The sequence below is a fragment of the Massilia phyllosphaerae genome, from assembly GCF_034659755.1.
GTDB lineage: Bacteria > Pseudomonadota > Gammaproteobacteria > Burkholderiales > Burkholderiaceae_D > Telluria > Telluria phyllosphaerae.
Genome location: NZ_JAXSQX010000001.1, coordinates 568,855 through 799,540 on the forward strand (window position 1 = coordinate 568,855; position 230,686 = coordinate 799,540).

General features: G+C 66.4%; 181 protein-coding genes, 1 tRNA gene, 1 other RNA gene and 1 pseudogene (2 of these 184 running past the window's edge). 98 read left to right on the forward strand and 86 right to left on the reverse strand.

Annotated features, from left to right (window positions below):
* From U1H99_RS02550 to U1H99_RS02570, 5 genes are all read left to right on the forward strand, one after another.
* Positions 1-1,698, forward strand: partial view of a hypothetical protein gene (locus tag U1H99_RS02550; protein WP_323140200.1) — the 3' portion only. The gene continues 150 nt to the left of window position 1, outside the view; the window shows 1,698 of its 1,848 coding nt (coding positions 151-1,848); its start codon lies beyond the left edge, outside the window; it ends in the stop codon at positions 1,696-1,698.
* Complete coding sequence (locus U1H99_RS02555; RefSeq protein WP_323140201.1) at positions 1,698-1,868, forward strand: hypothetical protein; 171 nt, start codon at positions 1,698-1,700, stop codon at positions 1,866-1,868. The genes U1H99_RS02550 and U1H99_RS02555 overlap by 1 nt, the downstream gene beginning before the upstream one ends.
* 61 nt (positions 1,869-1,929) lie before the next feature.
* On the forward strand, positions 1,930-2,142 hold the full coding sequence (locus tag U1H99_RS02560; protein ID WP_323140202.1) for a phage holin family protein: 213 nt from the start codon (positions 1,930-1,932) through the stop codon (positions 2,140-2,142).
* Positions 2,129-2,626 (forward strand): lysozyme, encoded by a 498-nt coding sequence (locus U1H99_RS02565; protein WP_323140203.1) that lies wholly within the window; start codon positions 2,129-2,131, stop codon positions 2,624-2,626. The genes U1H99_RS02560 and U1H99_RS02565 overlap by 14 nt, the downstream gene beginning before the upstream one ends.
* Positions 2,623-3,171, forward strand: a complete 549-nt coding sequence (locus U1H99_RS02570; RefSeq protein WP_323140204.1) for a hypothetical protein — start codon at positions 2,623-2,625, stop codon at positions 3,169-3,171. Before U1H99_RS02565 ends, U1H99_RS02570 begins: the two co-directional genes overlap by 4 nt.
* A 26-nt stretch (positions 3,172-3,197) precedes the next feature.
* Here the strand turns inward: U1H99_RS02570 and U1H99_RS02575 are convergent, their stop codons facing one another.
* Complete coding sequence (locus tag U1H99_RS02575) at positions 3,198-3,863, reverse strand: endonuclease III domain-containing protein (protein WP_323140205.1); 666 nt, start codon at positions 3,861-3,863, stop codon at positions 3,198-3,200.
* Positions 3,864-4,094: 231 nt separating this feature from the next.
* Here U1H99_RS02575 and U1H99_RS02580 point away from each other — a divergent pair, with 231 nt between their 5' ends.
* Together U1H99_RS02580 and U1H99_RS02585 are read left to right on the forward strand one after the other, a co-directional pair.
* On the forward strand, positions 4,095-6,074 hold the full coding sequence (locus tag U1H99_RS02580; RefSeq protein WP_323140206.1) for an alpha/beta hydrolase family protein: 1,980 nt from the start codon (positions 4,095-4,097) through the stop codon (positions 6,072-6,074).
* 120 nt (positions 6,075-6,194) lie between these two features.
* A complete protein-coding gene (locus tag U1H99_RS02585) occupies positions 6,195-6,620 on the forward strand; it encodes a glycine zipper 2TM domain-containing protein (protein ID WP_323140207.1) in 426 nt (141 codons plus the stop codon).
* A gap of 191 nt (positions 6,621-6,811) precedes the next feature.
* Here the strand turns inward: U1H99_RS02585 and U1H99_RS02590 are convergent, their stop codons facing one another.
* A complete protein-coding gene (locus U1H99_RS02590; RefSeq protein ID WP_323140208.1) occupies positions 6,812-9,112 on the reverse strand; it encodes a CHASE domain-containing protein in 2,301 nt (766 codons plus the stop codon).
* Positions 9,113-9,342: 230 nt separating this feature from the next.
* On the opposite strand from U1H99_RS02590, the gene U1H99_RS02595 reads away from it, so the two are divergent.
* Together U1H99_RS02595 and U1H99_RS02600 are read left to right on the forward strand one after the other, a co-directional pair.
* Positions 9,343-9,807 carry a cupredoxin domain-containing protein gene (locus U1H99_RS02595; protein ID WP_323140209.1) on the forward strand — a complete coding sequence of 155 codons (465 nt, stop codon included), beginning with the start codon at positions 9,343-9,345 and terminating at the stop codon, positions 9,805-9,807.
* A gap of 80 nt (positions 9,808-9,887) precedes the next feature.
* Entirely contained in the window at positions 9,888-10,505 is a 618-nt protein-coding gene (locus U1H99_RS02600) for an LON peptidase substrate-binding domain-containing protein (RefSeq protein WP_323140210.1), read from the forward strand.
* Between the two features lie 39 nt (positions 10,506-10,544).
* Here the strand turns inward: U1H99_RS02600 and U1H99_RS02605 are convergent, their stop codons facing one another.
* Positions 10,545-11,513 (reverse strand): hypothetical protein, encoded by a 969-nt coding sequence (locus U1H99_RS02605; RefSeq protein WP_323140211.1) that lies wholly within the window; start codon positions 11,511-11,513, stop codon positions 10,545-10,547.
* Between the two features lie 107 nt (positions 11,514-11,620).
* Positions 11,621-12,943, reverse strand: coding sequence for a S8 family serine peptidase (locus U1H99_RS02610; RefSeq protein ID WP_323140212.1), 1,323 nt, complete (start codon positions 12,941-12,943; stop codon positions 11,621-11,623).
* 92 nt (positions 12,944-13,035) lie between these two features.
* Here U1H99_RS02610 and U1H99_RS02615 point away from each other — a divergent pair, with 92 nt between their 5' ends.
* Entirely contained in the window at positions 13,036-13,533 is a 498-nt protein-coding gene (locus tag U1H99_RS02615; protein ID WP_323140213.1) for an RNA polymerase sigma factor, read from the forward strand.
* The gene (locus U1H99_RS02620) at positions 13,530-14,333 is read left to right on the forward strand and encodes an anti-sigma factor family protein (RefSeq protein ID WP_323140214.1); all 804 of its coding nucleotides are present in this window, start codon (positions 13,530-13,532) and stop codon (positions 14,331-14,333) included. The genes U1H99_RS02615 and U1H99_RS02620 overlap by 4 nt, the downstream gene beginning before the upstream one ends.
* 18 nt (positions 14,334-14,351) lie before the next feature.
* Here the strand turns inward: U1H99_RS02620 and U1H99_RS02625 are convergent, their stop codons facing one another.
* Positions 14,352-15,146 carry an EF-hand domain-containing protein gene (locus U1H99_RS02625; protein ID WP_323140215.1) on the reverse strand — a complete coding sequence of 265 codons (795 nt, stop codon included), beginning with the start codon at positions 15,144-15,146 and terminating at the stop codon, positions 14,352-14,354.
* A gap of 346 nt (positions 15,147-15,492) precedes the next feature.
* Here U1H99_RS02625 and U1H99_RS02630 point away from each other — a divergent pair, with 346 nt between their 5' ends.
* Positions 15,493-17,007, forward strand: a complete 1,515-nt coding sequence (locus U1H99_RS02630; protein ID WP_323140216.1) for a DEAD/DEAH box helicase — start codon at positions 15,493-15,495, stop codon at positions 17,005-17,007.
* A 69-nt stretch (positions 17,008-17,076) separates the two neighbouring features.
* On the opposite strand, the gene U1H99_RS02635 is transcribed toward U1H99_RS02630, so the two are convergent.
* From U1H99_RS02635 to U1H99_RS02655, 5 genes are all read right to left on the reverse strand, one after another.
* The gene (locus U1H99_RS02635; RefSeq protein ID WP_323140217.1) at positions 17,077-18,765 is read right to left on the reverse strand and encodes a histidine kinase famiy protein; all 1,689 of its coding nucleotides are present in this window, start codon (positions 18,763-18,765) and stop codon (positions 17,077-17,079) included.
* A 96-nt stretch (positions 18,766-18,861) separates the two neighbouring features.
* Entirely contained in the window at positions 18,862-21,873 is a 3,012-nt protein-coding gene (locus U1H99_RS02640) for a glycosyltransferase family 4 protein (protein WP_323140218.1), read from the reverse strand.
* Entirely contained in the window at positions 21,861-23,561 is a 1,701-nt protein-coding gene (locus tag U1H99_RS02645; protein WP_323140219.1) for an FkbM family methyltransferase, read from the reverse strand. The genes U1H99_RS02640 and U1H99_RS02645 overlap by 13 nt, the downstream gene beginning before the upstream one ends.
* 7 nt (positions 23,562-23,568) lie before the next feature.
* Complete coding sequence (locus U1H99_RS02650) at positions 23,569-24,816, reverse strand: ABC transporter ATP-binding protein (RefSeq protein WP_323140220.1); 1,248 nt, start codon at positions 24,814-24,816, stop codon at positions 23,569-23,571.
* Entirely contained in the window at positions 24,816-25,658 is an 843-nt protein-coding gene (locus tag U1H99_RS02655) for an ABC transporter permease (RefSeq protein ID WP_323140221.1), read from the reverse strand. Before U1H99_RS02655 ends, U1H99_RS02650 begins: the two co-directional genes overlap by 1 nt.
* Positions 25,659-25,928: 270 nt before the next feature.
* On the opposite strand from U1H99_RS02655, the gene U1H99_RS02660 reads away from it, so the two are divergent.
* The 3 genes from U1H99_RS02660 to U1H99_RS02670 are packed head-to-tail and all read left to right on the forward strand — an operon-like array spanning position 25,929 to position 30,354.
* Positions 25,929-27,680, forward strand: coding sequence for a type I secretion system permease/ATPase (locus U1H99_RS02660; RefSeq protein ID WP_323140222.1), 1,752 nt, complete (start codon positions 25,929-25,931; stop codon positions 27,678-27,680).
* Complete coding sequence (locus U1H99_RS02665; protein WP_323140223.1) at positions 27,677-28,999, forward strand: HlyD family type I secretion periplasmic adaptor subunit; 1,323 nt, start codon at positions 27,677-27,679, stop codon at positions 28,997-28,999. Before U1H99_RS02660 ends, U1H99_RS02665 begins: the two co-directional genes overlap by 4 nt.
* Before the next feature lie 5 nt (positions 29,000-29,004).
* The gene (locus U1H99_RS02670) at positions 29,005-30,354 is read left to right on the forward strand and encodes a TolC family outer membrane protein (protein WP_323140224.1); all 1,350 of its coding nucleotides are present in this window, start codon (positions 29,005-29,007) and stop codon (positions 30,352-30,354) included.
* Between the two features lie 77 nt (positions 30,355-30,431).
* Here U1H99_RS02670 and U1H99_RS02675 read toward each other — a convergent pair whose 3' ends face one another.
* Complete coding sequence (locus U1H99_RS02675; protein ID WP_323141198.1) at positions 30,432-31,307, reverse strand: sulfurtransferase; 876 nt, start codon at positions 31,305-31,307, stop codon at positions 30,432-30,434.
* A gap of 357 nt (positions 31,308-31,664) precedes the next feature.
* Between U1H99_RS02675 and U1H99_RS02680 the strand changes: the two genes are divergently transcribed.
* From U1H99_RS02680 to dnaE, 3 genes and pseudogenes are all read left to right on the forward strand, one after another.
* Positions 31,665-32,552, forward strand: coding sequence for a MipA/OmpV family protein (locus U1H99_RS02680; protein ID WP_323140225.1), 888 nt, complete (start codon positions 31,665-31,667; stop codon positions 32,550-32,552).
* 790 nt (positions 32,553-33,342) lie between these two features.
* A pseudogene (locus U1H99_RS30225) lies at positions 33,343-33,423 on the forward strand (PEP-CTERM sorting domain-containing protein); the annotation flags it as partial.
* A 126-nt stretch (positions 33,424-33,549) separates the two neighbouring features.
* Positions 33,550-37,059, forward strand: a complete 3,510-nt coding sequence (dnaE, locus tag U1H99_RS02690) for a DNA polymerase III subunit alpha (protein WP_323140227.1) — start codon at positions 33,550-33,552, stop codon at positions 37,057-37,059.
* 33 nt (positions 37,060-37,092) lie between these two features.
* On the opposite strand, the gene U1H99_RS02695 is transcribed toward dnaE, so the two are convergent.
* Positions 37,093-37,929: a glycosyltransferase family 2 protein gene (locus U1H99_RS02695; protein WP_323140228.1), complete on the reverse strand. Its 837-nt coding sequence runs from the start codon at positions 37,927-37,929 to the stop codon at positions 37,093-37,095.
* Between the two features lie 182 nt (positions 37,930-38,111).
* Here U1H99_RS02695 and msbA point away from each other — a divergent pair, with 182 nt between their 5' ends.
* Together msbA and waaF are read left to right on the forward strand one after the other, a co-directional pair.
* Entirely contained in the window at positions 38,112-39,842 is a 1,731-nt protein-coding gene (gene msbA, locus U1H99_RS02700) for a lipid A export permease/ATP-binding protein MsbA (RefSeq protein WP_323140229.1), read from the forward strand.
* Positions 39,843-39,855: 13 nt separating this feature from the next.
* Entirely contained in the window at positions 39,856-40,905 is a 1,050-nt protein-coding gene (gene waaF, locus U1H99_RS02705) for a lipopolysaccharide heptosyltransferase II (protein ID WP_323140230.1), read from the forward strand.
* Here the strand turns inward: waaF and U1H99_RS02710 are convergent.
* Together U1H99_RS02710 and U1H99_RS02715 are read right to left on the reverse strand one after the other, a co-directional pair.
* A complete protein-coding gene (locus U1H99_RS02710; protein WP_323140231.1) occupies positions 40,902-41,849 on the reverse strand; it encodes a DUF535 family protein in 948 nt (315 codons plus the stop codon). The genes waaF and U1H99_RS02710 overlap by 4 nt on opposite strands.
* Positions 41,850-42,021: 172 nt before the next feature.
* Positions 42,022-44,283 carry an SDR family oxidoreductase gene (locus U1H99_RS02715; protein WP_323140232.1) on the reverse strand — a complete coding sequence of 754 codons (2,262 nt, stop codon included), beginning with the start codon at positions 44,281-44,283 and terminating at the stop codon, positions 42,022-42,024.
* Positions 44,284-44,507: 224 nt separating this feature from the next.
* Here U1H99_RS02715 and U1H99_RS02720 point away from each other — a divergent pair, with 224 nt between their 5' ends.
* Complete coding sequence (locus U1H99_RS02720; RefSeq protein WP_323140233.1) at positions 44,508-44,744, forward strand: hypothetical protein; 237 nt, start codon at positions 44,508-44,510, stop codon at positions 44,742-44,744.
* A 93-nt stretch (positions 44,745-44,837) separates the two neighbouring features.
* On the opposite strand, the gene U1H99_RS02725 is transcribed toward U1H99_RS02720, so the two are convergent.
* A complete protein-coding gene (locus tag U1H99_RS02725) occupies positions 44,838-46,364 on the reverse strand; it encodes a class I adenylate-forming enzyme family protein (RefSeq protein ID WP_323140234.1) in 1,527 nt (508 codons plus the stop codon).
* 152 nt (positions 46,365-46,516) lie between these two features.
* On the opposite strand from U1H99_RS02725, the gene U1H99_RS02730 reads away from it, so the two are divergent.
* The 4 genes from U1H99_RS02730 to U1H99_RS02745 are packed head-to-tail and all read left to right on the forward strand — an operon-like array spanning position 46,517 to position 49,669.
* Positions 46,517-47,359: a formate dehydrogenase accessory sulfurtransferase FdhD gene (locus U1H99_RS02730; RefSeq protein ID WP_375341576.1), complete on the forward strand. Its 843-nt coding sequence runs from the start codon at positions 46,517-46,519 to the stop codon at positions 47,357-47,359.
* Between the two features lie 7 nt (positions 47,360-47,366).
* Entirely contained in the window at positions 47,367-48,074 is a 708-nt protein-coding gene (locus U1H99_RS02735) for an ABC transporter permease (protein WP_323141200.1), read from the forward strand.
* On the forward strand, positions 48,071-48,814 hold the full coding sequence (locus U1H99_RS02740) for an energy-coupling factor ABC transporter ATP-binding protein (protein WP_323140235.1): 744 nt from the start codon (positions 48,071-48,073) through the stop codon (positions 48,812-48,814). The genes U1H99_RS02735 and U1H99_RS02740 overlap by 4 nt, the downstream gene beginning before the upstream one ends.
* Before the next feature lie 45 nt (positions 48,815-48,859).
* Entirely contained in the window at positions 48,860-49,669 is an 810-nt protein-coding gene (locus U1H99_RS02745) for an ABC transporter substrate-binding protein (RefSeq protein WP_323140236.1), read from the forward strand.
* A gap of 166 nt (positions 49,670-49,835) precedes the next feature.
* Here the strand turns inward: U1H99_RS02745 and U1H99_RS02750 are convergent, their stop codons facing one another.
* The 7 genes from U1H99_RS02750 to hemF all read right to left on the reverse strand — a co-directional run bounded on the left by U1H99_RS02750 (position 49,836) and on the right by hemF (position 56,041).
* Positions 49,836-50,936 (reverse strand): glycosyltransferase family 9 protein, encoded by a 1,101-nt coding sequence (locus U1H99_RS02750; RefSeq protein WP_323140237.1) that lies wholly within the window; start codon positions 50,934-50,936, stop codon positions 49,836-49,838.
* Between the two features lie 53 nt (positions 50,937-50,989).
* The gene (rng, locus tag U1H99_RS02755; protein ID WP_323140238.1) at positions 50,990-52,465 is read right to left on the reverse strand and encodes a ribonuclease G; all 1,476 of its coding nucleotides are present in this window, start codon (positions 52,463-52,465) and stop codon (positions 50,990-50,992) included.
* A 147-nt stretch (positions 52,466-52,612) separates the two neighbouring features.
* Entirely contained in the window at positions 52,613-53,233 is a 621-nt protein-coding gene (locus U1H99_RS02760; protein WP_323140239.1) for a Maf family protein, read from the reverse strand.
* A complete protein-coding gene (gene rlmH, locus U1H99_RS02765) occupies positions 53,234-53,704 on the reverse strand; it encodes a 23S rRNA (pseudouridine(1915)-N(3))-methyltransferase RlmH (RefSeq protein ID WP_323140240.1) in 471 nt (156 codons plus the stop codon).
* A 27-nt stretch (positions 53,705-53,731) separates the two neighbouring features.
* Positions 53,732-54,424 carry a ribosome silencing factor gene (gene rsfS, locus U1H99_RS02770; RefSeq protein ID WP_323140241.1) on the reverse strand — a complete coding sequence of 231 codons (693 nt, stop codon included), beginning with the start codon at positions 54,422-54,424 and terminating at the stop codon, positions 53,732-53,734.
* Positions 54,424-55,122 (reverse strand): nicotinate-nucleotide adenylyltransferase, encoded by a 699-nt coding sequence (locus U1H99_RS02775; protein ID WP_323140242.1) that lies wholly within the window; start codon positions 55,120-55,122, stop codon positions 54,424-54,426. The genes rsfS and U1H99_RS02775 overlap by 1 nt, the downstream gene beginning before the upstream one ends.
* 4 nt (positions 55,123-55,126) lie before the next feature.
* Positions 55,127-56,041 carry an oxygen-dependent coproporphyrinogen oxidase gene (hemF, locus tag U1H99_RS02780; RefSeq protein WP_323140243.1) on the reverse strand — a complete coding sequence of 305 codons (915 nt, stop codon included), beginning with the start codon at positions 56,039-56,041 and terminating at the stop codon, positions 55,127-55,129.
* Positions 56,042-56,270: 229 nt separating this feature from the next.
* On the opposite strand from hemF, the gene U1H99_RS02785 reads away from it, so the two are divergent.
* Positions 56,271-56,564 carry a GIY-YIG nuclease family protein gene (locus U1H99_RS02785; protein WP_323140244.1) on the forward strand — a complete coding sequence of 98 codons (294 nt, stop codon included), beginning with the start codon at positions 56,271-56,273 and terminating at the stop codon, positions 56,562-56,564.
* 156 nt (positions 56,565-56,720) lie between these two features.
* Here U1H99_RS02785 and purD read toward each other — a convergent pair whose 3' ends face one another.
* The 3 genes from purD to U1H99_RS02800 form a co-directional block, all read right to left on the reverse strand.
* Positions 56,721-57,992: a phosphoribosylamine--glycine ligase gene (purD, locus tag U1H99_RS02790; protein WP_323140245.1), complete on the reverse strand. Its 1,272-nt coding sequence runs from the start codon at positions 57,990-57,992 to the stop codon at positions 56,721-56,723.
* 24 nt (positions 57,993-58,016) lie between these two features.
* Positions 58,017-58,742, reverse strand: a complete 726-nt coding sequence (locus U1H99_RS02795; protein ID WP_323140246.1) for a YebC/PmpR family DNA-binding transcriptional regulator — start codon at positions 58,740-58,742, stop codon at positions 58,017-58,019.
* Positions 58,743-58,810: 68 nt separating this feature from the next.
* The gene (locus U1H99_RS02800) at positions 58,811-59,647 is read right to left on the reverse strand and encodes a DUF2182 domain-containing protein (RefSeq protein ID WP_323140247.1); all 837 of its coding nucleotides are present in this window, start codon (positions 59,645-59,647) and stop codon (positions 58,811-58,813) included.
* Positions 59,648-59,751: 104 nt separating this feature from the next.
* On the opposite strand from U1H99_RS02800, the gene U1H99_RS02805 reads away from it, so the two are divergent.
* From U1H99_RS02805 to U1H99_RS02820, 4 genes are read left to right on the forward strand one after another with little or no spacing between them, the layout of a single operon-like run.
* Positions 59,752-60,672 (forward strand): DMT family transporter, encoded by a 921-nt coding sequence (locus U1H99_RS02805; protein WP_323140248.1) that lies wholly within the window; start codon positions 59,752-59,754, stop codon positions 60,670-60,672.
* A 20-nt stretch (positions 60,673-60,692) separates the two neighbouring features.
* Positions 60,693-61,088 carry a methylglyoxal synthase gene (locus U1H99_RS02810; protein WP_323140249.1) on the forward strand — a complete coding sequence of 132 codons (396 nt, stop codon included), beginning with the start codon at positions 60,693-60,695 and terminating at the stop codon, positions 61,086-61,088.
* A 29-nt stretch (positions 61,089-61,117) separates the two neighbouring features.
* Positions 61,118-62,092 (forward strand): quinone oxidoreductase family protein, encoded by a 975-nt coding sequence (locus tag U1H99_RS02815; RefSeq protein ID WP_323140250.1) that lies wholly within the window; start codon positions 61,118-61,120, stop codon positions 62,090-62,092.
* A 7-nt stretch (positions 62,093-62,099) separates the two neighbouring features.
* Positions 62,100-62,246 (forward strand): hypothetical protein, encoded by a 147-nt coding sequence (locus U1H99_RS02820; protein WP_323141226.1) that lies wholly within the window; start codon positions 62,100-62,102, stop codon positions 62,244-62,246.
* Between the two features lie 143 nt (positions 62,247-62,389).
* Here the strand turns inward: U1H99_RS02820 and U1H99_RS02825 are convergent, their stop codons facing one another.
* Positions 62,390-63,037, reverse strand: coding sequence for a DUF4136 domain-containing protein (locus U1H99_RS02825; protein WP_323140251.1), 648 nt, complete (start codon positions 63,035-63,037; stop codon positions 62,390-62,392).
* A 208-nt stretch (positions 63,038-63,245) separates the two neighbouring features.
* Between U1H99_RS02825 and pepN the strand changes: the two genes are divergently transcribed.
* From pepN to U1H99_RS02840, 3 genes are all read left to right on the forward strand, one after another.
* A complete protein-coding gene (gene pepN, locus U1H99_RS02830; RefSeq protein ID WP_323140252.1) occupies positions 63,246-65,957 on the forward strand; it encodes an aminopeptidase N in 2,712 nt (903 codons plus the stop codon).
* Between the two features lie 47 nt (positions 65,958-66,004).
* On the forward strand, positions 66,005-67,006 hold the full coding sequence (locus tag U1H99_RS02835; protein WP_323140253.1) for a class 1 fructose-bisphosphatase: 1,002 nt from the start codon (positions 66,005-66,007) through the stop codon (positions 67,004-67,006).
* 242 nt (positions 67,007-67,248) lie between these two features.
* Positions 67,249-67,324 (forward strand) — tRNA-Thr (locus U1H99_RS02840).
* Between the two features lie 15 nt (positions 67,325-67,339).
* Here U1H99_RS02840 and U1H99_RS02845 read toward each other — a convergent pair.
* The gene (locus U1H99_RS02845; RefSeq protein WP_323140254.1) at positions 67,340-68,371 is read right to left on the reverse strand and encodes a pyridoxamine 5'-phosphate oxidase family protein; all 1,032 of its coding nucleotides are present in this window, start codon (positions 68,369-68,371) and stop codon (positions 67,340-67,342) included.
* Positions 68,368-68,994, reverse strand: a complete 627-nt coding sequence (locus tag U1H99_RS02850) for a glutathione S-transferase family protein (protein ID WP_323140255.1) — start codon at positions 68,992-68,994, stop codon at positions 68,368-68,370. Before U1H99_RS02850 ends, U1H99_RS02845 begins: the two co-directional genes overlap by 4 nt.
* A 107-nt stretch (positions 68,995-69,101) precedes the next feature.
* Here U1H99_RS02850 and U1H99_RS02855 point away from each other — a divergent pair, with 107 nt between their 5' ends.
* The 11 genes from U1H99_RS02855 to U1H99_RS02905 all read left to right on the forward strand — a co-directional run bounded on the left by U1H99_RS02855 (position 69,102) and on the right by U1H99_RS02905 (position 81,246).
* Positions 69,102-70,010 (forward strand): LysR family transcriptional regulator, encoded by a 909-nt coding sequence (locus U1H99_RS02855; protein WP_323140256.1) that lies wholly within the window; start codon positions 69,102-69,104, stop codon positions 70,008-70,010.
* A gap of 96 nt (positions 70,011-70,106) precedes the next feature.
* Positions 70,107-71,084 carry a ferritin-like domain-containing protein gene (locus U1H99_RS02860; RefSeq protein ID WP_323140257.1) on the forward strand — a complete coding sequence of 326 codons (978 nt, stop codon included), beginning with the start codon at positions 70,107-70,109 and terminating at the stop codon, positions 71,082-71,084.
* Between the two features lie 24 nt (positions 71,085-71,108).
* Positions 71,109-72,401, forward strand: a complete 1,293-nt coding sequence (locus U1H99_RS02865; protein WP_323140258.1) for an Nramp family divalent metal transporter — start codon at positions 71,109-71,111, stop codon at positions 72,399-72,401.
* A gap of 115 nt (positions 72,402-72,516) precedes the next feature.
* Positions 72,517-73,104 carry a sigma-70 family RNA polymerase sigma factor gene (locus tag U1H99_RS02870; RefSeq protein WP_323140259.1) on the forward strand — a complete coding sequence of 196 codons (588 nt, stop codon included), beginning with the start codon at positions 72,517-72,519 and terminating at the stop codon, positions 73,102-73,104.
* Positions 73,101-73,802 carry an anti-sigma factor gene (locus tag U1H99_RS02875; RefSeq protein WP_323140260.1) on the forward strand — a complete coding sequence of 234 codons (702 nt, stop codon included), beginning with the start codon at positions 73,101-73,103 and terminating at the stop codon, positions 73,800-73,802. Before U1H99_RS02870 ends, U1H99_RS02875 begins: the two co-directional genes overlap by 4 nt.
* A 367-nt stretch (positions 73,803-74,169) precedes the next feature.
* Positions 74,170-74,937, forward strand: coding sequence for an ElaB/YgaM/YqjD family protein (locus U1H99_RS02880; RefSeq protein ID WP_323140261.1), 768 nt, complete (start codon positions 74,170-74,172; stop codon positions 74,935-74,937).
* A gap of 241 nt (positions 74,938-75,178) precedes the next feature.
* Positions 75,179-76,669, forward strand: a complete 1,491-nt coding sequence (locus U1H99_RS02885) for a DUF4331 domain-containing protein (RefSeq protein WP_375341577.1) — start codon at positions 75,179-75,181, stop codon at positions 76,667-76,669.
* 12 nt (positions 76,670-76,681) lie between these two features.
* Positions 76,682-76,954: a hypothetical protein gene (locus tag U1H99_RS02890; RefSeq protein ID WP_323140262.1), complete on the forward strand. Its 273-nt coding sequence runs from the start codon at positions 76,682-76,684 to the stop codon at positions 76,952-76,954.
* Between the two features lie 11 nt (positions 76,955-76,965).
* Positions 76,966-78,150 carry a tetratricopeptide repeat protein gene (locus U1H99_RS02895; protein WP_323140263.1) on the forward strand — a complete coding sequence of 395 codons (1,185 nt, stop codon included), beginning with the start codon at positions 76,966-76,968 and terminating at the stop codon, positions 78,148-78,150.
* On the forward strand, positions 78,147-79,283 hold the full coding sequence (locus U1H99_RS02900; RefSeq protein ID WP_323140264.1) for a HupE/UreJ family protein: 1,137 nt from the start codon (positions 78,147-78,149) through the stop codon (positions 79,281-79,283). Before U1H99_RS02895 ends, U1H99_RS02900 begins: the two co-directional genes overlap by 4 nt.
* Positions 79,284-79,551: 268 nt before the next feature.
* Complete coding sequence (locus U1H99_RS02905) at positions 79,552-81,246, forward strand: methyl-accepting chemotaxis protein (protein ID WP_323140265.1); 1,695 nt, start codon at positions 79,552-79,554, stop codon at positions 81,244-81,246.
* Between the two features lie 9 nt (positions 81,247-81,255).
* Here the strand turns inward: U1H99_RS02905 and U1H99_RS02910 are convergent, their stop codons facing one another.
* Both U1H99_RS02910 and U1H99_RS02915 read right to left on the reverse strand, forming a co-directional pair.
* Positions 81,256-84,369: an efflux RND transporter permease subunit gene (locus tag U1H99_RS02910; RefSeq protein ID WP_323140266.1), complete on the reverse strand. Its 3,114-nt coding sequence runs from the start codon at positions 84,367-84,369 to the stop codon at positions 81,256-81,258.
* 9 nt (positions 84,370-84,378) lie between these two features.
* Positions 84,379-85,557: an efflux RND transporter periplasmic adaptor subunit gene (locus tag U1H99_RS02915; protein WP_323140267.1), complete on the reverse strand. Its 1,179-nt coding sequence runs from the start codon at positions 85,555-85,557 to the stop codon at positions 84,379-84,381.
* A 205-nt stretch (positions 85,558-85,762) separates the two neighbouring features.
* On the opposite strand from U1H99_RS02915, the gene U1H99_RS02920 reads away from it, so the two are divergent.
* Together U1H99_RS02920 and U1H99_RS02925 are read left to right on the forward strand one after the other, a co-directional pair.
* Positions 85,763-87,283: a DUF1800 domain-containing protein gene (locus tag U1H99_RS02920; protein ID WP_323140268.1), complete on the forward strand. Its 1,521-nt coding sequence runs from the start codon at positions 85,763-85,765 to the stop codon at positions 87,281-87,283.
* Between the two features lie 23 nt (positions 87,284-87,306).
* Positions 87,307-88,545 (forward strand): DUF1501 domain-containing protein, encoded by a 1,239-nt coding sequence (locus tag U1H99_RS02925; protein WP_323140269.1) that lies wholly within the window; start codon positions 87,307-87,309, stop codon positions 88,543-88,545.
* Positions 88,546-88,907: 362 nt separating this feature from the next.
* Here U1H99_RS02925 and U1H99_RS02930 read toward each other — a convergent pair whose 3' ends face one another.
* The 8 genes from U1H99_RS02930 to U1H99_RS02965 form a co-directional block, all read right to left on the reverse strand.
* A complete protein-coding gene (locus U1H99_RS02930) occupies positions 88,908-89,660 on the reverse strand; it encodes a 2OG-Fe dioxygenase family protein (protein WP_323140270.1) in 753 nt (250 codons plus the stop codon).
* 154 nt (positions 89,661-89,814) lie between these two features.
* Entirely contained in the window at positions 89,815-91,857 is a 2,043-nt protein-coding gene (locus U1H99_RS02935) for a TonB-dependent receptor (RefSeq protein ID WP_323140271.1), read from the reverse strand.
* Entirely contained in the window at positions 91,857-92,357 is a 501-nt protein-coding gene (locus tag U1H99_RS02940) for a DUF6702 family protein (RefSeq protein ID WP_323140272.1), read from the reverse strand. Before U1H99_RS02940 ends, U1H99_RS02935 begins: the two co-directional genes overlap by 1 nt.
* Positions 92,354-94,786 carry a M1 family metallopeptidase gene (locus U1H99_RS02945; RefSeq protein ID WP_323140273.1) on the reverse strand — a complete coding sequence of 811 codons (2,433 nt, stop codon included), beginning with the start codon at positions 94,784-94,786 and terminating at the stop codon, positions 92,354-92,356. Before U1H99_RS02945 ends, U1H99_RS02940 begins: the two co-directional genes overlap by 4 nt.
* 183 nt (positions 94,787-94,969) lie before the next feature.
* Entirely contained in the window at positions 94,970-97,348 is a 2,379-nt protein-coding gene (locus U1H99_RS02950; protein WP_323140274.1) for a M1 family metallopeptidase, read from the reverse strand.
* 158 nt (positions 97,349-97,506) lie between these two features.
* Positions 97,507-98,748, reverse strand: coding sequence for a lysophospholipid transporter LplT (gene lplT, locus U1H99_RS02955; RefSeq protein ID WP_323140275.1), 1,242 nt, complete (start codon positions 98,746-98,748; stop codon positions 97,507-97,509).
* Positions 98,749-99,005: 257 nt separating this feature from the next.
* Positions 99,006-100,277, reverse strand: coding sequence for a glucan 1,4-alpha-maltotetraohydrolase domain-containing protein (locus U1H99_RS02960; RefSeq protein ID WP_323140276.1), 1,272 nt, complete (start codon positions 100,275-100,277; stop codon positions 99,006-99,008).
* A 179-nt stretch (positions 100,278-100,456) separates the two neighbouring features.
* Positions 100,457-101,311, reverse strand: coding sequence for a phytanoyl-CoA dioxygenase family protein (locus U1H99_RS02965; RefSeq protein WP_323140277.1), 855 nt, complete (start codon positions 101,309-101,311; stop codon positions 100,457-100,459).
* A gap of 114 nt (positions 101,312-101,425) precedes the next feature.
* On the opposite strand from U1H99_RS02965, the gene U1H99_RS02970 reads away from it, so the two are divergent.
* The 6 genes from U1H99_RS02970 to urtE all read left to right on the forward strand — a co-directional run bounded on the left by U1H99_RS02970 (position 101,426) and on the right by urtE (position 108,261).
* Positions 101,426-102,535: a porin family protein gene (locus tag U1H99_RS02970; RefSeq protein WP_323140278.1), complete on the forward strand. Its 1,110-nt coding sequence runs from the start codon at positions 101,426-101,428 to the stop codon at positions 102,533-102,535.
* Between the two features lie 27 nt (positions 102,536-102,562).
* Positions 102,563-103,828 (forward strand): urea ABC transporter substrate-binding protein, encoded by a 1,266-nt coding sequence (gene urtA / locus U1H99_RS02975; protein ID WP_323140279.1) that lies wholly within the window; start codon positions 102,563-102,565, stop codon positions 103,826-103,828.
* Between the two features lie 190 nt (positions 103,829-104,018).
* Positions 104,019-105,626: an urea ABC transporter permease subunit UrtB gene (gene urtB / locus U1H99_RS02980; RefSeq protein WP_323140280.1), complete on the forward strand. Its 1,608-nt coding sequence runs from the start codon at positions 104,019-104,021 to the stop codon at positions 105,624-105,626.
* A complete protein-coding gene (urtC, locus tag U1H99_RS02985) occupies positions 105,623-106,747 on the forward strand; it encodes an urea ABC transporter permease subunit UrtC (RefSeq protein ID WP_323140281.1) in 1,125 nt (374 codons plus the stop codon). The genes urtB and urtC overlap by 4 nt, the downstream gene beginning before the upstream one ends.
* Positions 106,744-107,532, forward strand: coding sequence for an urea ABC transporter ATP-binding protein UrtD (urtD, locus tag U1H99_RS02990; RefSeq protein WP_323140282.1), 789 nt, complete (start codon positions 106,744-106,746; stop codon positions 107,530-107,532). The genes urtC and urtD overlap by 4 nt, the downstream gene beginning before the upstream one ends.
* A gap of 30 nt (positions 107,533-107,562) precedes the next feature.
* Positions 107,563-108,261, forward strand: a complete 699-nt coding sequence (gene urtE / locus U1H99_RS02995) for an urea ABC transporter ATP-binding subunit UrtE (RefSeq protein WP_323140283.1) — start codon at positions 107,563-107,565, stop codon at positions 108,259-108,261.
* Positions 108,262-108,399: 138 nt separating this feature from the next.
* Here the strand turns inward: urtE and U1H99_RS03000 are convergent, their stop codons facing one another.
* From U1H99_RS03000 to U1H99_RS03010, 3 genes are all read right to left on the reverse strand, one after another.
* Positions 108,400-109,326 carry a response regulator gene (locus U1H99_RS03000; RefSeq protein ID WP_323140284.1) on the reverse strand — a complete coding sequence of 309 codons (927 nt, stop codon included), beginning with the start codon at positions 109,324-109,326 and terminating at the stop codon, positions 108,400-108,402.
* Positions 109,319-112,747, reverse strand: a complete 3,429-nt coding sequence (locus tag U1H99_RS03005) for a hybrid sensor histidine kinase/response regulator (protein WP_323140285.1) — start codon at positions 112,745-112,747, stop codon at positions 109,319-109,321. The genes U1H99_RS03000 and U1H99_RS03005 overlap by 8 nt, the downstream gene beginning before the upstream one ends.
* Before the next feature lie 151 nt (positions 112,748-112,898).
* Positions 112,899-113,978, reverse strand: a complete 1,080-nt coding sequence (locus tag U1H99_RS03010) for a M29 family metallopeptidase (RefSeq protein ID WP_375341578.1) — start codon at positions 113,976-113,978, stop codon at positions 112,899-112,901.
* A gap of 166 nt (positions 113,979-114,144) precedes the next feature.
* Here U1H99_RS03010 and U1H99_RS03015 point away from each other — a divergent pair, with 166 nt between their 5' ends.
* The 6 genes from U1H99_RS03015 to U1H99_RS03040 all read left to right on the forward strand — a co-directional run bounded on the left by U1H99_RS03015 (position 114,145) and on the right by U1H99_RS03040 (position 123,077).
* Entirely contained in the window at positions 114,145-114,621 is a 477-nt protein-coding gene (locus U1H99_RS03015) for a DUF3828 domain-containing protein (RefSeq protein WP_323140286.1), read from the forward strand.
* A gap of 135 nt (positions 114,622-114,756) precedes the next feature.
* Positions 114,757-116,304, forward strand: coding sequence for a hypothetical protein (locus U1H99_RS03020; protein WP_323140287.1), 1,548 nt, complete (start codon positions 114,757-114,759; stop codon positions 116,302-116,304).
* Positions 116,301-117,821 (forward strand): hypothetical protein, encoded by a 1,521-nt coding sequence (locus tag U1H99_RS03025; RefSeq protein ID WP_323140288.1) that lies wholly within the window; start codon positions 116,301-116,303, stop codon positions 117,819-117,821. The genes U1H99_RS03020 and U1H99_RS03025 overlap by 4 nt, the downstream gene beginning before the upstream one ends.
* Positions 117,822-117,836: 15 nt before the next feature.
* Positions 117,837-118,307, forward strand: coding sequence for a hypothetical protein (locus tag U1H99_RS03030; RefSeq protein ID WP_323140289.1), 471 nt, complete (start codon positions 117,837-117,839; stop codon positions 118,305-118,307).
* A 15-nt stretch (positions 118,308-118,322) separates the two neighbouring features.
* Positions 118,323-122,108, forward strand: coding sequence for a tubulin-like doman-containing protein (locus tag U1H99_RS03035; RefSeq protein ID WP_323140290.1), 3,786 nt, complete (start codon positions 118,323-118,325; stop codon positions 122,106-122,108).
* Positions 122,109-122,117: 9 nt separating this feature from the next.
* The gene (locus U1H99_RS03040) at positions 122,118-123,077 is read left to right on the forward strand and encodes a hypothetical protein (RefSeq protein WP_323140291.1); all 960 of its coding nucleotides are present in this window, start codon (positions 122,118-122,120) and stop codon (positions 123,075-123,077) included.
* Positions 123,078-123,259: 182 nt separating this feature from the next.
* On the opposite strand, the gene U1H99_RS03045 is transcribed toward U1H99_RS03040, so the two are convergent.
* Positions 123,260-125,074: a DUF885 domain-containing protein gene (locus tag U1H99_RS03045; protein WP_323140292.1), complete on the reverse strand. Its 1,815-nt coding sequence runs from the start codon at positions 125,072-125,074 to the stop codon at positions 123,260-123,262.
* Positions 125,075-125,192: 118 nt separating this feature from the next.
* Positions 125,193-126,131 (reverse strand): DMT family transporter, encoded by a 939-nt coding sequence (locus U1H99_RS03050; RefSeq protein WP_323140293.1) that lies wholly within the window; start codon positions 126,129-126,131, stop codon positions 125,193-125,195.
* 247 nt (positions 126,132-126,378) lie between these two features.
* On the opposite strand from U1H99_RS03050, the gene U1H99_RS03055 reads away from it, so the two are divergent.
* Together U1H99_RS03055 and chrA are read left to right on the forward strand one after the other, a co-directional pair.
* On the forward strand, positions 126,379-126,846 hold the full coding sequence (locus U1H99_RS03055) for an Lrp/AsnC family transcriptional regulator (protein ID WP_141832163.1): 468 nt from the start codon (positions 126,379-126,381) through the stop codon (positions 126,844-126,846).
* A gap of 11 nt (positions 126,847-126,857) precedes the next feature.
* Positions 126,858-128,096 carry a chromate efflux transporter gene (gene chrA / locus U1H99_RS03060; protein WP_323140294.1) on the forward strand — a complete coding sequence of 413 codons (1,239 nt, stop codon included), beginning with the start codon at positions 126,858-126,860 and terminating at the stop codon, positions 128,094-128,096.
* 39 nt (positions 128,097-128,135) lie between these two features.
* On the opposite strand, the gene U1H99_RS03065 is transcribed toward chrA, so the two are convergent.
* Positions 128,136-129,266, reverse strand: coding sequence for an L-dopachrome tautomerase-related protein (locus U1H99_RS03065; RefSeq protein WP_323140295.1), 1,131 nt, complete (start codon positions 129,264-129,266; stop codon positions 128,136-128,138).
* A 265-nt stretch (positions 129,267-129,531) separates the two neighbouring features.
* Between U1H99_RS03065 and U1H99_RS03070 the strand changes: the two genes are divergently transcribed.
* A complete protein-coding gene (locus tag U1H99_RS03070) occupies positions 129,532-130,326 on the forward strand; it encodes a prohibitin family protein (protein WP_323140296.1) in 795 nt (264 codons plus the stop codon).
* 81 nt (positions 130,327-130,407) lie between these two features.
* On the forward strand, positions 130,408-130,707 hold the full coding sequence (locus tag U1H99_RS03075) for a hypothetical protein (protein ID WP_323140297.1): 300 nt from the start codon (positions 130,408-130,410) through the stop codon (positions 130,705-130,707).
* A gap of 53 nt (positions 130,708-130,760) precedes the next feature.
* On the opposite strand, the gene U1H99_RS03080 is transcribed toward U1H99_RS03075, so the two are convergent.
* The 4 genes from U1H99_RS03080 to U1H99_RS03095 form a co-directional block, all read right to left on the reverse strand.
* A complete protein-coding gene (locus U1H99_RS03080) occupies positions 130,761-132,821 on the reverse strand; it encodes a tetratricopeptide repeat-containing diguanylate cyclase (protein ID WP_323140298.1) in 2,061 nt (686 codons plus the stop codon).
* A 242-nt stretch (positions 132,822-133,063) separates the two neighbouring features.
* Positions 133,064-134,878, reverse strand: a complete 1,815-nt coding sequence (locus U1H99_RS03085; RefSeq protein ID WP_323140299.1) for an ABC transporter ATP-binding protein — start codon at positions 134,876-134,878, stop codon at positions 133,064-133,066.
* Complete coding sequence (locus tag U1H99_RS03090) at positions 134,868-136,628, reverse strand: ABC transporter ATP-binding protein (RefSeq protein ID WP_323140300.1); 1,761 nt, start codon at positions 136,626-136,628, stop codon at positions 134,868-134,870. Before U1H99_RS03090 ends, U1H99_RS03085 begins: the two co-directional genes overlap by 11 nt.
* Before the next feature lie 173 nt (positions 136,629-136,801).
* Positions 136,802-137,764, reverse strand: coding sequence for a phasin family protein (locus U1H99_RS03095; protein WP_323140301.1), 963 nt, complete (start codon positions 137,762-137,764; stop codon positions 136,802-136,804).
* Positions 137,765-137,935: 171 nt separating this feature from the next.
* On the opposite strand from U1H99_RS03095, the gene U1H99_RS03100 reads away from it, so the two are divergent.
* Entirely contained in the window at positions 137,936-139,216 is a 1,281-nt protein-coding gene (locus U1H99_RS03100; protein ID WP_323140302.1) for an amidohydrolase family protein, read from the forward strand.
* Between the two features lie 22 nt (positions 139,217-139,238).
* Here the strand turns inward: U1H99_RS03100 and U1H99_RS03105 are convergent, their stop codons facing one another.
* On the reverse strand, positions 139,239-139,874 hold the full coding sequence (locus U1H99_RS03105) for a class I SAM-dependent rRNA methyltransferase (RefSeq protein ID WP_323140303.1): 636 nt from the start codon (positions 139,872-139,874) through the stop codon (positions 139,239-139,241).
* A gap of 246 nt (positions 139,875-140,120) precedes the next feature.
* Here U1H99_RS03105 and U1H99_RS03110 point away from each other — a divergent pair, with 246 nt between their 5' ends.
* Together U1H99_RS03110 and U1H99_RS03115 are read left to right on the forward strand one after the other, a co-directional pair.
* Positions 140,121-140,603: a GNAT family N-acetyltransferase gene (locus U1H99_RS03110; protein WP_323140304.1), complete on the forward strand. Its 483-nt coding sequence runs from the start codon at positions 140,121-140,123 to the stop codon at positions 140,601-140,603.
* A gap of 7 nt (positions 140,604-140,610) precedes the next feature.
* Positions 140,611-141,252, forward strand: a complete 642-nt coding sequence (locus U1H99_RS03115) for a GNAT family N-acetyltransferase (RefSeq protein WP_323140305.1) — start codon at positions 140,611-140,613, stop codon at positions 141,250-141,252.
* Here U1H99_RS03115 and U1H99_RS03120 read toward each other — a convergent pair.
* Together U1H99_RS03120 and U1H99_RS03125 are read right to left on the reverse strand one after the other, a co-directional pair.
* Complete coding sequence (locus U1H99_RS03120; RefSeq protein ID WP_323140306.1) at positions 141,222-144,164, reverse strand: MGH1-like glycoside hydrolase domain-containing protein; 2,943 nt, start codon at positions 144,162-144,164, stop codon at positions 141,222-141,224. The two genes, U1H99_RS03115 and U1H99_RS03120, sit on opposite strands and share 31 nt — an antisense overlap.
* A gap of 38 nt (positions 144,165-144,202) precedes the next feature.
* Entirely contained in the window at positions 144,203-146,080 is a 1,878-nt protein-coding gene (locus U1H99_RS03125) for a glycoside hydrolase family 13 protein (RefSeq protein ID WP_323140307.1), read from the reverse strand.
* A 552-nt stretch (positions 146,081-146,632) separates the two neighbouring features.
* Here U1H99_RS03125 and U1H99_RS03130 point away from each other — a divergent pair.
* From U1H99_RS03130 to U1H99_RS03160, 7 genes are all read left to right on the forward strand, one after another.
* Positions 146,633-149,425, forward strand: a complete 2,793-nt coding sequence (locus U1H99_RS03130; RefSeq protein WP_323140308.1) for a TonB-dependent receptor — start codon at positions 146,633-146,635, stop codon at positions 149,423-149,425.
* 89 nt (positions 149,426-149,514) lie between these two features.
* Positions 149,515-151,038: a tryptophan halogenase family protein gene (locus U1H99_RS03135; protein ID WP_323140309.1), complete on the forward strand. Its 1,524-nt coding sequence runs from the start codon at positions 149,515-149,517 to the stop codon at positions 151,036-151,038.
* Positions 151,039-151,182: 144 nt separating this feature from the next.
* Positions 151,183-152,982, forward strand: coding sequence for a DEAD/DEAH box helicase (locus U1H99_RS03140; RefSeq protein WP_323140310.1), 1,800 nt, complete (start codon positions 151,183-151,185; stop codon positions 152,980-152,982).
* Between the two features lie 309 nt (positions 152,983-153,291).
* On the forward strand, positions 153,292-154,659 hold the full coding sequence (locus U1H99_RS03145; protein WP_141832204.1) for an MFS transporter: 1,368 nt from the start codon (positions 153,292-153,294) through the stop codon (positions 154,657-154,659).
* Positions 154,660-154,732: 73 nt separating this feature from the next.
* On the forward strand, positions 154,733-156,364 hold the full coding sequence (locus U1H99_RS03150; RefSeq protein WP_323140311.1) for an alpha-D-glucose phosphate-specific phosphoglucomutase: 1,632 nt from the start codon (positions 154,733-154,735) through the stop codon (positions 156,362-156,364).
* Between the two features lie 142 nt (positions 156,365-156,506).
* On the forward strand, positions 156,507-158,195 hold the full coding sequence (locus tag U1H99_RS03155) for an alpha-amylase family glycosyl hydrolase (protein ID WP_323140312.1): 1,689 nt from the start codon (positions 156,507-156,509) through the stop codon (positions 158,193-158,195).
* Between the two features lie 94 nt (positions 158,196-158,289).
* Positions 158,290-159,312, forward strand: a complete 1,023-nt coding sequence (locus tag U1H99_RS03160; RefSeq protein ID WP_323140313.1) for an alpha/beta fold hydrolase — start codon at positions 158,290-158,292, stop codon at positions 159,310-159,312.
* A gap of 24 nt (positions 159,313-159,336) precedes the next feature.
* Here the strand turns inward: U1H99_RS03160 and U1H99_RS03165 are convergent, their stop codons facing one another.
* Together U1H99_RS03165 and U1H99_RS03170 are read right to left on the reverse strand one after the other, a co-directional pair.
* Positions 159,337-161,013, reverse strand: coding sequence for a response regulator (locus U1H99_RS03165; protein ID WP_323140314.1), 1,677 nt, complete (start codon positions 161,011-161,013; stop codon positions 159,337-159,339).
* Complete coding sequence (locus U1H99_RS03170) at positions 161,006-162,484, reverse strand: ATPase domain-containing protein (RefSeq protein ID WP_323140315.1); 1,479 nt, start codon at positions 162,482-162,484, stop codon at positions 161,006-161,008. The genes U1H99_RS03165 and U1H99_RS03170 overlap by 8 nt, the downstream gene beginning before the upstream one ends.
* Positions 162,485-162,649: 165 nt before the next feature.
* Between U1H99_RS03170 and U1H99_RS03175 the strand changes: the two genes are divergently transcribed.
* Positions 162,650-164,533, forward strand: a complete 1,884-nt coding sequence (locus tag U1H99_RS03175; RefSeq protein ID WP_323140316.1) for a glucokinase — start codon at positions 162,650-162,652, stop codon at positions 164,531-164,533.
* Between the two features lie 13 nt (positions 164,534-164,546).
* Here the strand turns inward: U1H99_RS03175 and U1H99_RS03180 are convergent, their stop codons facing one another.
* Entirely contained in the window at positions 164,547-164,771 is a 225-nt protein-coding gene (locus U1H99_RS03180; protein WP_323140317.1) for a hypothetical protein, read from the reverse strand.
* A gap of 128 nt (positions 164,772-164,899) precedes the next feature.
* Between U1H99_RS03180 and U1H99_RS03185 the strand changes: the two genes are divergently transcribed.
* The gene (locus U1H99_RS03185; RefSeq protein WP_323140318.1) at positions 164,900-165,316 is read left to right on the forward strand and encodes a DnaJ-like protein C-terminal domain-containing protein; all 417 of its coding nucleotides are present in this window, start codon (positions 164,900-164,902) and stop codon (positions 165,314-165,316) included.
* A 21-nt stretch (positions 165,317-165,337) separates the two neighbouring features.
* Here U1H99_RS03185 and U1H99_RS03190 read toward each other — a convergent pair whose 3' ends face one another.
* Positions 165,338-168,073: an alpha-1,6-glucosidase domain-containing protein gene (locus U1H99_RS03190; protein ID WP_323140319.1), complete on the reverse strand. Its 2,736-nt coding sequence runs from the start codon at positions 168,071-168,073 to the stop codon at positions 165,338-165,340.
* Between the two features lie 44 nt (positions 168,074-168,117).
* Entirely contained in the window at positions 168,118-169,716 is a 1,599-nt protein-coding gene (locus U1H99_RS03195; RefSeq protein ID WP_323140320.1) for a POT-type proton-dependent oligopeptide transporter, read from the reverse strand.
* Positions 169,717-169,973: 257 nt separating this feature from the next.
* Here U1H99_RS03195 and U1H99_RS03200 point away from each other — a divergent pair, with 257 nt between their 5' ends.
* On the forward strand, positions 169,974-171,617 hold the full coding sequence (locus tag U1H99_RS03200; protein WP_323140321.1) for an alpha-amylase family glycosyl hydrolase: 1,644 nt from the start codon (positions 169,974-169,976) through the stop codon (positions 171,615-171,617).
* Between the two features lie 4 nt (positions 171,618-171,621).
* Positions 171,622-173,478: a glucokinase gene (locus U1H99_RS03205; RefSeq protein WP_323140322.1), complete on the forward strand. Its 1,857-nt coding sequence runs from the start codon at positions 171,622-171,624 to the stop codon at positions 173,476-173,478.
* Positions 173,479-173,636: 158 nt separating this feature from the next.
* Here the strand turns inward: U1H99_RS03205 and U1H99_RS03210 are convergent, their stop codons facing one another.
* Genes U1H99_RS03210 through U1H99_RS03220 form a run of 3 tightly spaced genes read right to left on the reverse strand, consistent with a single transcriptional unit; the run spans position 173,637 to position 174,883 of the window.
* On the reverse strand, positions 173,637-174,059 hold the full coding sequence (locus U1H99_RS03210; RefSeq protein ID WP_323140323.1) for a hypothetical protein: 423 nt from the start codon (positions 174,057-174,059) through the stop codon (positions 173,637-173,639).
* A gap of 25 nt (positions 174,060-174,084) precedes the next feature.
* Positions 174,085-174,555 carry a hypothetical protein gene (locus U1H99_RS03215; protein ID WP_323140324.1) on the reverse strand — a complete coding sequence of 157 codons (471 nt, stop codon included), beginning with the start codon at positions 174,553-174,555 and terminating at the stop codon, positions 174,085-174,087.
* A 28-nt stretch (positions 174,556-174,583) separates the two neighbouring features.
* Complete coding sequence (locus U1H99_RS03220) at positions 174,584-174,883, reverse strand: hypothetical protein (RefSeq protein WP_323140325.1); 300 nt, start codon at positions 174,881-174,883, stop codon at positions 174,584-174,586.
* On the opposite strand from U1H99_RS03220, the gene U1H99_RS03225 reads away from it, so the two are divergent.
* Positions 174,882-176,510, forward strand: coding sequence for a methyl-accepting chemotaxis protein (locus U1H99_RS03225; RefSeq protein WP_323140326.1), 1,629 nt, complete (start codon positions 174,882-174,884; stop codon positions 176,508-176,510). The genes U1H99_RS03220 and U1H99_RS03225 overlap by 2 nt on opposite strands.
* A gap of 50 nt (positions 176,511-176,560) precedes the next feature.
* Here U1H99_RS03225 and U1H99_RS03230 read toward each other — a convergent pair whose 3' ends face one another.
* The 4 genes from U1H99_RS03230 to groES form a co-directional block, all read right to left on the reverse strand.
* Complete coding sequence (locus U1H99_RS03230) at positions 176,561-176,977, reverse strand: hypothetical protein (RefSeq protein WP_323140327.1); 417 nt, start codon at positions 176,975-176,977, stop codon at positions 176,561-176,563.
* A gap of 171 nt (positions 176,978-177,148) precedes the next feature.
* A complete protein-coding gene (locus tag U1H99_RS03235; RefSeq protein ID WP_323140328.1) occupies positions 177,149-178,876 on the reverse strand; it encodes a methyl-accepting chemotaxis protein in 1,728 nt (575 codons plus the stop codon).
* A gap of 294 nt (positions 178,877-179,170) precedes the next feature.
* Entirely contained in the window at positions 179,171-180,817 is a 1,647-nt protein-coding gene (gene groL / locus U1H99_RS03240) for a chaperonin GroEL (protein ID WP_323140329.1), read from the reverse strand.
* 32 nt (positions 180,818-180,849) lie between these two features.
* Positions 180,850-181,140 carry a co-chaperone GroES gene (groES, locus tag U1H99_RS03245; protein ID WP_056130611.1) on the reverse strand — a complete coding sequence of 97 codons (291 nt, stop codon included), beginning with the start codon at positions 181,138-181,140 and terminating at the stop codon, positions 180,850-180,852.
* A gap of 375 nt (positions 181,141-181,515) precedes the next feature.
* Here groES and U1H99_RS03250 point away from each other — a divergent pair, with 375 nt between their 5' ends.
* The 11 genes from U1H99_RS03250 to pqqE all read left to right on the forward strand — a co-directional run bounded on the left by U1H99_RS03250 (position 181,516) and on the right by pqqE (position 190,014).
* Positions 181,516-181,758, forward strand: a complete 243-nt coding sequence (locus tag U1H99_RS03250) for a hypothetical protein (RefSeq protein ID WP_323140330.1) — start codon at positions 181,516-181,518, stop codon at positions 181,756-181,758.
* Positions 181,755-182,066 (forward strand): cell division protein ZapA, encoded by a 312-nt coding sequence (locus U1H99_RS03255; protein ID WP_141832240.1) that lies wholly within the window; start codon positions 181,755-181,757, stop codon positions 182,064-182,066. Before U1H99_RS03250 ends, U1H99_RS03255 begins: the two co-directional genes overlap by 4 nt.
* A gap of 44 nt (positions 182,067-182,110) precedes the next feature.
* Positions 182,111-182,291: non-coding RNA, 6S RNA (gene ssrS / locus U1H99_RS03260), on the forward strand.
* A gap of 64 nt (positions 182,292-182,355) precedes the next feature.
* On the forward strand, positions 182,356-182,844 hold the full coding sequence (locus U1H99_RS03265) for an EVE domain-containing protein (protein WP_323140331.1): 489 nt from the start codon (positions 182,356-182,358) through the stop codon (positions 182,842-182,844).
* Positions 182,845-182,855: 11 nt separating this feature from the next.
* Positions 182,856-183,692: a sulfite exporter TauE/SafE family protein gene (locus tag U1H99_RS03270; RefSeq protein WP_323140332.1), complete on the forward strand. Its 837-nt coding sequence runs from the start codon at positions 182,856-182,858 to the stop codon at positions 183,690-183,692.
* Positions 183,693-183,704: 12 nt separating this feature from the next.
* Complete coding sequence (locus U1H99_RS03275; RefSeq protein WP_323140333.1) at positions 183,705-186,611, forward strand: insulinase family protein; 2,907 nt, start codon at positions 183,705-183,707, stop codon at positions 186,609-186,611.
* A 106-nt stretch (positions 186,612-186,717) separates the two neighbouring features.
* Positions 186,718-186,864: a pyrroloquinoline quinone precursor peptide PqqA gene (gene pqqA / locus U1H99_RS03280; RefSeq protein WP_323140334.1), complete on the forward strand. Its 147-nt coding sequence runs from the start codon at positions 186,718-186,720 to the stop codon at positions 186,862-186,864.
* A 75-nt stretch (positions 186,865-186,939) separates the two neighbouring features.
* Positions 186,940-187,854: a pyrroloquinoline quinone biosynthesis protein PqqB gene (gene pqqB, locus U1H99_RS03285; RefSeq protein ID WP_323140335.1), complete on the forward strand. Its 915-nt coding sequence runs from the start codon at positions 186,940-186,942 to the stop codon at positions 187,852-187,854.
* Entirely contained in the window at positions 187,851-188,576 is a 726-nt protein-coding gene (gene pqqC / locus U1H99_RS03290; RefSeq protein WP_323140336.1) for a pyrroloquinoline-quinone synthase PqqC, read from the forward strand. The genes pqqB and pqqC overlap by 4 nt, the downstream gene beginning before the upstream one ends.
* A complete protein-coding gene (gene pqqD, locus U1H99_RS03295; RefSeq protein WP_323140337.1) occupies positions 188,573-188,851 on the forward strand; it encodes a pyrroloquinoline quinone biosynthesis peptide chaperone PqqD in 279 nt (92 codons plus the stop codon). The genes pqqC and pqqD overlap by 4 nt, the downstream gene beginning before the upstream one ends.
* Positions 188,851-190,014 carry a pyrroloquinoline quinone biosynthesis protein PqqE gene (gene pqqE / locus U1H99_RS03300; RefSeq protein ID WP_323140338.1) on the forward strand — a complete coding sequence of 388 codons (1,164 nt, stop codon included), beginning with the start codon at positions 188,851-188,853 and terminating at the stop codon, positions 190,012-190,014. The genes pqqD and pqqE overlap by 1 nt, the downstream gene beginning before the upstream one ends.
* Positions 190,015-190,030: 16 nt before the next feature.
* Here pqqE and U1H99_RS03305 read toward each other — a convergent pair whose 3' ends face one another.
* The 3 genes from U1H99_RS03305 to U1H99_RS03315 form a co-directional block, all read right to left on the reverse strand.
* On the reverse strand, positions 190,031-190,192 hold the full coding sequence (locus U1H99_RS03305; protein WP_323140339.1) for a hypothetical protein: 162 nt from the start codon (positions 190,190-190,192) through the stop codon (positions 190,031-190,033).
* A gap of 149 nt (positions 190,193-190,341) precedes the next feature.
* Positions 190,342-191,154, reverse strand: a complete 813-nt coding sequence (gene lgt, locus U1H99_RS03310; protein ID WP_323140340.1) for a prolipoprotein diacylglyceryl transferase — start codon at positions 191,152-191,154, stop codon at positions 190,342-190,344.
* 1 nt (position 191,155) lies between these two features.
* Positions 191,156-192,049: a LysR family transcriptional regulator gene (locus U1H99_RS03315; RefSeq protein WP_323140341.1), complete on the reverse strand. Its 894-nt coding sequence runs from the start codon at positions 192,047-192,049 to the stop codon at positions 191,156-191,158.
* A gap of 140 nt (positions 192,050-192,189) precedes the next feature.
* Here U1H99_RS03315 and ilvD point away from each other — a divergent pair, with 140 nt between their 5' ends.
* Positions 192,190-193,863 carry a dihydroxy-acid dehydratase gene (gene ilvD / locus U1H99_RS03320; protein ID WP_323140342.1) on the forward strand — a complete coding sequence of 558 codons (1,674 nt, stop codon included), beginning with the start codon at positions 192,190-192,192 and terminating at the stop codon, positions 193,861-193,863.
* Between the two features lie 73 nt (positions 193,864-193,936).
* Here the strand turns inward: ilvD and U1H99_RS03325 are convergent, their stop codons facing one another.
* Entirely contained in the window at positions 193,937-194,161 is a 225-nt protein-coding gene (locus U1H99_RS03325; RefSeq protein WP_323140343.1) for a TIGR04438 family Trp-rich protein, read from the reverse strand.
* 182 nt (positions 194,162-194,343) lie between these two features.
* Between U1H99_RS03325 and U1H99_RS03330 the strand changes: the two genes are divergently transcribed.
* Positions 194,344-194,652 carry a c-type cytochrome gene (locus U1H99_RS03330; protein ID WP_323140344.1) on the forward strand — a complete coding sequence of 103 codons (309 nt, stop codon included), beginning with the start codon at positions 194,344-194,346 and terminating at the stop codon, positions 194,650-194,652.
* A 69-nt stretch (positions 194,653-194,721) separates the two neighbouring features.
* Here the strand turns inward: U1H99_RS03330 and U1H99_RS03335 are convergent, their stop codons facing one another.
* The 7 genes from U1H99_RS03335 to U1H99_RS03365 all read right to left on the reverse strand — a co-directional run bounded on the left by U1H99_RS03335 (position 194,722) and on the right by U1H99_RS03365 (position 200,908).
* Positions 194,722-195,861 (reverse strand): branched-chain amino acid ABC transporter substrate-binding protein, encoded by a 1,140-nt coding sequence (locus tag U1H99_RS03335; RefSeq protein WP_323140345.1) that lies wholly within the window; start codon positions 195,859-195,861, stop codon positions 194,722-194,724.
* Between the two features lie 269 nt (positions 195,862-196,130).
* Entirely contained in the window at positions 196,131-196,568 is a 438-nt protein-coding gene (locus U1H99_RS03340) for a DUF2486 family protein (protein WP_323140346.1), read from the reverse strand.
* Positions 196,565-196,990 carry a DNA polymerase III subunit chi gene (locus tag U1H99_RS03345; protein ID WP_141832269.1) on the reverse strand — a complete coding sequence of 142 codons (426 nt, stop codon included), beginning with the start codon at positions 196,988-196,990 and terminating at the stop codon, positions 196,565-196,567. Before U1H99_RS03345 ends, U1H99_RS03340 begins: the two co-directional genes overlap by 4 nt.
* Positions 196,991-197,008: 18 nt before the next feature.
* Positions 197,009-197,716, reverse strand: a complete 708-nt coding sequence (locus U1H99_RS03350) for a DUF4124 domain-containing protein (RefSeq protein ID WP_323140347.1) — start codon at positions 197,714-197,716, stop codon at positions 197,009-197,011.
* Between the two features lie 24 nt (positions 197,717-197,740).
* The gene (locus U1H99_RS03355) at positions 197,741-199,825 is read right to left on the reverse strand and encodes a M3 family metallopeptidase (RefSeq protein ID WP_323140348.1); all 2,085 of its coding nucleotides are present in this window, start codon (positions 199,823-199,825) and stop codon (positions 197,741-197,743) included.
* Positions 199,826-199,853: 28 nt separating this feature from the next.
* Positions 199,854-200,762, reverse strand: coding sequence for a bifunctional methylenetetrahydrofolate dehydrogenase/methenyltetrahydrofolate cyclohydrolase FolD (folD, locus tag U1H99_RS03360; protein WP_323140349.1), 909 nt, complete (start codon positions 200,760-200,762; stop codon positions 199,854-199,856).
* Positions 200,747-200,908: a hypothetical protein gene (locus U1H99_RS03365; RefSeq protein ID WP_323140350.1), complete on the reverse strand. Its 162-nt coding sequence runs from the start codon at positions 200,906-200,908 to the stop codon at positions 200,747-200,749. Before U1H99_RS03365 ends, folD begins: the two co-directional genes overlap by 16 nt.
* A gap of 261 nt (positions 200,909-201,169) precedes the next feature.
* On the opposite strand from U1H99_RS03365, the gene aceE reads away from it, so the two are divergent.
* The 3 genes from aceE (at position 201,170) to lpdA (ending at position 207,558) form a co-directional block, all read left to right on the forward strand.
* Positions 201,170-203,866 (forward strand): pyruvate dehydrogenase (acetyl-transferring), homodimeric type, encoded by a 2,697-nt coding sequence (aceE, locus tag U1H99_RS03370; RefSeq protein WP_323140351.1) that lies wholly within the window; start codon positions 201,170-201,172, stop codon positions 203,864-203,866.
* 164 nt (positions 203,867-204,030) lie between these two features.
* Positions 204,031-205,683: a dihydrolipoyllysine-residue acetyltransferase gene (aceF, locus tag U1H99_RS03375; protein WP_323140352.1), complete on the forward strand. Its 1,653-nt coding sequence runs from the start codon at positions 204,031-204,033 to the stop codon at positions 205,681-205,683.
* A 12-nt stretch (positions 205,684-205,695) separates the two neighbouring features.
* Entirely contained in the window at positions 205,696-207,558 is a 1,863-nt protein-coding gene (gene lpdA / locus U1H99_RS03380) for a dihydrolipoyl dehydrogenase (RefSeq protein ID WP_323140353.1), read from the forward strand.
* Positions 207,559-207,609: 51 nt separating this feature from the next.
* Here lpdA and U1H99_RS03385 read toward each other — a convergent pair whose 3' ends face one another.
* The 6 genes from U1H99_RS03385 to U1H99_RS03410 form a co-directional block, all read right to left on the reverse strand.
* Entirely contained in the window at positions 207,610-208,284 is a 675-nt protein-coding gene (locus U1H99_RS03385) for a hypothetical protein (RefSeq protein WP_323140354.1), read from the reverse strand.
* A 79-nt stretch (positions 208,285-208,363) separates the two neighbouring features.
* Positions 208,364-208,972, reverse strand: coding sequence for a hypothetical protein (locus tag U1H99_RS03390; protein ID WP_323140355.1), 609 nt, complete (start codon positions 208,970-208,972; stop codon positions 208,364-208,366).
* Positions 208,950-209,912 carry a lysophospholipid acyltransferase family protein gene (locus U1H99_RS03395; protein ID WP_323140356.1) on the reverse strand — a complete coding sequence of 321 codons (963 nt, stop codon included), beginning with the start codon at positions 209,910-209,912 and terminating at the stop codon, positions 208,950-208,952. The genes U1H99_RS03390 and U1H99_RS03395 overlap by 23 nt, the downstream gene beginning before the upstream one ends.
* Before the next feature lie 103 nt (positions 209,913-210,015).
* Complete coding sequence (locus U1H99_RS03400; RefSeq protein ID WP_323140357.1) at positions 210,016-210,162, reverse strand: hypothetical protein; 147 nt, start codon at positions 210,160-210,162, stop codon at positions 210,016-210,018.
* Positions 210,163-210,414: 252 nt separating this feature from the next.
* Complete coding sequence (locus U1H99_RS03405) at positions 210,415-213,276, reverse strand: PAS domain-containing hybrid sensor histidine kinase/response regulator family protein (protein ID WP_323140358.1); 2,862 nt, start codon at positions 213,274-213,276, stop codon at positions 210,415-210,417.
* Positions 213,277-213,344: 68 nt separating this feature from the next.
* On the reverse strand, positions 213,345-216,506 hold the full coding sequence (locus tag U1H99_RS03410) for an efflux RND transporter permease subunit (protein ID WP_323140359.1): 3,162 nt from the start codon (positions 216,504-216,506) through the stop codon (positions 213,345-213,347).
* A gap of 207 nt (positions 216,507-216,713) precedes the next feature.
* Here U1H99_RS03410 and U1H99_RS03415 point away from each other — a divergent pair, with 207 nt between their 5' ends.
* The 5 genes from U1H99_RS03415 (at position 216,714) to U1H99_RS03435 (ending at position 223,104) form a co-directional block, all read left to right on the forward strand.
* Positions 216,714-217,568, forward strand: a complete 855-nt coding sequence (locus tag U1H99_RS03415) for an ABC transporter ATP-binding protein (RefSeq protein WP_323140360.1) — start codon at positions 216,714-216,716, stop codon at positions 217,566-217,568.
* Entirely contained in the window at positions 217,565-219,373 is a 1,809-nt protein-coding gene (locus tag U1H99_RS03420) for an ABC transporter permease (protein ID WP_323140361.1), read from the forward strand. The genes U1H99_RS03415 and U1H99_RS03420 overlap by 4 nt, the downstream gene beginning before the upstream one ends.
* Positions 219,370-221,316: a hypothetical protein gene (locus U1H99_RS03425; RefSeq protein WP_323140362.1), complete on the forward strand. Its 1,947-nt coding sequence runs from the start codon at positions 219,370-219,372 to the stop codon at positions 221,314-221,316. The genes U1H99_RS03420 and U1H99_RS03425 overlap by 4 nt, the downstream gene beginning before the upstream one ends.
* A gap of 95 nt (positions 221,317-221,411) precedes the next feature.
* On the forward strand, positions 221,412-222,290 hold the full coding sequence (locus tag U1H99_RS03430; protein WP_323140363.1) for an NAD(P)-dependent oxidoreductase: 879 nt from the start codon (positions 221,412-221,414) through the stop codon (positions 222,288-222,290).
* 10 nt (positions 222,291-222,300) lie between these two features.
* Positions 222,301-223,104 (forward strand): hypothetical protein, encoded by an 804-nt coding sequence (locus U1H99_RS03435; protein WP_323140364.1) that lies wholly within the window; start codon positions 222,301-222,303, stop codon positions 223,102-223,104.
* A 221-nt stretch (positions 223,105-223,325) separates the two neighbouring features.
* On the opposite strand, the gene U1H99_RS03440 is transcribed toward U1H99_RS03435, so the two are convergent.
* The 6 genes from U1H99_RS03440 to U1H99_RS03465 all read right to left on the reverse strand — a co-directional run.
* Entirely contained in the window at positions 223,326-226,898 is a 3,573-nt protein-coding gene (locus tag U1H99_RS03440; protein WP_323140365.1) for a pectinesterase family protein, read from the reverse strand.
* A 32-nt stretch (positions 226,899-226,930) separates the two neighbouring features.
* On the reverse strand, positions 226,931-227,515 hold the full coding sequence (locus tag U1H99_RS03445) for a PEP-CTERM sorting domain-containing protein (protein ID WP_323140366.1): 585 nt from the start codon (positions 227,513-227,515) through the stop codon (positions 226,931-226,933).
* 327 nt (positions 227,516-227,842) lie between these two features.
* Complete coding sequence (locus U1H99_RS03450) at positions 227,843-228,610, reverse strand: LytR/AlgR family response regulator transcription factor (protein WP_323141203.1); 768 nt, start codon at positions 228,608-228,610, stop codon at positions 227,843-227,845.
* A gap of 20 nt (positions 228,611-228,630) precedes the next feature.
* Positions 228,631-229,791 carry a sensor histidine kinase gene (locus U1H99_RS03455; RefSeq protein WP_323140367.1) on the reverse strand — a complete coding sequence of 387 codons (1,161 nt, stop codon included), beginning with the start codon at positions 229,789-229,791 and terminating at the stop codon, positions 228,631-228,633.
* A gap of 168 nt (positions 229,792-229,959) precedes the next feature.
* The gene (locus tag U1H99_RS03460) at positions 229,960-230,145 is read right to left on the reverse strand and encodes a hypothetical protein (RefSeq protein ID WP_323140368.1); all 186 of its coding nucleotides are present in this window, start codon (positions 230,143-230,145) and stop codon (positions 229,960-229,962) included.
* Between the two features lie 147 nt (positions 230,146-230,292).
* Positions 230,293-230,686 carry the 3' portion of a TetR/AcrR family transcriptional regulator gene (locus tag U1H99_RS03465; protein WP_323140369.1) on the reverse strand. Its footprint extends 260 nt past the window's final position, so only the last 394 of its 654 coding nucleotides appear in the window; its start codon lies beyond the right edge, outside the window; it ends in the stop codon at positions 230,293-230,295.

Below are 230,686 nucleotides of genomic sequence, written 5' to 3' on the forward strand. Positions count from 1 at the left end.
TACGAGGGCACTCTCCGCTTCAACAACAAAGTACGCCACGCTGGCCGCACCATTACCGTGACCGCCGCGGCTGGGGAGTCCTACCTGGACCATCCGAATGTGGAGCAAAATCGCTATGCGTACTCGGCCGCCAATGGCGCAGCGATCGCGTTCAGTGGTAGCTACGGGATCGCGGTCGAAACGGACGCATGGGTTTTCCTGCGCGATCTGCAAATCTACCATATCGGTTTTGCGCCTGATGTCGGCATCCGTACCCATACGAATTCGGTGGTGGAAAACGTCATCATGAAACTGGCCTATGGCGGCAACTACACGCATGGTATCGACCAAGGCGGCGGTATCGTGCGCAATACCTTGGTGCAGCTCGAGAACAGCAATGTCGATGGTTTTCACTACGGTGAAAATAACGACACGGTGACCGAAAACTGCCAAGTGGTATGGGAGCCGGCTGTGGCCGGTTCACGTCCTGCCTTCGTCTCGGATTTATCGCGTACGACGCTGCGCAATTGCGCGGGTTTCGGTGGGTCTGCGTTTGTAAACAACGCAGCCCTGTTCAACGGCTCGAACAACGCGTCCGATGCGGCAATCGGGTTTGGATCAGGCAATAAGGACCTGGTGCAGGCTGCCGATCAGTTCATCGATTACGTCAGCACGACAACGGCCGATTACCGGACGAAGGATACATCGGTACTGGTCGATGCCGGCACCAAGCCCAGCAGCGATAACATCCGGTCGCCATCCGGGTCGCGTCAGCAAGGCACCGCCATCGATATCGGTGCTTGGGAGCAGCCTTCGCCGATCCAAAGTCCGACGGCAAATATCACATCGATCGTAGTGTCGGGCCAGAATGTCACGATCAGCGGCACGACAACCGCCGCTCCGACGAACGGCGTTTGCTCCATTCAGCCGGCATCGATCGCATATAACAACGCCGTTGCGCAGGGATCGATCGACCTTGTGCTCACTGAAGGACAATTCCAGGTGCAGTTCTCCGGTGTTAAAGTGGGGCGCTACTCGGCCTCGGTTTCCGTCAAAAACGCCTACTATGAAACAGCGGCCACCAACAGCATCGGCGATTTCAGCGTCGATGGCGCGCTCGCGACCAGCGTCGTCCAGGAGCCTGTCGATGGCCAGGTGTTGACGGTGCATGGCACCACCAGCGGAAATCCGACGTCCGGTATCCTGATCGTTCCGGCGGCTACGGCTAATCCAGGCGGCGCCGTCGACCAGCAAGTCCCGGTGACATTGGGCGCAGGGACCTTCACCGTGTCCGTGGCTCTGCCTGCCGGTAATTATGACGCGGGCATCCTGACCTTTACCACTGCGGCCGGCACCAGCCTGCCGCAGGCCGGCACACGCTCCGTCGTCATCCTCGGCATCAACGGCAACCCGACTGTCCCCGGCGACGAACCGGGTGCGGGCAAGACCGCATCGATCAACCTGGTATCGACGAACGGGATTGCCATCGACGCCGGTCCGGCCCTGAAGTTTGCATGGTTCGACCAGGCCACGCCGGACCTGTTCGACGCGCCCACCGACACCGGCACCGTCGTCGTCGGTGCCGGCGGCACGCTCAAGGTGGCGCTGGCGAATTCGCTCAAGGTATCCGGCCAGGTGGGCTGGCTTGTCGTCAGCAACAGCGACGGCGATCCCGCAGCGGTGCACAAGGCGTTTTCCGGACCGGTGAAGGTAGACTGATGAACATCTTCGACGATCAGCGTGCAAACGGGAGCGGTGTCTTTTCGCCGCAGCTGTATGCCCTCCCGGCGTCGGTGAGGGTATTCGCCGACCAGCGCGCCGGCAGCAATGCCGTATTCGGCGAACAAGTGCTCGCGCAAATCGATGTAGATGAACGCAGACAGGCGTGAGCATCAAGCAAGCAACCCGCTTCGGCGGGTTTTTTTTCGTCTGCGGAGAAAGGGCATCGCCATGTTGAAACTGAAATTTTCCGAGCTGACGAGCATCGTAGGCGCCTTGTCGTCGATCGGCGCGTCCCTGACGCTCGAGCAGGCCGGCATCATCGTCGGCATCGTCACTGCCCTGGTGACCTGCGCCATCAATGTGCTCTACATGATCCGGCGCGACCAGCGCGAAGAGCGCATGCTGGCAACCCAGCTGAAAGCCGGCCATGAACACCACTGATTCAGCCCGCAGGCCCGGGCAGCGGGGTCTTGTCGCGCTGGTCGGTGCAGCCGCCGCGGCAGCGCTGCTGGCATTCACGCCGGCGCGGGAAGGACGCGTGCTGCATACCTACCGCGACCTTGGCGGCGTGCTGACCTATTGCGACGGTGCCACCGAGAGCGCCGCCTGGGGCCGCAGCTACACGCCGGCCGAATGCGATGCCCAGCTCGATCGCGACCTGGAGCGTCATGCCGCCGGCATCGCCGCGTGCCTGCCGCTGGCGCGCCTGAGCGACGGACAGAAGGTGGCCTTCGTGGATGCCGCCTACAACATCGGTGTCGCGGCTTTCTGCGGATCGAGCATGGCGCGCCTGGCCAGGGCCGGCGACATGGCCGGCGCCTGCGATGCGCTGCTGTTGTGGAACAAGGTCGGCGGACGCGAAATCGCCGGGCTGACCCGGCGCCGCCAGGCCGAGCGCGCGCTGTGCCGCAAGGGGCTGCCATGATCGCCGTCTTGCTTACGCGCCTCGGCATCCCGGCCTGGAGCGCGGTCATGCTGGCGTGCGCGCTGGCCGCAGGCGCGGCCTTGATCTGGCGCTCGCACCTGATCGACCAGGGGATGGCCTTCGAGGCCGCGCGGCGCGACCAGGTCGATGCCGCCAATGCGCAGCGGGCGCGCGACGCCATGGCGCAAGCCAATGCGCGCACCGCAGCCGCCCAGGCACGCCTGGACGCCGCCATCGCCGAGCTCTCGGCCCTGCACAAGGAGTTTTCTGATGAACAATCCAACTCGGCTGCTTTGCAGTCTGAGCTTGCTGCTGGCCGTCGCCGGCTGTCAGTCCTCACCCATGCGCGAGCGCCTGATCCGGCCGGACCAGGTCGAGGTGCCGCCGCTGCCGGGGTGGATCCGGGAACCGCGCTTGCCGCCGATCTCGATGGACGAGTGGCAAGCGATCTTGAATGGGCGAGGCAGACCCGCAACGAAGCCATCCGGCGTCTCGATGCCTGCATCGCCGCCTACGATGCAGTAGCAAGGGCCAGGAGCGAATGAGCGCAGCGGCCTTGCTTCAGCGACGCTCATCGATGCTCATCAACCCCCACCTGCCGGCACATATCCAGCACCGGACAAGTCGAACATTTGGGCCGATTCCCGGTACAGATATGCTTCCCGAACGGCACCAGCAAGCGATTAATCGTGATCCAGTATGCCTGCGGCAGCGTCGCTTCCAGCGCCGATAAGGTCTTTTCGGGCGTCGACCCCTTGACGTAGCCCCAGCGCCCGGTTACCCGGTGCACGTGGATATCGACGCTGATCACCGGCGTCCCGCAGGCCACGCCCAGCACTAGGTTCGCGCACTTGGGACCGACCCCGGCAAATGACAGCAGCACGTCGCGGTCGCCGGGCAGGACGCCGCCGAATTGCGTTTCCACCTGTTGGGCGATAGCCAGTATCTGCTGGGCCTTGCGCTCATGAAAAGTGCTGGGGCTGATCAGCGCATCGAGTTCTTCCCAACTGAGCTGGCCAATCGATGCAGGCGTGCGCGCCCGTGCAAACAGGGTGCGCGATACCGGCAGCGTCACTTCGTCATAAGTGCGGATCGAGATCATGCAGGCGAGCAGCTGCTCGAAGACCGAGGTATAACCTTCTTCGGCCAGTTGGAACAGCGCCGCCTTGGGCCAGGGCTGCACGGCCTGCTCGATACGTTCGAGCGCGACGTCGATATCGAACGCTTGTTTTTCCATGGGCCGGACCTCGCCTTATTCATTGTCGGGAATGATGCGAGCATAAACCTTGCGCGTGCCGGTTTCCGTTGCATGCCGCACAGGTAAAAAATCTATTCAATTGTCACAACGACGCTGGAAAATGAAAAAAACGCTGAGGCCAGCAACAGAAAATGACCGGCATTTATCTACTGCTTGACAAAGGAATTGCCAAGATTAAATATTTGATATCTTTCCTTAATTCAAGCCGCCATGCCCAAGTTGATTCACGCGCTCTTTGCCGCGGTATGCATTACCACCAGCCTGCTTGCCCACGCCGACGACAAACCCAAGGTCGAAAGCTTTTTCGGCGACCCCGCCGTCAATTTCGCCACGCTGTCGCCCGGCGGCCATTATGTTGCCCTCCTGAGCCGTACCAGCGATGGCGGCCAGGCGCTGGTGGTGCGTGATACCGCCGACCTGACCAGGATGTCCGTTGCCGCCACGTTCGATACGGCACGTATCGAGGAAGTCCGCTGGGTCAACGAAAAGCGCCTCGGTTTCACCGTGAAGAATCCGAGGCTGGATTTCGTCGGCAATCAGGACGAATTCGCGGTGGACCGCGATGGCACGAATATCGTCCATCTGATTTCCGGAAGCTGGCGCCACGAGCAGGCCGCCCTCGGCTCGAATATCAAGGACAAGACGCTGACCGCCGATTACGGCTATTTCGGGGCGACCGAAGACGGTTCGGACGATATCATCGTGAGGCGCTATACCTTCAATAATCTCGACCGCACCGTGGAATCGTCGCGCCTGTACCGCCTGAATACGCGCACGCGCCAGCTGACCGACCTGCTGCCCGCCGGCCAGCCGGCCCGGGTACGCAGCTGGCTGCTGGATGCGGACAGCCGGCCACGCGTCGCGCTGACCGAGGCCAAGGGGCGTTGCGGCGTCTGGTACCGGGCTGGAGAAGATGCGCAGTGGAGCGAGATCAGCAACCGCGACTGCCTGAACGACGTGCGCTTCCAGCCGGTATTCTTCGATAGCCGCAACACCCTGTACGTGCGCGCCGGCTACATGGGCCGTTCGGCCCTGTTCCAGTACGACCTGAACAAGCGCGAACTGGCCAAGGAGCCTTTCGTGGACGTCGACGGTTTCGATTATGCCGGTGCCGTGGAGCAGGACCACGTCGCGCGCAAGATCATCGGCGTCCACCTGCGTGCCGATGCCGAAGGCACCGTGTGGCTGGATCCGGTCATGAAGGGGATCCAGCAGAAAGTCGATGCACTGCTGCCGGGTACGTCCAACTTGATCACCTGCGGCATCGATTGCGCGAATCCGCCGGCGGTGCTGGTGCGGTCGCAGTCCGATCGCCTGCCGACCAGCTTCTACGTTTACACGCCGGCGAACGGCAAGATCGTCGGCCTCGGCGGCATGCATCCCGACATCAAGGCGGCCCAGATGGGACGGCGCGAGTTCTACCGCTTCGCCGCGCGAGACGGCTTGCAGGTGCCGGTCTATGTCACCATGCCGCCGGGTAAGCCGACGGGTGCGCTGCCGGCTGTGCTGCTGGTGCATGGCGGCCCGTACGTGCGCGGCGCGTCGTGGGAATGGGAAGACGAAGCCCAGTTCCTGGCGTCGCGCGGCTATGTGGTGCTGCAGCCCGAGTTCCGCGGCAGCACCGGCTTCGGCTACGCGCATTTCAAGGCCGGCTGGAAGCAGTGGGGCAGGGCGATGCAGGATGACCTGGCCGATACCGTGCGCTGGGCGGCCGGCAAGGGCTGGGTCGATGCGAAGCGGGTCGCCATCATGGGCGCGAGCTACGGCGGCTATGCGGCGCTGATGGGCATGATCCGCGATCCGGAACTGTTCCGTTGCGGCGTCGAATGGGCTGGCGTGACCGATCTCGACCTGCTGTTCACTGCGGTGGAGAGCGACATGTCGGACGATGCGCGCCGCTATGGCCTGCAAACCGTGATCGGCGATCCGGCGGCCGATGCCGCGCAGTTCGCCCAGTTCTCGCCGCTACGCCGCGCGGCCGAGCTGAAGCAGCCTCTGCTGATCGCGCACGGCAGCGAAGACCGGCGCGTGCCGGTGATCCATGCGACGCGCTTCCGCAGCGCGGTGGCCGAGAAGAACCGGAACGTCGAGTGGATCAGTTATCCGAACGAGGGCCATGGCTGGCGCAACGAAGCGACGCGTATCGATTTCTGGAAGCGGGTGGAGGCCTTCCTGGCGAAGAACCTGTAATCGGCGGCCTGCCGTCCCGTTACATCCGCTTGCATTTGATACCGAATCCGGCTTTCCCCGAGCCCGTCTTGACGTTACTCTATGGGCATGTTTGTTACAAAAATACCTAAGGGGAAAACCATGAATTTCAAGTCGATCCGCAAAGCCGCTCTCGTCGCCGCATTCGTCACCGCCGGTGCTGCACCGGCCATCAGCCAGGCCGCACCGCAGTGCCAGAATTGCGGCACGGTCGTGTCGACCCATACCTACGAACGTGAAGCCGAGCGCGGCAGCGGCGTGGGCGGTGTCGGCGGCGCCGTCGTCGGCGGCCTGCTGGGCAACAAGGTCGGCAGCGGCAACGGCCGTACGCTGGCCACCGTCGCCGGTGCCGTCGGCGGTGCTTATGCCGGTAACAAGCTCGAGCGCAACATCAAGACCGATACCTACACCGACATCCGCGTGAAGATGGCCCGCGGCGGCCATCGTACCATCACCGAGCGCGGCAATCCGCATCTGCGCAATGGCGATCATGTGCGCGTGATGCAGGGTCGTGTGGTTCGTGACTGATCGTAGCTGACAGTTAATCAACGTTGTCCCCGCGCAGGCGGGGACCCAAGCTGAATTTCCGAATTCCGTCTATTCAAAGCACTTGGTATGCTTCGAATAGGCGGAATTCTGTTACTCAGTATGGGTCCCCGCTTTCGCGGGGACGACGTTTTAACGCTGCCGAATACGGTACTTTCATGACTTCTATGCAGTTAGTGCACTACCGGCAAAAACGCTGGATCCGGCGTATCCTGCAGCGCCCGCAGCAGATACAGCGTCACGGTCGTTCCCTCCCCAGGCACGCTCGCAATGCGGATATGTCCGCCGCTCTGCTTGGCAAAGCCGTGCGCCATCGATAATCCCAGGCCGGTGCCTTCGCCTTCCGGCTTGGTGGTGAAGAAGGGCTCGAAGGCCCGTTCCATCACCTCCGGCGGCATGCCGCTGCCGGTGTCGCTCACCGCCACCGTCATGAATTCGCCCGGCCGAATGCCGGTGTTGGCCAGCGCGTCGCCGGGCGCCACTGTCAGGTTGGCCAGCGCGATCGTGACCTCGCCCTGGCGCCCCATGGCGTCGCGCGCGTTGATCACCAGGTTGAGCAGCACGTTTTCCAGCTGGTTGGGATCGACCAGCGCGTACCACAGGCCGGGCGGCAGCGCGAAGCGGATCGCGATGGCGTCGCCGGCGGCGCGGTGCAGCAGGGTGTCCATGCGTTCGATCAGCTGGGCCAGGTCGACCACGCTCGGGTGCAGCGGCTGGCGCCGGGCAAAGGCCAGCAGCTGCGCCGCCAGCTTCTTGCCGCGTTCGACCCCATCCATGATGCTGACCAGGCGCTTGCGCTCGCCTTCGTCGTTGCGCAGCATCAGCTGCACGTTGGCGCTGATGATGTGCAGGATGTTGTTGAAGTCGTGGGCGACGCCGCCGGTCAGCTTGCCGACCGCTTCCAGCTTCTGCGAGCGCAGCAGCGCCGCGCGCGCATCTTCCAGGCGCTGCTGGGCTTCCTTGCGCGGGCGGATGTCGCGCACGAAGGCGGTCACGCCGTAGCCGTGCGCGGTCGGCAGCGAGGTGATCGCGATTTCCACCGGAATTTCGTGGCCGTGGCGGTCGAGCGCGACCGTTTCGGTCGGTCCTTCCAGCATCGCGCACGCGCCATCGACGGCAAACTGCGCCAGGCAGGCGCGCTCGTGCTCGCGCCGGGCGGCCGGCACCAGCAGCTCGATCACGTCGCGGCCGAGCACCTCTTCCTCGTGCCAGCCGAACAGCTTGCAGGCACGCGCGTTCCAGTCGGTGATGCGGCCGTCCGGGCCGACGCCGACGAAGGCGTCGTAGGCGGTCTGCAGGATCAGGCGGATGCGCTGGCGGTCGGCGTCGATGCGGTCGCGCGAGACGCGCAGTTCCTGGGTCATGCCGCTGGCCAGCTGCAGGGCGCGGCGGCGTTCGCTGGCCAGCAGCCAGATCACGAGGCTGAGCAGCAGGCCGAGGCCGATGCCGGTCAGCGCGATCGCCAGCGTGGTGCGGCGCCCGGCGGCCTTTTCGAGGGCCGGCGAGGAGGCGATCACCAGCGTCCACGGGTGCCCGGCGTTGTCGAGCTGCGCGGTGTAGCTGTAGCGCGGATGCTGGACGGCGCCGGCCGCCGCTTGCCGCTTGCGCGCGGCCGGCGAACGGTACAGCAGTGCCGCCGGCAGCGGCTGGCGGCCGTCGTAGATGGTTACTTCGAGTTCGCTGGCGTGCGCGCCGCCCAGGCCTTGCATCAGGTCGTTCATGCGGAACGGCGCGTAGACCCAGCCGATGATGGCCGCGCGCCGTTCAGCCAGCGTGGATTGCGGCAGTCCGGCGCGGTAGACCGGCACGTACATCAGGAAGCCGGGTTGCTCGGCCGCATGGCCTGCCAGCGGGCCTTCCTGCACCAGCACGACCTTGCCGGTGGAGGCGGCGCGGCCGCTGTCGCGTGCGGCTTCCATCCCGGCGCGGCGCACCGGTTCGCTGAACATGTCATAGCCGAAGGCGCGGTGATTGCGTTCGTTGAAGGGTTCGATATGGGTGATCGCGGTGTAGGGGTCGCGCTCGCCGCCGGGACGGATGTCGTAGTCGCGGAAGCCCTCGGCGCGCACGGCGGCCACGTGGGCGTCGAGCTGGTCACGCGGCACGATCGTCGCGATCCCGAGCGCCTGGATGCCGGGAAAGCGCTCGTTCAGGCGCAGCACACCGTAGTATTCGGCGAACTCGGCACGGCTCAGGTCGACCGAGCCGCGCAGGAAACCGCGCCCGCCGCGCAGCACCTGCTCGTAGACCGCCAGGCGGCGCCCCAGCAGCGTCTCGAGGTCGCGTGCACGGTAGTGGAAGGTGCTTTCCAGTTCGCTTTCGGTGGCGCGTTCGGCACTGTCCGCGACCATGTAGGTGACGACCAGCGACGCAAGGAAGACCAGGGCGGCCAGCAGCAGCGGAATGGATGCTGGGCTGCGCGCAGGGGCAGGGTGGACAGGAGGCGCGACGTGTGGGGAATCGGATGGCGGCATGTATACAATAGTGACAGACGAGACGCGACAGGGACGATCGTCAGTTCCGTTGCCGGCAGGGGACGCGCCGTCGCCAGAAAGCATACGCATCTCTGCCGATGGCAGGCGCACAAAAGAGCTTGTCATGGACAACATGACATTTACGGTGCGCAATTCCTCTCGCTACAATCGAAAACTATTTTCCTTGCTGTCATGATTCTCCATCAATTTCGCTTCCTCACGGTGGCTGTATGAGCCTGGTACGCCGCGTGCAACTGGCGCTGGCGGCGGTCCTGCTGGCAGTGCTGGCCTGGACCGCACTGGCGCCCTTGCGTTACCCCACACGCGAACTCGGTTTCGATTTCCCTCGCACTTCATCGCCAACTGCGTCGCCAACTGCGTCGCCGCAGCCTGGACGGGTCCGGGTGCCGGGCCAGGTGTGGCTGACCCTGGGCGTGCGCGACGTGCTGCTGCTGCGTAACCGCGACGGCGCGCCGCACGTGTTCGGCCAGGTGCGGGTGCTGCCGGGCCGCGAATTCCGCCTGCCCTTCGAGCAGGCCGGCGAGTTTCCGTTCGCCTGCGACCTCGCGCCCGGCGCGCGCGTGCTGGTGCGGGTGCTGGAGCAGCCCGATCCCGGCTGGGCACGGCTGCGCTGGCGCCTGCGGACGCTGTTCGACGCGCTGCGCACCTTGCCGCTGCAGGCGCCGGACGAGTGAGCCGAAGGCCGCCGATCGTGCCCGCGATCGTGCTCCCAATCGTGCTCCATGCGGCGCGGCGAATCTGTCATGATGCCCGCATGGCGACCATCTCCTTACCCTTGTTCCCGCTCAGCACAGTCCTGTTTCCGGATGGCGTGTTGCCGCTGCAGATCTTCGAGGTGCGCTATCTCGACATGATCAGCCATTGCCTGACCGAGGACGAACCCTTCGGCGTGGTGCTGCTGACCCAGGGCCAGGAGGTGCGCCACCCCGAAGGCATCGAGCGCTTCGTCGGCGCCGGCACGCTGGCCTCGGTGCAGGACACGACGGCGTCCACGCCGGGCCTGCTGCAGGTGGTGTGCCGCGGCGGCACGCGCTTCAACGTGCTCGATACCGAGCGGCGCGCCAACGGCTTGTGGATGGCCGAGGCCGAGCTGGTCGAGGAAGACCACGCGGTGCGCATCCCGTCCGACCTGAAGGGCGCGGCCGATGCGCTCGACCGCGTGCTGGCCTCGCTGCACGACGTGCCGCAGAGCCGCTGGCCGGTGCAGCCGCCGTTCCGGCTCGACGATTGCGGCTGGGTGGCCAACCGCTGGTGCGAGCTGCTGCCGCTGCCGAACGGGCAGAAGCAGAACATGCTGATGCTGGACAATCCGATGATCAGGCTGGAGCTGCTGCACGACGTGCTCGACGAGCACGGCCTGATCACGTCCTGACCGCCGCCGCGCGGTTTCGTTTATCGGCTTATTTGCTGCTTACTGGCCGGTCGAGGTGCCGCTTCCGCCGGCGCCACCGCTGGTGCTGGTGCTGGTGCTGCCGCTGCCGCTGCCGCCCGCCTGCAGCGAACCCTGGCCCGAACCCGAGACACCCACCGAAGACGCCGCCGCGCCGATGCCTTGCACCCCGCTCGCCGCGCCCTGTGGCAGCGCGCGTGCCGTGTCGCGCGCATTGGCCGCGCTCGAGGCCGCGTAGCCGCGGGTGCTGTCGACCTGGGCCGCGGCACCCTGGCGCACCGGGGCCGCCATGCGGCGCGCGGTGTCGGCGCTGGCGCCCGCAACGCTGCCCAGCCCGCTGGCACTGCCGCTCAATTGACCGGCTGCCTGGCCGGAGCCGGCCGAGGTGCCACTGGCACCACCACTGCTGTTGCCGCCACCGCTGCCGCTGCCGCCCGCCTGCAATGAACCGTTGGTCGAACCCGACACCCCCAGCGACGACGCCGCCGCGCCGATGCCCTGCACGCCGCCCGTTGCACCCTGCGGCAGTGCGCGTGCGGTGTCGCGCGCATTGGCCGCGCTCGACGCCGCGTAGCCGCGGGTAGTGTCGACCTGGGCCGCGGCCCCCTGGCGCACCGGGGCAGCCATGCCGCGCGCGGCATCGGCGCCGGCGCCGGCAACGCTGCCCAGTCCGCTTGCGCCGCCGCTCAGGGAGACGTCGCCATTGCCGGCCAGGCTGCCGCCGGCGCTGCTCCTGCCGCCGGCCGTGCCGCCATCGTTGCGCACCTGGCGGGGCGTGTTGCGAACCTGGTCCATGCCGGCGTTGCGCGTGGCCATGCCGCTCATGCCGCCCATGCCGCTCATTCCGTGCATGGCGCCGGCGGAACCGCCGAGCATGCCGCCGACCGAGCCGCCGAGGCGGCCGCCGCCAAGGAGCTGGGCCTGGGCCGAAGCCGCGATGCCGAGGGCGAGGACGAGGGTGATGTTCTGGACGATGCGTTTCTTGTTCATGATGGATCTCCTTGAAGTGGCGCGGACTGTCCGCCGCCTTGTAAGGAAAACGTGCCGGCTCGGCTGTTTATTCCATCGTCCGGAAAATTTTTTTAAAAAGTTGAAAACTAGCGCAGGCTGGCCGGATCGGTACGGATGTCGGCGCCGACGATGCCGCGGCCCAGGCCCTTGTCGGTACCATCGGTGGCGGTGCCATCGGTGGCCTGGCGTGCCAGGGCGGCAACGGCTGCGCGCGCGCGTTCGCGGTCGGGGCGCGGCAGTGCCGGCGCCAGCAGGCCGGCGACGATCGGTGCCGCGAACGAGGTGCCGCGTACCGTACGGTAGGGCGGTGTGCCGGGGCTGGCGCTGGCCATGTGATTGCCGGGGGCGGCAAACTGCACCTGGGGGCCGCGCGCCGCTTCCGGCAGCGCGCGGCCATCGCGGTCGACCCCGGTCACGCCGACCACGCCCGGGTAACTGGCCGGAAACAGCGGCGGGGCGGCCGGGCCGTCGTTGCCCACCGCGGCGACCAGCAGGTGGCCACGCGCGAGCATGGCCGCGACCATCCGTTCGAGCACGCCGTTGGACGGACCCACCAGGCTCAGGTTGATGACGCCGACCTGCTGGCGCGCCAGCCAGGCCAGCGCCTGGACGATGCGTTCTGCCGAGCCGCCGGTCGGGCTGTCGCAGTAGATGTCGGCGGCATACAGGGTAGCGCCGGGCACGGCGCCGCGAAAGCGCCCGTCGCGCCCGACCATCAGTGCCGCCACCGCGGTGCCGTGCGCGGCGGGATGGGCGGCGCCGTCGCAGCCCCACGACCGGACGGTGGCGCCGCGCAGCGCGCGGTGGTCCGCTTGTACGCCGCTGTCAACCAGTCCCATCCTCGGCGCGATGCCGGCCGCCGACGATGGCGGGTCCGCATCCGCCGCCGCAGCCGGCGCCGCGGCGGGCAGGGCGCCGCCGCTGCCCATATATAGATGGTTGAAATCGTAGTGGCCGTCCGGATCGAGGGCGCGCAGGGGCTCCAGCATGGCGGCGGTGGCGCCGCCGGCGGGGACGGCCAGCACGACCACCACCTGGTCCAGTTCTTCCAGCCGGTCTTCGCGCAGCACCGTCATGCCGGCCGCCTGCGCTGCCTGCAGGGCAGCCGGGGAGGGGTTCCAGGCCAGGAGCTCGCCGCGCAGCACCGGTTCGCCGCGCGGATCGGCTTCGATGCGGTCGGGATACAGGCGCAGCAGGCGTGCGCCCTGCTCGAAGCGCAGGCTGCGCAGGTCGGGCAGTTCGCGCCGGTCGACCAGGCGCTCGGCCGGCCGGATCAGCGAGCCGGCCTGGCCCAGGCCCTGGGACAGGCCGGACGGCAGGTTCAAGGGCAGGTTCGGGCCGGGCAGGTGCAACTGGGCGGATGCGTGGCCGCAGGCAAGCAAGGCGCACAGGAGGGCAAGACGGTTCATGGTGGGATAATATGCTCTGAATCAACTAGTACAACTATAACGAACCGGGCGTGGAATAAAATCCCTCCTCCACACGTTCTCTCATCGTGACCATGAGTAATTCGCTGGAAAACGACATCGCTGCCCTGCTGCCGCGCCTGCGCCGTTTCGCGCGTTCGATCACTTTCCACCGCGAGGATGCCGACGACGTGGTGCAGATCGCGGTCGAGCGTGCCCTGACCCGCAGCGCCCAGTGGGAACCGGGCACGCGCCTGGACAGCTGGATGTTCCGGATCGTGAAGAATGCCTGGATCGACGAGGTGCGCGCACGCGCCCGGCGCGACCAGCTGTTCGCGCCGGAAGAGGAGGGCGAGCATGTCGGTGACGACCGCGCCGAGGCGCAGCAGCAGCGCATGGCGGTCGAACAGGCCTTGCGCCGCCTGTCCGAGGAACACCGCATGGTGATCGGCCTGGTGCTGGTCGACGGCATGCCGTACAAGGAAGCGGCCGAGGTGCTGGACATCCCGATGGGCACGCTGACCAGCCGGCTGGCGCGGGCGCGCGAGGCGCTGCAGGCATTATTGTCCGATCGAACGAGGAACAAGGAATGAGCTTTTCCGACGAGACCCTGATGGCGTACGCCGACGGCGAACTGGAACCCGCGCTGGCGGCCCGCGTGGAAGAAGCCATGCGGGCCGATCCCCGTGTGGAAGAGGCGGTACGGCGCCACCGTGCCCTGCGTGCCGACGTGTTCGCCGCCTTTGCGGGCGTGCTCGACGAGCCGGTGCCCGCGCGCCTGCAGCCGGGGGCGGCACCGGCGACAGCTACCGAGCCCGTTTCCAGGCCGGTACCTGTGCCGGTTGCCGACGCCGCTGCCGCCACGGTGCACAGCCTGGACGCCCGGCGCGCAGCGCGGCAGGCGCAGGCCGCGCACCCGGCGCCGGTCCGGCCGCGCTGGGGTGCGCTGGCGGCATCGCTGGCGGTCGGTGTGCTGGCCGGGGCGCTGGGCTGGCAGGCGTTCGACAATGCCGGGCAGGCGCCGTTCGCGCGCCGCGGCGGCGCCATGGTGGCGCAGGGTGAGCTGGCCGATGCCCTGTCGCACCGCCTGGCCGCCGAGCCGGCGCAGGCGGACGCGGTGCGCCTGGGCGTCAGTTTCCGCGACCGCGAGGGCGCCTACTGCCGCAGCTTCATGCTGGGCACGACCGGCGGCTTCGCCTGTCGCCAAGGTGGCGAATGGCGCATCCCGGTCATGGCGCAAGCCGAGCAGGCGCAGGCCGGGGCCTACCGCCAGGCCGGCAGCGCGCTGCCGGCGGCGGTGCTGGATGCGATCGACCAGCGCATTGCGGGCGGCACGCTGGATGCGCCGGCCGAGCGCGCCGCACGCGACCGCGGCTGGCCGGGCGGGAAGTGATGCCGGGGAGAGCCGCGTTCAGGCCTCGACGCTGACGCCTGCGCTCGATGCCGTCGAGGCGGCCGAGGCGTCGGCGTCGCCGCTGTTGTCGGCGTACGCCTTGAGCAGGTGCAGCGCCTGCGCCAGTTCGCGCGCCGGGTCTTTTCCGCCTGCCGGTCCGGGGCCGCTGTCCGCGCCGCTTTCGGTGCTGTTGCCGTTCTTGTCGATTTCGCCGCTCGCGACTTTCTTGTCGTAGGCCGCCTGCTCGGCGTCGCTGACGGTGCCGTCGCCGTCGGTGTCGGCCGCCGCGACGTAGTCGGTGCTGGTGGTGCTGTCCGTGCTCTCGGTGCTTTCCGCAGCGCCGGCGCCACCTGCGCCACCACCGCCGCGCGGACCGCCGGCACCGCGCATGCCGCCCGCCTGCGTCATGCCACCGGCCGCACCGGCCGCACCGGCCGCACCGGCTGCGCTGACGCTGCCCTCGTCCGATGACGATGCCGCGCCCTCCGACGGCGCCCCGCCCGGCGGGCCCGGCGGCATCCCGCCCTGCACGCGCGAAGCGTCGAACTGGGCGTTGAGCTGGTCGGAGAGCTTGCTCACCGCTTCGCTCAGCTCGCTCTTGGTGACCTTGCCGTCGCTGTCGCCGTCGATGGCGCCGAACATGTCGTCGACCGTGCTGCTATCGCCGCTGCCGTCGCTGTCGCCGGTGGCCGAGAGGGCGCTGGCCAGGTCCGACTTGTCGATATAGCCCTGGTTCTTGGTGTCAAGCTTGGAAAAGACCGAATCGGTCCAGTTCGAGACACCGCTTGTGCTGCTGTTGACGCTGGCAACCATGATATTCCTCACTTATGTTTCGTTATATCAATTATCGGATGCAAAAAGAAGGAATGAAGATTTCCATTTGTAAAGCCGGGTAAAACGATGTAAAGCGAACTTGTGCGTAAATATTGGGCAGACTGCGTGCGAAAACAAAGGATTCCATATACAGGGGTTGCAATTTCGGGTAACCTTGAGCGCGGTTTAGACTCCCTTTGTCCGCGTCTACGTCCCAAGCCGCCACCGCGATCCGCCGCGAGCGCGCGTCCCGTCACCCCGGTTTTCCCGCGTTGGCCATGCCAGGGCTGCAGCGCTGCCGTGCAGTCAGACCATAGACGCAACGATTTAATGCCCGAAAGAACACATGTCTGAAACACCGACCACCATTGACGCCGACAGCGCACCGACTGTGCGCTTTGCCGATTTCGGCCTGGCGCCCGAGATCCAGCGCGCGCTGTCGGACCAGGGCTACGTGCATCCGACCCCGATCCAGGCCAAGGCCATCCCCATCGTGCTGCAGGGCCGTGACGTCATGGGCGCCGCCCAGACCGGCACCGGCAAGACCGCGAGCTTCTCGCTGCCCATCATCCAGAACCTGCTGCCGCATGCGAACACCAGCATGTCGCCGGCGCGCCATGCGGTGCGGGCGCTGGTCCTGACCCCGACCCGCGAACTGGCGATCCAGGTCGCCGACAACGTCAAGGCCTACGCCCAGCACACGCCGCTGCGTTCCACCGTCGTCTTCGGCGGCATGGACATGAAGCCGCAGACCGAGATCCTGCGCCGCGGCGTCGAGATCGTGATCGCCACGCCGGGCCGCCTGCTCGACCACGTCGAGCAGAAGAACATCAGCCTCGGCCAGGTGCAGATGCTGGTGATGGACGAAGCCGACCGCATGCTCGACATGGGCTTCCTGCCCGACCTGCAGCGCATCATCAACCTGCTGCCCAAGAAGCGCCAGAACCTGATGTTCTCGGCCACCTTCTCGCCCGAGATCAAGAAGCTGGCATCGAGCTTCCTGAACGACCCGCTGACCATCGAAGTCGCGCGCAGCAACGCCACCAACACGGCGATCACCCAGATCCTGTACAAGGTCGACGAAGCGCAGAAGGCCGACGTGGTGCAGCACCTGATCCGCTCGCGCGGCCTGAAGCAGGTGCTGGTGTTCTCGAACACCAAGATCGGCGCCTCGCGCCTGTCGCGCACCCTGGAGCAGGCCGGCATCAAGGCATCGGCGATCCACGGCGACAAGACCCAGCAGGAACGCATCGCGGCCCTCGACGCCTTCAAGAACGGCGAGATCGACGTGCTGGTGGCGACCGACGTCGCCGCGCGCGGCCTCGACATCACCGACCTGCCGTGCGTGATCAACTACGACCTGCCGTACAACGCCGAGGATTACGTGCACCGCATCGGCCGCACCGGCCGCGCCGGCGCCACCGGCGATGCGTTGTCGGTCTACTCGGACAAGGACGAGCGCCTGCTGGCCGATATCGAGAAGCTGATCAAGCAGACCATCACCCGTGGCGAGCTCACCGGCTACGTGGCACCGTCGCGCGGCCCGCGTGGCGAACGCGACAACGAGCGCTACGGCGACCGTGCGCGTGGTCCGCGCCGCGACGGCGATGCGCCGCGCGCCGATACGCCGCGCACCGATGCGCCGCGCGGCTACGACCGCGGCGGCGACCGTGGTGAACGCGGTGGCGAGCGCGGCTCGCGCGGCTTCGTGCCGCGCCGCGAGAAAATCGATCCGTGGTTCCTGAAGCCGTACGAGCCGTCGGCGGCGCCGCGCCAGGAGCCGGCACCGGCCCAGGCGTCGAGCCAGGCCAAGCCAAAGCAGAAGCTGGCGGCATTGCTGGGCGGCTTGCCGAAGCAGTAAGCCGGCAAACGATGTAGAAGGTGCGCTGCGGCGCTACAAAAAAGGGGCGCCGCAGCGCCCCTTGTTCGTTTACTTCAGCGCCGCCTGCACGTGTTCCAGCAGCGTCTCGTGGCGGTAGGGCTTGGCCAGGATCTTGAGGTCGGTCGAACGGCCGCGCTCCGGCAGGTCATCCATGTAACCGGTGGTGACCAGCACCGGCAGGCCCGGGTGCAGCTTGCGCGCCTTCTCGATCAGTTCCAGGCCATTCATCCCGCCGGGCATGATGACGTCGGTGAACAGCAGGCTGACCTCGGCGCCGCCTTCGATCAGTTCCAGCGCCTGCTCGCCGCTGGCGGCCGACAGCACCGTGTAGCCGGCCAGGCCCAGCACGCTGACGGCCAGTTCGCGCACGTCGTCGTTGTCTTCGACCACCAGCACGCTCGGCTTGTTGGCGGCCATGTCCTCGCTCGCCGCCGGCCCCGACGCGTCGCGCTGGCGCACTGCCCGCCCGGCATCGGCCGCGCTGTCGGCCACGGGGAAGATCATCTTGACCGTCGTGCCCTTGCCGGGTTCGCTTTCGATTTCCAGCTTGCCGCGCGACTGCTGCACGAAGCCATGCACCATCGCCAGGCCGAGGCCGGTGCCGGGACCCTTGGTGGTGAAGAAGGGTTCGGTGGCGCGCCGCAGCACTTCCGGCGGCATGCCATTGCCCTTGTCGATCACGCACAGGGTCACGTAGGTACCGGGCGGCAGCCTGTGCTTGTGGATGCGGTCTTCCTCGCGCACGATCGCGGTGCCGACGTTGACCTCGCCGCCCTCGGGCATGGCGTCGCGCGCATTGATCAGCACGTTCAGCAGCGCCATCTCGAGGTGGGTGGGATCCAGCAGGCAGGCGGGCAGGCCGGGCCGCAGGTCGAGGCGCAGCTCGACCCGGTCGCCCAGCGTGCGCACCAGCATTTCGGAAAACTCGACCACCAGTGAATTGATGTTGAGGCGTTTCGGTTCCAGCCGCTGCTTGCGGGCGAAGGTCAGCAGCTGCTGGGTGAGCTTGCCGGCGCGCATGGCGGCGCGCTGGGCGCGTACCAAAGCCTCGCGCGCCGCGCCCGGGTTGTCGAGGCTGACCACTGCGACTTCCAGGTTGCCGTTGATGACCTGCAGCAGGTTGTTGAAGTCGTGCGCCATGCCGGCGGTCAGCTGGCCGATCGCTTCCATCTTCTGCGCCTGCAGGTAGGCGTCCTGCGAGCTGCGGCGCTCGGTGATGTCCATCTGCGACGCGAAGAAGTACAGCAGCTGGCCTTCCGTATCGAACACCGGGCCCATGAACAACGCGTTCCAGAAGGTCGTGCCGTCGGCCTTGTAGTTCAGGATGTCGACCGAGACCGGGCGCCGTTCGTCGATTGCCTTGCGGATCTCGTCCACGGTGCGGCGGTCGGTGTCCGGCCCCTGCAGCATGCGGCAATTGTGGCCCAGCACTTGCTCTTCCTTGTACTGGGTGAGGTCGAGGAAGGCGCCATTCACGAACACGATCGGATTGTCGGGCTGGCGCGGATCGGTGACGACCATCGGCATGCGCGTCATTTCGACGGCCGCAAAAAACACATTGCTGCGGTCCTGCAAGCCTTCGCGGCTGATGAAGCTGGCCTGCCAGTGCTTGACGCCCGGGGCGCCGAGCGGGCTGTAGGCATTGCCTTCGACTTCGCCGGACGCGGGCACGCCGGCGCTCTGGCCCCCCTTTTCATCGAGCTGTTTTTCCAGTCCTTCTTCCTTGTTGCTACCCATTACCATCGTATCTTCCCCGCGGGTGTATTGAGGATGATTGTAGTAGCGAAAGAGGGGCACACAATGTTAGGGAGCGCACCCAAGGACGGGTGTGGCTCAGATTGTGCGATACCAATTGCCGCCGACGATGGCCTCCATCGCCTGGCGCGCGCTGGCATCCCAACCCAGGCAGGGCATGCCGGCCGATGACGGCGCCTTGCCGGCACGCCACAGGGCCAGCCAATTCGCCAGCGTGCGCGCCAGGTCGGCGGCGCCATGGCCTTCGAAATAATGGGCGTGGTCGCCGGCCACTTCGCGGAACACCGGCAAACCGCGCGCCACGATCGGGATGCCGTGGCGCGCCGCCTCGATCAGCGGCAGGCCGAAGCCTTCGCCTTCGGACGCCGCCAGCAGGGCGGACGCGCCGGCATACAGCGCCAGCAGCACCTCGTCGGCGACGCCGCCCAGCCAGAACAGGCGCTGGTCGCGTTCGGCATGGCTGCGCAGGCGCTGCATCAGCGCTTCGACCATCCAGCCTTCCTTGCCGACGATGACCAGGTTGACGTCGATGCCCTGGGCCCACAACAGCTCGAACGCGGCCAGTGCCTGGGCGTGGCCTTTGCGCGGCTCGACCGTGCCGACCATCAGGAAAGTCGGGCGCGCCGCCAGTGCCGCCAGAGCGGCCGCTGCGGCCGGGCTGGCCGGCGCCGGACCGCGGGCGGGCGCGCCGCCATCGATGTCGGCGCCGAGGTGGAACCAGCCCAGCTGCAGCGGCCGCCCGGCGCGCTGCGGCGCCAGGCCCTCGGCCTCGATCCAGCCGGCCAGCTCGTCGGCCACCGCGCGCGAGATGCACAGCACGCCGTCGGCCACGCGGTGCACGGTGCGCAGGAACGCGCCGAAGTGCTGCTCGGTGCCGAACGGGAAGGCGTCCGGGCGCAGCATCGGCAGCACGTCGTACATGCAGAAGTGGAGGGCCACGCCGCGTGCGCGCATTGCGCGCAGGGCTTGTTCGTTCTGCGCGGTGCCGCTCAGGTAGAGGTCGAGGCCGAAGAAGATGTCGCCGGGGTGCAGGTCGAGCGGCGCGTCTTCCAGCGCCAGGCCGCCGCTGGCCCCCGGGCCGGCCGCACCGGCCAGCGCCAGGCCGAACTGGCGGGCATAGCGATAGCCGCGGTTGACGCCGGGGGTAAACACCGGCTCGACCCGGTAGCCCGGCGGCGGCTCGGCGACCAGGGCCAGCAGGAGGCTGCGCACCACGCGCTGGATGCCGGTCTTGAGGTCGTCCAGCAGCAGTGCCGAGACGTCGACCAGCAGCTGGCGCTGCCCTGGGCGAGGGCGGTTGAAGGCGATGGCCGCGGCCAGCGCCGGCAGCGCATCCTCCGGGCACAGCGCAGCCGCGCCTTCCACCAGTGCGCGGTAGGCGGCGGGTTCGCCATGGCGCGCGAAGTGCTCGATCGCATCAAAGCACTGGCGCCCGGCATGGTGCGGCGCATGCTCGGCCTGCATGTGGGCGGCGGCGCGGCGCGACAGCCGGGCCCGCAGCGCGGCATCCGCGTGCAGGCGGCCCAGCGCTGCCGCCACCGCGGCGGTGAGGGCGGCCGAGTCCGGGAGGTCGGGCAGCTTGAGCACCAGGTCGTCGGCCAGCGCGGCGGCGGCGCCGTGCGCGTTGACGATGGTCGGCACGCCATGCAGCAGGCAGTCGAGCATGGCCGCCGAGGTCTCGCCGCGCGAGGCGCGGCGCAGCTGCACGGCGGCGTCGCAGGCGGCCAGCCAGTCGGCATAGGTGGCGGCAGCGGCGAAGCCGGTGATGCGGATCCGGCCGGCGGCGCCGGCCGCACGGATCGCCGCCGCGAGCTCGGCGCCGTACTGTCCGGGATCGTTCTCGCCGACGAACACCAGGGTGCAGCGCGGCGCCTGCGCCAGCGGCGAGGCCAGGAAGGCCGCCGCCAGCTCCTTGTTCAGCTTGGTCGGGCCAAGCATGCCGAAGCTGCACACGACGAAGTCGCCGGGACCGAGGCCGAGCCGTGCGCGTGCCTCGCTGCGGGCGTCGACGTCCGTATCCGCGCCTGCACCTGCATCTGCATCTGCATTTGCGTCGCGCGATGCCGGCCTGGCGCGCAGCAGCGGGATGGTGCGCCAGCCTTCGGCGGCGTCGGCGCCGTACCACTGGCGCGCGAGGGTTCGCGGATACTCGCCATGGACGATGATGCCGGCCGCATGGTCGAGGATGCCGCGGTTGACCGGCCAGGCCCACACGGCCGGGGTGCGTCCCTCGCGGCGCAGGCCGAGCAGGCCGGTATAGCCATGCGATTCGTACAGGGCGCGCACGAAACCCTGGGCCAGGTAGCCCTGGTGGTCGAGATGATCGATCACGTTACCGAAATAGAAGTCGTGCAGCACCACCACGCCGGGCACGTCGCGGATCAGGTCGAACATGTGCCTGTGCATCGGCGCATTGCCGAAGTGGTAGAGCACGCGGTCGTAGTCGTGTGCGTGCTGCCTGAGCCAGTCGACCGGGCGCCGCGGCAGGGCGTCCAGGCGGGCATCGCGCGGGCGCGTGTCGTCGTCGTCGTCGTGCGCAGCGGCCTGGTCGACCACCAGCTCGACATCGTAGTAGCGCGCCAGTTCCGGGGCCAGCGCGGCGCTGTAGTCGGCGATGCCCGAGCGTTCCGGCGGCAACGGCGAGACGTAGGCCAGGCGCGGCCGGGTGCCTGGTGTGGAGGGCGCCACGCGTTCGGCGGCGGTGGCGGCGAGGCGGGTCAGCAGGGTGGCGGCGTCCGCTTCGGGATCGAGGACGACCGTGGGCAGCGTATCGTCCGCTGGCTGGGGCGTGCGCGGCACCAGCACCACGTCCGGCGCCAGGCCGGCCAGCGCATGGCGCCGCAGCAGCGTTGTTAGCGAAGGCGGAAGCGGCGCCAGGCGGGCATCGCCGGGCAGTGCGAACGGGCGCAGGCGCGTGCGCGGCAGCAGGCCGGCAAAGACACGCTCCAGTGCCTCGCTGGCTGCCGGGTCGTCCGGCAGGGCCAGGCGGATGTCGTGGGCGGCGGCGCTGCGTACCAGTGCCTGCAACTGGGCCAGCGCGGCGGCATCGACGGCATCCGGACCGTCCAGCAGGTCGATCACGATGCGCATGGCTTGCTTTCCTGTTGTTGCTGATGCTGTTGCTGACGCTGCCGGCCGCGCGCACGGCGCAGGTCGGCCAGCACGCTGCGGGCCGAGGCCGGCAGGTGGCGCAAGTCTTCCGGCACCGCCAGTGCGGCGGAAGCGGCGGTGGAGACGGGCGGCGCCTGCCGGACGCGCCGCAGCAGGCTGGAGACGCGCCGGTTGAGTGCCGGATAACGCAGCAGCACCGGGATCAGGGTGCGCCGCATCCGCTCGCTGGTGCTTGCGTGCTGCACCACGCGCTGCAGCGTCCGGCGCGCCAGGCCGGCACCGTTCAGGCGCCGGGCAAAGGCGCCGAGCGTGCGCAGCGGCTCGGTCAGCTTCCACGAAGGGCTGGCCAGGGTCGCCAGCAGGCGCTGTTCGAGGTGGTGCGCCCACGCCGCCACTTGGCGGCCATTGGCCACGGCCTGTTCGTATTCGCCGTGCAGCCGGGCGATCTCGGCCTGGGCTTCGGCGATCCCGGCATGGGCGCGGGCGCCGGCGGCGTGGGCACGGACCAGCTCGGCCCGGATGCGGCCGGCCTGGTCGCGCTCGGCGGCGGCGTGGGTACGTGCCTGCGCGGCCTCGGCCTGGGCCGCGGCGGCGGCGTGGCGTGCCTGGGCAGTCTCGGCGCGTGCGCCGGCGGCGGCATCGCGCGCCTGCACGGTTTCCATGCGCGCCGCGGCGGCTTCGGCCAGCGCTTGCGTGGTCCTGGTCCATGCATTCGTTGCATCCTTGCGTGCCTGCAGGGCTCCGGCCTGCGCCCCGATCGTGGCCGCCTGCGCCGTGATGGTGGCTGCCTGGGCCGCAGCGATGCCGCGCTGCGCTTCCGCGGCCGCGGCCCGGGCGGCGTCGGCCTCGGCCTCGGCCTGCGCACCATGCTGTTCATGCGCGAGCGCATCGGCCCGGCGCAGCGCCTCGTCCAGCCTGGCGTCGCTGGCCTGCAGCGCCTGTTGGCTGCGGCGGGTGGCCTCCCAGGCGCGCTCGAGGTGGTAGGAAATATAGTCGTCGAACACGTTCGGCTGGACGCCGAAGTGGCGCAGCAGCGCCGCGTGTTCCGGCGCCACGTAGTACCGGTTCAGGCCGTCGAACCAGGCGAAGCGGTAGCCGTGGCCGGTAACCAGGTGTTCCCAGCCCTGGTGGCAGGTGGCGCGGCTGTTGGGCAGGGTCGCCTCGATCACCAGCACCCACGGGCGCCAGCGCCCGAAATCCATGCCGCGCAAGACCTCGCCCTCGAAGCCTTCGACGTCGATCTTGAGGAAATGGATCGGCCCGCGCACATGCTCGGCGCAGACCGCCGCCAGCGGACGCACCGGCACGGTCAGCTCGGCCACGGCATGGCCGGCGGCGCGGTGCATGGCGGCCACCGCGGGGTCCGGGGAGGCCCAGCCGCGTACCGCCGGCACGTCGTACAGCGTCAGGCTGCCTTCGGCGCTGCCGGCGGCGATCGCGAGGTTGAGGTCGCGCGGGCGCTGTTCGGCGAAGGCGGCGGCGTGCGCCGGCAGCGGCTCGATGTTGATGCCGCGCCAGCCGGCGTCGTAGAAGGCCTTGGTGACCGAATGCTCGACCGGGTCGCTGGCGCCGACGTCGATGTAGAAGCCGCTCGCCGGGTCGACATCGCCGATGGCGCGCCACAGCAGCACGTCTTCGTTGTTCTGGGCGTAGGACAGGAAAGGCATGCGCAGCTCACGCGGTGATGGAAGTGCGTTCGATGGCGATGGCCGGGTCGAGCCAGGCCGATCCTTCGAAATACGGGCGGCGCATGTTCACCACCGTGAACAGCAGCGCCAGGTCGCGCCATTCGTAGTTGTCGACGAGGTGGGTCTCGGTGCTGACGATGGCGGTGGCCACCGAATAGCTGCCCGGGCCCAGGTTCATCGGGAAGGCGAAGCGGTACACCACGTCCTCGCCGGCGGCGACGTCGGCCAGCGGCAGTTCCTTCAGGTGGGTATTGGTGCCGTACATCGGCTGGCCGAGGCGGTTCTTGATCATGTAGCCGAGCACCATGCGCGGGATAGTCGCATGTGCGCGCACCGTCACCCGCAGCGTGACCGGCGCGCCGACGTCGACCACTTCCACGCGTGCGCCGTGCTCGTCCAGCAGGGCGATGTCGACCACCGTGGCTTCGCCGGTGCCGGAGATCGTCTGCAGCTTGCCGGCAGGGGTGTCGATCACGCGCACGGTGGCACGCATCTGATGATTCTTCCGTTCGGCGATCAGGGCGTTGTAGTAATCCATGATCTCCTCGGGCGCGCCCATGCGCACCAGGCGCCCGCCGTCGAGCAGCAGCGCGCGGTCGCACAGCGACTGGATCGCCTGCTTGTCGTGCGAGACCAGCAGCAGCGTCGTGCCCTGGCGCCGGAACTGGCGGATGCGCTCGACGCTTTTATGCTGGAAGTAGGCGTCGCCCACCGACAGCGCCTCGTCGACCACCAGGATGTCGGGCCGGCGCACGGTGGCCACCGCGAACGCCAGGCGCACCTGCATGCCGCTCGAGTACACGCGCAGCGGCTGGTCGATGTAGTCGCCGATCTCGGCGAAGGCTTCGATCTGCGGCATCAGGCGTACGACCTCGGCGGCGCCCATGCCGAGCAGCTGGCCGGCCATGACGGCGTTCTGGCGGCCCGTAAAGTCGGGGTGGAAGCCCATGCCCAGTTCCAGCAGCGCGGCGAGGCGCCCCCGTAGCTGTACGCTGCCGGCGCTGGCCTGCGTGATGCCGGCGATCAGCTTGAGCAGCGTGCTCTTGCCGGCGCCGTTGATGCCGACCAGGCCGACCGCTTCGCCCGGCGCCACCGTGAAGCTGACGTCCTGCAGTACCCACTTCAGCGTATGGCGCGGCGCTGCGCCCGGCAGCAGCCACTCGAGCAGGCGCGACCAGCGCGCCGGGTACTGGCGGTAGGCCTTGCCCAGGCCCGAGACAGTGAGCGCACCCATCACAATTCGTCCGCCATTTCGCCGGCGCGGCGGCGGAACAGGTACAGCGCCAGCACGCACAGCAGCATGGCCAGCAGCGCCACCGGCGCCAGCCCGGCCCAGTCGGGCGCCGTGTGCGCCACCAGCACGTCCTGCCATGCCGCCACCAGGCGCGCCATCGGGTTCCAGTCGAGCAGCAGCGCACGCACGCTGTCGGGCAGGATCGCCGCCGGATAGACGATCGGGGTCAGCCAGAACCAGAACTGTATCGCGATGCTCACGAACGGGCCGACGTCGCGGAAGAACACGTTGAGCACCCCGGCGACGGTGCCGAGGCCGATCGCCAGCAGCGTCTGCAGCAGCAGCACCGGCGCCAGCGCGGCGAAGACCCAGCCGGGAAAATTGCCGGAGCCCAGCAGGAACAGCGTGAACAGGCCGAACATGATGCCGAAGTCGAGCAGGGCACTCAGCACCACGATTGCCGGCAGGCAGATGCGCGGGAAGCTGATCTTTTTGATCAGGCCGGCCTGTTCGATGAACATGCCCTGGGCGCGCGCGACGATGGCGGCGAACAGGTTCCAGCCGAGGATGCCGGCGCACAGCCAGATGCCGTAGGCGTAGGGGGCATTTTCAGCGGCGGCGGCGTCGACGCCGGGCAGGCGCGCATGCATCACCTGCGCAAATATCACGGTGTACACCACGATCATGGCCAGCGGCGACAGCAGCGACCACGAGGCGCCCAGCACGGCGTTGCTGGTCTTCGATGCGAATTCGCGCCGCACGCTGCCGAGCACGAAATCGCGATAGGTCCACAGGCCGCGCAGCGTGGCGGCCGGGAAAGCACGGCTGAGGTCGTTGTTCATGGCGGGCAGGGCCGGCTAGGGAAAAAATCACTCTACGTTATGCACACGCGATAGTCACTCCGATCATGACGACGGTTTGCGCTGCGCCAGCCCGGGCCATGCGGCAGGCTGAAGGTATGGCAACAATGTGACCCCTGCGCTACTGAACACCCGGTTTGAATGTGACACCAGGCACATGGTGCGACACTTTTGGTCCATAATTGGCGCGGATAAGTTTCTCAGAATCACGATTCGTCATCGAGGCCGCCCGCCCGGCCCACTCCCCCTCATATGAATACATCGCTGGAAAAGAAGAGCGAGATCGAACGGGTGCTTCGGTCTTTCAAAAGCACGTTCTTCACGGTCGGCGCGTTCAGCGCGATCATCAACCTGCTGCTGCTGGCGCCTTCGCTGTACATGCTGCAGGTGTACGACCGGGTGCTGGCCAGCCGCAACGAAGTCACGCTGCTGATGCTGACGCTCCTGATCGTCGGCGCCTACCTGTTCATGGGCGGCCTGGAACTGATCCGCTCGTATGTGCTGGTGCGCATCGGCGCCCAGTTCGACCTGCGCCTGGGCCAGCGCGTCTACACCGCGGCCTTCGAGCAGAACCTGAAGCAGGCCGGCGCCAACGCGGGGCAGGCGCTGGCGGACCTGACCAGCATCCGCCAGTTCCTTACCGGGAATGCGCTGTTCGCCTTGTTCGACGCGCCCTGGTTCCCGATCTACCTGGTCGTCATCTTCATCTTCGAGCCGGTGCTGGGCGCGTTCGCGCTGGCCGGCACCGTGGTGCTGGTGGTGCTGGCGGTCGTCAACGAACGCGTCACCCGGGCGCCGCTGACCCAGGCCAACGCGATGGCGATCCAGGCGGGCACCCTGGCCACGAACAACCTGCGCAACGCCGAAGTGATCGAAGCGATGGGCATGCTGCCGCACCTGTTCCAGCGCTGGTTCCGCCTGCACGGCACCTTCCTCGGCCTGCAGGCCGACGCCAGCCAGAAGGCCGGCCTGATCGGCGCCGTCACCAAGTTCGTGCAGGTGGCGATGGGGTCGCTGGTGCTGGGCCTGGGCGCGCTGCTGGTCCTGGAAAACAAGATCACCCCGGGCATGATGATCGCCGCCTCGATCCTGCTCGGCCGCACCCTGCAGCCGGTGCAGCAGGTGATCGCGGTGTGGAAGAGCGTCAGCGGCGCGCGCAGCGCCTGGACGCGCCTGGCGGCGCTGCTCGACGCGAATCCGGCGCGCGCGGCCGGCATGGCCCTGCCGGCGCCGCAGGGCACGCTGGTACTGGACAACGTCACCGCCGCGCCGCCCGGCCTCAAGAACCCGGTGCTGAAGAACGTGTCGCTGGCCCTGGTCCCCGGCGACGTGCTGGGCGTGCTGGGGCCGAGCGGCTGCGGCAAGTCGACGCTGGCGCGGCTGCTAGTCGGCGTGTGGCCGGCGATGATCGGCAAGGTGCGCCTGGACGGCGCCGACGTCCATCAATGGAACAAGACCGAACTGGGACCGCACCTGGGCTACCTGCCGCAGGACATCGAACTGTTCGCCGGCAGTATCAGCGACAACATCGCGCGCTTCGGCGAGGTCGATGCCGCCAAGGTGGTGCAGGCGGCCAAGCGCGCCGGCGTGCACGACATGATCCTGCAGTTCCCGCAAGGCTACGACACTCAGCTCGGCGACGCCGGCGCCGGCCTGTCGGGCGGCCAGAAGCAGCGTATCGGCCTGGCGCGCGCGATGTATGGCGACCCGGCACTGCTGGTGCTGGACGAGCCGAACTCGAACCTCGACGAGGCCGGCGAGGCCGCGCTCCTGGGCGCGGTGGCCGACCTGCGCCAGCGCGGCAAGACCATCGTCATGATCACCCACCGCCCGGGCGCGGTGCAGGTCACCACCAAGCTGCTGTTGCTGCGCGACGGCGCGGTGCAGGCCTTCGGCCCTACCGGCCAGGTGCTGGCCGCAGTGCAGGAAGCCGCCAGGGTAGCCGGCAAAAACCAGGCGATGCGTGCCCCGATGGCCGCCGCCACTGGAGAAGCGAAGCAATGAACGCGATACCGAACGAAGTCCCCCAGGTAAACACCGACGCCCGTGCCTACGCACGCATGGGCTGGCTGATCGTCCTGCTGGGTGTCGGCGGATTCTTGCTGTGGGCGCTGCTGGCGCCGCTCGACAAGGGCGTGCCGATGGGCGGCACCGTGGCCAAGGAATCGAACCGCCAGGCGGTGCAGCACCAGGCGGGCGGCACCATCGCGCAGATCCTGGTGCGCGACGGCGACGTGGTGCAGGCTGGCCAGGTGCTGGTGCGCATGAATCCGGTCGTGGCCCAGTCGGCGGTCGACATGACCGACAGCCAGTACCTGACCGCGCTGGCGGTGCAGGCGCGCCTGGAGGCCGAGCAGGCCGGCGCGAAATCGATCAAGTTTCCTGAAGCGCTGGATCAGCGGGCAGGCGATCCGCGCGTGGCCGGCATCATGAGCCTGCAGCGCGGGCTGCTGGCCTCGCGCCAGGCTTCGCTGCAGAACGAGCTGGCCGGCGTCGACGAGAGCATCGCCGGCCTGAAAATGCAGGTGCAGGGCCTGCAGGCGTCGCGCGACAGCAAGAAGGAGCAGGTCGCCATCCTCAAGGAGCAGTTGGCCGGCATGCGCGACCTGGCAAAAGAGGGCTACGTGGCGCGCAACCGCCTGCTCGACCTGGAGCGCACCTATGCGCAGCTGGGCGGCGCCATCTCGGAAGACATCGGCAACATCGGCCGCGCCCAGCGCCAGGTGGCGGAACTCACGCTGCGCAAGGCCCAGCGCCTGCAGGACTACCAGAAGGAAGTGCGCACCCAGCTGACCGACGTCCAGCGCGAAGCCGAAGCCCAGGGGGCACGCCTGCAGGCGCAGAAGTTCGAGCTGTCCAATGTGGAAGTGAAAGCGCCGGCCGCCGGCACCGTGGTCGGCCTGGCCGTGTTCACGCCGGGCGGCGTGGTGCCGGCCGGTTTCCGCATGATGGACATCGTGCCCAGCGGCGACGCGCTGGTGGTCGAGGGCCAGCTGCCGGTCAACCTGGTCGACCGCGTGCATCCGGGCTTGAAGACCGAGCTGATTTTCTCGGCCTTCAACGCCAACCGCACGCCGCACATCGACGGCGTGGTCGAACAGGTGGCGGCCGACCGTACGGTCGACGAGCGCAGCGGCACCGCGTTCTACAAGGTGCGGGTAAAGGTGACGCCCAAGGGCGCGCGCATGGTGGCCGAGCACAGGATGGACATCCGTCCCGGCATGCCGGTCGAGCTGTTCGTGAAAACCGGCGAGCGGACCATGATGAATTACCTGCTCAAGCCGGTGCTGGACCGTGCCCGTTCGGCCTTGAGCGAAGAGTGAATACGATGCATTTGAAACTCAAGATTGGCGCAGTGCTGGCGCTATCCACCTTGCTGGGCGGCCAAGCCGGCGCCGTCACCCTGCAGCAGGCCTACGAGGCTGCGCTGAAGAACGATCCAACTTACCGGATGGCGTATTACGACCGCGAGGCCAGCAAGGAAAACCGCGTGATCGGCCGCGCCGCCCTGCTGCCGAGCGTGTCGGCCAACTATGCGCTGAGCCGCAACGTGGCCGACGTCGACACGCTGCAGCAGAACGTCCTCGGCCTCGGCGACGCCCGCTTCCTGACCCATCCGCACTACCTGAGCCGCTCGGCCGGCGTGCAGCTGCGCCAGCCGATCCTGAACCTGGACGGCGTGGCGCGCTACCGCCAGGGCAAGGTGGCGGCCGAGCAGGGCGAAGCGGCCTTCGAGGCCAGCACCGACGACGTCGCGGTGCGCGTGGCCAGCGCCTACATGGATGCGCTGTTCGCCGACGACCAGGTCGCCCTCTCGAAAGTGGCGCGCGACATGTACGTCGAGCAGATGCACGTGAACGACCGCCTGTTCGAGAAAGGCGAGGGCACCCGCACCGACATGCTGGAAACCCAGGCCCGGCTCGAGCTGGCCGAGGCCCAGCTGACCGAAGCGCAGGACAATGCCGTCGCCGCGCGCGAGACCCTGGCCGGCATCATCGGCATGGACCCGGGGCCGCTCGACAAACTGGGCGAACACTTCCGGCCGGCCGGCATCAAGCCGTCCGGTTTCGAAGCCTGGGAAAAGATCGCGCGCGAGCGCAACCCGGAACTGGCGGCCGCGCGCCTGGCGGTGGAAAACGCGCGCCTCGAGATCGACAAGAACCGCGCCGGCCATTATCCGCGCGTGGACCTGGTCGCCGCCTACAGCCGCGGCGACGCGGAATCGATCAACACCTATACCCAGAACACGGTGAACCGCGCGATCGGCGTGCAGGTCAACATTCCGATCTACCAGGGCGGTGCCGTGAGTGCCGCCACGCGCCAGGCGGCGGCCGGCTACGGACGCGCCCAGTCCGACCTCGACGCCCGGACCAGCAAGGTGCTGGTCGAGCTGCGCAAGGCGCACAGCCTGGTGCAGTCGAGCGTGCGCAAGATCGAGGCGCTGGACAAGGCGGTGGCCTCCGGCAAGCTGCTGATGACGGCGACCGAAAAGAGCATCCAGGGCGGGGTGCGCATCAACCTGGATCTGCTGAATGCGCAGCAGCAGTTGTACACGAGCCAGCGCGACCTGGCGCAGGCGCGCTATGCGTACCTGATCGGCCTGTTGCGGCTGCGGGCGGCGGCGGGGACGCTGGATGGGGGGAGTGTGCGGGAGGTGGCGGCGTTTTTCAGCCAGTAACACTAGCTCGGCTGGCCGTCGCCCCTGCCTTCGCAGGGGCGACGTTTACACGCTAACGAAAAAATGAACGTTATCGATTACCGGGCCGCAGCCACATCCGCATCCGCATCTGCCGCCGTCTCACCCGCCGGCTTCGCACAATGCGGGCACGACACCCCCACCACATACTCCGGCGCCAGCTGCTGGCGCGGCGTCACCACCGCGCGGCAGGCGAAGCATTGCACGGTTTCGGTCGGCTCCAGCTTCGGGTTCAGCGCGGTACGGTAGTCGAACACGAAGCAGTCGCCGTTGTAGTGATCGCCGCCGACTTCCTCGAAATACTTCAGGATGCCGCCGTCGAGCTGGTACACGCGGTCGTAGCCGATGTTCTGCATGTGGATCGCCGCCTTCTCGCAGCGGATGCCGCCGGTGCAGAAGGTGACCACGGTCTTGCCCTGCAACTCGTCCTTGTGGGCGGCCGCCACGGCGGGAAATTCGGTGAACTTGTCGATGCGGTAGTCCAGCGTCTTGTTGAACGTGCCGACGTCGACTTCGAAGGCATTGCGGGTTTCCATCATGACGACCGGGACGCCGTCGTCGTCATGGCCCTGGTCGAGCCAGCGCTTGAGCGTCTTCGGATCGACCGACGGCGCGCGGCCGAGTTCCGGCTTGATCAGCGGCATGCGCATCGTGATGATTTCCTTCTTGATGCGCACCAGCATACGGCGGTGCGACTGCTCGTTCGACAGGCTCTCTTTCCACTCCAGGTCGGCCAGGCGGACGTCGCTGCGGACCCAGGCCAGGTAGTCGTCGATGTGCTCGCGCGTGCCGGACAGGAACATGTTGATCCCTTCCGGCGTCAGCAGCACCGTGCCCTTGAGGCCAAGCTTCTCGCACAGCGCCTGGTATTGCGGGCGCATTTCTTCGAGGTTGTCGAGGGAGATGAATTTGTAGGCGGCGATGTTGACGTACATGATGGAAGAAAATGAGGTGCTGGCGGACAGCCCGCTATTATAAGTCAGGGCTTGCGCGAGGTCAGCGGCCAGGGACATATTCCATACAAATACCGTCGCGTTTGCAGCGATTGCAGCTGGGTTCGCCGCATGCGCTCCAGCATGCAGGGCGAGTCGATCCGGCAATAAAAACCGTGGCAGTGGTACCACAAGACAGCGCGCGATTGCGGCGTACTGGAGCGCCACGAGCGAATACCTTCATAAAAGTTCACCAACGTCTCTGATTCGCCGCAAATATCGACACCAACCCATGCCCCTAGGATGAACTGCATGCACGGGGCACCCGCAGTGGGTGCTTCGGTTTCCTAAGGGGCAATCATGACCACACTGAAGAAGACGCTGAGATGGACGCGGGCCGCCTGGGCCGCCGGCTGTGCCATGCTGTGCAGTGCCGGCGCCATGGCACAGGAAGTTATTCCGGTCGAGCTGCCGGACGAAAGGAACATGATAGGGGCGGGCGCGTTTGCCGTGCCGGACTTCTACGGTGCCGAGGATTATCACGCCGAAGGGGCGGGCTTCCTGCACGTCAATCTCGGCAACGGCTTGTGGCTGGAACTGCTCGGCCAGGAACTGCGGCTCAACGTGGTGCCGGGCTATGTCGGACAGAACTTCCAGCAGCTGGGCACGGTGCGTGCCGGTTTCACCTATCGTGGGCGGCCGAGCCGCGACACCGACGTCGACGACGAAGTCGTCCGGCGCATGCAGCGGCTCCCGGTTGCCAGCGAGCTCGGGGTCTTCGCCAGCTACAGCCTGCCGATGCCCGGCGATCATCCCATGCACAAGATCGTGTTCAGCGGCGACGCTGCCTGGAGCACCAACACGGCGTACACCGGCGCTGTAGGCAATATTCGGGCGACCTACTTCTACCCCTTCCCGCAGGGCCTGGGCGGCAAGCCGTTGCTGGGTTCGGCCGGGTTCGGCCTGTTCTTCTCAAGCGACCATTTCAACGAGCATTATTTCGGCATCCAGGGCGCCGACCTGGCGCTGTATTCGGAACTGGGCGGGGTGCCTTTCCGTCCCGAAGGCGGGCTGACGTCGATCCGGATTCCGGTGTCGCTGACATCGCAACTCGATCCGCACTGGTCGGTCACGGTTGCCGGACGCTATGAACGGCTGCTCAACGATGCTGCCGACAGCCCGCTCGTGCGCACGCGCGGCAATGAAAACCAATGGACCGTGGGAGCGGCCATCAATTATTACTTTTGAATCGAAAGATAGCGAAACGGCGAGCACGGCCGTGTCTGGATGCTCGCCGTCGACCATTCATCGTGTCGGAAAAATTTACAATAAGAAAACTAAATTGCATTTAAATAAATTAACTAGTTGAAATACAAATGAATTATTTATATGGCATAATTTTTGCTGAATGAAGGAAACTAATTATTCCTAGGGAAAATCCTTCATGAAAGCCACTTCTGTACTCTTCGCCACTGTCCTGCTCGCTTCGTCGACCTTGGCCAATGCCAACACGATTTCGCTGGTCAACGACACGACGGGCCATGTCGTCACCACCGCCCTCAATACTGTCGAAAACTACAAGATGCCGACGGTGTCGGAAGCAAATGGCGTGTACATCAATTTCGATTTCACCTACAGCGGCGTCCTGGGCAACAACGACTTCTTCGGCGCCTTCTTCGGCAGCTCGACCGGTCCGAGCTTCGGCCTGAAAGCCAATGGCGGCGATGGCAGCACCACCAACGACCTGTTCGTGCGCCTGGGCGGTACCGACGGCACCTTCCTCGCGAACAGCAACCTGGTGGCCGGCACCCGTTACGCGCTGGTAGGCTACCTGTCGAAGAGCGGCAACAGCAGCGGCAACTACAACACGCTGTCCCTGTGGGTCAATCCGACCGCGAACGAAATCGCTTCCCTGAGCGGCGCCGATATCACGATCAAGGGCGACAGCGGCTTGTCGTCGATCACCAGCGCCGGCTACCGCACCGTCAACATCGACAACGGCGTCAGCCTGAACGTGGGCGCCATCAGCGTCAACGCCGTGCCGGAACCGGGCAGCCTGGCGCTGTTCGGCCTGGCCGCCGCCGGCCTCGGTTTCGTCCGCCGTCGCAAGCAGGCGTAAGGCTGCTATAAACCAGCACGAGCCGGCTTGCAAGGCCGGCTTTTTCATTTGACGGATTTGCCACGCCGGCATTCCGAACGGAAAGCCGGCGCTCCCGTCCCCGCCCGGGCGCGGTAAAATGAAAGGATGACTTCCCCGACCTCATTGCCAACTTTTACCCATCTCCGCGTCCACTCCGAGTATTCCATCGTCGACGGCCTGGTCCGTATTGACGACCTGGTGGCCGCCGCCGTGAAGGACCAGCAGCCGGCGCTGGCGGTGACCGACCTGGCCAACGCCTTTGCGCTGGTGCGCTTCTACAAGGCGGCGCGCGGCAAGGGCATCAAGCCGATCGTCGGGGTCGATGCCTGGATCACCAACGACGACAACCGCGACAAGCCGTCGCGCCTGCTGCTGTTGGCAAAGAATTACACCGGCTACCTGCAGCTGTGCGACCTGCTGGCGCGCGCCTGGCTCACCAACCAGCACAAGGGCCGCGCCGAGATCCGCACCGAGTGGCTGGAAGCGCTGGCCACCAGCACCTCGACGCTGCAGCCGGACGTGCCGCAGGCGAATGCCCTCATTGTCCTGTCGGGCGCCCACTTCGGCGACATCGGCTGTGCCATCGAAAACGGCGACCTGGCCAAGGCCGAAGCGTGCGCGCAGCGCTGGGCCGCCATGTTCCCGGGCCACTTCTACATCGAGATCCAGCGTGCCGGCCAGCCCAACCAGGAACAGCAGGTGCGCCATTCTGTGGCGCTGGCGTCGCGCCTCGGTTTGCCGGTGGTGGCGACCCATCCGGTGCAGTTCATCAACAAGGATGAATTCATCGCCCACGAAGCGCGCGTCTGTATCGCCGAAGGCGAAATGCTGGCCAACGCCAAGCGCGTGCGCCGCTTCAACGAAGAGATGTGCTTCAAGTCGCAGGCCGAGATGGCCGCGCTGTTCAAGGACCTGCCGGGCGCGCTCGCCAACTCGGTGCAGATCGCCAAGCGCTGCAACGTGACGCTCACGCTGGGCAAGCCGCAGCTGCCGGACTTCCCGACGCCGCCGGGCATGACCATCGACGACTTCCTGATTGCGGAGACCAAGAAGGGCCTGGAAGAACGCCTGATCCAGTTGTATCCGGATCCGGAAAAGCGCGAGGCGGAGCGCCCGCGCTACGACGCCCGCCTCGAGTTCGAGAACCAGACCATCATCAAGATGAAGTTCCCGGGCTACTTCCTGATCGTGGCGGAGTTCATCCAGTGGGGCAAGAACAACGGCGTGCCGATCGGCCCGGGCCGTGGCTCGGGTGCGGGTTCGCTGGTCGCGTACGCCCTCAAGATCACGGACCTGGATCCGCTGAAGTACAACCTGCTGTTCGAGCGTTTCCTGAACCCGGAACGCGTCTCGATGCCCGACTTCGACATCGACTTCTGCCAGGAAAAGCGCGAACTCGTCATCCAGCACGTGAAGGACCTGTACGGCCGCGACGCGGTGTCGCAGATCGCCACCTTCGGCACCATGGCCGCGAAAGGCGCGATCCGCGACGTCGGCCGCGTGCTCGATTTCGGCTACACCTTCTGCGACGGCATCTCGAAACTGATCCCGTTCAAGCCGGGCAAGCCGGTCTCGATCGCCGAAGCGATCGAAGAGGAACCGCTGCTCAAGGAGCGCCTGCACAACGAGGAAGAGGTCAAGCAGCTGCTCGACCTCGCGCAGCAGGTCGAGGGCATCACCCGCGGCGTCGGCATGCACGCCGGCGGCGTGCTGATCGCGCCCGGCAAGCTCACCGACTTCTGCCCGCTGTATTCGCAGAGCGGCGATGCCGGCGTGGTGTCGCAGTACGACAAGGACGACGTCGAAGCCGTCGGCCTGGTCAAGTTCGACTTTCTGGGCCTGACCACGCTGACCATCCTCGACCGCGCCGTCAACTACATCCGCGCGCTCGATCCGGCGGACGCCGACTTCAACCTGGAGTCGCTGCCGCTGAACGACCGGCCTTCCTATAAACTGCTGTCCGATGCCAAGACGGTGGCCGTGTTCCAGCTGGAGTCGCGCGGCATGCAGGGCATGCTGAAGGATGCGCGTCCCGACCGCTTCGAGGACATCATCGCGCTGGTGGCGCTGTACCGTCCGGGTCCGATGGACCTGATCCCGGACTTCTGCAAGCGCAAGCACGGCGAAAAATTCGATTACCCGGACCCGCGCACCGAGTCGATCCTGTCCGAGACCTACGGCATCATGGTCTACCAGGAGCAGGTGATGCAGATGGCGCAGATCGTGGGCGGCTACTCGCTCGGCGGCGCCGACATGCTGCGCCGCGCGATGGGCAAGAAGAAGGCCGAGGAGATGGCCGAGCACCGCGAGATCTTCCGCGCCGGTGCCGCCAAGGATGGCCTGTCGACCGAAAAGGCCGACGAGATCTTCGACTTGATGGAAAAGTTCGCGGGCTACGGCTTCAACAAGTCGCACGCCGCCGCCTACGCGCTGCTGTCCTACCACACGGCCTACCTCAAGCATCACCATCCAGCCGCTTTCATGGCCGCCAACATGTCGCTGGCGATGGAAGACACGGACAAGATCAAGATCCTGGTCGAGGATGCGCTCGACGTCTGCAAGCTGACCCTGCTGCCGCCGGACGTCAACGAATCGCAGTTCCGCTTCACGCCGGAAGGCCAGCCGAAATCGGTCACCGGCAAGCCGGTCTCGAACATCCGCTACGGCCTGGGCGGCGTGAAGGGGGCGGGGCAGGGCGCGATCGAGGCGATCATCGCCGCCCGTACCGAGGGCGGCAAGTTCAAGGACCTGTTCGACTTCTGCCTGCGCGTCGACCGCAAGCAGATCAACCGCCGCACCATCGAATCGCTGATCCGCGCCGGCGCCATGGATTGCTTCGGCGTCGACCGCGCGGTGCTGCTGGCGTCGGTGGGCTTTGCGATGGAAGCGGCCGGCCAGGCCGCGGCCGCCGCCAACCAGGTCAGCCTGTTCGGCGGCGACGACAGCGACCTGGTCGCCCCGCCGGAATACATCAAGGCGACGCCGTGGACCGATCGCCAGAAGCTAGCGGAAGAAAAGATCGCGCTCGGCTACTACCTGTCGGGCCACATGTTCGACTCCTACGCGCAGGAAGTCCGGCGCTTCGCCAAGACCAAGCTGAAGGACCTGGAGCCGTCGCGCGATCCGCGCATGCTGTGCGGCGTGATCACCGGCGTGCGCACCCAGATGACCCAGCGCGGCAAGCTCCTGATCGTCTCGCTGGACGACAAGACCGGCACCGTCGAGGTGACGGTCTACAACGAGCTGCTGGAGCAGAACAAGAACATCTTCCGCGAGGACGAGTTCCTGCTGGTGGTGGGTAAAGTGTCGGAAGACCGTTTCAACGGCGGCCTGCGGATCACCGCCGAAAAGGTGTTCGACATCGCGGCGGCGCGCATCCAGTATGGCCACAAGCTGGAGATGGATGTGGCGTGCACCATCGCCCCTGCCAAGCTGGCCGAGGTGCTGCAGCCGTATCGCCAGCAGGATGGCCTGCCGGTCAGCCTGCGCGTGACGCCGCAGGGGATTCCGTGCACCCTGCAGCTGGGGGATGGCTGGCGGGTGGCGCCGTCGGACGAGTTGAAGTATGCGCTCGAGATGCAGTTGGGAGCGAAAGAGGTCGCGGTCGAGTATTAATCGACTTGGTAGGGTGGGCACGGGGTGCCCACCCTACGATACATGATCGCGTAATCCTTTTACGGCCTGCGTGATTCCAGTTTCAACCCGCGCCAGCACCTCTTGCCGGTTACTCCCGGCCCGATCCCGCCCGGCCTCGCGGTGCCACAAATGAAACACCTCGGTCGCAAACGCCCCGTCGGTGCGGAGCACCCCGGCATGAAACAGCCGCAGCACCAGGTCCGAATCCTCGTAACCCCATCCCGTAAAACTCTCGTCGAAGCCGTTCACGCGCTCCAGGTCGCTGCGCCACACCGCCAGGTTGCAGCTCTTGATGCGGCGCCAGTTGAAGCGCCGCGCATTGCCCCCGCTGCGGCGGCCGATGTCAGGCCAGCGCACCAGCAACTGCGCCACCTTGTTGATGTGTCCGCCCATGCGCCAGTGCAGGTGTGTCAAGGCGGAAGCCGCCGCGACGTCGATGCCGTCGTCCAGCACGCGCCGCGTGAGCGCCTCGCTCATCAGTATGCGGCTGCCCGATACCAGCCGCCCCGGCCGCGCCAGCGCCCGGTGGCGTGCAATGAAGTCGCGCTGCGGGATGCAGTCCCCGTCCAGGAAGACGATGTAGTCGCCGCGCGCCGCCAGGATGCCGCGGTTGCGTGCCATCGCTGCGCGGAAACCCTGGTCCGGCTGCCAGACGTGTCTCAGCGGCACCGGCGACGCCCGCGCCAGCCGTTCGATGCAGGCCGCCGTGTTGGCAGCCGAACCGTCATCAGCGATAATGATTTCGAAGTTCTTGTCGTCCTGCATGAAGCAGGCACGCACCACGGCGGCCAGCGCGTCCGGCCGGTCATAGGTGGTGATCACGAGCGAGAGGGGCCGGGCGGGGGGCATGGTGTCAAGCCTAGCCTTGTTGGCCCCGTTGGAATTCGTTCCCGGCCAGTGTATTGATCTGGTTCAAACCGAGCCGGGGATGTCCCGGCGCACTCCCATGGTGTCGTCGCTTCCATGCATAATGATGGGTTGCGGGCACCGGCTTTCCTCATGGGCGTCCGCCTGAATGCGAAAGAGAAAAATTGGATAACCGTATCATCGTCAAACGCCTGTGGGCACTCGTCAAACCCTACCGCACGCGCGCTTTCCTGGCGTTGCTGGCGATGGCGCTGACCGCCGTCACCAATCCCCTGCTCGCCAAGGCGCTGGAACTGCTGATGGACGAAGGCTTCCGCGGCAAGCCCGGGTTTTCCCTGTGGTGGATTCCGGGCGTGCTGGTGGCGCTGTTCGTGGTGCGCGGCGTCGGCACCTTCGCCACCGCCTATTACAACAGTTGGGTGCTGAGCCGGGTCACCAACGACCTGCGCGCGCAGGCTTTTGATCGCGTGCTGCGCCTGCCGGTGGCGCGCTTTCAGGAAGAATCGACCGGCAAGATCATCAATACCGTGGTCGGCGACGTGCGCCAGGTGGTCGACATGATCAACTCGGTGTTCCTCTCCTTTGTGCGCGACGTGCTGGTCGTGGTCGGCCTGCTCGGTTCGCTGCTGTGGATGAACTGGTGGCTGACCCTGATCGCGATCGTGGTGGTACCGCTGACGGCCGTCATCGTGCGCACCACCAGCAAGCGCCTGCGCCACCTGAACCGCGAAAACCAGCGCGTGACCGCCGAGATGACGCAAGTCGTCGAGGAAGCCGTGCGCGGCCACCAGGTGGTGCGCGTGTTTTCCGGCGAGGCCCACGAAAACCACCGCTTCTGGCAGCGCAGCGAAGCCATGCGCGGCTTCTGGCAGCGCATGACGGTGGCCTTCGCCGCCACCACCCCGGTGACCCAGATCGCCACCTCGCTGGCGCTGTCGCTGGTGGTGGTACTGGCACTGCAGGCCGGCATGACCACCGGCGAATTCACCCGCTTCGTGACCCTGATGCTGATGCTGCTGACGCCGCTGAAGGCGCTGGCCGAAGTCAACGGCCCGATGCAGCGCGGCATCGCCGCCGCCGAGACCGTGTTCGAACTGGTCGACGCGCCGGGCGAGCACGATCCCGGCACCCGCACCCTCGACCGCGCCCAGGGCCACGTGCGCTTCGAGAACGTCAAGTTCCGCTACCCGGGCGCGCTGGCGCCAGCGCTGGACGGCGTCACGCTCGACGTCAAGGCGGGCCAGACCATTGCGCTGGTCGGCATGTCGGGCGGCGGCAAGTCGACCTTCGTGAACATGGTCACGCGCTTCTACGAGCCGGAATCGGGCCGCATCCTGCTCGACGGCGTGCCCTACCAGGACATCAGGATGGCTTCGCTGCGCGCCCAGCTGGCGCTGGTCAGCCAGAACGTGGTGCTGTTCGACGACACCCTGCGCGCCAACATCGCCTACGGCGCCGAGCGCGTCGACGAGACGCGCCTGATGGCGGCGGTGCGCGCGGCGCACCTGAGCGACGTGGTGGAGCGGCTGCCGGAAGGCGTCGACACCCGCATCGGCGAGAACGGCATGCGCCTGTCCGGCGGCCAGCGCCAGCGCGTGGCGATCGCGCGCGCGATCTACAAGGACGCGCCGATCCTGATCCTCGACGAAGCGACGTCCGCACTCGACAACGAGTCCGAACGCGCGGTGCAGGCCGCGCTCGACACCCTGATGGCCGGGCGCACCACCTTCGTCATCGCGCACCGCTTGTCGACCATCGAAGGCGCCGACCGCATCGTCGTGATGGAGCTCGGCCGCATCGTCGAGCAGGGCACGCACGACGAGTTGCTGGCGCTGGGCGGCTCGTATGCCAACCTGTACCGCCTGCAGTTCGCCACCCTGGCGGAGGAGTCATGAACCGGTCCTGGATATGGACAATGCGCGCACCCTGGTAATTTCGCCGAACTGGATCGGCGATGCCGTGATGGCGCAGCCGCTGCTGCGCCTGCTCAAGCGCGCGCGGCCGGAGCGCGCCATCGACGTGCTGGCGCCGCCCCAGGTGGTGCCGGTGTGGCGCCGCATCCAGGAAGCCGACGACATCCTGGCCACGCCGTTCCGCCACCGCGCGCTGCAGCTGGGCGAGCGCTTGCGCTATGCGCGCCTGCTGGAGCGGCGCGGCTACCGCGATGCCTACGTCCTGCCGAATACCCTCAAATATGCATTGATCCCCTGGCTGGCGCGGATTCCCCACCGTATCGGCTACAAGGGCGAATCGCGCTACGGCATCGTCAACGTGATGCACCACGACGAACGCCCGCAGCGCTCGATGGTGCCGTTCTACGCCGCGCTGTCGCGCGAACCCGGCCTGCCGCTGCACGACCCGCGCTGGGAAACGATGCGGCCGCGCCTGGTGGTGGCCGGCGAAGAGACCGAGCGGGTCGCGGCGCGCCTCGCCGTCGATCTCGGGCGGCCGCTGATCGCCTTTGCGCCCGGCGCCGAATTCGGCAGCGCCAAGCGCTGGCCGCCGGCCTATTACGGCGCGCTGGCACGCCAGGTCGTGCGCGCGCTGCCCGGCGCCCAGATCGCGCTGATGGGGTCGCCCAACGACCACGATACCTGCAAGCAGGTGCAGGCTTGTGCGGGCCAGGCCGGCACCGGCATGCTCAATTTGTCGGGCCAGACCTCGCTCGACGACGCGATCACGCTGCTCGCCCAGGCCACCGCGGTGGTCGCCAACGACTCCGGCCTGCTGCACGTGGCCTCGGCGCTGAACCGGCCGGTGGTGGCGCTGTACGGCTCGACCGACCCGGACTATGCGCCGCCGCTGTCTGACCTGGCGCGCACGGTGTCGCTGCGGCTGCCGTGCGCGCCGTGCCGCCAGCGCGAATGCCCGCTGGGGCATCACGACTGCATGAACAAGATGAGTGTGGAACGGGTGTGGGGAGAGTTGGCGGCGGTACTGCAGGCCGCCCGCGGCTAACGCGCGCGCAAGCCTTTGCCGACGCTATCCGCCAGCTGCATCAGCACCTCGAACCGGCGTCGCGCTTCGGCCCGCTTCTTCGACGCGATCGCTTCCATGTCGGGTGCCGCCAGCGCCGCGCAATCGATCTCGTAATCGCCGTCGGTCCGTTTGCGGGCGCCCAGTTCTTCCCACAGCCCGTCGTAGTCGGCCAGCACGCGTCCGTTGCGGATCGCCTTGTAGACCACGCGGTTGCGGTTCGAGACCAGCAGCACGCGCGCGCAGCCGTAGTCGTGGGCCAGCTGGCGCACCAGGGCGATCATCATCTGCTTCGGGCGCAGGCCGTGCAGTTCGCGGGTGGCACCGCGGATCGCTTCGCGCGCATCGTCGGTCTTGCCGCCCTGGATGCAGCCGACATGGATGTCGGGCACCGTCCCGCCGTCGCGCGCGGCGATGGTGAAGGCCACCGTGTACAGCGTCTTTCCGTCCTGGACCAGCTGCAGCACCATTTCGCCCTCGCGGTCGAACTGGGTCAGGGTGCGCAACTCGATGCGGTAGGCCAGGGCGCTGCGGCCCTGGACTTCGGCCAGCACCACCGGCGCCAGGCTGGCGCGCGCCGCCACCTGGCCCAGGCCGCGGCGGAAGATGAATTCGTAGTGGGCACGGATCGCCGCCAACCGCTGGCGCGGGCCGAGCGCGTGGCTGCTGTAGGGGCGATAGACCTTGTACAAGAAACGCGGGCAGCTGCGCACGTATTCGGAAAACGCAGGATGCGAATTCAGCAGCTGCAGCCAGTGGGGCGTCAGGCCGGGATGGAGGAGGGCGCGCAGCCGGATCTTGCCAAGTTCCCGCACAAACGCCAGGCGCGGTAATTGCGGCGGTACTGCCGAGCGTAGCGTGACCGAGGGCAGGGCCTGGGCAACCAGGCGTTCGGCCCAGCCCGGTTCATCACGATACAGTTTCATGCAGGCTCTCCGTACACTGGTTTCGTTAAGTAACGCTATGTAACACAGTGTAACGACGACGATGCTTGCAGTAAATATATTGTTCCGTTACAAAACGGTAATGTAGAAAAACCGGCCTGAGTCTTGACAGATCTCAGGCCGGCTGTTGTATTTACAGGAACAGGTCAGGCAATCAGCTGGCGTAATGCGCCGGCGCCGCTTCTTCCTTCTCGACCGCGCGCTCGCCGACCTCGCGTTCGTTCAGGTAACGCCCCAGCGCATCGCCGAAGGACGGCAGCAGCATGCCGCGTTCGCTCGAGAGGGCGCTGTAGGCCGGACGCGGGGCGCGCTGGCCAAGCGTATCGCCGCCGACTTCCTCGAGCGTTGCGGGTTCGATACCGGCGGCGGCGCAGGCGCGGCGTGCCAGTTCGGCCCAGCTCATGGCTTCGCCGTTGGTCAGGTGCCAGACACCGGATTCCTTGTCGATCAGCAGGTCGAGGGCGACGTTGACCAGGTCCGGCACATAGGTCGGCGACACCACCTGGTCGGCGCTGGCGGCGAACGGACGGCCGCTGCCGATCGCGTCCAGCGCCTGGCCGACGAAGTTGTGCTCGTCCCACGGGCCGAAGAAGGCGCTGGTGCGGATCACCAGGGCCTGCGGGTCGGAATCGAGTACGCGGCGCTCGGCCTCGGCCTTGCTGCGGCCGTACACGCCCAGCGGCGCCACCCGGTCGGATTCGACGTATGGGCGGTCGGCGCTGCCGTCGAACACCAGGTCGCTCGAGAAGGTCATCAGGCGCACGCCATGGCGGATCGCGGCCAGGGCCAGCACGGTCGGGCCGTGGGTGTTCTCGCGCATGCAACGCTCGGCTTCTTCGCCCTCGGCGTCATCCACGCGCACGTAGCCGCCGGCATTGATCACGGCCCACGGCTTGTAGCGCACGATTGCGGCCTCGACCGACGCCGGATCGGCAATGTCCATTTCCTGGCGCGTCAGCACGTGGTAGGCGAGGTTGCGCCGCTCGCAGATGCGGGCGAACGCGCGGCCCAGCGTGCCGGTGGCACCCGAGATCAGGATCGGCTGCGGGAAGGTCGAGCGGAAAGCGCCGCGGTCGGTGATGTCGGCCACCGCGGTGCGGGTGGCGACCGGCTTGGCAAAGAAGCGGCCCGGACGGCGCCACCAGCCCTGGCCCTGCAGCACCGGGTGCGACAGCGGACGGCCAGTGGCCAGCTCGCGCATCATCGAGGCGACCGCGGTCGGACGCGGCTGCGGGCCGCGTACGTCGAACGGCCCCGGTTCGTAGTAGCCGCGGCATTCGGTGACCAGGCAGTTCCAGTCGTAGGAACCGAGCAGGGCCCAGACCGTGACGGCGCGGACGTCGGCGCCGCTCTGCTGCACTTTCTTGGCGGCGTTCCAGATTTCGAGCAGCCAGCGCATCTGGTCTTCGCGGTTGGCGTCGATGTGGGCTTCGGTGATGGCGATCGGCAGGCCGTAGCGTTCCCAGGTTTCCTGCAGCAGCGGGCCGATGCCCGGGGTCGGCGTGGCCAGCACGCGCGGGCATTCGATGTCGGCGTGGGGCACGCCGCGGTATTGGGTGCGGCGGTTTTCCGGATAGCGTTCGATACGGTGGTCGAGCCAGCGTTCGCTGGTGGCATAGTAATTGACGCCCATGATGTCGGGCGGGCAGGCGTTGTCCTTGAACCAGAGCAGTTCTTCGGGCGTCGCTTCGGCTTCGAGCAGGTAGTCCCACAGCGCGTGGTCCTGGTCGATCTTCCCGCACAACATATCCCAGCCGAGCCAGCGGCGTTCATTGAAGAAATTGGCGAACTCGGCCATTTCCGGCGTACCGTAGGTGCGCGACAAGTCGTCGGTCTGCACCAGCTTGGCGTCCGGGTTGACCTTGCGGATCTCGCGCATCGACAGCACGGTCGCCTTGCACTGGACGATCAGGGCGCGGATAAAAGTGGCTTCGCTGTTGCCATGTGGGTACCACACGCCGTTCAGGCCGGAGAAACGGGCGGTCGTGCAGATTTCATTGACCGGTGTGTAATACTCGACCCAGGGATAGCGGCGCGCCACGGCGCCGGCATATTCGGCCAGCTTTTCTGGAAAATCCTCGGAGACCAGGCTCGTATGGCGCGGACCGCTGCCATGGTGGACCAGGCCGACGATGGGCGTGACGCCCAGTCGTTGCAGCGCGGGCAGGCGTTCGTCCGGCCAGGACCAGTCAGCCTTGTCGACCCCGTCAGGCGCGGTGCGTTCCCACAGCACGGGGTAACGGATCGCACGGATCCCGAGGGACGCAAAACGTTCGATGTCTTGCAGCCTTTCTGCGTGACCGTTACGGTCCATCTGGGAGAAGTAATTGTCGCGTACGCGATTGACGGTGCATTCGAGGCCGCCCCACAGCTGGAGCGAAGAGGTTGCTGGCTGGATAGGGTTGTTGAGATTCATGAGCGCTTCCTGCGTTTTAAATCGAAGCTTTACCTTAGTCGGCTGACACTGCTTCTTGTGTGAGCTACCGAACATATAAACGCGATTTAGGAGAAGTCCTACGTAATGTCAGCATCCGATAAGAAGATTCTATTTCTCTTGGGAATTTTTTCGACTGTTCGACTTGACAGTTTGGTGCGATGACCCCATTTCAGTGCAAGATGACAGCGGAAAGGAACAGAAGCATGTATATGGTGTATTGGACGCTGATCGAGGACGAAGCAAGCCGGCCCGAGGCGCAAGCCTTCGACACCACTGAGATGGTCGAGGCGATGAAGTTCATGGAAGGTTTGCGCAAGCGCCAGCGCGAGGGGGAGGGCGTGCGTTTCATCACGATGTGCTCGGAGCATCCGGATGTGGTCGGGCATCCGGGCGTGGATGTGACGGGGCCGGATTACAACTGGAAGAAGCGGCGGCGGTAGGGTGGACGGGTCTCCCGTCCACGCGTTCAAGCGCCATCAAATGGGCTGCAGTGTCCGCGTCAGTCGAACGCGTGGACAGCGGAGCTGTCCACCCTACATCAGCGCAGCGGCCATCTCTTTGAGTGCATGCTTCAATATCTTGCCGGTAGCCGCAGCCGGCAAGGCCTTCATCAGGACGATCCGCCCCGGCCGTTTATAGGGCGCCAGCCGTTCGGCGGCCCAGGCCTTCAGCTCGTTCACCGTCGGCGCCTGCTGCGGATCCGGCTGCACGAACGCCACCACCTCCTCGTTGCCGTCCGCCGCCGCCTTGCCGACCACGGCCGACTGCGTCACTCCCGGATGCGCATTCAGTACCGTCTCGACTTCCAGCGGAAACACGTTGAAGCCAGAGCGGATGATCAGCTCCTTGGTGCGGCCGACGATGAACAGCGCCCCATCTTCCCCGCGGCGCGCCATGTCGCCGCTGTTCAGCCAGCCGCCGGGGCGCAGCGCCGCTGCGGTCAGCAAAGGTGCGCGGTAATAGCCGCGCATCACGTTCGAACCGCGCACCCACAGTTCGCCGGCCTCGCCATCGGCCAGGTCGCGGCCGGCCTGGTCGACGATGCGCACTTCCACGCCCGGGATCGGCTGGCCGACCGCGGTGTCGGCACGCGGCGCGTCCAGGCGGGTCTGGCTGACCGTCGGCGCGGCTTCGCTCAAGCCATAGCCGTTGTGCAGCGGCAGCCCGAGCAGGGCTTCCACGCGGCGCTTGAGGTCCGGATCGAGCGGCGAACCGCCGGCGTAGGCAAAGCGCAGCCGCGACGGCAGGCGTGCGTTCCCTGCCAGCTCCAGCAGGCGCGCATACATGGCCGGCACCCCCTGCACGATGGTGAGGCCGTCGTCGCGGATCGCGCGCAGCATCGCCTCCGGCGTGAAGCGCGGCGCCAGCTGCAGGCAGGCGCCGGCGCTCAAGGTCCCCAGCAGCACCGAGGTCAAGCCGTACACGTGCGAGATCGGCAGCACGCCCCAGGCGCGGTCCTGCGGCACCAGGCCGCGCAGGCGGCTCGACACGGCGGCCACGAACAACAGGTTGCGGTGGCTCAGCATCACGCCCTTGGGCTGGCCGGTGGTGCCGGTGGTGTAGACCAGCGCAGCAACTGGATCGTCCTGCACCGCCTCCGGTGCGCAGGCTTCGTTCAGCGGGCCGATCATCAGCTCGCCGTCGGCCTGTGCCCCGGCACGCGCCGCATGCGCGGCCGCTTCCGGCGACAGCGCCGCCGTGTACAACGCCAGGCGCGCGCCGCAGTGAAGCTGGATGGCGTCGATCTCGGGCGCCGACAAGCGCGGGTTCAGGTTGACGATCCAGGCGCCCACGGTCGAGGCGGCAAAGATCAGCGCCACCTGGGCGCCGCAGTTTTCGCTGACCAGCAACACGCGGTCGCCGGGCCGCACGCCGCGGCCGCGCAGCAGGGAGGCGTAGCGGTCGATCTGGCCGACCAGTGCCGCGTACGACAGCGTGCGCCTGTCCTCCGCATTGCCTTCGATGAGGGCCGGCGCGTCCGGGGTGCGCGCCGCCGCGGCGCGCGGGATGGCATCGATGCGTGCCGGCAGGGCTGCCAGCAAGGCCTGTAGGTCGATCATGGAATCCGTCGCTGAAACAAAAGGCGCACATCATACGCCTGCCACGTTCCCCCGCACACGCCATGGTGGCGTCCCGTTTTTGCCAGCCATGGCACACTGACAAGATGAATCGAACCGATTTCTCTGCTGCAGTGCCACATCATCGGCCCGCGATGTCGGCGGCCAGCGCCGGCCTGACCCACGAAGTGGTGTCCATCGACGAGCGCGGCCGCCCATCCACGCTGCACATCCCGGCCGAGCGCCCGCTGACCGTGTATGTCGACAAGCGCGAACTGGTGACCCTGATGACGCTGGGCGGCGCGCCCGAGGCACTGACCCTCGGCTACCTGCGCAACCAGCGCCTGGTGCGCGCGCTGGACGACATCGTCTCGGTGCAGGTCGACTGGTCGGTCGACGCGGTGGCGGTCGTCACCCGCAACGGCATCGCCGACGTCGAGGCGCGCACCGCGAAAAAAGTGGTGACCACCGGCTGCGGCCAGGGCTCGGTGTTCGGCGGACTGATGGACGAAGTGGAGACGATCACGCTGCCCCCGGACGCGCGCCTGGCGCAGTCGGTGGTCTACCGCATCGTCGATACCATCCGCACCCAGCAGTCGGTGTACAAACAGGCGGGCTCGGTGCACGGCTGCGCGCTGTTCTCCAACAGCGGCGAACTGCTGTACTTCGTCGAAGACGTGGGCCGCCACAATGCGGTCGACGCCATCGCCGGCCTGATGTGGCTGGACGGCGTGGCCGGCGCCGACAAGGTGTTCTACACGACCGGCAGGCTCACCTCCGAAATGGTGATCAAGGGTGCCCAGATGGGCATCCCCTTCCTGCTGTCGCGCTCCGGCACCACCCAGATGGGGCACATGGTGGCCGGGAAGGTCGGCATGTCGCTGCTGGCGCGCTGCAGCGGCACCCACTTCCTGCTGCTGGCCGGTGCCGAACGGCTGGTGTTCGAGCCGGGGCTGCTGGAACCACTGAACGCGCCGCGGCGCGTGCCGGTGGCCTGAGATGGCACTGCCCCTGGTCGACGCCACCCTGCACGCCTTCAGGCTGCTGCTCACCGGCGACGCCGACCTGTGGCACATCATCTGGGTGTCGCTGAAGACCAGCGTGATCGGCCTGCTGCTGGCGGCGCCGCCGGCGGTGCTGCTCGGCTACCTGATCGCGATGAACCGCTTCCGCGGACGCCGCATCGTGATCTGGCTGGCGCAGGCGGCGCTGTCGCTGCCGACCGTCCTGATCGGCCTGCTGCTGTACCTGCTGCTGTCGCGGCGCGGGCCGCTGGGCGAGCTGCAATGGCTGTTCTCCCAGCCCGGCATCGTGTTCGGCCAGTGCGTGGTGGCGCTGCCGGTGCTGCTGGCGTTCACGCTGGCGGCGGTGCAGGGGCTCGATCCGCGCTACGCCGAAACCGCGGTGGCGCTGGGCGCCTCGCGCCGCCAGGTGATGCTGCGCGTGCTGTACGAGGGCCGCTTCGGCGTGATGGCGGCGGTGCTGTCCGGCTTCGGGCGCGTGATCTCGGAAGTGGGCTGCGCGCTGATGGTGGGCGGGAACATCGAAGGCCAGACCCGCACCATCACCACCGCCATCGCGCTCGAAACCAGCAAGGGCGAATTCGCCCAGGGCATCGCGCTCGGCATCGTGCTGGTGGCGCTGGCGCTGTTGATGAACGGCGCGCTGATGCTGTTGCAGGGCGATGCCCATGCGGCCAGGGAGCGCGGATGAGCATCAGTATCCACACCAGCATCAGCGCGGCGGTCTACGAAAACGAAAACCAGCGTCAGCGCGACGAGCGGCGCAAGGCCTTGCTGGGCGTGCGCGGCCTGCGCAAGCGCTTTCACGAGCACAAACGCGACCGCCTGCTGTTCGACATCGAGCGCATCGAAATCGCCACCCACGGCGCCTATGTGCTGACCGGGATTAACGGCGCGGGAAAGAGTACGCTGCTGCGCGTGCTGGGCGGCCTCGAACGCGCCGAGATCGACAGCCTGCGCTTTGCCTGCGACGACGTCTTGCGCGTGCACCCTTACCCGCGCGCGCTGCGCGAAGCCATCGTCTACGTGCACCAGCATCCGATCCTGTTCTCGACCAGCGTCGCCCACAACATCGGCTACGGCCTCGGCCTGCGCAAGATGCCGAAGGACGAGATCGCGCGCACGGTGGCGCAGGCGATGGCCTGGGCCGGCGTGACCCACCTGGAAGGCACCGACCCGGCCAGGCTGTCGGGCGGCGAAAAGCAGCGCGTGGCGCTGGCGCGCGCCAAGGTGCTGCAGCCGAAACTGCTGCTGCTGGACGAGCCGACGGCCAACCTGGACGGTGCGGCGCGCGAACAGGTGATCGCGCTGATCCCGACATTGGTCGAAGCGGGCAGCAGCGTGGTCATCGCCTGCCACGACCGCGACCTCATCAACCTGCCGGGCGTGCAGCGCATGAAGCTGCGCGACGGCCACCTGGAATACCGTTGATCGATTTATAATCTGGTGAATTTTATAACCAGACTGGGGATGTCCATGCAACGCCGTTCCGTACTCGCGCTCGTCTTGAGTGTCGCTTTCGCCACGCCCTTCGCCCACGCCCAGAACGACAAGGTGCTGCGCCTGTCGACCACCACCAGCACCGAGAATTCCGGCCTGCTGGCCTACCTGCTGCCGAGCTTCGAAGCGAAGACCGGCATGAAGGTCAACGTGATCTCGGTCGGTACCGGCAAGGCGCTGGAACTGGGCAAGAACGGCGACGTCGACGTCACCCTGGTCCACGCGCGCGCGCTGGAAGACAAGTTCGTGGCCGAGGGATGGGGCATCGACCGCCGCGACGTGATGTACAACGACTTCATCGTGGTCGGCCCGGAGGCCGATCCGGCCAGGCTGAAGGGCGAACGCGACGTGATCGCCGCCTTTAAAAAAATCGCCGCCGGCAACGTCAAGTTCATCTCGCGCGGCGACAATTCCGGCACCGACGTGATGGAAAAAGGCTACTGGCAAACGGCCCGTGCCAAGCCGGCCGGCACCAACTACGTCTCGGCCGGCCTGGGCATGGGCGAAGTCCTGAACATGGCCGCCGAAATCGGCGCCTACACGCTGACCGACCGCGCTACCTATGGTGCCTATAAAGCCAAGACCGGGCTGGCGATCGCGGTGGAAGGGGACAAGCGCATGTTCAATCCCTACGGAATCATTGCGGTGAATCCGGCCAAGCACAAGGGCATTAACTACAAGGGGGCGAAGCAGTTGATCGAGTGGATGACGTCTTCCGAAGGGCAGGCGAAGATCGCGGCTTTCAAGCCGGCTGGGGAGCAGTTGTTTTTCCCGTCGGCGAAGTAGTCGGCGACTCACGCGCAGGTTGAACGCGTGGACGGCAGAGCCGTCCACCCTACCGCAGCGGATGCGTCACCGGTAGGGTGGACAGGTTCCCCGTCCACGCGTTCAACGTACGCATGAATAACAAAAGGCCGCACGCAGCGGCCTTTTCACTATCACGGGCAATCGATCACGCCAAAGCGTGCATCACCGCCTGCACCGGAATCGCCTTCACCCAATCCCTGCGCTGGTCTGCCGTGATCACGGTGCTGTTGGCCTTGTCCACCGGCGCCCACTCCGGCGTCTTCTGGCGCATCAAGGCCACCACCGGCACGCCGACCGCGTTCGCCAGGTGCATCACCGCGGTTTCCACCGATACGATCAGGTCGCATTGCGCCAGCATCGCCGGCAGCTGGAAGAAATTCTCGTTGGCGCTGAACAGCTCGGTGCGGTCGAGCTGGCGCTCGGCCAGCATCGCTTTCACGTTGGCAATTTCCTGCGGCACCGCGTTGACGATGAAGCAGGCGTCGCGCCACTCGGGCTGGGCGCGCATGGTGGTGATCAGCTCGGCCACGCGCTCGACCGGCCAGCAGCGCTTGCGGGTCTTGGCGAACGGATTGATGAACACCAGCTTGCCCTGGCGCCCGGCGAAGCCCCATTCGGCCAGCTTGGCGCGGGCGCCGTCGATGTAGCGTTCCGGGATGTGCACGAACGGAATCCGTCCGGCCGGCGGAATGTCGACATTGGCCAGCTGGCGGAACCAGCCGGCGTAGACGTCGCTGATGTGCGGCGCGGCGCTGCGGTCGGCCGGGTCCGGATCCATGCTCGCATCCAGCTTGCGGTAGCTGAAGTAGCGGTGCAGGCCGAAGCCGAGCGGTTTCTTGAAGCCGGTGACGAAGCCGTTCGGACTGATCTCGCGCGCCAGGTGCGCATAGAAATGCGGACGCAGCGTGGCCAGCGACACCACGATCGGGTACTGCTCCTGGCGCGCATCCTGGATCGAGGCCTGGAACAGCGCGGGCGAGTAGTTCTGGTCGTACACCTTGTCGATGAAGTCGCAGGCGGCCAGCCAGTCGTACAGCACGTTCTTCTTCAGGTGCGGCCATTGCGACGCGTCCGCCGTGCGTCGCACTTCGTCCACCCACAGGTGCAGTTTCAGGTGCGGATAGGCGCGTGCGAATGCCGCGAAGCAGTTCTGCAAATACGTGTAGTCGCCCAGCGCCAGGTGGGCGATGAACAGGATCTTGTCCGACTTGGCCAGCAAGTCGGCAGGGATGAGAGGTGGGTTCATTATGTCTTACGGTGCCGCCAGTGCTCGTTAGTGTAGTCCAAACGAGCCGAAAATCACATCAGGATCACGTCGTACTGCTCCTGGTGATAGCCTTTTTCCACCTGCAGCGAAATCTTCTTGCCGATGAAGTCGCCCAGCATCGCCAGGTGCTGCGACTCTTCTTCCAGGAACAGATCGACCACTTCCTGCGAGGCCAGGATGCGGAACTCGCGCGGGTTGAACTGCTTGGCTTCGCGCAGCAGCTCGCGCAGGATTTCGTAGCAGATCGTGCGCGAGGTTTTGACCTGCCCCTTGCCGCTGCAGGCCGGGCAGGGCTCGCACAGGATATGGGCCAGCGATTCGCGCGTGCGCTTCCTCGTCATCTCGACCAGGCCCAGCGCCGAGAAGCCGCTCACCGACACCTTGGTGCGGTCGCGCGACAGGGTCTTCTTGAGCTCCGCCAGCACGGCATTGCGGTGCTCGTTGTTCTCCATGTCGATGAAGTCGAGGATGATGATGCCGCCCAGATTACGCAGGCGCAGCTGGCGCGCGATGGCGTGCGCGGCTTCCAGGTTGGTCTTGAAAATCGTGTCGGCGAAATTGCGCCCGCCGACGAAGCCGCCGGTGTTGACGTCGATCGTCGTCATCGCCTCGGTCTGGTCGACGATCAGGTAGCCGCCGGACTTGAGGTCGACGCGGCGTCCCAGCGCACGCAGGATCTCTTCCTCGACGCCGTACAGATCGAACAGCGGCCGCTCGCCGGTGTAGTGCTGCAGGCGCGACAGCACGCTGGGCGTGTAGATCTGGGCAAAGTCCACCAGGCGCAGGTAGTTTTCGCGCGAATCGACCAGGATAGCGGCGGTCTCGTCGTGCACGAAGTCGCGCAGCACGCGCTGGGCCAGGCTCAGGTCCTGATACAGCAGGCTGGTGGCCGGCCGCGTGCGTGACCCTTTCACGATCGCGCCCCAGGTCTTGCGCAAGTAATCGATGTCGGCCGCGAGGTCGGCATCCGAGGCATCCTCGGCCTGGGTGCGCACGATGTAGCCGCCTTTTTCTTCCGGCGGCAGCAGGCCCTGCATGCGGCTGCGCAGCGCGTCGCGCTCGGATTCCTTTTCGATCTTTTGCGAGATGCCGATATGCTTGTCTTGCGGCAAGTAGACCAGCATACGGCCGGCGATCGAGATCTGCGTCGACAGGCGCGCGCCCTTGGTGCCGATCGGGTCCTTGATTACCTGCACGGTCAGCACCTGGCCATCGTAGAGGATCTTTTCGATCGGGGTCGGGCTCGCCGTGCTGCTGCCGTTCGGACCGTCGTGCGGACGCGCTTCCCAGATGTCGGCGACGTGCAGGAAGGCGGCGCGTTCCAGGCCGATGTCGATGAAGGCCGACTGCATCCCCGGCAGCACGCGCACCACCTTGCCCAGGTAGATATTGCCGGCCAGGCCGCGCGTGAGCGTGCGTTCGATGTGCAATTCCTGCACGGCTCCCTGTACCACCAGCGCGACGCGTGTTTCCTGTGGGGTGATATTGATCAGGATGTCTTCAGTCATGAGCCAAGGCCGTGCATTTATTGTTCAGGGTGCCATCATACACGGGGACCGTGTGGCGTAGGGTGGGCGGCTCGACCGCACCGGTCCGAAACAACGTACCTTGTGCGCCGCCCACGCGTGACCCATGCACAGTATTGGCTGTAAGGGTTACAGCACCTTGATCCCGGCTTTCTGCAACAACTGCGCCGTCTCGAACACCGGCAAACCCATGATGCCCGAATGGCTGCCCTCGATATGCTCGATGAACAGTGCCGCCAGGCCCTGGATGCCGTAGGCGCCCGCCTTGTCGTAGGGCTCCGAGGTCGCGCAATAGGCCTTGATCATCTCTGGGGTCAGCTTGGCGAAACGCACGTCGGACACCTGCGTGATCTGCTCGGTCACGTCGGTATAGTGCAGCGCGACCGAGGTCAGCACCTGGTGGGTGCGGCCCGACAAGCTCTCCAGCATCGCGATCGCCTCGTTCGGGCTTTCCGGCTTGCCCAGGATCTCGCCGTCGATGGTGACGGTGGTGTCGGCCGACAGCACCGGACGCAGCGGCATGCGGCGCAGGTGCAGCACGTTCCAGGCGAACGCGCCTTTTTCGCGCGCAACCCGTTCCACGTAGGCCAGCGCCGGCTCGCTCGTGTGCACGTCCTCGCTCACGTCGACGCCGCGGCCCGGGTCCGAGCGCAGGCTCAGCAGTTCGAAATCGATGCCGACCTGGCGCAGCAGTTCGCGGCGGCGCGGGCTTTTCGAGGCGAGGTAGATTTTCTTGTCGAGCGGTCTCATTTAGACGCGGTGGTAGGGGTGGTTCTGGGTGATCGACCATGCACGATAAAGCTGTTCCGCCAGCATGACTCGTACGATACCGTGAGGCAGGGTCATGCTGGAAATGCGGATCAGCCCATCGGCGCGCGCCTTCAGTTCGGGATCGAGGCCGTCGGCCCCGCCGATCAAGAAGGCGACGTCGCGCCCGTCCTGCTGCCAGGCTTCCAGCTGCTGGGACAGGCCGACGCTGGTCAGGTCCTTGCCGCGCTCGTCGAGGGCGATGATGCGCACGCCCTTCGGCAGCACGGCTTCGATGCGCTCGCGTTCGAGCGCCATGGCGGTGGCCGCGGTCTTGCTGCCCGAACGCTCGACCGGCTTGATTTCCTTGAGCACGATGCGCAGCTCGGGCGGCATGCGCTTGACGTACTCGGCCAGCCCGGTCTCGATCCAGGCCGGCATCTTGTGGCCGACCGCGGCAATGATCAACTGCATCGGTTAATTACGCAAAAGGCAGAAGGCTTATTCGGCGACTTTCTTGACGGCGCGGCGGATGACCTTCTTCACCGGTGCGGCATCGGCTGCCGGCGCAGCGGCCTTGGCCAGGCGCTTGGTGGTCGCGGCTTTGGCGGCCTTGGCGGCGGCTGCATCGGCGGCAGCGGCTTTCGGCACGGCGACTTTCACGGTGGCGCCGGTCGGGATCTTCTTGGCGGCCGGTTTCTTGGCGGCGGTACCTTCCGTTGCCTTCTTCGCTGCCGGCTTGCGCTCGCGCACTGGCTTGACTTCCGGCTGTTCCTGGGTCGCGGCCAGGTGCTTCGATTTGGTCTTCGGTGCGGCGTCGGCTTCCTGCGCTTCGGCGCTCGACTTGCGCTTGGCGGCGCCCAGCTTGACGGGCTTCTCGCCCCAGATTTCTTCCAGGCGGTAGTACTGGCGGATGGCCGGCTGCATGATGTGGACGATCATGTCGCCCAGGTCGACCAGCACCCATTCACCCGTGTCTTCGCCTTCCAGGCCAACCACATCGCCGCCTGCTGCCTTGACCTTGTCGCGCACCGAGGCGGCCAGCGCCTTGGTCTGGCGATTCGACGTGCCGGACACGACCGCGATACGGTCGAACAGGCTGGTCAGGTGGGTCGTGTCGAACAGGACGATGTCCTGGCCCTTGACGTCTTCGAGGGCGTCGACGACGAGCGTTTGCAGTTTCTTGATATCCATTAGCTCTTGTATAAGTTATGTTGTTGAATATAGTCTAGCACTTGCGGTGCGAGGCATGCGCCAGCCTTGGCGGCGGCATTTTCCGCATTTACCGTGCCGGATTGAACGCGGTTTTTTAATGCCTGGCGCACCTCGGTCGCCGAGATATCGACCGCCAGCGTATGGGCCAGGCAGACCCGTCCGGCAGCGCTGGTGCGCACGTCTTCCGGCGTGCTCTTGCGCTGCGCCAGTTCGGCCGCCACGGCAGGGGTCAGGCCGGCTTCCTCGAGGCTGTAGCCGGGACGGGCCGCCACCACGAAGTTGGTCAGGTCGAACAGGCTGTGCCAGTCGCGCCAGGTGTCCAGCTTCTGCAGTTGGTCGGCACCCATCACGAACACGAGCGAGGCATCCGGCCCCAGTTCGGCACGCAATTCGCGCAGGGTCTCGACGGTATAAGTCGGGGTCTTGCGGTCGATCTCGCGGGTATCGATCCCGACCTTCACGCCGGGCGCAAAGCTGCCCGCCTGCAGGGCCAGCTGCAGCATCGCGACACGGTCGGCATCGCTGGCCTGCAGCCCGGCTTTCTGCCAAGGCTGGCCGGCCGGCATGATGCGCAGTTCGTCGGGATGCAGCAATTGCGCGCACAGTTCGGCCAGTGCGATGTGGCCATGGTGTACCGGGTCGAAACTGCCGCCCAGCAAAGCAACGCAAGTCGTCACGCTGTCAGTCACTGAGCAGCCAGTCCCGGTGCGGCAGGAAATCGCTGTACAGGGCCGCTTCCGCGCTGCCCGGTTCCGGATGCCAGTCGTAGCGCCATTTGACGATCGGCGGCATCGACATCAGGATCGCTTCGGTGCGGCCGCCGGATTGCAGGCCGAACAGGGTGCCGCGGTCCCACACCAGGTTGAACTCGACATAGCGGCCGCGCCGGTAGGCCTGGAAATCGCGTTCGCGCTCGCCGTAGGGCTGGTCCTTGCGCGCCTTGACGATCGGCAGGTAGGCGTCGACCAAACCGTTGCCGACCTGCTGCATCAGCGCATACGAAGCATCGAAGCCGAGCTCGTTGAAATCGTCGAAGAAGATGCCGCCGACGCCGCGCGCTTCCTTGCGGTGCTTCAGGTAGAAATAATCGTCGCACCAGCGCTTGAAGCGCGGATGCAGTTCGCTGCCGAAGGGCGCCACCGCATCGTGGCAGACCTGGTGGAAATGGCGCGCATCCTCGAGGTTGCCGTAATACGGCGTCAGGTCCATGCCGCCGCCGAACCACCACACCGGCTCCTTGCCTTCCGCCGTGGCCTCGAAAAAGCGCACGTTCATGTGCACGGTCGGCGCATACGGATTACGCGGGTGCAGTACCAGCGACACCCCCATCGCTTCCCACGCGCGTCCGGCCAGTTCCGGCCGCGCCGCCATCGCCGACGGCGGCAGGCTGGCGCCGCGCACGTGCGAGAAATTCACGCCGCCGCGTTCGAACACATTGCCTTCCTCGATCAGGCGCGACACACCGCCACCACCCTCGGCACGTTCCCAGGTGTCGCGCAGGAAGGGCTTGCCATCGACGTCTTCGAGCGCTTGCACGATGCGCGCCTGCAGGTCGATCAGCCAGGCCTTGACGGCGGCAGGGTTGGGGGTGGACATGTGGGAATTGGATGGGAACGAAAAAATGAACGGGGATTGTACACTGATGCGGGGGATTGTGATAGGAGACAGCTAACGCGTGGAGAAGGCACCTCGCTGCGTTCCTTACACTGTTACGCCCGCACGTCATTCCCGCGAAGGCGGGAATCCAAGTTGGACGCATAACCAGGATCTACGCATTTGAGACCAATCATCAATAAAAAGCACCTGATGTGCACCATAGCGACTTATGGAAAAGTCCAGCTACGTCTACATCCTCGCAAGCGCACCGTATGGTGTGCTCTATATCGGTGTGACATCCGATTTGATCAAACGGGTGTGGCAGCACCGTGGGGGTGTAACGGGTGGCTTTACCAAACAGCATCGCGTCAAGCAACTCGTATGGTATGAAATCCACGCCGAAATACTGCAAGCTATCACACGTGAAAAACAGATAAAGAAGTGGAATCGCGACTGGAAGGTAAATCTGATACAGGAGTTGAATCCTGATTGGCGTGATCTTTATGATGAGATTGCGAGGTAGGCGACGAACTTGGATTCCCGCTTTCGCGGGAATGACGTTGATTGAAGGTGACGGTCTCTTGCTGTTATGGCTACTGTTACCGATGCTCCAAAAGCAAAAGCGGAACACCGCCTTCCAGCAAGTGTTCCGCTTTTCAGGAACCGGAGCAGCAGTTCGTCAGGACTGCTTCACCCCACGCCACCCAATATCGCGGCGGTACTGCGCCCCATTGAAGTGGATCTTGTCGACGGTGTCGTAAGCCTGCTTCTGCGCCATCTTGACGCTGTCGCCCAGGCCCACCACGCACAACACGCGGCCGCCCGCGGTTTGCAGGGCGCCGTTCACCAGCTGGGTGCCGGCGTGGAAGGTGATGCATTCCGGGGTTTCCGGCGGGATGCCGTCGATGACGTCGCCTTTTTGCGGGTTGTCCGGGTAGCCGCCGGCGGCCATCACCACGCCCACCGCGGTGCGGCGGTCCCATTCGAGTTCGACCACGTCGAGCGTGCCGTTGCAGGCGTGCTCGAGCACGGTGACGAAATCGCTCTTCAGGCGCGCCATGATCGGCTGGGTTTCCGGATCGCCCATGCGGCAGTTGAACTCCAGCGTCTTCGGATTGCCGGCGGCGTCGATCATCAGGCCGGCATACAGGAAGCCGGTGAAGGTGATGCCGTCGCGGGCCATGCCCTGGATGGTCGGGTTGATGATCTCGCGCATCACGCGCGCATGCATCGACGGGGTCACGATCGGTGCCGGCGAGTAGGCGCCCATGCCGCCGGTGTTCGGGCCCTGGTCGTGGTCCTTCAGGCGCTTGTGGTCTTGCGAGGTAGCCAGTGCCAACACACTCTTGCCGTCGCACATGACGATGAAGCTGGCTTCCTCGCCGGCCAGGAATTCCTCGATCACGATGCGGGCGCCGGCGTCGCCGAAGCGGTTGTCGGACAGCATGTCGTCGACCGCCTGGTGCGCTTCTTCGAGCGACATGGCGACTACCACGCCCTTGCCGGCGGCCAGGCCGTCGGCCTTGATCACGATCGGCGCACCGTTGGCGTCGATGTAGGCGTGGGCCTGGGCGGCGTCGGAGAAGGTCTGGTACTTCGCGGTCGGGATGCCGTGGCGCTGCATGAAGGCCTTGGCAAAGTCCTTCGAGCTTTCCAACTGCGCCGCTTCGCGCGTCGGGCCGAAGATCTTGAGGCCGCGCGCGCGGAATAGGTTGACGATGCCGGCCGCCAGCGGCACTTCCGGACCGACCAGGGTCAGGGCGATGTGCTCGGCGACGACGAAGTCGGCCAGCGCGGCCGGATCGGTAATGTCGATGTTCACCAGGCGCGGGTCGCGCGCGGTGCCACCGTTGCCGGGCGCGACGTAGACCATCTGCACGCGATCGGATTGGGCCAGTTTCCAGGCCAGGGCGTGTTCACGGCCGCCAGAGCCGACTACCAGGATTTTCATGGGCGCTTTACTTGAATGGGCAGCTTATTCTTCGATGACCGCGTTGGTATACACTTCCTGCACGTCGTCCAGGTTTTCCAGGGCGTCGAGCAGTTTCTGCATCTTGATGGCGTCTTCGCCGGTGAACGCGGTCTCGGTGTCGGGCTTCATGATGACTTCGGCCGAATCGGCCTTGAAGCCGGCCGCTTCCAGCGCTTCCTTGACGCCGGCATAGGCGTTCGGGTCGCACAGCACTTCGAAACCGCCTTCCTCGTCCGCGATCACGTCGTCGGCGCCGGCTTCCAGTGCGGCATCCATCAGCTTGTCTTCTTCCACGCCCGGGGCAAACAGGAACTGGCCAACGTGCTTGAACATGAAGGACACCGAACCCTCGGTGCCCATGTTGCCGCCGAACTTGCTGAACGCGTGGCGGACTTCGGCCACGGTGCGCACGCGGTTGTCGGTCATGCAGTCGACGATGATCGCCGCGCCGCCGATGCCGTAGCCTTCGTAGCGGATTTCTTCGTAGTTCACGCCTTCCAGGCCGCCCGAGCCGCGCTGGATCGCGCGCGTGACGTTATCCTTCGGCATGTTCGCATCCGCAGCCTTTTCGACGGCAAGGCGCAGGCGCGGGTTGGTGTTCATGTCGCCGCCGCCCATGCGTGCGGCGACCGTGATTTCCTTGATGAGTCGGGTCCAGATCTTGCCGCGCTTGGCGTCGGTGGCGGCCTTCTTATGCTTGATATTGGCCCATTTGCTGTGTCCAGCCATGTTAAAAGTCCCTTAAAGGATTAAGCGTAATCCCCAGCATTTTAACATAGCCCCCTCTCTTAAAACTGTCAGGGAAACAACAGGGCGGTGCCCCAGGCAACCAGTCCGAGGCCCGCGGCACAGGCCAGGAGATGTCCGTTCGGCAACAGTTTTTCGGCCAGGACCAGCACCACCAGGCCGCCGATGACGGGCAGGTTCAGCACCCCGGTCGGCAACGCCAGCGCCAGCAGCAGCCAGCAGCAGCCGGTAGCACCGCGGGCATCGGCCACGCCCATCCGGAATGCCCCCGGCAGCCCGCGCCGCCATCCGGTACGTACGAAGGCCAGCGGTGCCCGGCAATGTTCGAGGCAGGCATGCTTGGCCGGCGTCCACTGGTAGACCCCGGCCGCGACCAGCGCCAGCCCGGTGGCCGTCGGCACGACCACCGCCATCGATTCGTCGAGCGCGCCGGCATCGTGCAGCAGCCAGGCCAGCGTGGCGGCGGCGAGGGCGCAGCCGCTCCACACGGACAGGCAGCCCAGCGTGAACACCAGGGTGGACAGGTAGACCCAGGGCTCGCGCCGCAGGCGCTTGGCGCGCGCATACAGCAGCACCGCGGGAACGGCCGCCGGCAGCATGATGGCGGCGATGACGGCCAGCCACAGGGCCAGCAGCAGCGCCAGGTCGGCCGGGTCCCAGGGCGCCGTATCGACGGCGTGCAGGCTGAAATCGGTCGTGGGCATGCTGCCGGCACGCAGCAGCAGGATGGCCCAGCACAGGACCATGAGCAGGCCCAGCAGGCTCAGGATTACGGTACGGTCGACGCCGGCACGCAAGGGTGCATGGTCGGGCAGGTGCGTGGCACCCTGGCCCGGCACCAGTGCGGGGACTTGCGCGGATAGCGGGGCGCCGCTTGGAAACGCCATGAATCCTCCAAGGATGAGGTGTGGACCGCGATTGGACCGCGCCGCCGCGATGGCGTTCACAGGCGTCCTCAGCCAACAAGCCGGATTCATCCTACAATTGCCTGATGAGCAAAACTGCAATCGACACTTCTGTTGCGCCGGTGACACGCCCGGCACAAATCGCCGGCCTCTCGATCGCCATTGGCGGAGCTATTTTGTTTTCCACGAAGGCCATTGTCGCCAAGCTGCTGTATCGCTACCACATCGATGCGGTGACTTTGATCGCCTTCAGGATGCTGTTCTCGTTTCCGGTATTTGCCGGTGTGGCGCTGTGGAAGATGCGCACCGGGCCGGCGCTGTCGAAGGGCGACCGCTGGCGTCTGGTCGTGCTCGGGCTGCTCGGCTACTACCTGTCGAGCTACCTGGATTTCCTCGGCCTGCAATTCATTTCGGTCGGCCTGGAGCGCCTGATCCTGTTCACCACGCCGACCTTCGTCCTCCTGATGACGGCACTGGTGTTCAAGCGCCGCGTCAACGGTGCCCAGTGGGCGGCGCTGGCCCTGTCGTATTGCGGCATCGTGCTGGTCTTCCTGCACGACCTGCAGGGCGGCAGCGGCAGCATCGCCGCCGGCTCGCTGCTGGTGCTCGGCTCGGCGGTCGCGTATGCGGTCTACCTGCTGGGCACCGGCGAGATGGTGAAAAGGATTGGCTCGCTGCGCCTGGTCGCGTATGCAATGTGCGTATCGAGCGCCGCTTGCATCGGCCAGTTCTTCCTGCTGCGGCCGGCAAGCATGCTGGTACAGCCCTTGCAGGTATATGGCCTGTCCTTCGTCAACGGGCTATTCTGTACCATCTTCCCGGTCTTCATGACGATGGCCGCGGTGCAGCGCATCGGCGCCCCCAGCGCATCGCAGGCCGGCATGATCGGCCCGGTGTCGACGCTGTTCCTCGGCTGGGCGCTGCTGGGCGAGCCGATCACGGCGATCCAGCTCGGCGGCACCGCGCTGGTGCTGGGGGGAATTTATATGCTGTCGCTGAAAAAATAACCTTAACGAAAAGAGAGACGATGAACCCACAGCTCAAGCCAAGAATCGCCCTGATTGCCCACGACAAGAAAAAAGACGACATGGTCGCGCTGGCCGGCGAATACCGCGACTTCCTGCGCACCTGCACGCTGTCGGCCACCGGCACCACCGGCGCGCGCCTGATCGCCGAGGTCGGCCTGGACGTCACGCGCATGCACTCCGGCCCCTTCGGCGGCGACTTGCAGATCGGCGCCAACCTGGTGAACGGCGAAGTCGATTGCGTGATCTTCCTGCGCGACCCGATGACCCCGCAGCCGCACGAGCCGGACATCAACGCGCTGGTGCGCGCCTGCGACGTCCACGACGTTCCGTGCGCCACCAACGTGGCCAGCGCGCGGCTGGTGCTGTCGCAGCTGATCGCGCAATCGGCACACTGATTTTTCCACGGACCCCTGAGGAGACAGGCATGGCAAAGGCAATCCGATTCGCGCGCACCGGCGGCCCCGAGGTGCTGGAACTGGCCGACGTCGACGTCGGCGAACCCGGTCCCGGGCAGGCGCGCGTGCGCAATCACGCGATCGGCGTGAATTTCATCGACGTGTATTTCCGCACTGGTTTATATCCACTCGATCTGCCCAATGGCCTGGGCCAGGAAGGGGCGGGCGTGGTCGAGGCCGTCGGGCCGGATGTGACCCATGTCAAACCGGGTGATCGTGTGGCCTATGCGGCGCGCCCGAACGGGGCCTACAGTGAAGTGCGGGTGATGCCGGCGGATATCCTGGTGCGCTTGCCGGACGACATCCCGTTCGACACGGGGGCCGCCATGTTGCTGCAGGGCCTGACCGTGCAATACCTGTTCCGGCAAATCTGGAAGCTCGAACCCGGGCAGACCGTGCTGTTCCATGCGGCCGCCGGCGGCGTCGGCCTGATCGCCTGCCAGTGGGCACGCGCGATCGGCGCGAACCTGATCGGTACCGTGGGGTCAAACGAGAAGGCGGAGCTGGCCAGAAGCCACGGCGCCGCCCATGTCATCAACTACAACACGGAGGACGTGGTGCAGCGGGTCATGGAGATCACGGGTGGGGCCAAGGTGCCGGTCGTGTTCGACTCGGTCGGCAAGGACACGTTTACGCGCTCGCTCGATTGCCTGGCGCCGCTCGGCCTGATGGTCAGCTTCGGCAACTCGTCCGGCGTGGTGCCGCCGTTCGCGCTGAGCGAACTGGTGTCGCGCGGCTCGCTGTTCATCACGCGCCCCACGCTGCAGACCTATGCTTCGACGCGCGAAAAACTCGAGGCGATGGCGGCCGACCTGTTCCAGATGGTCTCCAGCGGCCAGGTCAGCATCGAGATCAACCAGCGCTTCCCGCTGGCCGACGCCGCCCAGGCTCACATCGAGCTGGAAGCGCGCCGCACCACGGGCAAGACCATCCTGCTGCCATGAGCCTGCCATGAGGGAATTCAGCGACGACAGGGAACCGCCGATGGAACCGGAGCCGGCCACCGAGCCGCGTTTCGGGCGCCTGCTGGTGGTGCTGCTGCTGGCGATCTTGCTGATCGTGGCGATTACGTTTGGGTCGGAGGCGTATTTTTCTTGATAGGATACGCCTCCTGAACGCCATACAGCCACTGCGCATCGCTGCAGTCATTTTGACCGCGTAAATAAGAACGTCGTCCCTGCCTGCGCAGGGACGACGCTTTACCGGTCTCTATCAAGCCGGTAGCCGTTTCACCCTACCAGTCACCCATTCTGCTGCGGCTGCTGCTTCAACTCGATCACTCGCGACCCGCCATTCGGCCCCGGAAAACCTTCGAACGCGCTCTGCACCAGCGCCGGCATCACCGCCGGCGTCGATTCCTGCCTGCTGACGTTGCGCACGGTGACGTCGAACAGGCGCTTGCCGTCGCCCGCCTGCTGGATCCCGATCTGGACCTGGCGGTGGTAACGGTGCTCTTCCTGCACGTCGTACATCGGCATCGGGCCCCAGAACGGGTCGTAGAAGGGGCTGTACCAGCCGGCGCCGCCCCAGAAGCGGCGGCGGCCGCCAAAGTAGGCGAAGCGCGGCGAGTAGGCGTAGGTCGGCGCGAAAGCGGGGTAGACCACCTGGGTCGGCACGTCGATGGTCGAGAAGCGCATCGACACCTTCAGCGCCGGCGCCTGCGGCGCTTCATGGAAGCCGAGACGGGCCATCTGGCCGCGCACCAGGTTCTGGTAGCTCTGCAGCTCGAGGGTATTGTCCTGGGCCGGCGCGGTCTCGAAGGCGTAGCTCTTCTCGGGCAGCTGGGCCGGCCATTGGTTGAACGTCGTGACGTTGCTGCGAATCGTGCTCGCGCAGCCGCCCAGCAGCAGGCTCAATGAAGCCGCTGCCAAAATCATTGTGCGTTTCATGATGGATATCTCTCTGGTATCGCGCTTTGTGAGCGCGCTTTGTAATCGGTCTGGTGCAGGAATATATCTTATTCTGGTTGTGCGATATTCGCTTGGCCATTTACCGGCGGTTACCAGGTGTACATATCGATACATGAAATCGAACGGAAATGGTCAGCAAGCTGTTGGTAAAATAAGCACTTCACCAACGGCTTTTGCGGACCCTACCATGCGCACCGATACGCCCCAGACCATTTACCGGAAGGACTACACCGCCCCCAGCTACCTGGTCGAGACCGTGGAGCTCGGCTTCGACCTCGATCCCGCTCGTACCATCGTCGCCAACCGGCTGACGCTGCGCCGCAATCCGGACAGCGCCCAACGCGAAATCGAACTGTACGGCGAAGATATTGAACTGGTGGCGATCCGGCTGAACGGCAAGGTGCTGCAGGAGAGCGATTACCAGCGCGACGGCACGCTGCTGCGCATTCCGACGGCTGCGCGCGATACGCCGGATGAGGTGGTGCTGGAAATCGAGACCATTTGCGTTCCGGAGAGTAATACCACGCTCAGCGGCCTGTACGTGTCCAACGGCAATTTCTACACGCAATGCGAAGCCGAAGGCTTCCGCCGCATCACCTACTTCCCGGACCGTCCCGACGTGATGGCGAAATACAAGGTCATGCTGCGCGCGGACAAGGACAAGTTCCCGGTCCTGCTCTCGAACGGCAACCTGATCGAAGAGGGCGAACTGGGCGACGGCCGCCATTACGCGCTGTGGGAAGACCCGTTCAAGAAGCCTTCCTACCTGTTCGCGCTGGTCGCCGCCCGCCTGGTGTGCCAGGAAGAGACTTTCCCGCTGGCGGATGGGCGCCAGGCGCTGCTGCAGGTGTGGGTCGAAGACGGCAACCTCGACAAGACCGATTACGCGATGCAATCGCTCAAGCGCAGCATCCGCTGGGATGAAGAGCGCTGGAACCTCGAGCTCGACCTGGACCGCTTCATGATCGTCGCCGTCGGCGACTTCAACATGGGCGCGATGGAAAACAAGGGCCTGAACATCTTCAACACCAAGTACGTGCTGGCCAATCCGCGCGTTGCCACCGACGTCGACTTCCAGGGCATCGAAGCCGTGGTCGGCCACGAATACTTCCACAACTGGACCGGCAACCGCGTGACCTGCCGCGACTGGTTCCAGCTGTCGCTGAAGGAAGGCCTGACCGTGTTCCGCGACCAGGAATTCTCGGCCGACATGATCGGCACCGACACCGGCCGCGCCGTCACCCGCATCGACCAGGTGCGTACCTTGCGACAGGCCCAGTTCCCGGAAGATTCGGGTCCGATGGCCCACCCGGTGCGTCCCGACTCCTTTGTCGAGATCAATAACTTCTATACCGTCACGGTGTACGAGAAGGGCGCCGAAGTCGTGCGCATGTACCAGACCCTGCTGGGCCGCGAAGGCTTCCGCAAAGGCATGGACCTGTATTTCGCGCGTCACGACGAGCAAGCCGTCACCTGTGACAATTTCCGCCTGGCCATGGCCGATGCGAATGGACGCGACCTGACCCAGTTCGAGCGCTGGTACAGCCAGGCCGGCACCCCGGTGGTGCAGGCCGAGACCCGCTACGACGAGCAGGCCGGCACCTACGCACTGCGCTTGATCCAGTCCTGCCCGGCCACCCCGGGCCAGCCGGAAAAGCTGCCCTTCCACATCCCGGTCGCCGTCGGCCTGCTGGGCAAGGACGGCCGCGACCTGGCGCTGACGGTGGATGGCAAGGATTACGGCACCACGGCCGTGCTGGAATTGACGGAAGCCGACCAGACCTTCGTCTTCACCGGCATCCTTGAGCAGCCGACGCCGTCGATCCTGCGCGACTTTTCGGCGCCGGTGATCCTGAAATACGGCTATAACGACGCCGAACTGACGCTGCTGTTCAACCACGACAGCGATCCGGTCAACCGCTGGGAAGCCGGCCAGCGCCTGGCGATGAGCCGCCTGGTCCGGCTGGCCGGCAACCTGGCCACGCACAACGCGACGGTCGCCCTCGACGCCGATAAAGCTGCCGCCGCGCTCGACCTCGACGACGTGTTCGTCGAAGCGATGCGGAAGATGTTGACTGACGAAACCCTGGACCCGAATTTCCGCGAGCAGGCGCTGCTGCTGCCATCGGAAACCATGATCGCCGACCAGTTCGACGTGGTCGACCCGCTGGCCATCCACATGGCACGCCAGTTCGTGCGCGCCGACATCGGTGCCCGCCTGCGCAGCGAGCTGCTGGCCCAGTACCAGGCCAACCAGACGCCGGGCGACTACAGCCCGGATGCCGTATCGATCGGCAAGCGCGCGCTGAAGAACCTGGCGCTGGCCTACCTGTGCGCGGCGCCGGATGCCGAGACGATCGCCCTGGCGCGCAAGCAGTTCGACGAAGCGACCAACATGACCGACCGCGTCGCCGCGCTGTCGGCGCTGATCCATGCGCGTGCCGCCAGCGATGAAGCGGACGCCGCCGCCGGCGAGGCGCTGCAGCGCTTCTACGACGAGTTCCAGGGCGAGGCGCTGGTGGTCGACAAGTGGTTCGCGATGCAGGCGTCGGCGCCGAGCACCGGCGTCGAGGCAGTGCGCGAACTCATGACGCACAAGGCCTTCACGCTGCGTAATCCGAACCGCGCGCGCAGCCTGGTGTCTACCTTCTGCGCCGGCAACCCGGTCGCCTTCCACGCCCCCGACGGCAGCGGCTATGCATTCTGGGCCGAGCAGGTCGTCGCGCTGGACGCGCTCAATCCGCAGGTCGCCAGCCGCCTGGCACGTGCGATGGACCGCTGGCGCCGTTACGCACCGGCCCTGCAGGCGCACATGAAGAAAGCGCTGCAGGAAGTGGCAGGACAGACGACATTGTCGAACGACGTGCGTGAAGTCATCAGCAAAGCCTTGGCCAATTAATTATTTGAAACTGAGCATTTGAAACTGAATCAACCCTAAGGAAGTTCATGAAACGTGTCAGCCTGACCCAATACCTCGTCGAGGAACAACGCCTCCACGACAACATCCCCGCCGAGCTGCGCCTCCTGATCGAAGTCGTGGCGCGCGCCTGCAAGACCATCAGCCACTCGGTCGGCAAGGGCGCCCTCGGGGACATCCTCGGCAGCGCCGGTTCCGAGAACGTCCAGGGCGAAGTGCAGAAGAAGCTCGACGTGATCTCCAACGAAATCCTGCTCGAAGCCAACGAGTGGGGCGGCCACCTGGCGGCAATGGCGTCGGAAGAAATGGAATCGATCCACCCGATCCCGAACCGCTACCCGATGGGCGAATACATGCTGCTGTTCGATCCGCTGGACGGCTCCTCGAACATCGACGTCAACGTCTCGATCGGCACCATCTTCTCGGTGCTGAAGGCGCCGGAAGGCATGAGCGCCCCGACCGAAGCCGACTTCATGCAGGCCGGCAGCCAGCAGGTCGCCGCCGGCTACGCCGTGTACGGCCCGCAGACCATGCTGGTGCTGACCACCGGCAATGGCGTCAACTGCTTCACGCTCGACCGCGAGATGGGTTCCTGGGTCCTGACCCAGAAGAACATGCAGATTCCGGAAGACACCAAGGAATTCGCGATCAACATGTCGAACCAGCGTCACTGGCACCCGCCGGTGCAGCGCTACGTCAGCGAGATGCTGGCAGGCAAGTCCGGCCCGCGCGGCAAGGATTTCAACATGCGCTGGATCGCCTCGATGGTGGCCGACGTGCACCGCATCCTGAGCCGCGGCGGCATCTTCATGTACCCGGCCGACCTGCGCGACCCGTCGCAGCCGGGCAAGCTGCGCCTGATGTACGAAGCCAACCCGATGGCCATGATCGTCGAACAGGCCGGAGGCGCCGCCACCGACGGCCGCCAGCGCATCCTCGACATCCCGCCGACCAAGCTGCACCAGCGCGTGCCGGTGTTCCTGGGTTCGAAGAGCGAAGTCGAGCGCGTGACCAGCTACCACGCGGAATAATTCGTTCGCTAGCCGTGAGACCGTCGCCCCTGCGCAGGCAGGGGCCCAAGTTGCGTGCGTTTCGATAGCGCAGGCAGAACTTGGGCCCCTGCCTCCGCAGGGGCGACGATGATTCTGGCGTCTCAGCAAATCCATTCTGGAAGTCGCACACGCAAAATTGCCGAGCCGGACTAGCAAGTTTGCCTAGTTGTTTGTTAGAATACGGGACCCTGCTGCACGGCCAGTCCGTCAAGCAGTGTGTCGCCGCTGTAGCTCAGTCGGTAGAGCAGCGCATTCGTAATGCGAAGGTCACCAGTTCGATTCCGGTCAGCGGCACCAGAATTCAGTAAGAGATCAAAGGGTTGCAAGCGAAAGCTTGTGACCCTTTTCTCTTTTCAACTCTTGCGCCACGGCGTGCCAGTCGCCGGTCCGCGCCAGCTGCGCCGCCGGCTGCGCGGCGCTCCAGCGCAAGGGCAGCGCCGCGACATTGCGCACCACCTCGCGTACCCGCAAGCGCAGCAGCCGCTCGGCACCCTCGAAGGCCGCGACCAGCGGCCCATCCCAGACAATCTCGCCCTCGACCGCCAGGTGCAGCAGGTCGCCGCTGTCGAAGTCGACGAACAGCAGCCCCGCGCGCGGATAGAGCGCCAGGTTCCCCAGCGTGTTGAAGAAAGAATTCCCCATGAAATCGGGCACCAGCAGCGTGCCGCCGGCATCGGCATGCACGAAACCCGGCCGCCCGCCGCGGTGCGAGACGTCGACGCCGCGCGCCGTATCGGCTTGTGCAGCGGCCTGCGCATCGGCTCGTGCAGCGGAATGAATATCGGGGTTGGCGCTGGCGATGAACAAGGTATCGGCGCGCCCGATGAGGGCAAGGTCGCGGTCGTCCAGAGCGGCGGCGCGCACGACCAGCGGCGCGGCAGGCGGCGTCACCGCATGCGGCGCGCGCTGCTGGATATATTGCGGACAATTGCCGAAGCTCTGCTCCACGGCGACGGTCACCACGCCGCCATCCACCGCATCGATGACGCCGTTGACCCGGTTGCGGCGCCGCGTCGCCGGCACCAGGCCGAGTCCGCCCACGCGGCGCCCGGGCAGCAAATGGCCCTGCAGCGGGTCGCCGGGCAACAGGCCGCCGCCGATGCGCAGCGTGCGCGCATCGGGTGCCATGATGAAGCCAGGTTCGCCGGCCAGCACCGTGGCCCAGGGCTGGCCGTCCGCGTCCAGCGCGCCCAGGAAGAACAGGGGCAGCTGGCTGAAGAACTGGCGGTGCTGGTCCGGCATGTGGTCGCGGATGGCGGCAGAGGCGCGTTGCGTGTAATCGGCGGGAACACCGGCGCGGGCCTGGACCTGCAGTTCGCCGGCGTGAAAGCGCGATGGTGTCATGATGCGTACTCCTCGGGCGCGACGCCGGCGACGCTGGACGGCATGGCGACGAAGCCGGGCAGGGCGCGTACACGGTCGAGCCAGGCGCGGATGCGCGGATAAGGTGCGAGCGAGACGCCGCCTTCCGGCGCATGCGCGATATAGCTGTAGGCGGCGACATCGGCCAGGGTGGGCGCGGCGCCGAGCAGGAACGGTCCGGCGAGTTCGCCTTCCATCGTGTCGAACAGGCGCACCGCGATCGCCTTGACCACGTCGTGGTCGATGCCTGCGCCGAACACGGTCACCAGCCGCGCCGCCGCCGGGCCATAGGCGATCTTGCCGGATGCCGTCGACAGCCAGCGCTGAACCCGGGCCGCGGCCAGCGGTTCGCGCGGCAGCCAGTGTGCGCCGGCGTCGTATTGCAGGGCCAGGTAGACCAGGATGGCGGTCGAGTCGGCCAGGACGACGTCGCCGTCTTCCAGCACCGGGATTTCGCCGAACGGGCTCATGGCCAGGAAGGCCGGCGTACGGTTGCCGCCCGCGGCCAGGTCGACGCCGGCGAATTCGTAGGGGATTCCCAGCAGGCTCAGGAACAGCTGCACGCGGTGGGTATGGCCGGACAGGGGTATGCCGTGGAGTTTCATGGTGGCGCTTCCTTTCATGAGTAAGCCATCAGTGTAGGCACCGGCGACCGTTTCGATAAGACGGACAATCGGGGAATCAGTGTTCATCCAAAGCGTACAATCGACCCATGGATATCTCTGCCGTCAACCTGAATCGTTTGGCCATCTTCGTCGCCGTCGTCGAAGCGGGGTCGCTGACCGCTGCTGCCGGCCGCCTGGGCCTGGCCAAGTCGATGGTCAGCAAGCACATGCAGTTGCTGGAAGCCGAGGTCGGCGTGGCCCTGCTGGTCCGCTCGACGCGCACGCTGCGCCTGACCGAGGCCGGGCGCGCCTTTTATGACGCCAGCCGCCAGGTGCTGCAGGCGGCCGGGGAGGCGATCGAGCAGGCGCGCAGTGGACGCGACAGCGTACAGGGCAAGCTGCGCGTGGCGGCGCCGGTCGATTACGGGGTGATGGTGGTGGCGCCGCTGCTGTCCCGGCTGCGGGCGCAGTACCCCGGCCTGACGGTCGAGCTGCTGTGCGCCGACCACCGGGTCGACCTGATTGCCGAAGGCATCGACGTCGCCGTGCGACTGGGCAAGCTGGCCGATTCCGGCCTGCAGGCGGCACGCCTGGGGCCCTTGCTGCGCTGGCTGGTGGCCAGCCCCGATTTCATTGCCCGTTACGGCATGCCGGCTACGCCGGCGGCGCTGGCGGCCTTGCCGTACGTCGAACTGACCGTGGTAGCCCAGCCGGGCAGCCTGACCCTGAGCGACGCCGGCGGCCGGGTGCAGGAAGTGGCGATGCGCCATACTGTGTTTTCGACCAACACTGCCTATGCCTCGCGCGCGGCGACGCTGGCCGGTGACGGCGTGCTGCGCGCCACCGTGTTTTCGGTCGAGGATGACGTCGCGGCAGGGCGCCTGGTGCGCCTGTTGCCGGACTGGTCGTTGCCGGCGAGCGATATCCACGCCGTGTACCCGGCATCGCCGAACCTGCCACACAAGGTGCGCGTCTTCATCGATCAACTGAAAACGGTCGTCGATAAAAAAATTTGAATCCGAACGCAGCCCCATCCAGTACAAGCTTTACGCACATATGAGATTGCCATGTGCCGGCGATGTTTTTCGACCTCACTGAACGGGAGAAATACCATGACGGACACCAATGTGACCTTGGCTTTACTGGAGTCGCGCAAGCAAAAGCTGGAAAAGCGCCGCTCGTTTTTCAAGAATGTCGGCGGCCTGAGCGTCGGCCTCGTGGGCGGCACCCTGCTGAGCGCCTGCGGCGGCTCGGTGCACGATGCCATTGCCCAGTCGGCGCAGCCCACCGACACCGATATCCTCAACTTTGCACTGAACCTGGAATACCTGGAAGCGCAGTTCTATTCGTATGCGGTGTTCGGCACCGGTCTGGCCGCCAACATGCTGACCGGCACCGGTACCCAGGGCGCGGTCACCGGCGGCAAGAAGGTGCCTTTCAAGGATCCGCTGGTCGCGCAATACGCCAAGGAAATTGCGCAGGATGAGATCGCGCACGTCGGCTTCCTGCGCTCGGCCCTCGGCAGCGCCGCGGTGGCACAGCCGGCGATCGACATCGGCGGGTCCGATCCGAACGGTGCGTTCTCGAACGCGGCGCGGGCGGCCGGGCTGGTCGGTGCCGGCGTGGCCTTCGATCCGTATGCCAGCGACGAGAATTTCCTGCTGGGCGCCTTCATCTTCGAGGACGTCGGCGTGACGGCGTACAAGGGCGCATCGCCGCTGATCCAGAACAAGACCTTCCTTGAAGCGGCCGCCGGCATCCTGGCCGCGGAAGCCTATCACGCCGGCTTGGTGCGAACGGTGCTGTACACGAAAGGCTTGAGCACGCCGAGCCTGCGCACCGCCGCCGGCGCGATTTCCGATGCGCGCGACAGCCTCGACAACTCAGCGGACGTCGACCAGGGCATCGTCGACCCGGCCGACAACACGGCGTCGAACATCGTCCCGCTCGACAAGAACGGCATCGCCTTCAGCCGCAGCCCGGGCGACGTGCTGAACATCGTCTATCTGACCAAGGAATCGGTGACCATGGGCGGCTTTTTCCCGAAAGGTGCGAATGGCACGCTGAACCTGAGCACGGCGTACGCCTGATCCTCTAAGCCGGGGAGAGCGGGCATGACGCCACCCGTACTCACGCCGAGCCTGGAAGGTGGCGCCGAACCCGCTGCCACCTCCTGGTGGCGCCGCCTGTTCGGCTTCATCGGCCCCGGCTACCTGGTGGCGGTGGGCTACATGGACCCGGGCAACTGGGCCACCGACCTGGCCGGCGGCGCGGCCTACGGCTATTCGCTGCTGTGGGTGATAGGCCTGTCGAGCGCGATGGCGATGCTGCTGCAGATCCTGGCGGCGCGGCTGGGCATCGTGGCGGGCGCCGACCTGGCGCAACTGTGCCGCCGCCATGCAACGCCGCGCTCGTGCATCGCCCAGTGGCTGCTGTGCGAACTGGCGATCTGCGCCTGCGACCTCGCCGAGGTGATCGGCACGGCGGTCGCGCTCAAGCTGCTGTTCGGGATGCCGCTCAGCGCCGGGGTGGTGCTGACGGTGCTCGACGTGCTGCTGATCCTGTGGCTGCAGCAGCGCGGGATGCGCTACCTCGAGGCCTTCGTGGTCAGCCTGATGGGGATCGTGTTCCTGTGCTTCGGCATCAACCTGGTGCTGGCTCAGCCGGACTGGCAGGCCGTCGCCGCGGGGCTGGTACCGACCGCGCGCACGGTCACCGATCCCGGCATGCTCTACCTCGCCATCGGCATCGTCGGCGCCACCGTCATGCCGCACAACCTGTATCTGCATTCATCGATCGTGCAGACGCGCCGCCCCGGTGCCGGCGACGCCGGCCGGCGCAGCGCGATCGGCTTCGCCACCGCCGACATCGTGTTGGCGCTGGCCCTGGCGCTGCTCGTCAACGGCGCGATCCTGGTTACCGCGGCAGCGGTGTTTCATACCAGCGGCCACCAGGACATGGCGAACCTGGAAGATGCGTACCGCCTGATGGGACCCTTGACCGGCAGCGCGCTGGCCGGCGTCCTGTTCGCGCTGGCGCTGCTGGCGGCGGGGCAGAGCTCGTCGATCACGGCCACGCTGGCCGGCCAGGTGGTGATGGAGGGCTTTGTCCGCCTGCGCGTGCCGGCCTGGCAGCGGCGGCTGGCGACGCGCGCGCTGGCGGTGGTGCCGGCCTTCCTGGTCACGCTGCTGTGCGGCGACGAGGGCATCGGCCGCCTGCTGCTGCTGAGCCAGGTCATCCTGAGCCTGCAGCTGCCGTTTGCGATGTTCCCGCTGATCCGTTTTACTGCCGACCCGCGGATCATGGGCCGCTTCGCCAATCCGCGCTGGATGACGCTGCTGGCATGGGCCGCCATGGCGACGATCGTCGCCCTGAACACTGTGCTGATCGTAAAGGCCCTGTCATGAGCGCCGGCGGCTGCCTGAAAACATTTCGCGGTGTCAGCAGTGCAGGGAAGAAAGGTATGGTACTTTCCTTGCACTTGGCATTTTTTCAACCCACCATCTTCGACAAAGGCGCGCAGTGTCCGACGTCCATCCTCCCGATTCCATCCAGCTGCAGGCCTGGCTGCGCGCCGCCGCCCTGCAGGATGCGGAGGCGTTCCGCGCCCTTTACGAAGCCACCTCGGCCAGGCTGTACGGGTTTGCGCTGCGCATCCTGGTCAAGCCCGAGCTGGCCGAGGAAGCGCTGCAGGACGGTTTCGTCGCCATCTGGCACCACGCGGGAAGTTACCAGAGCCAGCTGGCGGCGCCCATGACCTGGATGACCACCATCGTCCGCAACAAGGCGTTCGATTTGCTGCGCGCCGGCGGCAACGGCGCCGACATCAGCCTCGAACCGTTCGACAGCGAGGTGGTGGAAGCATTGCGCGATCCGGACGCCACGCCGATCGAAGCGCTGGCGATCAGCCGCGAAGCAAAGGCGCTGGCGTATTGCATGTCGGCGCTGGAAGGCGTGCACCGGCAGGTGGTCGGCCTGGCCTTCTTCCACGATTTGTCGCACAGTGAAGTGGCGCAGCGGATGGCGCTGCCGATCGGCACCGTCAAGACCTGGATCCGGCGCAGCCTGGGACGCCTCAAAACCTGCCTGGAGAAAGGTGGGCAGCCATGAACCTGCGCGACAAACCCGAACTGCGCGACCGCCTCGCCGCCGAGTACGTGCTCGGTACGCTGAAGGGCGGCGCGCGGCGCCGCTTCGAGGCTTACCTGCATGGCGACGCGGCCCTGCGCCGCACTGCGGACGAATGGCGCGACCGCCTGGCGCCGCTGGCCGAATTCGCCCCGCCACGACAGCCGCGCAAGCAGGTGTGGAAGCGTATCGCCCAGCGCCTGCACCTGCGCGAAAGGCATCCCGCATGGCAGTTCTGGCACAGCGAATCGCTGCTGTTCTGGCGCTGGCTGGGCGGCTTGTCGACCGCGGCGGCGCTGGCGCTGGTCACTGTGCTCGCGCTCGGTCCGGGCAGCCAGGCGCAGCCCGATTACATCGCCACCCTGGCCGACGACAAGGCGCAGCCGGTGCTGCTCCTCACCGGCGACGAGGGGCGCCGCCTGCTGACCGTACGGCTGCTCGGCAACGTCGCCGTCGCCGCCGACCGCACGCTGCAGCTGTGGGCGGTGCCGGTGCAGGGCAACCCGCGCTCGCTCGGCCTCCTGGCCGGCCGCGAGAGCACGCTGGCGCTGGACCGTGCCGCACTCGGTGCCGGCGTGGCGATGCTGGCGGTATCGCTGGAGCCGCGCGGCGGCTCGCCGGATCCGAACGGGCCGACCGGCCCGATCCTGTACAAAGGCAACTGGGTGCGGGTGATGTGAGGGTCGTGCCGGTCCTCGGCCGGCACAATTTCCTGCGATCGAATAGCTCTGTTAGGCACCGCACAGTGCCGATCTGCCGAAAGTTATATTTTTTCTATCGTGAACTCCGCGAACTCAACAGCGCCGGAAACGGCGCCGCGGAACAGCAGCGAATGCGAGAGGGATCGGCTACTCCGGGAACTTTTGAGCAGCTTCACTGTCAACGGCGATAAGTCTTGATCGTGTGCACTGTTCAGTTGGTTACGTTGATGTAGCGCAGCCCACTCACGTGCCTTCGTTTTGTTTGGTAGGGAATGAGGGAAGAATGTGGTGATGGTCGAGTTTCGGTCTACTCCGCGTCGGTCTACAATTTAAAGAGGAATTCATCATGGATAATCAAAAGTCGAACGAAGCAAAAGGCACCAATGTGGGCGGTACTCCAGGTAACCAGGGCAACGCCGGCAACGCATCGGGCAGCCTGAACAAGAGCACCCAGCTGAACCAGGGCAAGGACCAGACCATCGGCGGCTCGACCGGTTCCAGCACCGGCGGCGCCACCGCCAGCACCCAGGGCGTCGGCTCGATGGGCGCGATGAGCGCCAGCGGCTCGACCGCGGGCGGCACCAACAGCCAGAGCGGCCAGCAGAACAGCCAGAGCGGCGCTGCTACCGGCTCCGGCACCGGCGGCGACCTGAAGGACGCAGCCAAGGACGCAGCTGGCAAGGCCCAGGACGTCGCCAAGGATGCGGCAGGCAAGGTCCAGGATGCGGCCAAGGATGCAGCCGACAAGGCCCAGAACGTGATCGGCAAGGCGCAGGACGCCGCCGACCAGAAGGCGCAAGACCTGCACCAGTCGATCGACAAGGCCGCTGACGCCGCCAAGCCGCTGGTCGACAAGGCCATCAACAGCGTGCAGCCGGTCGTCGACCGCCTGGCCACCAGCGCCCACGCCGGCGTCGACAAGCTGCAGGGCCTGCTGAGCGGTGCCACCTCGGGTCTGGGCGACCGCAAGGAGCAACTGACCGACGCCTACGGCCAATACGTGGACCAGGGCCGCGACTACGTGCGCCAGAACCCGGGTACCGCCGTGGCGATCGCCGCCGGCGTCGGCTTCATCCTGGCCAAGATCCTGGGTGGCGGCCGCCGCGACTACTGATATCGGTACCGGTCGGTCGTGCCTCCCGCTGCGGGAGGCAACCGATCCTCGACCTTTGAAGCCGGCGCGATGCCGGCTTTTTTATTGTCGTCGATCTGTCAAGAAGAACAGACCACTTTGTCGCGTTCCAGCAAAAATGCCAAATTTATTTCATTAATTCAATCGTGCGCTTACCCTTTTAGCGAGAAGATGTATTTATTGCTGACAGCGGCAATCAATAACATCAAATCAAGGGGGAGCAATGCAAAAGCAACAAAAATGGGGTACGGCGCTCGTGCTCGCCGGCATGGCCTTCGGTACCGTCATGGCACCGGCAGGGGCGTCCAGCCACCGCGAGGCACCTTTCCTCGCCAATTCGCCCAAGGTCGACGGTACCGACTTCTACATGTTCCGCAGCTATGCGTCGGGTCGCCAGGACTACGTCACGCTGATTGCCAACTTCATTCCTTTCCAGGATCCGCAGGGTGGCCCGAACTTTTACCAGTTCGACCAGAACGCCCTGTATGAAATCCATATCGACAATAACGGCGATGCCAAGGAAGACATCACCTTCCAGCTGCGCTTCAAAAATACGTCGAAGCGTACCGCGCTGACGATCGGCGGCAAGCAGGTGCTGATCCCCCTGATCAATTCGTCGACCATCAGCGGCGTCAATCCGGCATCGCTCAACGTGCGCGAGACCTACACCATCGACATGGTCAAGGGCGACCGTCGCGGCGGCACCCGCACGCGCCTGGCCGGTACCGGCGGCGCCACCGAATTCGACAAGCCGGTCGACAATATCGGCGACAAGACCTTCGGCGGCACCAGCGGTTACGAAACCTATGCCAACCAGCACATCTACGACATCACGATCCCCGGTTGCGGCACCGGCCGCGTCTTCGTCGGCCAGCGCAAGGAACCGTTCTATATCGCGGTCGGCAAGATCTTCGACCTCTTCAACCTGAATCCGTTGGGCGCCGAAGCGGCCGGCAACAAGAACGACCTCGAAGGCAAGAACGTCAGCTCGATCGCGCTCGAAGTGCCGATCGCCTGCCTGACCGCGGCCGGCGAGCCGGTGATCGGCGGCTATGCCACCGCCAGCGTGCGCCAGGGTCGCCTGATCAATCCGGCGCCGGGCTCCGGCATCAACAGCGCGGTGAAGGAGGGCGGTCCATGGGCCCAGGTCTCGCGCGTCGGCATGCCGCTGGTGAACGAGGTGATCATCGGGATGGACGACAAGGACCGCTTCAATTCCTCGAAACCGAAGGATGACGCCCAGTTCCTGAACTACGTCACCAATCCGGTGCTGCCGGCCGTGGTCGAGACCCTGTTCCCGTCCGCCAAGGCGCCGACCAACTTCCCGCGCACTGACCTGGTGACCGCCTTCCTGAAAGGCTTGCCGGGCGTGAACCAGCCGAAGAACGTGGTGGCCTCGGAAATGCTGCGCCTGAATACCAGCACCGCGCCGACCGCGCTGGCCAACCAGAACGTACTCGGCGTGGCCGGCGGCGACAATGCCGGCTTCCCGAACGGACGCCGCCCGGCCGACGACGTGGTCGACGTCTCGCTGCGCGTGGCGATGGGTGCGCTGTGCGTACTCACCGGTACGAGCGATGCGCTGGGTGTGGGCTGCAAACCGGCCGATGCGCCGGCCGGCGGACTCAAGCTGACCGACGGCGTGCGCAAGAGCGCGGCCGACTTCAAGCCGGCTTTCCCTTACCTGAACACCCCGCTGCCGGGTAATCAATAAAGGGAGGCGCAGATGATGAGCAAACTTCTGGCGAACCGGCGCGGCCGGCTGGCGCTGGCGGCCCTGCCGGTGCTGCTGGTACTGGCGGCCTGCGGCCACCACCATGACGACGACAACACCGGCGGTGGCGGCACCACCCCGCCGGGGGCGACCAGCGATGCCTTCGTCACCTATGTGTCGCAGCAGGTCGCGACCCAGAGCGAGACCGCGGAACCGCTGTCGACCGATGGCGTGAATCCGACCGTGCCGGAAAATACCGAGCCGGTGGCGCTGCCGGCGTCGTGATGGCGGGAGCCGTGTCACACCTGCGCGCTTGCGCTGGCGCGCTGGTGTTGAGCCTGGCCGGGGTGGGTGGGATGGCGGCTGCCGCGCCCTACATCCCGGCCGACCCTAACCAAGTGGTCGAACGCCTGCCCAGCCGCGCCGATCCGGTGCAGCGCGAGCTGCGCCGCCTGCGCGACGAACTCGCCGCCAAACCAAACGACCTGCGCCTGGCCGGCGCGCTGGCCCAGCGCTACATCGAGCAGGCGCGGATCGAAGGCGACCCGCGCTACCTCGGCTATGCGCAAGCGGCGCTGGCGCCGTGGTGGACGCAGGCCACCCCGCCCGACCCGGTGCTGGTGCTGCGCGCCACGCTGCGCCAGAGCACCCACCAGTTCCCGGCCGCGCTGGCCGACCTCGACCAGGCAGTCAAGCGCGACAGCGGCAACGTGCAAGCCTGGCTCACGCGCGCCACCGTGCAGATGGTGACCGGCAACCTCGCGGCCGCGCGCGCCAGCTGCATGCGCCTGTACTCGCGCGCGCCGGCGCTGGTGGTGCAGACCTGCCTGTCCAGCGTCGGCAGTATCAATGGCCAGGCCGCCGCCAGCTACCGCCAGCTGGTCGACGCCCAGGCTGCGCATCCGCTCGCCGACCGCGGCGTCGACGTCTGGGTCGCCACGCTGCTGGCGGAAATGGCGGCGCGCAGCGGCAACGACGGCGCCGCCGAGACCCATTTCCGTACCGCGCTCGGCCTGGGCGAGCCGGACAGCTACCTGCTGGGCGCCTACGCCGACTTCCTGCTCGACCATGGCCGCGCGCCCGAGGTAGTGCAACTGCTCAAGGATAAAACCCGGGTCGATGCGCTGCTGCTGCGTTACGCACTGGCCTTGCAGGCCACCGGTTCGCCCGAAGCGCGTCCGCAGATCGACGCCCTGCGCGCGCGTTTCGACGCCGCCGTGCTGCGCCGCGACACCGTCCACCAGCGCGAGCAGGCACGCTTCGAACTGGACCTGCGGCGCGACCCGGCCGCCGCCGTGCGCCTGGCCAAGGCCAACTGGCAGGTGCAGAAGGAACCGGCCGACTTGCGCATCCTGGCCGATTGCGCGGTCGCCAGCGGGGATGCCGAGGCGGCGCGCCTGGTGCGCGACTGGCTGCGCAGTTCGCGCATCGAGGACCGCCAGGTGGCTGCCGCCGCCGCGCGCCTGAAGGCGGCCGCATGATGCCCGGCTTGCGTACCCTGTGGCTGCTGGCCGCGGCGTTGCTGCTGGCGGCGGCCCCGGCCTGGGCCCACAAGCCGAGCGACAGCTACCTGACGCTGGACGTGCGTGAAGCCGGGGTCGACGGCCAATGGGACATTGCCCTGCGCGACCTCGACATGGCTATCGGCCTCGACCAGGACGGCAACGGCGAACTGACCTGGAGCGAGGTGCGCGCCCGCCACGACGCCATCGCCGCCTATGCACTGGCGCGCCTGAAGCTGGCCAGCGGGGGCGCGCCCTGTCCGCTGCGGGTGACCGAACAGCTGCTGGACAATCACAGCGACGGTACCTACGCCGTGCTGCGCCTGCATGCGGACTGCGGCGGCGCGGTCTCCGCCCTCGAGGTCGACTACCGCCTGCTGTTCGACATCGATCCCCAGCACAAGGGCTTGCTGCAGCTGCGCCATGCCGGCCAGGTGTCGACCGCGATCTTCGCGCCCGACAGCGCGCGCCAGTCGCTGCAGGTGGCCGATGCCTCCGGCTGGCGCCAGTTCGGCGACTACGTGCGCCATGGCGTCTGGCATATCTGGATCGGCTTCGACCACATCCTGTTCCTGCTGTCGCTGCTGCTGCCGGCCGTGCTGGTCTACCGCGACCAGCGCTGGGAAGGCCGTACCACCTTCCGCGCCGCCGCCATCGACGTGCTGAAGATCGTCACCGCCTTCACGCTGGCGCATTCGATCACGCTGACCCTGGCCACGCTGGGCGTGGTGGCGCTGCCGTCGCGGCTGGTGGAATCGGCGATCGCGGCATCGGTGGCGCTGGCCGCACTCAACAACGTGTGGCCGCTGTTCCATGGCCGGCGCGCGCTGGTCGCCTTTGCCTTCGGGCTGATCCACGGTTTCGGTTTCGCCAGCGTGCTGCTCGACCTCGGCCTGCCGAAGGCGGCGCTGCTGCTGTCGCTGGTCGGCTTCAATGTCGGCGTCGAACTTGGACAGCTGGCGATCGTGCTGTTGTTCCTGCCGCTGGCTTACCTGGTGCGCAATACGGTGCTGTACCGCCGCGGCGTACTCGGTCTCGGTTCCTGCGTCATCGTGCTGGTGGCGCTGGCCTGGCTGGTGGAACGGGGCATGGATGTGAAGCTGCTTGCTTGACGAGCCCGCCAGCGCGACCTTGAAGCCGGCCATGCGCCGGCTTTTTTATTGATGCGCCGTTTTGATTGCAAGTTGTAGCTAACCGACATTGCCATCGCAATTAGTTGCCAGATGGAACTTGTTCAGTTAGCCTTTCCTGTTTGCAAGTTTATTTGCTTGCGCCAGCGCCGACCCAGCCCACGCCGGCACGTCTTGTCCCATTTTCACGCATCCGCAACCGCCGCAGCGCGCACGGCAGGCTTGCGTTCATTCCTATTCCACTGTCGATATGAGTCTTCTTAATTTGAACATCGCCAACCGCCTGCGGCTTGGTTTTGGCATGCTGGTCGCCATCATTATTGCCTTGGCCGGTATCTCCCTGTATTACATGGATAACCTGAACCAGGTATCGTCCGACATGGCCGACGGCGTCTGGCCGCGCGCACGCCAGGCCAACCTGGCACTCGACAGCGCACGCCGCAGCATGGCGCGGCTGGGGCAACTGACCGCGAATACCGACCCGGCGGCGCAGGCCGGGATCGAGGCGCGCCTGGCCTCCGCCCTCGATGACGCCAACCAGGCCTTGACGAAGCTCGAACCGCTGCTGGTGACCACGACCGGCAAGGCGCTGCTGGCCGAAGCGAAGCCGCAGCGCGACACCTACCTGGGACTGGTCGTCCAGGTGCGCGCACTGGTCGGCGCAGGCAAACAGCAGGAAGCCAGCGTGCTGGCCTACGGCAAGGCCTACGATGCCCTGCAGGCGCTGTGCAAGACCCTGCGCAAGCAGGTCGATTTCCAGGAAGGCCGCTTCGACAGCATGAATGACGGCGCCGACGTCACCTATGCGCTGGCACTGCGCATCGTCGTCGCATGCGCGGTTGCCGCCGTGCTGCTGGCGCTCGGTGCGGCGATCCTCATCACGCGTTCGGTCGTGCGTCCGCTGCACCGCGCGGTCGAGGTGGCGCGCACCGTCGCCGCCGGCGACCTGACCAGCCGCATCGACGTCACGGGCAAGGATGAAGCGGCCCAGATGATGCAGGCGCTCAAGGAGATGAACGCATCGCTGCTGAAGGTGGTATCCGAGGTGCGCGGCGGCAGCGGCGAGATCGCCACCGCCGCCCGTGAAATCGCCACCGGCAACCTGGAGCTGTCCTCGCGTACCGAGCAGCAGGCCGGTTCGCTGGAAGAAACCGCGTCGTCGATGGAAGAGATGACCTCGACGGTGCGCCAGAACGCCGAGAACGCGCAGCAGGCCAACCAGCTGGCGGCCAGCGCCTCGGACGTGGCGCGCCAGGGCGGCGCGGTGGTGGCGCAGGTGGTGAAGACCATGGGCGATATCGACACGGCTTCGCGCAAGATCGTCGAGATCATCGCGGTCATCGACGGCATCGCCTTCCAGACCAACATCCTGGCGCTGAACGCTGCCGTCGAAGCGGCGCGCGCCGGCGAGCAGGGACGCGGCTTCGCGGTCGTCGCCAGCGAGGTGCGCAGCCTGGCGCAGCGCTCGGCATCCGCGGCCAAGGAAATCAAGGCCTTGATCGACGATTCCGTCGGCAAGGTCAGCCTGGGGTCGCAGCTGGTCGGCCGGGCCGGCAGCACCATGGACGAGGTGGTGGCCAGCGTGCAGCGCGTGAGCGACATCATGGGCGAGATCAGCAGCGCCAGCCGCGAGCAGGAAGGCGGCATCACGCAGATCAACCAGGCGCTGACCGATATGGATGCGGTGACCCAGCAGAACGCGGCACTGGTGGAAGAGGCGGCCGGGGCCGCGGGCAGCCTGCAGGAGCAGGCGGACCGGCTGCAGCAGATGGTGGCGGTGTTCAAGGTGGATGTGGCCGACAGCGCGGCGCCGGCCGTGCAGCCGCGGCGCGCCGCACAGCCGGCGCCGGCGCCGCGCTTGGCGACGCCCGTGAAGCCGCAACTGAAGCCGCAAGTGAAGCCGGTGACGAAGCCGGCGCCAGTGGAGGAGTGGGAAACCTTCTGAAGGGGGCCCTCACTTCACCGCTTCATGCCCCTTCACCGGCTGCCTCGGGTGCCGGCGCAATTTGCCGGCCATGCGCCCGAACCAATGCTCGATGTCGTCGACATAGGTGAACACCGCCGGCACCACCAGCAGGCTCAACAACGTCGAGGTGATCAGGCCGCCGATCACCGCGATCGCCATCGGCGCGCGGAAGCTCGGGTCGCCCGACAGGCCCAGCGCCAGCGGCAGCATGCCGGCACCCATCGCGATGGTGGTCATCACGATCGGGCGCGAACGCTTGTGGCAGGCGTCCACCAGCGCGTCGATGCGGTTCATGCCGGCCTTGCGCGCCAGGATCGCGTAGTCGACCAGCAGGATCGAGTTCTTGGTCACGATCCCCATCAGCATGATCAGGCCGATCATGGTCGGCATCGACAGCGCGCTGCGCGTGACCAGCATCGCCACGAAGGCGCCGCCGATCGACAGCGGCAGCGCGGCCAGGATGGTGGCCGGCTGCAGGAAATCGGTGAACAGCAGCACCAGCACCCCGTAGATGCACAGCACGCCGATCAGCATGGCGATCACGAAGCTGCCCATCAGGTTGCGCATTTCCTGGGCGTCGCCCAGTTCCGCGATCTGCACCGTCGGCGGCAGGTTGCGCAGCGCCGGCAGGGCGCGCGCCTCGGCATTCACTTCGCCCAGCGAGCGTCCGTTCAACTCCACGTCGAGGGTCACGTTGCGGCTGCGGTTCAGGCGGTCGATCTGGGCCGGGCCGCTTTCCACCGTGATGGCGGCCACGTTGGCCAGTAGCACCGGGCCGTTCTTGCCCGGCACGGTGAGCCTGCCGATGGCATCGAGGTCGGTACGCACCGCGTCCGGCAGCTTCACCCGGATCGGCACCTGGCGCTCGGACACGTTCATCTTGGCCAGCACCTGGTCGTAGTCGCCGGCGGTGGCCACGCGCACGGTCTCGCCGATCGCCGCCGCGGTCACGCCGAGGTCGGCGGCGCGCGCGAAATCGGGGCGCACGATGATTTCCGGGCGCACCAGCGAGGCGCTCGAGTTGACGTTGCCGATGCCGTGCAGCGTGCGCATCTCGCGCTCCGCCTGGCGCGCGGCCGCGATCAGGGCCACCGGGTCTTCGCTGCGCAATACCATCTGCATCTTGACGCCGGTGTCGGGCAGGCCGACGGTGAAGCGTGCGCCCGGAATGTCGGCCAGGCGCGCGCGCAGCGCCGACTCGATCTCCACCAGCTTTTCCTTGCGCGCGGTGCGCCCCACGGTGGTCAGCGTCAGCACGGCGCGGCGCGCCTCGGCGGCGGCGCCGGGCGCCAGGGCGTTGCCGCTGGAGCCGCCGCCGATCGAGCTGAACACGCCGGTCACGTTCGGCACCCGCATCGCCGCCTGGCGCACGCGCTCGGCCACGGCGCGGGTCTCCGCCAGCGTGGCGCCGGGCGGCAGCTCGACGTTGATCTGGGTCTGCGAGCGGTCGTTGGCCGGCACGAAGCCGGTCGGCAGCAGCGGCACCAGCGAGACCGAGCCGGCGAAGAACAGCGCCGCCGCGATCATGGTCAGGCGGCGGTGGCGCAGGCACCATTGCATGGTGCGCATGTAGCGCCGCATCAGGGGGCCGTCCTTGTCTTCCTGGTGCCTGGCCGGCTTCAGGAAGTAGGCCGCCATCATCGGCGTCAGCAGGCGCGCCACCAGCAGCGAGGCCAGGATCGCCAGCACCGCGGTCCAGCCGAACTGTTTGAAGAATTTGCCGGGGATGCCGCTCATGAAGGCGGTCGGCAGGAACACCGCCACCAGCGAGAAGGTGGTGGCGATCACCGCCATGCCGATTTCGTCGGCCGCTTCCAGCGCCGCCTGCATCGGGGTCTTGCCCATCTTGAGATGGCGCGAGATGTTCTCGATCTCGACGATGGCGTCGTCGACCAGCACCCCGACCACCAGCGCCAGCGACAGCAGGGTCACCATGTTCAGCGTGTAGCCGAACAGGTACAGGCCGAGGAAGGCCGGGATCACGGACAGGGGCAGGGCGGCGGCGGCGACCAGGGTCGCGCGCCAGTCGCGCAGGAACCACCATACCACCAGCACCGCCAGCAGCGCGCCTTCGTACAGCATCTCCATCGAGGCGTCGAAGTTGTCCTCGACCGGCGCGGCATTGTCGATCACTTCCTTCAGCACCACGTTGGCGTGCTGTTGCTGCAGCTCGGCGATGGCCGCGCGCACGCCGCCCGCGACGTCCATCTCGCCGGCGCCGCGGGTGCGGAAGATCTCGAAGCCGACCACCGGCTTGCCGTCCTGCTCGGCGATCGCGCGCGGCTCGGCGACCGTGTCGCGCACGTCGGCGATTTCATAGAGCTTGACGCGGCGGCCGTCCGGCAGCGGAATGTCCATGCGCGCCAGCGCCGAGGCGGTCTGCACCGTCGCCAGCGTGCGCACCGACTGCTCGGCGCCGCCGACGTCGCCGCGTCCGCCCGGCTCCTCGCGCTGCACGTTGCGCAGCTGGCGCGAGACGTCCAGCGCCGATACCCGCAGCGCCGCCATGCGCTCGTCGTTCAGCTCGACCCGCACTTCGCGGTTGACGCCGCCGACGCGTTTCACGGCGCCGACGCCGGGCACGCTGAGCAGGCGCTTGGAGACGGTGTTGTCGACGTACCAGCTCAGGTCGGGCGCATCGAGCGCCGGCTTGCCGTCCCTGCTGGCCGCCTGCGCGGTGAAGGTCTGCACCACGCGGCCGGCGGTGGTGGTCTTGGTCACGCTGGGGTCGCGCATCTCGGCCGGCAGGTCGGCGCGCACGCGCGAGACGGCGTCGCGCACGTCGTTGACCGCGTCCGACAGGTCCTTCTCGAGGATGAACTCGACGGTGACGGTGGCCACGCCGTCCAGCACCTTGGTGTAGATGTTCTTGACGCCCTGCAGGGTCGCGATCGAGTCCTCGATCTTGCGCGCGACCTCGGTCTCGAGCTGGGCCGGGGCGGCGCCGTCGAGGGTGGCGGTGACGGTGACGATCGGCAGTTCGATGTCCGGGAAGTCCTGCACCTTGCTCGCCTTGAAGGCCAGCAGGCCGGCGAGCGTGAGCAGGACGAACAGCATGATCGCCGGGATCGGATTGCGGATCGAGAAGGCCGAGAAATTCATCGCCCCTCCTCAGCGCGCCGCGACGCTGCCTGCAGCCTTGGCAGGAGCCGGCTGCGCCGCCGGTGGCGCGGGCGTCGCCGGCACGTTGCGGACCAGATCGCCATCGTTGAGGAAACCGGCACCGCTGACGACCACCTGGGCATCCGGTGCCAGCCCGTCCACCACCTCGATGCGGTTGCCCAGGCGGCGCCCGGTGCTGACTTTTATCTGGCTGACGCGGCTGTCGGCGTTCAGGCGGAATACGTACGGAAAGCCGTCGCGCACCGCGACCGCCTGCTGCGGCACGGTCAGGGCAGTCGAGTGGCCGAGCTCGAAGGTGCCGCTGGCGAACATGCCGGCTTTCAGCGGCGCGTCGGCCTTCATCATGGGCGGCAGGTCGACGTAGACCAGCGCCACGCGGCTCTGGGCGTCCACGGTGGGCGCCACCGTGCGCACGGTGCCGCGGATGATGCCGCCGGCGGCGGTTTTGATCTCGGCCTTGGCGCCCGGCTTCACGCGCGGCAGTTCGGCCGCGGTGACTTCGGCGCGCCATTCCAGCCGGCCCTGGCGGATCATGCGGAACATCTCCATGCCGACGCCGCCGACCGCGCCCACGGTCGCGTTGCGCGCCGAGATGATGCCGCTGTCCGGGGCCAGCACCTCGGCGTATTTCAGGCGCAGCGATTGCTGGGCCACGGTCGCCCTGGCGGCGGCCACGCGCGCGCGCGACGCGCGTTCGGTGGTCATGTACTGGGTGATCTGCTGCTCGCTCAGCGCGCCGGAGTTGGTGAGCGTGCGCGCGCGCGTGGCGTCGGCGCTGGCGGCGGCGGCATTCGCTTCGGCTTCCTGCACGGCGGCCTGGGCCTGCGCCAGGTCGGCCTTGACGGTGGCGGCGTCGAACACGGCCAGCACCTCGCCCTTCTTGACGACATCGCCGACGTTGACACGCACGTCCAGCAGGCGCAGGCCGTTCGATTCGCTGCCGATCACGGCTTCCTGCCAGGCGGCGACGTTGCCGTTGGCGGCCAGCTGCAGCGGCATGCGCGCGTTTTCCGGGCGCGCGGTGGTGACGGTGAGCGCAGGCCGCGGCGCAGCCGCTTTCTTGTCGTCGGCGGCGCGGCCGGTGGCGAGGAGCCCGGCGGTGCCGGCAACGAGGACCAGGGCGAGGCTGGCCAGGGCGAGTCGGGTACGGGGGCGGAATGGTGTCATGGTATCTGGAGGAAGGACGATCCGGCCATGGCGGATGGCATGGACTTTAACTGCCACAGTGTAACAAAGAGGCATCGTAAATATCGCCACAAATGGTTGGACGCGCCGTATTCGTGCCGCGATGTTACAAAACATTGCTTTCGCAGTCGGGCGGCAATAGGCAGACTCATACTATCGAGCCATTCCGCCATTGCCGGGAGCCAGCATGCGCCCTCATTCCTTGCCTGTTCTATTACTCTGCGCCGCGCTGTGCGCGCAACCGGCCCTGGCCGGGCCCGCACCGCCGACACCGCTGGCGCCGGACCAGCAGGCGGTCCACGTGCTCAACCGGCTGGCCTTCGGCCCGCGCCCCGGCGACGTCGAGCGTGTCACCCGGATCGGCGTGGGACGCTGGATCGACGAACAGCTGCAGCCGGAAGCGATCGCGCTGCCGGCTGCGCTGACGGCGCGCCTGGACGGCCTCGGCACCGTCACGCGCAGCGCCGGCGCTTCGCTCGACGAATACCTGGCGCTGCGCCGCCAGGTGCGCGACGAGGACGAGGGCGCGCGCCAGCGCCGGCGCGAACTCGACGCGCGGGTGGCGCGCGAAGCGGCCGAGGCGCGGCTGCTGCGCGCGCTGGACAGTCCGCGTCAGCTCGAGGAAGTGATGGTCGACTTCTGGTACAACCATTTCAATGTGTTTGCCGGCAAGGGAATCGACCGCGCGCTGGTCACCAGCTACGAGAACGAGGCGATCCGCCCGCATGCGCTGGGAAGGTTTCGCGACCTGCTGGGCGCCACCGCCAAACACCCGGCGATGCTGTTCTACCTCGACAACGCGGTGTCCTCGGCACCGGATCCGAACCCGAAAGCGAAGCGCAAGGGCGGCCTGAACGAAAACTATGCGCGCGAGCTGATGGAGCTGCACACGCTGGGCGTGGACGGCGGGTATACCCAGCAGGACGTGACCGAGCTGGCGCGCATGCTGACCGGCTGGACCTTCGACCAGCGCCGCCTGGCCGCCGGCGGCGAAGGTTTTCGCTTCGACCCCAAACGCCACGACCAGGGGAATAAAACCTGGCTCGGCCAGGCCATCGCGCCCGACGGCCAGCGCGAGGGCGAGCGCGCGCTCGACGTGCTGGCCGTGCACCCGACCACGGCGCGCCACGTCAGCCGCCAGCTGGCCCAGTACTTCGTCAGCGACGATCCGCCGCAGGCGCTGGTCGAGCGCATGACCGCCGCCTGGCGCGCCAGCAGCGGCGACATCCGCACGGTGCTGCGCACGCTGTTCACCAGCCCCGAGTTCATGTCCACCGAAGCGGCCGGCGCCAAGTTCAAGACGCCTTACCAGTTCGTGCTGTCGGCGCTGCGCGCGAGCGGCGTGGCGGTCGCCAACGTGGGGTCATTGACGAACACCATGTCCCAGCTCGGCATGCCGCTGTACGGTTGCCAGACGCCGGACGGCTACAAGAATACCCAGGACGCCTGGCGGAACCCGGATGCGCTGACGCGGCGGATCGCCTTTGCCACGGCGCTGGCGGGCGGGCGGCTGCCGCTGGCCGCTTCTCAGCCCGCTTATCAGCCGGCTTCTCAGCCGGCACCCAAGCCGGTGCCGCTCGACCCGGCCGCGCTGCAGGCGGCGCTGGCCGGATCGGTATCGCCACGCACGCTCGGCATCGTCGGCCAGGGGCCGGAACGCCTGCGCGCGGCGATGCTGCTCGGCAGCCCGGACTTCATGCAGCGCTGACGGACGACAGGAGGAGACAGATCATGCAACGCAGGGATTTCCTGAATGCGCTGGCGCTCGGCGCCGGCATCGTGCTGCCGCTCGGGCCGCACGCCTGGGCCGCGACCGCATCGGCATCGCCCACGCGCCGCAAGCTGGTGGTGGTGATGCTGCGCGGCGCCGTCGACGGCCTCAACGTGGTCGCCCCGGTCGGCGACGAGAATTACCTGCGCCTGCGTCCGACCATCGGCCTGGCGGCGCCCGGCATGGAAGGCGGTGCGCTCGACCTCGACGGCTACTTCGGCCTGCATCCGGCGTTGAGCAGCCTGCAGCCGCTGTGGCAGCACAAGAAGCTGGCCTTCGTGCACGCCAGCGGCTCTCCCGACGCCACCCGCTCCCATTTCGACGCCCAGGACTACATGGAATCGGCCACGCCCGGCCGCAAGAACACGCCGGACGGCTGGATGAACCGGCTGGTGGCGGCGCTGCCGGGCAGCGCGACGCCGAGCCGGTTGCTGGGCATCGGCCCGGTGATGCCGCGCATCCTGGCAGGTACGGCGGCCGCGGTCAACTTGCCGAACGTGGCCAGCGCCGCCAAGGCGGACGTGCTCGACCGGCCCGAGGTGGCGGCCGCGTTCGATGCGCTGTACGACGGCCACCCGCGCTTCGGGCGCGCCTATGCCGACGGCCGCACGGCGCACCGGGAAGTAATGGACGCCGCCACGGAAACGCCGCAAATGATGGCCGCCGACCGCGGCGCGCCGCTGCCCAACGGTTTCCCCGACGACGCCGCGCGCCTGGCGACGCTGATGCGCAACGATCCCAGGATCCAGCTCGCCTTCGTCGCGCTCGGCGGCTGGGATACGCACGCGGCGCAGGGCGCCGGCAGCGGCCAGCTGGCCAACCGGCTGGCGCCGCTGGGGCAGGGGCTGGCGCTGCTGGCCGAGCGCCTGGGACCGCTGTTCGACGACACGCTGGTACTGGTGATGTCGGAATTCGGCCGCACGGCGCGCGAAAACGGCAATGGCGGCACCGACCACGGCCACGGCAACGTCATGTGGCTGCTGGGCGGGAATGTCAATGGCGGCAAGGTGTATGGCGAGTGGGAAGGCGTCGGCGACGCTGCGCTGAATGAAGGACGGGATTTGCCGGTCAATACCGATTTCCGTTCGGTGCTAGCCCAGGTTGCTGAACGACATTTACTTTTGGGCGATAAGCAGCTGCTGCAGGTATTTCCCGCAATGCCGCAAAGAACCGCTTCATTTCAGGTGATGAAAGGCTAGGGTCCCTCTGGGTGCGCACGATTGAATACCGTAGTTTTACTGTATTGCAGTGCACAAAAATGAGGGCTATATTGGAACTGTCTCCTCCAGTTTTTCTCCGAAAACCTGGATTCCGGCCCGCACAACAGCGGGCCTTTTTTTTGCCTTGTGGGCAGTGCGTAAAACTTGGATTCCGCCTGCGCGGGAATGACGGTCTTTAGGCCAGCGGCTTTACAACGTCGTTCCCGCGCAGGCGGGAACCCAAGTTCGTATCCAAAGCTGGAATGACGGTCTTCAGGCCAGCGGCTTCAAAACGTCGTTCCCGCGCAGGCGGGAACCCAAGTTCAGCCACCGAAGTCAGAGAGCTGAAAAACAGCAGCGCTTCAGGCCCCGCTGACCTCGACATCATCCCCCTGGAACGCCCCCTTGCGCCAGGTAAGCACCAGCGTATCGCGGTGCCCGTGTTCGCCCACCGGCTGGATCGGCGTCGATTCGTGGATCACGGTCGCATCGTCCAGCAGCAGCAGGGTCCACGGTTCCGTCATGGTGAAGCGCTGCCCCTTCGGCCCGTTCGCCTCGAACACGCGGGTTTCGCCGCCCTTGATGTTGTGGCGCCCGATCAGGATCACGGCCACGAAATCGACGCCGTCGCGGTGCGCGCCTTCCGGCGTCGGACGGCCGATGCCGTCGGCGGTGTCGATGCGGAACTGGTGCGCCTCGACGTACCAGGTCTCGGGACCGGCTACCGCCGCACATACGCCGCCGAGGGCGCGCAGCAGTTTGCTCCAGGCCGGCTGCTCGACGGTCGCAGGTTCGATCGGCACGAACAGGCGGTGCATGCCGCCGTGCAGGGCGTTGTACTCGACCGGCTGCCAGTGCGCGCGGTGCGGGCTTTGCGTCAGGTCGGTCCCGCTGTCGACGAAGCAGGAATGGCGGCGGCGCCGGTAGCGGCCGCCGTCCTTCAGGTAGTTGTCGAGCTCGAGGCGCTCCCAACTCGGCGCCAGGGCCATCAGCTCCTCGAGCGGACAGCCGGCCAACGCGGCCACGGTGGCGGGGGAGAGAAGGGCGTAGCCGTCGCTGCGCAGCGCATCGACGACGCGGGCGGGATCGGTGTAGGGTGCTTGCGGTGTAGTCATCCCGATAGCGTAGCACCTTTTTTCGGCAGTCGGGACGTAGGGTGGACGGGTTTCCCGTCCACGCGGTGATTGTTGGCGGCTGCGCTATCGTGCACATGATCGAAACTTGCAGCTATCACCGCGTGGACGGCAGAGCCGTCCACCCTACGGCGCATCAGAAGTTTTTGATGAGCGTCAGCCTGAACGAACGCCCCTCGATCGGATGAAAATGAATGTCATCCCGCGCCTGCGCCTCACCGCGCAGCTGCGACGCATAATAATAGTCGATCGCCGATGCCCGCTTGTCGGCCAGGTTGAAGCCCTCCAGCTCCAGCCGCAGGTCCTTGGCCCAGCGGTAGCCGATGCGGCCGTTGAGCGTGGTGCTGGCGTGCGAGCGCACGCTGTCGTCCTCGATCAGCGGGCGCGGGCCGAAGTAGCGCAGGCGCAGCGCGCCTTCCCAGTTGCCGACCTGGCTGACGGTCAGCGCCAGCTGGCCGACGCCTTCGACGGCGCCCGGGATGCGGTCCTGGCCCGGCTCGACGCCGCGCGACCGCGCGCGCGCGAATGCGGCATCGACATCGATCGACAGCCATTTATACGGCTTGTAGTAGTTCGAGAACTCGATGCCGATGCGCCGGCTCGGCGGCCCGGCTTCGGTGTTGCCGGCGTCGCCGATGTAGGTCAGCTCGGAATCGAAGTCGAGGCGGTACAGCGAGATCGCGGTCTGGTTCTTGGGGACGATCTCGGTACGCAGGCCGATCTCCATGCCGCGCGAGCGCACCAGGCCCGGCGTCGTGCCGACCGCCTCGAGCGTCTTCGGATCGATGTTGGTGGTGGTGCCGCGCGCGTCGTTGCTGTGGAAGCCCTGGCCATAGTTCAGGTACAGCTCGCTCTGCTGCCACGGGCCGAACACCAGGTTCAGCGACGGGCTGACCAGGGTATCGGACGCCTTTCCCGAATTCTCGGGCCGGTCGCTACGGACTTTGAAACGGTAGTCGTCGGCGCGCAGGCCGACCACGCTGCGGAAGAAGTCGCCCCAGCGCGCGGCGTGCTCGATCCAGGCCGCCTTGCTGGTCTCGACGATGTGGTCCTGGCGCGTGACGGACAGCGTGCGCCGCCCCTCGGTGTTTTCCAGCGCGTTGAAGATGTTGTCGTTCTGGGCCTGGGCACCGACCGTGACGTCGGCCGTGAAGTGGTCCGTGCGGTGCGTGTGCCAGGTGTGGACGGCATTCACGCCGCCCGTCACGCGCCGGTCCGGCTGGGCGAACTGGTCGCCGTGGACCGGGTCGTCCATGAAATAGGTGAAGTTCGACCACAGGCCGAGCTGGTTGCGGATGACGTAGGCGTTCACCTTGGACGCGCTGTCGGCCGTGGTCTGGCGCCATACGCCGGACAGGCTGTAGCGGCGCGCCTCGCCGCCGTCGGTATTGTCGATGGCGTCCCAGCGGCCCAGCGTGCCGTTGTCGACGGCACGTTGCGGGATCTGGTCGGTCGAGTTCCAGCTGCCGTGGTAGGCCATCGCCGTCACGCTCCAGCCGTTGTTGGCGTAGCCGCGGCTGTAGCGCAGCACGCCGTTCAGCTTGCGGTAATCGTCGCCGCGGGTGAAGGGGCCGTCGTTGTGCAGCGCTTCCAGCGCATAGGTGAGAGTGCCGTCGGCGGCATCGCTGGATGCGGCCACCGCGGTCCTCACATAACCGTTCTGGCCGACGCTGACGGTGGCGACGTCGCGCACCAGGCGGTTCGCATAGGTCACGTAGGCGCTGCCGGCCGAGGCGAAGTCGCCGTCGCGGGCCGAATAGGGGCCCTTGCGGTAATCCAGGCGCGCGGTCAGCTCCGGGATCAGGAAGTTCAGGTCGGTCCAGCCCTGGCCGTGCGCATGGCTGCGCTGGTTGACCGGCATGTCGTCGACGAAGGTGGCGAGGTCGGTGCCGTGGTCGAGGTTGAAGCCGCGCAGGTAGAACTGGTTGGCCTTGCCTTCGCCGCTGTGCTGGCTGGCGATTAGGCCGGGCGTCGCTTCCAGCAGCTCGCCGGGCCGGTAGATGGTGCGCATCTCCAGTTCCTTCTGGCTGACGCTGCCCATGTTGGCGGAATCGGCGATGCCGAGCTGGCTGTCTCGCGCGCCTTCGACCAGCACGCGCTGGATCACGGGGTCGTCGGCCAGCGCATGTGCGTGGACGAACAGCGCTGCCAGCGCGCAGGGGAGGACACGTAATTTCATCAGTGGACGGACAGTTCGGATTGGCGGGCGTTGAAGCCGAAGGTACGCAGGCTGCCGCCGGCGCTGTAGTTCACGGTATTGACCTGGTCGGGCAGGAAGTCGACCAGCACGGCGGCGTGGATGGTCTCGACCTTCTCGGCCGGCGTGGCCGGGATTTCCTGGAACACGGTGACGCTGTCGGTGTCGACCGTCAGGCCGACCCAGTTCAAAGGCAGGCGCTTGCCGGCCTTGTCGGCCAGCCAGAACTGCTTTTCGAGGTACTTGCGCAGCACGGCCTGGTCATCCGCATCGGACAGGTCGAACTGGCGCTGGTACAGGTTGGCGAGCAGGGCTTCGACGTCGTGCGCCATGTAGGTGTGCACGACTTCGGTGTTGCCGGTGTGCGCGTTGAAGGCGATGTCGGTAATGCCCGCGTGGAAGCGGTGCGCCTGCCCAGCCACGCAGGCACAGGCCAGCGCAGCCGCGCAGGCGGCCTTGACCCAGATGCGGCGGACACTCATTCGACGGCCTTGCCCGCTTCGACGGCCTGCTCGGCCGCCTTAACCGCTTCCTTCGGATCCTTCACGTCTTTCACGTCCTTCACCTTAAGCTTCTCCCCGTAATCCTTCATCATGTCGTTCTGTGGGCGCTGTGTCTTGAACAGTTCCAGGCGCGACGGCGTGAGCTTGCGCGGCCAGGCGTTGTTGCTGATGTCGGTGTCGGCGGTTTCCAGGTACGGGTCCTGGGTCAGGCCGACCATCGGCTCGTCGGTGATGATCAGCTTGGTGATCTTCTTCGGCGAGTAGCGCCAGACTTCGGCCGGCACCCGTTCGACATACTTCTTGCCGCTCTGGAGCGTGATTTCCAGGACCAGCGGCGTCACCAGCCCGCCCAGGTTGGAAAAGTCGACCAGGTACAGGTGCTTGCCTTCCTTCAGCAGCGCCTTTTCCCAGTCTTCCAGGTCCTCGACCGCTTCATTGTACTTGTTGCGGTCACGGTTGGTGACGGTGAAATCGTCGTGCTCGTTGTAGAAGTCCTTCAGCTCCGGATGCGCATCCACGCGGCGCGCCAGCGTGCCCTTGTTGCGCTGGTCGGTGAGCGAGACCGGCTGGGCGTCGCGCTGGGCCTTCTGCCAGGCTTTCTCGATGTCCGGGTCCTTGGTGCCGATGGTGTACTCGGTGATGCCGTCGACGCTAACGTCGACCGCGTCGGTGCTGTAGAACCAGCCGCGCCAGAACCAGTCGAGGTCGGTGCCGGACGCGTCTTCCAGGGTGCGGAACAGATCGGCCGGGGTCGGGCGCTTGAACTTCCAGCGCTGGGCGTATTCCTTGAAGGCGAAGTCGAACAGCTCACGCCCGAGCACCGTCTCGCGCAGCACGTTGAGGGCGGTGGCCGGCTTGGCGTAGGCGTTGGCGCCGCGGTTCACGATCGATTCGCCGTTGGTCATGATCGGCTGCTGGTTGCGGCTCTTCATGTAGTCGACGATGTTGCGCGGTTCGCCGCGGCGCGCCGGGTAGTGTTCTTCCCAGGCCTGCTCGGCCAGGAACTGCATGAAGCTGTTCAAACCCTCGTCCATCCAGGTCCACTGGCGCTCGTCCGAGTTGACGATCATCGGGAAGTAGTTGTGGCCGACTTCGTGGATGATCACGCTGATCAGGCCATACTTGACGTTCTTCGAATAGGTGAGGGCGCCGGTCTTCTTGTCCTTGGTCGGGCGGCCGCCGTTGAACGAGATCATCGGGTATTCCATGCCGCCGACCGGGCCGTTCACCGAGATCGCCACCGGGTACGGATAGTCGAACGCGTACTTGTTATAGTTGTCGATGGTATGGATGATGGCCTGGGTCGAATACTTTTCCCACAGCGGGTTGCCTTCCTTCGGGTAGTAGGACATGGCCAGCACGTCGGTCTCGCCCTTCTTGAAGCCCTGCGCATCCCAGATGAACTTGCGGCTCGATGCCCAGGCGAAGTCGCGCACGTTTTTCGCCTTGAAGCGCCAGGTCTTGGTCGCCGTGGCGCGGCCCTTTTCGGTGGCTTCGGCTTCCGCCTGGGTCACGATGACGACCGGCTTGTCGGATTTGCGCGCACGCTGCAGGCGCTCGCGCTGGGCGCCGGTGAGCACCGCGTCCGCATTCTGCAGTTCGCCGGTGGCGGCCACGATGTGGTCGGCCGGGACCGTGATCTCGACCTCGTAGTCGCCGAACTCCAGCGTGAATTCGCCGTCGCCCAGGTACTGCTTGTTCTGCCAGCCGTGGACGTCGTAGTAGGCCGCCATGCGCGGGAAGAACTGGGCGATCTCGAACAGGTCGTTCTTGTCCTGCTTGTCGAAGCGCTCGAAGCCCATGCGCCGGCCCAGCACGTTCGTCTCGGGCACGTTGAAACTCCAGGCCATGTTGAACGAGAAGCTGGCGCCCGGCTTCAGGGGCTGCGGCAGGTCGATGCGCATCATGGTCTTGTTGATGACGTTGCGCAGCGGGCGGCCGCTGCCGTCGGTCACGCTGGCCACCTTGAAGCCGCCGTCGAAGGTGCGGCTCTCGACCAGGAAGCGTGCGGCTTCATAGCCCAGGCCAGTCTGGCCACCGGGCGTTGTAGCCGTGCGCCATGCTTCGCGCGACGGATAGCTCGCGACGCTGCGGTTGTCCGAATCGGCGCGGAACATGTTCTGGTCCAGCTGCACCCACAGGTAAGTCAGCGTATCGGGCGACTTGTTGTGGTAAGTGATCGTCTCGCTGCCGGTGATGGCGCGCTTCGCTTCGTCCAGCGTGACGCGGATGCGGTAGTCGGCGCGCTGCTGCCAGTAGGCGTGGCCCGGGGCGCCGGAGGCGGTACGGGTGTCGGTGGGCGTGGGCAGCAGTTCGTCGAGCTGGCGGAATTTGTCGTCGAAGGGTTCCGCGGCAAAGGCGGAAGAGACGAGGGAGGCGAGGAGGGTCAGCGCGGCGAGACGTTTCATCGTGGGTTCCAGATAGAGAAAACGGCAGCGGCACCTTGTGAGTGCGGCTGCCGGTAGGGTGGACGGCTCCGCCGTCCACGCGTCGATTGTTGGCGGCGCCGATTTCGTGCACGGGTTCGGACCCGGCACCTGTCACCGCGTGGACGGCAAAGCCGTCCACCCTACGTTAATGCCGTATAAAAATTACTCGGCTTTTTGGGCTTCGGTCTTGGCGTCCTTGTCCTTCGCCGTTTTTAGCTTCTCGGCGAAGTCCTTCATCATGTCGTTCTGCTCGCGCTGCGACTTGAACAGTTCCAGGCGCGACGGCGTCGCCTTGCGCGGCCAGGCGTTGTTGCTGACGTCGGTATCGGCGGTTTCCAGGTACGGGTCCTGGGTCAGGCCGACCATCGGCTCGTCAGTGATGATCAGCTTGGTGATCTTCTTCGGCGAGTAGCGCCACACTTCGGCCGGCACGCGCTCGATGTACTTCTTGCCGCTCGCCAGCTGGATCTCCAGGACCAGCGGGGACACCAGGCCGCCCAGGTTCGAGAAGTCGACCAGGTACAGGTGCTTGCCTTCCTTCAGCAGCGCCTTTTCCCAGTCTTCCAGGCCTTCGGTCTCCTCGTTGTACTTGTTGCGGTCCTTGTTGGTGACGGTGAAGTCGTCGTGCTCGTTGTAGAAGTCCTTCAGCTCCGGATGCGCATCCACGCGGCGCGGCAGCGTGCCCTTGTTGCGCTGGTCGGTGATCGAGATCGGCTGGGCGTCGCGCTGGGCCTTCTGCCAGGCTTTCTCGATTTCCGGGTCCTTGGTACCGATGGTGTACTCGCTGATGCCGTCGACGCTGACGTCGACCGCGTCGGTGGTGTAGAACCAGCCGCGCCAGAACCAGTCGAGGTCGGTGCCGGACGCGTCTTCCATGGTGCGGAAGAAGTCGGACGGGGTCGGGCGCTTGAACTTCCAGCGCTGCGCGTATTCCCTGAACGCGAAGTCGAACAGTTCGCGGCCCAGCACGGTTTCACGCAGCACGATCAGCGCGGCGGTCGGCTTCGCATAGGCATTGTTGCCGAACTGGAGCACCGATTCCGAGTTGGTCATGATCGGCACCTGGTTGCGGCTCTTCATGTAGTCGGCGATCACGCGCGGTTCGCCGCGCGACTGCGGATAGTGCTCTTCCCAGGCCTGCTCGGCCAGGTACTGCACGAAGGAGTTCAGGCCCTCGTCCATCCAGGTCCACTGGCGCTCGTCCGAGTTGATGATCATCGGATAGTAGTTGTGGCCGACTTCGTGGATGATCACGCTGATCAGGCCGTACTTGGTGCGCTTGGAGTAGGTCAGTTCGCCGGTCTTCTTGTCCTTGGTCGGACGCGGACCGTTGAACGAGATCATCGGGTATTCCATGCCGCCGACCGGGCCGTTGACGGAAATCGCCACCGGATACGGGTAGTCGAACGAATACTTGTTGTACTGGTCGATGGTGTGGATGATCGACTGGGTCGAGTACTGGCCCCACAGCGGATTACCCTCTTTCGGGTAGTAGGACATGGCCAGCACGTTGGTGCTGTCCTTTTTAAAACCCTGGGCATCCCAGATGAACTTGCGGCTCGAGGCGAACGCGAAGTCGCGCACGTTCTTGGCCTTGTAGTGCCAGGTGCGGGTGCCGCTGGCGCGCTGCTTTTCCTTGGCTTCGGCTTCGGCTTGCGTGACGATCAGCACCGGCTTGTCGGCCGTGCGCGCCTGCTTCAGGCGGTCGCGCTGGGCCGGCGTGAGCACCGCATCCGGGTTCTGCAGTTCGCCGGTCGAGGCGACCACGTGGTCGGCCGGGACGGTCAGCTGCACGTCATAGTCGCCGAACTCCAGCGTGAATTCGCCCGAGCCCAGGAACTGCTTGTGCTGCCAGCCGTAGACGTCGTAGTAGGCCGCCATGCGCGGGAACCACTGGGCGATCTCGAACAGGTCGTTCTTGTCGTCGAATTTTTCGTAACCCGAGCGGCCGCCCAGCACCTTCATGTCGGTGATGTTGTAGCTCCACTCGATGCTGAAGGCGGTGCGCGCGCCGGCTTTCAGCGGTTGCGGCAGGTCGATCCGCATCATGGTGCGGTTGATAACGAAGTTCAGCGGACGGCCGTTGCCGTCCTTGACGCTCTTGATGTTGAAACCGCCCGGGAAGGTGCGCGCTTCCAGCACGGTGCGGATGGCGTCGAACTTCACGCCGTCGGTCGCGCTGCGGCCCTGCCATGCTTCGCGCGAGGGCAGGGTGGCCGTGGTGCGGGCGTCCGAGTTCGGCTTGTAGATATTCTGGTCGAGCTGCACCCACAGATAAGTCAGGGTGTCGGGGGAATTGTTGTGATACGTGATCGTCTCGGCGCCGCTGATCGAGCGGTTGGCTTCGTCGAGGGTGGCGCGGATCTGGTAATCGGCGCGCTGTTGCCAGTAGGCGTGACCCGGAGCACCGGATGCGGTGCGGATGGTGGTCGGGGTTGGAAGCAGTTCGTCGAGCTGACGGAATTTGTCGTCGAAAGGTTCCGCTGCGATTGCTGACATGGTGAGGCAGAGCGCCGCCAGGCCGATCGGCAAACGTATCATGTTTTCCCTGTGTAAGAGATTGAAAGAAAGAAAATATTCTAGTCTTAGCTCTCTTGCATAGGTTTAGTTGATTTGTAACAAGGCTGTTACAAACAGGAAGGTGTAGCAAATGCGACATACGACGCCGCTACCGCGGTGCAGCGGTGCACCGGGCCGGCTCAGGATTCGGATGGCGTCCCCGAGATGGTGCGCGTGATCATGCGCAGGTACAGGGTTGCCAGGGTGATGCCCGTGCCCAGCAGGATCAGGACGGTGTTCATGCCAAGCTGCACCTGCAGCGCCATCGCATAGCCGCCGGTCATGGCCAGGATGGCCAGGTTCTCGTTGAAGTTCTGTACCGCAATCGATTGCCCCGCACTCATCAGGCTGTGGCCGCGGTGCTGCAGCACGGCATTCATCGGCACCACGAACAGCCCGGCCAGGATGCCAATGACCAGCAGCAGCGGCAGTGCCACCGCCACGCTATGCACCAGCGCCATCGCGCACAGCGCGAGGCCCAGCACGGCGCCCAGCGGCATCACCGACATCGAGCGCACCAGCGGCACCGCCTTGCCGGCCAGCGCCGCGCCCAGCACGACTCCCAGCGCGAACACCGCCTGCAGCAGCGCCGCCTTGTCGAGGCTGAGCCCGAGCGCGGTCTGGGCCCAGGCCAGCAGCAGGATCTGCAGCACCATGCCGGCGCCCCAGAACAGCGACGTGACGCCGAGCGACACGCGGCCGGCGCGATCGCGCCACAGCGTCGCATTGCAGCGGTAAAAATCCTGGAACAGCGCCTGCAGGTTGCGGCCGGTGCGCGCGTAGCGCTTGCCCTTGTTCAGCACGCCCAGGTTGAGCAGCGTGGCCAGCAGGTAAGTCAGGACGATGACAGTCACCGCCGCGTGCAGCGGACTCGGTACCACGTACCCGAACAGCGTGAAGCTGGCGTGCAGCAGCCAGGCGATGGTCTGCTCGTTCGAGGAAATCAGGCCGCCCAGGATGGTGCCGAGGATCATCGCGACCACGGTCGTGCCTTCGATCCAGCCGTTGGCGGCCACCAGGCGCCGCGCCGGCAGCACCTCGGCCAGGATGCCGTACTTGGCCGGCGAATACGCCGACGCGCCGAAGCCGACGATGCCGTAGGCGAGCAGGGGATTGGCCTTGGCCAGGATCAGCGAGCAGCCGAACATCTTGATGGTGTTCGTGACCAGCATCACGCGGCCCTTCGGAAAGGCATCGGCGAAGGCGCCGGCAAACGGGGCCAGCAGGATGTACGACAGCACGAAGCCCATCTTCAACATCGGCGTCATCCACTCCGGAAAGGCCAGCGTGGAGATCAGCGATACGCACAGGATGAACAGGGCGCTGTCGGCCAGCGAGGAGAAGAATTGGGCGCCAACGATGGCGAAAAAAGCCGGGCTCATGGGGCCTCGATGCGTGGAAGCGGTTTGCACTTATATCACAGGCAAACCGATACCGTTTTCGCTTGCGTGCGTCGACATGGCGTCCGAGCCTGTCCGGAGCAATTGATGTGTTTTTGCTACTCGAACAATGTGTCAGGTTTATCTATAGTAAATTCCGCCGCAGCGCAGCGAGCCCCTGCATACGCTTCGACGTCGGCGACGTCAACGCGATCAACGACCGCTACGACTGTGGCGGCGATGCCGCCATCCGGCGGGATTTACTTGATCCAGACCGCGTAGTTGGTCCCCGAGGTCTGCAGCGTCCAGCCGGTGCCCGGGCTCCAGCTGTTCGGACCGATCTTCATCGCCAGCTGGCGCGTGTTGCCGCTGACGATGGCCGCGTACAGGCCCTGGGTCGCCTGCTGGATCGCGACCGCGGAGGTCGAGGTCACGCCGGCATCCTTGCGCGCCTTCATCAGGGCGGCGATCGGGGTCTTCAGGTTCCAGTTGTAGATGTGCGGGTAGAACACGGTCGGGATGCCCGGGTGGCTCAGGATGTAGGCATAGCCTTCCATCACCTTGCCGCACGGCGCCGGCCACAGGTTCTGGCCGCTGCTGCAGCTTTCGGCCGGGCCGGTGTCGTGGTTGTCGACGAAGGTCACCGACATCGCCGGCCACCAGCCGAGCGCGCCCTGCGGCTTGCCATCGGTGGCTTTCAGGCGCCAGTAGTTGCCGTTGGCGAGGGCGTCGTTGAGGATGCCCTTGGTGGTGAAGTCGAAGGCGCCGCAGCTGCTGTTGGTGCCGTTGATCCAGTTCATGATCGCCTGGCGGTTGGCGTCCATGTTGTTCAGGTCGAAGTCGGGCCACAGCTCGCCGACGCAAAACTCGGCCTGGAAGGCGTTTGCGTACTGGGCTACGTAGCTCGGACTGAAGCCTTTCACGTAGTCGAAGCGCAGGCCGGAAAAGCCGACCGGCTTGATCGTGTAGTTCAGCCAGTTGATGATGCCGTTCTGGACTTCGCCGACGTTGGTGTGGGCCAGGTCGCGTCCGCCGCTGAAGCCGTCGCCGGTGTCGCCCGCGCCCAGGCCGCAATTGCATTCGTCGTTGTTGACGATGGTGTAGGTGGTCCAGTTCGGATTGGTGAAATCGGACCAGCCGGTGGTGCCGACACGGTGGTTGACGACCACGTCGGCGATCGCCTTGACGCCGCGGCTCTTGAAGGCGCTTACCACGTTGGTCAGCTCGGCCGCGCTGCCGTAGCTGGAATCGAGCTTGTTCAGCTGGCGCGGCAGGTAGCCTTCGCGCGCGGCCGAATCCGAAGGCGGCGGGAACCAGACATGGGTAAAGCCCATCGCGCTCAGGTCGCCGACGTTGTTCATCACGGTGTTGTACCAGTCCGGGCCGGCGTAGGCCGCCGAATTCCAGTGGAAGCCCTGCAGCAGGATGGCACTGCTGTTGCCCGCCTGCTGGGCTGGGGTGGCGGCGCCGGCATGTCCTGCAAGCGTGAGAATGCCTGCCGCCAGGATGGCGGCAATGTGACGGTGTTTCATACTCTTCTCCGATTTTTATACGGTAAGGTCCTGGCGGCTAAGCGCAGGTACTTTTACTACGTATCGGGACATAGTTATGTCAGTGTCTCCTCAATCCCGATGAAGGGATTGTTGAACACGTCTATTTATGTGTCAACCGGATTTTGAAGAGTATGTAGTTTTAATACTCACTGCATGAATCAGTCGAAGCCGCGTACCGGCAGGGCGGCATCGCGCTGGATCCAGTTGCGCGCCGAATAGGCAGTGTGCGCATCGGTCGCATGCAGCGTGAATGCATGGCGCGACACCGGCGACCGGTTCGGCGCGCTGTAGTGCGGCAGCAGGCCGTGGAAGCACACCAGGGTGCCGGCCTTGGCTTCCAGCGGCACCGCGGTGCTGTTGTCCGGCCACGGCGTGGCGTCCAGCTTTTCCATCGTGATGTGGTCGCCTTCGCGCAGGAAGCGTTCGCGCAGCGGGCCGCGGTGGCCGCCCGGCTCGGCCCACAGGCAGCCGTTGTCGACCGTCGCGTCTTCCAGCGCGAACCAGAAGGTGGTCACGCTGATCGGCGTGCTGTCGAAGAAGGTGGCGTCCTGGTGCCAGCGCACTTCGCCGCCGATGCCCGGCTGCTTGAAGATGTACATCGATTGCCAGACCTGCGGCTGTGCCAGTCCGAGGTCGCGTGCCACGGCGGCCAGTTTCGCATCGCGGGTAAAGGCGTCGAACACCGGGTCGAGGTCGTGCATCGCGTGGCCGATCTTGTTGATCGACAGTGCCTTGGCCTGCTTCAGCTGGCCGTCCGGGCCAAAGGCCTCTTCCTCGAAGAAGCAGCGCACCGTGTTGTCCGAGCCGAGGAACCAGGCGTCGCTGGCGCGGGCCTGGTCGCGCGTGGTGAAGATGGCGCGCGACTCGGCCGGGTCGAAGGCGTCGACGATGGCCTCGGCACGGGCGCGCAGGCGCGCGATCTCGTCCAGGGATTTGAAATCGGGGATGACGATGTAGCCGTCGCGTTGGTATTGCTCGCGCTGTGCGGTGGTCAGCATGGGGTCCTCGTTCATGGTTCTCTGCGCATGATAAGCCACAACTACGTAACCTGACGTATGTTCGCGGCGCTTCCCGGTGGCGATGATGAGCACATAACAACTCATCCACTCATCCACCAGGGACCAGGAATGACATCATCAGGGAAGAAGGGCTTGCTGCTGGCGCTGATCGCCATGGCGGGCACGCTGCCGGCACTCGAGGCGCAAGCCGGCGCCACCGTGAATTTCGGACCGGACCAGTCGGTCAGCCTCGGCTTCGGCATGCGCACCAGTTATTCCAGCGTCGAACACGGAGCGGCGGACGGCTCGCGCTCGAACGATTTCAACCTGGACAGCGCGCGCCTCTACCTCGGCGGCTCGCTGAACCGGCAGATCAAGGGCATGTTCAACACCGAGTGGGACGGCGAACGGATCCGCGTGCTGGATGCGGTCGGCGAATTCGCGTTCTCGCCCAAGCTGAACATCTGGGCCGGACGCATGCTGTCGCCGAGCGACCGCGCCAACATGGCCGGCCCCTACTATTCGCTGGGCGGCGGCTACTGGGCCGGCGTGGCGTCGCGCTACGGCTACAACGGCGGCATCTTCCGGGGCCGCGACGACGGCGTCACCGTCTGGGGCAACCTGCTGGACGGCCGCCTCGGCTATTCCTTCGGCGCCTTCGAAGGGCATACCTTCGGTATCGGCGCCCTGACCCAGGGCCAGGCCAACGGCGCCGACCTGCGCGCGTCCGACAAGCCGATGTTCGCCGGCCGCCTGCAGTACGACTTCTGGGACCCGGAGCCGGGCTACTACGGCACCGGCAACTACCTCGGCACCAAGGATATCCTCGCCGTCGGCCTGGCCGGGCGCTCGCAGAAGGACGGCGTGCTGACGCCCGCCGCCAGCGGCGACTACCGCTCCTGGAGCCTCGACGTCCTGCTCGAAAAACGCCTGCCGGGCCTAGGTGCGCTGTCGCTGGAAGGCGCCTGGTACGACTACGACACCGGCAACGTCATCCGCGCCGAGCAGGGCAAGGCCTGGCTGGTCGGCGCCGGCTACATCGTCAACCGCTTCCAGCCCTTCGTGCGCTACCAGAAGTTCGAGGCCGACACCGGCATCGACACGCGCCAGGCCGACGCCGGCGTCAACTACGTCATCGACGGCTACAACGCCCAGCTGGCGGCGCTGTATTCGCGCACCAAGGTGACCGGCGCCGACGACCGCTCGACCTTCTCGGTCACGCTCCAGCTCCAGTACTGATTCATCATCCAATCCAAGAGGCCAACCATGTCCAACCGTCGCACTTTTCTCTCGAACCTGACCCGCAGCGCCGCCGCGGCCGCCCTGCTGGCCAGCGGCCTGTCCACCCACGTCGCCCACGCCGCCGACACCATCAAGGTCGGCATCCTGCATTCGCTGTCCGGCACCATGGCGATCTCCGAGACCTCGCTGAAGGACACGGCGCTGATGGCGATCGACGAGATCAACGCCAGGGGCGGGGTGCTGGGCAAGAAGCTCGAACCGGTGATCGTCGACCCGGCCTCGAACTGGCCGCTGTTCGCCGAAAAGGCGCGCCAGCTGATCGCCAAGGACAAGGTGGTCGCCATCTTCGGCTGCTGGACCTCGGTGTCGCGCAAGTCGGTGCTGCCGGTGGTGAAGGAACTCAACGGCCTGCTGTTCTACCCGGTGCAGTACGAGGGCGAGGAACTCGAGAAAAACGTGTTCTATACCGGCGCGGCGCCCAACCAGCAAGCCATTCCGGCGCTGGAATACCTGATGAGCAAGGATGGCGGCGGCGCGAAACGCTTCGTCCTGCTCGGCACCGACTACGTGTACCCGCGCACCACCAACAAGATCCTGCGCGCCTACCTGCACAGCAAGGGCGTCAAGGACAGCGACATCCAGGAACTGTACACGCCCTTCGGCCATGCCGACTACCAGACCATCGTCGCCAACATCAAGAAGTTCTCGACCGGCGGCAAGACCGCGGTGATCTCGACCATCAACGGCGATTCCAACGTGCCCTTCTATAAAGAACTGGGCAACGCCGGCCTGAAGGCGACCGAGGTGCCGGTGGTGGCGTTCTCGGTCGGCGAGGAAGAACTGCGCGGCGTCGACACCAAGCCGCTGGTCGGCCACCTGGCGGCCTGGAACTACTTCGAATCGGTCAAGAACCCGACCAACGCGGAGTTCGTCAAGAAGTGGAAGGCCTATGCCGTGGCCAGGAAGCTGCCGAACGCCGCCGGCGCCGTCACCAACGACCCGATGGAAGCGACCTACGTCGGCATCCACATGTGGGCGCAGGCGGTGGAAAAGGCGAAATCCACCGACACCGACAAGGTGATCGCGGCGATGGCGGGACAGAGCTTCAAGGCGCCGTCCGGCTACACGCTGGTGATGGACAAGACGAACCACCACTTGCACAAGCCGGTGATGATCGGCGAGATCAAGGGCGACGGCCAGTTCACGGTGGTGTGGAAGAGCAAGGAGCCGATCCGGGCGCAACCGTGGAGCCCTTATATCAAGGGGAATGAGGGCAAGCAGAGTTTGTAAACGCGGCACCGCGGAGCAGCTGAACCGCTGAACCACAACCGTGAGACGGTAACCGAAAAACCGTCGCCCCTGCGAAGGCGTCAAGAATGCCATTGGCATTCTTGCCCCCAAGTTGCACGAGCTGCCGCAACGCATAAAACTTGGGCCCCTGCCTTCGCAGGGGCGACGTGCTACTTGAATAGGCTAGATCATGAGGCGCATGCTCACATATTCCTTCGCCGCGTTGACGCTGTGCTGGGCGACGCTGGCCCAAGCCGCCATCGCCCCCGCGCTGCTGCAACCCCTGGCCGGCGACGACCCCGACGCCCGCGTCGAAGCCGTCGCCCGCATCGCCGCCAGCGGCAGCCCGGACGCCCGCAAGCTGCTGCAGGCGCTGCTCGACGAAAAACTGATGGCCACGCCCGCCGGCCAGCTCTTGATCGTGCATGACGGCCAGGCGGTCGACGCCGCCAGCGGGCAAGCCGTGGCGCTGCCCGACGGCGCCGACGGCGTGGTGGTCAACAACCGCCTGCGCGGCGCGGCCGAGGCGGCGCTGTCCGGCCTGGCCCTGCTGGCGCCGGCACGCGAGCAGCGCCTGGCCGCCGCGCAGGCGCTGCAGGCACGCGACGTCGATCCGGCCCAGGCCCCGCTGCTGCGCCAGGCGCTGGCGCGCGAGACCGATCCGGACATCCAGGGCATCCTGCGCCAGCTGGTGGCGACGGCCGACCTGCAATCGGGCGACCCGGCCCGGCGCAAGGCTGCCGTCACGGCGTTGGCCGACAGCGGCACGCCGGCGCTGCGGCCGCAGCTGCAGGCGATCCTGGCGCGCAACCCGGACGGCACCTACATCGAAACCGATGAAGCATTGCGCACGGCCGCTGCCACCACGCTGGCCGCCATCGAACGGCGCGCCACCCGCAACGACATCGTCGCCAACCTGTTCTACGGCGTCTCGCTGGGCAGCGTGCTGCTGCTGGCGGCGCTGGGCCTGGCCATCACCTTCGGCCTGATGGGCATCATCAACATGGCGCATGGCGAACTCCTGATGATCGGCGCCTACACGACCTACGTGGTGCAGTCGCTGTTCCGCCACTACCTGCCCGGCGCCCTGGACTGGTACCTGGCGGCGGCGCTGCCTGCCGGCTTCGCCGTCGCCTTCGCGGTCGGCGTGCTGCTCGAGCGCAGCGTGATCCGCTGGCTGTACGGCCGGCCGCTGGAAACCCTGCTGGCCACCTGGGGCATCAGCCTGGTGCTGATGCAGGCGGTGCGCACGGTCTTCGGCGCCCAGAACGTCGAGGTGGCCAATCCCGCCTGGATGTCGGGCGGCGTCACCGTGCTCGGCTCGCTGGTGCTGCCCTGGAACCGGATCGCCATCATCGTCTTCGCGGTGCTGGTGGTGGGCGCTGTCTGGCTGGTCCTGAACCGCACGCGCCTCGGCCTGTTCGTGCGCGCCGTCATGCAGAACCGGCGCATGGCCGATTGCGTGGGCGTGCCCACCGGCCGCATCGACATGCTGACCTTCGGCCTCGGCTCCGGCATCGCCGGCCTGGGCGGGGTGGCGCTGTCCCAGCTCGGTAACGTCGGTCCCGACCTCGGCCAGTCCTACATCGTCGATTCCTTCATGGTGGTCGTGCTGGGCGGCGTCGGCCAGCTGGCCGGCACCGTGATCGGCGCGCTTGGCCTGGGCGAGATCAACAAGTTCCTGGAGCCGCTGGCCGGCGCCGTCATGGCCAAGATCTGCATCCTGGTCGTCATCATCATCTTCATCCAGCGCCGGCCGCAGGGCCTGTTTGCGCTGAAGGGCAGGAGCGTCGAATGAAACCCTTATTCAACAAGCGTGGCTGGACCGTGCTGGCTGCCTGCGTGCTGGTGGCCGTGCTGCTGCCGCTGCTGCACCTGGCGCTGCCGCCCGGGCATCCGCTGCACGTGTCCGGCTATGCGATGGGCCTGGTCGGCAAATTCATGTGCTACGCGCTGGCGGCGCTGGCGCTCGACCTGGTGTGGGGCTATACCGGCATCCTGTCGCTCGGCCACGGCGTGTTCTTCGCGCTCGGCGCCTATGCGCACGGCATGTACCTGATGCGGGCGATCGGCCGCGACGGCAGCTACGGAAGCATGCTGCCCGACTTCATGGTCTTCCTGGACTGGAAGGACTACCCGTGGTACTGGGCCTTCACCGACCACTTCTGGTACTGCATGCTGCTGGTGGTGCTTGTGCCGGGACTGCTCGCCTTCGTGTTCGGCTGGTTCGCCTTCCGCTCGCGCATCAAGGGCGTGTACTTCTCGATCATCACCCAGGCCATGACCTACGCCTTCATGCTGCTGTTCTTCCGCAACGACACCGGCTTCGGCGGCAACAACGGCTTTACCGACTTCAAGCGCATCCTCGGCCATGCGATCACGGCGCCAGAGACCCGCGTCGCCGTGTACCTGGCGACGCTGGCGCTGCTGGTGGGCGCGCTGCTGCTGTGCCGCTGGATCGTCGGCTCGCGCCTGGGCCGGGTGCTGCAGGGCGTGCGCGATGCGGAGTCGCGCCTGATGTTCATCGGCTACGACCCACTGGCGTTCAAGCTGTTCGTGTGGACGCTGTCGGCGGTGCTGTGCGCCATCGCCGGTGCTTTATATGTGCCGCAGGTCGGCATCATCAACCCGTCCGAGATGTCGCCGGCGAACTCGATCGAGATGGTGGTCTGGGTGGCGATCGGCGGCCGCGGCACCCTGGTCGGGGCTATCGTCGGCGCCTTTGCCGTCAACGGCCTGAAAAGCTGGTTCACGGCCGCCTTCCCCGACCTGTGGCTGTTCGCGCTCGGCCTGCTGTTCATCCTGGTCACGCTGTTCCTCCGCAAGGGCATCGTGGGCACGCTGCCGGACCTGAAACGCCTGCTGCCCGGCAGGGCAAGTCGCAAGCCGGCGCCTAACGCCAAGGAGGAAACCGCATGAGCATCGACATGGCCATGAAACGCCCCGGCGTCGACACCAGCCACGGCGCCATCCTGTACCTGGAAGACGTGACGGTCTCCTTCGACGGCTTCCGCGCCTTGAACAAGCTGACGCTGGACATCTCGGTGGGCGAACTGCGCTGCATCATCGGACCGAACGGCGCCGGCAAGACCACCATGATGGACGTCATCACCGGCAAGACGCGGCCGACCAGCGGCAGCGCCTGGTTCGGCCAGTCGCACGACCTGGCGCACATGACGGAATACCAGATCGCCCACGCCGGCATCGGCCGCAAGTTCCAGCGTCCGACCGTGTTCGAGCAGCACACGGTGTTCGAAAACCTGGAACTGGCGATGAAGATGGACAAGCGGGTGCGCCCGACGCTGTTCGCGCGCATGAGCGGTGAACAGCGCGACCGCATCGATGCCACCCTGCGCCTGATCCGCCTGCACGGCCAGGAAGAGCGGCTGGCGGGCCTGCTGTCGCACGGCCAGAAGCAGTGGCTGGAGATCGGCATGCTCTTGACGCAGGAGCCGCAGCTGATCCTGCTGGACGAGCCGGTGGCCGGCATGTCGGATGCCGAGACCGCGCGCACCGCCGAGCTGCTGAACGAATTGCGCGGCAAGCACTCGATTGTGGTGGTCGAGCACGACATGGGTTTCGTCGCCGAGATCGCGCAGCAGGGCAAGGTGACGGTGCTGCACGAGGGATCGGTGCTGGCCGAAGGGCGCATGGACGAGGTGCAGGCGCACGAGCGCGTGATCGAAGTGTATCTGGGTAGGTAATTCAGAGTAGATAAGTCGAGGGAGATAGCAATGCTGCAGGTGGAACAGGTGAACCAGTACTACGGCTCGTCGCACACGCTGCGCGGGGTGTCGCTGTCGGTGGCCAAGGGCGAATGCCTGGCCCTGCTGGGCCGCAACGGCGTCGGCAAGACCACGCTGCTGAAGTGCCTGACCGGCGTGCTGCCGGTGGCGCGCGGCAGCGTGCGCTGGAACGGCAGCGACATCACGCGCCTGAAGCCGCACCGGCGCGCCGCGCGCGGCATCGCCTATGTGCCGCAGGGACGCGACATCTTCGCGTGCCTGACCGTGGAAGAGAACCTGCTGATGGGGATGGCCACCTTGTCCGGCCGCGAAGCGGCGCGCATCAGCGGCGAAGTGTACGAACTGTTCCCGGTGCTGAAGGAGATGCTGGGCCGGCGCGGCGGCGATCTGTCGGGTGGGCAGCAGCAGCAGCTGGCGATCGCGCGCGCGCTGCTGGCGCGGCCGCAATTGATCATCCTGGACGAGCCGACCGAGGGCATCCAGCCGTCGATCATCAAGGACATCGAGCGCGTGATCCGGCTGCTGCGCGAGCGCGGGGATATCGGCATCCTGCTGTGCGAGCAGTATTTCGATTTCGCGCGGGCGCTGGCGGACAAGTTCGTGGTGCTGTCGCGCGGGGAGGTGGTGGCCAGCGGGACGGCGGGGGAGATGGATGGGGAGCATGTGCGGCGGCATCTGGCTGTCTAAGCGCGCTGCGTAACAGCTTTCTGTTAGCCCATGCACGTCGCCCCTGCGAAGGCAGGGGTCCAAGTTTGCATGCGCTTCGGCTGCTCCCGAAACTTGGGCCCCTGCCTGCGCAGGGGCGACGTTCGCAGGTTAGTGGATTTAACCCGACGACCGCATCTTGTTAGTCGCCAGGGTCGCCGCCGCAGTCCTGGTCTCCACCCCCAGCTTCTCGAACACATGCTCCAGGTGCTTGTTGACCGTGCGCGGGCTCATGCCCAGGATGTCGCCGATGTCGCGGTTGGTCTTGCCCTGGATGACCCAGTGCAGCACCTCGGATTCGCGCTGCGTCAGCCGGAACAGGGCCATCAGCGCCTGCACGCGCGCCGTGTCCGATTCCTCGCGCAGCACGATCATCCACTGTTCGCCGCTGCGCATGTCGGGGGCGTTGAAGACCAGGCGCGCGGCGCCGCGGATCACGGTCAGCGGCTGCGGCGCCGCACCGGCGCCCAGCCCGGCCAGCCAGGCGGCCAGCGCCGCCGGCGTGGCGGCATCGCCGTCGTCGCCGAAATACGCCTGCATCCACTGCCGCGCCAGCGGTGTCTGCCAGACGATGCGGCCATCGTGCGGCGTCACCGCCAGCACCGCGTTGCCGAAGGCGTCCAGCGCGCTGCGCGCCTGTTTCATCAGGCGCGCCGTCTGCACGTGGGCACCGATGCGCGCCAGCACTTCACTCTGGCGTACCGGCTTGGTCACGTAATCCGTGCCGCCGGCGCTGAAGGCCGCGACCACGTGTTCGGTCTCGGTCAGCCCCGTCATGAAGATGACCGGGATGATCCGCGTGGCGCTGTCGGCGCGCAGTCGGCGGCAGGTTTCGAAGCCGTCCATGCCCGGCATCAGGGCGTCCAGCAGGATCACGTCCGGAATCGTCTGGCGCGCGCGCTCCAGCGCCGCGGCGCCGTTGTTCGCGACCAGCACGGTGTAGCCCGATTCGTCGAGCGCGTCGTGCAGCACGGCGAGGTTTTCCGGCACGTCGTCGACGATCAGTACCACCAGGCTGGCGTGGCGGTCGAAGGCTTGATTACGCATGGTGTGCTCCACGGTCGAGGAAGGCGGACATCGCGTCCAGGTCGAATCGTGCAGCCAGCGTGCGCAAGGCGTCGACGAAGCCGGCGTGATCGGGGCCGAGCGCGGCGATCGCATCGAGCTGGCGGTTGATGCCGCGCACATAGCCCAGCGCGATCTGGGCGCGCAAGGCCTCCACCTGGTCGGCCGGCGGGAAGACCAGCGCGGGTGCCGGCGCCGGCGCCGAGACCGGGGCAAGGGCAGGGGCCGGGGCGGCCGCCTGCGCCGTCCACGTCAACCCGAGCCGGATGCCGATCCGCTCCAGCAGCTCGGCCACATTGACCGGCTTGACGATGAAATCCTCGGCGGCGATGCCGGCCGGATTGTCCAGTGCTTTGTCGTAGGCGTTGGCCGAGACGATCAGGATCGGTACCGTGACCCCGCGCTCGCGGCGCAGGATGCGGCTCGCTTCCCAGCCGTCCATCACCGGCATCGCCAGGTCCATCAGCACCAGGTCGGGCTTGGCGCCGTCGAACTGCGCGAGGCAGTCGGCGCCGGTCTCGGCCTGCAGGGTCTCGAAACCGAGCGGCGCCAGGATGTTGACCAGCAGTTCGCGGTCGACGCGTTCGTTGTCGACCACCAGGATGCGTTTGCGCGGCCCCAGGTAGCCGCCGGGCGCCGGCGCCGGCGCGATGCGCGCGTGCGCGGGCGCGTGCACGCGCGGCAGCTGCAGGCGGACCGTGAAGCTGCTGCCGCTGCCGGGCGTGGCGTCGATGGCGAGCTGGCCGCCCATCAGCTGCACCAGCATGCGGCTGATCGGCAGGCCCAGGCCGGTGCCGGCGGTGCCCACGCTGTTGGCGGCGCTGCCGCGCGCAAACGGCTCGAAGATGCGCTCGATTTCATCCGGCAGGATGCCGGGTCCGGTATCGGTAATGTCGAAAGTCGCCATCTCGCGCGCATAGCGCACGCGGAACACGACCTCGCCGCGCGCCGTGAACTTGACCGCGTTGCCGAGGATGTTCATCAGGATCTGCCCCAGGCGCTTGCGGTCGGCCCGGACCACGTCAGGCAGGGTGCCGGCGACCTCGTAGCGGAAGCACAGCCCCTTGTCCTGGGCCTGCTGCTCGAACATGCGCACGATCTGGGCCAGGAAGTCGGGCAGGGCCAGCTCCTTGATGTCGAAGCTGAACTTGCCGCCTTCGATGCGCGCGATGTCGAGCGAGCCTTCGATCAGCGACAGCAGGTGCTCGCCGCTGCCGCGGATCACGCGGATCGCCTGCTGGCGGTGAGCAGGAATGGCCGGATCGTTGTCGAGCAGCTGGGCGTAGCCGAGGATGCTGTTCAGCGGCGTGCGGATCTCGTGGCTGATGCCCGCGATGTAGCGGCTCTTGGCCTGGTTGGCATGGTCGGCCTGGCGCTTGGCCTGCTGCAGCTGGGCGTCGGTGCGGCCGTGCAGCTCGATCTCGCGCTGCAGCAGGCTGGTTTGCCGGTTCGATTCTTCCTGCGCCACGCGCCGGCTTTCGCCGGTCAGCACCAGCCACCAGGCGACGATGCCGCTGGCCAGCACCAGCGCGCTGAACACCTTGATAAAGGCCAGGCGCAGCGCCGGCAGCAGGTGGGCGCCGGCGGCGCCGATCGCGGCGTCCTCGTGCACGTACAGCAGCCCGAGCAGGCCGCCGAAGAAGCCCGCCGTCACCAGCATCAGCAGCAGGTAGTGGCCGAGGCGGCTGCTCATGTAAGGCCACATTGCCGCCGGCAGCAGCGCCTTGGCCGCCTGCTCCCATTGCGCGGACAGGCGCGCGTGCGGCTTGCAGGCGTCGTCGCAGCGCGCGTCGAGGCAGCAGCACAGCGAGCAGATCGGCCCCTGGTAGGCCGGGCAGTGCGCCATGTCGTCGGTTTCGTATTCCTTTTCGCAGATGCAGCAGACGCGCGTGGCGCTGCCGGCCGGCCAGCCGGGCTGGGCGCGCGCCAGGTAGTACTTGCCGCGCGTGGCCCAGGCGATCAGCGGCGCGCTGATCAAGGCCGTGGCCAGCGCGATGAAGGCCGAAAAAGCTTGCGCGCGCGGCCCGAACGCGCCGGCGAAGGCGGCCACCGACAGCAGCGATGCCAGCAGCATGGCACCGACGCCGACCGGGTTGATGTCATATAAATAGGCGCGGCGGAACTCGATGCCTTTCGGGCTGAGGCCGAGCGGCTTGTTGATGACCAGGTCGGCCACCACCGCGGTGATCCACGCGATCGCGATGTTGGCATACAGGCCGAGCACCTGTTCCAGCGCCTGGAACACGTCCAGCTCCATCAGCAGCACGGCGATCAGCGCATTGAACACGGCCCACACCACGCGCCCAGGATGGCTGTGGGTCAGGCGCGCAAAGAAATTCGACCACGCCAGCGAGCCGGCATAGGCGTTCGTCATGTTGATCTTGACCTGGGAGACGATCACGAACAGCGCGGTCGCCGCCACCGCCAGCGCCGGGTTGGCGAACACCAGGCGAAAGCCGGCCAGGTACATCTGGTTGGGGTTGACGGCTTGCGCCAGCGTGGCGCCGCCTTCGATCGCCAGCAGCGCCAGCAGCGCGCCGCCCAGCATCTTGGCCATGCCGAGCACAATCCAGCCCGGCCCGGCGGCCAGCACGCCCAGGTGCCAGCGCACCCGGTTGGCCGGCGTGCGTTCGGGCATGAAGCGCAGGAAGTCGACCTGCTCGCCGATCTGCGTGATCAGGGCCACGCCGACCGCGGTGGCGGCGCCGAACTGCAGCATGTCGAAGCCCTCATGCGCGCCGGAGGCGCCGCCGAAATGTCCCAGCTGCGCCAGCAATTGCGGCTGCTTGACGATGATCGCGACGAAGGGCAGGGCCAGCAGCAGCAGCCAGACCGGCTGGGTCAGCATCTGGATGCGGCTGACCAGGGTCACGCCGTGCGTCACCAGCGGGATCACGACCAGCGCGCTGACCAGGTAGCCCAGGTAGAGCGGCAGTCCGAAGTACAGCTCCAGCGCATACGCCATGATGGCCGCTTCCAGCGCGAACAGGATGAACGTAAAGGAGGCGTAGACGAAGGAGGAGATGGTCGAGCCGATGTAGCCGAAGCCGGCGCCGCGCGTGAGCAGGTCCATGTCGAGGCCGTAGTGCGCGGCGTAGTAGCTGATCGGCAGGCCGGTGAGGAAGATGATCAGGCCGATGGCGACGATGGCCCAGAACGCGTTGACGAAGCCGTAGTTGACGGCGATGGTGCCGCCGATCGCTTCCAGCACCAGGAAGGAAATCGCACCGAAGGCGGTGTTGGCGACGCGGAACACCGACCACTTGCGGAAGGAACGCGGCGTGAAGCGCAGCGCATAGTCTTCGATCGTTTCGTCGGCGACCCAGGTGTTGTAGTCGCGGCGGATCTTGACGATGCGTTGCGGCGGCTCCGGGTCGCGGGTGGGGTGGGTGGCGGTATTCATGCCGAAAAAACAAGCAAGAACCGCGCCTGATTCACCGACTTAACGACGTCGTCCCTGCGAAGGCAGGGGCCCAATTTTGCCTGAAGAGTCCGCAGCATGCGCTAGCGAACCGCCACGACATTGGGTCACTGCCTGCGCAGGGACGACGTTGCTAGCTTTCGACGGTCCAGGCCCCATCCGCATATACCCGCTCATCGTCGAGATACACCGCATCGGTCACCGCAAACACATCGATGTGGTAACGCGCATCCTTGCGCTTGAAGCCCGGCTTGGCATACACGCCATGCTTGGCGCCCAGCGACAGGTGGATGCCGCACATGCGCTCGTAGGTGCCGATGTCGTCGACGCGGCGCTCGCGTGTGAAGGCGCGGTTCATGCCGAAGCCGAGTTCGCGCACCCAGACCTCGCCCTCGTCGCGGCGGATGATGTCGAGCATCTGCTGGAACGCGGGCGTGGCGTCGATCGCCTCGACCACGCGCCCGCGCTCGATCACGATGGTGATCGGCTTGTCGGGTCGGTTGACCAGGTACTGGGTGTCCCCGAACACGTGGATCTGCGCGCGGCCGCTGACGGCTTCCAGGTCCTGCGCTTCGGTGAACACTTCGCCGATCGGGAACTGGCCGCCGGTATTGGCCATCGCGCTGTAGTCGCCGACGTTCAGCTTGGCGGCTTCCAGCGGCGAATCGAAGCGCAGGACTTCGCCGCCGCCATGCACCTCGGCGCGGCGGGCGCGGTCGATACGCTGTTTGAGCGCGTGGCCGACGCCGCGGAAGTAGCGCGGATCGTAGGCCAGCGATTCGATGTAGTGCTCGCCCTGCGTGCCCGGCATGCGCGACAGGTGCACGTGCTCGATCACCTTCAGGCCCAGCTTGAACAGTTCCACGCGCAGGCGGAAGCCGTCGAGGCGGAAGTTGGACGACTGCACCAGCACCACCAGGTCGCGCGGCGCGAAGGTCTTGAACAGGGCCAGCACCTCGCCCGGCTCGACGCTGTCGAAGTCGACGCAGACGGCGTCCGGCAGGTTGCGCCGGTAGGCCTCGGCCAGCGCGCGCGCCAGCCCGGTACGGGTGTCGTACACGACCAGCGCGCGTTGCCCGGGACCGTGTTCGAGGGCGATCGCCAGCACGTCGCGCAGGTGCGCGGTGGCGCTGTCGATGGCGGATGCGGGCAGGTCGGGGCTGGAGGGCGGGGCGGTGGTCATGGCGGCAAGGATGAGGAGGCAACCCGGCATTATAAGTCCAAACAAGGCCCGTCGAGCGGTGGCGGCGGCGCTTGCGGCAGCGCAGGGCCGGCAGCTGCGCTTTGCTGCACAGTTGGGTTGTCAGGAGCGCATCATGTTGATTCTAAAGGGAAAATTTCTAATATCCAAGTTTTTAGCCCCGCTCGGTGCGGCGCTGATGGTGCTCGCATTGGCCTGGATGGGGTCCGAGCAGGTACAGGCCGCGCCGCAGCGCCAGCCGGCGCCGGATGCGGTGGCCACCGAATTCTATGGCTGGTACCTGGACACGCTGGCAGCCGACCAGGATCCGCTCAGCGACCGCCACGCCACCTTCAACAATTACGTCGCCAGGGAGCTGACGGCGCGCCTGGTCGAACGTTTGAATACGCGCCTGGTCGGCGGCCGCGTGCCCGACACCGACTACTTCCTGCAGTCGTCCGGCTACCGCAGCGACTGGCGCCGCCACGTGGCGGCGACCACCGTGCGCCAGAGCGGCGCCGGCGCCGACGTCATCGTCACCCTGGGCGGCGAGGAAGGTGCCAAGCGGGTGCTGGCACTGGCCATGGTGCTGGAAGCGGGCAGCTGGAAGATCCGCCAGGTGGTGCTGGCGGAAGCGAGGCCTGCCGGAAGTTCCCCCGATCCGTCCACAATTTGACCGTTGAGGTACCGCGACACGCTACTCCGCGAACGGCGCGCCGTATGCTTGACGGTGGCGCTATGATTTCAAAGGCACAACGGCCCGACATCTGCGGCGGGCCGGTGCATTTTTGACGATCTAACGGCGGAGCTAATGGCATACCGATGGGAAACGCCAGCCAGCGTCTGGCTGGAAGACGACAGGACCGGCCAGTTCGAACTGGCCACCAGCGAAGGGCTGGGCCAACTTAATTGGAATGCACCGGCGCAGGCAGGCGCCCTGGCTGCGCACGACCCCACGCGTTTGCCGGCGCGCTTGCCTGCGCGTTTGCATGATATCGCACGCCTGCTCGGCGCCTCGCTGCCGGCCGGCTGCGCGCACGCGGCCATCTATCCCGAAGGCTTCGCCTTCTGTCCCGAATGCGGGCGCCCGCTGGAACGCTTCGCCGGCCGTCGCCAGCACCTGCCCGACTGGTGGGGGCCCCATGCCGATGCGCTGCTGCCGCGCCACGTGCCGCACGGGCTGCCGGTCACCTCGCTGGCCCTCGGCGACAGCCTCGAGGAGCGGCCCGCCGCGCCCGTGATCGGCCGCTTCGACGAGGCCATGCCGACGCCGCCCAACGCCCATTGCGTGTTTGCCGCCGCCGGCTACGGGTTTCCCGAGCAGCGCCTGCTGGCGCTGGCGCCCGGCCGCGGCGTGCTGCAATACTGGGACCCGCTGGCCGAGCTATGGCAGGTGCTGCTGCCCGAGGACGGCGCCGCCGACCTGAGTTTTACCGCATCCGACTACGGCTGGCTGCCGGTCGCCAGCCTCGGGCACGAGCCGCGCCGCGGCGAAGTGGCGCTGCTGCCCACCGCGCACGGCCTGCGCCGCCTGTGGATCAACCCGGTCAGCGAAACCTACCGCACCGAGACCCTGCTGGCCGCGCCGCTGGTGGCGGCACCGGGCACGATGCGGCGCCACATCGCCTGCCTGGCGCGCAATCCGGGCGGCGGCGTCAGCCTGTACGCGCTGGATGCCGACCTGGCCCCAGCGCCGGCCCAGGATTGCGGCGCGCTGCCGCTGAGCGGCTGGAGCCGGCCGGTCGGCTACGACGGCCGCCTGCTGTGGCTGCACCCGGAAGGGCAGCTGGCCTGGCGTCCGGGCGAGGCGCCGCAATTCCTGCCCTGGCCCGACACCTGGCTGCCCAGCCTCGACCTCGGCGGCCCGACCCTGAGCCGCGACGGCCGCATGTGGCTGATCGGGCATGACGGCCAGTCCTACTGCTTCCTCGAACTTGGGGCGGCATCGCCCCAGCGCGAACGCATCGACGGCGCGCGCCTCGGCTTCGCCAACCTGCTGTTCCGGCGTGGCCACCCGGTGCTGGACGAACCGTGGTCGGGCGAGCATGTCGAAGACCAGGGCGAGGACGATTCGCTGGTGTTGCCGCTGCTGCGCAGCTTTAACAACAACCGCAGCCAGCCGAGCGGGCTGGTGCTGCGATTTCACAAATACACCGGCCGCGCGGAAGACGCGCTGGCCAACCGCGTGATCCCGCGCACCACGGTGGAGTGGATCGGCCGCAGCAACGTGATCCTCGACGAGATCGCACGCCTGGCCCGTCCGCACGAATGCGTGCCCTTCGTGTACGCCAACCGGCTTTGGCTGCACCATCCCGACTGGAACCGGATCCGCGGCTGGCACCTGGAAGCGCTGACGTGAGGGGCCGTACGCTGCCATCCCGCCTGTCGCGGACCGCGCTGCTGCTGGGCGGCGCGCTTGGCCTTACCCTGGGCGCCGCGCAGCCTGCGCTGGCAGTGCCGCAAGTGGTGCTGGTCCAGAACTCGGGCTGGATGGAACCCTTCTACAGCGACCCCACATCGCAGTTCAAGCCGCTGGTGGCGGCGCTGGCCGGCAGCGTGGCGCAGCAGGGCGACGCGCTGGTGCTGGCCGCCTTCAACCAGTCGCGTCCCGGGGCACCGTCGCCGAAAGGGCTGCTCTCGGAAAAAGTCGATGCCAAGACCGTGCAGGCGCACGTCGGGGCGGCGCTGGCCGGGCTGGACCTGGCACGCAAGCCGGGTGGCGCTGCCCTGGCCGATACCGACCTCGGCGAAGCCGTCAACGCCGCCGTCACCCAGGTTCTGCAAGGCAAGCCGGGCCTGGTCTGGCTGGTCACCAACAACCGCAACAGCCCCAACAACGACCAGGCCACGAGCGCGCGCAACCGCGAGTTCTATACGCTGATCCACCGCGGCGCGGCCATCGACAAGGCGCTGGCCTGGCCGCTGCGCATGCAGGTCCAGGGCCCGCACTACCGCGCCAACGGCCTGATGATCTACGTGTTCGCGGTCGGGCGCGAGGGCGCGCAGGCACTCGACCGCCTGCTCGCCGCCGGCCGCATCCAGCGCGTGATCACCGAGCCGCCGGCGCGCCTGAAGCCGCTGGACCGCGATACCGTGCGCCTGGTGCCGCGCAAGGTCGAGAACGCGCCCGGCGTCGATTTCTCGATGGACGCGAACGGCCTGCTGCGCGCCGACGTCGCCCCCGATGCGCGCAGCCCGAGTGCCAGCATCCGCTGGAACCTCGAGAACACGATTTACCCGTACACGATCGCCGGCGCCTCGATCGCGGCGCGCTCGATGCTCGGTGGCGAAAACCGCCGGATCGCGCTGGCAAACAATAGCGTGGGACGGCTGGCGCCGGGCCAGGCCGCGCCGCTGGCCTCGACCATGCAGCTGCCGGTGGCGCAGCTGCCCGGCAAATGGTCGCTGGCGGCGCTCCAGTCAGCCGGCTCGGCCTATGTGCTGCCGGGACGGATCGAGCTCCAGCTGCAGGGCCAGCGCCTGGAATTGTCGCAGGCTTTCCGCGACCGCATGGCGGCGCTGTTCCCCGGCGACCCGCTGCCCGACATTTTCACGCCCCCCAGCGAGATCCAGGCGTCGACCGCGGTGCTGCCGATCGAGGTGCGCGTGCACTACGGGTCCGGCCCGCTGTTCGCCGCGATTGGCGCGGCGCTGGCGCTGCTGGGGCTGGGCGTGGGTGGCGCTTATGCCTATGCCCGCCCGCGACGCGTGGTGCTGACGGTGGAAGACGAACTGCGCACCGTGCACACCCGCGCCGGGGCCACGCAGCCGATCTACGACAAGGCGGGCCAGCAGGTGGCGCGCCTGAAGACGACCCTGTTCGGCAACCAGCTGCTCGACCTGCGCGAAGGCGCGCAGGTCCGGCTCGGCAGATAAATATAAAGGATACCCATGCAAGATCGCACCAGCCAACCCGCCCAGCCCACCTCCACGCCAAGCGCCGACCCCGGCTTCAAGCTGCCGGGCCAGACCCCGGACGAGGGCATGCCCAAGACCACGCCCGATACCGCCCGCCAGCCGGTCGAGATCGCGCCCGGCGGCGCCACCAATCCGTCGGCCGCGCCGCTGCGCGACACCTCGGCGCGCGACCTGGCGATTTCCGGCGCCGTGTTCCTGGTCCTGCTGGTCATTTACTTCTTCGTGCGTAACGCCTACGTGCACCACCTGGTCGTGCGCCGGGTGTCGCCGTCGTCGGCGGGGAGTGCCGGCTGGCTGCTGTTCGTCGGGCTGGGCTTCCTGTCGCTGGCGGCGGTGCTGGCAATCGTGAACGCCGCCAAATACCTGACGCTCGCGATTACCGGGCCGCTGGTGCTGGTCGGCGTGGTGACGCTGGTGGCGGCGCTGTTCGTCGGCCGCCGCTAAATAAAAGGATTCAAGATGGCAGATTTTCCCGATCCGGCAACGCTGAACGCCAACAACAAAGCAGAGCTGAAAGTCGACCTGCGCCCGACGCTGTTCATCGGCGCCGGCGGCACCGGCATGGAAGTCATGATGCGCATCCGCCGCAGGATTCTCGCGGCGGTGTGGAACCGCCAGCACCCGACGCGGGTGGAATCGCTGGCCGACTTCCCGGTGGCGCGCTTCCTGCATTTCGACCTCGACAACAACGCCATCATCGACGAGGGCAAGTCGCAGCGCACCGACCCCTGGTTCGAGCTGGTCAAGCTGACCGACGAGGAGCGGCTGGTGGAACCGCTCGACCTGCCGCAGTATCACGAGTCGGACGACAGCCTGGCGCGGTTCCCATTGATCGAGAACTGGATGCCGCTGCGCCCGAAAAAACTGCGCTCGCTCGGCATCGACCCGTCCAAGGGCGCCGGCCAGATCCGCGCGCTGGCGCGGCTGTATTTGTTCGACAAATACCCTAAGCTGCGCGGCCGCATCAAGGGCGCCCTGAATTTCCTGAGCAGTAATGCCGGCATCGAGCGCAAGGAGAATTACCAGCGCCTTGGCCTGCAGGTGGACACCTCCAAGTTCCGCATCGTCGTCATCGCTTCCAACGCCGGCGGCACCGGCGCCGGCAGCGCGATCGACCTGGGCTGGATCGCGAAGGCCATCGCGCGCCAGGAGGTGTCGGACAGCCAGGTCGACCTGGTGATGTTCCTGCCCTCGGGCTACGCCAAGGCCAACAAGGAGCGCACCGAGGCGAATGCCTATGCGACCCTGATGGAACTCGAGACCACGATGCGCGACATGAACGCGCAGGTGCGCTGGATGGACCCGGATAGCGTGGTCGGGCGCGGCACGCCCTTCGATGACGTGTATTTCGTCGACACCGCCAACCTGGCCAACAAGGCGACCCAGGACGTCAAGGATGTCTACCAGATGGTGGCCGACACCCTGTTCGAGGATTTTGCTTCGGCCGATTTCGCCAACCGCAAGCGCTCGGTCGCGGTCAACCAGCAGCAGCACAAGCTCGGCCCCTACAACCCGCGCGTGCCGGAAGCGCGCTTCGGCGAGATGCGCCTGTCCTATTCGAAGGTGTATTCGGCCTTCGGCCAGGCCGTGCTCGACACCCAGCAAAGCCTACGCGACGACATCCGCGCCTACGAACTGGCGGCGCTGATGGTCAAGGCCTTTTTTGGCCTGGCCGGCACCGACGGCGTGCAGGCGCGCCGGGCCACCGACGCCGAACGCGACGCCTTCATGCGCGAGCAGATGGGCATGGTCGAGCACCCGTTCTCGGAATTCCCGGACTTCCGCAAGGGTACCGTCGACGTCACGCCTTTCCAGGAATACGCGCTGACCGACATGCTGCTGATGGACCGCGACCAGCGCTCGCTGCTGGAGCGGATCGAGAGCAAGGTGCAGCTCGAGATCGACCGCATCATGGCCTCGTACGACCTGAAACTGTGGCGCGAGAAGGTGGTCGAGCTGCTGCCCAACCTGGAGCGCGACGCCATCCGCGAAGCCGGCGCCACCGCCGAGACCAGCGAAGACCGCATCAAGCGCCATACCGGTGAACTGCTGGCCAACCTGCGCCTGGGCGTGCGCGGGCGCCTGTACATGCTGCTCGACGACCGCAAGCAGGGCGGCCTGGAATTCGTGCTGTCGCTGCTGGAGCAGGTCAAGGCGCGCCTCAACCAGCGCGACCTGGTCAACGTCCAGCGCAACGGCAAGCGCTACCGCGACATCCGCGATGCCCTGCGCACGCGCCAGGTCGAGGAGTCGCTGAACAACCTGACCCAGGCCGCCAGCCGCCTGTTCGGCAAGGATGCCCAGGCGCGCGAAGTGATGAACCACCTGAAGCGCGACATCGCCGACTTCCTGCGCTTCCATTTGCTGGCGGTGGCGGCCGGCCAGGCGGTCGAGGTCATGCACAGCATGTCGGCCTGGCTGGGCAATCCGCAGGCGCCCGACGAGCAGGGCCAGGTGCAATGGAGCGGCATCGCCGGCGAATTCCAGGAAGGCCGGCGCGCGGTACAGGCCATGCTCGGCGCGGTCGACCAGCGCATCGGCCAGCTGCGCGCCGACGCCCGCCACGAGCATGCCACCTACATCAAGCTGGCCAGCGACGTGCTGCCGCAACCGGTACGCCTGAACGGCGACGTCGATGGCTGGAGCGAGGAAGTCCTGAACGAATTCGGCGGTTCGGCGCGCCTGTTCCCCCAGCTCGGCGACGAGCGCCTGCGGTCCGACTTGCTGCTTAAATTGTTCCGGCGCGCGCAGACCCACCTGAGCGCCGAGCACGCGGCCGGCACCGAGCCGGGCGATCCGCTGCTGGAGCGCCTGGGCGCGATGTCGCCGCAGGAGCGCCACCGCGTGTTCAGCGAATGGATCCGCAGTGCCATGCCCTGGATTAATGCGCGCTTCTCGGCCGAATTTACGCCCAGCGCCGACCAGTTCAAGTGCTTCATCGGCGTCGGCGATCCGGTGGCCTGGCGCCGCATGGAGGCCGAGATCCGCGGCGCCGTGCCGACCGGCTTCCTGCAGGGCGATGCGGTCGCCATCGTCAATACCGGCGTCGCCGGCAGGGCGGTGTGCTACATCGAACTGTCCGGCTACCCGATGACGGTGCTGCGCGGCCTGCCGACCTGGCGCGCTTCCTACCAGATCGAAAACCCGAAGATCCCGACCCACCTGCACTTCGATTCGACGCGCTTCCGTCATCCGATCTCGCCGTCGATGGACGAGCTGAATCGCCTGGCCGACGACTACGAATGGTTCCTGCAGGCGATCGCGCTCGGCGTGGTGCGGCGCAAGGGGGATGCCGGCGACCGCGAAGCCAGTTTCCAGCCGCGCGGCCAGTACCTGTTCGAAGTCGAGCCGGGCAGCGGCGAATGGCTCCAGATCGGCAACGAATACGCGATCCGCTCGAACGGCCTGCCGTCGTACTACCGCGAGCAGGTGATCGCCGGCGTGCGCAAGCGCCTGGCCGCCATGGGGCCGCACCAGCTGGCGCTGCTGGCGGCGCTGATGCGCCACTACCAGCTGCGCGTGTACGAACCCAAGCTCGAAGTCGACGAAACCGGCGCCCAGCTGCCGTCGCCGTCGCTGCCCAACATCACCGCGCGCCGCCTGTACGACGCCTGGTTCAGGCGCGCCGTCACGCTCGATCCGACGCTGTCGCCGGCCCAGGTCGAGGCCGCGCTGGCCCAGCTCGAGCAGTGGACCGACGCCGTGCCGGATTCGGCCAGCGACGCCTACAGCTGGGAAGTCGAGCGCGCCGTCGACAAGCGCGTGATCAAGCCGGATGTGCTGTCCCAGGATGCGCGCGCGGCGCAGGTGCTGGAACGGCGTGCGGGCGGCGGTGCGCCGTCTGCGGCTCCGGCCGCAGCGGTGGCCGGTCCCGGCACCGGGCCGCTCGATCCGACCATCGGCGGCGGCAGCGCGCCGGCAGCGTTCGTGGTGAGCCCGACCGGCGGCACGGCCGGCCTGCCGCCGGCCGCCATGCCCGGACCCGCGGCCAGCGTGATCGGCGCCACGCCGCTGGCGGCGCGCTACAAACTGTTCATCGGCGGCGCCCAGCGCGGACCGTATGCGCAGGAGGAAGTGGTGCAACAGCTGCTGCGCGGCGAGATCGACCTCAACACGCGGGTCTGGAACATGGGCTGGAATCCGCGCCAGGACAAATGGAAGACCGTCGGCGAACTGCCGGAACTGGCGGGCGCGCTCGCGTCGGCGATCCCCGATCCGGACGACGCCATTCCGGATCCGGAATAAGGGAGTGACGTGCAAGAAGATGTGATCTACCGCTGTATCAATCCGGCCTGTGCCCGGCCGATGCCGCGCCCGGTGAATTTCTGCCCCTGGTGCGGTACCGCGCAGGGGCAGGCGGCCGCGCGCGCAGGCACGGGCATAGGCGCGGAGGCGGACGTGCATGCGCGCCGTCCGGACGTCGCCGTGGCCGTTGCCGCCAATGCCGGGGCAGCTGCCGCGGCCGCCATGGCCGGCGGGCTGGATGTGCCTTTGTCGGAAGTACCTGTGCCGCCGGCGCCACCGCCGCCTCCATCCGAGCCATCGGCGCAGCCCAATGCCGCAACACCGCGCAAGGGCGTCACGGCCAACGTGCGCGGCCCCGGTGTCCCGCCCAGCGCGACCGATTTCGGGCGCTCGGCATCGTCGGGCGGCGGCAACGCGCCGGGCGCCGCCCCGCCGCACCAGGAAGTGCCGCGTCCGCCGATTCCGGCGCGTCCGCCGCAGCGCAGGCCGGTGCAGCTGCGCTGGTGGATCCTGGCGCTGGCCATCCTGGCGGGCGTGTGGCTGCTGGCCAGGCCGTCGCCGAAGAAGATCGAGCGCCAGATCGACCACGCCGTCGCGCTGGCAAAGGAGTGCAAGGGCAATGAAGCGCAGGCCGAGCTGATCGCGCTGCGCGGCAGCCGCGCCACCCCGGCGCAGCTGGAGCAGCTGCAGAAGACGCTCAACGAGCAGTCCGCGATCTGCACCAAGCGGCGCCTGCGCAACAAGGCCTGGCTCGACACCAGCGCCGCCGCCGACGCCGCACTGGATGCCGGCAGCAGCGACAAGGCGCGCACGCGCCTGCAGGGTTTCATCCGGCGCTGGGGCGAGGACGGCAAGACGCGTGAGCTGAAGGCGCGCATCGACGAGGCTGCGGCGCGCGAGAAGCATCCGCTGGCGGTGCCGCCGGAGCAGGGGGAGGTGGGTGTGGGACGGCGGGCGGACGGGGTGTGATGTCCTGCGGGCTTGGCAGGATTCGTTAGTCACGCACGTCGCCCCTGCGGAGGCAGGGGCCTAATTTGTACGCGTTTCGACGGCTTGTGCAAACTTGGGCCCCTGCCTTCGCAGGGGCGACGTGCTACTGTACACGGCCGGGACTCAACGAGCGTAGTCGCTCACCGCTCAGCGTTCACCCCTCACTTCGTCGCCGCAATCCACCGGTTCACCTGCGCCTCCAGGATCGGCAACGGCAAGGTCCCATCCCCCAGCACCACCGCGTGGAAAGCCGGGAAGCTGAACTTCGATCCCAGTTCCTTCTGCGCCTTGGCCCGCAAGGCGAGGATCTTCAGCGCGCCGATCTTGTAGGCCAGCGCCTGGCCCGGCCACACCATGTAGCGCTCGATCTGGTTGGCCGCCTCGGCCTCGCCGTAGCCCAGGTTCTCGACCGCATACGCGATCGCCTTTTCGCGCGACCAGCCTTGCGCGTGCATGCCGGTGTCGACCACCAGGCGCACGCCGCGCAGCAGTTCGTCGTTCAGGTGGCCAAAGTAGGCGGCGGGATCGTCGTACAGGCCGAAGTCGCGGCCCAGGGTTTCGCAGTACAGCGCCCAGCCTTCGCCGTAGGCGGCGGCGCTCGGGTGCTCGGTGAAGAACTTGCGGAAGTCGGGCAGCGGCAATTCCTTCAGCAGCGCCGCGTGCAGGTGGTGGCCCGGCACGCCTTCGTGCAGCAGCAGCGTCGACATGCCGACGGTGCTGTACTGCTTCGGATCGTTGACCACGGCCCAGAACACGCCCGGATGCGAGCCGTCGGCCGCGACCGGGGTGTAGTGGTCGGAGGCGGTGGCGCGCGTCAGTTCGGGTTCGAGCTGGATGCTCAGCCTGGCCTTCGGCAGCAGCGAGAAGTAGGCCGGCAGCTTGCCCTCGACCGTGGCGTAGATCTCGCGGTAGCGCGCCAGCACTTCCTGGTCGGTCTTGAACGGCTTGAACTTCGCCTGCTCCTCGACCCAGTGTGGGAAGCGCTCGAGCGGCCCCTGGTAGCCCAGCTGCGGCGCCAGCGCCGCCATCTGCTGGCGGATGCGCGCGACTTCCTTCAGGCCGAGCGCGTGGATCTCGGCCGGGGTCAGGTTCAGGTTGGTGTTGTTGCGGATGCGCGCCTGGTACCAGGCGGCGCCGTTCGGCAGGGCGCCATAGCCGGCGGTGGTGCGGCCGGCCTTCAGGTAGTCGGTATCGAGGAAGGCGACCAGGCGGCCGAGCGCGGCATCGATCTTTTCCGAAGCCTGGCGGTAGCCGGCCGCCAGGGCGCGCTTGTCGGCGTCCGGAAAGCCGGCCGGCATGCGCGCCACCGGCGAATAGAACACGCTGGCGTCGGCCTTGGCGCTCCTCAGCTGGCGGAACTGCGGCAGCATGCGCTCGGTGACGATCTTCGGCTGCACCACGCCCACGCGGATGCCTTCCTTCATGTTGGCGATGGCCTGGTCGATCCAGGCCGGCAGCTGTTCCAGGCGGCTCAGGTAGGCGCGGTACTGGGCCGGCGTCTCGAGCGGCTGCGAGCCGGTGCCGCCGGCGTAGTTCGCCAGGTTGCTCGGCATGTTGTCGAAATGGTTCAGCGGCAGCAGGTGCTCGGGGAATTTCTCGAGGTCGAGCTGGCTGCCGATTTCAAAGGCGAGGATGTCGTAGTTCAGGCGTCCCTTCGGTGCCAGGCGCGACGCATCGATCGTCTGCAGCTGGCGCAGCAGCGCATGGTTGTCGGCCAGGTAGCGGGCGCGCACCGTCGGTGCGATCGCCATGCCGAGCTGGTCGTCATAGCGGCTGTCGCCATTGGCGGTCGCGTACAGCATCGGATCGTACTTGGCGCGCAGGTCGTAGAAGCGCGCGGCGATGCGGTCGACCTGCTGCGCGGCGGCCTGCGCCTGGGCGGCGGTCGGCGCGGCGGCCTGCACCGGCATCATCGGGACAGCGGCGAGGGCGGCGGCAATCACGAGCGTGCGCAGCGGCTGGACGTTGAGGGACATGTTGAACCTTCGCAAATGAAATTCTGTAAAGGATACAACAGCTTGCGCATAAAAAAACGGCGTCCCGGCCATGAGGCAGGGACGCCGCTAACGGAAAACGATGCGCGTGCAGCGGCGCTCAGGCGCGGCGGCGCATGCTCGACAGCGCGACGCCGCCCAGGATCACGGCAAAGCCGGCCACGTGGTACAGATGCGGCGCCTCTTTCAACAGCGGCCAGGCGGCCAGCGTCGCGAACAGCGGAATCAGGTACAGGCTCATGCTGGCGCGCGTCGGGCCGGCCAGCGACACCAGGCGGTCGAAGCAGAAGTAGGCGCCCAGGCTCGGCACGACGGCCAGGAAGCCCAGCGCGATGTACAGGCGGCTGTCGCCAAAATCGGGAACGTTGCCGTGCAGGGTTTCCAGTGCGGCGAACGGCGCCAGCACCAGCGCGCCGCCGCCGATCAGCGACGCCAGCTTGACCGTGCTCGGTAGCGGCGGCAGCGGCACGCGCTTGTTGAATACCGTGTACAGCGACCAGCCGCAGCCGGCCAGCACCACCCACAGATCGCCGCGGCCGAATTCCAGCTGGCCGAGGGCGGCCGGGTTGCCCTTGGAGAGCACGATCAGCACGCCGAAGATGGCCAGCAGCATGCCGCTGGCCTGCTTGCGCTCGAGCGGCACGCGCCACACCAGGGTCTCGATCAGGGTGACCAGCGCCGGGCAGGCGGCGAAGATGATGCCGATGTTGGCGGCGCTGGTATGGCGCGCGCCGACGTATTGCGGCGCCACCGCCACGCCCATGCCGAGGCTGGCCAGCAGCAGGATGCGCGGCCAGTTGGCGAGCAGGGTGTGGCGTAGCGCGAACATGCGCGGGCCGACGGTCGGCAGCAGGATCAGGAAGGCCAGCGCCCAGCGCCCGAAGGCCAGGAACACCGGTGCGATGCCGGCGCCTTGCGCCCAGCGCGCCACGATCAGGTTGGCGGCAAACAGGGCGGGGGCAATGAACATCAGCGGCAATTCGGCGGCAAAGGCATTGCCCCGGTAGCCCAGACTGCCCTGCGAAATGGCTTCGGACACGCAAACTCCTCGATGGATGGTGAGGGTGAACAAAGCGCCGGCAGCGCATTCCTGGTAAGGAAGTGGCTCGGCGCATCAGTGTTTTGTGCGTTACATCAACGCGCGCGAGAATGGTAAGGCAGCACGAATAGAATGTGCTTTTGTTCGATAGCGATAACAGCGGGTTTTTCCAAGGATTTATCTTCGTAAAAGGTAAAATGAAGATATTTCTTTTCTGATTCATCGAAAACCCGTAAGGACACGCTTCATGAAAGATGGCCAACTCGACGAAATCGACCGCAAGATCCTGCGCACCCTGAGCCAGGATGGCCGCATCAGTAACCAGAAGCTGGCCGAGACCGTCAACTTGTCGCCGACGCCGTGCTGGCACCGTGTGCGTGCATTGGAAGAGGGCGGCTACATCACCGGCTACGCGGCGATGCTCGACCAGCGCGCGCTGGGCATGCCGGACACCGTGATCATCGAAGTCACGGTCGACCGCCATGACGACGAGATCTTCAAGGCCTTTTCCGATGCGCTGGCCGAGCTGCCGGAAGTGATGGAGGCCTATCTGCTGTCCGGCGAATACGATTACCTGATCAAGGTGGCGGTGGCGGGCACCGAAGGCTACGAGCGTTTTTTGCGGCAGAAACTGTATAAACTGCCGGGGGTGCGGCATACGCGTTCGACCTTTACCCTGCGTTGCCTGAAGCGGGCGCCGTCGGTGACGCCATAAACCCGATGGCCATGCCGCCTCTTCACAACGCACCCGGCCAGCGGCGGCAAGAGAGCGTCCTGGCGATCTTCGCGATCTTCCTGAAACTCGGGCTGAGCGCCTTTGGCGGCCCCGCCGCCCACCTCGGCTATTTCCGCAACGAATTCGTACTGCGCCGCCGCTGGCTGGATGAAGCCGACTATGCGGACCTGGTCGCGCTCTGCCAGTTTTTGCCGGGTCCGGCATCGAGCCAGGTCGGATTCGGCTTGGGCTTGTTGCGAGGACAGGGCCTGGCAGGCGGCTGCGCCGCATGGCTCGGCTTTACCTTGCCGTCCGCGCTGATCCTGTTCGCCTGCGCACTGGGCGCCGCCGCCCTCAGCGGTCCCTGGGCGGCGGCCGCCATCCACGGCTTGAAACTAGTGGCCGTCGCCGTCGTTGCCCATGCGGTCTGGGGCATGGCGCGCTCGCTGGCGCCCGACGGTCCACGTGCCGGCATCGCGCTGGCGGCCCTCGCCATCGTCGTCTTTGCGGGCGGCTCGTTCGGGCAAGTGGCGGCCATCGGTGCCGGTGCCCTTGCCGGCATGTGGCAGGGTCGCGGCCAGGTAGTGGCCGCGCTGCCGCGTTCCGGATCGCCGGGCGGGCACAAGGGCGGCATCGTGGCGCTGGCGCTGTTCTTCGGCCTGCTGCTGGCGGCCGTGCTCATGCCCGGCGCCGCCACTGCGTCCGTCACGTCGATCTTCGGCGCTTTTTATCGCGCGGGCGCGCTGGTCTTTGGCGGCGGCCATGTGGTGCTGCCGCTGTTGCGCGCGGAAGTGGTCGGGACCGGCTGGCTGGCGGACGACCGCTTCCTGGCCGGCTATGGCCTTGCGCAAGCGGTACCCGGTCCTTTGTTTACCTTCGCCGCCTACCTCGGTGCCAGCTTGGGCGCCGGCATCGGTGCCGGCATCGGCACAGCGGCATCCGGGGCCATCGTCGCGCTGGTCGCGATCTTCCTGCCGGGACTGCTGCTGGTGTATGCGGCGCTGCCGTTCTGGCGCCGTTTCCGGACCTGGCCGCAAGCGCAGCATGCGGTGCGCGGCGCGAATGCCGCGGTCGTCGGCATCCTCGGCGCGGCCCTGTATGACCCGGTCTGGACCGGCGCCGTCCTGGATGGGAGGGACTTTGCCGTGGCGGTGGCAGGCTTTCTTCTATTAGCTATCTGGAAATGGCCACCCCTGGCCGTGGTGCTGTCGGTTGCCGTCGCGGGCGCACTGCTGACGATGCTCGCCTGACGCGGCAAGCTGCGGCGCTGGCGCCCGAGGTAGTTGTGCTCAGTCGCCCAGCTTCACACGCCACAGCTGGGTCGGCAGGGCCGGCGGCGCATCCTTCTTGTAGAAGGCCGAATCCTGGATGCGCGAGGTGGTCACGTACAGGCTGCCGTCCGGACCCTGGCTGAAGGTGTCGGGCCAGCGCAGGCGGGCATCCTGGACCAGCGTGCGCGGACTGCCGGACGCACCCTGCGCCAGGTCGCGTACGCCGATCGCATTGTGTTCCATCAGGCTGACGTACAGCTGGTTGCCCGGCTTGCCGTTCTTGTGGCCGATCCAGAAGCCGTCGGTCGGACCGGTCTGGCCGTAGGACTGCACGTCGCCGGCCACGTCCTGGCCCTGGAAACCGCGCGATGCGAGCACGCTGGCCTGGATCCGGTACAGCGTCTTGCCGGTCAGCGCCTTCCAGTACAGGTAGCCGTCGCCGGACAAGGCGATGCTGTCGGCGGCGAACTGGACCTTGCGGCCGTCGGGCGAGCGGACCGGCTTGCCGTCCGAATGCACGACCACGCCTTTCTCGGGCTGGGTCGACGGATGGCCGTCCAGCACGCGCTTGGCCTTGCCGCTGGCCAGTTCGACCACGATCAGGGCGCCGCGCTGGCCGGAGTCGGTGATGAAGGCGAATTTGCCGTCGCTGGAGAAGCGTACGTCGTTCAGGTAGGATCCGGGAATCGCCACCGACTGGTCGAACGCGATCGTCTGGGCCACGCGGTCGGTGGCGAGATCGATGCGTACCATCTTGGGTCCGCCCGGGATCACGGCTTCGTGGGCCGGTGCCGCCGGGTCGAGGACCCAGACGCTGCCGCGGCCGTCGGCCACCACGCTCTGCACGCAGACCCAGTGGTCGGCCGGCGAGGTCTCGTCGCCGTTCGCGTTGCGCCAGGCGTTCCAGCGCGCATCCGGGTAGGGCTTGATCGAACCGTCCTTCATGACTTCGGCCACCGACACCGGCGCATCCTCGGTCCAGCGTGGAAAATTGACGAAGATGCGGCCGCGTTCGCTGACGGTGACGCCGGTCACCTGGTGCGCGAACTGCGCGACCGGTTCCAGGGTGGGCTGGGCCGGTGCGGCCCAGGCGGCGCTGCCAGCCATGCCGGCGAGTGCGAGAGCGGCACATGCGGATGTGAATTTCATTATTTCCCCCGTGAATTAATACTGAACAGTGTCATATAGATATTGAATTATGGTGGGATCGCGCCGTGTCCGGCGCACGCAAGGTGGGTAAGCCAGCAGATAGCAGAACGGCAGGTGTTGCGCAGCTTCGGTTTTTACGCAGTCGAGACCCCATAAATTTATATTTCTCTGAGGATTATCAGGTTATACACTTTGCTCATCGTCAACATAAACGACGACCTGGCGCCCATTACCCGGGCGGCAGAACTGATCGAAAGGACGCGACATGAAAGGCATGTTGTTGGTAAGGCTCATCGGCGGCCTGGTCCTGCTGATGGTGTTGTGGGCGCTGGCGCCGTTCGGCACCGTGCCGGCGGGCTACCGGGGCGTGATGACGACCTTCGGCAGTCCGAGCACCCAGGTGCTCAGCGAAGGCATCCATTTCCGCATTCCGCTGGCGCAGAAGCTCAACCTGGTCAACGTGTCGATCCAGAAGGGCGAGGGCGACGGCGATGCTGCCTCGCGCGACCTGCAGACCGTGCACACCCGGGTGGCGCTGAACTACCACGTCAGGCCGGAAGGCGCCGTCACCGTGTTCCGCGATCTCGGCAACGAACCCGGCCAGCGCATCATCATCTCGGCTGTGCAGGAAGCCGTGAAGGCCGTCACCGCGCGCTTCACCGCCGAAGAGCTGATCGCCAAGCGCACCGACGTGCGCGACCAGATCGTGGCGCAGCTGCGCGAGCGCCTGGCGCGCCATGGCATCATGGTGGACGAGTTCTCGATCGTGAACTTCAATTTCTCGCGCTCCTTCAACGACGCGATCGAAGCCAAGACCACGGCCGAGCAACTGAAGCTGAAGGCCGAGCGCGACCTGCAGCGCATCGAGGTCGAAGCCAAGCAGCGCGTGGCCCAGGCCCGTGCCGAAGCCGAGTCGCTGGCGGTGCAGCGCCAGCAGGTGACGCCGGAACTGATCCGCCTGCGCGAAATGGAAAACCAGCGCATGGCGATCGAGAAGTGGGACGGCAAGCTGCCGACCGTGGCCGGCGGCGGCGCAGTGCCCTTCATTAACGTCAAATAAGTGCAGCTGGCGCCGGCGGCGGCAGCCGTCCGCCCTCCGTGCTCATTCCAGTGTATTCTTGATAACAAAAAGGAGGCCATCATGAACCGCACATTCGTATTCACCACGCTGCTGGCCACGCTCCTGCTGGCCGGCTGCAAACCCCAGGCCGACGGTACCGGCCCTGCCGAGAAGGCGGGCCGTGCCATCGACGATGCCGGCGCCAAAGTCGCCGGCAAGGTACAGGAGCAAGTCGAGAAGGCCGATGCCGTTGCCGCGCAGGCGCGCGAAAACGCGAAGGAAGCGACGGCGCAGGCGAGCCGCAACCTGGACAAGGCGACCGAGGCGGTCGGGAAGAAGGTGGAGCAGGCCGGCGAGAAGATCCAGCAGGCCGCGCATTGAGGTAAGTCGTCACCGCCTATGCGGGGACGACGGTAAGGGCTGATCCCGATCGCTTAGGATACTGCCCTGAGCACCGGCATGCCACCCTGTACGACGGAGAGATCGACGAGTCCCGCGCGGCGGGCGCGCTCGATGTCCTGTTCGACTTCCAGCAGGGCCGCCGGATCGAGGCGCTTGATGCCGCGCACGCCGTAGGCGCGGTTGCGGCCGTGGCCCTTGGCCAGGTACAGCGCCATGTCGACGATGTTGACGGCGCGCTCCCACGACAGTGCCGCGCCGCGCGTCAGCGGGAAGGGGGCGAAGCCGATCGACACGTTGACCGACAATGGCGTGCCCTGGTAGTCGATGGTGCGCGCCGGGATGCCGCTCAGCAGGCGCAGTGCGACCTCGTCCAGGCCGCCGCGCGGCACCGCAGGCAGGAAAGCCAGGAATTCCTCGCCGCCCCAGCGCACGATCATGTCGGTCTCGCGCAGGATCTCGCGCAGGCCGGCGGCGATCTCGCGCAGCACCGCGTCGCCGGCGCCGTGGCCGTAGGTGTCGTTGATGTGCTTGAAGTGGTCGACGTCGAGCAGGAACAGGGCGCTGACCATGTCGTCGCCCTGCGGGTTCAGGCCGGCGCCGCGGCGTTCGGTGTCCTGGTGGCCGCGCATGTATTCTTGGAAGTGGCGGCGGTTGTACAGGCCGGTCAGCGGATCGCGCGCGCTCTGCTGTTTCAGTTCCTGGTTCTTTTCTTCCAGCTGGGCGTTGGCCTGGCGCACCTTGCGGTACAACATGAAGACGATCGCCGACGCCAGCGCGAAGACCGTGGCCAGCAGCCACCAGACGCGCTGCTGCAGGCGGCGGTTGTCGATCTCGGTCGACTTGACCTGGTTTTCCTGGCGCAGCAGTTCGATCTGGCGCTGGCGCTTGTCGGCTTCGTACTTTTCCTGCAGCTCCAGCATCGCCTTCTGGCGGCGCTTCTCGAACAGTTCGTTCGACAGCGCGCGCTCGCGGTGGTAGGCACCCAGCGCGCCGGCGTAATCGCCCACGCGTTCCAGCGCATCGCCGTATTCGGTCAGCATCATCTGCAGGTCGGGCTTGTGGCCGGACTTCTCGTACCAGGCCATGCCTTCCTCGATGCTTTTCTTGCCTTCCGCGAGGCGGCCCATCGCCAGGTAGGCCTGGCCGATGTTCAGGCGCGCGGTCGACATCACGCGTTCGTCCTTGAGCTTGCGGCCCTGTTCCAGCGCCTGCTGGGCATAGCTCAGCGCGGCGTGGTGGTTGCGCAGCTTGAGGTTGCAGTCGGACAGGTTGACCAGCGCGGTGGCGATCATCGGGTCGGCGCCGATCTGGCGCGACAGCTCGAGTTCCTCGCGCATCACCTTCAGGGCGCGCTGGAGCTGGCCAGAATCGATGGCGACGCCGTATTCCGTGTTCTTCAGCGTCGCCAGGCGTGCCGGCGAATTCAGTGTCTCGGCGGCGCGGTAGGCTTCGTCGAGCGCGTCGAAGGCCTTGCCGGGTTCGCGCATCTGGTTGTACAGGTAGGCCAGCGAATTCAGCGTGATCACGATGGACAAGGGGTCGCCGCTCTGGCGCGCCTGGGTGACGGCCGCCTGGATGCGGTTCAGGGCGCTCGGGAAGTTGCCGTCCTCGGCATGCGACTCGCCGGACGAGACCATGGCGCGGATGCGCAGTTCGCGGTCCTGGCTGTCGAGGGCCAGCTTCTCGGCTTCCCACACCAGCTGGTGCGATTGCGCCATCTCGTTCATCGCGAACAGCGCATAGGCCTTGGCCAGCAGGGCGCGCGCAATGGCATCCTCGTCGTTGTGCCGGCGGCCCAACACCAGTGCCTCTTCGCACAGCGGCAGCGCCCGTTCATTGTGGCCCAGGCGGTACTGGGCGATGCAGGACAGGCTGAGGAAATTGACGCGTTCGCCGGGCGTGGCCGTGGGCAGTTCGGCAGCCAGCTTGTCCAGCATCGGCAGCGCGCGCTGCGGGTTGACACGGGTGATTTCCTGGATCTCGGCCAGCTGCTTGTGCAGTGGCGAGGTGGCAGCGGCGGCCGGCGCTGCTGCCGGGGCCGCAGCGAAAGCGGTACCCCACGCCAGCAAGAGCGATAGCAGAGGCGCGCGCAAGACCGCGCGGCTGCTTCGATATTGCGATGCGCAATGCAGGCCTGCCAAGATAGCTCTCCCCGAGGATAGGCTGTCCCAAGAATAATTGCGACCCGTCTTGGAACCAAGCTTGGGATTATAGGCCTGTTGCATAGCAGAAAGACGTTTTTTTATCTCTCGTATGCGAAAAAAAGACACGCCATAAAGGGATGTCAAAACACATTTGCTCCGTTACGGTGCAAATGTGTCGTTAAAAGGCGGGATCAGGCGGCCAATTGCTGCAACAGGTAGAGCCGCTGGTAGAGGCCGCCTTCGATGTGCATCAGCTCGTCATGGCTGCCGGCTTCGCTGATGCGGCCGTGGTTCAGAACGATGATGCGGTCGGCGTCGCGGATCGTCGACAGCCGGTGCGCGATGGCGATGATGGTCACCTTGCCGCGCAATTCGGTCAGCGCCTGCTGCACGATCTGCTCGGTCTGGCTGTCGATGCGCGAGGTGGCTTCGTCGAGCAACAGCACGCGCGGCTTGCCGGCCAGCGCGCGCGCAATCGCGATCAGCTGTTTCTGGCCGGACGAGAGGCGCGAGCCGCCTTCGCCGAGCGGGGTATCGTAGCCGTTTTCCAGCGCCGCGATGAAGCCGTGGGCATGGGCCGCGCGCGCCGCCGCCTCGATCGCCTCGCTGGACAGGCCGCGTCCCATGTCGATGTTCTCGCGCGCCGACGCCGCCAGCAGGAACGGGTCCTGGGGCACCAGGCCGACTTCGCTGCGGAAGCGTTCGTTGTCGATCGCCGCCAGCGGCTCGCCGTACAGTTCGATGCTGCCCCGCGTCGCCGGATAGTAGCGCAGCAGCAGCGACAGCAGCGTCGACTTGCCGCTGCCGGTGTGGCCGACGATGCCGACGAAGGCGCCGCGCGGGATCTCGAGCGACAGATCGTGCAGCACGGTCTGGCCTTCGATGTAGGCGAAGTTCAGGTTGCGCACGCGGACCGCCGGCGCATTCGGGTCGATGTTCGACGGGCCATCGGCCTTGCGCCCTTCGGCGGCTCGACGGCGTCCATGTTCCGGCGCCCCGGTCTCGTCGAGCAGGGCCGACACGCGCGCCGTGGCGACCACCGCCTGCTGCAGGCCGCTGAACTGCATCGTGATCTGGATGAGCGGCTCGACCACGCGCGCGATGTAGCTGATGAAAGCGTACAGCACGCCGACTTCGACCCCGTTCAGGCTGCGCTGGCCGAAGCTGAAGATCACCACCGCCAGCAGCACCACGTTGAGGAAGTCGAGCGCGGGACGCAGCAGGAAGGCGTTGGCGCGCAGCTCGGCCACGCGCGCCGTGTAGTGCTGCTGGTTGGTGCCGGCGAAGCGCTCGCCGAAGCGGTGCTGTGCATTGTTCGCCTGCAGCACGCTCATGCCGCCGATCGATTCCGCCATCTGGGCGTTGATGTCGCTGCGCAGGGCGCGCGCGCGCGTGACCGCCGGCGCCGACGTTTTCTGGTACAGCCAGACGATGCCGAGCACCGCCGGCACCAGCGCCAGCACGATCAGCATCAGGCGCCAGTCGAGCCAGGCCATCGCGATCGAGGTCCCGACCAGCACGATGCTGCTGTCGAGGATCACGAACAGCACCTGGATGTACAGGGTCTTGACGGCTTCGGTGTCGTTGGTGACGCGGCTGACCAGCTGGCCGGTGATGGCCTTGTCGAAGAAGGCCATCGGCAGGCGCAGCACGTGGCCGTACACCCATTCGCGCAGGCGCTGTACCGAGCGCATCGCCAGGCCGGACAGGCGCACCAGCTGCAGGAAACGCAGCCAGGACGCGGCCCAGCCGGTGAGCAGCACACCTGCCAGCAGCAACGCCATGCGGGTCCAGTCGAGGTGGTGCGGCAGCAGGTGGTCGTCGATCAGCTTCTTGCCGAGCAGGGGGCCGAGCACCTCGAGGGCGGCGGCGACGATCAGCCAGCCGGTGGCCCATTTCAGGTGGACGCGGTCGGGTTCCGCGGCGCGCCGCAGCAGGCCGAGCGCCTGGAAGGCCTGGTCCTTCGATGCGCCCTTGGTCTTGTCGTTGTCTGCGTCAGACTGCATCGAGACTGGCCTCCAGTTGTTGATAGCGCCATTGGCTGGCATACCAGCCGTCGCGCGCCAGCAGTTGTTCGTGGGTGCCCGATTCGACGATGCGGCCGTCGCGCAGCACCACCGTCAGGTCGGCCTTGACCACGGCCGACAGGCGGTGGCTGGCGATGATCACCGACAGTTCCGGGCGCGTGCGGCGCAATTCATCGAAGTGCTCGAGGATGCTGGTCTCGGTGCCGGTATCGACCGCCGACAGGGCGTCGTCCAGCAGCAGCAGGCTGCTCTGCGCCAGCAGCGAACGCGCGATCGCCACCCTCTGGCGCTGGCCGCCGGACAGCGTGATGCCTTTTTCCCCGACCGGGGTGTCGTAGCCGTAGGGGAAGCGCAGGATGTCGTCGTGGATGGCCGCCATTTTCGCCGCCCCTTCGATCTCCTCGCGCGAGGCGCCGGGGCGGCCCAGTGCGATGTTCTCGGCGATCGAGGCCGAGAACAGGAAGGATTCCTGCGGCACCCAGCTCAGGCCCGCGCGCAGCGTCGCCAGCGTGTATTCGTCGAGCGCATGGCCGCCCCAGGTGACCGTGCCGCGCTGCGGCGTGGCCTGGCGCAGCAGCACCCGCAGCAGCGTCGATTTGCCGGCACCGGTGGCGCCGACCAGGCCCAGGGTCTGGCCCGGTTCCAGGCGCAGCGAGATGTCGTTCAGCGCCGGCGGAAGCTGCCCTTCCTGGCCGCCGTAGGTGAAGCTGACGTCCTTCAGCACCAGCGGACCGCGCGCCAGCTGCTGGACGGTGCCGTGGTCGTCGACCGTGAGCGGGGCGTCGAGCAGCGGCTCCAGGCGCGCCAGCGCGGCGCGTCCGCGTTCGATCAGCGACAGCACCCAGCCGGCCGCGAACATCGGCCAGATCAGCTGGCCGAGGTACATGGTAAAACTGGTCAGCAGACCGATGGTGAGCTGGCCCTGCCACACCAGGTAGCCGCCCAGGCCGAGCGTCAGGCCGGTGGCGGCGGTGAGGGTCAGGCCGACCGCCGGTTCGTAGGCGGCTTCCCATTTCTGGGCGGTGAGGCTGGCGTCTGCGGCGGCGGCGGCCAGTTCCGAGAACTGCTTGCTGCTGCGCTGTTCCAGGCCGAGCGCGCGCAGCGTGCGCACGCCGCTCAAGGATTCCTGCACGTGGTCGTTCAGCTTGGAAAAGCGCGTGAGCGAGTCGGCTGATGCGGTGTGGATGTGGCGCGAGATGTGCCAGAACGCCACCCCCATCAACGGGAAGGGCAGCAGCGCGATCAGGGTCAGGCGCCAGTCGACACCGAGCAGCATGATGCCCAGCACCATGATCAGCGTGAGCGTGCCGTCGAAGCCGGCCAGCATCGCTTCGCCGGACGCCTGTTCGATGGCGTCGATGTCGTTGGTGGCCAGCGCCATCAGGTCGCCGGTGCGCTGGCGCTGGTAGAAGGCCGGGCCCTGGGCCGACAGCCGCGCATACAGGCGCGTGCGCAGCTCGACGCCGAGGCGGTAGGCCGCTGAATACAAACGCAGCCGCCACGCTACGCGCAGGCCGTAGATCGCCAGGCCGAGGCCGAGCAGTTCCAGCAACTGGATGGTGAGATCGTGGCCGCCGAGGCGGTGCGCCGCCAGCCCGTCGATCATCGCGCCGACCTTGCGCGGCACCAGCACCGAGCACACCGATACGCCGAACAGCATCACGGCCGACGACGCATAAGAACGCCAATGCCGGCGCACGAAGCCGCCGATCAGGCTAGCCAAACCCATTGATTATCCCGTTGAAAAAAGAAAGCGAGCCGAAGCCCGCCAGCGATTTTCAGGGATCGTTGGAAGCGGGCCAAGGCCCGCTAATGTACTACCTTTGAGCAGCCCTTGCAGGCGGGGCGCCCACAAGCGGGACAGCGCGCGCCGTGCTCAGGCGCAATGGTCAAGCGCAGTACTTAAGATTTCTTGCGCGACGTGCGGCGGCGTTCCGACGCCGGGCCGTTGCTCAGCTGGACCGGCGGGGTGGTGTCGAGCGGCGCCACCGGCGGCAGTTCGACGTGCTTGCCGTTTTCCAGCGGCACGGTCGAGGCGAGCGGATGCTCGGCGCCGACCGGCTTGGGGGCCAGATCGTTGAGGGCTTCGACCAGCGGCTTGGCCTTGGCCGGCGGCGCCTCGTCGGCGATCACGATGTCGACCAGGGCATCGACGTTGGCGCTGGTTTCCTCGTCGAGCGCCTTGGCCTGCAGGGGAGCAGAATCGGCGGGCGCGGCATCGGCCGGGGCGGCATCGGCCGCCGCGGCATCGGCCGGCGGCTTGGCCGCATCCGGTTCGGGCGGTACTTCGGACGGCGCTTCGCCGGTCTTTTCGGCGCCAAGTTCGGTCGGTGCCTCCACCGGTGCGGCCGGCGCTTCCGCCGGTGTGGACGAGGTCTGGTCGCCCACGCCCATCGTGTCCTCGGCCAGCGCCGCATTGCTCTCGACCGCGGCCGTCGCGATCTCGGTCGTCACGGTGGCGGCATCGGCGACCGCGATGCCGGCCTGTTCGACGACGTGCGCGACCGGGGCCGCCAGCAGCGCCGGCGACTGGATCGGCATCGGCGCCGGCACGGGCATCGGGATGGTGCTCCAGTTGCGCTCGCGCGCGCCCATGGCGATGCCCATCAGTTCACGCGAATAGGAAAACATCTGCTGCCACTGGCCCTGGCTGCCGATGGCGAACAGGTCGCGCGGATCGCTCGCATGCAGCATCTGGCGCAGGGTGCCGGTGGCTTGTTCCACCGAGGCACGCGAAGTCTTGATGTTGAGAGCAAACAGCTGCTCGGCACTGTCGAGCGCGCGGGTGGTCAGCGCATGGAATGCGTCGAGCTGGGCCTCCCATTGGGGGCGCACGACGGACAGGCGATCGGGGAGTGAAGTCATCGGAAATTCCTTGTTCGTTCAGGTTATGACGCACTGCAATAGACCTAGTGTAAAGCCGTTCATCAGGGTTGAAAAGGAAATTCTGTGCAGTTTTTATAAGGAAATCTTGCGGCGCAGCATTAGTTTTGGATGTGATAAGCTGATCCCATTACCTGTGCCGAAGGAGAGAAAATGGACCTCGTCATTCGCAACGCCACCCTGGCCGACGGCCGCAAGCAGATCGACATCGCGATCCGCGGCGACACCATCGTCGAGGTCGGTCCCAGCCTGCCGTTGCAAGGGGCCCACGAAATCGACGCCGGCGGCGACTTGGTCTCGGCACCGTTTGTTGACGCCCATTTCCACATGGATGCAACGCTCAGCTACGGCTTGCCGCGCGTGAACCAGTCGGGCACTTTGCTCGAGGGTATCGCACTGTGGGGAGAATTGAAACCGCAACTAGCTCAGGAAGCGCTGATCGAACGCGCGCTGCAGTATTGCGACTGGGCAGTGGCGCGGGGGCTGTTGGCGATTCGCACCCACGTCGACGTCTGCGACGACCGGCTACTGGCGGTCGAGGCGCTGCTCGAGGTAAAACGGCGCGTCGCGCCTTACCTCGACCTGCAGCTGGTGGCCTTTCCCCAGGACGGCCTGCTGCGCAGTCCCACCGCCTTCGACAACCTGAAGCGCGCGATCGCGATGGGCGTGGACGTGGTCGGCGGCATCCCGCACTTCGAGCGCACGATGGCGCAGGGCGCCGAGTCGGTGCGCCTGCTGTGCGAATACGCGGCGGAGCAGGGCCTGATGGTCGACATGCATTGCGACGAAAGCGACGATCCGCTGTCGCGCCACATCGAGACGCTGGCGTATGAAACCCAGCGCCTCGGACTGCAGGGGCGCGTGACCGGTTCGCACCTCACCTCGATGCACTCGATGGACAATTATTACGTGAGCAAATTGCTGCCGCTGATCGCCGAGTCCGGCGTGGCGGCGATCGCGAATCCCCTGATTAACATTACGCTGCAGGGGCGCCACGACACCTATCCCAAGCGGCGCGGCATGACCCGGGTGCCCGAACTGCTGGCAGCGGGCGTGCCGGTCGCCTTCGGCCACGACTGCGTGATGGACCCGTGGTACGGCATGGGCTCGGGCGACATGCTGGAAGTCGCGCACATGGGCCTGCACGTGGCGCAGATGACCGGCCAGGCCGCGATGCACCAGTGCTTCCTGGCCGTGACCGAGACCCCGGCGCGCATTCTCGGCCTGCAGGGCTACGGCATTGCGCCGGGTTGCAAGGCCGACCTGGTATTGCTCGACGCCGGCGGCCCGGTCGAGGCGATCCGGCTGCGCGCGGCGCGGCGCGCGGTGATAAGGCGCGGGCAGGTCGTCAGCGAGGCGCCGCGGGCGCGCGCCAGCCTGCGTTTGCCGGGTCGGCCCGAGACGGTGGATTTCCGGCTCGGGCGCGAGGCCTGATCAGCAAGGAAGGGGTGGCAGCTCAGCGCGGGTAGATGAAACCGGTGCGGATATCCATCGGCACCAGGCGGCCGCCTTCGCGCACAGTCAAGCGCTGCGGCGGCTCGTCGCCGGCCAGCGCGCGCCAGATCACCGGCAGGCCTTCGCCCTTGCGCAGCAGCTCGTCACAGCGTTCGTAGACGTTGGGGCAGCCGGTGGCTTTCAGCAGGGCCTGCACGATCGCGACCTTCCATGCATCGACGCCGGCGGCATTGAACTGGCAGGTCAGGTAACCGGTACTGCCGCCGACGCTGTGCACCAGCAGGCCCGGCAAGCCATCCTTTTCGCCGTCGACCAGCTGCACCAGCGCCTGCGGATCGGCAGCGCGCAGCGCGCCGGCGCGGCGCTCCACGGCCGCCTGCACGCGGCGCTTGATCAGCGCATGGTCGACCGGCTCGTCTTCGCGCAGGGTCCAGACGCGGGCGGCGATCTGCGACTTGGCGCTGTAGGCGGCGCGCGCCAGGAATTGGCGCGACGACGATTGCACGATGGCGGTGGCGCCCGGCTTGTTGCGCTCCTGCGGCTTGCCGTCGACTTTGTCGATGGCCGAGACATAGATCCAGGGATCGCCGGCGAGGATGCTTTTTTCCTTGCCCTGTTTGATGGTGATGATGAGCATGTGCGTCTTTCTTTTGAAGGAGCGGATGATACAACAAGCGGGGGCCGCCTCCCGCAGCGTGCATGCCTGGATGCAGCATCTATTTCCTCTTGTAATTGCACAAAAATATAGTCGTCAAACCTGTCAGATTCGCTAGCCGTGCAGCCAAATCCTGGTGGTAAACTCTTGCGCTTTCGATACTTTAAGCAGGCCCAGCAAGTGACAGATATCCGTGTTCGTCCAGCGACCGATGCCGATTTCAACGCCATGTGGACAATCTTCCAGTCGCATGTCGCCGAGGGAGAAACATATGTTCACGACGGCACGACCAGCCGCGAAGCCGCCCTGGACTACTGGTTTGCGCCGGGCGTCGCCACCTGGGTGGCTGTCAAGGGTGGCGAGCGCATCCTCGGGATGTACCGGCTGCAGCCCAACCAGCTCGGGCGCGGCGCCCACGTGGCCAACGCTTCCTATATGGTCAGCCCGAATGCGCAGGGCGTCGGCATCGGTCACCTGCTGGGCGAGCACAGTATCGGCGAGGCGCGGCGCCAGGGATTCCTGGCGATGCAGTTCAATTTCGTGGTCAGCACCAACAGCCGCGCGCTCCACTTGTGGAAGCGGCTGGGCTTCTCGATCGTCGGCACCCTGCCCAAGGCCTACCGCCACCGCCGCCTGGGCTACGTCGACGCCTACGTGATGTACAAGCTGCTGGAAGACCCGGCCCGCTGGGCGCTTCCCGAGGAAGACTGAGGACCCCTTGCATATCCTCGCCACCGCGCGCCTGAACCTGCGCACCGTCGAACCCGGCGACGCTGCGTTTTACCTGGCGCTGCTGAACGACCCGGCCTTCGTCGAGCAGATCGGCGACCGCGGCCTGCGCACGCTGGAGGATGCCCAGCAAGCCCTGCTGGCCGGTCCGATCGCGATGCAGGAAGAGCGCGGCCACTCGCTGTACGTGGTGGAGTTGCGCGATAGTGGCGGGGTGCCGATCGGGATGTGCGGCCTGATCAAGCGCGACAGCCTGGATGGCGTCGACATCGGCTACGCCTTCCTGCCCGCCTGGCGCGGCCAGGGCTACGCCTTCGAGGCCGGCGTCGCGGTGCTCGGGTTCGCGCCCAGCCTCGGCCTGCGGCGCGTGCTGGCGATCACCTCGCCGAACAACATCGCTTCCAATTACCTGCTGCGCAAGATGGGGATGCGCTTCGAGCGCTTCACGCACCTGGCGCCGGGCGACGCCGGCACCAATCTATACAGCATCGACCTGGCGCCGCCGGACGACGACGGGCGCCTGCCGCGCATCGTGCAGGCGCTCGAGGCGCTGACGCCGCGCGCCGTTTTCGCGCCCGTGTCCGCGCCGTGTCCCGATAATCAGCGCACCCGCAGCAAACGCACGCCGTAGATATCGAAGCGGTTCGACGGCCCCTCGACGCCGCCGGCGGCGCTGAAGCTGCTGTTGCTCTCCAAATAGCTCATGTTGAAGAAGTCGCTCATCTCGATGCGGTAGCTGGCGTGCGCAGCGAGCTTCGCCGCCAGCGGCGTCGAGAACACCGTCGGCGTATTCGCCTTGTCGATGCGCGCGTGCGGCAACTGCACCACGCCCTGCGCCACGATGGCGCCGGCCCCGTCCTTCACCGTCAGCCACTTCACGCCGCCGCTGATGCCCAGGTTCACCTGGTTGGCGCCATTGTGGTAGCGCACCTGCACGGCGTAGTCGCCATCCTGCGGCACGCGCACGTCGCGCACCGCGAAATGGTCGTCCGGCTTGCCCCAGTTGGCCAGGTGGGTTTCGGCGAAACGGGCATTCGGGCCGGCCAGCGCCACGCTTGCCGCGACGCGGGCGTCGGTGGCGGCGATGTCGACCACGCTGCCGATGCAGAGCGGCTGGCTGTGGTGGCTGCGGTTGGCGCCCGCGCCGAATTGCGCTTCGACGGCGTAGCAGGCGTTGGCGGGGGCGCCGCGGTCGGTCCAGGCGCCGGCCGCCAGCCCCTGTGCGACCGGTTTGCCGTCGCGGTAGACGTTGTAGGTGACGCCGGCCGCTTCACCAGGGCCGCCGACCGTCAGCACCGGATGGCCGGCGGCGTCGCGCGTCATGCTCTTGACAACCGGCTCGCGCGGGCCGAACACGGCCGGATCTTCACGGTAGGGGTCGGCCTGCACGCGCCGCATCGGCTGGGCGTCGGCGGCTGCCTTGCCGAAGCGGATCTCGATGGTGTTTTCGGCGCGCAGCTGGTCCCAGCGGATGTCCGGTCCAGCGGGCTGGCCGTTCAGCAGGATGCCTTCGACCGCGTAAATGCCCGCGGCGTGATTGCTGCCCGCATCCGCCGGCAGATGCAGCGTGACGTCGATCGCATGGCCGCGCAGGCGCAGGTTGCGCAGCGTGGCGACGCCGTCCGCACCGATCATGCCGGCGCGCAGTCGGGTGGTGACGAAAGGCTGCAGCCGGATGCCGGCGGCCGTGGCCGACACGCCGAACACGTTGCGCACCACCATGCCGATATAGCCGCCGACGGACCACAGCTGGCGGCGCGAGTTGATGACGGGGCCGATCAGTTCGGGATGCGCTTCGTCCAGCAGCACCGGCTGGCCCGACAGCCACTCCAGGTTTTCCATGTTCGACAGGTTCAGCGCCGCGCCGCGGATCAGCGCATCGTAGGCGGCATCGGCGACGCCGGCGTGGCGGCCCAGGGCCGCGGCGCGCAGGCCGTAAGCCGTCACGAACGGCCACATGGCGCGGTTGTGGTAGACCGGCATGCCCTGCTGCTGCGGCCAGATCACCGGTGCGCCCATCGGGCCGTGCGGATAGCGGGCCAGGATGCTGCGCGCGCGTTCGCCGTCGGCGACGCCGGTGACGATCGCCAGCGCCTGGCCCAGCCAGTCGAACTTGTGCAGCGGCGCGCCGTCGAAGTGGGCGGCGGTGAGGCTGCTGTACATGCCTTCGTCGGGCAGCCACAGGCGCGTGTTGATGCTGCGCTTGAGTGCCGCCGCCCAGTCGCCGTAGCGCTTGGCGCGCGCCGGGTCGCCCTGTTCGCGCGCCAGCTGGGCGGCCAGCGTCAAGGCCTTGTAGTGGGCGACGTTGGTCGACAGCGCGGCGCTGCTGGCCATCGAGGCCAGGTCGCTCGGGATCCACGCCGCGTAGCTCTGGTCGCGCCAGTCGAGGAAGGATTCCTCGCCGGTGTACAGGCCGGTCGCCTGGTCGAAGGCGGCGAGGCGGTCGTTCTCGATCGTGTTCGACAGCGCCTGCAGCGCCCTGGCGGCAAAGGCCGGGCGCTCGGCGGGCGCCAGGTTGTTGAGCGTTTCCTCGGCCGCGAAGGCCCAGGTCACGCGGTCGGTGCTGACCGGCCAGCTGCCGCCGCTGCCGGTGTCCTGCACGATCTGCAGGCCGTCCGCCGTTCCGGCAACGTGCGCCGCCTTGGTGACGCCGTCGCGCCAGCCGGACAGCTTGAACTCGAGCGAATTGCGCACGCGCTGCGGATCCAGCATCGCCAGGCCGAGCTCGGCCGCATACGACAGGTCGCGCGTCCACACGTAATGCCATTTCTCGCCGGTCTCGAAGCAGTCGCAAGGGATCGGCGCGTTGCCGTTGTAGTTACCGTCACGGATTTCCTTGACCGAATCCTGGCGCATCTCGTGCACGGCCAGCGCGAACAGGGCGTCGAAGGCCAGGTTGCCGCTGCGGACCCGGGGCAGGGCGGCGTCTTCCTGGTAGGAGGCGAATTGCGGACCGGGGTCGCGCAGCTGCATCGTGGTCGAGTGCACGTAGGTGCGCAGCGGCGCCGCCGGATCGGGGCTGGAAAAGCGTGCGTGCTCCTGTTTGCCGTCCCAGGTCGCAAAGTCCAGGGTGCGGGTGGCGGCGGCATCCTTGTGCGGATCGAGCGTCGCGGTCTGCGCCGGCGCCGGCAGCCGTGTCACGCTCAGTACCGGCCTGGCCCGGTCGCTCACGTCGACCCGGAAGCGGAAGGTGGCGGTCTGCCGGGTGAACAGGTAATCCTCGGGACCGGCCTGGGTCGCCAGCGGATAGGCGCGTTCCAGGTCGACCCGCACGCTGGCCGCCGGATCGGCGACCCATTCCGCGCTCCAGTCCTTGCTGCCGATCTTGAAGGCATGGTTGCCCGGACTGACCAGCACATCCGCCTCATAGATGCCCTTGCCCTTGTAGGCGAGCAAGTTGTCGGTGCCCCAGCCGTTGAAGGCGCCGCGCACGTAGATGTCGTACTTCAGCGGCACCGCTTCGGCAGGCGCGGCAGGCGCGGTGGGGGCGGTCAGGACCAGCACGGCGAGCAGGGCGGCCAGGGCGATCACGGTCTTGTTCATGAGGCGTCTCGGGTAGGGTGGGGAACGGCGCGCATCGATCAGAGTTCCAGGATCAGCACCGACTTGGCAGGCAGGCGGATCTCGTCCTTGAGAGTGTACGTCTTGCCGCTCAATACGTCCCGTCCGGATGCCACGCCGTCCAGCATCTCGTGGAAGCGCGCCGCCGGCAACACCATTTCCTTGGCGTTCGCGTTCATCGCCACCATCACCTTCTTCACGCCGCGCGCCTGTTCGTCGTAGCGGAAGTAGACCCAGGTATTGTTTTCCGGCGCGTAGTGCATCAGCTTGCCGTCATGGATGACCGGGCTGTTCTTGCGCCAGGTGACCAGCTTGCGCACGAAGTCCTGGGCCGTGCGCTGGCGCGCCGTCAGGCCGGCGCCGGTGAAGGCATTCACCTTGTCGCCGGCCCAGCCGCCCGGGAAGTCGTGACGGTAGCTGTTGTCGTCGCGGGTGCCGACGGTACTGGTCATCAGCAGTTCGTCGCCGGTATAGAAGTGTGGGATGCGCGGCATGGTCATCACGAAGGCGATGTCCATGCGGTAGCGGTCGTAGTCCTCGTTCACCACGCTGAAGATGCGCGCGGTGTCGTGGTTACCCTCGAACAGCACCAGGCGCTTCGGGTCCGGGTACAGGTAATCCTGCGACAGGGTCTCGTAGACGTCGTTGAAGATGTTGCCGCCGTCCTTCTTGGCCAGGGCGTCGCGCATCGCTTCGGTCAGCGGGAAGTCCATCAGGCTCGGCATCGAGCTGACGTAGCCGTTGAAGTTGACCTTGCCGCGCTGCCAGTGCGAGACCAGCGACGGCAGCTTGCTCCATTCTTCGCCGACCATGTTCAGGTTCGGGTATTCCTGCATCAGGCGGCGCGTGTATTCGCTCAGGAAGCCGCCGTCGGAATAGCCGAAGGTATCGATGCGCAGGCCGGTGAGGCCGGCGTACTCGATCCACCAGATATTGTTCTGGATGAGGTAGTTGGCGACGTAGGGATTGGTCTGGTTCATGTCCGGCATGCCGGGGCTGAACCAGCCGGTGGTGAAGTTGTCGGCGTCTTCCTTCGACGCATACGGATCGTGCACCGCGGTGTGGGCATGCCGGGTCGCCACGAAGGTGCCGGGGTGGTTGATCCAGTCCGGGGTCGGCAAGTCCTTCATCCACCAGTGGTTCAAGCCGATGTGCGACAGCACCACGTCCTGGATCAGGCCGATGCCGTGCTTGCGCGCTTCGGTGGACAGGCGCTTGAAGTCCTCGTTGCTGCCGTAGCGCGGGTCGATCTTGTACAGATCGGTGGCGGCGTAGCCGTGGTACGAGGCGGCCTTCATGTCGTTTTCGACGAGGGGCGTCGGCCACAGCTGGGTGAAGCCCAGGCCTTCGATGTAGTCGAGATGGTCGATGATGCCCTGGATATCGCCGCCGTGGCGGCCGTGGCCCAGCTTGCGGTCGAGCTTGTCGGGCAGGGCGGCGACGCTGTCGTTCTTCGGGTCGCCGTTGGCGAAGCGGTCAGGCATGATCTGGTAGATCGCATCCTTGGTGTCGAAACCCTTGCGCTGGCTGGAACCCGGCTCGCGTGCCAGCAGCTTGTACGCATACGTCGTGCTGCGTCCGTCGGCGCCCTTGAACACGATGTCGAAGCTGCCCGGCTTGGCGTCGGCATCCACCAGCAGGTCGATGAACAGGTAGTTCTTGCTGGCGACCCGGCTAACCGAGGCGATGCGCACGCCCGGGTAGCTCAGGGTCGGTTCCAGTGCGGCGATGGCCGGACCGTGGACCATCAGCTGCAAGCCCTTGTGCTGCATGCCGGCCCACCAGAACGGCGGATCCATGTGGTCGATGGCCGGTGCCTGTGCCTGGACGGCGCCGGCAGCCAGCAGAGCGCCGCTCGCAAGCAAAGGGGTGAGCAGGCGGGCAAGGGTCTTGTTCATTGATGTCTCCAGGATAGAAAGGGCTGAGCGACCCCAAGGTCAAGTAGCCAAACTACAGGCCCACTGGACTTGTTTTCCTCAGAAAAATATGCTGTTTGCTTATTATTGCCGCGAGAATACTACAGGGCAGAGGTGCGGACAACGCACACGCAAAATTTGTTGGCTAGTTTTGCTACAACTACGGATGGAGGAAAAGTCAACGGACGCTGCCCAATCGTCCCACCATTCGGTAAACCTACTACGTAGTTTTGCACTAATTCAGTGCATTTTTGCATTATGTTGGTGCGAATCAACAGGGTTGTAGTACGACTACAATAACAAATACCTACGTTTGTAGCTCGAATACAACGTTAAACCCCCTGTTTTGCAGAAATTCACGTAAAAATTTTACATCTAAGTAGTCAAAGGCAAGTCTCGTTGACAGTGCATCTAGTTTTAGTACAGAATCATTGACAGAACGTCTAAGAAACGTTTATTCGAGGATCCCGTGTTGTTGGCTTCCGGCCGGTGTTTGCGGGAAAAATGTAGTTCTAAATGTATTCGAGGGGACAAATGAACCTTTTCGCAAACAAGCGCTCGGCGCGCAACGTGCCGGGCAATGTTGCATTCCAACTCCGTCCGGTTGCAGCAGGCTGCGCCGTCTTCATGGCACTGGCGACCCAGGCTGCCTTCGCGCAGGAACAGCAGACCACCAGCCAGGCGGTGGCACAGAGCAGCGGTGACGCTGCCGCGAACAATGGCAATGCCGGCGTCCAGACCGTGAAAGTAACCGGTATCCGCCGCGGTATCGAAGCGGCGATCTCGGTCAAGAAAAACAACGATTCCATCGTCGAAGCGATTTCGGCGGAAGACATCGGCAAGCTGCCGGACCAGTCGATCGCCGAATCGATCTCGCGCCTGCCGGGCCTGACCGCCCAGCGCGACGAGCACGGTAACGCATCGGTCATCTCGATCCGCGGCCTGTCGCCAGCCTTCTCGACCGGCCTGCTGAACGGCCGCGAGCAAGTGTCCGTCGGCGACAACCGCAACGTCGAATTCGACCAGTACCCGGGCGAGATGCTGTCCGGCGTGACCGTATACAAGACCCCGGACGCCGGCCTGATGGGCCAGGGCCTGTCGGGCACCATCGACATGCAGACCGTGCGTCCGCTGGACTTCAAGGAACGCACGATGGCGGTCAACTACCGCCGCGAGAAGACCGGCCTGGGCATGGATACCCATGGCTACAGCAACCGCTCCACCTTCTCGTACATCGACCAGTTCCAGAACCGCACCGTCGGTATCGCCTTCGGCTTCACCCGCCTGCAGGGCAAGACCGGCGACCAGACCCGCTTCGGCTCCTGGGGCAGCGGCACCACGACCTACAACGGCCAGACCGTCAACATCCCGTACACCGGCATGGAAGCGTTCACCGAGGTCTACACGCAGGAACGCAACGGCCTGATGGGCGTGCTCCAGTTCCGCCCGAGCCGCGAATTCTCGAGCACCATCGACCTGTTCTACTCGCGCTATGACCGCGACACCGCGACCCACGGTATTCAGCTGCCGCTGTCGGACAACCCGGCCACCACGCTGTACGACCGTCCGGGCCAGCTGATCAATCCTACGCTGTCGGGCAACACCGTCACCGCCGGCTCGTTCAACAACGTGCGCGCCGTGCTGCGCAACGATAACGAAGCGTACAGCGACACCAGCAAGTCGATCGGCTGGAACAACAAGCTGAAGCTGAACCGCGACTGGAGCGCCAACCTCGACCTGTCGTGGAACTCGGCCGAGCGTAACGGCGCCAACATCGAAACCTACGGTACTTCAAACGCCTTCGACACCGTCGGCTTCACCGCCGGCAGCCAGATCTTCACTACCGGCGTCAACTACGCCGATCCGAACAGCGTGCGCCTGACCGACGCCCAGGGCTGGGGCGGTACGCAAACCCAGGCCGGTTACGTCAAGTTCCCGCACGTGTACGACAAGCTGGGCGCGATCCGCTTCGACCTGACCCGTGACCTGGACAATGCCTGGGTGTTCAACAAGGCCAACTTCGGCGTCAACGTGACCAACCGTTCGAAGACCCGCGACTACACCGAGAACCTGCTGTCGATCGCCGGCAGCAGCAATCCGTTCGCCTCGGCGCCGTACCCGAGCGGCTCGGGCAGTGCCCCGGCCGGTGCCAGCGGGATCAACATGATCACCTTCAACCCGCTGCAAAACCTGGGTATCTACGATATCAACCAGAAGCTGCATCCGGAGATCTACAACAAGGACTGGACCGTCCGCGAAAAGATCTCGACCGCGTTCGCCAAGCTGGGTATCGACACCCAGGTGGGCCGCATCCCGGTGCGTGGCTCGCTGGGCCTGCAAGTGATCCACACCCAGCAGGAGTCGACAGCGTTCTCGGTGGATAACTCGGTCCCGGGCACCACCGATGCCAACCGTCCGACCGGCACCTACACCGACGGCACCAGCTACAACGACGTGCTGCCGACCCTGAACCTGATCGGCGACCTGGGCAACCAGCAGACCCTGCGCTTCTCGGCCGAGAAGATCATGGCCCGTCCGACCCTGAACGACATGCGCGCCTCGAAGACCTTCGGCCTGGATACGACCAGGAACGAATATTCCGGCAGTGGCGGCAATCCGCAACTGAAGCCGTTCCGCGCCAAGGGCGTCGACCTGTCCTACGAAAAATACTGGGACAACAAGGCCTACGTCAGCGCGGCCGCGTTCTACCGCAAGCTCGATACCTACATCGTGACCGGCGGCCAGAGCACCGACTTCACGCCTTACCTGCTGCCGACCACGGTGCGCGCGCCGAGCAACATCGGTATCTACACCGCGCCGGTCAACGGCTCGGGCGGCAACATGAAGGGTGTGGAATTCGCGGCATCGTTGCCGTTCAGCCTGGTCACCCGCTACCTGGACGGTTTCGGCGTGGTCGCCAACGTCGCCCAGAACAGCAGCGCCGTCACCCTGCCGGACACCACCAACGGCGGTTCGGGTTCGATGGCCCTGCCGGGCCTGTCCAAGCGTGCAGCCAGCCTGACGCTGTACTACGAGAAGGCCGGTTTCTCGGCCCGCGTGGCAGAGCGCTACCGTTCGGACTTCATCGGCGAAGTCTCGGACTACTCCGGTGCACGTGAACTGACCTACTTCCAGGGCGAAAAAGTGATCGACCTGCAGCTCGGCTACGAGTTCCAGACCGGCAGCCTGAAGGGTCTGTCCGTGCTGGCGCAGATGACCAACGTCAACGATGCGCCGTACATGCGCTATCGTAAGACCAAGGACAACGTCATCGAAGACAAGCGCTTCGGCCGCAACGTGATGATTGGCCTGAACTACAAGCTGTAATCGGCACCGATCGGTCAAACGATCTAAAGAAGCCCCTCACCCGGTTCCCGGTGGAGGGGCTTTGTCATATTCGTATATCCTGCGAAACCATGAACAAACAGACTCCACTCAAGAACATCGTCATCGTCGGCGGCGGCACCGCCGGCTGGATGGCGGCTGCAGCGCTGTCGCGCCTCCTGAAGAACAAGTACGCCATCCGCCTGGTCGAGTCGGACGAAATTTCCAGCGTCGGCGTCGGCGAGTCCACGATTCCGATGATGCGCCTGTTTAACAACGTCCTCGGCATCAACGAGGACGAGTTCATGCGTGAGACCAAGGCCACCTTCAAGCTCGGCATCGAATTCACCGACTGGGGCAAAATCGGCGAGCGCTACATGCACGGCTTCGGCCGGTTCGGCCAGGACCTTGAAACGGTCGACTTCTTCCAGTACTGGCTGAAGGCCTACCGGGCCGGCCAGGCGCCCGACCTCGAGCATTATTCGATCAACCGCATGGCGGCGCATGCGAACAAATTCATACGGCCGTCGCCCGAGATGGCCAATTCGCCGCTGGCCGACATCGTTTACGCCTTCCACCTGGATGCCGGCCTGTACGCGCGCTACCTGCGCACCTACGCCGAGAAGCACGGCGTGGTGCGCACCGAAGGCAAGATCGTGCAGGTACGCCAGCGTCTGAATGGCGGACCCCGCGACGGCTTCATCGAAGCGGTCGCGCTGGAAGACGGCAGCGTGGTGGAGGGCGACCTGTTCCTCGATTGCTCGGGCTTCCGCGGCCTGCTGATCGAGCAGGCGCTGAATACCGGTTTCGAGGACTGGAGCCACTGGCTGCCCTGCGACCGCGCCTGGGCGGTGCCATGCGAATCGGGCGGCGACCTGCTCCCGTACACGCGCGCCAGCGCGCGCCCGGCCGGCTGGCAATGGCGTATCGGCCTGCAGCACCGCACCGGCAACGGCCACGTATTTTCGAGCCGCTTCATGAGCGACGACGAAGCGGCGGCCATCCTGATGAAGAACCTGGACGGCAAGCCGCTGGCCGAACCCAAGCTGCTGCGCTTCACCGCCGGCAAGCGCAAGAAGGCGTGGCACAAGAACGTGGTCGCGGTCGGGCTGTCGTCGGGCTTCCTGGAGCCGCTGGAATCGACCTCGATCTTCCTGATCCAGTCGGCGATCTCGCGCCTGGTCAGCTTTTTCCCGGACGCCGGCTTCCACCAGGCCGACATCGACGAGTTCAACCGCCAGTGCGATTTCGAGGTCGAGCGTATCCGCGACTTCATCATCCTGCACTACCACGCGACCGAGCGCAGCGACACGCCGTTCTGGGACCATATGCGCACGATGGCCATTCCCGATACGCTGCGCCGCAAGCTGGATTTATATGGAGCGCAGGGGCGGGTGGTGCGAGAAAACAACGAACTCTTCACGGAGATCGGCTGGCAGCAGGTGTTGCACGGGCAGGGCGTCCAAACCGCAGGCTACAACCCGTTGGTGGACCTGTTGAGCGACAAGGAACTGGGCGATTTTCTCGGAAATATCGAACGCGTGGTCGGCAAATGCGTCGATGTGATGCCTTCGCATAAGGAATTCATAAGGGCAATTGCCACAGCAAAGCGTTAAATAACAGGCATTTATCTCAAATAATCACAGCGTCCAGCCCTTGAACGAGTAAACTACAGTGTTTTAATCAGTCGGGGTCAGAGCCCAACCGTGAAAACCGGGCTCTGACCCCGAACGTTTTTGCTTTTTACGAGATTTTCTTTCATGCTTGAAACCCCGCTCCAGACGTTTGCCGACCTGAATATTCCCGCGCCCATCCTCAAGGCGCTCAAGGAAGTCGGCTACGAAACGCCATCGCCGATCCAGGCGGCCACCATTCCGCTGCTGATGGAAGGCCGCGACGTGCTGGGGCAGGCGCAAACCGGCACCGGCAAGACCGCCGCCTTCGCGCTGCCGGTGCTGGCCCAGATCGACACCAAGCTGACCGCGCCGCAGGCGCTGGTACTGGCGCCGACGCGCGAACTGGCGATCCAGGTGGCCGAAGCCTTCCAGAGCTATGCGGCCCACATCAAGGGCTTCCACGTGCTGCCGATCTACGGCGGCCAGGCTTATGGCCCGCAACTGGCGGCGCTGCGCCGCGGCGTGCACGTGGTGGTCGGCACCCCGGGCCGCGTGATCGACCACATCGAAAAGGGGTCGCTCGACCTGTCGCAGCTGAAGACCCTGATCCTCGACGAAGCCGACGAGATGCTGCGCATGGGCTTCATCGACGACGTCGAACAGATCCTGCAGCAGACCCCGGAGACGCGCCAGACCACGCTGTTCTCGGCGACCATGCCGCCGGCGATCAAGCGCATCGCCAAGACCTACCTGCGCGAGCCGCAGGAAGTCACGGTCGCCGCCAAGACAGGCACCGCCGAAAACATCACCCAGCGCTACTGGCTGGTGGCCGGCCTGCAAAAGATCGAGGCACTCACGCGCATCCTGGAAGCCGAGCCCTTCGACGGCATGATCATCTTCGCGCGCACCAAGCTCGGTACCGAAGAACTGGCCAGCAAGCTGCAGGCGCGCGGTTTCCTGGCCGCCGCCATCAACGGCGACCTGGCCCAGCAGCAGCGCGAGCGCACCATCGACCAGCTCAAGAACGGCAAGATCGACATCCTGGTCGCCACCGACGTCGCCGCACGCGGCCTGGACGTGGAGCGCATCAGCCACGTGATCAACTACGACGTGCCGTCGGACCCGGAAAGCTATACCCACCGCATCGGCCGCACCGGCCGCGCCGGCCGCAGCGGCCAGGCGATCCTGTTCATCACGCCGCGCGAACGCGGCCTGCTGAAGTCGATCGAGCGCGCCACGCGCCAGCCGGTGGCCGAACTGAAACTGCCGACCGTCAAGGCGGTTAACGACGTGCGCATCGCCCGCTTCAAGGACCAGATCGGCGAGACCCTGGCCGCCGGCGGCCTGGAGGTGTTCCGTTCGCTGATCGAAGAATACGAGCGTGACCAGAACGTGCCGGCGATCGACATCGCCGCCGCGCTGGCCAAGCTGTACCGCGGCGACGAGCCGCTGCTGATCGAGAAGCCGGACCGCGAGGCCAAGCCGGCCTTCGAGCCGCGCGAGCGCGAGCCGCGTGCGGAGGGCCGCGAGCGTTCGTTCGAGCGCGACGAGCGCCCGGCGCGCGCTGGCCGCGAAGGCTTCGCACCGCGCGAAGGGGAAGGCCGCCAGGGCTTCCGGAAGGAACGCGTGGCGCGCGCACCGGAACCGGGCATGGCCACCTACCGCATCGAAGTCGGCCACGCGCACGGCGTCAAGCCGGGCAACATCGTCGGCGCCATCGCCAACGAAGGCGGCATCGCGTCCAAGGAAATCGGCCGCATCGAGATCTACGACGACTTCAGCACCCTGGACATGCCGGCCGACCTGCCGCAGGACCTGGTCGACCACCTGAAGAAGGTGTGGGTGGCGGGGCAGCAGCTGGGCATCACGCGCGACGGCGAGGAACCGCCGGAAAAGAAGCCGGCCGCCAAGCGCAAGTTCGCGGACAAGAAGCCGCGTCGGTAGGGTGGACGGCTGTACCCGTCCGGGTATTGAGCCTGCTGCCTAAATGCCGTCCACGCGTGGCGCTTGCGTCATGTTAGCCTCCCTTCGGTCGCGGCCAACATGACGTTACCGTCACGCGTGGACGGCGTATGTGACAACGGTATTCAGACGTAGCGGTGGAGCCGTCCACCCTACGTTCGTGATCCTGTTGTTTGACTACATAATTTCATCGTCCCCTGACTGTTGTGTGAATTGACACTCGTCAATCCCCATGTTATTTTGCTACATCAGGTAGTCTGGCATACGTCCGGGCACCATCAGGGGACAAAGATGGACATGCAACTTCACTCGCTCAAACCGCGCCTGTCGTTCTGGCAGCTGTGGAACATGAGCTTCGGCTTCTTCGGCATCCAGTTCGGCTTCGCACTGCAGAACGCCAATACCAGCCGTATCTTTGCCACCCTCGGCGCCAACATGGACGACCTGTCCCTGTACTGGCTGGCCGCACCCGTCACCGGTCTGCTGGTGCAGCCCATCATCGGCTACCTCAGCGACAACACCTGGCACCCGACCTGGGGCCGCCGCCGTCCCTTCTTCTTCCTCGGTGCGATCTTCGCCACCATCGCGCTATTCCTGATGCCGAATTCCGCCGCCGTCTGGATGGCGGTAGCGGTGCTGTGGATGCTGGATGCCGCGATCAACGTATCGATGGAGCCGTTCCGCGCCTTTGTCGGCGACAAGCTCGATCCGTCGCAGCAGACCGCCGGCTTCGCGATGCAGACCTTCTTCATCGGCTGCGGCGCGGTGATCGCATCGCTGCTGCCGACCTTCTTCTCCGAGGTGATGCATGTCTCGAACACGCCGGTGGCCGGCGCGATTCCCGACACGGTGCGCTACTCCTTCTACCTCGGCGGCCTGGTGTTCCTGGTGGCCGTCAGCTGGACCGTGTTCACCGCCACCGAACTGCCGCCGCCGGACATGGAGCGCTTCCAGGCCCAGCGCCGCGCGTCGCGCGGTTTCGGCGTGGCGCTGCGCGAGATCGTCGGCGGCTTTGCCCAGATGCCGAAGACCATGGTGCAGCTGGCCTTCGTCCAGTTCTTCACCTGGATCGCCCTGTTCTCGCTGTGGATCTATACCGGCACCGCGATCGCCGACAGCGTCTACGGCACCACCGATGCGCAATCGAGCGCCTACCAGGAAGCCGCCAACTACGTCGGCGTCATGTTCGCGGTCTACAACGGCATCTCGGCGCTGGCCGCCTTCGTGCTGCCGGTGCTGGCGCGCGCCACCAGCCGCAAGGCCTGCCACGCGGTCTGCCTGGCGATCGGCGGCCTGTCGCTCGCCAGCCTGTTCTTCATCCACGACCGCCAGGTGCTGGCGCATGTGTTCGGCATCGACATCACGATGCTGATGCTGCCGATGATCGGCGTCGGCCTGGCCTGGGCCAGCATCCTGACCATGCCGTACGCGATCCTGGCCGGTGCGCTGCCGGCCAGCCGCATGGGTTACTACATGGGCCTGTTCAACTTCTTCGTGGTGATCCCGCAGATCGTCAGCGGCCTGCTGCTCGGCTTCTTCACCAAGCACCTGTTCGGCGGCCATGCGATCCTCACGCTGGTGCTGGGCGGTGCCTGCATGGTACTGGCAGCGGTATTGACGCTGTTCGTCACCGACAACGCCAAGCAGGCCACGCGATAATTGCGACGTGTTTTGCGTTCCTGTCGTATTGTAATGGTTTGACAACAAACCCATGCATCAACAGGAGCGCAACATGACGATTCAAACGGTAGCCACCCAACCCTTCGCCGGACAGCGTCCCGGCACCTCGGGCCTGCGCAAGAAGGTGACCGAGTTCCAGCAACCCGGCTATCTCGAAAACTTCGTCGAGGCGATTTTCCTGACCTTGGGCGACTGCAGCGGCCGTACCCTGGTGCTCGGCGGCGATGGCCGCTTCTTCAACCGCGAGGCGATCCAGACCATCCTGCGCATGGCCGCCGCCCACGGCGTGGCCAAGGTGCTGGTCGGCCGCGGCGGCATCCTGTCGACGCCGGCCGTCAGCTGCGTGATCCGCAAGCACGGCGCCTACGGGGGCATCGTGCTCTCCGCCAGCCACAACCCGGGCGGCCCGGACGGCGACTTCGGCATCAAGTACAACATCGAGAACGGCGGTCCGGCCCCGGAAAAGATCACCGAGGCGATCTTCGCGCATACCCAGTCCCTGAGCCAATACCTGATCAGCGACGCCGGCCCGGTCGACCTCGACCAGCTCGGCACGACGCAACTGGAAGCGATGCAGGTCGAGGTGATCGACTCGGTCGCCGACTATGCAGAACTCATGGAAAGCCTGTTCGACTTCGATGCCATCCGCGCGATGTTCGCGAAAGGCTTCACGATGAAATTCGACGGCATGGGCGCCGTCTCCGGCCCGTACGCGAAGGCGATCATCGAAGGCATCCTGAGGGCGCCGGCCGGCACCGTCATCAACGGCGAGCCGCTCGAGGACTTCGGCGGCCACCACCCGGACCCGAACCCGGTCAACGCCGCCGAACTGGTGGCGCTGATGAACGGTCCGGATGCGCCTGAATTCGGCGCCGCCTCGGACGGCGACGGCGACCGCAACATGATCGTCGGCCGCAACCTGGCGGTGTCGCCGTCGGACAGCCTGGCCATCATCGCCGCCAACGCGACGCTGGCGCCGGGCTACCGCGCCGGCATCAAGGGCATCGCGCGTTCGATGCCGACTTCGCAGGCGGCCGACCGCGTGGCCGAGGCGCTCGGCATCGCCTGCTTCGAGACCCCGACCGGCTGGAAGTACTTCGGCAACCTGCTCGACGCCGGCCTGGCCACGCTGTGCGGCGAAGAAAGCTACGGCACCGGTTCCGACCACATCCGCGAAAAGGATGGCCTGTGGGCCGTGCTGTTCTGGCTGAACCTGGTGGCCGCGACCGGCAAGTCGGTGAACCAGCTGGTGGAAGAGCATTGGGCGCGCTTCGGCCGCAACTATTATTCGCGCCACGACTACGAGGCGGTCGATACCGGCGCCGCCGACGCCATGATGGGGGCCCTGCGCGGCCAGCTGGAAGGCCTGGCCGGGCAGACGCTGGGCGAGTTCCGCGTACAGCAGGCCGACGACTTCGTCTACACCGACCCGATCGACAAGTCGGTCGCCACGCGCCAGGGCGTGCGCATCATCATGACCGATGGCTCGCGCATCGTGTTCCGCCTGTCGGGCACCGGCACCGAGGGCGCGACCGTGCGCCTCTACCTCGAGCGCTATGAAGCCGACCCGGCACGCCACCAGCTCGACACCCAGGAAGCGCTGGCGCCGCTGATCGCGATTGCCGAGCAGGTGTCGGGGCTCAAGCAGCGTACCGGGCGCGAGCAGCCTACCGTTGTCACATGATTTACTTCCGTCGCCCCTGCGAAGGCGCAAACAGGGCCACTGGCCCTGTTTCCTCCAAGTTGCTGGCGTACCGGTAACGCTTGCAAAACTTGGGCCCCTGCCTTCGCAGGGGCGACGTTCATTTACTAACTCAGGAACCTGAATGAAACTCTCCGCTCTTGCCGTTTCCCTGATGCTCGCCCTCGGTACCGCCTCGGCCGCCACTCCGGCTCCCGCAGCCGGAGGCAAGCCGAGCGCGGCCCGACCCTTCACCTGGGAAAACGCGACCGTCTACTTCTTGCTGACGGACCGCTTCAACAACGGCAACCCGGCCAACGACCTCGCCTACGGCCGCAAGGCTGATGCCGCCACCGCGCGCGGCTACATGGGCGGCGACCTGGCCGGCGTCACGGCGAAGATCAAGGAGGGCTATTTCACGGACCTGGGCGTGGATGCGATCTGGATCACCCCGCCGGTGGAGCAGATCCATGGCGCCACCGACGAAGGCACCGGCAAGTCCTACGGCTTCCACGGCTACTGGGCCAGCGACTTCACCGCGGTCGACGCCAATCTCGGCACCGAGCGGGACATGCACGAGCTGGTCGACGCCGCCCACGCGCGCGGCATCCGCGTGCTGCTGGACGTGGTGATGAACCACACCGGCCCGGTGACAGCGCAGGATCCGGCCTGGCCGGCAGAATGGGTGCGTACCGAGCCGGTATGCGGCTTCAAGACCATGCGCACCACCATCGAGTGCACGCTGGTGAAGAACCTGCCCGACATCCGCACCGACAGCAACGCGAAGGTCGAGCTGCCGCCAGGCCTGGTGGCCAAGTGGAAGCGGGAAGGGCGCTACGAGCGCGAGGTGAAGGAGCTGGACGACTTCTTCAAGCGCACCGGCTACCCGCGCGCGCCGCGCTACTACCTGATGAAATGGCACGCCGACTGGGTCCGCAAGTACGGCTTCGACGGCTTCCGCGCCGACACCGTCAAGCACACCGAGCCGGGCATCTGGAAAGAATTGAAAACGGTCGCCAGCGCGGCCTATGAAGACTGGAAACGCGCCAATCCAGCGAAGAAGGTCGCCGGCGACCTGCCGTTCTTCATGACGGCCGAGGTGTACGGCTACTCGATCAAGTCCGGCCGCGAATTCGCCTACGACGACGGCACCAAGGTCGATTACTTCGCCAACGGCTTCGACAGCATGATCAACTTCAGCATGGCGGGCGACGCGGCCAAGGGCTACGAGCAGCTGTTCTCGGGGTATTCCGCCATGCTCAACGGCCCCTTGAAGGGCGTGTCCGTCCTCAACTACCTCGACTCGCACGACGACGGCAATCCGTTCGACGCCATGCGCCAGTACCCGCTGGAAGCCGCCAACAAGCTGCTGCTGGCGCCGGGCGCGGCGCAGATCTACTACGGCGACGAAACCGCGCGCGTGCTCAAGATCGAGGGCGCGCAGGGCGACGCCAACCTGCGCTCCTTCATGAACTGGGACCAGCTGAAATCGAATGCGCGTGTCGGCCTGTACGGCGTGGCCGACGTGCAGGCGCACTGGGCGCGCCTGGGCCGCTTCCGCCACGCCCACCCGGCGGTCGGCGCCGGCGTGCACCAGATGATCGCCTCGATGCCGTACACCTTCAAGCGCACCTACGACAGCAACGGCGTGCGCGACCGTGTCGTGATCGCGCTGAACCTGCCGCTGGACCGCGACCTGCCGATTTCGGTGGCGGGCGTGTTCAACGACGGCCAGACCGTGCGCGATGCGTATTCGGGCAAGAGCGCGGTGGTTGCAAACGGCAAGGTGCAATTCAATGCGCGTGCGCCGGTGGCCCTGATCTCCCAGGACTGATGCCTGTCCGCGTCGTCCCCGCCTGCGGGGGGGACGACGCTGAAGCAGCAGATCGGCTAGACTTCCAGGCACCGCAATCCACCAAGGAAGCACCATGCCTGCACCAGCACGATTGTCCGCACTGTTCGGCGCACTCCTCACCGTCGCCACGTGCGGCGCCCATGCTGCCGCGCCCGCCGCAGAACCCGCCTACGGCCCCGAACTGGAAGGCTTCGACTACCCGCACCCGGTACAGCAATACCGCTTCACCTCGCAGGGCGTGCAGCTGCACATGGCCTACATGGACGTCAAGCCGGCCAAGCCGAACGGCCGCACCGTCGTCCTCCTGCACGGCAAGAACTTCTGCGCCGCGACCTGGGAAGGATCGATCGACGCGCTCACCAGGGCCGGCTACCGCGTGGTGGCGCCGGACCAGATCGGCTTCTGCAAGTCGAGCAAGCCGGAACACTATCAATACAGCTTCCAGCAGCTGGCGGCCAATACCCGCGGCCTGCTGGAATCGATCGGCGTGAAGCAGGCCACCATCATGGGCCACTCCACCGGCGGCATGCTGGCGGTGCGCTACGGCCTGCTGTATCCCGAGCAGACCGAGCAGCTGGTGCTGGCCAACCCGATCGGCCTGGAAGACTGGAAGGCGCTCGGCGTGCCTTCGCTCGGGGTCGACAAGTGGTACGAGCGCGAGCAGGGGCAGAACGCCGACAAGATCCGCAACTACGAAAAATCGACGTATTACGTGAATCAGTGGAAGCCCGAGTACGAGCCCTGGGTGCAGATGCTGGCCGGGATGTACCGCGGCGCCGGCAAGCAGATCGTGGCCTGGAATTCGGCCCTGCTGTACGACATGATCTATACCCAGCCGGTGGTGTACGAATTCCCGTTACTGAAAATGCCGGTGCTGCTGCTGATCGGGACCAGGGACACCACCGCCATCGGCAAGGATGCCGCACCGGCCGAGCTGCGTCCCAAGCTGGGCAATTACGCCGAGCTCGGCAAGCGCGCGGCCAAGGCGATTCCCCATGCGACGCTGGTCGAATTCGGCAACATGGGCCATGCGCCGCAGATGCAGGATCCGGCGGCGTTTCATGCGGCGCTGCTGAAGGGGCTCGCAGCCAGGTAAAACCCGCGCCACGGCGGCGCCCGGCTAGCGGCGTTGCCGCGGGCCGGCGGCGTCGTTCTTGCGCAAGGCCTTGACGAAGGCATCGTTGATGTCGCCGGCCGTGAATGGCTTGCGCACGAACTGCACGTCGAGCGCCTGCAGCCGTTCCGGCGACAGCATGTAGCCGCTGGTCAGTACCACCGGCAGCTCCGGATGGCGCTCGGCCAGCCAGCGCGCCAGCTCGATGCCGTCCATCGTACCGGGCATCATGACGTCGGAAAACACGATGTCGATGTCCCGCAGATCCGCCTGGATCGCCGCATCGGCGCTGTCGATCACGCGCACGCCGGCCTCCATCGACTGCAGCAGGCCGACCGTGGCGTCGGCGACCGCGGGATCGTCCTCGACGTACAGCACGCGTAGTCCCGCCAGGCCGTCCGCACGCAGTGTGGACGGGTCGACGACCGCTGCCGCTACCTGCTCCTGGCTGCGCGGCAGCAGGATGCCGATCGTGGTGCCGACCGGCTCGTGCCGGATGAAGGCCAGGCCATGGCTCTGGATGGCGAATCCGTACACCTGCGACAGGCCGAGCCCGGTGCCCTTGCCGATCGGCTTGGTCGTGAAGAAGGGCTCGAACGCCTGCTGCGCTGTGGCTTCGGACATGCCTTCGCCTTCATCCGTCATGAACACGCCGACGAAGTCGCCGCTGAGGCGGTCCCCTTGCGGCAGCGCCGGATCGGGCAATACCCAGTTGCGCACCTGCAGGGTCAGGGCGCCGCCGTCGGGCATCGCATCGCGCGCGTTGCCGGCGATGTTCAGCAGCGCGGCGTCGAGCTGCGCCGGGTCGGCCAGCACCGCCCACAGGGACGATGCCAGCTCCATGTGAAAGCGCACCTCCGGCCCGAGTGTACGCAGTATCATCTCCGAGGTCGCGCGCAGGTGGAGTCGCATGTCGATGGCGACGCTGGCCAGCGGCTGGCGGCGCGCGTAGGCCAGCAACTGCTGGGTCAGCGAAGCGCCATGTCCGGCCGAGCGGCGGATGCCGTCGAGGGCGCGCGTCACGCGCGGATCGTCGCTCTTCGCCAGCAGCATGCGCAGCAGGATTTCGCTGCCCGCCACCACTTGCAGGATATTGTTGAAATCATGCGCGATGCCGCCGGTCAGCTGGCCCAGCGATTCCAGGCGGCGCGCCTCGGCCAGCGACTGCTCGGCCCGGTGGCGCTCCTGCACTTCATGTTCCAGCAGGCGCGTGCGCTCCTCGACGGTCGATTCCAGCCGGCCCGCGTGTTGCGACAATTCGTCCAGCTGGTCGCGCACCGCGAATTGCAGGCGGCGCGTACGCAGCGCCGAACGCAGCGCCATCGTCAATGCCAGGCGGGTGGTGGGGCGCGTCAGCAGGATCACGTTGCCGATGCCCGCCAGCCGCGTGTAGCGGTCGGTGTCGATGTCGCGGCCCTCGCCGCTGGCCAGTACCACGATCGGCAGGTCGGACCACGCCGGCTGATGGCCCAGTCTTGCGCTCAGGTCCTGCAGCGAGCAACGCGCCAGCCCTTCCTCGGTAATCACGAGGGCCAGGGCGCTGTCGTCCGCCGCCGCGTAGAAGGTGGCCGCATCGACGCACACGCAGGCCTGCACGCCTTCGTGCTCGATGAGCGCACGCAGGGTGACGGCGTCGCCCGCGACCGGGGCAAACACCACCAGCGCCTGGTTCGACTCAGGCATCGAGAGGGTCCGCTCCGAACTCGTCATTATTTCCCCGGATACGTTCGCCGATGCGGATGCCCGCGTCGGTCAGTTCGAGCGCGTGGATGTCATGCGCATGCGGCCCCTGGCGCTTCTTGAGCACGCACACCGCCTTGCACACCGTGTTATCACTTTCATAATAGCGCATGGAAATGATGTTGTCCGTAATAATGCTGAGCGCGTCCGGTTCCTTCGACGTATCCAGCTGCGCCGAATGGGCGCCGACCACGATCGCCGTCACATTCATGTTATTCAGGTAGGAAAACAGTTCATTCATCTGGAGCAGCAGCGATTTTTCCTCGCGGATCACGTCCAGATAGGAATTGATGCTGTCGATGATGACCAGTTTCACATCCTTGTCTTCCACCAGGCGCCGTACGTTCCAGATGAATTCGCCCGGCGAAATGCGCGAGGGGTTGACGCGGCGCAGGAAGAAGCGCTGAGCCCCGGTGTCCGCATCCGGCTCCTGGCTACCGGTATCGCCCTGTTTGGTCTCGCCTGCCGGCATGCCTGCCACCATGCGCGAACGCAGCGTCGTCTCCGACTCGTCGAAGTTGAAATAGGCGACCTTGTATCCGGTTTTCAGGGCCGATAATGCGTACTGCAAGGCGAGCGTGGATTTTCCGGTGCCGGAAGGACCCAGGATCATGGTCGAACTGCTGGCCGTCAACGGGCCGCCGAACAAGGTGTCGAAGGCCTCGACGCCACTCGGTATGCTGAACTCTTCAGGGGGACGATGATGTTCTTGCGCAATAAGGCTCGGGAACACCAGGATCTCGCCGGTGACGATCGAGTAGTCGTGCCATCCGGTTTGAAAACTACCGCCGCGCATCTTGACGACGTGCAGGCGGCGCCGTGCAGCTCCGAAGCTGCGCTCCATGTAGTCGAGCGAGATGACGCTGTGCACCGCGCTCTGCAACTCGTATTCGCGGCCATCGGCCGTGATATCGTCGAGCAGCAGCACGGTGGCGCCGATCTCGGTCAGGCGCTGGCGCAGGGCGATGATCTGGCGCCGGTAATGGGCACTGTCGCGCGCCAGCAGGCGGATCTCGACCATCGAATCGATCACGACGCGCACCGCGCCGGCCTGGCTGACGCAGTCGGCAATGCGGTTCACCAGGCTGACGAGTTCGGTGTCGGTCGGCAGCAGGATGGTCTGCGGCGACGTCGCCTCGGGCAAGGGGATCATTTCCACGATGTCGATGCCGTCGAGCGGCCAGCCGTGGTTGTTCGCGCTTTCGCGCAGTTCATCCTCGGCTTCCGACAGGCTCAGGTACAGCCCTGGCGTGCCCATCTTTGCACCTTCGAGCAGGTAACGCAGGCCGAGCGTGGTCTTGCCGGTGCCCGGCCGTCCCTCGATCAGGTGGATGCGGCGCGGTACCAGGCCGCCATGCAAGACCGCGTCGAACTCCGGGATCCCTGTCGGGATTCTTTCTGTATGAATAGTCATGGTGCCGCCTTGCCGGTAAATTGGTGAGCCGGTCCACAAGGTGAACCGATTGTTACCGTAATGATAATTTGGTTGTTCAATTAGTGTCGCAGGGGACATTTAAAAAATGCAATTCAATCAATGGTATCCTTGGTGCAATAAGGGAATTCACCCAATCGAGACATCATGACGACCCAGGCCCAGCCCCAGCCCGCTAGCGAATCCACACCCGAACCCAAATACCCGCGCGCCGCCTACAGCGACGGCCCGCGCCTGCTGGCCGACATCGGCGCCACCCACGCGCGCTTTGCGCTGGAAACGGCGCCGGGCGTGCTACGCGACGTGGCGGTGCTGCTGTGCGACGACTACCCGGGTATCGAACCGCTGCTGCAGGCTTACCTGGCGCAGGCGAATGCCGGCCGCATCAGCCACGCCGCATTCGCACTGGCCAATCCGATCAGCGGCGATTTCATCCGCATGACCAACCGCGACTGGCAGTTCTCCACCGACGAGGTAAGGCGCACGCTCGGCCTGAACACGCTCCTGATCGTGAACGACTTTACGGCATTGGCGATGGCCTTGCCAGGCTTCCGGCCGGAAGACCTGATGCAGGTGGGCGGCGGCAAGCCGCAGGCGAACGCGGTGGCCGGCGTGCTCGGCCCCGGCACCGGCCTGGGCGTCTCGGGCGTGATCCCGACCGTGGACGGCTTCGTTACCCTCGGCAGCGAAGGCGGCCACGTCAACTTCGCGCCCAGCGACGAGCGCGAGTTCGCGATCCTGCAGTATGCCTGGCGCGAATGGCGCCACGTCTCGAACGAGCGCCTGATCTCGGGCCCCGGCATGGAAATCATCTATCGGGCGCTGGCGCAGCGCAACGGCGTCAGCGCCAAGATGCGCAGCTCGGCCGAGATCATCACCGGCGCGCTGGACCAGCACGACCCGCTGTGCCTGGAGGTGCTGGAATGCTTCTCGGGCATGCTGGGCGGCGCGGCGGCCAACCTCGGTGTCACGCTCGGCGCTTTCGGGGGCATCTTCATCGGCGGCGGCATCGTGCCGCGCATGGGCGAATGGTTCAAGACCTCGCCGTTCCGCGCGCGCTTCGAAGCCAAGGGCCGCTTCACCGACTACGTGGCCCAGATCCCGACCTACGTGATCATGACGCCGAATCCGGCGCTGAACGGCGTGTCGGCGATCCTGTCCGAGCACCTGCGCAATCGCAGCGGCGCCAACACCCTGATGGAGCGCGTGCAGAACCTGCAGCACGAGCTGTCGCCGGCCGAACAGCGCGTTGCCAGCCTGGTCATCGAGCATCCGCGCAAGGTATTGTCGGAGCCGATCGCCGAGATCGCGAAGCTGGCCGACGTCAGCCAGCCGACCGTGATCCGCTTCTGCCGCTCGCTCGGCTTTACCGGCCTGGCCGACTTCAAGCTGAAATTCGCGGGCAGCCTGACCGGCACCATCCCGGTGCGCCACAGCCAGGTGCGCATGACCGACAGCACCCACGATTTGTCGGCCAAGGTCATCGACAACACGGTGTCGGCGATCCTGAAATTCCGCGACCAGCTCGACGTGCACTCGATCGACCGCGCGATCGAGATCCTGCGCAAGGCAAAACGCATCGAGTTCTACGCGATGGGCAATTCACGCGTGGTGGCGCTCGACGGCCAGCACAAGTTCTTCCGCTTCCGCATCCCGACCACCTCGTACGGCGACTCGCACCTGTTCTCGATGGCTGCCGAACTGCTCGGCCCCGGCGACGTCGTGATCGCGATCTCGACCGCCGGCCAGCTGCCCGAGCTCCTGAGTGCGGTCGATACCGCGCGTGCCGCCGGCGCCGACGTCATCGCCATCACCAGCAGCAAGTCGGCACTGGCGCGCAAGGCCAGCATCTGCCTGGCGGTCGACCACGCCGAGGATTCGACGACCTTCCTGTCGATGATTTCGCGCATCCTGCAGCTGCTGCTCATCGACATCATGGCGGTGGGGATTTCACTGGGGCCGCAGGGAGAGGCGGCGGGCGAGGGCGACAGCGAGCGCCGCCGCCTCTTGATCTCGCACCTGGACAGCTGAGCCGCGCCAGTCTTCAGAAGGCCTTGCAGGCGGTCAGCCAGCCGCCCGGGCCTTCCCACGTCAGCCCGATACCGGCACCCGACAGCGTGGCCCGGTTTTGCGCGGGCGTCCACGGGTCGCGGTTGATGCGCACGCGCGCGCTTTCGGCAGAGGCGAGCGCCTGCCAGCGGCCCGCCGGGCTCCCGAGTTCGTGGCGCAACTCGGCCGAGCCGACGTAGCCGGTCTTTTCATTTAACACCTTGAAACGTCTCTTACAGGCCGGGGAACAGCTTTCTTTGGCACTTGGCGGCACACTGTGAGCGTCCGTACAGAACGCACTCAAAGTTGCGCGGTAGCATTTGTCATCGATATAGAGAAGGAAAAATTATGAAATTCGCCAAGCCAACCATTATGCGTATCGCAGCCGCCCTGGCCCTGACCGCCGCGGCCACTTCCTCGTTCGCCCAAAGCCAGGAAGCGCGCCGTGGTTTCGACGCCGGCTACGAAGCGGGCCAGCGCGACGCCCAATACGACCGCGGTGGTCCGCGCGGCCCGCGCTGGGACCGTGTACGCATCCTGGAAGCCGAATATGGCGCGCGCGGCCGCATGTGCGACGCGCGCCGCGCGGTGCAGCGCGACGTCGTGCGCAACCGTGGCGCTATCCAGGTCGACAACGGGCTGTGCGGCGATCCGGCAGGCGGCATCCCGAAACGCCTGCGCGTGGTCTACCGCTGCCACGATACCGCCCCGGGACGCGTGGTCGCGCGCGAGGGCGAAACCCTGCGCCTGACCTGCCGCTGGTAACAGCTTGTCTCAGGCGGTAAGTCAGTCCTCGACGAAGACCACCGCCGTGCGCGGCGGAATCTCGTAGCTGCCGGTGGCGCTGTCGAAGCTGGCCTGCGTGGCCCGCTTGTCGGCGACGCCGGCGGCGGTGAACACCGGATGCAGGCGCATGCGCTTGCCCACCGCCTGCGGGTCGGTGACCGTGTGGCCGATCTTGTCGACGTTGATGAAGTAGGCGAGGCCGTTGAAGCCCGCGCCCTCGTAGCCGCGGCCGTCCAGCCAGGCCGCCGCCACGGTCGGGATCTGCTGCGCGCCGGTGTTGAAGAAACGCAGGCGGCGCGCGATCTCGGCAGCCGTCGGCAGGCGGAACAGCGTCGAGCTGGCGCGCACCGCCAGCAGGTCGCGGAAGGCGTCACGGGTCCAGGCGATATCGCTTGGCGCCGGCTTGAACGCGGCATTCGTCAGCAGCGGCTTGATCAGCGCATAGTCCTTGCCGTTGTCGGCTTCGGGCGGCAGGCCGGTGCCGAAGTAGTTGTCGCGGTAGGTCCAGTCGAGGCGGTTGAACCAGTCACCCGAATTGAAGCTGTTGCGGTCGAGCGACTTCGAGCGCAGCACGTCGATGCCGGCGTGGTAGTAGGCGATGCCCTGGCTGAAGGCATCCACCGCCATGCCCAGCACCTGTACGCGCGCGCGTTCCTGGCTCGACGTGCCCGCGGGCAGCTTGAACACGCCGATGTCGAACAGCGTCTGGTTGTCGTGGTTCTCGACGTAGTTGACCACTTCGCCCGGCTCCGCGGCGTAGCCGGCAGGCTGGCCGTTGTAGTCGATCGACGCCAGCGTCTTCACCTGGCCATCGTAGGTCTGCAGCGGATATGAACGGATCGAGCCCGCCAGGCCGGCGCGCACCAGGTCGGCCGCCCTCAGGAGTTCGGCCGCCGGCACCGGCCCTGCGTGCGCATTCGGGTCGTACACCAGGCCGTTGATCCAGCCCTGGCGCTTGAACAGCGCTTCGCCGGCATCGCCCGCGGAGCCGCCGCGCACCGCGTCGCGGGTACGGTCGTTGAAGGTGCCGATCCCGCTGCCGTTCAGGGATAGCTGCGACGCCTGCACGAAGCGCGCGCCGTCCGCCACTTCGCCGAAATTCCAGCCTTCGCCGAGCAGCTGCACCTGGCGGCCGGCCGCGGCGTTCACTTTCTGCTGCAGCTGTTCCATCACCGTGCGCGGCTGGTGGCCCATCAGGTCGAAGCGGAAGGAATCGATCCGGTACTGGGTCGCCCACAGCGCCACCGAATCGATCATCAGCTTGCCCATCATGAGGTTTTCGGTGGCGGTGTTGTCGCAGCAGGTCGACTGCTCGACGGCGCCTTTCGCATCCAGGCGGTGGTAGTAGCCGGGCACGATGCGGTCCAGCACCGATTTCTCGTCCTGGCCGGCCTTGAAGGTGTGGTTGTACACCACGTCCATGCCGACGCGCAGGCCGGCCTTGTGCAGGCTGGCGACCATCTTGCGGAACTCGAGCACGCGCACTTCGGCGCGCGCCGGATCGGTGGCGTAGCTGCCTTCCGGTGCGTTGTAGTGATACGGGTCGTAGCCCCAGTTGAAGCAGTCGGTCTGGGCGGTCTTTTTCACCAGCGCCTGCTGGGCCAGGCCGTCGGCCGGGCCGAAGGGGGCCGGCACGGCGCAGCCGGTTTCGGGCACGCTGCCGATGTCGTACACCGGCAGCAGGTGGACGTCGGTAAGGCCGGACTTGGCCAGCGCCGCCAGGTGCTGCATGCCCTTGCTGTTGGTGTCGGTGAAGGCGAGGTATTTGCCGCGGTGCTCGGATGGAACGCTGTCGTCGTTGATCGAGAAGTCGCGCACGTGCAGTTCGTAGACCACCATGTCGGTCGGCTGCTTCACCGTCTGTGGCGCCGGGGCGGCATCCCAGCCGGCCGGCTTCAGGCGCGGCGCATCCAGGCGCCCGATGTAGCTGCGCTTGGAGTCCGCGCTCAGGCTGACCGAATACGGGTCGGTCACCATGTTGCGCACGATGCCGGCGCCGTCGACCGGCACGTCGACCGCATATTTATAGTACTTGCCCGAGAGGTCGCCCGGCAGCGCCACGCTCCAGGTGCCGGTCTTGTCGTCGAAGCGCATCTGGTACACCGCGCCGGTTGGCTTGGCCGGTCCGTTGTAGATGCAGACCGCGGCCTGCTGGGCGGTCGGCGCCCACAGCGTGAAGGCGGTGCGGTTGGCGGCCACGCTCGCGCCCAGCTTGTCGAGGCCGGCCGCCGCCGCGTACAGGTCGTCCAGCGCACCGGCCACCTGGATGCGGGTGGCGGCGCGCACGGTGCCCTGTGCGTCTTCCTGCACCAGCACCAGCTGCTGGCGCAGCAGGGCGCGCAGGTCGTCGGCATCGCTCTCGCGCACCTGCAGGACCGGACCGTCGGCCAGGTACTTGAAGCGCGCCGCGGCGGCGGCCGGCACCGTGCCCGTGAAGCGCTCGAGCGTGATGAAGCCGCTCGCGCCGCCGGCCTTGCCGCCGGCCGGTGCCGTGATCGTGCCGTTCGCCGCGTAGTACAGCTTGAAGACCGCGCCGGCGTCGGCGCCCGGCCATTTGACCAGGCGTCTATCGAGCCAGACGGCGCGCGCATCGAAGCTGGCCGCGGCCGGGTGCTGGTTGATCTGGAAGGCGCTGCTTTCGCACGCCTCGGGGGTGACGGCGGCATGCGCGCCGCCGGCCAGCAGCGCCATCGACATGATCGATGCGGCGCCGGCGGTGGGGAAGGTTTTATTCATGAATCACAATCTGAGACAAAAAGCAGGCCACTCATTCAACTGAGCTAAGCGGCCTCGTTACGGTAGTTGTTAACCATGCGGTAGCGCGTCGCATACCAGCCGAAGGCCAGCGCGGCGATGAAGGCGAACGCGGCAAAGAAGTACATCTGGAAGGCCATTACGCCGAGGCCGGTGCTGGCGATGTGGCCCAGCACGGTCTCGTTGCGCACGCTGGCGTTCACGATCAGCACCCACAGGCTGCCGACCGTCACCGCCAGCGACCAGAAGGCCATGATCGCGCCCTTCATCGAGCGCGGCGCCTGGCTGTAGGCGAATTCGAGGCCGGTGGCCGAGACCAGCACCTCGCCCATGGTCAGCAGCGCGTAGGGCAGGATCTGCCAGGCCATCGAGACCGCCGTGCCCCCATCCATCACCACCTGGATGGTGCCGATCGCGACCCACGACAGCGCGGATAGTGCGATGCCGGCGGTCATGCGGCGCAGCGCGGTCGGCTCCCAGCCGAGGCGGCGCAATGCGGGGAACACGACGAGGTTGTTGACCGGGATGAGCAGCATCACCAGCAGCGGATTCAGGGCCTGCATCTGGGCCGGCTCGAAGCGGAACTCGCTGCCGAACAGATGCAGCGTCGGGCGCAGCATGCTGTTGGCCTGCACGATCCAGGTCGAGGCCTTCTGGTCGAACAGCGACCAGAAAGGCGTGACCAGCGCGAATACGATCAGTACGCGCAGCACGCCGCGCACGCCGTCGACCGCCTCGTCGGGGTGGATGCCGCGCGCGCGTTCCAGCTGCATGGCGACGCCGATGCCGCCGAAGGCGAGCAGCACCACCAGGGCCGTGCAGGCGGCGATCACGAAGCCCCAGGATGGGCTCATCGCCAGCGAAGCCACGGCACCCGCCGCGCCGATGCAGGCGACCGCCAGGCCGGGACGGCCGGCGCCCGGCTTCCTGGCCAGCAGGGCGGTGCGCGCCACGCGGGTGAACGAATGCGGATCGGCCGCGCTCGGCGGCACGTGCACATACTTTTTGCGGCCACTCCAGAACACCAGCGTCGCGATCAGCATCAGGATGCCGGGGATGCCGAAGGCCACCGCCGGCCCGTAGTCGCGCAGGAACACCGGCATGAGGAGGGACGCGAAGAAGGAGCCGAAGTTGATGATCCAGTAGAAGGCGTCGAACACCACCTTGGCGCGGTCCTTGTTGGTGTGGTCGAACTGGTCGCCCACGAACGAGGACACCAGCGGCTTGATGCCGCCCGAGCCGAGCGCGATCAGGAACAGGCCGAGATAGAAACCTTTGACGTTGTCCTCGAACGCGGCCAGGCAGGCGTGGCCGGCGCAGTACACGAGGCTGAGCCAGAACACGGTGTTGTACTTGCCGAAGAAGCGGTCGGCCAGCCAGCCGCCCAGCAGCGGGAAGAAGTAGACGCCGATGACGAAGGTGTGGAACACGTCCTTGGCCTCGCCGGCGCGCTGGGCTTCGGGCAGGAACAGCAGCAGCGACGAGATCAGGAAGGGCGTCAGGATGTTGCGCATGCCATAGAAGCTGAAGCGCTCGCAGCCTTCGTTGGCGATGATGTAGGGGATCTGGCGCGGCATGCGGCCGGTCCCGGCGGGGGCTGCTACCGATGGCGGCGTTTGGGTCATCGGGGTCTCCTGGCGTGTATCGTGCCGCGATCCTATGCAACCCTGCTCATCTTGGCAACAAGAACTTGTTCGGTAAGCTCATCCACGTGACATTGAATATGTAGTTTGACTACTGCTGTGCTTGATATTGTTCGGCTATATGCACGCTAATGCAATGATTTTTAAGGATATTTATCAAAGTATCCCGGATTGGCGCCGATTGTCATCGCAAGGCCTATCCTGTATATTGCGTAAAAATTACCAAACTCTACACAGCCATGACCCCTTCATCGAACGACAAAGCGCCGTGGTGGCAGGAAGCCATCATCTACCAGGTCTATCCGCGCAGCTACCTCGACACCAACGGTGACGGCGTCGGCGACCTGCCGGGCATCACCGCCAAACTCGATTACATCGCCAGCCTGGGCGTGGACATCGTGTGGCTGTCGCCGTTCTTCAAGTCGCCGATGAAGGATTTCGGCTACGACATCTCGGACTATTGCGACGTCGATCCGCTGTTCGGCACCCTCGACGACTTCGACAAGCTGATCGCCAAGGCGCACAGCGTCGGGCTGAAGATCATGATCGACCAGGTAATGTCGCATACCGCCGACGCCCACCCGTGGTTCGTCGAGAGCCGCGCCAACCGCGACAACCCGAAGTCGGACTGGTACGTGTGGTCCGATCCGCTCCCGGACGGCAATCCGCCCAACAACTGGCTGTCGGTGTTCGGCGGTTCGGCGTGGCAGTGGGACACGCGCCGCAAGCAGTACTACATGCACAACTTCCTGGTCAGCCAGCCGCAGCTGAACTTCCACAATCCCGATGTGCAGCAGGCGCACCTGGATGCGCTGCGTTTCTGGCTCGAGCGTGGCGTCGACGGCGTGCGCATGGATGCCTGCGTGTTCCACTTCCACGACCGCCAGCTGCGCAGCAACCCGCCGGCGCTGGTGCGCGACACCTCGACCGTCACCGACGTCAACCCGTACGGCATGCAGGCGCACATCCACGACAAGACCCAGCCGGAGAACATCGCCTTCCTGCAGAAGGTGCGCGCGCTGCTGGACGAATTCGGCGCGGTGTCGATCGGCGAAGTCAGCTCGGACGATGCGCTGGCGCAGATGGCCGAGTACACCTCGGGCGACGACAAGCTGCACATGGCCTACAGCTTCAACCTGCTGACGCCGGAATTCTCCAGCGCCCACATCCGCCGCCAGGTGGAAGAGTTCAACGAGCGCGTCAAGGATGGCTGGGGTTCGTGGTCTGTCGGTAACCACGATGCGATCCGCGTGGCCACGCGCTGGGCGAACGGTGAACCGACGCCGGCCTTGCGCACTTCCTTGTCGAAGCTGGTGCTGGCACTGCAGCTGTCCCTGAAAGGCACCCCTTGCCTGTACCAGGGCGACGAACTGGCGCTGACCGAAGCGGACGTGCCGTTCGAACTGCTGCAGGACCCGTACGGCATCACCTTCTGGCCCGAGTTCAAGGGGCGCGACGGCTGCCGCACGCCGATGCCGTGGACGTCCGAGGCGCCCAACGCCGGCTTCACCAGCGGCAAGCCGTGGCTGCCGGTGCCGGCCGAGCACCTGGCGCTGGCCGAGTCGGTGCAGGACCAGGACCCGCAATCGATGCTGAACTTCCAGCGCGCCATCATCCATTGGCGCCGCACCATGCCGCAGCTGCTGCGCGGCGAGATCGCCTTCTACGACGTGCCGGAGCAGGCGCTGGCCCTGCGGCGCGACCTCGAAGGTCACGCGCCGCTAGTCGCCGTGTTCAACGTGACCGACCAGCCGCTGTCGTTCGACTGGCCGCAAGCCGCCGGCGCGGCGCCACTCGAGGGCCATGGCCTGCCGGGCGAGGTCGCCGATGGCAAGGTCACGCTGCCGGCCTACGGCGGCTGGTTCGGCACCCTGAAGGCGTAAGGCCATGCAGGAACAGCCCGACGCCCGTACCGCCTTCGCCGACGGCCCGCGCCTGCTGGCCGACATCGGTGCGACCCACGCCCGCTTCGCGCTGCAGACCGCGCCCGGCACCTACCGCGGCGTAGCCGTGCTGAAGTGCGACGACTTCGCCGGCATCGTCCCGCTGCTGCGTTTCTACCTGCAGGAGCACGCCGACACGCGCCTGCACCATGCGGCGCTGGCGCTGGCCAACCCGGTCAGCGGCGACTACGTGCGCATGACCAACCGGCCCTGGGAATTCTCGACCGACGCCGTGCGGCGCGAACTGGGCCTCACCACGCTCCTGATCGTGAATGACTTCACGGCGCTGGCGATGGCGATCCCTGGCCTGAAGGCCGACGACCTGATGCAGGTCGGATCGGGCAAGCCGGCACCCAACGCGGTGATCGGCGTGCTCGGGCCGGGCACCGGCCTGGGCGTGTCCGGCGTGATCCCGACCCTGGACGGCTTCGTCACGCTGGGCAGCGAGGGCGGCCACGTCAACTTCGCACCCGCCGACGAGCGCGAGTTCGCGGTGCTGCAGCTGGCCTGGCGCGAGTGGAAGCACGTCTCGAACGAGCGCCTGATCTCCGGCCCCGGCATGGAAATCGTGTACCGCGCGCTGGCCCATCGCAACGGCGTGAATGCGCGCACGCGCGACTCGGCGGCGATCATCACCGGCGCGCTGGAAGAAAAGGATGCGCTCTGCATCGAGACGCTGGAATGCTTCTGCGGCATGCTGGGCAGCGCCGCGGCCAACCTGGCGGTGACGCTGGGCGCCTTTGGTGGCATCTTCATCGGCGGCGGCATCGTGCCGCGCCTGAAGGAGTGGTTCAAGACTTCGCCGTTCCGCACGCGCTTCGAATCGAAGGGCCGCTTCACGGACTACATCGCCGACATCCCGACCTTCGTCATCAGCACGCCCCACGTCGCCTTCGACGGCGTGGCGACCATCCTGTCCGAACACCTGCGCGGCCGCAGCGGCGCGAATACGCTGATGGACCGCATCCAGCAGCTGCAGCACGAACTGACGCCGGCCGAGCAGCGCGTCGCCACGCTGGTGCTGGAGCAGCCGCGCCTGGTGCTGAACGAGCCGATCGCCGAAATCGCCAGGCTGGCCGATGTCAGCCAGCCGACCGTGATCCGCTTCTGCCGCTCGCTCGGCTTCCTGGGCCTGGCCGATTTCAAGCTGAAGTTCGCCAGCTCGCTCACTGGCTCGATCCCGGTGCGCCACAGCCAGGTACGGATCAGCGACAGCACCCACGACCTGTCGGCAAAGGTCATCGACAACACCGTGTCGGCGATTCTGAAATTCCGCGACCAGCTCGACGTGCACGCGATCGACCGCGCGATCGAACTGGTCAGCCGCGCGCGCCGCATCGAGTTCTACGCGCTGGGCAATTCGCGCGTGGTGGCGCTGGACGGCCAGCATAAATTCTTCCGCTTCCGCATCCCGAGCGCGCTGTACGGCGACTCGCACCTGTTCACGCTGGCCGCCGGCCTGCTGGGGCCAGGCGACGTGGTAGTGGCGATCTCGAATTCGGGCGGATTGCCGGAACTGCTGGCCGCGGTCGACGCCGCCCGCGCCGCCGGCGCCGACGTGATCGCCATCACCAGCAGCCAGTCGCCGCTGGCGCGCCGCGCCACGGTCTGCCTGGCGGTGGACCACGCCGAGGACAGCACCCATTTCCTGTCGATGATTTCGCGTATCCTGCAACTGCTGCTGATCGACATCATGGCGGTGGGCGTGTCGGTCGACGTACACCATGCGCGCGCCGGGGCGGATGGCGGGCAGGAAGGCGAACTGGAAGGGCGGGCGCTGATTTCGCACCTGGACAGTTAGCACGATAGTTTGTGCAGCAGGGAGGGTGCTGCCGGCCGGGGGAGGAGTGGTACCGTTGCGCACGCATGAGGCGATGGCGTGGACGGCGGTACGCGCGGCCGGCAGCACTTCCCAAGATAGGCGTCACTCGGCGCAGTGGCTTGCGGCCGATCAAGCAATCATCTTGGTTCGTTCAGTAAGCGCTCAGCATTCGTGACGTATTTGTCAAAAAACTGCTCGAGGGTTTCCGCTACGAGGGGGGGCGGCTTTCCATCAAAGTAGTCGACATAGACTGCGCTGGTATCCATATCGTTGGGCTTGACTCGATAAACCCAGGCGTCCAACAAATAGTCAGAAAACAGCACGCCGAATTCGTTGGCTTCGGATTTTCGCTTGTCCACCACGGCAAGCGGCCACAGGCACCACAGTTGATTGTCGGGAATTTCCATGCCGCCGATGGTGTGGTACAGATCGACGAGATCTTTGGATGGTTCGATCCCGGCTTCCAGGGAAGTGGCACGTATGACCGCTTCGCTATATGGCGGGAATGCTTCGATGCCTTTCGCCTCCCATCTCTTCACGAGTACATCGAGAGATTTCATGCGCTGCCTTGGCTTTTAGGCACAGTCAATGCGACTTCAGCTCGATATTCCGAATATTGCGCCGCCACTCCGACAGCGACTGCACCGCATCCGTTTCCGCATCCTCGACCAGGATATCGTCACCCTGCTGCGCCACCAGGAAGCTGGCACGGCGGTGGATGTTCTGCTTGCGGTTTTCCACGAAGCTGAGCTGGTAATACGGCTTGCCGCCGATCAGGCGCGGGGCCGGATCGTCCTCGATCACCGCGCCGTGGGCGGCGCCGCGCGACCCTTTTTCGATTTGTTCCGACCAGGTCTTGATTTCGGGCAGGGCCAGCACGGAGGCGATCGCATGGTCGCGCGTGCGCACGGGCTGGGCCGGAGGCTGGGAAGCCGCCGGTCTGGCCGGGGCGGGCGGTTTTTCGCGCTGGCATCCTGCCAATGCCAGGCTGAGCATCAACGCCGCCGACACCGACAGCAAGGAATTAAAAGTCGACAATGTGCCTGGTTTGAACATGTGAGCCTTGGGGTGGGTTTGCCGCATACTAAACCAGCAGTAAATGAGTGGCAACAAGACGACGGATAGTCACCGGCTGCGGCTCGATGCCAATATTGACAATGAATGCTGCGGTGAGCAGGTAGTCAGCGCATGCAAGCTCGGTTGCGTCCGTTACACGGCTATCTTTTCCTTCAGCGCGCCATGTCGCCGATGTTGTGGAAGCACACACATCGGTTATCTCGTATTGATTTGGGGCAATATTTTCGCTAGTATGCGAACATATCCAGCCGTTCAAAATCTCTCCGAAACCACGCTGGTGCTTCGCGTGCCGGCCTCCCATCATCATGAAATTTCTCTCCGACCTGCGAATCGGCCAGCGCCTGGCCCTTGGCTTCGCCATCGTGCTGGCCCTGTCGATCTTCACCACCATCCTCAGCCTTGTCCAGCTGAACGCACTGGCCGACGCGGCCCAGGCCATGCTGGACGAACCGATCAAGAAAGAGCGTCTCGCCAGCGACTGGAGCAAGAACACCAACGTGTCGGTGACCCGCACCTCGGCGATCATCAAGAGCAGCGATACCTCGCTGGTGCAATTCTTCGCCAAGGGCACCGAGGAAACCAACCACACCACGAGCGCGTACGTGAAGCAGCTCGAACCGATGCTGACGAGCGAGGCGGAAAAAACTGCCTATGCCAAGGCGATGAGCGTGCGCACCACTTACCAGGACAGCCGCAACCGCGCACTCAAGCTGAAGGAAGCCGGCCAGCTGGAAGCGTCGAACGAGGTGCTGGAAAAGGTGTATCTGCCGGCCGCCGAGGTGTACCAGCAATCGATCGGCGCGCTGCTGACCCTGCAGCGCACGCGCCTGGACCAGCTGCACCAGCGCATCGAAGACATCCGCCACAAGGCGCGCAACATGGTCGTCCTGCTGGGCTGCCTGGCGATCGCCCTCAGCATCGCCTGCGCCATCTGGCTGACCCGCAGCATCGTGCGCCCGGTCGCCAGGGCGGTCGAGGTGGCCCGGCGCGTGGCCGATGGCGACCTGAGCGCGGACCCGCAAGTCGAGTCGAAGGATGAAATCGGCCAGCTGCAGGAAGCGCTGAAGCACATGAACGGCCAGCTGCAGCGCATCGTGCGCGAGATCCGCGAGGGTTCGGAAGCGATCACCACCGCATCGTCGGAGATCGCCAGCGGCAATCTCGACCTGTCGGCACGCACCGAGCAGCAAGCCGGCGCGCTGGAAGAAACCGCGTCGTCGATGGAAGAAATGACGTCGACCGTCAGCCAGACCGCCGACAACGCGCGCCAGGCCGCCCAGCTGGCCGCGGTGGCCAGCGACGTGGCGGCACGCGGCGGCGCCGTGGTCGCGCAGGTGGTCGACACGATGCGCTCGATCGACGCCTCGTCGCAAAAGATCGCCGACATCATCGGCGTCATCGACGGCATCGCCTTCCAGACCAATATCCTGGCCCTGAATGCGGCGGTCGAGGCGGCGCGCGCGGGCGAGCAGGGGCGCGGGTTCGCCGTCGTCGCCGGCGAAGTGCGCAGCCTGGCGCACCGCTCGGCCGCGGCCGCGAAGGAAATCAAGGACCTGATCACCGACTCGGTGGACAAGGTCGGCAGCGGCGCGCGCCTGGTCGACCAGGCCGGCACTACGATGGAAGAGATCGTCGGCAGCGTGCAGCGCGTGACCGGCATCATCGGCGAGATCAGCGCCGCGACCGAGGAACAGCGTGCCGGCATCGGCCAGATCAACGACGCCGTCACCCAGATGGATCAGGTCACCCAGCAGAATGCGGCGCTGGTCGAGGAAGCCGCCGCCGCGTCCGCGGCGATGCAGGACCAGGCGCGCCAGCTGGCGCGCGTGGTCGGCGTATTCAGGCTAGCCGACGCTGCGGCCGCGGTGCGCGGCCAGCCGCAGGCGCCGCGCCGCGGACAGGAACCGAGCCTGGCCCTGCCGCATCCCGCCTGATCGCGCTTGCGCGCCTCGCAAGCCCGCCGGCCCCGCCGTGCGGGCTTTTTTTATGCCACCTGCAGCCCGTGCTCGTCGCACCAGCGGCGCAGCGCGGTCTCGGTTTGTTCCTTGCGGAAGCGTTCCCAGTCCTCGATGGCGCCGCGTTCCTCCAGCAGCCGCTCGAAGCCGTCGGCATCGTCGGCGTCGAACAGCTCGCGCACGGTGGCCTGGTCGCCGGCCAGGTGGGCGCTGGCAAAGCGGAACACCAGCTGGTCGCCGATGCCGAGTGTGCCGGCGGGCGGCACCACCACGTAGCGGTCATTGCCCTCGGTATCGGACGGCAGCGGCGCTTCCTCGTCCATGTATTCGTCGTTGAGCAGGTGGATCATGCCGCTTTCGCGCGACACCAGCGCCTTGGCTTCGCCATCGCCGTCTTCGACGATGATGGCGGCGTGTTCGAGTTCATCCAGATTGACTTTTGGCATGAAATGCTCCTGAGCGAGTTGTCGAAGGCCCCCAGTATGCCGGAAATAAGAAAAAAGCCTGCAAGGCGCGAACCTTGCAGGCTTTTTGGTACGGCCGTAGCGCCGGCCCGAGGCCGGCGCTACGGCCGTCCGGCTAGTTTCAGGCGGCTGCATGTTGCGCCGCATAAGGGCTCAGAAAGCTTCCCATTCCGGGGCGGTCTCTACTACGGCCGGTTTGCGACCGGCAGGCTTGGCGCTGGTAGCGGCATGCAGTGCTGACAGGCGCGGTTGCGTCGCCGCAGAGGGCAAGACTGACGTGTGCGGTGCAGGGCGGCCGCGTGCTGCCGCGCCCCCGGCGGCCAGCTTGAATGTGCCGACCAGTTCGGCCAGTCTGGCTGCCTGGTCCTGCATCGCCTGCGATGCCGCGCTCGCTTCCTCGACCAGCGCCGCGTTCTGTTGCGTCACCTGGTCCATCTGCGAGATCGCCTGGTTGACCTGGTCGATGCCGCTGCTCTGTTCGCGGCTTGCGGCCGAAATCTCGGCCATGATATCGGTCACGCCCTTCACGCGGCCCACGATCTCGTCCATCGTGACCCCGGCTTCGCCGACCAGGGCCGAACCGGCGCCGACCTTTTGCACCGAATCGTCGATCAGCAGCTTGATCTCCTTGGCGGCCGAACCGGCGCGATGCGCAAGATTGCGCACTTCACCGGCCACGACCGCGAACCCGCGGCCCTGCTCGCCGGCACGCGCGGCTTCGACGGCCGCATTCAGCGCCAGGATATTGGTCTGGAAAGCGATGCCGTCGATGACGCTGATGATATCGGTGATCTTCTTGGCGGACGTCGTGATGGCGTCCATGGTGCCGACCACCTCGGCAACGATCCGGCCACCCTTCTGCGCCACCTCCGAAGCCGACACGGCCATCGTGTTGGCTTGCTGGGCATTGTCGGCGTTCTGGCGCACCGTCGACGTCAGTTCTTCCATCGAGGATGCGGTTTCTTCGAGCGAGCCCGCCTGCTGTTCGGTACGGGCCGACAGGTCCAGGTTGCCGGTCGTGACCTGGGCGGCGGCGGTGGCGATCGTATCGGTGCCGGCGCGCACTTCGGCAACGATGGCGGCCAGTTTGTCGCGCATGTCGCGCATGGCCAGCATCAGGCTCGTGCGGTCGTTCGGCTTGACGCGCACGTCCACCGTCAGGTCGCCGGCTGCGATGCGTGCCGCGACTGCGGCCGCTTCGGTGGGTTCGCCGCCCAGTTGCCTGAGCAGGGAGCGCGTGACCAGCAGCGCCGAGCCGGCACCGACGGCGACCGCGATCACGGCCAGCAGCAGCATGGTGGTGACGGCGCTGTGATAGGCCTCCCTGGATTCACGTGCGGCGTCATTGTTCAGTTTCTCTTCCCAGCGCGCCAGCTTGTTGATGGTGTCGAGCCAGGCAGCCTGCAGCGGCCCAACCTTGTTCATGAGAAGCGGGGTGGCCTCGTCGGCATTGTTCGCCAGGCCCAGCTTTTCAGCTTGCGCCATCAGGGGCAGGGCGGCACGCTCCTGTTCCTGCAACTGGCGGAAAAAGGCTTTTTCTTCCGGCGTGGTGACCGGGTCCTCGAACGTCTTGCCCAGCTGGGCCATTGAATCCTTGTAGACGGCTTCGAGGTCGCGGATGCGCTGGGCTTCCGGCCGCATCGCATCCATGTCGGTCAGCAAAGCCAGGTTGCGCAGGGCGATCATGCGGTCGCTGATGCTGTCCTGCATCTTCCCGATCAGGGTGATCTGGACATTGTTGACATCGGTGATATTCGACGTACGCTCCTGCATCTGCTGCATCTTGAGCAGACCGGTACCGACAATGCCGCCAAGCAGGCAGAACACCAATCCATAGCCAAGGGCGAGCCGGGTACCGACTCTCATATTCTTGAAGTTCATGGGTAATTAAGAAAAGAGTAATGCGCACCGAAAGCGGTGCCTGAAGAGCGAAGACCTGGCGCCACGCCTGGGCGCCACCTGGCCGGCGTCTTTACGGGGCCATGTGGCGAGTATAAAGCAGACTTGCTGTGGGGAAATTGAATAGTGGGTGCACTGTTGCGCAAATGTTGCACGGCGGGAGGGGGAGGTGTCGTACCTGCTACAACGCCATGGCGCACCGGCCAAAAAGAAAGCCCGCGGAGCGAACTCCGCAGGCTTTACTTTACGACTCGGTTGGCTTGCGCCGTCCGGCTATTACATCATGCCGTCCATGCCACCCATGCCACCCATACCGCCCATGCCGCCCATACCGCCGGCCGGCTTGTCTTCGGCGATCTCGGAGACCATCGCGTCGGTGGTCAGCATCAGGCCGGCGATCGACGCTGCGTTCTGCAGTGCCGAGCGGGTGACCTTGGCCGGGTCCAGCACGCCCATTTCGACCATGTCGCCGTAGGTGCCGTTGGAAGCGTTGTAGCCATGGTTGCCGGTACCGGCCAGCACGGCCGACACGACCACCGACGGCTCTTCACCGGCGTTCTGGACGATCATGCGCAGCGGCTCTTCCATCGCGCGCAGCACGATCTTGATGCCGGCTTCCTGGTCCGGGTTGTCGCCCTGGACGTTGATGGCAGCACGGGCACGCAGCAGGGCCACGCCGCCGCCAGGCACGATGCCTTCTTCGACGGCAGCACGGGTGGCGTGCAGCGCGTCTTCCACGCGGGCTTTCTTTTCTTTCATTTCGACTTCGGTGGCAGCACCGACGCGGATCACGGCAACGCCGCCGGCCAGCTTGGCCACGCGTTCCTGCAGTTTTTCGCGGTCGTAGTCCGAGGTCGCTTCTTCGATCTGGATACGGATCTGCTTGACGCGGCCTTCGATGCCTTCAGCCTGGCCAGCACCGTCGATGATGATGGTGTTTTCCTTGCCGACTTCGATGCGCTTGGCTTGGCCCAGCTCGTTCAGGGTGACTTTTTCCAGGGTCAGGCCGACTTCTTCGGCGATGACCTGGCCACCGGTCAGGATGGCGATGTCTTCCAGCATGGCCTTGCGGCGGTCGCCGAAGCCCGGGGCCTTGACGGCGACGGTCTTCAGGATGCCACGGATGTTGTTGACCACCAGGGTCGCCAGGGCTTCGCCGTCGATGTCTTCGGCGACGATCACCAGCGGACGGCCGGCTTTCGCGACTTGCTCCAGCACCGGCAGCAGGTCACGGATGTTCGAGATCTTCTTGTCGCACAGCAGGACGAACGGGTTCTCGTGAACGGCAACCTGCTTGTCCGGGTTGTTGATGAAGTACGGCGACAGGTAGCCGCGGTCGAATTGCATACCTTCGACGATGTCCAGCTCGTCGTTCAGCGACTTGCCGTCTTCGACGGTGATGACGCCTTCCTTGCCGACTTTTTCCATCGCTTCGGCGATGCGCTCCCCAACGGACGAATCCGAGTTGGCCGAGATGGTGCCGACCTGGGCGATCTCTTTCGAGGTGGTGGTCGGCTTGGCGATTTTCTTCAGTTCTTCGACGGTCGCCGCGACGGCCTTGTCGATGCCGCGCTTCAGGTCCATCGGGTTCATGCCGGCGGCAACGAACTTCATGCCTTCGCGCACGATGGCTTGTGCCAGCACGGTCGCGGTGGTGGTGCCGTCGCCGGCGTTGTCGCTGGTCTTCGAAGCGACTTCCTTGACCATCTGCGCGCCCATGTTCATGAGCTTGTCTTTCAGTTCGATCTCTTTCGCGACCGAGACACCGTCCTTGGTGACGGTCGGGGCGCCGAACGAGCGCTCGAGAACGACGTTGCGGCCTTTCGGGCCCAGGGTGACTTTGACTGCGTTGGCGAGAATGTTCACGCCTTCGACCATCTTGGCGCGTGCTACGTCGCCGAACACTACATCTTTAGCTGCCATTTGTTATTTCTCCGTTCGTAGGATGGACTGGATTACTGGGCCACGACGGCCATGATGTCTTCTTCGCGCATGACCAGCAGCTCTTCGCCATTGACCTTGACGGCCTGGCCCGAGTACTTGCCGAACAGGACGCGGTCGCCGACTTTCACTTCCAGCGGACGGACGTTGCCGTTTTCTTGCACCTTACCGTTGCCCACGGCGAGGACCTCACCCTGGTCCGGCTTTTCGGCTGCGGCATCAGGGATGATCAGGCCGGACGCAGTTTTCGTTTCCTGGTCGAGACGCTTCACGATCACGCGATCGTGCAAGGGGCGAAGGTTCATGCATTACTCCTTAGTTGGTAACTTAATTGGAAAATAAGTATAGTTCTTACGGAAGACCCCGGTTCAGACCAGGGCCGGTGTAAAGAGGTGTTAGCACTCTACACTAACGAGTGCTAATTATAGGGACGATAATTTGCCTTTTCAAGCAGCTATGTTGGCGTTTTAACTGTCTTTTTTGAGAAGGCGCAAGGGAAGATCGGCGCTGTGGCAATGTACCTTTCCACATTTTGGAGCGCAAACCGAAGCTGAGCAGCCGGCTGTGCAGTGGTGTTCGGTAAATGCATAAGCACGGAAGCCTATCATTCTTCGCCTGCGCAGGTGCGCACGCCAGCGAACCCTGTTGACGAAAAAATCGAGTCGGACCTATAGTTATGAATGATTTCCGAATTCCAAGACCTATCCGACAAGATCGACCGGCTCGCGCAGCTGGCGCAGTCGCTGCGCAGCGAGAATTACCTGCTGCGCCAGGCGAATGCGCTGCTGAGCGCCGAGAACGTCGACTTCAAGCACCGGCTGATCGCCGCCCAGCAACGCGTCGAGGCGATGCTGGCCCAGCTCGAGCCGCCGGCGCCCGCCGAACAAGATCCCACCCCTGATGACAGCGAGGCCGCACGATGATCAACCTGGACGTACTGATCATGGGCCAGCCCTACCGCCTGGCCTGCCGCGACGGCGAGCAGAAGACGCTGCGCGAAGCGGTGGCCTACCTGGACGCCAAGATGTGCGCGCTGCGCGATTCGGGGAAGGTCAGGGGCACCGACCGCATCGCGGTAATGGCGGCGCTGTCGGTCGCGGCCGAGTTCCTGTCGGTGAAATCGCCGCAGGGACCGCTGTCGGACATGACCATGATGGAAGTCAAGCAGAAACTGGAATCGATGCACGCGGTGTTGGATAGCGTGCTGGCCCCGCAGGAAAATTTACTCTGAGCCGGATTTCGTTTGACAAGCCGGTGCATCGTAGTAAACTGGCGCCTACCCTGCGGTGTTCGAGATTTGCCATATATTCCTTGAACCATTCAATCGCATAGGTTGCGGAACATTCTCGGTGGGCGTGATCGTCACTTGTTTGACGAACCCGAAATTGAGCTGACTGTGACCACCTTGAGCCGTCAGGTTCGGGATGCCGGCAATAACGGCACAGGCGGGGCTATAATCCGGAGCGGTTGCGACACCCAGGTGCGCAGCCGCTTTTTTATTTGTGCTGGAGTCTGTACGCATGCCTTACTGGCTGATGAAATCCGAACCCGACGAAGTGAGCTTCGACGACGTGCTGGCCGCCCCCGGCCAGACCGTCGCCTGGTTCGGCGTACGCAACTACCAGGCCCGCAATTTCATGCGCGACGGGATGCGGGTCGGCGACGGCATCCTGTTCTACCACTCCAGCTGCGCCGTGCCCGGGGTGGTCGGCATTGCGGTGGTGGCCAGCACACCGTACCCGGACGCCTCCCAGTTCGACGCCGCCAGCCCCTACCACGACCCCAAGGCCACGCCGGAAAACCCGCGCTGGATCTCGGTCGACGTCAAGGCGGTGGCGCAGGGGCGCTACCTGCCGCTGACCGAATTGCGCGGCGTGCCCGAACTCGAGGACATGGTGCTGCTGCAGAAGGGCAGCCGGTTGTCGGTGTCGCCGGTCACGGCGGGGCAATGGAAGCGCATCCTGGCGCTGGCCGGTGTGGCGGAGGCCGCCATCGGCCTGGCTGCCTGAGCCGCTGATCGATGGGTGCCGGCTTCCTCGGACTCGACCCCGGCCTGATCCTCATCCTGCTGGCGATGGGCTGCTTCGGCGGCTTTTCGGCTGGCCTGCTCGGCATCGGCGGCGGCATGGTGCTGGTGCCCTTCATGACCATGATCTTCACGGCGCGCGGCTTCGCCCCGCACCTGGTCGTGCACATGGCGATCGCCACCTCGCTGGCCACCATCCTGTTCACGTCGATGTCGTCGATGCGCGCCCACCACCGCCACGGCGCCGTGCTGTGGCGGGTGGCGCGGCTGCTGGCGCCGGGCATCGTGATCGGTTCCCTCATCGGTCCCTGGATCGGCAAGCAGATGAACACCGCCATGCTGTCGCTGTTCTTCGCCGCCTTCGTCGCCTTTTCGGCGACCCAGATACTGCTCAACAAGCGCCCCGGCGGCGGGCGCGACCTGCCCGGCACCCCCGGCATGCTGGCGGCCGGCGGGGTGGTCGGGCTGCTGTCCGGCTTCCTCGGCGCCGGCGGCGGCTTCGTCTCGATCCCGTTCATGACCTGGTGCCGCATCCCGATCCACAACGCGGTGGCGACCAGCGCCGCGCTCGGGTTCCCGATCGCGCTGGCGGGCACCGCGGCGAACATCTATTACGGCTGGGGCGAGCCCGACCTGCCGCCCGGCGCGCTCGGCTTCATCTGGCTGCCGGGGCTGGCCTTGATCGTCGTGGCCAGCATGACGGTGGCGCCGCTGGGTGCCAAGCTGGCGCACCGGCTGCCGGTGGTCAAGCTCAAGCGCATCTTCGCCGGCATTTTTTACCTGCTGGCGGCCTACATGCTGTGGAAAGCCGTGTCTGGATCATTTAACTAAGGATACCGCCGCATGCCGCCCCCATCGAACCGCTTCGAGCAGACCGGCAGCCATGCGGTGCCGGCGCTGCGCGCCACCATCGAACAATACCGCGATCCGCACTCGGGCGCGCGCCATATCCACATGGCCACCGACGCCCGGGAAAGCGCTTTCCTGGTGGGTTTTCCGAGCTTGCCCGACGCCGGCGACGGCCGCGCCCACATCCTCGAACACCTGGCCTTGAGCGGGTCGCAGCGCTTTCCGGTGCGCGCGCCGTTCTTTTCGATGCTGCGGCGCTCGCTCGCGACCCACATGAACGCCCGTACCGAGGCCGACCGCACCGCCTACCTGTTCGCCAGTACCGATGAGCGCGACTTCTTCAACCTGCTCGAGGTCTACCTGGACGCCTGCTTCCAGCCGACGCTGGACTACCTGGACTTCCTGCAGGAAGGCTGGCGCCACGTGTTCAAGGACGGCACGCTGGCCTTGCAGGGCGTGGTGCTCAACGAGATGAAGGGTGCCATGGCCGACCCGATGCATGCGCTGCGGCGCGGCATCCTCGCGCCGCTGCTGGCCGGCACCACCTACGCGGTCGATCCGGGCGGCGATCCGCTGGCGATACCTGGCCTGAGCCACGCCATGCTGCGCGCCTTCCACGCACGCCACTATCATCCCTCGCAGGCGGTGTTCATGAGCGCGGGCCGGATCGCGCCGTCACGGATCCAGGAGCGCATCGCCAGCCAGGTGCCGGTGCCCGCTGGCGGCCCGATGCCGCGCCTGCTGCCGGCACTGGCGGCGCCGTGGCGCGCGCCGCGCGCGCAGCAGCTGCGCATTCCCGCGCCGGGGCAGCAGCCGGACGGACACGGCCTGCAACTGGCCTGGCTGCTCGGCGAAAGCGGTGACCCTTTCGGGCGCTGCTGCGCCGACCTGGTGTGGGCCGGCCTGCTCGGTGGCGCGGCGGCGCCGCTGCGCGCGGCCCTGGAGTCGGCGGGGTTCGGGCGGCCGTCGCGCCTGAACGGGCTGGAGACGGACATGCGCCAGATGGTGTTCCACGTCGGCATGGAAGGCTTGCATGCGGCGCAGGTCGGCGACGCCTCCGGCCTGATCCTGTCCACGCTGGAGCGGGTGGCGGACGATGGCGTGCCGCCGGCGCCCCTGCGCGCGGCGCTGCGCGACCTGCGCTACCGCCAGCGCGATACCGACGGCGGCGGCCACACGCCGTTCGCGCTGCGCCGCCTGCTGCAGGCCTTGCCGCTGGCGCTGTACGGCGGCGACGTGCTGGACGGGTTCGACAACGAACGTACACTGGCGGCGCTGGACGCGCGCATCGAGGATCCGCGCTTCTTCAAGGGACTGGTGCGCGCACTGCTCGACAATCCGACCCGCCTGGCGACCCATGTCGTGCCCGACCCCGGCTTTTTCGCGGCGCGCGCCGAGGCCGAGCGGCAGATGCTGGCCACGCGCCAGGCGGCGCTGTCCGGCGCCGAACGCGTCCGCATCGACGCCGACGCCGCGGCGCTGGCCGCACGCCAGGCGCTGGCGGACGACAAGGCACTGCTGCCGCGCATCCGGCCCGCCGACATCGGTGCCGATCCCGGGCCGCCGGCAGCGGCGCCTCACAGCGTCGACGGCAGCGTGGTGGTCGCCGCGGCCACCAACGGCATCGTCCATGCCAGGGTGCTGTACCCCGTCTCGGACTTCGATGCCGACGACTGGCCGTGGCTGGACCTGTACGTGCGGCTGCTGCCTGGCATGGGGATGGGCACCCGCGATTTCGCTGCCGCCGCGGCCTGGCGGCGGGCGGCTGCACCGGACTTCCAGGCCGTCGTCGAGACCGCCCTGGCGCCGGACGGCAGGCTGCATCTCGACGTCGCCTTTGCCGCCGCCGGCCTGGATGGCGACGAAGCGGCGCTCGCCGGCCTTCTGGCGGCCAGCGTCGCCGGGACGCGCTTCGACGAGAGCGCGCGCCTGGCCTTCCTGGTCGAGCGCCTGGTGCAGGAGCGCTTCGACGGCCTGGCCGGCGCCGGGCGTCACTACGCGATGCTGGCTGCATGCGCGCCATGCTCGCCGGTGTACCGTTTCCGTCACGCGGTCGATGGCGTGCCGGCGCTGCCGTTTTACCGGATGCTGAGGCAGCTGTGCCGCACCCCGGCGGGCGTGGCGCAGCTGGGCACGCGCCTGGCGGCCCTGCATGCGCGGGTGACGGGCGCGGCGCCGGCGCGCCTGTGCATCGGCGCTGATGCCGCCGCAAGCGCGCTGGCACGCCTGCTGGCGGCGCCGAGCGCTTTCGGTACGGCTGCATCCGGTACCGCTGCCGCCGGCGCCGCACAAAGTGGCGCCTTCATTGCGCAGGCAGCGCCGGCCAACGTCGCCCTGCAGGCCGGCGGCCAGGTCAACCATTGCGCCATCGCCTGGCGCGCCCCCGGCATCGACCATCCGGATGCCGCGCCGCTGGCGCTGGCGGCCGAGCTGCTGGCGGCCCGGCTGCACCGCGCGCTGCGCGAACAGGGCGGGGCCTACGGCGCATTCGCGCACTACGACGGCGACGCGCAGCTGTTCGCCATGGGTTCCGTGCACGACCCGCGCCTGGCCGGCACCTATGCCGATTTCAGTGCGGCGCTGGACGCGCTGCTCGATGCCGACCCCGATCCCGCATCGTTCGAGGAAGCCATCGTCAGCGCGATCAAGGGCATCGACCGGCCGCTGCCGCCGCACCGGGAGGCGCTGCATGCCTGGCGCATGGAGCGGGCCGGCGTCGCGCCGGCGCTGCGCGGGCGCCTGCGCGCCGCCGTGCTGGCCTGCAGCCCGGCGCAGGTGCGTGCCGCGGCCGGCGCCTGGCTGCTGCCGGCGGGGGCCAGCCGCGCCGCCTTTGCCGGCGCCGGCGGGCAGGATCTGGCCGGACTGGAGCCGCTCGATCTGGGCGCCTTATTGGCGTCCTGAGTGGCGTAGCAAGCGGCGTACCAAGCGGCGTAATGACGTGCCGCGGCGGCCACGCTGCGCACGCTTGCCTGTTCATAATCTGCAGGATCGGCCGGATTTTGTCACAATGCTCATCGGCGGCACCGCAAGCGCCGCCGGCATTTTGTCCAACCGCGACATCCACCGAAGGAGACGCATCATGACCTGGCAAACCCCGCAAGCGATCGACGTTCGCCTCGGCTTCGAAATCACGATGTACATTTCGAACCGTTGATCGTCAACCGCCGGCAGGCCTCGGACGCGTTCCGTCGCCCGCCGGCACCGCTTGCCTCACTACCTGGAACACTCTTTGAAAATCCGTATCCTCGGTTCGGCGGCCGGCGGCGGTTTCCCGCAATGGAACTGCAACTGCGTCAACTGCGATGGCGTGCGCAAGGGCACCATCGACGCCGTCCCGCGCACCCAATCCTCGATCGCCGTTAGTGAAAACGACACCGACTGGCTCCTTATCAACGCCTCGCCCGACATCCTGGCCCAGATCCGCGCCAATCCGGCCCTGCAGCCGGCACGCGCGATCCGCGACAGCGGCATCGCCGCGGTCCTGCTGATGGATGCCCAGATCGACCACGTCACCGGCCTGCTGATGCTGCGCGAGCGCGGCAGCCCGCTGCCGCTGTACGCCACCGAACAGGTGCTGGCCGACCTGGCGCAGGCGCTGCCGATCACGCGCGTGCTCGGGCACTACTGCGGCGTCGATGCGCGCCCGCTCGCCCTCGACGGCGCCGCGCTGGCGATTCCGCCGCTGGCCGCCACCACCATCCTGCCGGTGCCGCTGCTGAGCAAGGCGCCGCCGTATTCGCCGCACCGCGACGACCCGCACCCGGGCGACAACATCGGCCTGACGATCCGCAACGGCGCCAGCGGCAAGCGCCTGTTCTATGCACCCGGCCTGGGCGAGATCACGCCGGCCGTGGAAGAGGCCATGCGCGGCGCCGACGTGCTGCTGGTGGACGGCACCTGCTGGAGCGACGACGAGATGCTCACCATGGGCCTGTCGAAAAAGACCGCGCGCATGATGGGCCACCTGGCGCAATCCGGCCCGGGTGGCATGATCGAGCTGCTCGACCGCATGCCCGCAAGCCGCAAGATCCTCATCCACATCAACAACAGCAATCCGATCCTGCGCGAGGACGCGCCGCAGCGCGCCGTGCTGGCCGCGCACGGCATCGAAGTCGCCCTGGACGGCATGGACATCGAACTATGAACGACATCACCCGCAGCGACGTCCAGCAGCCGTGGTCGCGCGCCGAATTCGAAGCGCAGCTGCGCGCGATGGGCAAGGGCTACCACATCCACCATCCGTTCAACGTGCGCATGAACGCGGGCCTGTGCTCGCCGGCGCAGATCCGCGGCTGGATCGCCAACCGCTTCTACTACCAGTTCATCATCCCCAAGAAGGACGCGGCGATCCTGTCGAACTGCGACGACCGCGAGACGCGCCGGCTGTGGATCGCGCGCATCCTCGACCACGACGGCTATGGCGACTACCAGGGCGATGCAGAGGGCGGCATGGAAGCCTGGACCCGGCTGGGCGAGGCCGCCGGCATCCCGCGCGCCGAGCTGTGGTCGCTGCGGCACGTGGTGCCGGCGGTGCGCTTCGCCTGCGACGCCTATGTCGACTTCGCGCGCCGTTCGCCGTGGCAGGAAGCGGTGTGCTCGTCGCTGACCGAGATGTTCGCGCCGCAGATCCACAAGGACCGGCTGGCCGGCTGGCCCGCGCACTACCCGTGGGTCGAGGCGGACGGACTGACCTATTTCCGTACCCGCATCCCGCTGGCCCAGCGCGACGTCGAGCACGGCCTGTCGGTCACGCTCGATTATTTCAAGACGCGCGAACAGCAGGAGCGCGCACTCGCCATCCTGAAATTCAAGCTGGACATCCTGTGGGCCATGCTGGATGCCATCGAAAAGGCCTATCCCGAATGAGTACCGCACCAACGCCGGCCATCCCGGCCACCCCGTCGATCAACCGCCGCTTCCGCCTGCAGTGGGAACCGGCCCAGGACAGCCACGTCCTGCTGTACCCGGAAGGCATGGTCAAGCTGAACGCCAGCGCCGGCGAGATCCTGGCCTGCTGCGACGGCGTGCGCAGTGTCGACGAGATCGTGGCGGTGCTGGAAGCGAAGTTCCAGACCCAGGGCCTGCGCGGCGACATCGAGCATTTCCTGGCCTATGCCAGCCAGCAGCAGTGGATCGTGTGATGCAGCTTGCCACGACATCCCCGGCAGCGCCGCCGCCGCCGTTCTGGCTGCTGGCCGAACTGACCTACCGTTGTCCCTTGCACTGCGCGTTCTGCTACAACCCGCTGCATTACGAAGGCGTGCGCAACGAGCTGAGCACCGGCGAATGGGTCGACGTGCTGCGCCAGGCGCGCGCGCTCGGCGCCGTGCAGCTGGGGTTGTCGGGCGGCGAGCCGTTGACGCGCGACGATCTCGAGGAACTGGTCGCGGAAGCGCGCCGCCTCGGCTTCTACAGCAACCTGATCACCTCCGGCGTCGGCCTGACGGAAACGCGCATCGCCGCGCTCAAGCAGGCCGGCCTCGATCACATCCAGCTGTCGTTCCAGGATTCGACGCGCGAGCTCAACGATTTCCTGAGCAGCACCAAGACCTTCGAACTCAAGCTGAAGGTCGCGAAGCTGATCAAGCAGTACGATTACCCGATGGTGATGAACTGCGTGCTGCACCGCTACAACCTGCCGCACGTCGGCAAGATCATCGAGATGGCGCTGGAACTGGGCGCCGAATACCTGGAGCTGGCCAACACCCAGTACTACGGCTGGGCCATGAAGAACCGCGACCAGTTGATGCCGACGCTGGAACAGGTGCGCGAAGCCGAGCGCGTGGTGGCCGAGTACCGCGAGCGCATCGGCGAGCGCTGCAAGCTGCTGTTCGTGGTGCCCGATTATTTCGAGAACCGGCCCAAGGCCTGCATGAACGGCTGGGGCCAGGTCTTCCTCGGGGTGGCGCCGGACGGGGTGGCGCTGCCCTGCCATAACGCGCGCGACCTGCCCGGGCTCGACCTGCCGAACGTGCGCGACATGCCGCTGTCCGCGATCTGGCGCGACAGCCGCGCTTTCAACGCCTACCGCGGCAACGACTGGATGCAGGAACCCTGCCGCAGCTGCGACGAAAAGGGGCGCGACCTGGGCGGATGCCGCTGCCAGGCCTTCATGCTGGCGGGCGACGCCGCTGCCACCGACCCGGTCTGCGCCAAGTCGCCGCGGCGGCACGAGGTCGACCAGGTGATCGCCTTTGCCGCGCGCGCCGGCGCCGCGCCGGCCGTCCATGCCGGCAAGGTGCAACCGATCCTGTTCCGTACCGATGCCAATTCGCGCAGCCTGAGAACCGGACAGGCCGAGTGAGCCTGGGGTGAGCTGGTCATGCGCTGACGCCCATCAGGGTGTCGCGCCGCAGCCGCAAGTGGCTGCCCTGTACCCGGATGCCGGCCGCCATGCCCCAGGCCGCGGCCCAGCGCAGCGCGCGGTCGGTCGCCGGGCCGAAAGGCCGTGCGGCCGCGGCGCGCCGCAGGGCGGTCGCCATGCGCTGCATCGCGTACATTTTTTTGGGTGAGATCTGCTTTGCCATATCAAAAAGATAATGGCGTGGCGTGTTCAGAACGGTGCTCTAGTTAACGGAAAAGGGAAGCGCGCGGCTTCCCTTTGTTGTTTGCGTGCGGCGGCTAACGCAGCTCAGGCATGCACGGTGCGTTTGTTACCGTTCGAGTAAGCCCAGCCCAGCATGACGATGCCGGCGACGATCATCGGCAGCGACAACACCTGGCCCGACGTGATCGGCAGGCCGAACACGTGGGTTTCCCAGTCCGGCACGCGGAACCATTCGGTGAAGAAGCGGGCGCAGCCGTACAGCAGGGTGTACAGCGCGCCGACCGCCAGGCGCGGCCGCGGCTTGCGCGCGAACAGCCACACGATGATGAAGCACAGGATGCCGTCGACCAGCATCTGGTACAGCGGCGACGGGTGCACCAGGCCCGGCACGCCCGGCCATTGCATGGCCCAGGGCAGGGAGGCGTCGGCGGCGCGGCCCGGCAGTTCGGCGTTGATGAAATTGCCCAGGCGGCCGCAGGCATAGCCGATCGGCACCATCGGCGCGATGAAGTCATACACGTCGAGCAGGTTGCGGCCGCGCTTTTTGGCCCACAAGGCCATTGCGATCAGCACACCGATGAAGCCGCCGTGGTAGGACATGCCGCCATGCCAGGTCATGAAGATCTCGGCCGGATGCGCGAAAAAGTAATCGGGCCGGTAGAACAGCACTTCGCCCAGGCGCCCGCCGATCACCACGCCCAGCATGCCGTAGAACAGCATGTCGTCCAAGTCCTCGTTCTTCCACCCTTGCGCGGCAATGTGGGGCTGGGTCTTGATGCGCACCCGGCCCAGGATCACGAACAGGGCAAAGGCGAGCACATACATGATCCCGTACCAGTGGATGTCGACGGGGCCGATGCTGAAGGCGATCGGGTTCGGTTGCGGGTGTACGAGCATATTAGATAGTCCTCAGTAATTCCAGAAAGCCCTGCAGTACCGGCGACGGATTGTCGCGGCGCCAGGCGATGCCGGTGTCGACGCGCGGCGTCGGGTCGGCGAGGGCACGGTATTCTACGCCCGGCCGCATCAGGTTGGCGACGGATTGTGGCACAAGTGCCAAGCCCATGCCCGCGGAGACCAGGCTGACGATGGTCTGCATCTGGATCGCCTGCTGGCCGACGGCGGGCGTGATGCCGGCCGCGCGCCAGCAGGACAGGATGGCGTCGTGCAGGGCCGGCGAGACTTCGCGCGGGAAAATGATCAGCGGCATGTGCGGCACGTCCTGCAGCCGCACCGGGGCGCCATCCGGCGGCAGCGCCAGGCCGGCGGGCGCGCACAGGATCAGCGGCTCGTCCAGCACCTTCAGGTAGTCGAGTTGCGCCAGCGCCCGGTCGGGCAGCGGCGGGATCAGGAAGCCGGCGTCGATGCGTCCGCGCAGCAGTTCCTCGACCTGCACGTCGGAAGTCGCTTCGTGCAGGCTCAGGTGCACGTCCGGATAGCGCTCGCTGTAGCGGCGCAGGAAGGGCGGCAGCACGCTGTAGTCCGCCGAGGTGATGAAGGCGATTGCCAGCCGGCCCGCTTCGCCGGCGGCGGCGCGCCGCACCAGCTCCGGCAGCGACTCCGCTTCCGCCAGCAGCCGTTTCGCTTCGGGCAGCAGGGCGGCGCCGGCCGGCGTCAGGGCCACGGCGCGGCGGTTGCGCAGGAACAGCGGCGCGCCGAGCTGGTCCTCCAGCGCGGCGATGGCCTGCGACAACGGCGGCTGCGTCATGTGCAGGCGCACGGCGGCGCGGCCGAAGTGCAGCTCTTCGGCGACGGTGACGAAATAGCGCAACTGGCGCAGTTCAAGATGCATGGTCTGACATTCGGCGATATGTATTTATAGGCGTTTTCAATGCTGTGATTCGCCGAGAATATCACACAGATCTATAACCCATTTGACCTGACGCTGTGTGCGGTGCATGCTTTTCGTGTACGGATATCGAGGAGACCGCCATGCCCTACAACCGCCGTTCCCGCCACGTCACCGAAGGCGTCGCCCGCAGCCCGAACCGCTCGATGTACTACGCGATGGGTTACCGCGAAGCCGATTTCGACAAGCCGATGATCGGCGTCGCCAATGCCCACTCCACCATCACGCCTTGCAATGCTGGCCTGCAGAAGCTGGCCGACGCCGCGGTGGCGGCGGTCAAGGAGGCCGGCGCCAATCCGCAGGTGTTCGGCACCCCGACCATCTCGGACGGCATGTCGATGGGCACCGAGGGCATGAAGTTCTCGCTGATCTCGCGCGAAGTGATCGCCGACAGCATCGAGACCTGCGTCAACGGCCAGTGGATGGATGGCGTGGTCGTGATCGGCGGCTGCGACAAGAACATGCCGGGCGGGATGATTGCGCTGGCGCGCACCAACGTGCCGGGCATCTATGTGTACGGCGGCACCATCCGGCCCGGGCACTGGAAAGGGAAGGACCTGACCATCGTGTCGGCCTTCGAGGCGGTTGGGGAATTCACGGCGGGGCGCATGAGCCGGGAAGATTTCGACGGCATCGAAAAGAACGCCTGCCCGTCGTCCGGTTCCTGCGGCGGCATGTACACGGCGAACACGATGTCTTCGTCGTTCGAGGCGCTCGGGATGTCGCTGCTGTATTCGTCGACGATGGCCAATCCGGACGACGAAAAGACCGATTCCGCCGCCGCATCGGCGCGCGTGCTGGTGGAGGCGGTGAAGCGCGACCTCAAGCCGCGCGACATCATCACCCGCGAATCCATCGAGAACGCGGTGGCGCTGATCATGGCCACCGGCGGCTCCACCAACGCGGTGCTGCACTACCTCGCCATTGCCCACGCAGCGGAGGTGGAATGGACGATCGACGATTTCGAGCGCGTGCGCCGGCGCGTGCCGGTGATCTGCAATCTGAAGCCCTCGGGCGAGTACGTGGCCACCGACCTGCACCGCGCCGGCGGCATTCCCCAGGTCATGAAGCTGCTGCTGGACGCCGGCCTGCTGCATGGCGGCTGCATGACCATCACCGGGCGTACGCTGGCCGAGGAACTGGCCGGTGTGCCCTCGAACCCGCCGGCCGGGCAGGACGTGATCCGGCCGCTCGACCGCGCGCTGTACGCGGAAGGGCACCTGGCGATCCTGAAGGGCAACCTGTCGCCGGAAGGCTGCGTGGCCAAGATCAGCGGCCTGAAGAACCCGGTGATCACCGGTCCGGCGCGCGTGTTCGACGACGAAGCCAGCGCCATGGACACCATCCTGGCCAACCGCATCAACGCCGGCGACGTGCTGGTGCTGCGCTACCTGGGACCGCGCGGCGGCCCCGGCATGCCCGAAATGCTGGCGCCGACGGCGGCGCTGATCGGCAAGGGCCTGGGCGAATCGGTCGGCCTGATCACCGACGGCCGCTTTTCCGGCGGCACCTGGGGCATGGTGGTGGGGCACGTGACGCCGGAAGCCTTCGAGGGCGGCACCATCGCGCTGGTGGAGGAGGGCGATTCGATCACGATCGATGCGCACCAGCTGCTGATCCAGCTGAACGTCGCGGACGAAGAGATCGCCCGCCGCCGCGCCGCCTGGACCCCGCCGGCACCGCGCTACACCCGCGGCGTGCTGGCCAAGTTTGCGGCACTCGCACGGCCGGCAAGCAAGGGCGCGGTCACCGACTGACGGGACGCCTCAATTCGGGGTCAGAGCAGAATGCGGGGGACTAACATAATTCTGCTCTGACCCCGAATGGGGGTTAGCGGCGCTTGTCGAAGCTTTGCTTGACGCGCGCCTGGCGGCGCTTTTCGTCTTCCGCGTGGGCTTTCTTTTTATCGAGACCGAGCATCTTTTCGATGAACTCGAACCAGACGAAGCCGGCGACCATCAGGCCGATGATCCACCACCACGACAGCGCGGCAAATTTCCAGACTTCGAAGAAACGCAGGACAACGAGGACGAGGATCAACAGGATCAATGGCATGGCAATTCCTTTCAACCGGCATCCTACAACAGTAATGCCTGTCGGCAACGAAATCCTGCCTGTTCGTCAACGAAAATGTGTTTCAGCCGTTACGGAATATGTCGATGCCACTCTGGTGAGTGAAACACGCTAGAATCGGGCATCTGAGCTGTAGAGCTTTTTCTATTGGAGGAGAAAAGAGAATGAAACGGTCCCTGATGATGTTGGTGGCGGTGTCGGCGCTGGCTTCGACGAGCGCCTTTGCGCAAGCCGATCTGGCCAAGGCCAAGAATTGCATGTCGTGCCACGCTGTCGGCAACAAGCTGGTCGGTCCCGCGTACAAGGACGTCGCCGCCAAATATGCCGGCCAGAAGGGCGCCGAAGACAAGCTGGTGCAGAAGGTCCTGAAGGGCGGTTCGGGCGTCTGGGGCCCGGTGCCGATGCCGGCCAATCCGCAGGTGAGCGAGGCCGAAGCCCGCACGCTGGTGAAATGGGTGCTGGCGCAGAAATGATCGTGTAATGCATAATAAAAAACGCCACTGCATGCAGTGGCGTTTTTTATTATGCCGTAAAAGCTCGTCTTAGCGCACCACGTCCAGCCTGGTCCGCTTGCCACCCTTGTAGGTGAACAAGGTCAGCGCCCCATCCTTGATGTCGCCCTTGTCATCGAACTGGATGGTGCCGGTCACGCCTTCGTACTTGATTTTCTTCAGCTCGGGCAAGTACTTGGCCGGGTCCGCCGATTTGGCGTTCTGCATCGCCGTCGCCATCACCATCACCGCATCGTAGACGTAGGGCGCGTACAACTGCACGTCCATGTTGAACTTCTTCTTGTAGCGCGCGCGGAAGTCTTCCATCACCTTTTCCTGTGGCCCCTTGACGCCGCCCGCTTCGGCACAGAACACCTTGCCTTCGCCGAGGCCGGCGCCGGCCAGGCGGCCCAGCGCATCGGTGCACATGCCGTCGCCGCCCATGAAGGTTGTCGGGATGCCGAGCGCCTTGATCTGCTTCAGCATCGGGCCGGCCACCGAATCCATGCCGCCAAAGAAGATCAGGTCTGGCTTCTTGGCCTTGATCGAGGTCAGGATGGCGGTGTAGTCGGTCGCGGTCGCGCTGGTGAATTCGCGCCCGACGATGCGCACGCCCGCGCCGCCCTTCACGCCTTTGGCGAACTGGTCGGCCACGCCCTGGCCGTAGGTGGTGCGGTCGTCGATGATGGCGATGTTCTTCGCCTTCAGGGTGTCGACCGCATACTTGCCCATCGTGGCGCCGAGCTTGACGTCGCTCGCCACCACGCGGAAGGCGCCGGGGAAGCGCTGCGCCGTGTATTGCGGCGCGGTGGTCGCCGGCGAAATCTGCACGATGCCGGCGTCGTGGTAGATCTTCGAAGCCGGTATCGAGGTGCCCGAGTTCAGGTGGCCGATGATGCCGTTGACGTGGGCGTCGACCAGCTTCTGCGCCACTGCGGTGCCCTGTTTCGGATCGGCGCCGTCGTCTTCCGACACCAGCTGGATGGTGACTTTCTGGCCGTTGATGGCGACACCCTTGGCATTCAGTTCGTCGACCGCCATGCGCGCGGCGTTTTCCATGTCCTTGCCGAGGTGGGCGCTGGGGCCGGAGATCGGCGCCACGTGGCCGAGCTTGACGACCTGCTGGGCGCCGGCCGAGCCGGCAAAGGCCAGGGCGATGGCAAACGGGATGACTCTGGTGATGACCTGCATGTTCTTCTCCAAGGGAATTAACCGAGCGCCTAACAAAACCTCCATGGCTGCGTTGCATCGTCTCGCCGTACTAGCGTACTGTCTTCGACGATGCGTCGGCAAGCCGCGTCTCTTGCCCTGAAGGCTTTGTTAGACGCTCTCAAGTTTTCAAGGCCGCAGTGCAAGGTATTTGCGCATGGCAAAGGTACAGCAAATTGCCGGCTTCGCAAAGCTTGATGAAGGCCGCACCTGTGCAGTGCGGCCACGCCCCCGGATGAGGCGGGAAGGGATCAGGGCGTGCGCGATTTCAGGTGCGCGAGTTCCTGGGACACGGCGCGCGACACGACCTGTTCGACGGTGTGCTGCAGGCCGTCGCGCAGCTCGGCGGCCAGGCGGGTGGCCACATGGTCGAGTACGGGCGCCAGGCTGGTGCGGATCTGGTCTTCGAGCGTCAGTTCGACGCGGTCCTGCAGGCGGTCGAGCACGCGCGCGACCAGGCGCTCCTCGAGGGCCTGCCAGGCGTTGTTTTCGTGGTCTTCGGCGGTCGGTGCCGCGGCCGGCGCCGCGGGCGCCACCGCTTCCACGGTGTCGGCCGCAGGCGCTACACCCACAGGCGCTACATCCACGGGCGGCGCTTTCGCAGGGGGTACTTCGGCAGGCGGCGCCGCCTCGGCCACCACCTCGGTCAGCACGGGAATGCTCTCGTCGTAGGCAGGCGTCGGGGTCATGGCTTGCCCGCCACGAAGTGGGTCAGTGGATACGACTGCCGTTTATAGGCGACGTAGCGTGCCCGGCCGGCCGCGGCGTCTTCCTCGTCGGTCGAGATGATCTCGAACACGCGCTCGAAGCGCTCGAAGCCGGCCGGGGTGCGGCGCGTCAGGTTGACCAGCATGTCGCGGTGCGGCAGCTCGGCAGCTTCGTCGAAGGTGACGATTACCGGCGTTTCCGGCGCCAGCGGGTCGCCCGCCATCACGTGCGGGATGAAATCAGTGCCGGACAGGGTCCACAGGGCGTCGTTCAGCTCGGCGGCCTGGGCCGGGCCGTCGGCCAGCAGTACCAGCTTGCCGCGCGCGGCATAGGCCTTGCGCGCCAGCCGGCATGCATAGCTGAGCTTATCGGGGATATTGGTATGGAAATCGATCCGGGTCATACGGGGCTCGGTGTGAACTTATTGCGTGGGCGGCGTGCCGGCCGCGGAAGACTGCCGGCTGCGCGGCTGCTGGTCGGCCGCCTGGGCCGCGGCCTCGTCCGGCGGCATCTTGATCTGCCCGCGCACGGGCGGGGTCGGCAAGGCGCTCGTGGTGGTGGCAGGGGTAGCGACGCCCGAGCCGGCACCCGCCGCCGGCACCGGCGCCGCGAACTGGTAGGACGGCGGCAGCATCTTCTGTCGCGGGTAGGCGGCCGCGCTCAAGGCATCCTGCCAGGCCGCGGCCTGGAAACCGGCGACCTTGCGGCTGCCGACCAGCAGTAGCGGCAGCTCGCTCCTGCCGCCGTTGGCGCGTTCCAGCTGCTGCTGGTCTTCACCGGTGTTGACGGTGCGTTCGGAAAACGGAATGCCGCGTGCGCGCAGCAGGGCGCGGCCCTGGTCGCAGCCGTCGCAGCGTGCGGTGGTGTAGAGCACGACCGGCGCGGCCTGCACGGCGCGCGCCAGTTCGTAGGGAAATACCGGTGCCCGCGCGGGCGCCGGCCTGTCTGTTTTGAGGATATCGGATTTGACGCGCGGCGGCGGCGTGTCGCCGTAGTGGGTCACGCCGTGCTCGTCTTTCCATTTGTAGACTTGCGCGGCGGCGGCTTCGGCGATCACCAGCAGGACCAGTCCGAGCAGGGCGGCTGCCAGCCGCCGGTGTCCGGGATGCCCATCGTGTGTTCGCTTCATCGAAGCCTCCGCAGCGTCATGGCGTCAAGCCTGCATCCCGCTGTGGCGCAGCAGCGCGTCGATGTTCGGTTCGCGGCCGCGGAAGGCCTTGAACGATTCGAGCGCAGGACGCGAGCCGCCCACCGACAGGATCTCCTGGTGGAAGCGCTTGCCGGTCTGGTCCAGCAGCTCGCCGCCGCCGGCCTCGACCGCCTCTTCGAAGGCCGCATACGCGTCCGCCGACAGCACTTCCGCCCACTTGTAGCTATAGTACCCCGCCGCGTAACCGCCGGCAAAGATATGGCCGAACGAGTGCTGGAAGCGGTTGAACGAGGGCGGCACCATGACCGAGAACTTGCTGCGCACGTCGTCCACCAGTGCCTGCACGGTCTGCTGGCTGTTGGGGTCGAAGTCGTAGTGCAGGTGCATGTCGATCAGCGAGAACTCGACCTGGCGCAGCGTCTGCATGCCGGACTGGAAGTTTTTCGCGGCCAGCATCTTGTCGTACAGCGCGCGCGGCAGCGGCTCGCCGGTCTTGATGTGAGCGGTCATGCCTTGCAGTACGTCCCACTCCCAGCAGAAGTTTTCCATGAACTGGGACGGCAGCTCGACCGCGTCCCACTCCACGCCCGAGATGCCGGAAACCGACAATTCATCGACTTCGGTCAGCATGTGATGCAGGCCGTGGCCGAACTCGTGGAACAGCGTGGTCACTTCGTCGTGCGTGAACAGCGATGGCTGCAGCTTGCCTTCGACCTCCGCCGGCGGGGTGAAGTTGCAGGTGAGGTAGGCGATCGGCGTCTGCACGATGCCGCCGGTGGTCAGCCTGCGGCCACGGGCGTCATCCATCCACGCACCCTGGCCCTTGCCCTGGCGCGCGTACAGGTCGAGGTAGAACTGGCCGATCAGCGCGCCGTTCTTTTCGATGCGGAAGAAGCGCACGTCCGGATGCCACACAGGCGCCTGGTCCGGGGCGATCGTCACGTTGAAGAGGCGCGAAATCACGCCGAACAGCCCGTCGATGACCTTGTGCTCGGGGAAGTACTGTTTGACTTCCTGGGCCGAGAAGGCATAGCGCTTTTCGCGCAGCTTTTCCGAGGCGTAGGCCACGTCCCAGGCCTGCATGTCGGCGATGCCCAGCTCGTCTTTTGCAAACGTGCGCAGCTCTTCCAAGTCTTTCTCGGCATACGGACGCGCGCGGCGCGCCAGGTCTTCCAGGAACTCGATCACGTGTTCCGGGCTCTCGGCCATCTTCGGTTCCAGCGACACGTGGGCGAAGCTGGTGAAATCGAGCAGCTTGGCTTCCTCGTCGCGCAGCCTCAAGAGCTGGGCGATGTTGCCCGTGTTGTCCCACTTCTCGACTTCCGAGAACACCACGCCCATTTCGGACGCCTTGGTGGCGTTGGCGCGGTAGATCTGTTCGCGCAGTTCGCGCTTGTCGGCGAATTGCAGGATCGGGAAATAGGATGGGAAATGCAGGCTGAATTGCCAGCCGCTCTTGCCGTCGCGCTCGGCCGCGGCACGGGCGGCGCTCTTGACGTCGTCGGGCAGGCCGGCCAGGTCGGCTTCATCGGCGACCAGCAGCTTGAAATCGTTGGTGGCGTCCAGCACGTTTTCCGAGAAGCGGGTCGACAGTGCCGCCTGCTGCTCCTGGATCTCGGCAAAGCGCTCCTTCTGCTTTTCCGGCAGCTCGGCGCCGCCCAGGCGGAAATCGCGCAGCGCGTTGTCGACGATGCGCTTGCGTGCCGGGCTCAGGGTGACGAATTCCGGGCTGGCGTGCAGCGCCTTGTATTTGGCGAACAGCGCTTCGTTCTGGCCCAGTTCGGTGAAGAACTCGGTGACCTTCGGCTGGTTTTCGTTGTAGACCGCGCGCAGTTCCGGCGTGTCCATCACGTGGTTCAGGTGGTTCACCACGCCCCAGGCGCGGCCGAATTGCTCGGTCGCTTCCTCGAGCGGCACGACAAAATTGTCCCAGGTGACGGTGTCAAAGGGCGCTTCCAGCTGCGTCACCACCTCGCGCGCATGGGCGATCAATTGATCGATCGCGGGCGTGACGTGCTCGGGACGGATCTTGTCGAAACGTGGCAGTCCCGAAAAATCGAGAAGGGGATTGCTGGTGTCGATACTCATGGTCTTCCTTCCATAGTCATGCGGTGGGTTATGCAACACCGGGCGCCGGGATCATGCCGGCTGCCTGTCCAAGGCGTTCCTGCTTCTTGCCGAGCACGCGTTCCGCGGATTCGACGGTATTCATCAACAGCATGGTAATCGTCATCGGGCCGACGCCACCCGGCACCGGTGTCACGTGCGAGGCCACTTCGCTGACGCCGGCGAAATCGACGTCGCCGCACAGCTTGCCCGCATCGTCGCGGTTCATGCCGACGTCGATCACGATCGCGCCCGGCTTGACCATGTCGGCGGTCACGGTGTTGCGGCGGCCGACGGCGGCCACGATGACGTCGGCCTGGCGGGTGTGGTAGCCCAGGTCCGGCGTTGCGCTATGGCAGATGGTGACGGTTGCGTTGGCTTGCAAGAGCAGCAAGGCCATCGGCTTGCCGACCGTGTTCGAGCGCCCGATGACGACCGCGTGCTTGCCGCGCAAATCGTAGCCGGTCGATTCGATCAGCTTCATGCAGCCATAAGGCGTGCACGGGCGGAAGCCGGGCAGGTTGGCGACCAGTTCGCCGGCCGACAGCACCGAGTAGCCGTCGACGTCCTTGGCTGTGGCGATCGCCTCGATCACTTTCGACGAGTCGATGTGCTTCGGCAGCGGCATCTGTACCAGGATGCCGTGGATTGCCGGGTCTTCGTTCAGCGCGGCGATGCGGTCCAGCAGCGCCTGTTCCGAAAAATCGGCCTCGTACTTTTCCAGCACCGAATGGAAGCCGACTTCGCCGCAGGCCTTGACCTTGTTGCGCACGTAGACGTGGCTGGCCGGGTCGTCGCCGACGATGATCACGGCCAGGCCCGGCTGGTGGCCGGCCTGGGTGAGGGTGGCGGCGCGCGCGGCGATGTCGGCACGCAGTTGTTTGGAAAGTTGGACTCCGTCGATCAGTTGGGCGGGCATGGCTGGAAACTCACTGTCTGGACAAAAACGAAATTATACGTGCCGCAGGTATCGCGCGCCGTCTCTCGACGTTCGTTGTCATATTTATAGATGCGCTTGCAGATACCGGAAAAGCCGCTGGAACCAAGATCCCATGCGGCTTTCATAGGGAAATTCCATATTATGAAATTGAATATCGTATTTTGAAAAACGGCTGATCCACTGGTAAAATCGTCAGGCTTTAGAGCGTCTAACAAAACCTTCAGGGCAAGGCGCATCGTCGAAGACAGTACGTTGGTACGGCGAGACGGTGCAACGCAGCCATGGAGGTTTTGTTAGACGCTCGAATTAGGGAAGTCTTTTCTGCCACCAAACGTCCACATATTTGACCAAGGTCGGGTGGGGCACCAACTCAAGGAGACGTAGTAATGTCAGCTCAACTCGACCAGTTGACGGCCCAAGCCGCCAACGACCCGGATACGCTCGAGACCAAGGAATGGCTCGACGCGCTCGAAGCCGTCATCGAATTCGAAGGCACCGATCGCGCCCACTACCTGCTGGAGCGCCTGGTCGACCTGGCCCGCCGCCGCGGTGCCCATGTCCCGTTCTCCAGCAACACCGCCTACGTCAACACCATCCCGGCGCACCTCGAAGAGCACTGCCCGGGCAACCTCGAATACGAAGAGCGCCTGCGCTCGTGGATGCGCTGGAACGCGATGGCGATGGTGGTCAAGGCCAACCGCGCCGACGGCGACCTGGGCGGCCACATCTCGTCCTTCGCTTCGCTGGCCAACATGCTGGGCATCGGCTTCAACCACTTCTGGAAAGCCCCGTCGGAAAACCATGGCGGCGACCTGCTGTACATCCAGGGCCACTCGTCGCCCGGCATCTACGCGCGCGCCTTCCTGGAAGGCCGCATCTCCGAAGAGCAGCTGCTGAACTTCCGCCGCGAAGTCGACGGCAAGGGCCTGTCGTCCTACCCGCACCCGAAACTGATGCCGGACTTCTGGCAGTTCCCGACCGTGTCGATGGGCCTGGGCCCACTGATGGCGATCTACCAGGCACGCTTCCTGAAGTACCTGCACGCCCGCGGCATCGCCGATACGGCCGAGCGTAAGGTCTGGGTCTTCTGCGGCGACGGCGAGATGGACGAGCCGGAATCGATGGGCGCGATCGGCATGGCCGCCCGCGAACGCCTCGACAACCTGGTCATGGTCGTCAACTGCAACCTGCAGCGCCTGGACGGTCCGGTGCGTGGCAACGGCAAGATCATCCAGGAACTGGAAGCCGACTTCCGCGGCGCCGGCTGGAACGTCGTCAAGGTCGTCTGGGGTCCGGGCTGGGACGCCCTGCTGGCCAAGGACAAGGATGGCATCCTGCAGCGCGTGATGATGGAAACCGTCGACGGCGAATACCAGAACTACAAGGCCAAGGACGGCGCCTACGTGCGCAAGCACTTCTTCGGCAAGGATCCGGAGCTGCTGAAGATGGTCGCCAACATGAGCGACGACGACATTTGGCGCCTGACCCGCGGCGGCCACGACCCGCACAAGATCTATGCCGCGTTCAAGAACGCGCAGGAGAACAAGGGTTCGCCGACCGTGCTGCTGGTGAAGACCGTCAAGGGCTTCGGCATGGGCAAGTCGGGCGAGGCGCGCAACACCGCGCACCAGACGAAGAAGTTAGATGATGAGGCAATCCGCGAAATGCGCGACCGCTTCGCCATCCCGATCCCGGACGACAAACTGGCCGACATCCCGTTCTTCAAGCCGTCCGACGACGCGCCTGAAATGAAGTACCTGCACGAGCGCCGCGCGGCCCTCGGCGGCTACCTGCCGTCGCGCCGCCAGCAGGCCGACGAGCAGCTGGTGGTGCCGCCGCTGTCGACCTTCAAGGCCGTCCTTGATCCGACCGCCGCCGGCCGCGAGATCTCGACCACGCAAGCCTACGTGCGCACCATCACCGCGCTGCTGAAGGACCAGAGCCTGGGCCAGCGCATCGTGCCGATCCTGGTCGACGAATCGCGTACCTTCGGCATGGAAGGCCTGTTCCGCCAGATCGGTATCTTCAACCAGCAGGGCCAGCTGTACGAACCGGTCGACAAGGACCAGGTGATGTACTACCGCGAAGACAAGGCGGGCCAGATCCTGCAGGAGGGCATCAACGAAGCGGGCGGCATGAGCTCGTGGATCGCCGCGGCGACCTCGTACTCGAGCAACAACCGCGTGATGATCCCGTTCTACACCTTCTACTCGATGTTCGGCATGCAGCGCGTCGGCGACCTGGTCTGGCTGGCCGGCGACATCCGTGCGCGCGGCTTCCTGATGGGCGGCACCGCAGGCCGCACCACGCTGAACGGCGAAGGCCTGCAGCACGAGGACGGCCACAGCCACATCATCGCGGCCACGGTCCCGAACTGCATCCCTTACGACCCGACCTACGGCCACGAAGTCGCCGTCATCATCCAGGACGGCCTGAAGCGCATGGTGGAGAAGCAGGAAGATGTGTTCTATTACATCACCATCATGAACGAGAACTACCCGCAGCCGGGCCTGAAGGAAGGCCAGGAAGAGGGCATCCTGAAGGGCATGTACCTGCTGCGCGAAGGCCAGGCCGGCGCCGCCAACCGCGTCCAGCTGATGGGCTCGGGCACCATCCTGCGCGAGTCCGAGTACGCCGCCGAGCTGCTCCAGAACGACTGGGGCGTTGCCGCCGACGTCTGGTCCTGCCCGTCGCTGACGCTGCTGGCCCGTGACGGCCAGGACGCCGACCGCTGGAACCTGGTGCACCCGGCCGAGGAAGCGCGCCTGCCGTACGTGACCCAGCTGCTGAAGGACACGACCGGCCCGATCGTCGCGACCACCGACTACATGCGCATGTTCGCCGAGCAGATCCGCGCCTACATCCCGAACGGCCGCACCTACAAGGTGCTGGGCACCGACGGCTTCGGCCGCTCGGACTCCCGCGCCAAGCTGCGCGAGTTCTTCGAGGTGAACCGTTACTACATCACGGTCGCCGCGCTGAAGTCGCTGGCCGAAGAAGGCAAGATCGCGGCATCGGTGGTTGCGGACGCGATCGCCAAGTACGGTATCGATCCGAACAAGCCGAATCCTGTGACCCAGTAATGCTTAGGAAGCGCGCACGTCGAACGCAATCGAAAGCGTGTGCGCACCGATCCGTCGCCCCTGCGCAGGCAGGGGTCCAAGTTCGTGGCGAACCATGACACTTGGGCCCCTGCCTTCGCAGGGGCGACGTTAAGCTAACGATAAAAATACGGAGCTAACACATTATGAGCATTGTGGAAGTCAAAGTCCCCGACATCGGCGACTTCAAGGAAGTGGAAGTCATCGAGCTGATGGTCAAGCCGGGCGACACCATCAAGGTCGACCAGTCGCTGGTGACGGTGGAATCGGACAAGGCGAGCATGGAGATCCCGTCCAGCCACGCCGGCGTCGTCAAGGAAATCAAGGTCAAGGTCGGCGATAAGGTCGCCGAAGGTTCGCTGGTGCTGCTGGTCGAAGAAGCCGCCGGCGCCGAAGCCGCGCCTGCCGCGGCGCCTGCCGCTGCTGCTCCCGCTGCCGCCGCACCTGCTGCTCCCGCTGCTGCCGCCGCACCGGCGGCGTCGGGTGGCATCGTCGAAGTCACCGTACCGGACATCGGCGACTTCAAGGAAGTCGAAGTCATCGAATTGATGGTGAAGCCGGGCGACCAGATCAAGGTCGACCAGTCACTGATCACGGTCGAATCGGACAAGGCCAGCATGGAGATCCCGTCCAGCCACGCCGGTACCGTCAAGGAAATCAAGGTCAAGGTCGGCGACAAGGTCGCCGAAGGTTCGCTGGTGCTGCTGGTCGAAGCGGCCGGTGGCGCCGCCTCGCCGGCGCCTGCTGCAGCCTCGCCTGCTGCCGCACCGTCCGCAGCCGCACCGGCGCCCGCCGCCGCACCGGCTGCAGCGCCGGCCGCTGCACCGGCTGCAGCGCCGGCCGCCGCGCCGGCCCCGAGCTTCGCCAACGCCCACGCCTCGCCGTCGGTGCGTAAATTCGCCCGCGAACTGGGCGTGGACCTCGGCAAGGTCAAGGGTTCCGGTCCGAAGGGCCGCATCACCCAGCAGGACGTGCAGGGCTTCGTGAAGGGCGTGATGAGCGCAGCCCCGGCCGCCGCACCGGCCCCGGCCGCTGCGGGCGCCGGCGTCGGCGGCATCAACCTGCTGCCGTGGCCGTCGCTCGACTTCAGCAAGTTCGGCCCGACCGAATCACAGCCGCTGGCCCGCATCAAGAAGATCAGCGGCCAGAACCTGCATCGCAACTGGGTCATGATCCCGCACGTCACGCATTTCGAAGATGCCGACGTCACCGACCTGGAAGCCTTCCGCGTCGAGTCGAATGCCGCCTACGCCAAAGCCAAGTCGCCGACCAAGCTGACCATGCTGGCCTTCGTGATCAAGGCGTCGGTTGCCGCGCTGAAGAAGTTCCCGGCGTTCAACTCGTCGCTGGACGAGCCGAATGGCGCGCTGATCCTGAAGCAGTACTACAACATCGGCTTCGCGGCCGATACCCCGAACGGCCTGGTGGTCCCGGTCATCAAGGACGCCGACAAGAAGTCGATCTCGCAGATCGCCACCGAAATGGGCGAACTGTCGGCACAGGCACGCGATGGCAAGCTGTCGCCGTCGAACATGCAGGGCGCGACCTTCACCATCTCGTCGCTGGGCGGCATCGGCGGTACCGCGTTCACCCCGATCATCAACGCACCGGAAGTGGCCATCCTGGGCCTGTCCAAGTCGGCGATGAAGCCGGTGTGGGACGGCTCGAGCTTCCAGCCGCGCCTGACCCTGCCGCTGTCGCTGTCCTACGACCACCGCGTGATCGACGGCGCCGGCGCTGCCCGCTTCGCGGCCTACCTGGCCGACGTGCTGGCCGACCTGCGCAAGACGCTGCTGTAAGGAGCCGACACTATGAGCACCGTTGAAGTCAAAGTACCGAACATCGGCGATTTCAAGGACGTCGAAATCATCGAGCTGATGGTCAAGCCGGGCGACACCATCAAGGTCGACCAGTCGCTGGTCACCGTCGAATCCGACAAGGCGAGCATGGAGATTCCGTCCACGCACGCCGGCGTCGTGCAGGAACTGAAGGTCAAGGTCGGCGACAAGGTGAACGAAGGTTCGCTGCTGCTGACCATTTCGGAAGAAGCCGGCGCTGCCTCGTCTGCACCTGCTCCGGCAGCTGCACCTGCTGCAGCCTCGGACAAGCCGGCCGCCCAGATCGGCGCCCAGGCCGTGGCACCGACCGCCGCCGCCGGCCCGACCGATTCGTACGCGCCGGCCCATAAAGCCGACGCCGCCGCACCGAACTCGGTGCCGGCACCGACTGCGTCGAGCTACAGCGGCCAGGTCGACGTCGAATGCGAAATGATGGTCCTGGGCGCGGGTCCGGGCGGCTACTCGGCCGCATTCCGCTCGGCCGACCTGGGCATGAACACCGTGCTGGTCGAGAAGTACGCAACCCTGGGCGGCGTCTGCCTGAACGTGGGCTGCATCCCGTCCAAGGCGCTGCTGCACGTGGCGCACATCATGGACGAGACCGCGCACATGGCCGACCTCGGCGTCAGCTTCGCCAAGCCCGACGTCGACATCGACAAGCTGCGCGCCTATAAAGACGGCGTGATCAAGACCATGACCGGCGGCCTGGCCGGCATGGCCAAGGGCCGCAAGGTCAACGTGGTGCAGGGCGTGGGCAAATTCCTGAGCCCGAACCACATCGAAGTCACCGCAGCCGATGGCGGCAAGAAGGTCGTCCGGTTCCAGAAGGCGATCATCGCGGCCGGTTCCTCGGTCGTCAAATTGCCTTTCGTGCCGGAAGACCCGCGCATCGTCGACTCGACCGGCGCACTCGAACTGCGCCAGGTACCGAAGCGCATGCTGGTCATCGGCGGCGGCATCATCGGCCTGGAAATGGCGACCGTGTACTCGACCCTGGGTGCGCGCATCGACGTGGTCGAGATGATGGACGGCCTAATGCAGGGCGCCGACCGCGAGGCCGTCAAGGTCTGGCAGAAGTACAACGCGCACCGCTTCGACAACATCATGTTGAAGACCAAGACCGTCGGCGTGGAAGCGCTGCCGGAAGGGATCAAGGTTAGTTTCGAGTCGGCCGAGGAAGGCAAGGCCGCACCGGAAGCGCAGACCTACGACCTGGTGCTGGTGGCCGTCGGCCGCAGCCCGAACGGCAAGAAGATCGGTGCCGAGGCCGCCGGCGTGGCAGTGACCGACCGCGGCTTCATCGGCGTGGACGGCCAGATGCGCACCAACGTGCCGCACATCTTCGCCATCGGCGACCTGGTCGGCCAGCCGATGCTGGCCCACAAGGCCGTGCATGAAGCCCACGTCGCCGCCGAAGCCGCCCATGGCGAGAAGGCCTTCTTCGATGCGAAAGTGATCCCGTCGGTGGCCTACACCGATCCGGAAGTGGCATGGGCCGGCCTGACCGAGGACGAAGCCAAGGCAAAAGGCATCAAGGTCGAGAAGGGCCACTTCCCGTGGGCCGCCTCGGGCCGCGCCGTCGCCAACGGCCGCGCCGAAGGCTTCACCAAGCTGCTGTTCGACGCCGAAACCCACCGCATCGTCGGCGGCACCATCGTCGGCACCAATGCCGGCGACATGATCGGCGAAGTGGCGCTGGCCATCGAGATGGGCGCCGACGGCGTCGACATTGGCAAGACCATCCACCCGCACCCGACGCTGGGCGAGTCGATCGGCATGGCCGCCGAAGTCTACGAAGGCAGCTGCACGGACCTGCCGCCGCCGCGCAAGCGTTGATCGGTCGTCAGTAGGTTAAAACGAAAACCGGGACCTTGTGTCCCGGTTTTTTTATGCCGGCGCCGGTCGCGGGATCCATGACCGGAATGTGTATTTGCTGACGATCCGCAGCTCTTGAAACAACATGTGGACCGTCGCATCGACAACCGTCGATTGCGGCAGCCACGCACCATTGCCGCTGCGTCCGAAGGTGATCGACTCGCGCAAGGATTTTGTCATTGGAATGCCTGAAAAGTCATGAACCACCCGCACAGGTAGTCCGCTAGCCTCATCGATCCATACCTTGCTGCTGAAAATCTTCGCGCCACTGTTGCCGTCGACAAGAAAAATCGCACACGGCTTGCCATCGCACAGCGCGGACCCAATACGCCGGGGACCGGCGCCATCGCGCAAGGCTGCCTCGGGATGGTCCGGCACCGCAATCCTGAAGCGGGTCCGGGCCACGGCGGCGTGCTGCGGATTGTCGTTACTCACGATGGTCCGTACCGGCTCGGCGTCCTTCCAATCTGAAATCTTTTCGACGATATGCATGACGCCCATGCTTTTGCCGTCACCGTCCATCATTTCCATGTCGGTGCCGACCTCGTCGGCGACCAGGGTCTTCGATGCAGCGAGCGCCTGCCTGGCCTTTTGCCAGAGCGGATCGACCGTCGGCGCCGGTGCCGCATGCAGGGAGAGCACCGACAAGGTCAGCGCAAAAAACACAGGAGGAAATGGAATGCGCATGATTGGTTGGGCAATGTGGAAATCGCTGTAAATAAAGCCTGGGACATGGAGAAAACAGTGGGGAAATCAGCGGCGCAAATCATTCGGCGCTGATGGGTGCGCGGCCGCGAAGTTCGCGCAAGATGCCGTGCCCATCCAGGCCAGGTATCGGCAACATATTGCACAGCGCAACCAGCATGGCGGTTTCAGCTGCGAGATACAAGCAGTGACCTTGCGGTGTCAGCGCCAGTGCAATCATCGCGAGGGCCATCTGGCCGACGATGCCGCCGCACAAGACAGCCAGCCGGTCGGCCCTCGTCATCGTGGAAAAGCCTGGAATCGTGGTGAAACAATAGGGCATGCAAGCCATGGTCCCGAGTCTCACCTCGCCGATACCACCGCCGCGCTCGATGCCAACCGCTGCATGGCATAGCTCGTGGAACAGGATGGATACGAACACAAGCACCAATACCGCAGCCTTGGCAATGGCGTCGAGTTCAGCATAATCGTGGAAAAACCCCGCGTGCGCCGGCAGATTGGCGACCAGCCAAACGGTTTCCAGGATCAGGGCTGCGCCCAGCGTGACCGGTCCGCACAGCAAGGCCATGGGTGCAGCGAGCAGGCGCACGATCCGGCGCGGCAATAAGACAATGCCGCCGTTCTTATCGCCCGAAAATGCACGCGTATTAAAAATAGATGACTTCGTCATAATCCGCGCCCGTCAGTTGCCGCACCAGGTGTTTGATCGTGGCCGAGGCCGCATCTCGGTTGTCGTCCAGACCGAGTTGTTCCTCGATGTGCCGGGTGGCGGCGGCGCCCAGTTTCCAGTAGCGCTGCCGCGTGGCGACAGCCACATAGCGGTGCGTACCGATCAGAAACGTGGTCAGGTCATTGCATGGATGGCCGCCCCGGTAGTACATGTGCATTTCGCAGAATCGTTCGAAATGCCCGGGGTGGCGTTCGATCAAATCCGCCAGGATGTCGAAACTGGCCTGCTGCGACGAATGGCCGTGGAAGACGATATCGAAGGCGTCCTCGTTGGGCACGCACAGGACCAGGGTCGGCAACAGGTCCAGGCGCTCCGCGATCTTGAAAATCGAGCGGCTGGCCTGGATTTCCCCGGCGCCGAGTTTGAAATAGTCATACCGGCGGTTCTCGATCACCGTGCGATGCCAGGGCACGTCGATCAGGGAAACCACCAATTCTCCCGCATCGACCGCGTGCCGGATCTTGCGCAATTGGGAAAAATCGCTGCGGATGATGGTTGCGTCGACACCGGCTTCGGCAAGGCTGTTGACGAGGTAATCCTCGAATTCCTTTGGCGGCGTGCCCACCACGATATGCACGTTCTTTTTATAGTGCCGTGCCAGCGCAATCGCAACGAAGGTATAGGCCGAAAAATGCGCCGTCACGAACAAGCACCCTGTTGGCTGCTCGGCCGGAAAGTCGACCAGATTGACCGACGAGACCTTGTAGAACTGCCCGGCAACGCGTTGCGTGAAACACGTATTGAACACGTTTTTCCAGATATCGGCACAGGCAAGTGCCCGGTCCCGGTTCATGCCGTAGCGGCGCGCATTCAGATACACGGCCGACGGACGGAGTTTTTGCAAGGGAACTTCGTCGAATATGCCTGCAGCAGATGCCATGACGATTCCAATCCTTTATACGGATATCGGTGCAAAGCTTTCGAAATGGCGCGCAGCGGCGCCCGCAAGAAACCAGGACGCGGACGCCCTGGAAAGGCCGGCATTACAGGCCAGAGATGAACCTGCTGGTTGCTTCGATGCAGACCGTCGCAGAGGTGCAAATCCCGGCCAACTCACCTTCGGCAGCCATCACTTCGTTCACGGAGACTTCAACGATATCGTTTTCGACTTGCTGGATACGGTCGTTCATGGTTTTCCTCACGTTTGTGTTCGATGCGAGTGCACACCCGCACGCCCTCTGTCATTTGCTTGATGAGCAACGCTGAGGGAAGCACAGTCTATTAGCGCGGGCATTCTCGACTTTGACGAAAATTCATTATTCGAGAAAAATAGGCCATGAAGAAATAAAGCAAGTATTGCCAAGCATCATCAGACACGGGGATGCTTGGACGCAAGCAATGACGGATTGCAATAGAAAGCGGTGAAGATGCCTGCTTGCCTCCTATGCAGAGATCAACTCCCGAATCCTTGCCGCCAGCGTATCGACCGGAAACGGTTTCGTCAAAACCGACATGCCCGGCTCCAGCTGTCCGTTGTTCAACAGCGCATTCTCTGCGAATCCGGTAATGAACAGTACCTTCAGGCCAGGCCGGTTGACCCGCGCCGCGTCCGCCATCTGGCGGCCGTTCATCATGCCCGGCAGGCCGACGTCGGAAATCAGCAGGTCGATGCGCGCCTGCGATTGCAGGATCTTGAGGCCGTCGCTGCCGTCGGCGGCTTCGATGGCGGTGTAGCCGAGGTCGTGCAGGATGTCGGTGACCAGCATGCGCACCGCTGGTTCGTCGTCCACCACCAGCACCGTCTCGCCGGCGCCGGCCTGGGCGGCCAGGGGCAGGGCGGGTGGGGCGTCGTCGGGGTCGGCGGCGCCGCGGTTGCGCGGCAGGTAGATCGAGACCATGGTGCCGTGGCCCACTTCGGAATAGATGCGCACCTGGCCGCCGGATTGCTGGGCGAAGCCGTAGATCATCGACAAGCCCAGGCCGGTGCCCTGGCCCAGCGGTTTCGTCGTGAAGAAGGGATCGAAGGCCTTGGCGATCACGTCCGGCGTCATGCCGGTGCCGGTGTCGGACACGCTCAGCGAGATGTACTGGCCCTCCGGCATGTCGAGCGTTTTCGCACCGTGGCGGTCGACCCAGCGGTTGGCGGTCTCGATGGTGATGCGGCCGCCGTCCGGCATCGCGTCGCGCGCGTTGATGCACAGGTTGAGCAGCGCGTTTTCCAGCTGCGGCTGGTCCACCAGCGTCGGCCACAGGCCGCTGATGCAGACCGCTTCCACCTCGATGCCCGGTCCGACCGTGCGCCGGATCATGTCCAGCAGCCCGCCGACCAGCGCGTTGGCGTCGGTCGGCTTCGGCGCCAGCGTCTGGCGGCGCGAGAAGGCCAGCAGGCGGTGCGTCAGCGCGGCGGCGCGCCGGCTGGCCCCCATCGCCACCGTCATGTAGCGTTCGATGTCTTCATGGCGGCCCTGCGCCATGCGCATCTTCATGAGTTCCAGGCTGCCCGTGATCCCGGCCAGCAGGTTGTTGAAGTCGTGCGCCAGGCCGCCGGTGAGCTGGCCCACGGCTTCCATCTTCTGCGCCTGGCGCAGCTGCTCCTGCGCCACTTCCAGCTCGGCCTGGCGCTCGCGCTCCAGGGTGATATCGCGCCCGGTCGCATAGGTCAGCTTGCCTTCCGCGACCGCGGCCCAGGAAATCCAGCGCAGCGAGCCGTCCTTGTGGCGGTAGCGGTTGACCATGCGCGGCATGCCGCCTGCGGCCGCCTCGACGTAGGCGTCGACCGTCTGCGCGTGGTCTTCCTCGACCACGAACTCGTTGACGTAATGGCCGACCAGTTCGTCGGGCGCATAGCCGAGCAGCGTGGTCCAGGCCGGGTTCACGCGTTGGAACACGCCGTCGAAGCCGATCACCAGCAGCAGGTCGGGCGAGGTGTCCCACATGCGGTCGCGCTCCGCCGTGCGCTCGGCCAGCGCCGCCTCGGCTTCCTTCTCGACCGTGACGTCGCGCGCCGAGCAGTACACCTTGGCGTCGTCCTGCACCGCCACCCACGACAGCCAGCGCCAGCCGCCGTCCTTGTGGCGGTAGCGGTTCTCGAAGCGCAGCGCCGGCAGGTTGCGTGCCAGGATGTCGTGCCAGGTCGCCTCGGTCCGGGCCAGGTCGTCGGGGTGGATGAAATCGGTGAAATGCATGCGCGCGACTTCTTCCTCGGCCCAGCCGAGCGTCGCTTCCCAGGCCGGATTCGAGGCTTCGAAGCGGCCGTCGGCATTCAGCACGCCCAGGATGTCCGGGCTGACCTGCCAGGTGCGGCCGCGCGCCAGCGCCTGGGCGACGACTTTCTGTTCGAGTTCCGCGTTCAGTGCGCGCAGCTTGACGATCGCCTGGTCGCGCTCGGCCTCGACCGCGCGCCGCTTTTCCACGTCGATCAGCACGCCCGGGAAGTACAGTCCGGTGCCGTCCGGCGCCAGGTCGACCCGGCCGTTGGCTTCGATCCAGTAATAGCGGCCATCGGCGCGCCGCACCCGGTACTGGTGGGCGTAATGGCCGCCGTGCGTGCGCACATCCTGGATCGCGGCTGCCAGCCCGGCCTGGTCGTCCGGGTGGACGGTGGCCACCACCTGGGCCAGGCTCAGCCCTTCGCGGCCAAGGGCCGGGTCGAGGCCGAAGGAACGGGCAAACGCTTCGTCCACCGTAAAGCGGTCGCTAGGCAAGTCCCAGAACCAGGTGCCGATGATGGCGCCGGCTGCCAGCGCCAGCTGCACGCGCTCGCCATTCTCGCGCGCGGCTGCCTCGCTCTTGCGCAGCGCCGCTTCGCTGGCGGCACGCTGCTTGCGGGACTGGACCGCTTCGGTGGTCTCGATGCAGGTGCACAGCAGGCCGAGGATCGGGCCGTCATCCTCGCGCAGCGGCGCGTACGAATAAGTGAACCAGGTGTCTTCCGGATAGCCCTTGCGCAGCATGAGCAGGGGCAGGTCTTCCATCATGAAGCTTTCGCCCTCGACCATCGTGCGATGCACCAGCGGCGCCAGCACGTCCCAGATTTCCGGCCACACCTCGCAAAAGGGCAGGCCGATGGCGCCCGGGTGCTTGTCGTGCAGGATGCCGGCATAGGCGTCGTTGTACAGCGTGACGCGTTCCGGCCCCCAGACGATAAAGGCCGGGAAGGCCGAGGCCAGCACCACATTCAGGGTGGCGCGCAGGGTGGTCGACCAGGTCTCGGCGGCGCCGAGCGGCGACCCGGACCAGTCGCGCGCACGGATCGCGGCGCCGGTCTGGCCGCCGCCGGGTGGGAATGCATGGGTAAGGTTCATACAGCGGAAGCGGGTTGCGGTGCCATACCGCCATTATCGCCCAACCATGTGGTTTTTCTGTTCACGATTCAGTCCCTGCCTGCCGCATCCAGCTCGGCCGTCTGCGGCTTGTCGGCTTCGCCCGGAGGCGCAGCCTTCTTGCGCCCGCCGAACAGGCGCGCCACCACGATATAGAACATCGGGATCATCAGCGGCGCCACCAGGGTCGCGGTCAGCATCCCGCCGATGACGCCGGTGCCGATCGCATGCTGGCTGGCGGCGCCGGCGCCGCGCGAGATCGCCAGCGGCAGCACGCCCAGGATGAAGGCGAGCGAGGTCATCAGGATCGGCCGGATCCGCATGTGGGCCGCTTCGACGGCGGCATCGAAGGCGCTGGCGCCTTCGGCCTGGCGCGCGTGCGCGAACTCGGCCACCAGGATCGCGTTCTTGGCCGACAGGCCGATCGTCACCAGCAGGCCGACCTGGAAGTACACGTCGTTGGTCAGCCCGCGCGCCATGGTCGCCGCCAGCGCGCCCAGCACGCCGATCGGCACCACCAGGATCACCGCCACCGGGATCGACCAGCTTTCGTACAGCGCGGCCAGGCTGAGGAACACCACCAGGATCGACAGCGCATACAGCAGCGGCGCCTGGTTGCCCGATTGCTGCTGCTGGTAGGAGGTGCCGGTCCAGGCGATGCCGATCCCTTTGGGCAGGGCTTTCGCCAATTCTTCCATCGCTTCCATCGCCTCGCCCGAGCTGCGTCCGGCCGCGCCCTGGCCCTGGATGTTCATCGACTCGACGCCGTTGTAGCGCTGCAGCTGCGACGGGCCGCTGGTCCATTGGCCGCTGGCCACCGCCGTCAGCGGCACCATGCTGCCCGACTGGCTGCGCACGTACAGCTTGCCCAGGTCCTCGGGATTCATGCGGAAGGGCGCATCGGCCTGTACGTAGACGCGCTTGATGCGGTTATCGGTATCGAGGAAGTTGTTGACGTAGCGCGAGCCCCAGGCGATCGAGAAGGCCTGGTCGATGTCGGCGGGGGCGACGCCGAAGGCGCCGGCCTTTTCGCGGTCGACGTCGACCTTGAAGCCGGGGCTGTCGGCCACGCCGTTGTAGCGCACCTGGGCCAGCGCCGGATGGCTGCGCGCCGCGGCCAGCAGCTGGTCGCGTGCCTGCGCCAGGGCATCGTGCCCGAGGCCGCCGCGGTCCTGCAGCTGCAGGTCGAAGCCGGCGGCGTTGCCCAGGCCGCGGATCGGCGGCGGGCTGGTGGGGAAGATGATGGCCACGTTGCTGCTGCTGAAGCGGTTCTTGATGCGGCTAGATAACGCCTCGACGCCCAGTTCCTCGTCCTTGCGGTCGTCCCAGTCCTTCAGGCGCACGAAGATCTGGCCCTGGCTCTGGCTGCGGCCGGCGTTGTTGTTGCCGTTGACGGTGAAGGTGGCGTCGACCATCGCCTTTTCGTCGCGCAGCAGATACTGGCTGATCTCGTCGAGCACCTGCCCGGTGCGGTTCTGGGTGGCGCCGGCCGGGGTCTGCACCTGCACGAACATGTAGCCCTGGTCTTCGTTCGGCAAGAAGGAGGTCGGCAGGCGCAGGAACATGAACGCGGTCGCCGCCAGCGAGGCGGCGAACACCAGCATCCACAGCACCCAGCGCCTGGCCACCCCCTTCACGCCGCGCATGTAGTGGGCGCGGGTGCTTTCGAAGGTGCGGTTGAACCAGCCGAAGAAGCCGTGATCGTGTTCGGCCGAATCCTTGAGCAGGATCGCGCACAGGGCCGGCGAGAGCGACAGCGCCACGAACACCGACAGCAGCATCGACACCACGATGGTCAGCGCGAACTGGCGGTAGATCGCGCCCACGGTCCCCGGCGAGAAGGCCACCGGCACGAACACCGCGCACAGCACCATCGCCACGCCGATCAGTGCGCCGCTGATCTGGCTCATTGCCTTGGACGTCGCTTCCCTGGCCGGCAGCTTTTCCTCGCGCATGATGCGCTCGACGTTCTCGACCACCACGATGGCATCGTCGACCAGCAGGCCGATCGCCAGCACCAGGCCGAACATCGACAGCGTGTTGATGGTGAAGCCGAGCGCCGCCATCAGCCCGAAGGTGCCGAGCAGGACCACCGGCACCGTGATCGACGGGATCAGGGTGGCGCGGATGTTCTGCATGAACAGGTACATCACCAGCACCACCAGCACGATGCCCTCGAGCAGGGTCTTGACCACTTCATGGATCGAGACCTGGATGAAGGGCGTGACGTCGTTCGGGTACACCACCTTCAAGCCGGCCGGGAACACCGGCTGCAGCTCGGCGATGCGGGCGCGCACCAGCTCCGCCGTCTCGAGCGCGTTGGCGCCGGGCGCCAGCTGGATGCCGAGGCCGGACGCCGGCTCGCCGTTGTAGCGGTTGTCGACGATGAAGTTTTCCGGGCCGCGCTCGATGCGCGCGACGTCGCGCAGGCGCACCAGCGCGCCGTTCTGCTGGGTCTTGAGCACCACGGCGCCGAAGTCCTCGACCGTGCGCAGCAGCGTGGCCTGGGTGATGGTGGCCGCCACCTGCGGGTTGCCGGTGGCCGGCAGTCCGCCCAGCTGGCCGGCCGAGACCTGCACGTTCTGGGCGGTGAGAGCGGCGGTGACGTCGGTCGGGTTCAGCTGGAACGAGTTGAGCTTCGAGAGGTCGAGCCAGATCCGCATCGCATACTGGGTGCCGTACACGTTCAGGTCGCCCACGCCGTTGACGCGGCTGATCGGATCCTGGACCTTGGAGACCAGGAAGTTGGCGATGTCGTACTTGCTCATGCTGTGGTTGGTCGACACGAAGCCGATCACCATCAGGAAGGAGGGACTCGACTTGGTCACGCGCACGCCGGACTGCTGCACCTGGGTCGGCAGCTGGGGGATCGCCAGCTGCAGCTTGTTCTGCACCTGTACCTGGGCGATGTCGGGGTCGGCACCGGTCTCGAAGGTCAGCGTCGTGGTCGAGCGGCCGCTGTCGTCGCTGGTCGAGGCCATGTACATCAGCTTGTCGATCCCGCTCATCTGCTGCTCGATCACCTGGACCACGGTGTTCTGCATGGTCGACGCCGAGGCGCCGGCATAGTTGGCGTTGATCTGCACCGAGGGCGGCGCGATCGGCGGGAACTGCTCGACCGGCAGCGAGAAGATGGAAAGCCCGCCCCCCAGCATGATCAGCAAGGAGAGGACGATGGCGAAGATCGGGCGCCTGATGAAAAACTGCGGCATGCTGTCCTTTTGCGCGTCTGGATGTTCAGTTGAACAGTCAGCTTACCCTGAAGGTAAAACGGGTGGCGCGGCGTTTCGCCTGTGTTTACGGGCGCCGTTTGATTGCTGGTCGGGATAGGCGTATGTTTTTTGCAACTATCCACGTTTAGAAAATTGATCATCTGAAATTTGCATTACTATCAACACATTTCACAAAATCGCTTTCCGATGAATTGCTCGCTGCGCCTCGAACACATCACGCACCGCTTCGGCAAGGTGCTGGCCCTGGATGGCCTGGACCTGGCCGTGCCCGAAGGCGAGATCTACGGCTTCCTCGGCCGTAACGGCGCCGGCAAGACCACCACGCTGCGCCTGCTGATGGGTTTGATTGCGCCGGATGCCGGCCGCATCGAACTATTCGGCGAGGCGGTGCGCTCGGTGCCGGTGCGGCTCAAGCGGCGCATCGGCTTCGTGCCCCAGGAGCCGCATTTCTATCCATGGATGACGGCGCGCCAGCTCGGCCGTTTCGTCGGCGGCTTCTATCCGCATTGGGACGATGCCGGCTTCGAACGCCTGCTGCGCCGCCTCGACATCCCGACCGACCGCAAGGCGTCCGCCATGTCGGGCGGCACCCGCACCAAGCTGGCGCTGGCGCTCGCTTTTGCCCCGCGTCCGGAACTGCTGCTGCTGGACGAGCCGACCACCGGACTGGATCCGGTGGCGCGCCGCGAATTCAACGACCAGTTGATCGAGCTGCAGCGCGAGCAGGGCACCACCGTGATGTTTTCCTCGCACCTGGTCGGCGAAGTGGAGCAGGTGGCGGGGCGGGTCGGCATCATCCAGGCCGGCGCGACGCGCTTCGAAGGCACGATCGCCAGCCTGCGCGCGCAGGTGCGGCGCATCGCCGGCCTCGACCAGCCTTTCGCAAATCCCGGCTTCGAGCAGGTGCGCGGCGACGTCTACCGCGCCGGCGCCGGCGCCTGGGACGCGGCCGGCCTGCCGCCGGGCGCACGGGTGGAGGCGCTGGGCCTGGAAGACATCTTCCTGGCCTTCGCCCGCACCGACGAAGTCCAGAGCGCATGATCGCGCTGCTGCGCAAGGAGGCGCGCGAACACTGGCGCTTCATGCTGCTGCTGTACCTGATCGGCGGCCTGATGTTCCTGCTGATGTGGATCCAGGCGCGGAGCGCGATCTCGCCGCTGGCGGCCTGGCGCAGCCTGCTGCTGGGGTTCGGCGTGCCGGCCGCCATCCTGCTGCCCAACCGCCTGGTGATGCGCGAATACGGCCTCGGCACCCAGCTGTTCCTGGAATCGCTGCCGATCGGGCGCGGCACGGTCTTGCTGACCAAGTGGCTGGCCGGCTGGATCGGGTTGCTGCTGTTCCTGGTGCCGGCGTTCGGCCTGATGCTGTACGCGGCGCGCCACCAGGTCTACCTGAATGGCGGCCTGGTGGGCCTGATGGCCTTGCGCAGTCTGGTGTTCCTGGCCTTCGTGTATGCCGGCGCCTTCGCCATCGCGCTGACCCTGCGCTTCCGCTTCGCGCTGTGGGGCCTGCTGCTCCTGGGCGTGGTCCTGCTGAGCGTCCACCTGCAGCAGCCGATGACGCAATGGCCGCCGTTCCTGGTGGCGGGCGAGGCGATGGCGCTGGAAGGGGTGCAGCCGCCCTGGCGCGAGATCGCGATCACCGCGGCCATGGCCGGCGGCCTGCTGGCGGCGGCGCTGCTGATGGCGCTGTCGGCGCGCGGGGCGCTGGTGGTGGTGCTGGCACGGCGCTTGTCGGCCGGCGCGCGCACGCTGCTGGCGTTCGCCTTCGGTGCCGTGTTCGCGCTGTCGACACTGCTCGAGAAACGCGTGCCGCCGCAGCCGTTCCGGCTCGAGCAGGCCGTGTCCAGCCAGGCCGAACCCGCGGTGCAGGTCGGCTGGACCGGCAAGGTCGGCGGCGTGGCCCCGGACCGGCTGGCCGAATCCATGTCGTCCGACCTGGCGGCGCTGCAGGCCTGGCTCGGCCTGGGGCGGCTGGCGCCGCTGTCGCTGGTGCCCGATGCCTGGCGCGAAGCGGACGACATCGGCTTCGGCAGGGCCGGCCGCGGGCAACTGGTGGTGCGGGCCGCGCTCGGCGCGCCCGACCTGGCGCTGCCGCAGTTGCAGGAGATGGCCAGGATCGCCCAGATCCTCGACCAGTCCCCCGCCTACGACTGGCGCGAAGACCGCACCTGGCTGCTGCGCGGCTTCAGCGCCTGGTGGGAGGCCGAACGTACCGAAGGCTATGCCGCGCTGCTGCAGCGGCGCGCCGCCTTTGCCGCGCGCCTGCTGCATGCGCATGGCCTCGACCCCGAGCGCGCGTTGCGCCAGTCCGAGACCACCGACCAGCTGCTGGGCGACTGCCTGGGCGCCGCCTACGCCTGGCGCGCCATGCAGGTCTTGCACGCGCGCCTCGGCGCCGAGGGCTTCCAGGCGCTGATGCGCGCCGCCCTGGCCCAGCACACCACCGACGATGCGCGCAGCCTGCTGCGGGTAGCCACCACGGCGGACCTGCTGGCGCAGGCCGGCGTGCCCTTGCCTCAGCTTGCCCAGGCCATGCAGCTGGCGCCGCTGCCGGCGCCGCCCACTACGCTGCAGGTACAGCCGGCCAGGCTGGCCGGCGCCATGTTCGAGCTGCGCTACCGCATCCTGGGTGCGCCGGCCACTGGCCTGATGCTGGGCTATAAGACGCTGCACCCCGGGGAATCGAGCGCCGGTCCGGATGCAACTTACCGGGCCGGCGCCGCCAGCGGCTTGCTCCCGGCCACGTTTACCGGCGGCAGCCGCGTGCTGGTCGTGGCCGAGGCCTACGACACTGGCCTGGCCTGCCGCTATCGCATCGGCGCCGTGCGCGCGGCCCTGCCATGAAGCGCGTCCTGCTCGCCAAGGAATGGACCGGCATGCGGCCTTTCGTCTGGCTGCTGGTGGTCATGCTGCTGCTCGACCTGCTCGAGCTGGCCGTGAGCGACCTGCAGGGCCTGCACCGTACCCATGTGCTGCTCGGCACCGCGCCCTGGATCGAGGATGCGGCGCTCTCGTTGCTGCTGGCCTTTGCCATGGGCAGCGGCCTGCTGGCGCGCGAGGTCGAGGACGGCACGCTGGCCTTCCTCGACGGCCTGCCGCTGCGCCGCGCCGACGTGTTCCTGGCCAAGCTGGCGGTCGCCTGGAGCTGCCTGTTCGCGTATGCCTTCGCGACGCCGCTGCTGGGCGGACTGCTGCACCTGCTGCTGCGCCATTCGGTCGACGAACCGATCGCGGCCTCGGCGCTGCTCTGGCTGGCGCCGCGCTACGCGCTGCTGGTGGCGGCCGGGCTGGCGCTGGGCGTGCTGTTCGGCTTCGTGCGCTACCTGGCGTGGGCCCTGCTGGCGCTGGCCGTGGCCGTCGTCACCCTGCTGCGCAGCACCCAGCCGCGCATCGCCGATGCCCTCGATCCGACCCAGCTGGTCGCCGCCGGCTGGTCGACCCAGGGCCTGGGCGGCGACACCGTCTGGGCCAGCGCCGCGCTGATCCTGGTCTGCCTGGCGCTCGCCTACCGGGTGTTTGCCGGCGCCGGCGGGGCCGGCATGCAGCGCCTGGCGCGGCTGGCGCAGCACCGCGGGATCGTGTTCGTGCTGTGTGCTACTGCGCTGGTGGCCGGCGCGGTGGCGATCTTCCAGGCACAAGACACGGAAGGCGACGGCCCGGGGACCGACGACGACGCCGTGGCCGTCGCCACCAGCGGCCAGCCCGCGGCGAAAGCGGGCCGCAGCCCGGCGCACGCGGCCGCGCCGGCTGCCCGCAAGTTCGTCACGGCCCACTACAGCTTCAATATCCCCGCCGGCCGCCGCGTCGACGAGGCCGACCTGAAGGCGGCCGACGCCGCCTTCGCCACCGCGGCCGAGGCGCTGTCGATCGAGGTCAAGGACCCGCCCCGCATCGACGTCGACCTGTCCGGCAGCATCCGCCACACCGCCGGCCTGGCCGCCCACAACCGCATCCGCATCACCCTGGAGCCCGACTGGCACGAGACGCTGGTGCACGAGACGGTGCACGTGATGGCCGGCTGGATCGCCGGCGGCGAGCATGCGCGCGACCTCGACCGGATGTCGCTGTTCAACGAGGGACTAGCGCACTGGGCCGAGCCCTCCTATTTACGCGACAAGGCGCTGCGCGCGCGCGAACAGCTGGCGCTGGCGACCCTGTTCCGGCGCAAGCTGCTGAACCAGGAGTCGCTGCTCGACAACCGCACGCTGGAGCGCCAGCTCGACTGGCGGCTGCAGTATCCGCTCGGCGCCGCGCTGATCGAGATTGTCGTCAGGCGCTACGGCGACGAGGCGCCGCGGCGGATATTGGAGGCGCTCGGCAAGCCCGCGTTCCCGCCCGAGCTCCAGGGCTATGAGCTGTACCGCAGCGCCTTCCAGCAGGCCGGCTTCGACCTCAACCTGGTGTTGAACGACTACGCGCTGCAGTTGCGGCGCTGGAGCGATGACGCCGGACCTGCAATCGACGCCATGGCGCGTCCGCGCGGGCTGCTGGTGCGCGCGCCCGGCCAGGCCGGCATCGCGGTGCAGCTGGACCGGCCGCTGGCCGCCGGCGAGCAGCTGGTGGTGCAGTTCCGGCCGCGCCCCGACAGCCGGCTCGACGACGTGACGGCGGTGGACCACCTGGAACGCGACGCCCGTATCAAAGGCCGCCCGGTGGCCTGGCTGCCGCTGTCCCGGGTGGCCGGCAACCAGGTGTGCTACCAGCTGGGCGTGCGCAACCGCTTTTACGACATGGTCGAGCCCTGGCAGTGCCTGCCGCTGGACCGGGCCGCCGTCGCCGGACCGTGACGGCTGACGGTCCGATTGGCGCCGTCCTCTGCGGGCCGGCGGGATTGCTGCTCTAATAGCGTTTTATTTCGCTGTCGGATAAAGGAGCAACAAGAATGACCATCGCCTTCCTCGGCCTCGGCGCCATGGGCCAGCACATGGCCACCAACCTGCTGCGTGCCGGCCAGATCGTCCACGTCTGGAACCGCAGCCCTGAACCGGTGCAGGCACTGGCGCAACAGGGCGCCAAGGCCGCCGCCACGCCCGCCGAGTGCGGCATCGCCGACGTCGTGTTCACGATGCTGGCCGACGACGCCGCCACCCGCGCCGTGCTGATCGACGGCGGCGTGCTGGACGCGATGGCGCCCGGCAGCATCCACGTCAACATGGCCACCGTCTCGGTCGCCTTTGCGCGCGAGATGGCCGACCTGCACGTGGCGCGCGGCGTCGGCTACGTGGCGGCGCCGGTGCTGGGCCGGGTCGACGTCGCCGCGGCCGGCAAGCTGAACATCCTGGCCGGTGGCAGCGACGAGCTGATCGCCCGCGTGCAGCCGCTGCTCGACCTGCTGGGTCAGAAGACCTGGCGCTTCGGCGACGCGCCGGAACAGGCCAACGCCATCAAGCTGGCCTGCAACCTGACGCTGGCCTGCGCCATCGAAGCCACCGGAGAGGGCGCCGCGCTGGCGCGCGCGCACGGCGTGCCGGCGGCGAATTTCGTCGACCTGATCACCAGCACCCTGTTCGCCGGCTCGCCGGTCTACAAGGGCTATGGCGGCATGATCGCCGAGGCGCGCTACAGCCCGGCGGGCTTCAAGCTGTCGCTCGGCCAGAAGGACGTGCGCCTGGCGGTGGAAGCCGGCCGGGCACAGGGCTTGCCGCTGGCCTTCGGCGATGCCCTGCAGGGCGTGCTGAAGGAAGCCGTGGACGCCGGCGACGCCGACCTCGACCTGGCGGCGCTGGGCAAGAACGCGGCGCGCCGCGGCGGCCTGGTCTGACGGGGCATTCGTGGACAACCTTACCGACAAGCTGGCCGCGGAACTGACGCGCCTGTACCTGGCTCCCGAAGCGCTGACGCGCGAGGCGCTGGCCCAGCACCTGCAGGGCAAGACCACGCTGGCCATCAAGCTGACCACCGCAGACAACCTGACGCGCGCGCTGGCGATCCCGTTCCGCAAGCTGGCCTTCGCCACCGAAGGCCAGCACTGGACCCGGCTGTGCGAGGTGGCGAATGCGCTGCAGGGCGAACTCGGCCTGCCGGCGCCGGCGGTCAGCATCGACGGCGCCAACGCTTATTATTTGTGGCTGTCGCTGGAAACGCCGGTGCCCACCACGCGCGCCCAGGACTTCCTGGCCGCGCTCAAGCAAGCCTACTTTCCCGAGACCGACCTGGCGCCGGACGCCGCCACCGCACCGGTCTACCTGCCACCCTGCCTGAACCCGCGCAGCGGCAAGTGGGCAGCCTTCATCCACCCCGGCATGGGGGCGTCGTTCGCCGACGAATCCGGGCTGGAGATGGCGCCGCCGGCAGCCGGGCAGGTGGCTTTCCTGGATGGGCTGGACAGCATCGGGGCGGCGCAGTTCGAGGCGGCGCTGGGCAAGCTGCAGCAGGGAAGGGGGGCGCTGCCTGCCGCACCCGTGGCACCGGTCGTGGCACCGGTCGTCGCTCCGGCGGTGGATAGCGTGCCGGCGGCGCAGCCGGTGGCGGCGCCGGAGGGATTGCTGCTGAAGGATGCGACGCTGGAGGATATCGTCAGGTTTCTGCACGCGAAGCATATCGAGCCGACGTTTCGGCATTTGATGCCGAAGTAAGGTGTGCTGGTGCTGGTGCTGGGTGCTGGGTGCTGGCTTAGCTGAAGCTTGTTGCTTCGTTAGCGTTTGCACGTCGCCCCCGCGAAGGCGGGGGTCCAAGTTCGTGGCGAGCCAATAGCATGTGCTGTAGGCTGTTCAAGCAAACTTGGATCCCCGCCTTCGCGGGGACGACGTGCATAGTGTGCGGTACTAGTTACTAGTTACGAGTTGCGAACGCAAGATCAAGGCTGCGGATTCCACCCCGCCCCGCCACCGTAACCCGCAAACACCTTGGCCCGCGTCGCAAAGCGTGCCGCCACCTCGGCATCGGTCAAGGCATACCCACCCACCCGCAAGCGCAGGTCGATCGGCACCCCGGCCAGCGTGGTGCTGCCATACTCGCGCCAGCCGGCGTCCGCGCTCGGTACGGCCGGATTCGGTGCCGGCTGGCCGTTCACGCCCAGGCCGGCCCAGCCTGCGGCCGCCACGTGGCTGTCCATCTTGCAGTTGACGAAGGCGATGTTGTCCCAGCTCGCGGTCCCGCCCGGGCTGCGTGCCAGGTAGGTCGTACCGGCCGGCACGTCGCCGTGGTTCGGGCCGGGACCGGGACCGTGGGTCAACGCACTGTTGAGGAACACGTAGCCGATGTCGGCGGCGACCGGCACCCGTGCCTGCAGCACGTAGCCGCCCGAGGTCGCGCTGGCGCTGTCGCCGACGCTGCGGATCTCGCTGTTCTCGAACAGCGCCGCATGGCTGCTGCCCCAGATGAAGTCGACGTTGCCCGCCACCAGCGTGTTGTAGAACCATGCCCAGCCCTTCAGGTTGAGCGTGTCCTGCTCGCTGTAGAAGCTGGCGTTCTTGGCCACCAGGCGCGTATCGCTGTTGAAGTACACGGTTTCCGCCTGGCCCGAGATCGATGCCGAACGGATGGTCGTGTTCGTCATGCTCAGGTTGTCGAGCACCAGCATGTCCGCCGCTTCGACCAGCATCACGGCGCGCCCGCCGGCCGGCGAGCCGGCGATGGTGGGCGACTGGCTCGATCCGGTGCCCGGGTTCAGTGTCTCGTTGTTGGTGTAGCGGATCGTCACGCCGTCGCGGCTTTCGCCCCGGATCGTGACGTTGTCCTTGCCATTCAGGTACAGCAGCTCCTCGTAGATGCCGTTCTTCACGTTGATCGTGACCGGCGTCGCCTTCGGTACCGCCCCCATCGCATGGTTCAGCGCGCCCTGCACGGTGCGGAAATCGGCGGCGCCGTCGTCGTCCACCGTGAGCGTGGTGGCGCTCGGCGGCGCCGCTTTCGTCGTAAACGACCAGCCGCCCAGCTTGCCGATGCCCACGAAGGGCAGGCCGCCGAGCGTGGTGCCGGTGAACACGCCGTCCGCGATGGCGACGTAGTACGCGGTGCCGTAGGCCAGCTTGTTGGCGTGCGGGACGATAGTCGCCGTGTTGCCATCGATCCGGATCGGCGCCGTGTTCACGCGCCGCACCAGCGCCTGGCCCGGATAGCCGAGCGCATCGGATTCGCCGCTCAAGCGGATCACGTCGACCAGCGCATCGTCGCTCTTGCGGAAGATGCGGATGCTGCCGGTGGTGCCCAGGGTCGGCGGCCGGTCGAAGGTCAGTTTCAAGGCACCATCGACGTTGACCGCGCCGGCTTGCGGGGCCGGCTGGCTGGCGCCCTGCAGCGGATAGGTCTGGACCGGCTGCACGAATTGCGCGCCGACCGTGGCGGCGATGGTGCGCGTCAGCGACGGCTCCGAGCCGCTGGTGAACACGATGCTGGCGCTGCCGGCCGCCAGCGGCGTCAAGGTCACGGTATTGCCGCTGGCGACCGCGCTGACCACGTTCGGATTGCTGGAGGCGACCGTGAAGGCATCCGGCGTGTTGTCCGCGGTGACGGCGGTGACCGCGACGTTCAAGGGCGCATCGCCCGCTTCGGCGCTGTAGGTGAGCGCGGCGGGATCGAGGGTCAGCTGCACCGGCTTCTGGCGCGGGTCGCCGACGCGCACGTCGTCGATCTGGAACGATTTGTTGGCCGTGTATAGGCCGATCAGGCCGCGCTGGGTGAATGCGGTGTCGGTGATCGACCCCAGCTTCCTGCCGTCCAGGTAGACGGTGAGGGTGCTGCCGATCAGTTCGAAACGCACGGTATAGAACTGGGTATCCATCGCGATCGGCTGGCGCGACTGGAAAGGACGGCTGAGCGAACCGGCCAGCATCTTGGCGATTTCGACTTGCGTGCTGGTGGTGCTGCTCTGGACGTTCAGGCCGCCGCCGTACCAGTTGTTCGCGTCGACGTAGCGCGTGACCAGGTACAGCTGCTTGTTGCCGGTGCTGCTGTTGGCCATCGGCTTGATGCGCGCCTCGACGTAATAGTCGCCAGACGGCACGCCGCCGAATGCCTCCGGCTTGACCAGCGCCAGCACACCGCCGGTGGTGGCCGCCGTGTACTGCAGCACCTTGCTCGGGCTGCCGGCCGCTTCGTCGACCACCCGGAAGGATCCGTTCGGACCTGAAACCGGCAACAGGTTCCACTTGGCGGTGCCGCCGTCCTGGAAGTCGTCGCAGAAGTACAGGCCACTGGCTGGGCAATTGAGGGCCGGGCCGGTCTCCACGACCACCGGACCGGTGCCGGTAATGGCGGTGGTCAGCTTGCCGCTGCCGGCCTGGGCCAGCGCATTGGCCTTGACCAGCGCCGCCGGACGCGGCGTAAAGGCGTACGGCGGCGTCCAGCCCGGCGTGGCCGGCAGCGCGCAGCTGCCGAGCGCCGCGCCGTTCAGCAGCGAGCCGCTGTCCTTGAAGGCGCCGGCCGTGGGGTCGCCCGGGTTCCTGACGATGGCGTCGCAATTGGCGGCGCCCGCGATCTCGAACACGTTGGCGTTCGACAGCACCTTGGCATTGGTGCCGGGGCCGATGCTGTAGCTGTTGCGGTACACCGCTGCCGTCTTGCTGCCGACGTAGTAATTGTTGAACAGGTGGACCTGGCCGAAGCGCACGCGCGGCGCGCGCGACTGCACGTCGCGGAACACGTTGTTGCTGAAGGTGACGCGCAGCTTGCCTTCGTCGGCGGTGGCCGAGCTGCTGGAGCCGATCAGGTTGTTCTTGTCGTGTTCGCCGAACACGTTGTACGACACCGTCACGTAATCCGACGCGTTGGTGATGTCGACCGCGCCATCGTGGCACTGCTTCACGTGACCGTTCTCGATAGGAAGGTAGTTGTCGGTCAGCGGCGCATCGGTAAAGGCATTGTGGTCGATCCAGATGTGGTCCGACCCGCTGATGCCGATCGCATCGTAGGCGGCGTTCCAGTTGCCGCTGGCGCCGTCGTTCGGATCGAAGACCGGCTCGACGTCGCAGGGGTTCACGATCTTCAGGTTGCGGACGATGATCTGCGAAACATTGGAGACGATGATGTGGCCGTTCACGATGCCGGCGTTGGCGCCGTCGCCGATCAGCGTGGTGTTGCTCTTGAGGCGGATGGCGCCGCGGGCCGACTGGTCGGCGGTGCTGGTGTAGGGCTTGCCCTCGGTCATGTCGATGGTGCCGACCAGCTTGATGATCTTGGGTGCCACGCCGCCGTTGACGATCGCGGCCAGCAGCTGGGCGCGGTTGGTGACGGTGTAGATCTGGTTCGTCGCCGCATTGGCGCCGCCGCCCGTGCCGCCTGCCTGGCTGGCCCAGCCGTCGAGCGGCGCGGTGGCGCGTGCCGCGTCCACGGCCGCGCCATGGACGGTGGCACCGAAGGTGGCGGCGCAAAGGGCGGCCGCGAGCAGGGCCGACGCGCGCAGCGCGGCCCTGGCATTCCGATATGTCATGTGGATTCTCCCGATACGGAATTGGTGGGCGTTCAGGCGTGCGCGGCGCGCTTGCGGCGGCTCATCGCCAGCCCGGCAACGCCGGCCAGCAGCAGGGCGGCACTGGCCGGCTCGGGTACGTCGGCCGCCGCGTCCGCGCTGCCGATCTGCGCGCTGACCGGGATGAAGTCCGCGTTCCAGTCCAGCCCGCTCAAGTCGAGCCCGATGCTGTGGCTGCTCAAGACCGACAGGCGGGGCAGGCCGCCGACGGCGCCGGCGTCGACTAGGGCGAAGCTGGTGATCGGCGCCGCCAGGGAGGTACCGAAATCGAAGGTGAGGAAGTAGCTGCCGTCCAGCGGCGGCACCATGTTGGCGTAGATCGACAGCAGGCCGCTGCGGGTGAAGTCGAAGCCGAACAGGGCGTCGCCGGTCAAGAATTCGACGTAGCTGTCGTTCGGGTCGAGGCCGCTGACATTGCTGCCAGGGCCGGGCAGGTAGCCGCTGTCGTTGCCGAGTACGTCAGCCGTGCCGTTGTAGGTGGCCGTGATGCTGGCGTTGTCCAGGGACAGCGGTGCCGCGTGTGCCTGGCCGGCGGCGAGGGCTGCCAGTACCAGGGTCTCCATGATCATTTTTTTCATTATTGTTCCAGTTGTGGTTGCTGCGGATCGGAACCGGTGCCGGCCTGCCGCGGGCATGCGGCGGCCCTGGCGCGGGCCGTGGGAAGGCTGCGCGGATCGGGCGTCTGCGTGCGGGCAGTAGAGGTGACAGCCGGATGGACAGCTGTGAAGCGAAAGGCGAGCGCTGCCTGCCGGGAGCGGTTTTTAGCCACACTCGGCAGGTTCTGGAATCTTAGCACGGCGCTATTAAATTGGTCTGACCAATTTAAGGGGAGATAATAATTTGTGGCGTAATTGACGCTAACTGGTCAGACCGATTTCCTTATTGATATAGCTATTGCTGCAGCGTCACATCTGCCTGAACACGTCGGCAAAGTTCCGGCTCACCACCAGCTCCTCCGGCCGTCCCTTCAGCTTGACCAGCATGCGCCCGCGGAAGTCGGTGCGCGTCCCGGCCACGTGGCGCGCGGCCACGATCACGCCGCGGTGGATCTGCCAGAACTGCTGCGGGTCGAGCTGTTCGCGCAGCTGGCGCAGCGGGGTGCGGATCAGGTGTTCGCCGTCCCCGATGAACACGCTGGTGTACTTGTCGTTGCTCTGGAAATAGATGACTTCATCCACCGCGATCAGGCGCGTCTCCTGGCCCTGGGCGGCGCGTATCCATTGCAGCGGCACCGGCACCGGGGCGGCGGCGGGCGCCTGCACCCCCAGCTGGCGCAGCAGGCCGGCCAGCGCCTCGGTGGCCGATGCAGGCGCCGGCGCCGGCGCCGGCGCGGCCAGCGCTTCCTTCAGGCGCGCCACGGTGCGTTCCAGCCGTTCGCGCCGGACCGGTTTCAGCAGGTAATCGAAGGCGGCGTGCTCGAAGGCCTGCAGCGCGTAGTGCTCGTGCGCGGTGGTGAACACCACGCGCGGCGCGCGGCTTGCGCCTGCCGCGTCGCCGGCGAGGCGCTCCGCCAGCTGCACGCCGTTCAGGCCCGGCATCTGGATGTCGAGGAAGGCGACGTCGGGCGCCAGTTCGTCGATCAGGCGCAGCGCATCGAGGCCGTTGGCGGCGCGCCCGGCGATGCGCAGTTCAGGCCAGACGGCAGCCAGCTCGCCGGCCAGGTAGTCGAGCAGGTGCGGTTCGTCGTCGGCAATCAGGGCGCGGATGGGTTCGATGGCGGCACCGTGGGGTCGGGATCGATGGGCAGCAGCAGGCGCGAGGTCACGCCGCCGCTCGGGTTCTCTATTAATTGTACCTGAGCATTTTTGCCGTACAGGCTGTGCAGCCGCTCGCGCAGGTTGCCCAGGCCGACGCCACCGCCGGGGCGCGGTGGCGCATGGCCGAGCCCGGTGCCGTCGTCACAGACCTCGATGCACAGGACCTGGCCGTCGCAGTGCGCGCGCAGCACGATCTGGCCGCCCTCGACCTTGGGTTCGATGCCGTGCATCACTGCGTTCTCGACCAGCGGCTGGACCAGCATCGGCGCGATCGGGCAGTCGCGGCAGGCCGGATCTGCCTCGATGCGGTAGCGCAGGCGCGTGCCCAGGCGCACCGCCAGCACGTCGAGGTAGGCGCCGGCCAGGTCGAGTTCGGCGCCGACGCTGGCGTGCTCGGCGCGGCTGGCCGCCAGGCTGGCGCGCAGGAAGTCGATCAGGCGCTCCAGCATGTGGCGCGCCTGGCCAGGTGCCGGGCCGATCAGGCTCACCACGTTGGCCAGCGTGTTGTACAGGAAGTGGGGTTCGATCTGGGCTTGCAGGGCGCGCAGGCGGGCTTCGGCGACCAGGCGCCCGGCTTCTGCGATCTTTTCCTGCTGGCGCGCCGCTTCCGCCTCGCGCGCCTGGCGCCGCGCGATGGTGCCCAGCACGGTAATCATCAGCAGCGCGATCAGTGCGCCGACGGGCAGCAGCAGCCCCAGCTTGCCGGGGTGCCGCAGCAAGGCATCGGGACCGCGCAACACCACCTCGGTCAGCGTAATGCCGAGCACGACGCAGCCGGCGATCAGTACACCCTGGCCCAGCAGCATCGGCCGGCTGCGGCGGCCATAGGCTGCCGGTGCCGCCAGGCGCAGCGCGGCCAGCGTGCCGTGGATCAGGAAGCCGATCGCGTTCGAGGCCAGCAGCGTCATGCCGAGCCGCGGCAGAAGCGGCACCGTGCTGCCCGTCACGACCCCGACGGCGAACGTCACCGCCACGCCGAGCAGGCTGCTCCACAACAGCGTGTAGACCAGGTCGCGCGCGGTGGAACGCGGCCAGCGCCGGAACAGGGCGATGACTTCCAGTGGGTGAGCGGTGCTGCTGCCTGGGCTCGTCGGCATGTTGTCCTCCATCGGATGCATGAGCCTGGGATTATGGCGCAGCGCATCGAGACCCAGGGCATCGTGCGATGAAACGCAGGCCCGGCGGCGCGAAAGGCATCTGGCGGGCGCCAGGCAAAAAAAATGCCGCTCAGCGAACTGAACGGCATGGTTGTCAGGTGGTTCGGCTTAACTGTAACTGGTCCAGCTTTGCGGAATTTCGATCTGGCCGGACTGGGCAGCCTGGGCATAGGCGCGCATTTCGGCGACCATCGCTTCCAGTTGCTCGTCACCGGGATTGGCCAGGAAACCCTTCATGCGTTCCTGGAGCGCAGCTTGCTGGTCGCGCCACTCATAACGGGACGACTTGCTCATACACCCTCCTTGCGGCGAACAGCCGTGCTTGTAGTTTTGTTTTCCATGGACATTCTCCTTCTAAGATCGACAGCATGCCAAATGGGTAGGGACGAGTCCGTGCGTTGACACACATTCTTTCCGCACCTTTTGGACAGCGGATTAGCATTATCTTAACACGCTGTGGTAGAAGAGCTCCAACCGGCCTTCCAGTTCGTGCAGGGCATCATCAGGCGTCCTGGGACGCTGGCAGATCAGGGTGCGCAACTGTTCGCCGCAGATGCAGGCCATCAGGAAGCCGGGCAGCAAATCGAGCGGCACGTCGGGACGCATCTGGGCGCGGATCTCGGGGCGGGTGAAGAAGCGTGCCAGCATCTCGCGGGTCTGACGCGGACCGCCGTTCCAGAAGGCATCCGCCAGCTCGGGGTTGGTCGGGGCCTCGGCCAGCACCACGCGCTGCATCTCGACGGCTTCGTCCGACACCAGCAGCTCGTGCATCTGGTGGGCGAAGTCGTCGACGATGTCGCGCAAGGGACGCGGATCGGTGTCCATCGGCTGGCTG

What these genes read in the sequence shown, in the direction of transcription:
- U1H99_RS02605 (WP_323140211.1), bottom strand. Translation starts at nt 11,513, where the DNA reads ATGAACAAGAAACGCATCGTCCAGAACATCACCCTCGTCCTCGCCCTC.
- U1H99_RS03265 (WP_323140331.1), top strand. Translation starts at nt 182,356, where the DNA reads ATGCCTTACTGGCTGATGAAATCCGAACCCGACGAAGTGAGCTTCGAC.
- U1H99_RS02810 (WP_323140249.1), top strand. Translation starts at nt 60,693, where the DNA reads ATGAACCCACAGCTCAAGCCAAGAATCGCCCTGATTGCCCACGACAAG.
- U1H99_RS02585 (WP_323140207.1), top strand. Translation starts at nt 6,195, where the DNA reads ATGAATTTCAAGTCGATCCGCAAAGCCGCTCTCGTCGCCGCATTCGTC.
- U1H99_RS03010 (WP_375341578.1), bottom strand. Translation starts at nt 113,978, where the DNA reads ATGCCGGGTTGCCTCCTCATCCTTGCCGCCATGACCACCGCCCCGCCC.
- U1H99_RS03120 (WP_323140306.1), bottom strand. Translation starts at nt 144,164, where the DNA reads ATGAACAAGACCGTGATCGCCCTGGCCGCCCTGCTCGCCGTGCTGGTC.
- U1H99_RS03275 (WP_323140333.1), top strand. Translation starts at nt 183,705, where the DNA reads ATGCCGCCCCCATCGAACCGCTTCGAGCAGACCGGCAGCCATGCGGTG.
- rlmH (WP_323140240.1), bottom strand. Translation starts at nt 53,704, where the DNA reads ATGCAGTTGATCATTGCCGCGGTCGGCCACAAGATGCCGGCCTGGATC.
- aceF (WP_323140352.1), top strand. Translation starts at nt 204,031, where the DNA reads ATGAGCATTGTGGAAGTCAAAGTCCCCGACATCGGCGACTTCAAGGAA.
- U1H99_RS03110 (WP_323140304.1), top strand. Translation starts at nt 140,121, where the DNA reads ATGTGGACAATCTTCCAGTCGCATGTCGCCGAGGGAGAAACATATGTT.
- U1H99_RS03175 (WP_323140316.1), top strand. Translation starts at nt 162,650, where the DNA reads ATGACGACCCAGGCCCAGCCCCAGCCCGCTAGCGAATCCACACCCGAA.
- U1H99_RS03385 (WP_323140354.1), bottom strand. Translation starts at nt 208,284, where the DNA reads ATGCGCATTCCATTTCCTCCTGTGTTTTTTGCGCTGACCTTGTCGGTG.
- U1H99_RS02740 (WP_323140235.1), top strand. Translation starts at nt 48,071, where the DNA reads ATGAGCATCAGTATCCACACCAGCATCAGCGCGGCGGTCTACGAAAAC.
- pqqE (WP_323140338.1), top strand. Translation starts at nt 188,851, where the DNA reads ATGCAGCTTGCCACGACATCCCCGGCAGCGCCGCCGCCGCCGTTCTGG.
- U1H99_RS02710 (WP_323140231.1), bottom strand. Translation starts at nt 41,849, where the DNA reads ATGAAACTGTATCGTGATGAACCGGGCTGGGCCGAACGCCTGGTTGCC.
- U1H99_RS02580 (WP_323140206.1), top strand. Translation starts at nt 4,095, where the DNA reads ATGCCCAAGTTGATTCACGCGCTCTTTGCCGCGGTATGCATTACCACC.
- U1H99_RS03195 (WP_323140320.1), bottom strand. Translation starts at nt 169,716, where the DNA reads ATGACCCAAACGCCGCCATCGGTAGCAGCCCCCGCCGGGACCGGCCGC.
- urtC (WP_323140281.1), top strand. Translation starts at nt 105,623, where the DNA reads ATGAAACCCTTATTCAACAAGCGTGGCTGGACCGTGCTGGCTGCCTGC.
- U1H99_RS02640 (WP_323140218.1), bottom strand. Translation starts at nt 21,873, where the DNA reads ATGCGCATCGTGATCGACCTGCTGGACGGTCCGGATGCCGTCGATGCC.
- U1H99_RS02730 (WP_375341576.1), top strand. Translation starts at nt 46,517, where the DNA reads ATGTCGGCGGCCAGCGCCGGCCTGACCCACGAAGTGGTGTCCATCGAC.
- U1H99_RS02885 (WP_375341577.1), top strand. Translation starts at nt 75,179, where the DNA reads ATGCAAAAGCAACAAAAATGGGGTACGGCGCTCGTGCTCGCCGGCATG.
- U1H99_RS03455 (WP_323140367.1), bottom strand. Translation starts at nt 229,791, where the DNA reads ATGCCGACGAGCCCAGGCAGCAGCACCGCTCACCCACTGGAAGTCATC.
- U1H99_RS03430 (WP_323140363.1), top strand. Translation starts at nt 221,412, where the DNA reads ATGACCATCGCCTTCCTCGGCCTCGGCGCCATGGGCCAGCACATGGCC.
- groL (WP_323140329.1), bottom strand. Translation starts at nt 180,817, where the DNA reads ATGGCAGCTAAAGATGTAGTGTTCGGCGACGTAGCACGCGCCAAGATG.
- U1H99_RS03140 (WP_323140310.1), top strand. Translation starts at nt 151,183, where the DNA reads ATGCTTGAAACCCCGCTCCAGACGTTTGCCGACCTGAATATTCCCGCG.
- U1H99_RS02630 (WP_323140216.1), top strand. Translation starts at nt 15,493, where the DNA reads ATGTCTGAAACACCGACCACCATTGACGCCGACAGCGCACCGACTGTG.
- pqqD (WP_323140337.1), top strand. Translation starts at nt 188,573, where the DNA reads ATGAGTACCGCACCAACGCCGGCCATCCCGGCCACCCCGTCGATCAAC.
- U1H99_RS03250 (WP_323140330.1), top strand. Translation starts at nt 181,516, where the DNA reads ATGATTTCCGAATTCCAAGACCTATCCGACAAGATCGACCGGCTCGCG.
- U1H99_RS03325 (WP_323140343.1), bottom strand. Translation starts at nt 194,161, where the DNA reads ATGCCATTGATCCTGTTGATCCTCGTCCTCGTTGTCCTGCGTTTCTTC.
- chrA (WP_323140294.1), top strand. Translation starts at nt 126,858, where the DNA reads ATGCCGCCTCTTCACAACGCACCCGGCCAGCGGCGGCAAGAGAGCGTC.
- U1H99_RS02720 (WP_323140233.1), top strand. Translation starts at nt 44,508, where the DNA reads ATGTATATGGTGTATTGGACGCTGATCGAGGACGAAGCAAGCCGGCCC.
- U1H99_RS02660 (WP_323140222.1), top strand. Translation starts at nt 25,929, where the DNA reads ATGAATACATCGCTGGAAAAGAAGAGCGAGATCGAACGGGTGCTTCGG.
- U1H99_RS02835 (WP_323140253.1), top strand. Translation starts at nt 66,005, where the DNA reads ATGAAACGTGTCAGCCTGACCCAATACCTCGTCGAGGAACAACGCCTC.
- U1H99_RS03210 (WP_323140323.1), bottom strand. Translation starts at nt 174,059, where the DNA reads ATGAAATCTCTCGATGTACTCGTGAAGAGATGGGAGGCGAAAGGCATC.
- U1H99_RS02650 (WP_323140220.1), bottom strand. Translation starts at nt 24,816, where the DNA reads ATGGGTGCGCTCACTGTCTCGGGCCTGGGCAAGGCCTACCGCCAGTAC.
- U1H99_RS02925 (WP_323140269.1), top strand. Translation starts at nt 87,307, where the DNA reads ATGCAACGCAGGGATTTCCTGAATGCGCTGGCGCTCGGCGCCGGCATC.
- U1H99_RS03105 (WP_323140303.1), bottom strand. Translation starts at nt 139,874, where the DNA reads ATGCTCATCATCACCATCAAACAGGGCAAGGAAAAAAGCATCCTCGCC.
- U1H99_RS02800 (WP_323140247.1), bottom strand. Translation starts at nt 59,647, where the DNA reads ATGGCGTTTCCAAGCGGCGCCCCGCTATCCGCGCAAGTCCCCGCACTG.
- U1H99_RS02670 (WP_323140224.1), top strand. Translation starts at nt 29,005, where the DNA reads ATGCATTTGAAACTCAAGATTGGCGCAGTGCTGGCGCTATCCACCTTG.
- U1H99_RS03350 (WP_323140347.1), bottom strand. Translation starts at nt 197,716, where the DNA reads ATGAAGCGAACACACGATGGGCATCCCGGACACCGGCGGCTGGCAGCC.
- U1H99_RS03230 (WP_323140327.1), bottom strand. Translation starts at nt 176,977, where the DNA reads ATGCCAAAAGTCAATCTGGATGAACTCGAACACGCCGCCATCATCGTC.
- waaF (WP_323140230.1), top strand. Translation starts at nt 39,856, where the DNA reads ATGGACAATGCGCGCACCCTGGTAATTTCGCCGAACTGGATCGGCGAT.
- U1H99_RS02595 (WP_323140209.1), top strand. Translation starts at nt 9,343, where the DNA reads ATGAGCCTGGTACGCCGCGTGCAACTGGCGCTGGCGGCGGTCCTGCTG.
- U1H99_RS03065 (WP_323140295.1), bottom strand. Translation starts at nt 129,266, where the DNA reads ATGAAATTCACATCCGCATGTGCCGCTCTCGCACTCGCCGGCATGGCT.
- U1H99_RS02575 (WP_323140205.1), bottom strand. Translation starts at nt 3,863, where the DNA reads ATGGAAAAACAAGCGTTCGATATCGACGTCGCGCTCGAACGTATCGAG.
- U1H99_RS03160 (WP_323140313.1), top strand. Translation starts at nt 158,290, where the DNA reads ATGCCTGCACCAGCACGATTGTCCGCACTGTTCGGCGCACTCCTCACC.
- U1H99_RS02565 (WP_323140203.1), top strand. Translation starts at nt 2,129, where the DNA reads ATGAACACCACTGATTCAGCCCGCAGGCCCGGGCAGCGGGGTCTTGTC.
- U1H99_RS03075 (WP_323140297.1), top strand. Translation starts at nt 130,408, where the DNA reads ATGAACCGCACATTCGTATTCACCACGCTGCTGGCCACGCTCCTGCTG.
- U1H99_RS03145 (WP_141832204.1), top strand. Translation starts at nt 153,292, where the DNA reads ATGGACATGCAACTTCACTCGCTCAAACCGCGCCTGTCGTTCTGGCAG.
- U1H99_RS02715 (WP_323140232.1), bottom strand. Translation starts at nt 44,283, where the DNA reads ATGAATCTCAACAACCCTATCCAGCCAGCAACCTCTTCGCTCCAGCTG.
- U1H99_RS03395 (WP_323140356.1), bottom strand. Translation starts at nt 209,912, where the DNA reads ATGGCATCTGCTGCAGGCATATTCGACGAAGTTCCCTTGCAAAAACTC.
- U1H99_RS02815 (WP_323140250.1), top strand. Translation starts at nt 61,118, where the DNA reads ATGGCAAAGGCAATCCGATTCGCGCGCACCGGCGGCCCCGAGGTGCTG.
- U1H99_RS02960 (WP_323140276.1), bottom strand. Translation starts at nt 100,277, where the DNA reads ATGAAACACCGTCACATTGCCGCCATCCTGGCGGCAGGCATTCTCACG.
- U1H99_RS03005 (WP_323140285.1), bottom strand. Translation starts at nt 112,747, where the DNA reads ATGAATACCGCCACCCACCCCACCCGCGACCCGGAGCCGCCGCAACGC.
- U1H99_RS02750 (WP_323140237.1), bottom strand. Translation starts at nt 50,936, where the DNA reads ATGAACCCACCTCTCATCCCTGCCGACTTGCTGGCCAAGTCGGACAAG.
- U1H99_RS02820 (WP_323141226.1), top strand. Translation starts at nt 62,100, where the DNA reads ATGAGGGAATTCAGCGACGACAGGGAACCGCCGATGGAACCGGAGCCG.
- U1H99_RS02655 (WP_323140221.1), bottom strand. Translation starts at nt 25,658, where the DNA reads ATGAACAACGACCTCAGCCGTGCTTTCCCGGCCGCCACGCTGCGCGGC.
- U1H99_RS03090 (WP_323140300.1), bottom strand. Translation starts at nt 136,628, where the DNA reads ATGGGTTTGGCTAGCCTGATCGGCGGCTTCGTGCGCCGGCATTGGCGT.
- U1H99_RS02805 (WP_323140248.1), top strand. Translation starts at nt 59,752, where the DNA reads ATGAGCAAAACTGCAATCGACACTTCTGTTGCGCCGGTGACACGCCCG.
- U1H99_RS02905 (WP_323140265.1), top strand. Translation starts at nt 79,552, where the DNA reads ATGAGTCTTCTTAATTTGAACATCGCCAACCGCCTGCGGCTTGGTTTT.
- U1H99_RS02860 (WP_323140257.1), top strand. Translation starts at nt 70,107, where the DNA reads ATGACGGACACCAATGTGACCTTGGCTTTACTGGAGTCGCGCAAGCAA.
- U1H99_RS02935 (WP_323140271.1), bottom strand. Translation starts at nt 91,857, where the DNA reads ATGAAATTACGTGTCCTCCCCTGCGCGCTGGCAGCGCTGTTCGTCCAC.
- U1H99_RS03425 (WP_323140362.1), top strand. Translation starts at nt 219,370, where the DNA reads ATGAAGCGCGTCCTGCTCGCCAAGGAATGGACCGGCATGCGGCCTTTC.
- U1H99_RS03055 (WP_141832163.1), top strand. Translation starts at nt 126,379, where the DNA reads ATGAAAGATGGCCAACTCGACGAAATCGACCGCAAGATCCTGCGCACC.
- U1H99_RS02680 (WP_323140225.1), top strand. Translation starts at nt 31,665, where the DNA reads ATGACCACACTGAAGAAGACGCTGAGATGGACGCGGGCCGCCTGGGCC.
- U1H99_RS03220 (WP_323140325.1), bottom strand. Translation starts at nt 174,883, where the DNA reads ATGATGATGGGAGGCCGGCACGCGAAGCACCAGCGTGGTTTCGGAGAG.
- U1H99_RS03405 (WP_323140358.1), bottom strand. Translation starts at nt 213,276, where the DNA reads ATGAACCTTACCCATGCATTCCCACCCGGCGGCGGCCAGACCGGCGCC.
- lpdA (WP_323140353.1), top strand. Translation starts at nt 205,696, where the DNA reads ATGAGCACCGTTGAAGTCAAAGTACCGAACATCGGCGATTTCAAGGAC.
- U1H99_RS02920 (WP_323140268.1), top strand. Translation starts at nt 85,763, where the DNA reads ATGCGCCCTCATTCCTTGCCTGTTCTATTACTCTGCGCCGCGCTGTGC.
- U1H99_RS02665 (WP_323140223.1), top strand. Translation starts at nt 27,677, where the DNA reads ATGAACGCGATACCGAACGAAGTCCCCCAGGTAAACACCGACGCCCGT.
- U1H99_RS03440 (WP_323140365.1), bottom strand. Translation starts at nt 226,898, where the DNA reads ATGACATATCGGAATGCCAGGGCCGCGCTGCGCGCGTCGGCCCTGCTC.
- urtE (WP_323140283.1), top strand. Translation starts at nt 107,563, where the DNA reads ATGCTGCAGGTGGAACAGGTGAACCAGTACTACGGCTCGTCGCACACG.
- U1H99_RS02890 (WP_323140262.1), top strand. Translation starts at nt 76,682, where the DNA reads ATGATGAGCAAACTTCTGGCGAACCGGCGCGGCCGGCTGGCGCTGGCG.
- U1H99_RS02695 (WP_323140228.1), bottom strand. Translation starts at nt 37,929, where the DNA reads ATGCCCCCCGCCCGGCCCCTCTCGCTCGTGATCACCACCTATGACCGG.
- U1H99_RS02845 (WP_323140254.1), bottom strand. Translation starts at nt 68,371, where the DNA reads ATGACACCATCGCGCTTTCACGCCGGCGAACTGCAGGTCCAGGCCCGC.
- U1H99_RS03000 (WP_323140284.1), bottom strand. Translation starts at nt 109,326, where the DNA reads ATGCGTAATCAAGCCTTCGACCGCCACGCCAGCCTGGTGGTACTGATC.
- U1H99_RS03445 (WP_323140366.1), bottom strand. Translation starts at nt 227,515, where the DNA reads ATGAAAAAAATGATCATGGAGACCCTGGTACTGGCAGCCCTCGCCGCC.
- pqqA (WP_323140334.1), top strand. Translation starts at nt 186,718, where the DNA reads ATGCTCATCGGCGGCACCGCAAGCGCCGCCGGCATTTTGTCCAACCGC.
- U1H99_RS03330 (WP_323140344.1), top strand. Translation starts at nt 194,344, where the DNA reads ATGAAACGGTCCCTGATGATGTTGGTGGCGGTGTCGGCGCTGGCTTCG.
- U1H99_RS03365 (WP_323140350.1), bottom strand. Translation starts at nt 200,908, where the DNA reads ATGAAAGCCGCATGGGATCTTGGTTCCAGCGGCTTTTCCGGTATCTGC.
- U1H99_RS02635 (WP_323140217.1), bottom strand. Translation starts at nt 18,765, where the DNA reads ATGGGTAGCAACAAGGAAGAAGGACTGGAAAAACAGCTCGATGAAAAG.
- U1H99_RS03270 (WP_323140332.1), top strand. Translation starts at nt 182,856, where the DNA reads ATGGGTGCCGGCTTCCTCGGACTCGACCCCGGCCTGATCCTCATCCTG.
- U1H99_RS03185 (WP_323140318.1), top strand. Translation starts at nt 164,900, where the DNA reads ATGAAATTCGCCAAGCCAACCATTATGCGTATCGCAGCCGCCCTGGCC.
- U1H99_RS03460 (WP_323140368.1), bottom strand. Translation starts at nt 230,145, where the DNA reads ATGAGCAAGTCGTCCCGTTATGAGTGGCGCGACCAGCAAGCTGCGCTC.
- U1H99_RS02555 (WP_323140201.1), top strand. Translation starts at nt 1,698, where the DNA reads ATGAACATCTTCGACGATCAGCGTGCAAACGGGAGCGGTGTCTTTTCG.
- U1H99_RS03070 (WP_323140296.1), top strand. Translation starts at nt 129,532, where the DNA reads ATGAAAGGCATGTTGTTGGTAAGGCTCATCGGCGGCCTGGTCCTGCTG.
- aceE (WP_323140351.1), top strand. Translation starts at nt 201,170, where the DNA reads ATGTCAGCTCAACTCGACCAGTTGACGGCCCAAGCCGCCAACGACCCG.
- U1H99_RS02745 (WP_323140236.1), top strand. Translation starts at nt 48,860, where the DNA reads ATGCAACGCCGTTCCGTACTCGCGCTCGTCTTGAGTGTCGCTTTCGCC.
- U1H99_RS02970 (WP_323140278.1), top strand. Translation starts at nt 101,426, where the DNA reads ATGACATCATCAGGGAAGAAGGGCTTGCTGCTGGCGCTGATCGCCATG.
- urtB (WP_323140280.1), top strand. Translation starts at nt 104,019, where the DNA reads ATGAGGCGCATGCTCACATATTCCTTCGCCGCGTTGACGCTGTGCTGG.
- U1H99_RS02865 (WP_323140258.1), top strand. Translation starts at nt 71,109, where the DNA reads ATGACGCCACCCGTACTCACGCCGAGCCTGGAAGGTGGCGCCGAACCC.
- U1H99_RS02785 (WP_323140244.1), top strand. Translation starts at nt 56,271, where the DNA reads ATGGAAAAGTCCAGCTACGTCTACATCCTCGCAAGCGCACCGTATGGT.
- U1H99_RS02940 (WP_323140272.1), bottom strand. Translation starts at nt 92,357, where the DNA reads ATGAGTGTCCGCCGCATCTGGGTCAAGGCCGCCTGCGCGGCTGCGCTG.
- U1H99_RS02795 (WP_323140246.1), bottom strand. Translation starts at nt 58,742, where the DNA reads ATGGCTGGACACAGCAAATGGGCCAATATCAAGCATAAGAAGGCCGCC.
- U1H99_RS02590 (WP_323140208.1), bottom strand. Translation starts at nt 9,112, where the DNA reads ATGCCGCCATCCGATTCCCCACACGTCGCGCCTCCTGTCCACCCTGCC.
- U1H99_RS03030 (WP_323140289.1), top strand. Translation starts at nt 117,837, where the DNA reads ATGCAAGATCGCACCAGCCAACCCGCCCAGCCCACCTCCACGCCAAGC.
- pqqC (WP_323140336.1), top strand. Translation starts at nt 187,851, where the DNA reads ATGAACGACATCACCCGCAGCGACGTCCAGCAGCCGTGGTCGCGCGCC.
- U1H99_RS03305 (WP_323140339.1), bottom strand. Translation starts at nt 190,192, where the DNA reads ATGGCGACCGCCCTGCGGCGCGCCGCGGCCGCACGGCCTTTCGGCCCG.
- U1H99_RS03420 (WP_323140361.1), top strand. Translation starts at nt 217,565, where the DNA reads ATGATCGCGCTGCTGCGCAAGGAGGCGCGCGAACACTGGCGCTTCATG.
- U1H99_RS03235 (WP_323140328.1), bottom strand. Translation starts at nt 178,876, where the DNA reads ATGAACTTCAAGAATATGAGAGTCGGTACCCGGCTCGCCCTTGGCTAT.
- U1H99_RS02930 (WP_323140270.1), bottom strand. Translation starts at nt 89,660, where the DNA reads ATGACTACACCGCAAGCACCCTACACCGATCCCGCCCGCGTCGTCGAT.
- U1H99_RS03355 (WP_323140348.1), bottom strand. Translation starts at nt 199,825, where the DNA reads ATGAGTATCGACACCAGCAATCCCCTTCTCGATTTTTCGGGACTGCCA.
- U1H99_RS03415 (WP_323140360.1), top strand. Translation starts at nt 216,714, where the DNA reads ATGAATTGCTCGCTGCGCCTCGAACACATCACGCACCGCTTCGGCAAG.
- U1H99_RS02910 (WP_323140266.1), bottom strand. Translation starts at nt 84,369, where the DNA reads ATGAATTTCTCGGCCTTCTCGATCCGCAATCCGATCCCGGCGATCATG.
- U1H99_RS02760 (WP_323140239.1), bottom strand. Translation starts at nt 53,233, where the DNA reads ATGAGACCGCTCGACAAGAAAATCTACCTCGCCTCGAAAAGCCCGCGC.
- U1H99_RS03100 (WP_323140302.1), top strand. Translation starts at nt 137,936, where the DNA reads ATGGACCTCGTCATTCGCAACGCCACCCTGGCCGACGGCCGCAAGCAG.
- U1H99_RS03130 (WP_323140308.1), top strand. Translation starts at nt 146,633, where the DNA reads ATGAACCTTTTCGCAAACAAGCGCTCGGCGCGCAACGTGCCGGGCAAT.
- U1H99_RS03095 (WP_323140301.1), bottom strand. Translation starts at nt 137,764, where the DNA reads ATGACTTCACTCCCCGATCGCCTGTCCGTCGTGCGCCCCCAATGGGAG.
- U1H99_RS03340 (WP_323140346.1), bottom strand. Translation starts at nt 196,568, where the DNA reads ATGACCCCGACGCCTGCCTACGACGAGAGCATTCCCGTGCTGACCGAG.
- U1H99_RS02560 (WP_323140202.1), top strand. Translation starts at nt 1,930, where the DNA reads ATGTTGAAACTGAAATTTTCCGAGCTGACGAGCATCGTAGGCGCCTTG.
- rng (WP_323140238.1), bottom strand. Translation starts at nt 52,465, where the DNA reads ATGACTGAAGACATCCTGATCAATATCACCCCACAGGAAACACGCGTC.
- pepN (WP_323140252.1), top strand. Translation starts at nt 63,246, where the DNA reads ATGCGCACCGATACGCCCCAGACCATTTACCGGAAGGACTACACCGCC.
- U1H99_RS03125 (WP_323140307.1), bottom strand. Translation starts at nt 146,080, where the DNA reads ATGAACAAGACCCTTGCCCGCCTGCTCACCCCTTTGCTTGCGAGCGGC.
- U1H99_RS03400 (WP_323140357.1), bottom strand. Translation starts at nt 210,162, where the DNA reads ATGAACGACCGTATCCAGCAAGTCGAAAACGATATCGTTGAAGTCTCC.
- U1H99_RS02615 (WP_323140213.1), top strand. Translation starts at nt 13,036, where the DNA reads ATGAGTAATTCGCTGGAAAACGACATCGCTGCCCTGCTGCCGCGCCTG.
- U1H99_RS02600 (WP_323140210.1), top strand. Translation starts at nt 9,888, where the DNA reads ATGGCGACCATCTCCTTACCCTTGTTCCCGCTCAGCACAGTCCTGTTT.
- U1H99_RS02965 (WP_323140277.1), bottom strand. Translation starts at nt 101,311, where the DNA reads ATGAACGAGGACCCCATGCTGACCACCGCACAGCGCGAGCAATACCAA.
- U1H99_RS03335 (WP_323140345.1), bottom strand. Translation starts at nt 195,861, where the DNA reads ATGCAGGTCATCACCAGAGTCATCCCGTTTGCCATCGCCCTGGCCTTT.
- U1H99_RS02875 (WP_323140260.1), top strand. Translation starts at nt 73,101, where the DNA reads ATGAACCTGCGCGACAAACCCGAACTGCGCGACCGCCTCGCCGCCGAG.
- U1H99_RS02945 (WP_323140273.1), bottom strand. Translation starts at nt 94,786, where the DNA reads ATGAAACGTCTCGCCGCGCTGACCCTCCTCGCCTCCCTCGTCTCTTCC.
- U1H99_RS03085 (WP_323140299.1), bottom strand. Translation starts at nt 134,878, where the DNA reads ATGCAGTCTGACGCAGACAACGACAAGACCAAGGGCGCATCGAAGGAC.
- lplT (WP_323140275.1), bottom strand. Translation starts at nt 98,748, where the DNA reads ATGAGCCCGGCTTTTTTCGCCATCGTTGGCGCCCAATTCTTCTCCTCG.
- rsfS (WP_323140241.1), bottom strand. Translation starts at nt 54,424, where the DNA reads ATGGATATCAAGAAACTGCAAACGCTCGTCGTCGACGCCCTCGAAGAC.
- U1H99_RS02880 (WP_323140261.1), top strand. Translation starts at nt 74,170, where the DNA reads ATGGATAATCAAAAGTCGAACGAAGCAAAAGGCACCAATGTGGGCGGT.
- ilvD (WP_323140342.1), top strand. Translation starts at nt 192,190, where the DNA reads ATGCCCTACAACCGCCGTTCCCGCCACGTCACCGAAGGCGTCGCCCGC.
- U1H99_RS03155 (WP_323140312.1), top strand. Translation starts at nt 156,507, where the DNA reads ATGAAACTCTCCGCTCTTGCCGTTTCCCTGATGCTCGCCCTCGGTACC.
- U1H99_RS03165 (WP_323140314.1), bottom strand. Translation starts at nt 161,013, where the DNA reads ATGCCTGAGTCGAACCAGGCGCTGGTGGTGTTTGCCCCGGTCGCGGGC.
- purD (WP_323140245.1), bottom strand. Translation starts at nt 57,992, where the DNA reads ATGAAAATCCTGGTAGTCGGCTCTGGCGGCCGTGAACACGCCCTGGCC.
- U1H99_RS02850 (WP_323140255.1), bottom strand. Translation starts at nt 68,994, where the DNA reads ATGAAACTCCACGGCATACCCCTGTCCGGCCATACCCACCGCGTGCAG.
- folD (WP_323140349.1), bottom strand. Translation starts at nt 200,762, where the DNA reads ATGCCCGCCCAACTGATCGACGGAGTCCAACTTTCCAAACAACTGCGT.
- U1H99_RS02620 (WP_323140214.1), top strand. Translation starts at nt 13,530, where the DNA reads ATGAGCTTTTCCGACGAGACCCTGATGGCGTACGCCGACGGCGAACTG.
- U1H99_RS02855 (WP_323140256.1), top strand. Translation starts at nt 69,102, where the DNA reads ATGGATATCTCTGCCGTCAACCTGAATCGTTTGGCCATCTTCGTCGCC.
- U1H99_RS02625 (WP_323140215.1), bottom strand. Translation starts at nt 15,146, where the DNA reads ATGGTTGCCAGCGTCAACAGCAGCACAAGCGGTGTCTCGAACTGGACC.
- U1H99_RS03035 (WP_323140290.1), top strand. Translation starts at nt 118,323, where the DNA reads ATGGCAGATTTTCCCGATCCGGCAACGCTGAACGCCAACAACAAAGCA.
- U1H99_RS02610 (WP_323140212.1), bottom strand. Translation starts at nt 12,943, where the DNA reads ATGAACCGTCTTGCCCTCCTGTGCGCCTTGCTTGCCTGCGGCCACGCA.
- lgt (WP_323140340.1), bottom strand. Translation starts at nt 191,154, where the DNA reads ATGCTCGTACACCCGCAACCGAACCCGATCGCCTTCAGCATCGGCCCC.
- U1H99_RS03255 (WP_141832240.1), top strand. Translation starts at nt 181,755, where the DNA reads ATGATCAACCTGGACGTACTGATCATGGGCCAGCCCTACCGCCTGGCC.
- U1H99_RS02725 (WP_323140234.1), bottom strand. Translation starts at nt 46,364, where the DNA reads ATGATCGACCTACAGGCCTTGCTGGCAGCCCTGCCGGCACGCATCGAT.
- hemF (WP_323140243.1), bottom strand. Translation starts at nt 56,041, where the DNA reads ATGTCCACCCCCAACCCTGCCGCCGTCAAGGCCTGGCTGATCGACCTG.
- U1H99_RS03170 (WP_323140315.1), bottom strand. Translation starts at nt 162,484, where the DNA reads ATGACTATTCATACAGAAAGAATCCCGACAGGGATCCCGGAGTTCGAC.
- U1H99_RS02675 (WP_323141198.1), bottom strand. Translation starts at nt 31,307, where the DNA reads ATGTACGTCAACATCGCCGCCTACAAATTCATCTCCCTCGACAACCTC.
- U1H99_RS03215 (WP_323140324.1), bottom strand. Translation starts at nt 174,555, where the DNA reads ATGTTCAAACCAGGCACATTGTCGACTTTTAATTCCTTGCTGTCGGTG.
- U1H99_RS03135 (WP_323140309.1), top strand. Translation starts at nt 149,515, where the DNA reads ATGAACAAACAGACTCCACTCAAGAACATCGTCATCGTCGGCGGCGGC.
- U1H99_RS03200 (WP_323140321.1), top strand. Translation starts at nt 169,974, where the DNA reads ATGACCCCTTCATCGAACGACAAAGCGCCGTGGTGGCAGGAAGCCATC.
- urtD (WP_323140282.1), top strand. Translation starts at nt 106,744, where the DNA reads ATGAGCATCGACATGGCCATGAAACGCCCCGGCGTCGACACCAGCCAC.
- U1H99_RS03205 (WP_323140322.1), top strand. Translation starts at nt 171,622, where the DNA reads ATGCAGGAACAGCCCGACGCCCGTACCGCCTTCGCCGACGGCCCGCGC.
- U1H99_RS03150 (WP_323140311.1), top strand. Translation starts at nt 154,733, where the DNA reads ATGACGATTCAAACGGTAGCCACCCAACCCTTCGCCGGACAGCGTCCC.
- urtA (WP_323140279.1), top strand. Translation starts at nt 102,563, where the DNA reads ATGTCCAACCGTCGCACTTTTCTCTCGAACCTGACCCGCAGCGCCGCC.
- U1H99_RS02570 (WP_323140204.1), top strand. Translation starts at nt 2,623, where the DNA reads ATGATCGCCGTCTTGCTTACGCGCCTCGGCATCCCGGCCTGGAGCGCG.
- U1H99_RS02825 (WP_323140251.1), bottom strand. Translation starts at nt 63,037, where the DNA reads ATGAAACGCACAATGATTTTGGCAGCGGCTTCATTGAGCCTGCTGCTG.
- U1H99_RS03315 (WP_323140341.1), bottom strand. Translation starts at nt 192,049, where the DNA reads ATGCATCTTGAACTGCGCCAGTTGCGCTATTTCGTCACCGTCGCCGAA.
- groES (WP_056130611.1), bottom strand. Translation starts at nt 181,140, where the DNA reads ATGAACCTTCGCCCCTTGCACGATCGCGTGATCGTGAAGCGTCTCGAC.
- U1H99_RS03045 (WP_323140292.1), bottom strand. Translation starts at nt 125,074, where the DNA reads ATGTCCCTCAACGTCCAGCCGCTGCGCACGCTCGTGATTGCCGCCGCC.
- U1H99_RS03345 (WP_141832269.1), bottom strand. Translation starts at nt 196,990, where the DNA reads ATGACCCGGATCGATTTCCATACCAATATCCCCGATAAGCTCAGCTAT.
- U1H99_RS03410 (WP_323140359.1), bottom strand. Translation starts at nt 216,506, where the DNA reads ATGCCGCAGTTTTTCATCAGGCGCCCGATCTTCGCCATCGTCCTCTCC.
- U1H99_RS02900 (WP_323140264.1), top strand. Translation starts at nt 78,147, where the DNA reads ATGATGCCCGGCTTGCGTACCCTGTGGCTGCTGGCCGCGGCGTTGCTG.
- U1H99_RS03225 (WP_323140326.1), top strand. Translation starts at nt 174,882, where the DNA reads ATGAAATTTCTCTCCGACCTGCGAATCGGCCAGCGCCTGGCCCTTGGC.
- U1H99_RS02915 (WP_323140267.1), bottom strand. Translation starts at nt 85,557, where the DNA reads ATGACACCATTCCGCCCCCGTACCCGACTCGCCCTGGCCAGCCTCGCC.
- U1H99_RS02950 (WP_323140274.1), bottom strand. Translation starts at nt 97,348, where the DNA reads ATGATACGTTTGCCGATCGGCCTGGCGGCGCTCTGCCTCACCATGTCA.
- U1H99_RS03390 (WP_323140355.1), bottom strand. Translation starts at nt 208,972, where the DNA reads ATGACGAAGTCATCTATTTTTAATACGCGTGCATTTTCGGGCGATAAG.
- dnaE (WP_323140227.1), top strand. Translation starts at nt 33,550, where the DNA reads ATGACTTCCCCGACCTCATTGCCAACTTTTACCCATCTCCGCGTCCAC.
- U1H99_RS03190 (WP_323140319.1), bottom strand. Translation starts at nt 168,073, where the DNA reads ATGAATAAAACCTTCCCCACCGCCGGCGCCGCATCGATCATGTCGATG.
- U1H99_RS03020 (WP_323140287.1), top strand. Translation starts at nt 114,757, where the DNA reads ATGGCATACCGATGGGAAACGCCAGCCAGCGTCTGGCTGGAAGACGAC.
- U1H99_RS03015 (WP_323140286.1), top strand. Translation starts at nt 114,145, where the DNA reads ATGGTGCTCGCATTGGCCTGGATGGGGTCCGAGCAGGTACAGGCCGCG.
- U1H99_RS02645 (WP_323140219.1), bottom strand. Translation starts at nt 23,561, where the DNA reads ATGCCTTTCCTGTCCTACGCCCAGAACAACGAAGACGTGCTGCTGTGG.